This is a genomic window from Photobacterium obscurum (assembly GCF_026191635.1).
In the GTDB taxonomy this organism is placed as follows: domain Bacteria; phylum Pseudomonadota; class Gammaproteobacteria; order Enterobacterales; family Vibrionaceae; genus Photobacterium; species Photobacterium obscurum.
The window spans coordinates 1-230686 of sequence record NZ_JAKRRW010000001.1; the positions used below are offsets into that span (position 1 = coordinate 1).

Annotated in this window: 200 protein-coding genes and 1 tRNA gene (1 of these 201 cut by a window edge); 93 read left to right on the plus strand and 108 right to left on the minus strand. The window is 46.8% G+C overall.

Translation table 11 applies throughout. From position 1 onward, the window contains the following. Window positions 1-1283, minus strand: a 1283-nt coding sequence (locus MD588_RS00005; RefSeq protein ID WP_265694707.1) for a retention module-containing protein, incomplete at its 3' end; no start/stop codon positions are given. Window positions 1284-1638: 355 nt separating this feature from the next. On the opposite strand from MD588_RS00005, the gene MD588_RS00010 reads away from it, so the two are divergent. The 7 genes from MD588_RS00010 to xdhC all read left to right on the plus strand — a co-directional run bounded on the left by MD588_RS00010 (window position 1639) and on the right by xdhC (window position 10815). Further along, window positions 1639-3033, plus strand: coding sequence for an HlyD family type I secretion periplasmic adaptor subunit (locus MD588_RS00010; protein ID WP_265694708.1), 1395 nt, complete (start codon window positions 1639-1641; stop codon window positions 3031-3033). Between the two features lie 5 nt (window positions 3034-3038). After that, window positions 3039-4352, plus strand: a complete 1314-nt coding sequence (locus MD588_RS00015) for a TolC family outer membrane protein (RefSeq protein WP_265695166.1) — start codon at window positions 3039-3041, stop codon at window positions 4350-4352. A gap of 19 nt (window positions 4353-4371) precedes the next feature. Beyond that, window positions 4372-4965, plus strand: coding sequence for an OmpA family protein (locus MD588_RS00020; RefSeq protein WP_265694709.1), 594 nt, complete (start codon window positions 4372-4374; stop codon window positions 4963-4965). 23 nt (window positions 4966-4988) lie between these two features. Next, entirely contained in the window at window positions 4989-5654 is a 666-nt protein-coding gene (locus tag MD588_RS00025) for a transglutaminase-like cysteine peptidase (RefSeq protein ID WP_265694710.1), read from the plus strand. Between the two features lie 5 nt (window positions 5655-5659). After that, window positions 5660-7588 carry a bifunctional diguanylate cyclase/phosphodiesterase gene (locus MD588_RS00030; RefSeq protein ID WP_265694711.1) on the plus strand — a complete coding sequence of 643 codons (1929 nt, stop codon included), beginning with the start codon at window positions 5660-5662 and terminating at the stop codon, window positions 7586-7588. Beyond that, window positions 7585-9717: a type I secretion system permease/ATPase gene (locus MD588_RS00035; RefSeq protein ID WP_265694712.1), complete on the plus strand. Its 2133-nt coding sequence runs from the start codon at window positions 7585-7587 to the stop codon at window positions 9715-9717. The genes MD588_RS00030 and MD588_RS00035 overlap by 4 nt, the downstream gene beginning before the upstream one ends. 237 nt (window positions 9718-9954) lie before the next feature. Further along, window positions 9955-10815 carry a xanthine dehydrogenase accessory protein XdhC gene (gene xdhC / locus MD588_RS00040; RefSeq protein ID WP_265694713.1) on the plus strand — a complete coding sequence of 287 codons (861 nt, stop codon included), beginning with the start codon at window positions 9955-9957 and terminating at the stop codon, window positions 10813-10815. A gap of 294 nt (window positions 10816-11109) precedes the next feature. On the opposite strand, the gene MD588_RS00045 is transcribed toward xdhC, so the two are convergent. Beyond that, window positions 11110-14040 carry an alpha-L-rhamnosidase-related protein gene (locus MD588_RS00045; RefSeq protein ID WP_265694714.1) on the minus strand — a complete coding sequence of 977 codons (2931 nt, stop codon included), beginning with the start codon at window positions 14038-14040 and terminating at the stop codon, window positions 11110-11112. Window positions 14041-14286: 246 nt separating this feature from the next. Here MD588_RS00045 and MD588_RS00050 point away from each other — a divergent pair, with 246 nt between their 5' ends. The 6 genes from MD588_RS00050 to MD588_RS00075 all read left to right on the plus strand — a co-directional run bounded on the left by MD588_RS00050 (window position 14287) and on the right by MD588_RS00075 (window position 19243). Next, the gene (locus MD588_RS00050; protein ID WP_265694715.1) at window positions 14287-15198 is read left to right on the plus strand and encodes a LysR family transcriptional regulator; all 912 of its coding nucleotides are present in this window, start codon (window positions 14287-14289) and stop codon (window positions 15196-15198) included. 194 nt (window positions 15199-15392) lie between these two features. After that, entirely contained in the window at window positions 15393-15857 is a 465-nt protein-coding gene (bfr, locus tag MD588_RS00055; protein ID WP_265694716.1) for a bacterioferritin, read from the plus strand. A gap of 16 nt (window positions 15858-15873) precedes the next feature. Next, complete coding sequence (bfr, locus tag MD588_RS00060) at window positions 15874-16344, plus strand: bacterioferritin (RefSeq protein ID WP_265694717.1); 471 nt, start codon at window positions 15874-15876, stop codon at window positions 16342-16344. Window positions 16345-17052: 708 nt separating this feature from the next. Further along, window positions 17053-18291 (plus strand): cation:proton antiporter, encoded by a 1239-nt coding sequence (locus tag MD588_RS00065; protein WP_265694718.1) that lies wholly within the window; start codon window positions 17053-17055, stop codon window positions 18289-18291. 79 nt (window positions 18292-18370) lie between these two features. After that, the gene (locus MD588_RS00070) at window positions 18371-18781 is read left to right on the plus strand and encodes a potassium channel family protein (RefSeq protein ID WP_265694719.1); all 411 of its coding nucleotides are present in this window, start codon (window positions 18371-18373) and stop codon (window positions 18779-18781) included. Window positions 18782-18865: 84 nt separating this feature from the next. Then, entirely contained in the window at window positions 18866-19243 is a 378-nt protein-coding gene (locus MD588_RS00075) for a nuclear transport factor 2 family protein (RefSeq protein ID WP_265694720.1), read from the plus strand. 67 nt (window positions 19244-19310) lie between these two features. On the opposite strand, the gene MD588_RS00080 is transcribed toward MD588_RS00075, so the two are convergent. Next, entirely contained in the window at window positions 19311-20216 is a 906-nt protein-coding gene (locus tag MD588_RS00080; RefSeq protein ID WP_265694721.1) for a LysR family transcriptional regulator, read from the minus strand. Between the two features lie 190 nt (window positions 20217-20406). On the opposite strand from MD588_RS00080, the gene iadA reads away from it, so the two are divergent. Beyond that, entirely contained in the window at window positions 20407-21543 is a 1137-nt protein-coding gene (iadA, locus tag MD588_RS00085; protein ID WP_265694722.1) for a beta-aspartyl-peptidase, read from the plus strand. 12 nt (window positions 21544-21555) lie between these two features. Further along, a complete protein-coding gene (gene dcuC, locus MD588_RS00090) occupies window positions 21556-23019 on the plus strand; it encodes a C4-dicarboxylate transporter DcuC (protein ID WP_265694723.1) in 1464 nt (487 codons plus the stop codon). 181 nt (window positions 23020-23200) lie between these two features. Here dcuC and MD588_RS00095 read toward each other — a convergent pair whose 3' ends face one another. Next, on the minus strand, window positions 23201-23719 hold the full coding sequence (locus MD588_RS00095; protein WP_265694724.1) for a DUF4442 domain-containing protein: 519 nt from the start codon (window positions 23717-23719) through the stop codon (window positions 23201-23203). A 263-nt stretch (window positions 23720-23982) separates the two neighbouring features. On the opposite strand from MD588_RS00095, the gene MD588_RS00100 reads away from it, so the two are divergent. Next, window positions 23983-25350 (plus strand): 8-oxoguanine deaminase, encoded by a 1368-nt coding sequence (locus tag MD588_RS00100; RefSeq protein WP_265694725.1) that lies wholly within the window; start codon window positions 23983-23985, stop codon window positions 25348-25350. A gap of 78 nt (window positions 25351-25428) precedes the next feature. Here MD588_RS00100 and MD588_RS00105 read toward each other — a convergent pair whose 3' ends face one another. After that, complete coding sequence (locus tag MD588_RS00105; protein ID WP_265694726.1) at window positions 25429-26040, minus strand: TetR/AcrR family transcriptional regulator; 612 nt, start codon at window positions 26038-26040, stop codon at window positions 25429-25431. Window positions 26041-26189: 149 nt separating this feature from the next. Between MD588_RS00105 and MD588_RS00110 the strand changes: the two genes are divergently transcribed. Beyond that, on the plus strand, window positions 26190-26567 hold the full coding sequence (locus tag MD588_RS00110; protein ID WP_407676530.1) for an NAD(P)/FAD-dependent oxidoreductase: 378 nt from the start codon (window positions 26190-26192) through the stop codon (window positions 26565-26567). Between the two features lie 105 nt (window positions 26568-26672). Here MD588_RS00110 and MD588_RS00115 read toward each other — a convergent pair whose 3' ends face one another. Next, a complete protein-coding gene (locus MD588_RS00115; protein ID WP_265694728.1) occupies window positions 26673-26984 on the minus strand; it encodes a hypothetical protein in 312 nt (103 codons plus the stop codon). A 198-nt stretch (window positions 26985-27182) separates the two neighbouring features. Between MD588_RS00115 and MD588_RS00120 the strand changes: the two genes are divergently transcribed. Continuing rightward, the gene (locus MD588_RS00120) at window positions 27183-28097 is read left to right on the plus strand and encodes a DMT family transporter (RefSeq protein ID WP_265694729.1); all 915 of its coding nucleotides are present in this window, start codon (window positions 27183-27185) and stop codon (window positions 28095-28097) included. 128 nt (window positions 28098-28225) lie between these two features. Here MD588_RS00120 and MD588_RS00125 read toward each other — a convergent pair whose 3' ends face one another. The 9 genes from MD588_RS00125 to MD588_RS00165 form a co-directional block, all read right to left on the minus strand. Then, window positions 28226-29203, minus strand: a complete 978-nt coding sequence (locus tag MD588_RS00125; protein WP_265694730.1) for a hemolysin — start codon at window positions 29201-29203, stop codon at window positions 28226-28228. Between the two features lie 591 nt (window positions 29204-29794). Continuing rightward, the gene (locus MD588_RS00130) at window positions 29795-30700 is read right to left on the minus strand and encodes a hypothetical protein (RefSeq protein ID WP_265694731.1); all 906 of its coding nucleotides are present in this window, start codon (window positions 30698-30700) and stop codon (window positions 29795-29797) included. Continuing rightward, on the minus strand, window positions 30697-33153 hold the full coding sequence (locus MD588_RS00135; RefSeq protein WP_265694732.1) for a fimbria/pilus outer membrane usher protein: 2457 nt from the start codon (window positions 33151-33153) through the stop codon (window positions 30697-30699). The genes MD588_RS00130 and MD588_RS00135 overlap by 4 nt, the downstream gene beginning before the upstream one ends. After that, window positions 33153-33881 carry a fimbria/pilus periplasmic chaperone gene (locus MD588_RS00140; protein WP_265694733.1) on the minus strand — a complete coding sequence of 243 codons (729 nt, stop codon included), beginning with the start codon at window positions 33879-33881 and terminating at the stop codon, window positions 33153-33155. The genes MD588_RS00135 and MD588_RS00140 overlap by 1 nt, the downstream gene beginning before the upstream one ends. A gap of 19 nt (window positions 33882-33900) precedes the next feature. Continuing rightward, window positions 33901-34614, minus strand: coding sequence for a fimbria/pilus periplasmic chaperone (locus MD588_RS00145; RefSeq protein ID WP_265694734.1), 714 nt, complete (start codon window positions 34612-34614; stop codon window positions 33901-33903). Between the two features lie 47 nt (window positions 34615-34661). Further along, window positions 34662-35180, minus strand: a complete 519-nt coding sequence (locus MD588_RS00150; protein ID WP_265694735.1) for a hypothetical protein — start codon at window positions 35178-35180, stop codon at window positions 34662-34664. A 94-nt stretch (window positions 35181-35274) separates the two neighbouring features. Next, window positions 35275-35757, minus strand: a complete 483-nt coding sequence (locus tag MD588_RS00155; RefSeq protein WP_265694736.1) for a hypothetical protein — start codon at window positions 35755-35757, stop codon at window positions 35275-35277. A 462-nt stretch (window positions 35758-36219) separates the two neighbouring features. Beyond that, the gene (locus tag MD588_RS00160) at window positions 36220-36906 is read right to left on the minus strand and encodes a LuxR C-terminal-related transcriptional regulator (protein WP_265694737.1); all 687 of its coding nucleotides are present in this window, start codon (window positions 36904-36906) and stop codon (window positions 36220-36222) included. Window positions 36907-37204: 298 nt separating this feature from the next. Further along, window positions 37205-37295: transfer RNA gene (locus MD588_RS00165), tRNA-Ser, on the minus strand. Window positions 37296-37510: 215 nt separating this feature from the next. On the opposite strand from MD588_RS00165, the gene MD588_RS00170 reads away from it, so the two are divergent. Beyond that, window positions 37511-37834: a hypothetical protein gene (locus tag MD588_RS00170; protein WP_265694738.1), complete on the plus strand. Its 324-nt coding sequence runs from the start codon at window positions 37511-37513 to the stop codon at window positions 37832-37834. A 17-nt stretch (window positions 37835-37851) separates the two neighbouring features. Here the strand turns inward: MD588_RS00170 and MD588_RS00175 are convergent, their stop codons facing one another. Continuing rightward, entirely contained in the window at window positions 37852-38757 is a 906-nt protein-coding gene (locus MD588_RS00175) for a DMT family transporter (protein ID WP_265694739.1), read from the minus strand. 116 nt (window positions 38758-38873) lie between these two features. Here MD588_RS00175 and MD588_RS00180 point away from each other — a divergent pair, with 116 nt between their 5' ends. From MD588_RS00180 to MD588_RS00195, 4 genes are all read left to right on the plus strand, one after another. After that, window positions 38874-40292 carry an aminotransferase-like domain-containing protein gene (locus MD588_RS00180; RefSeq protein WP_265694740.1) on the plus strand — a complete coding sequence of 473 codons (1419 nt, stop codon included), beginning with the start codon at window positions 38874-38876 and terminating at the stop codon, window positions 40290-40292. A gap of 496 nt (window positions 40293-40788) precedes the next feature. After that, window positions 40789-41886: a PQQ-dependent sugar dehydrogenase gene (locus MD588_RS00185; RefSeq protein ID WP_265695167.1), complete on the plus strand. Its 1098-nt coding sequence runs from the start codon at window positions 40789-40791 to the stop codon at window positions 41884-41886. Window positions 41887-42015: 129 nt separating this feature from the next. Then, window positions 42016-42186 (plus strand): hypothetical protein, encoded by a 171-nt coding sequence (locus MD588_RS00190; RefSeq protein ID WP_265694741.1) that lies wholly within the window; start codon window positions 42016-42018, stop codon window positions 42184-42186. Window positions 42187-42189: 3 nt separating this feature from the next. Beyond that, window positions 42190-43401: an MFS transporter gene (locus MD588_RS00195; RefSeq protein ID WP_265694742.1), complete on the plus strand. Its 1212-nt coding sequence runs from the start codon at window positions 42190-42192 to the stop codon at window positions 43399-43401. A gap of 132 nt (window positions 43402-43533) precedes the next feature. On the opposite strand, the gene htpX is transcribed toward MD588_RS00195, so the two are convergent. Beyond that, complete coding sequence (htpX, locus tag MD588_RS00200; RefSeq protein WP_265694743.1) at window positions 43534-44412, minus strand: protease HtpX; 879 nt, start codon at window positions 44410-44412, stop codon at window positions 43534-43536. Window positions 44413-45132: 720 nt separating this feature from the next. Between htpX and MD588_RS00205 the strand changes: the two genes are divergently transcribed. Both MD588_RS00205 and MD588_RS00210 read left to right on the plus strand, forming a co-directional pair. Then, window positions 45133-45294, plus strand: coding sequence for a hypothetical protein (locus MD588_RS00205; RefSeq protein WP_265694744.1), 162 nt, complete (start codon window positions 45133-45135; stop codon window positions 45292-45294). A 302-nt stretch (window positions 45295-45596) separates the two neighbouring features. Continuing rightward, window positions 45597-46253: a hypothetical protein gene (locus tag MD588_RS00210; RefSeq protein ID WP_265694745.1), complete on the plus strand. Its 657-nt coding sequence runs from the start codon at window positions 45597-45599 to the stop codon at window positions 46251-46253. Window positions 46254-46326: 73 nt separating this feature from the next. On the opposite strand, the gene bioD is transcribed toward MD588_RS00210, so the two are convergent. Genes bioD through bioB form a run of 4 tightly spaced genes read right to left on the minus strand, consistent with a single transcriptional unit; the run spans window position 46327 to window position 50004 of the window. Beyond that, complete coding sequence (gene bioD / locus MD588_RS00215) at window positions 46327-47007, minus strand: dethiobiotin synthase (protein ID WP_265694746.1); 681 nt, start codon at window positions 47005-47007, stop codon at window positions 46327-46329. Then, entirely contained in the window at window positions 47000-47824 is an 825-nt protein-coding gene (gene bioC / locus MD588_RS00220; RefSeq protein ID WP_265694747.1) for a malonyl-ACP O-methyltransferase BioC, read from the minus strand. Before bioC ends, bioD begins: the two co-directional genes overlap by 8 nt. Next, window positions 47817-48965, minus strand: coding sequence for an 8-amino-7-oxononanoate synthase (gene bioF, locus MD588_RS00225; protein WP_265695168.1), 1149 nt, complete (start codon window positions 48963-48965; stop codon window positions 47817-47819). Before bioF ends, bioC begins: the two co-directional genes overlap by 8 nt. Further along, complete coding sequence (gene bioB, locus MD588_RS00230) at window positions 48952-50004, minus strand: biotin synthase BioB (protein ID WP_265694748.1); 1053 nt, start codon at window positions 50002-50004, stop codon at window positions 48952-48954. The genes bioF and bioB overlap by 14 nt, the downstream gene beginning before the upstream one ends. 216 nt (window positions 50005-50220) lie before the next feature. On the opposite strand from bioB, the gene bioA reads away from it, so the two are divergent. Further along, window positions 50221-51480, plus strand: coding sequence for an adenosylmethionine--8-amino-7-oxononanoate transaminase (bioA, locus tag MD588_RS00235; protein WP_265695170.1), 1260 nt, complete (start codon window positions 50221-50223; stop codon window positions 51478-51480). Window positions 51481-51570: 90 nt separating this feature from the next. Then, window positions 51571-52155, plus strand: a complete 585-nt coding sequence (locus tag MD588_RS00240; protein WP_265694749.1) for an LON peptidase substrate-binding domain-containing protein — start codon at window positions 51571-51573, stop codon at window positions 52153-52155. 102 nt (window positions 52156-52257) lie between these two features. Here the strand turns inward: MD588_RS00240 and MD588_RS00245 are convergent, their stop codons facing one another. Next, window positions 52258-52626, minus strand: coding sequence for a thiol-disulfide oxidoreductase DCC family protein (locus MD588_RS00245; RefSeq protein WP_265694750.1), 369 nt, complete (start codon window positions 52624-52626; stop codon window positions 52258-52260). 498 nt (window positions 52627-53124) lie between these two features. On the opposite strand from MD588_RS00245, the gene MD588_RS00250 reads away from it, so the two are divergent. The 5 genes from MD588_RS00250 to MD588_RS00270 all read left to right on the plus strand — a co-directional run bounded on the left by MD588_RS00250 (window position 53125) and on the right by MD588_RS00270 (window position 58840). Next, window positions 53125-54705, plus strand: a complete 1581-nt coding sequence (locus MD588_RS00250; RefSeq protein WP_265694751.1) for an L-lactate permease — start codon at window positions 53125-53127, stop codon at window positions 54703-54705. A gap of 109 nt (window positions 54706-54814) precedes the next feature. Then, a complete protein-coding gene (locus tag MD588_RS00255; RefSeq protein ID WP_265694752.1) occupies window positions 54815-55534 on the plus strand; it encodes a (Fe-S)-binding protein in 720 nt (239 codons plus the stop codon). A gap of 12 nt (window positions 55535-55546) precedes the next feature. Beyond that, a complete protein-coding gene (locus MD588_RS00260; protein WP_265694753.1) occupies window positions 55547-56959 on the plus strand; it encodes a LutB/LldF family L-lactate oxidation iron-sulfur protein in 1413 nt (470 codons plus the stop codon). Window positions 56960-56970: 11 nt separating this feature from the next. After that, a complete protein-coding gene (locus MD588_RS00265; protein ID WP_265694754.1) occupies window positions 56971-57744 on the plus strand; it encodes a LutC/YkgG family protein in 774 nt (257 codons plus the stop codon). Between the two features lie 193 nt (window positions 57745-57937). Further along, window positions 57938-58840 carry a LysR family transcriptional regulator gene (locus tag MD588_RS00270; protein WP_265694755.1) on the plus strand — a complete coding sequence of 301 codons (903 nt, stop codon included), beginning with the start codon at window positions 57938-57940 and terminating at the stop codon, window positions 58838-58840. Between the two features lie 120 nt (window positions 58841-58960). Here the strand turns inward: MD588_RS00270 and MD588_RS00275 are convergent, their stop codons facing one another. Both MD588_RS00275 and mlc read right to left on the minus strand, forming a co-directional pair. Beyond that, a complete protein-coding gene (locus MD588_RS00275) occupies window positions 58961-59248 on the minus strand; it encodes a hypothetical protein (protein ID WP_265694756.1) in 288 nt (95 codons plus the stop codon). A 204-nt stretch (window positions 59249-59452) separates the two neighbouring features. Beyond that, window positions 59453-60667 carry a sugar metabolism global transcriptional regulator Mlc gene (mlc, locus tag MD588_RS00280; RefSeq protein WP_265694757.1) on the minus strand — a complete coding sequence of 405 codons (1215 nt, stop codon included), beginning with the start codon at window positions 60665-60667 and terminating at the stop codon, window positions 59453-59455. A 374-nt stretch (window positions 60668-61041) separates the two neighbouring features. Between mlc and queE the strand changes: the two genes are divergently transcribed. The 6 genes from queE (at window position 61042) to MD588_RS00310 (ending at window position 69689) form a co-directional block, all read left to right on the plus strand. Further along, on the plus strand, window positions 61042-61710 hold the full coding sequence (gene queE, locus MD588_RS00285) for a 7-carboxy-7-deazaguanine synthase QueE (RefSeq protein ID WP_265694758.1): 669 nt from the start codon (window positions 61042-61044) through the stop codon (window positions 61708-61710). Between the two features lie 252 nt (window positions 61711-61962). After that, window positions 61963-64770, plus strand: a complete 2808-nt coding sequence (locus MD588_RS00290; RefSeq protein ID WP_265694759.1) for a hydrogenase expression protein HypA — start codon at window positions 61963-61965, stop codon at window positions 64768-64770. Between the two features lie 364 nt (window positions 64771-65134). Then, entirely contained in the window at window positions 65135-66754 is a 1620-nt protein-coding gene (locus MD588_RS00295) for a methyl-accepting chemotaxis protein (RefSeq protein WP_265694760.1), read from the plus strand. 89 nt (window positions 66755-66843) lie between these two features. Continuing rightward, the gene (asnS, locus tag MD588_RS00300) at window positions 66844-68244 is read left to right on the plus strand and encodes an asparagine--tRNA ligase (protein ID WP_265694761.1); all 1401 of its coding nucleotides are present in this window, start codon (window positions 66844-66846) and stop codon (window positions 68242-68244) included. A gap of 209 nt (window positions 68245-68453) precedes the next feature. Further along, window positions 68454-68972, plus strand: a complete 519-nt coding sequence (locus MD588_RS00305) for a DUF2937 family protein (RefSeq protein ID WP_265694762.1) — start codon at window positions 68454-68456, stop codon at window positions 68970-68972. A gap of 138 nt (window positions 68973-69110) precedes the next feature. Then, entirely contained in the window at window positions 69111-69689 is a 579-nt protein-coding gene (locus tag MD588_RS00310; RefSeq protein ID WP_265694763.1) for a hypothetical protein, read from the plus strand. Window positions 69690-69777: 88 nt separating this feature from the next. Here the strand turns inward: MD588_RS00310 and MD588_RS00315 are convergent, their stop codons facing one another. Further along, on the minus strand, window positions 69778-70248 hold the full coding sequence (locus MD588_RS00315; protein ID WP_265695172.1) for a YehS family protein: 471 nt from the start codon (window positions 70246-70248) through the stop codon (window positions 69778-69780). Between the two features lie 154 nt (window positions 70249-70402). On the opposite strand from MD588_RS00315, the gene MD588_RS00320 reads away from it, so the two are divergent. After that, window positions 70403-70621 carry a VF530 family protein gene (locus tag MD588_RS00320; protein ID WP_265694764.1) on the plus strand — a complete coding sequence of 73 codons (219 nt, stop codon included), beginning with the start codon at window positions 70403-70405 and terminating at the stop codon, window positions 70619-70621. Between the two features lie 129 nt (window positions 70622-70750). Here the strand turns inward: MD588_RS00320 and MD588_RS00325 are convergent, their stop codons facing one another. Further along, complete coding sequence (locus MD588_RS00325) at window positions 70751-72094, minus strand: MFS transporter (protein ID WP_265694765.1); 1344 nt, start codon at window positions 72092-72094, stop codon at window positions 70751-70753. A 550-nt stretch (window positions 72095-72644) separates the two neighbouring features. Between MD588_RS00325 and MD588_RS00330 the strand changes: the two genes are divergently transcribed. After that, complete coding sequence (locus MD588_RS00330; protein ID WP_265694766.1) at window positions 72645-73835, plus strand: amino acid aminotransferase; 1191 nt, start codon at window positions 72645-72647, stop codon at window positions 73833-73835. A gap of 116 nt (window positions 73836-73951) precedes the next feature. On the opposite strand, the gene MD588_RS00335 is transcribed toward MD588_RS00330, so the two are convergent. Together MD588_RS00335 and MD588_RS00340 are read right to left on the minus strand one after the other, a co-directional pair. Then, the gene (locus MD588_RS00335) at window positions 73952-74257 is read right to left on the minus strand and encodes a hypothetical protein (protein ID WP_265694767.1); all 306 of its coding nucleotides are present in this window, start codon (window positions 74255-74257) and stop codon (window positions 73952-73954) included. A gap of 286 nt (window positions 74258-74543) precedes the next feature. Beyond that, window positions 74544-74948 carry a MarR family transcriptional regulator gene (locus tag MD588_RS00340; RefSeq protein WP_265694768.1) on the minus strand — a complete coding sequence of 135 codons (405 nt, stop codon included), beginning with the start codon at window positions 74946-74948 and terminating at the stop codon, window positions 74544-74546. A 385-nt stretch (window positions 74949-75333) separates the two neighbouring features. Here MD588_RS00340 and MD588_RS00345 point away from each other — a divergent pair, with 385 nt between their 5' ends. Continuing rightward, a complete protein-coding gene (locus MD588_RS00345) occupies window positions 75334-75996 on the plus strand; it encodes a DUF2982 domain-containing protein (protein ID WP_265694769.1) in 663 nt (220 codons plus the stop codon). 15 nt (window positions 75997-76011) lie between these two features. Here the strand turns inward: MD588_RS00345 and uhpC are convergent, their stop codons facing one another. The 7 genes from uhpC to MD588_RS00380 form a co-directional block, all read right to left on the minus strand. Further along, complete coding sequence (gene uhpC, locus MD588_RS00350; protein ID WP_265694770.1) at window positions 76012-77364, minus strand: MFS transporter; 1353 nt, start codon at window positions 77362-77364, stop codon at window positions 76012-76014. Window positions 77365-77391: 27 nt separating this feature from the next. Next, window positions 77392-78903 (minus strand): signal transduction histidine-protein kinase/phosphatase UhpB, encoded by a 1512-nt coding sequence (uhpB, locus tag MD588_RS00355; RefSeq protein ID WP_265694771.1) that lies wholly within the window; start codon window positions 78901-78903, stop codon window positions 77392-77394. Window positions 78904-78950: 47 nt separating this feature from the next. Continuing rightward, on the minus strand, window positions 78951-79559 hold the full coding sequence (gene uhpA, locus MD588_RS00360) for a transcriptional regulator UhpA (protein WP_265694772.1): 609 nt from the start codon (window positions 79557-79559) through the stop codon (window positions 78951-78953). Between the two features lie 261 nt (window positions 79560-79820). Beyond that, window positions 79821-81221: a hexose-6-phosphate:phosphate antiporter gene (gene uhpT / locus MD588_RS00365; RefSeq protein WP_265694773.1), complete on the minus strand. Its 1401-nt coding sequence runs from the start codon at window positions 81219-81221 to the stop codon at window positions 79821-79823. A gap of 502 nt (window positions 81222-81723) precedes the next feature. Next, entirely contained in the window at window positions 81724-82377 is a 654-nt protein-coding gene (locus tag MD588_RS00370; protein ID WP_265694774.1) for an MBL fold metallo-hydrolase, read from the minus strand. A gap of 176 nt (window positions 82378-82553) precedes the next feature. After that, a complete protein-coding gene (locus MD588_RS00375; protein WP_265694775.1) occupies window positions 82554-83102 on the minus strand; it encodes a YcbK family protein in 549 nt (182 codons plus the stop codon). A gap of 155 nt (window positions 83103-83257) precedes the next feature. Further along, complete coding sequence (locus MD588_RS00380; RefSeq protein WP_265694776.1) at window positions 83258-84940, minus strand: L,D-transpeptidase family protein; 1683 nt, start codon at window positions 84938-84940, stop codon at window positions 83258-83260. A gap of 522 nt (window positions 84941-85462) precedes the next feature. Here MD588_RS00380 and MD588_RS00385 point away from each other — a divergent pair. After that, complete coding sequence (locus MD588_RS00385; protein WP_265694777.1) at window positions 85463-85951, plus strand: MarR family winged helix-turn-helix transcriptional regulator; 489 nt, start codon at window positions 85463-85465, stop codon at window positions 85949-85951. 192 nt (window positions 85952-86143) lie between these two features. Then, window positions 86144-86989 carry a LysR family transcriptional regulator gene (locus tag MD588_RS00390; protein ID WP_265694778.1) on the plus strand — a complete coding sequence of 282 codons (846 nt, stop codon included), beginning with the start codon at window positions 86144-86146 and terminating at the stop codon, window positions 86987-86989. On the opposite strand, the gene MD588_RS00395 is transcribed toward MD588_RS00390, so the two are convergent. Together MD588_RS00395 and MD588_RS00400 are read right to left on the minus strand one after the other, a co-directional pair. Continuing rightward, window positions 86949-87719 carry a TSUP family transporter gene (locus tag MD588_RS00395; RefSeq protein ID WP_265694779.1) on the minus strand — a complete coding sequence of 257 codons (771 nt, stop codon included), beginning with the start codon at window positions 87717-87719 and terminating at the stop codon, window positions 86949-86951. The two genes, MD588_RS00390 and MD588_RS00395, sit on opposite strands and share 41 nt — an antisense overlap. Window positions 87720-87909: 190 nt before the next feature. Continuing rightward, complete coding sequence (locus MD588_RS00400) at window positions 87910-88794, minus strand: LysR substrate-binding domain-containing protein (RefSeq protein ID WP_265694780.1); 885 nt, start codon at window positions 88792-88794, stop codon at window positions 87910-87912. 193 nt (window positions 88795-88987) lie between these two features. Between MD588_RS00400 and cuyB the strand changes: the two genes are divergently transcribed. Both cuyB and MD588_RS00410 read left to right on the plus strand, forming a co-directional pair. Further along, on the plus strand, window positions 88988-89698 hold the full coding sequence (cuyB, locus tag MD588_RS00405) for a cysteate racemase (RefSeq protein ID WP_265694781.1): 711 nt from the start codon (window positions 88988-88990) through the stop codon (window positions 89696-89698). Between the two features lie 58 nt (window positions 89699-89756). Then, window positions 89757-89885: a hypothetical protein gene (locus MD588_RS00410; protein ID WP_265694782.1), complete on the plus strand. Its 129-nt coding sequence runs from the start codon at window positions 89757-89759 to the stop codon at window positions 89883-89885. A gap of 65 nt (window positions 89886-89950) precedes the next feature. Here MD588_RS00410 and MD588_RS00415 read toward each other — a convergent pair whose 3' ends face one another. The 11 genes from MD588_RS00415 to cmoM form a co-directional block, all read right to left on the minus strand. After that, window positions 89951-90388 carry a group II truncated hemoglobin gene (locus MD588_RS00415; RefSeq protein ID WP_265694783.1) on the minus strand — a complete coding sequence of 146 codons (438 nt, stop codon included), beginning with the start codon at window positions 90386-90388 and terminating at the stop codon, window positions 89951-89953. Between the two features lie 207 nt (window positions 90389-90595). Then, entirely contained in the window at window positions 90596-93076 is a 2481-nt protein-coding gene (gene torA, locus MD588_RS00420; RefSeq protein ID WP_265694784.1) for a trimethylamine-N-oxide reductase TorA, read from the minus strand. A 21-nt stretch (window positions 93077-93097) separates the two neighbouring features. Further along, a complete protein-coding gene (torC, locus tag MD588_RS00425; protein WP_265694785.1) occupies window positions 93098-94282 on the minus strand; it encodes a pentaheme c-type cytochrome TorC in 1185 nt (394 codons plus the stop codon). A 40-nt stretch (window positions 94283-94322) separates the two neighbouring features. Beyond that, window positions 94323-94496 carry a periplasmic nitrate reductase, NapE protein gene (locus MD588_RS00430; protein WP_265694786.1) on the minus strand — a complete coding sequence of 58 codons (174 nt, stop codon included), beginning with the start codon at window positions 94494-94496 and terminating at the stop codon, window positions 94323-94325. A gap of 289 nt (window positions 94497-94785) precedes the next feature. Continuing rightward, window positions 94786-95742 carry a hypothetical protein gene (locus MD588_RS00435; RefSeq protein ID WP_265694787.1) on the minus strand — a complete coding sequence of 319 codons (957 nt, stop codon included), beginning with the start codon at window positions 95740-95742 and terminating at the stop codon, window positions 94786-94788. A 260-nt stretch (window positions 95743-96002) separates the two neighbouring features. Next, a complete protein-coding gene (locus MD588_RS00440; protein ID WP_265694788.1) occupies window positions 96003-96788 on the minus strand; it encodes a tetratricopeptide repeat protein in 786 nt (261 codons plus the stop codon). 324 nt (window positions 96789-97112) lie between these two features. After that, the gene (locus MD588_RS00445; RefSeq protein WP_265694789.1) at window positions 97113-98102 is read right to left on the minus strand and encodes a hypothetical protein; all 990 of its coding nucleotides are present in this window, start codon (window positions 98100-98102) and stop codon (window positions 97113-97115) included. Between the two features lie 265 nt (window positions 98103-98367). After that, window positions 98368-102828, minus strand: coding sequence for a chromosome partition protein MukB (gene mukB / locus MD588_RS00450; RefSeq protein WP_265694790.1), 4461 nt, complete (start codon window positions 102826-102828; stop codon window positions 98368-98370). Then, window positions 102828-103562, minus strand: coding sequence for a chromosome partition protein MukE (gene mukE, locus MD588_RS00455; protein WP_265694791.1), 735 nt, complete (start codon window positions 103560-103562; stop codon window positions 102828-102830). The genes mukB and mukE overlap by 1 nt, the downstream gene beginning before the upstream one ends. Next, window positions 103543-104865 carry a chromosome partition protein MukF gene (mukF, locus tag MD588_RS00460; protein ID WP_265694792.1) on the minus strand — a complete coding sequence of 441 codons (1323 nt, stop codon included), beginning with the start codon at window positions 104863-104865 and terminating at the stop codon, window positions 103543-103545. Before mukF ends, mukE begins: the two co-directional genes overlap by 20 nt. After that, window positions 104862-105701, minus strand: coding sequence for a tRNA uridine 5-oxyacetic acid(34) methyltransferase CmoM (gene cmoM / locus MD588_RS00465; protein WP_265694793.1), 840 nt, complete (start codon window positions 105699-105701; stop codon window positions 104862-104864). Before cmoM ends, mukF begins: the two co-directional genes overlap by 4 nt. 120 nt (window positions 105702-105821) lie before the next feature. Here cmoM and elyC point away from each other — a divergent pair, with 120 nt between their 5' ends. The 3 genes from elyC (at window position 105822) to MD588_RS00480 (ending at window position 108922) form a co-directional block, all read left to right on the plus strand. Then, window positions 105822-106667, plus strand: a complete 846-nt coding sequence (gene elyC, locus MD588_RS00470) for an envelope biogenesis factor ElyC (RefSeq protein ID WP_265694794.1) — start codon at window positions 105822-105824, stop codon at window positions 106665-106667. 296 nt (window positions 106668-106963) lie between these two features. Then, a complete protein-coding gene (locus MD588_RS00475) occupies window positions 106964-108355 on the plus strand; it encodes an L-cystine transporter (RefSeq protein WP_265694795.1) in 1392 nt (463 codons plus the stop codon). Between the two features lie 204 nt (window positions 108356-108559). Next, a complete protein-coding gene (locus MD588_RS00480; protein WP_265695173.1) occupies window positions 108560-108922 on the plus strand; it encodes a YgiW/YdeI family stress tolerance OB fold protein in 363 nt (120 codons plus the stop codon). A gap of 71 nt (window positions 108923-108993) precedes the next feature. Here MD588_RS00480 and kdsB read toward each other — a convergent pair whose 3' ends face one another. The 5 genes from kdsB to MD588_RS00505 form a co-directional block, all read right to left on the minus strand. Next, window positions 108994-109740 (minus strand): 3-deoxy-manno-octulosonate cytidylyltransferase, encoded by a 747-nt coding sequence (gene kdsB, locus MD588_RS00485; protein WP_265694796.1) that lies wholly within the window; start codon window positions 109738-109740, stop codon window positions 108994-108996. Further along, complete coding sequence (locus MD588_RS00490) at window positions 109740-109919, minus strand: Trm112 family protein (protein WP_265694797.1); 180 nt, start codon at window positions 109917-109919, stop codon at window positions 109740-109742. The genes kdsB and MD588_RS00490 overlap by 1 nt, the downstream gene beginning before the upstream one ends. Beyond that, window positions 109900-110916 (minus strand): tetraacyldisaccharide 4'-kinase, encoded by a 1017-nt coding sequence (lpxK, locus tag MD588_RS00495; protein WP_265694798.1) that lies wholly within the window; start codon window positions 110914-110916, stop codon window positions 109900-109902. Before lpxK ends, MD588_RS00490 begins: the two co-directional genes overlap by 20 nt. Next, a complete protein-coding gene (gene msbA, locus MD588_RS00500) occupies window positions 110916-112673 on the minus strand; it encodes a lipid A ABC transporter ATP-binding protein/permease MsbA (protein WP_265694799.1) in 1758 nt (585 codons plus the stop codon). Before msbA ends, lpxK begins: the two co-directional genes overlap by 1 nt. A 169-nt stretch (window positions 112674-112842) precedes the next feature. Continuing rightward, on the minus strand, window positions 112843-115176 hold the full coding sequence (locus tag MD588_RS00505; RefSeq protein WP_265694800.1) for a DNA internalization-related competence protein ComEC/Rec2: 2334 nt from the start codon (window positions 115174-115176) through the stop codon (window positions 112843-112845). 32 nt (window positions 115177-115208) lie between these two features. Here MD588_RS00505 and MD588_RS00510 point away from each other — a divergent pair, with 32 nt between their 5' ends. Beyond that, complete coding sequence (locus MD588_RS00510) at window positions 115209-115718, plus strand: DUF2062 domain-containing protein (RefSeq protein WP_265694801.1); 510 nt, start codon at window positions 115209-115211, stop codon at window positions 115716-115718. 192 nt (window positions 115719-115910) lie between these two features. Here MD588_RS00510 and lolE read toward each other — a convergent pair whose 3' ends face one another. Genes lolE through lolC form a run of 3 tightly spaced genes read right to left on the minus strand, consistent with a single transcriptional unit; the run spans window position 115911 to window position 119045 of the window. Then, window positions 115911-117155 carry a lipoprotein-releasing ABC transporter permease subunit LolE gene (lolE, locus tag MD588_RS00515; RefSeq protein WP_265694802.1) on the minus strand — a complete coding sequence of 415 codons (1245 nt, stop codon included), beginning with the start codon at window positions 117153-117155 and terminating at the stop codon, window positions 115911-115913. Beyond that, the gene (lolD, locus tag MD588_RS00520) at window positions 117155-117844 is read right to left on the minus strand and encodes a lipoprotein-releasing ABC transporter ATP-binding protein LolD (protein WP_265694803.1); all 690 of its coding nucleotides are present in this window, start codon (window positions 117842-117844) and stop codon (window positions 117155-117157) included. The genes lolE and lolD overlap by 1 nt, the downstream gene beginning before the upstream one ends. After that, the gene (gene lolC, locus MD588_RS00525; RefSeq protein WP_265694804.1) at window positions 117837-119045 is read right to left on the minus strand and encodes a lipoprotein-releasing ABC transporter permease subunit LolC; all 1209 of its coding nucleotides are present in this window, start codon (window positions 119043-119045) and stop codon (window positions 117837-117839) included. Before lolC ends, lolD begins: the two co-directional genes overlap by 8 nt. Before the next feature lie 189 nt (window positions 119046-119234). On the opposite strand from lolC, the gene MD588_RS00530 reads away from it, so the two are divergent. The 5 genes from MD588_RS00530 (at window position 119235) to MD588_RS00550 (ending at window position 125531) form a co-directional block, all read left to right on the plus strand. Further along, window positions 119235-119807, plus strand: a complete 573-nt coding sequence (locus tag MD588_RS00530) for a PilZ domain-containing protein (protein ID WP_265694805.1) — start codon at window positions 119235-119237, stop codon at window positions 119805-119807. A 6-nt stretch (window positions 119808-119813) separates the two neighbouring features. Beyond that, window positions 119814-123269, plus strand: coding sequence for a transcription-repair coupling factor (gene mfd / locus MD588_RS00535; protein ID WP_265694806.1), 3456 nt, complete (start codon window positions 119814-119816; stop codon window positions 123267-123269). Between the two features lie 29 nt (window positions 123270-123298). Further along, the gene (locus MD588_RS00540; RefSeq protein WP_265694807.1) at window positions 123299-124141 is read left to right on the plus strand and encodes a peptidoglycan binding protein CsiV; all 843 of its coding nucleotides are present in this window, start codon (window positions 123299-123301) and stop codon (window positions 124139-124141) included. A 259-nt stretch (window positions 124142-124400) separates the two neighbouring features. After that, window positions 124401-124979: a GNAT family N-acetyltransferase gene (locus tag MD588_RS00545; protein ID WP_265694808.1), complete on the plus strand. Its 579-nt coding sequence runs from the start codon at window positions 124401-124403 to the stop codon at window positions 124977-124979. A gap of 78 nt (window positions 124980-125057) precedes the next feature. Beyond that, complete coding sequence (locus MD588_RS00550) at window positions 125058-125531, plus strand: FKBP-type peptidyl-prolyl cis-trans isomerase (protein ID WP_407676531.1); 474 nt, start codon at window positions 125058-125060, stop codon at window positions 125529-125531. Between the two features lie 82 nt (window positions 125532-125613). On the opposite strand, the gene MD588_RS00555 is transcribed toward MD588_RS00550, so the two are convergent. The 8 genes from MD588_RS00555 to hinT form a co-directional block, all read right to left on the minus strand. Further along, window positions 125614-126903: an NAD(P)/FAD-dependent oxidoreductase gene (locus MD588_RS00555; RefSeq protein WP_265694809.1), complete on the minus strand. Its 1290-nt coding sequence runs from the start codon at window positions 126901-126903 to the stop codon at window positions 125614-125616. A 205-nt stretch (window positions 126904-127108) separates the two neighbouring features. After that, complete coding sequence (gene ycfP / locus MD588_RS00560; RefSeq protein ID WP_265694810.1) at window positions 127109-127651, minus strand: alpha/beta hydrolase YcfP; 543 nt, start codon at window positions 127649-127651, stop codon at window positions 127109-127111. A gap of 158 nt (window positions 127652-127809) precedes the next feature. Next, window positions 127810-128655, minus strand: a complete 846-nt coding sequence (locus tag MD588_RS00565) for a DUF6279 family lipoprotein (RefSeq protein ID WP_265694811.1) — start codon at window positions 128653-128655, stop codon at window positions 127810-127812. 101 nt (window positions 128656-128756) lie between these two features. After that, window positions 128757-129602, minus strand: coding sequence for a phosphotransferase (locus MD588_RS00570; RefSeq protein ID WP_265694812.1), 846 nt, complete (start codon window positions 129600-129602; stop codon window positions 128757-128759). 45 nt (window positions 129603-129647) lie between these two features. After that, entirely contained in the window at window positions 129648-130241 is a 594-nt protein-coding gene (gene lpoB, locus MD588_RS00575) for a penicillin-binding protein activator LpoB (RefSeq protein ID WP_265694813.1), read from the minus strand. A 72-nt stretch (window positions 130242-130313) separates the two neighbouring features. Beyond that, window positions 130314-130700: a YcfL family protein gene (locus tag MD588_RS00580; RefSeq protein WP_265694814.1), complete on the minus strand. Its 387-nt coding sequence runs from the start codon at window positions 130698-130700 to the stop codon at window positions 130314-130316. Window positions 130701-130702: 2 nt separating this feature from the next. Then, the gene (locus tag MD588_RS00585) at window positions 130703-132088 is read right to left on the minus strand and encodes a COG3014 family protein (protein WP_265694815.1); all 1386 of its coding nucleotides are present in this window, start codon (window positions 132086-132088) and stop codon (window positions 130703-130705) included. Between the two features lie 171 nt (window positions 132089-132259). Next, entirely contained in the window at window positions 132260-132610 is a 351-nt protein-coding gene (hinT, locus tag MD588_RS00590) for a purine nucleoside phosphoramidase (protein WP_265694816.1), read from the minus strand. A gap of 435 nt (window positions 132611-133045) precedes the next feature. Between hinT and MD588_RS00595 the strand changes: the two genes are divergently transcribed. The 3 genes from MD588_RS00595 (at window position 133046) to MD588_RS00605 (ending at window position 137418) form a co-directional block, all read left to right on the plus strand. Then, window positions 133046-135049 carry a methyl-accepting chemotaxis protein gene (locus MD588_RS00595; protein WP_265694817.1) on the plus strand — a complete coding sequence of 668 codons (2004 nt, stop codon included), beginning with the start codon at window positions 133046-133048 and terminating at the stop codon, window positions 135047-135049. Between the two features lie 249 nt (window positions 135050-135298). Further along, on the plus strand, window positions 135299-136327 hold the full coding sequence (gene pyrC, locus MD588_RS00600; RefSeq protein ID WP_265694818.1) for a dihydroorotase: 1029 nt from the start codon (window positions 135299-135301) through the stop codon (window positions 136325-136327). A gap of 209 nt (window positions 136328-136536) precedes the next feature. Continuing rightward, window positions 136537-137418 (plus strand): patatin-like phospholipase family protein, encoded by an 882-nt coding sequence (locus MD588_RS00605; RefSeq protein WP_265694819.1) that lies wholly within the window; start codon window positions 136537-136539, stop codon window positions 137416-137418. A 52-nt stretch (window positions 137419-137470) separates the two neighbouring features. On the opposite strand, the gene MD588_RS00610 is transcribed toward MD588_RS00605, so the two are convergent. From MD588_RS00610 to MD588_RS00625, 4 genes are all read right to left on the minus strand, one after another. Beyond that, the gene (locus tag MD588_RS00610) at window positions 137471-140536 is read right to left on the minus strand and encodes an efflux RND transporter permease subunit (RefSeq protein ID WP_265694820.1); all 3066 of its coding nucleotides are present in this window, start codon (window positions 140534-140536) and stop codon (window positions 137471-137473) included. Further along, window positions 140533-141624, minus strand: coding sequence for an efflux RND transporter periplasmic adaptor subunit (locus MD588_RS00615; protein ID WP_265694821.1), 1092 nt, complete (start codon window positions 141622-141624; stop codon window positions 140533-140535). Before MD588_RS00615 ends, MD588_RS00610 begins: the two co-directional genes overlap by 4 nt. A 1-nt stretch (window position 141625) precedes the next feature. Then, a complete protein-coding gene (locus tag MD588_RS00620) occupies window positions 141626-142660 on the minus strand; it encodes an efflux RND transporter periplasmic adaptor subunit (protein ID WP_265694822.1) in 1035 nt (344 codons plus the stop codon). A 328-nt stretch (window positions 142661-142988) separates the two neighbouring features. Further along, window positions 142989-144497 (minus strand): fumarate hydratase, encoded by a 1509-nt coding sequence (locus MD588_RS00625; RefSeq protein WP_265694823.1) that lies wholly within the window; start codon window positions 144495-144497, stop codon window positions 142989-142991. A 294-nt stretch (window positions 144498-144791) separates the two neighbouring features. Between MD588_RS00625 and pabB the strand changes: the two genes are divergently transcribed. From pabB to MD588_RS00645, 4 genes are all read left to right on the plus strand, one after another. Beyond that, a complete protein-coding gene (gene pabB / locus MD588_RS00630) occupies window positions 144792-146228 on the plus strand; it encodes an aminodeoxychorismate synthase component I (protein ID WP_265694824.1) in 1437 nt (478 codons plus the stop codon). A 109-nt stretch (window positions 146229-146337) separates the two neighbouring features. Continuing rightward, window positions 146338-146937, plus strand: coding sequence for a CoA pyrophosphatase (locus MD588_RS00635; protein WP_265694825.1), 600 nt, complete (start codon window positions 146338-146340; stop codon window positions 146935-146937). A 191-nt stretch (window positions 146938-147128) separates the two neighbouring features. Then, entirely contained in the window at window positions 147129-148382 is a 1254-nt protein-coding gene (locus MD588_RS00640; RefSeq protein WP_265694826.1) for an aromatic amino acid transport family protein, read from the plus strand. A 235-nt stretch (window positions 148383-148617) separates the two neighbouring features. Continuing rightward, the gene (locus tag MD588_RS00645; RefSeq protein ID WP_265694827.1) at window positions 148618-149979 is read left to right on the plus strand and encodes an L-serine ammonia-lyase; all 1362 of its coding nucleotides are present in this window, start codon (window positions 148618-148620) and stop codon (window positions 149977-149979) included. A 120-nt stretch (window positions 149980-150099) separates the two neighbouring features. On the opposite strand, the gene MD588_RS00650 is transcribed toward MD588_RS00645, so the two are convergent. The 5 genes from MD588_RS00650 to MD588_RS00670 all read right to left on the minus strand — a co-directional run bounded on the left by MD588_RS00650 (window position 150100) and on the right by MD588_RS00670 (window position 155699). Next, the gene (locus MD588_RS00650) at window positions 150100-151065 is read right to left on the minus strand and encodes an ADP-ribosylglycohydrolase family protein (protein WP_265694828.1); all 966 of its coding nucleotides are present in this window, start codon (window positions 151063-151065) and stop codon (window positions 150100-150102) included. Window positions 151066-151202: 137 nt separating this feature from the next. Continuing rightward, complete coding sequence (locus MD588_RS00655; RefSeq protein ID WP_265694829.1) at window positions 151203-151793, minus strand: acetate uptake transporter; 591 nt, start codon at window positions 151791-151793, stop codon at window positions 151203-151205. Between the two features lie 418 nt (window positions 151794-152211). Further along, on the minus strand, window positions 152212-153393 hold the full coding sequence (locus tag MD588_RS00660; protein ID WP_265694830.1) for a hypothetical protein: 1182 nt from the start codon (window positions 153391-153393) through the stop codon (window positions 152212-152214). A 284-nt stretch (window positions 153394-153677) separates the two neighbouring features. After that, a complete protein-coding gene (nfsA, locus tag MD588_RS00665) occupies window positions 153678-154403 on the minus strand; it encodes an oxygen-insensitive NADPH nitroreductase (RefSeq protein ID WP_265694831.1) in 726 nt (241 codons plus the stop codon). Between the two features lie 108 nt (window positions 154404-154511). Then, window positions 154512-155699 carry an iron-containing alcohol dehydrogenase gene (locus MD588_RS00670; protein WP_265694832.1) on the minus strand — a complete coding sequence of 396 codons (1188 nt, stop codon included), beginning with the start codon at window positions 155697-155699 and terminating at the stop codon, window positions 154512-154514. 310 nt (window positions 155700-156009) lie between these two features. Between MD588_RS00670 and MD588_RS00675 the strand changes: the two genes are divergently transcribed. The 4 genes from MD588_RS00675 to MD588_RS00690 all read left to right on the plus strand — a co-directional run bounded on the left by MD588_RS00675 (window position 156010) and on the right by MD588_RS00690 (window position 160378). Further along, window positions 156010-156273: a GrxA family glutaredoxin gene (locus MD588_RS00675; RefSeq protein WP_265694833.1), complete on the plus strand. Its 264-nt coding sequence runs from the start codon at window positions 156010-156012 to the stop codon at window positions 156271-156273. A 201-nt stretch (window positions 156274-156474) separates the two neighbouring features. Then, a complete protein-coding gene (locus tag MD588_RS00680) occupies window positions 156475-158157 on the plus strand; it encodes an aspartate:alanine antiporter (protein WP_265694834.1) in 1683 nt (560 codons plus the stop codon). 206 nt (window positions 158158-158363) lie between these two features. Continuing rightward, entirely contained in the window at window positions 158364-159038 is a 675-nt protein-coding gene (locus MD588_RS00685; protein WP_265694835.1) for a response regulator, read from the plus strand. Beyond that, a complete protein-coding gene (locus MD588_RS00690) occupies window positions 159035-160378 on the plus strand; it encodes an ATP-binding protein (RefSeq protein ID WP_265694836.1) in 1344 nt (447 codons plus the stop codon). Before MD588_RS00685 ends, MD588_RS00690 begins: the two co-directional genes overlap by 4 nt. Window positions 160379-160462: 84 nt before the next feature. On the opposite strand, the gene fabV is transcribed toward MD588_RS00690, so the two are convergent. The 5 genes from fabV to MD588_RS00715 all read right to left on the minus strand — a co-directional run bounded on the left by fabV (window position 160463) and on the right by MD588_RS00715 (window position 168643). Next, on the minus strand, window positions 160463-161665 hold the full coding sequence (gene fabV, locus MD588_RS00695; RefSeq protein ID WP_265694837.1) for an enoyl-ACP reductase FabV: 1203 nt from the start codon (window positions 161663-161665) through the stop codon (window positions 160463-160465). A gap of 260 nt (window positions 161666-161925) precedes the next feature. Further along, window positions 161926-164202, minus strand: coding sequence for an acyl-CoA dehydrogenase (locus MD588_RS00700; RefSeq protein WP_265694838.1), 2277 nt, complete (start codon window positions 164200-164202; stop codon window positions 161926-161928). A 56-nt stretch (window positions 164203-164258) separates the two neighbouring features. Then, entirely contained in the window at window positions 164259-164936 is a 678-nt protein-coding gene (locus MD588_RS00705) for a TetR/AcrR family transcriptional regulator (protein ID WP_265694839.1), read from the minus strand. 428 nt (window positions 164937-165364) lie between these two features. Further along, entirely contained in the window at window positions 165365-166489 is a 1125-nt protein-coding gene (locus MD588_RS00710; RefSeq protein ID WP_265694840.1) for a M20 family metallopeptidase, read from the minus strand. Window positions 166490-167803: 1314 nt separating this feature from the next. Then, window positions 167804-168643, minus strand: a complete 840-nt coding sequence (locus MD588_RS00715) for an SDR family oxidoreductase (protein ID WP_265694841.1) — start codon at window positions 168641-168643, stop codon at window positions 167804-167806. Window positions 168644-168962: 319 nt separating this feature from the next. Here MD588_RS00715 and MD588_RS00720 point away from each other — a divergent pair, with 319 nt between their 5' ends. Continuing rightward, on the plus strand, window positions 168963-169817 hold the full coding sequence (locus MD588_RS00720; protein ID WP_265694842.1) for a MurR/RpiR family transcriptional regulator: 855 nt from the start codon (window positions 168963-168965) through the stop codon (window positions 169815-169817). 527 nt (window positions 169818-170344) lie between these two features. Beyond that, window positions 170345-171790: a pyruvate kinase gene (gene pyk, locus MD588_RS00725; RefSeq protein WP_265694843.1), complete on the plus strand. Its 1446-nt coding sequence runs from the start codon at window positions 170345-170347 to the stop codon at window positions 171788-171790. Between the two features lie 142 nt (window positions 171791-171932). On the opposite strand, the gene rimJ is transcribed toward pyk, so the two are convergent. Beyond that, a complete protein-coding gene (gene rimJ / locus MD588_RS00730) occupies window positions 171933-172517 on the minus strand; it encodes a ribosomal protein S5-alanine N-acetyltransferase (protein WP_265694844.1) in 585 nt (194 codons plus the stop codon). 278 nt (window positions 172518-172795) lie between these two features. Between rimJ and MD588_RS00735 the strand changes: the two genes are divergently transcribed. Beyond that, complete coding sequence (locus MD588_RS00735; RefSeq protein WP_265694845.1) at window positions 172796-173281, plus strand: methylated-DNA--[protein]-cysteine S-methyltransferase; 486 nt, start codon at window positions 172796-172798, stop codon at window positions 173279-173281. An 89-nt stretch (window positions 173282-173370) separates the two neighbouring features. Here MD588_RS00735 and tyrR read toward each other — a convergent pair whose 3' ends face one another. The 6 genes from tyrR to pspA form a co-directional block, all read right to left on the minus strand. After that, window positions 173371-174906, minus strand: a complete 1536-nt coding sequence (gene tyrR / locus MD588_RS00740; protein WP_265694846.1) for a transcriptional regulator TyrR — start codon at window positions 174904-174906, stop codon at window positions 173371-173373. 296 nt (window positions 174907-175202) lie between these two features. After that, window positions 175203-176234, minus strand: coding sequence for a YcjF family protein (locus MD588_RS00745; protein WP_265694847.1), 1032 nt, complete (start codon window positions 176232-176234; stop codon window positions 175203-175205). Further along, entirely contained in the window at window positions 176231-177628 is a 1398-nt protein-coding gene (locus MD588_RS00750) for a YcjX family GTP-binding protein (RefSeq protein WP_265694848.1), read from the minus strand. Before MD588_RS00750 ends, MD588_RS00745 begins: the two co-directional genes overlap by 4 nt. A gap of 154 nt (window positions 177629-177782) precedes the next feature. After that, a complete protein-coding gene (gene pspC / locus MD588_RS00755; RefSeq protein WP_265694849.1) occupies window positions 177783-178169 on the minus strand; it encodes an envelope stress response membrane protein PspC in 387 nt (128 codons plus the stop codon). Beyond that, window positions 178166-178390: an envelope stress response membrane protein PspB gene (gene pspB / locus MD588_RS00760; protein WP_265694850.1), complete on the minus strand. Its 225-nt coding sequence runs from the start codon at window positions 178388-178390 to the stop codon at window positions 178166-178168. Before pspB ends, pspC begins: the two co-directional genes overlap by 4 nt. 48 nt (window positions 178391-178438) lie before the next feature. After that, complete coding sequence (gene pspA / locus MD588_RS00765) at window positions 178439-179104, minus strand: phage shock protein PspA (protein WP_265694851.1); 666 nt, start codon at window positions 179102-179104, stop codon at window positions 178439-178441. Between the two features lie 190 nt (window positions 179105-179294). Between pspA and pspF the strand changes: the two genes are divergently transcribed. The 6 genes from pspF to MD588_RS00795 all read left to right on the plus strand — a co-directional run bounded on the left by pspF (window position 179295) and on the right by MD588_RS00795 (window position 185745). Beyond that, window positions 179295-180305 carry a phage shock protein operon transcriptional activator gene (gene pspF, locus MD588_RS00770; RefSeq protein WP_265694852.1) on the plus strand — a complete coding sequence of 337 codons (1011 nt, stop codon included), beginning with the start codon at window positions 179295-179297 and terminating at the stop codon, window positions 180303-180305. A 157-nt stretch (window positions 180306-180462) separates the two neighbouring features. Beyond that, window positions 180463-182082, plus strand: coding sequence for an ABC transporter substrate-binding protein SapA (gene sapA, locus MD588_RS00775; protein WP_265694853.1), 1620 nt, complete (start codon window positions 180463-180465; stop codon window positions 182080-182082). A gap of 4 nt (window positions 182083-182086) precedes the next feature. Further along, window positions 182087-183049, plus strand: a complete 963-nt coding sequence (locus MD588_RS00780) for an ABC transporter permease (protein ID WP_265694854.1) — start codon at window positions 182087-182089, stop codon at window positions 183047-183049. After that, the gene (gene sapC / locus MD588_RS00785; RefSeq protein WP_265694855.1) at window positions 183036-183923 is read left to right on the plus strand and encodes a putrescine export ABC transporter permease SapC; all 888 of its coding nucleotides are present in this window, start codon (window positions 183036-183038) and stop codon (window positions 183921-183923) included. The genes MD588_RS00780 and sapC overlap by 14 nt, the downstream gene beginning before the upstream one ends. Then, the gene (locus MD588_RS00790; RefSeq protein ID WP_265694856.1) at window positions 183923-184924 is read left to right on the plus strand and encodes a peptide ABC transporter ATP-binding protein; all 1002 of its coding nucleotides are present in this window, start codon (window positions 183923-183925) and stop codon (window positions 184922-184924) included. The genes sapC and MD588_RS00790 overlap by 1 nt, the downstream gene beginning before the upstream one ends. Further along, on the plus strand, window positions 184921-185745 hold the full coding sequence (locus tag MD588_RS00795; RefSeq protein ID WP_265694857.1) for a peptide ABC transporter ATP-binding protein: 825 nt from the start codon (window positions 184921-184923) through the stop codon (window positions 185743-185745). The genes MD588_RS00790 and MD588_RS00795 overlap by 4 nt, the downstream gene beginning before the upstream one ends. A gap of 50 nt (window positions 185746-185795) precedes the next feature. Here MD588_RS00795 and MD588_RS00800 read toward each other — a convergent pair whose 3' ends face one another. The 9 genes from MD588_RS00800 to aroA all read right to left on the minus strand — a co-directional run bounded on the left by MD588_RS00800 (window position 185796) and on the right by aroA (window position 194846). Beyond that, window positions 185796-187067, minus strand: a complete 1272-nt coding sequence (locus tag MD588_RS00800; protein ID WP_265694858.1) for an MgtC/SapB family protein — start codon at window positions 187065-187067, stop codon at window positions 185796-185798. Window positions 187068-187265: 198 nt separating this feature from the next. After that, window positions 187266-187775 carry a prepilin-type N-terminal cleavage/methylation domain-containing protein gene (locus MD588_RS26035; RefSeq protein WP_322784215.1) on the minus strand — a complete coding sequence of 170 codons (510 nt, stop codon included), beginning with the start codon at window positions 187773-187775 and terminating at the stop codon, window positions 187266-187268. 143 nt (window positions 187776-187918) lie between these two features. Next, a complete protein-coding gene (gene pyrF, locus MD588_RS00810) occupies window positions 187919-188614 on the minus strand; it encodes an orotidine-5'-phosphate decarboxylase (protein ID WP_265694859.1) in 696 nt (231 codons plus the stop codon). Window positions 188615-188870: 256 nt separating this feature from the next. Next, window positions 188871-190040, minus strand: coding sequence for a lipopolysaccharide assembly protein LapB (gene lapB / locus MD588_RS00815; protein WP_265694860.1), 1170 nt, complete (start codon window positions 190038-190040; stop codon window positions 188871-188873). Window positions 190041-190046: 6 nt separating this feature from the next. Next, a complete protein-coding gene (locus MD588_RS00820; protein WP_265694861.1) occupies window positions 190047-190331 on the minus strand; it encodes a LapA family protein in 285 nt (94 codons plus the stop codon). 130 nt (window positions 190332-190461) lie between these two features. Further along, complete coding sequence (gene ihfB / locus MD588_RS00825) at window positions 190462-190752, minus strand: integration host factor subunit beta (protein WP_047875172.1); 291 nt, start codon at window positions 190750-190752, stop codon at window positions 190462-190464. A gap of 72 nt (window positions 190753-190824) precedes the next feature. Next, window positions 190825-192495 (minus strand): 30S ribosomal protein S1, encoded by a 1671-nt coding sequence (gene rpsA / locus MD588_RS00830; protein WP_265694862.1) that lies wholly within the window; start codon window positions 192493-192495, stop codon window positions 190825-190827. Window positions 192496-192593: 98 nt separating this feature from the next. Continuing rightward, a complete protein-coding gene (cmk, locus tag MD588_RS00835) occupies window positions 192594-193277 on the minus strand; it encodes a (d)CMP kinase (RefSeq protein WP_265694863.1) in 684 nt (227 codons plus the stop codon). Window positions 193278-193565: 288 nt separating this feature from the next. Next, a complete protein-coding gene (gene aroA / locus MD588_RS00840; RefSeq protein ID WP_265694864.1) occupies window positions 193566-194846 on the minus strand; it encodes a 3-phosphoshikimate 1-carboxyvinyltransferase in 1281 nt (426 codons plus the stop codon). Between the two features lie 167 nt (window positions 194847-195013). Between aroA and MD588_RS00845 the strand changes: the two genes are divergently transcribed. After that, window positions 195014-195439, plus strand: a complete 426-nt coding sequence (locus MD588_RS00845) for a nucleotide triphosphate diphosphatase NUDT15 (protein ID WP_265694865.1) — start codon at window positions 195014-195016, stop codon at window positions 195437-195439. Between the two features lie 117 nt (window positions 195440-195556). Here the strand turns inward: MD588_RS00845 and MD588_RS00850 are convergent, their stop codons facing one another. After that, window positions 195557-196225: a hypothetical protein gene (locus MD588_RS00850; RefSeq protein WP_265694866.1), complete on the minus strand. Its 669-nt coding sequence runs from the start codon at window positions 196223-196225 to the stop codon at window positions 195557-195559. Window positions 196226-196717: 492 nt separating this feature from the next. Between MD588_RS00850 and MD588_RS00855 the strand changes: the two genes are divergently transcribed. Continuing rightward, complete coding sequence (locus MD588_RS00855) at window positions 196718-197260, plus strand: lipocalin family protein (protein ID WP_265694867.1); 543 nt, start codon at window positions 196718-196720, stop codon at window positions 197258-197260. A 44-nt stretch (window positions 197261-197304) separates the two neighbouring features. Here MD588_RS00855 and serC read toward each other — a convergent pair whose 3' ends face one another. Next, window positions 197305-198387, minus strand: coding sequence for a 3-phosphoserine/phosphohydroxythreonine transaminase (gene serC, locus MD588_RS00860; RefSeq protein ID WP_265694868.1), 1083 nt, complete (start codon window positions 198385-198387; stop codon window positions 197305-197307). 262 nt (window positions 198388-198649) lie between these two features. Beyond that, window positions 198650-201298 carry a DNA topoisomerase (ATP-hydrolyzing) subunit A gene (gene gyrA, locus MD588_RS00865; protein ID WP_265694869.1) on the minus strand — a complete coding sequence of 883 codons (2649 nt, stop codon included), beginning with the start codon at window positions 201296-201298 and terminating at the stop codon, window positions 198650-198652. Window positions 201299-201730: 432 nt separating this feature from the next. Here gyrA and MD588_RS00870 point away from each other — a divergent pair, with 432 nt between their 5' ends. The 7 genes from MD588_RS00870 to yfaE all read left to right on the plus strand — a co-directional run bounded on the left by MD588_RS00870 (window position 201731) and on the right by yfaE (window position 207894). Beyond that, window positions 201731-201865: a hypothetical protein gene (locus tag MD588_RS00870; protein ID WP_265694870.1), complete on the plus strand. Its 135-nt coding sequence runs from the start codon at window positions 201731-201733 to the stop codon at window positions 201863-201865. Between the two features lie 182 nt (window positions 201866-202047). Next, window positions 202048-202755 (plus strand): bifunctional 2-polyprenyl-6-hydroxyphenol methylase/3-demethylubiquinol 3-O-methyltransferase UbiG, encoded by a 708-nt coding sequence (ubiG, locus tag MD588_RS00875; protein ID WP_265694871.1) that lies wholly within the window; start codon window positions 202048-202050, stop codon window positions 202753-202755. A 292-nt stretch (window positions 202756-203047) separates the two neighbouring features. Further along, the gene (locus MD588_RS00880) at window positions 203048-203176 is read left to right on the plus strand and encodes an HAD hydrolase-like protein (protein ID WP_265694872.1); all 129 of its coding nucleotides are present in this window, start codon (window positions 203048-203050) and stop codon (window positions 203174-203176) included. A gap of 29 nt (window positions 203177-203205) precedes the next feature. After that, entirely contained in the window at window positions 203206-203721 is a 516-nt protein-coding gene (locus tag MD588_RS00885; RefSeq protein WP_265694873.1) for an HAD-IA family hydrolase, read from the plus strand. 382 nt (window positions 203722-204103) lie between these two features. Then, the gene (gene nrdA / locus MD588_RS00890) at window positions 204104-206371 is read left to right on the plus strand and encodes a class 1a ribonucleoside-diphosphate reductase subunit alpha (RefSeq protein ID WP_265694874.1); all 2268 of its coding nucleotides are present in this window, start codon (window positions 204104-204106) and stop codon (window positions 206369-206371) included. Between the two features lie 93 nt (window positions 206372-206464). Then, window positions 206465-207598, plus strand: coding sequence for a class Ia ribonucleoside-diphosphate reductase subunit beta (gene nrdB / locus MD588_RS00895; RefSeq protein ID WP_265694875.1), 1134 nt, complete (start codon window positions 206465-206467; stop codon window positions 207596-207598). After that, window positions 207595-207894: a class I ribonucleotide reductase maintenance protein YfaE gene (yfaE, locus tag MD588_RS00900; protein ID WP_265694876.1), complete on the plus strand. Its 300-nt coding sequence runs from the start codon at window positions 207595-207597 to the stop codon at window positions 207892-207894. Before nrdB ends, yfaE begins: the two co-directional genes overlap by 4 nt. Here yfaE and MD588_RS00905 read toward each other — a convergent pair. After that, window positions 207891-209210, minus strand: coding sequence for a CinA family nicotinamide mononucleotide deamidase-related protein (locus MD588_RS00905; RefSeq protein ID WP_265694877.1), 1320 nt, complete (start codon window positions 209208-209210; stop codon window positions 207891-207893). The two genes, yfaE and MD588_RS00905, sit on opposite strands and share 4 nt — an antisense overlap. A gap of 657 nt (window positions 209211-209867) precedes the next feature. Here MD588_RS00905 and MD588_RS00910 point away from each other — a divergent pair. The 5 genes from MD588_RS00910 to MD588_RS00930 all read left to right on the plus strand — a co-directional run bounded on the left by MD588_RS00910 (window position 209868) and on the right by MD588_RS00930 (window position 212225). Next, window positions 209868-210185, plus strand: a complete 318-nt coding sequence (locus tag MD588_RS00910; RefSeq protein WP_265694878.1) for a hypothetical protein — start codon at window positions 209868-209870, stop codon at window positions 210183-210185. Window positions 210186-210259: 74 nt separating this feature from the next. Next, window positions 210260-210772, plus strand: coding sequence for a hypothetical protein (locus tag MD588_RS00915; protein WP_265694879.1), 513 nt, complete (start codon window positions 210260-210262; stop codon window positions 210770-210772). 559 nt (window positions 210773-211331) lie between these two features. Continuing rightward, entirely contained in the window at window positions 211332-211514 is a 183-nt protein-coding gene (locus tag MD588_RS00920; protein WP_265694880.1) for a hypothetical protein, read from the plus strand. Between the two features lie 163 nt (window positions 211515-211677). Continuing rightward, entirely contained in the window at window positions 211678-211899 is a 222-nt protein-coding gene (locus tag MD588_RS00925) for a hypothetical protein (protein WP_265694881.1), read from the plus strand. A 167-nt stretch (window positions 211900-212066) separates the two neighbouring features. Next, window positions 212067-212225 (plus strand): hypothetical protein, encoded by a 159-nt coding sequence (locus MD588_RS00930; protein WP_265694882.1) that lies wholly within the window; start codon window positions 212067-212069, stop codon window positions 212223-212225. A gap of 230 nt (window positions 212226-212455) precedes the next feature. On the opposite strand, the gene MD588_RS00935 is transcribed toward MD588_RS00930, so the two are convergent. The 3 genes from MD588_RS00935 to MD588_RS00945 form a co-directional block, all read right to left on the minus strand. Further along, complete coding sequence (locus tag MD588_RS00935) at window positions 212456-212824, minus strand: hypothetical protein (RefSeq protein ID WP_265694883.1); 369 nt, start codon at window positions 212822-212824, stop codon at window positions 212456-212458. A 136-nt stretch (window positions 212825-212960) separates the two neighbouring features. Further along, window positions 212961-213461: a hypothetical protein gene (locus MD588_RS00940; protein ID WP_265694884.1), complete on the minus strand. Its 501-nt coding sequence runs from the start codon at window positions 213459-213461 to the stop codon at window positions 212961-212963. Between the two features lie 30 nt (window positions 213462-213491). After that, on the minus strand, window positions 213492-213842 hold the full coding sequence (locus MD588_RS00945; RefSeq protein WP_265694885.1) for a hypothetical protein: 351 nt from the start codon (window positions 213840-213842) through the stop codon (window positions 213492-213494). 145 nt (window positions 213843-213987) lie between these two features. On the opposite strand from MD588_RS00945, the gene MD588_RS00950 reads away from it, so the two are divergent. Both MD588_RS00950 and MD588_RS00955 read left to right on the plus strand, forming a co-directional pair. Then, on the plus strand, window positions 213988-214302 hold the full coding sequence (locus MD588_RS00950) for a hypothetical protein (protein ID WP_265694886.1): 315 nt from the start codon (window positions 213988-213990) through the stop codon (window positions 214300-214302). A gap of 394 nt (window positions 214303-214696) precedes the next feature. After that, entirely contained in the window at window positions 214697-215554 is an 858-nt protein-coding gene (locus MD588_RS00955; RefSeq protein WP_265694887.1) for a DUF2971 domain-containing protein, read from the plus strand. Between the two features lie 400 nt (window positions 215555-215954). Here MD588_RS00955 and MD588_RS00960 read toward each other — a convergent pair whose 3' ends face one another. From MD588_RS00960 to MD588_RS00990, 7 genes are all read right to left on the minus strand, one after another. Beyond that, complete coding sequence (locus MD588_RS00960; protein ID WP_265694888.1) at window positions 215955-216947, minus strand: AraC family transcriptional regulator; 993 nt, start codon at window positions 216945-216947, stop codon at window positions 215955-215957. Window positions 216948-216966: 19 nt separating this feature from the next. Beyond that, window positions 216967-217743 (minus strand): SDR family NAD(P)-dependent oxidoreductase, encoded by a 777-nt coding sequence (locus MD588_RS00965; RefSeq protein WP_265694889.1) that lies wholly within the window; start codon window positions 217741-217743, stop codon window positions 216967-216969. Between the two features lie 465 nt (window positions 217744-218208). Further along, complete coding sequence (nudC, locus tag MD588_RS00970) at window positions 218209-219123, minus strand: NAD(+) diphosphatase (RefSeq protein WP_265694890.1); 915 nt, start codon at window positions 219121-219123, stop codon at window positions 218209-218211. Beyond that, window positions 219116-220582, minus strand: a complete 1467-nt coding sequence (locus MD588_RS00975; RefSeq protein WP_265694891.1) for a site-specific integrase — start codon at window positions 220580-220582, stop codon at window positions 219116-219118. The genes nudC and MD588_RS00975 overlap by 8 nt, the downstream gene beginning before the upstream one ends. A gap of 12 nt (window positions 220583-220594) precedes the next feature. Further along, entirely contained in the window at window positions 220595-221173 is a 579-nt protein-coding gene (locus MD588_RS00980; RefSeq protein ID WP_265694892.1) for a hypothetical protein, read from the minus strand. Continuing rightward, entirely contained in the window at window positions 221173-223539 is a 2367-nt protein-coding gene (locus MD588_RS00985) for a hypothetical protein (RefSeq protein WP_265694893.1), read from the minus strand. Before MD588_RS00985 ends, MD588_RS00980 begins: the two co-directional genes overlap by 1 nt. Continuing rightward, window positions 223524-225788 carry a hypothetical protein gene (locus MD588_RS00990; protein WP_265694894.1) on the minus strand — a complete coding sequence of 755 codons (2265 nt, stop codon included), beginning with the start codon at window positions 225786-225788 and terminating at the stop codon, window positions 223524-223526. Before MD588_RS00990 ends, MD588_RS00985 begins: the two co-directional genes overlap by 16 nt. 776 nt (window positions 225789-226564) lie before the next feature. Between MD588_RS00990 and tyrP the strand changes: the two genes are divergently transcribed. The 3 genes from tyrP to MD588_RS01005 all read left to right on the plus strand — a co-directional run. Beyond that, window positions 226565-227773, plus strand: a complete 1209-nt coding sequence (tyrP, locus tag MD588_RS00995) for a tyrosine transporter TyrP (protein ID WP_265694895.1) — start codon at window positions 226565-226567, stop codon at window positions 227771-227773. Window positions 227774-227998: 225 nt separating this feature from the next. Then, on the plus strand, window positions 227999-228892 hold the full coding sequence (locus MD588_RS01000; protein WP_265694896.1) for a DUF3943 domain-containing protein: 894 nt from the start codon (window positions 227999-228001) through the stop codon (window positions 228890-228892). A 185-nt stretch (window positions 228893-229077) separates the two neighbouring features. Further along, window positions 229078-230686: the 5' portion of a putative bifunctional diguanylate cyclase/phosphodiesterase gene (locus MD588_RS01005; protein WP_265694897.1), read on the plus strand. The gene runs 356 nt beyond the window's last position; only the first 1609 of its 1965 coding nucleotides appear in the window; the start codon lies at window positions 229078-229080; its stop codon lies off the right edge, out of view.

The window sequence follows — 230686 nt, forward strand, 5'->3', positions numbered from 1 at the left end:
ACCGCCTCGCCCGCATCCGGGTCGACCACATCCAGCTTGCCGCCGGTGGTCAATACTGTGTCTTCTTTCACCGTGCCAGCATCGGCATCCGGGGTTGACGGGGTCACAATAGCGCCATCGTCGCTGCCGTTAATCGTCACGGTCACGGTGTGCTCGGTACCATCCGCGGTGGTGACGGTGAACTCACGGCTCAGCGGCTCACTCGCCTCAGTCAGCGCCTGCACTTCCGCCGAGTGGTTGTTCAGCTCATACGTCCAGTTACCGTCGCTGTCGATCGTGAAGGTACCGTAGTTCTCATCGGTCACGGTTTCAGCATCAAAGACAGCCTCGCCCGCATCCAGGTCGACCACGTCAAGCTTGCCGCCAGTAGTCAGGGTCACATCTTCTTTGACCGTGCCAGCATCGGCATCCGGCGTTGACGGGGTCACAATAGCGCCGTCATCGGTACCAACAACAGTAATTATAAGTGTCTGAGTGTCCTTTCCACCGTGCCCATCATCAACCTGGTAAGACACTTTAACGTCAATGCTTTCACCTTCAGCCAAGCTGTCATAAGCACCGTGGCTTGGGTCAAAGGTATACGAACCATCGGCATTAAATGTAAGACCTGCCGGAACATCCTGATCGACCAGCTGGTAAGTCAATGAGTCGCCGTCAGGATCATTAGCAACAACATGACCGCTAATGATCTCGCCACCTTCAATAGCAGAATCCACTCTTGCCTGGGCAACGGGAGCTTGATTTATATCAACAGGAGTTAACTGAACAGGGCTGCTATCATCCTCACTCTCATCAGTGTCTAATACCGTCCCAAATGATGTATCGAAACCAGCTTCTGCCAATACATTGTCATAGTCATAGTCAATAACAACAAAGCCTTGATTCGAGGCTGTAGAGGACGCAGAACCTGCTGCTGTTGCTTCAAAGATGCTAGTTGGATCCTCTCCGGCTAAAATCGCATTCTGTATTGCTGTTATTTTATCACTGTCAAAACGGGCTTGGTCGGCATAATCAGGATTAAAGGTCACACTATTTTCCATAGCTGCCACCTTAACTCCATCGTCAGATAACGCAACACAAGTTGGACAGGGCTCCTGAACGATCACAGGTTCACCATCTCTCAAAACAACATAACGAGTTTCCGGATTTGCGACCATAATCTCGTCTGGCTGTATTTGATACTCAGCCTTAACAGCAATAACTTGATCACTCCCCTTGATAACAAATGCCATTCCATCTGCCACCTTCACATCAACGGCTTTGCTGTTACTACTTGCATCCATATATGACCACCCGATTAGCATTCACGATGAGTTATATAACCCGAATTTAAAATGAAGAAATATTTAATCTTATTGTTGCTCGTTAATTAAAACGACGTAACTCTACATGTTGCATGAAATATGCTGCATGAAACATGTTGCCCAAATAAGAATTGCCACAAAGAATACATTACTAATAAATACAACATTATCGAAACAGGAATTATTCCCGATAACAATTGCAAGAAAAAAATAATACTTTACGCCAATTTTCTGGCAGTTTATCATTTGTAATTATTTGACACAAACATCATATTTACACACTAAATAATTTATAAAATCGCAATAAAATTATATTTACTCGCGAAGAGAATTAATGAAAAAGAACACTTCTGCTATTGCTACTGATCAGCTAGATTTTGTTGATGACAAGACGGCCGCACTATTACTGAACACTCCTCGAAGCGCACGTATCATGCTGTGGGTTATTGTTTTGTTTTTTATCGTCGCAGTCGTGTGGGCATCAATGGCACAGCTTGATCAGGTAACAGTTGGTGCGGGTAAAGTTATTCCTTCATCCCAATTGCAAGTTGTACAAAACCTTGAAGGCGGCATTGTAAAAAAAGTGCTAATTAAGGAAGGGCAACATGTCGAAAAAAACCAAAAACTATTACTAATAGACGATACCCTTTTCCTTTCAGACTATCGCGAGCAGAGCCTTGCTCTGGCTGGTTCAGAGGCTAATGCAGTCCGATTAAATGCACTATTAAAAAGTGTGAGTGTCAGAAAAAATAAGGCTAAAACAAAATGGCAGGATAGTGTTGTAGTTCGACGTCAGCCTTTAGTATTTAATTCAGACTTTACTAATAAACATATTAAGTTAATTCGGCGACAAAATAACCAATATCAGGATCGAGTCTCTAACTTGGAAAATCAGCTTTCTGTTACAGCCGAGCAAATTCGCCAAAAAGAAAAAGAGCTAATTGAAACTCAATCACGATTAAATAATTTACGCCGCAATTACACCATTGCAAAAAAGGAATTTGATATAACTCAACCACTTGCTGAAGAAGGGGTTGTACCGCCAATTGAACTGCTTAAACTCCAGCGTCAGTTAAATGACACTAAAAGCGAATTAACCTCAACAACGCTGCAGATACCAGTGCTCAAAGCCGCAATTCAAGAAACTATTTTCAAACATATTGATATCGCACTGAGATTTCGTTCCGAGGTTCAAGCAGAGCTCAACGAAACCAGCGATAAATTATCCAGCCTGTCTGAATCTCAAATTGGTTTAAAAGACAGAGTGAATAGAACAGTGGTCACCTCACCGGTAACCGGAACGATCCAAAAAATTCACGTAAATACCATTGGTGGAGTTATCCAGCCTGGTATGCCCTTGGTGGAAATAGTGCCAACAGAAGACAACCTGCTGATCGAAGCCAAAATCGCGCCTCAAGATATTGGTTTTTTGAGGCCAAGCCTCAAGGCTGTCATCAAGTTTAGTGCCTATGATTTCACCCTTTATGGTGGTCTCACCGGCATCCTTGAAAACATCAGTGCAGATACCATCCAGGATGAAGAAGGTAATAGCTACTATCAAGTCCGTATACGGACCAATGAAAACAGCCTTACCGGACCAGCTGGTGAACGTCTACCGATTATTCCGGGTATGACAGCCTCAGCTGATATTATCACAGGCAAGCGTACCGTCCTGAAATACCTGCTAAAACCCGTTCTAAAAGCTAGCCAGACAGCGTTAAGAGAATAATGACAATGAGACAAAAACAGCAATTTATGAAGCTTGCGCTGCTCGCTTCTCTCCAGTGCGTCACTTTACAAGTAATGGCACAGCCACTTGAGCAGGCAATCGCCCAGACGTTGGCTTCAAACCCGGAAATTAAAAGCGCCTACAGCGAATTTATGAGCCGCAACGAGCTTATTGACGCCTCTACGGGTGACTACCTGCCCTCCCTGGATCTGGAAGCGGGTGTTGGATATGAAAATTATGACAATGAATATGGCACTAAGGGCGATTTTAATCCGCGCTCAGCCAAAATAACCTTCCGCCAGCTTATCTGGGATGGTTCAATTACCTACAACGATATCCAGCGTAACAAATCAGAAACGGAAGCCCAGCGCTACCAGCTACTTTCCGATGCCCAGGACACAGCTCTTCAGGCAACAGAAGTCTATCTTGATGTCCTTCGTGCTCAGGATGTACTCGAGCTATCCGAAGCGAACCTTGAGGTACACAAAAAGATGTACCAGGACATCAACAAACGCACAGCATCAGGTATTGGCTCGACGGCTGATCTCGCTCAAATTGAGGGACGCCTAGCACGCTCAAACACCAACTTGCTATCTGCTCGCAGCAACCTAAACGATAAAATCACCGCATTCATCCGCGTTGTAGGCAACTACCCGAAAGATTTGGCGAAACCAGAAGTAGACATCAATTACGTGGCACCAACGCTTGATGATGCACTTGAACAAGCACGGAAAAATAACCCAATCGTCCAAGTCGCCTCCAATGATGTCGAAGCGGCACACATCCAGTACGATCAGGCTAAAGGTAACTTTTACCCGACCTTCACCGTTGAGGCCTCCCAGCAGTGGGGCAAAGAGGTAAGCGGAACCCCCGGCGATAATGACGAATTTTCGGCCATGCTGAAAATGCGTTACAACCTATTCAGCGGTAGCTCTGATGTTGCCAAATCGCGCCAGGCCGCCTACCAGGTCAACAAATCTAAAGCGATACGTGACAGAGCCTACCGTATGCTCGACGAAAGCACCCGACTGTCCTGGAGTGCCATGGAGTTGGCAAACCAGCAAACCCAATACTTGCAACAACATGTCGATGCTTCGGCACAGACCGTCATCGCCTACGAGAAACAATTCAAAATCGGTCAGCGCACTTTGTTGGATGTACTCAATACCGAAAACGAGCTCTTTGAGGCCCGCAAGTCATATCTGCAAGCCCACTACAGCGGGATTTTGGCCAAATACCGAGTACTTAACGCCACCGGGCAACTGCTCTCTGAAATGCGCGTCGACTTAGCCGACAACTGGACTCAATCAGTTAAATAACGATTACAGGACATTAATAATGAAACACTCTTTAGTTACCCTGATGGCTTTGTTCCTGTTTGGTTGTTCGACAGGGCAGATCCCTGAGCCACCAGCCGTGACACAGTCACGCGATCTCAGAGACTTCGATCACGACGGGGTGATAAACGCACGAGATAATTGCGCCGAAACGCCATTGACTGCAGTGGTTGATAATGACGGCTGCCCGGTCTACGTAAAGCGAGCAGAAGAAAATGATGTACAGGTTCTGTTTGCCAACGACTCCAGTGTAATTCCGAACTCGTTTTTGCCTGAAATTGAACGTATGAGCGACTTTCTCAAGAAATATCCTGAGACCCATGTAGAGCTAAAAGGCCATGCCAGCCCAGTAGGTCGCCATCAGTACAATACCCAGCTATCACTAAAACGTGCCAAGCAGGTCCGCAAACAACTTATCGAGAACGGAATCGCTCCCGAGCGAATTAAAACCGTTGGTTTTGGCGACACCATGCCTGTCAAGAGTGATAGCAAAGAGCAGTCAAATACGCTTAGCCGTCGTGTTGTGGCCAAAGTTGTTGGCGAGAAAGGATATGTCGTCGAAGAGTGGACAATTTTTATGGTGCGCAATAACTAAACCATTTTATTGATACACACTTCGTGAAAAAAATTAATCTCTGGATCTTAGCTATTTTGCTGTCGGCCAGTGCTATTGCACTGACCGATAGCGAAGTTGTGCAAGTAGAAAAAGTCCGCCAATTCTACGGAGAAAGAGCCGGACAGCGCATGCTGTCATGGCGGCAAGTAATCAGAAGTAACCACGCTACTAACGATAAACATAAGCTCAAAGCCATCAACAACTTTTTCAATCAACTGATCTTCATTGACGATATCAAGCTATGGGGACAAGAAGACTACTGGGCAACACCGTTAGAGTTTATTGGTTCAGGGGCCGGCGACTGCGAGGATTTCAGTATTGCAAAATACTTTTCTTTGCGAGAACTCGGCATTGATGACAGTCGGCTACGTCTAGTGTACGTAAAAGCCCTCAACTTGAATCAATTCCATATGGTAGTGGCCTACTATCCGACCCCATCATCCATTCCGTTGCTGCTTGATAACCTCGACAGTGAAATCAAGCCTGCGACAAAACGGACTGATCTACTTCCTATTTACAGCTTTAACGGTAGCAAGCTTTGGCTAATGAAACAAAAAGGCCGAGGTCAGCTCGCAGGCCAGGCCTCGCGATTAAGTGTGTGGAACGACTTGCGTCAACGTTCAAACCACACCCAACTTCACCGCCCAATAATTAACTTTGATGAGTGACCGCAATGACACTATACAGACAACTTTTGATATGGATGCTGATTGTATTTTTCACACTTATCACCTCGGTGTTTGTGATTCAATTCAACACAACCCGTAACTTTTTGCGCGAGCAGCAGTCTACGGAAATCGACAACGCCATCAGTGCCGTCGGGTTGGCCGTGTCACCGTACCTAGAATCCGGAGACACCATCGCAACAGAATCGGTGATCAACGCAACATTTGATAGCAGTTTCTACAGCAGTGTCAGCCTTGATCTGCTTCAAGACGAATTAACCATTGAACGCACCTACCCTGAAGACATCTCCGGGGTACCTGAGTGGTTCCGAAATACAATTGAAATCGAGCCAATTGCAAAATCCACCACGCTAACCAGTGGCTGGATGCAACTTGCTTCCTTGTCTGTAACCAGCAATCCAGCCTATGCCTACCTAAAGCTATGGCAGGCAACCATACAGCTCACTTTAGGCTTCATCACAAGCTTTTTTTTGGGAGCTGTTATTCTTGCCATGATTCTGTCGAAAGTCCTCAAGCCACTTAAGGCAATACAGAGCCGCGCGAAAGAGATGTCCGTCAACCAGTTTGGCCAAGCCCTGACAGTACCGCGTACCCGTGAACTAAGCGATGTAGTAAAGGCATTCAACCATATGAGTGCCCAGCTTAAACTCCACTTTGAACAGCAGGCCCAGGAAGCCGACAGACTCAGAGTCAGAGCCTTCCAAGATCCTGTCTCGGGCCTGGCAAACCGCAGCTATCTGCTCACCCAGTTGGAATCTTGGTTAGGTACCTCAGCCAAAGGCGGTATCGCGCTGCTGAAGGTTGACTTAATCAAAGACAGATACGAGCAAAACGGCTATGAAGCTGGCGATCAGCTGGTACAGAACCTGGCAAGCCGTATAAAAAACCTAGCCTCTGATAACTTCACTATAGCTAGATTAAGCCAGGCGGAGTTCGTTTTGCTGGCACCAAATACATCAGCCTCCGAGTTAACATCAATTGGCAGAACTATGCTACACATGAGTTCTGAGCTCCAGAGCGATCCGCTAGATGTCAGGCCGGTACAGGCTGCTGTTGGGTTAGTTGTAAGACGTGATAGTGACACAATCTCTTCAATACTGGCACAGGCTGATAACGCCTTGATGCAAGCCCGCCAGCAACCCAAAGAGCCTCTCGCTCTGTTTGACACCAGTCAGCAAACCTCCGTAATGGGCAAACTGCAATGGAAAGCGCTGGTTGATGAAGCGATCGCCAACAAACTGTTCAAACTTAAATTCCAAAAAGCTATCAACGACAAAGGCGAGCCGCTACACGAGGAAGTCTTTGCCTACATAGAAAAAGGCGATAAATACTATTCTGCCGGCCAATTTGTCGGCGCCGTAGAACAACTCAATGCCGGCGCCCAACTGGATAGGCATATTCTTGAAAAGCTATTTCAACAGCTGACGGCCAACCCGGAACTGGGACCGATTGCCGTTAATATTACTCAGAGCAGTATCAGCGATACCGGGTTTATTCGCTGGTTAAGTAATAAAATGAAGTCATATCAATCTCTAAGTGACCGCATCCTGTTCGAGCTGCCGGAAATCAGCTTTATCAAGCACAGTAATGACACCGATTTGCTATGTGAAATGATCCACCAAAATAACTTTGCTTTCGGTATCGATAACTTTGGCCATAACTTCGGTTCACTGAGCAGCCTGAACAAGCTGCGTCCGGCCTATGTCAAACTCGACTTTGCCTACACCAACCAAATTGATGACGAAGCTAAAGCCGATCTACTCACATCCATTACCCGTACCGCCAATAACCTCTCTATTGTCACCATTGCATCGCGGGTCGAAACAACCAAGCAACAAGAAAAACTGGCCGCTTTAATGGTAAAAGGCTTCCAGGGTTTTGTTGTCGATGAAATGAACAACGAGAAAACGGTATGAAAGATCCCTTACTGACATCGCTTATCTATGTCAGCCGCTATTATGGCCAGGCCAACTCTCCTGATGCACTGATTGCCGATCTGCCACTGGCTGACGGGCTGCTGACCCCTTTTCTGCTGCCTCGGGCAGCAGAAACTGCGGGACTTCAAGCCAAGGCGAGCCAAATGGCGATTACGGAAATCCCGCCGCTGCTCTTTCCGGTCATTGCTCTGCTGAAGGGAAACGACGCCTGTGTGATCCTGAGCATCGACAAGGATAAAAATGAAGCAGAAGTCGTACTGGCCCATGACGACAGCTCACAGCAATGGATCAGCCTCGACGAACTAAACAATCAGTATGCCGGACAGCTATTTCTTATTAAGAAGCGGTTCCGTTATGACGAGCGTTCACCCGAAATACTGCAAAGTCATGAAGGACACTGGTTCTGGAGCACCTTGTGGCAGTCACGTTCTATCTATCGCGATGTCTTTATCGCTTCGATACTCATTAACATTTTTGCCATTTCCGCCCCGCTTTTCACCCGGCTGGTATACGACAAAATCGTTCCAAACCTGGCGTTTGACTCCCTATGGGTACTCACTATCGGCATCAGTATCATTTTTATCTTCGACTTAGTTCTGAAGCTAATGCGAAGCTACTTCATCGACTTAGCCGGCAAAAAATCAGATTTGTTGCTGTCCGCCAAAATTTTCGGCAAGGTCATGGGGATCAGAATGGAGGCGCGTCCCCCCTCTGTCGGCGCTTTTGCCCGCCACATGCAAGAGTTCGAGTCTATCCGTGAGTTTTTCACCTCGGCGACTATTTCATCGTTAATCGATCTCCCCTTCGCCTTGATGTTTCTGCTCATCATCTGGTTGGTGGCTGGCCCCTTAGCCCTGGTCCCGCTAATTGCAGTGGCTATCTTGATCACCTACAGCTTGCTTATCCAGCGTCCGCTTCGCCAGAGTATCGAGGAAGGCTCTCGCTTGTCTTCGCAGAAACACGCCAACTTGATTGAAAGCCTGAGCGGCCTGGAAACCGTCAAAATGTTCGGTGCCCAGAATCAGTTTCAGTACCGCTGGGAAGAAGCCGTCGCCCATATGGCTAACTGGGGGATCAAATCCCGTCGATTGACCGATTCAGTACAAAATACCGCCGGTTTCCTCCAGCAATTTGTCTCTATTGCCATGATTTTATTCGGGGTGTACCTGATAGCCGACGGCGAATTAACCATGGGCGGCCTGATTGCTGCAACAATGCTGAGCGGCCGTGCTGTCGGTCCACTGGTGCAACTGTCATTACTATCAACCCGCTACAACCAAGCGAAATCGGCAATGACAATCATCGAACAGTTGATGGAGATGCCCACTGAGCAAGAAAATGGCAAACGTTATATTCACCGTCCGATCATCCAAGGAAAAATAGAGTTTGACCGGGTTAGCTTCGCGTATCCCAACACCCAGTCAGCCGCGCTAAAAGATGTCAGTTTTACCGTTAATCCAGGGGAGAAAGTGGCTATCATCGGGCGGATCGGCTCAGGAAAAACAAGTCTGGAACGCCTGATTATGGGGCTCTACCAGCCAACAGAAGGCTCGGTACGTATTGATGATACCGATATCAACCAATTGCACCATATCGATGTTCGCCGCAACATTGGCTGCGTGCCGCAAGATGCAATGCTGTTCTTCGGCTCAATTCGGGACAATATTACGCTAGGCCGTCCACTTGCCAGCGACAAGGACATTATGAGTGCAGCCGATCGCGCTGGCGTTACCAGTTTCACTCAGCAAGATGCAGCAGGCCTGGAAAAGCAGGTTGGCGAAGGCGGTCAATTTTTATCCGGAGGCCAGCGCCAGTCAGTCGCCATCGCCCGTGCCCTGCTCAGCAAACCACCAGTGCTCTTGATGGACGAGCCCACAAGTAGCATGGATAACCGCTCAGAGATGTATATCAAGCATCAACTAGGCAACCTGGCTGACAATGACACCCTGATTTTAATCACCCACAAGACCAGTATGCTGGATGTTGTTGATCGTATTATCGTTATGGACAAAGGACAAATCATCGCTGATGGCCCTAAATCACAGGTACTTAGTCAGCTACGTGACGGCAATAGCAACCAGGCAAAAAGCACAAGCAAAACCAATTAGTCTAGGGGGTGTCCCTCGGCTTTCCACTCTATTCATCACACGCCCGTTTGCTGTTCCCAGTAAGCGGGCTGTGATATACCAAGCCAACCTCACTTTTATCAAAATAAAGTTGACTTAAAAGTCAATAAACACCAATAAGCACGAGTCCGTCCGTTTTATTTTTATGCATATGGTGCATTATATTCAGAGTTATAACAGTTATAAAAATTTCCACGCCAACCGCCAAGGAGTACGGACATGTTTAACGACAACTGGATTCATGAGCTAGCCAAACTAGACGAACGTGGTGAAGCCTGCATCATGGTAACGGTACTAGCAGACAAAGGGTCTGTCCCGCGCGATGCTGGCACCAAAATGCTCGTGACACGTGACAACCTGATTGCAACCATTGGCGGTGGTCACCTCGAACATATGGCCGTTAAGATGGCACGTGAAATGCTGCTTATCGGAGACAGACATACCAAAGTCGAACACTTTAACCTAGGGGCCCGGCTCGGTCAGTGCTGTGGTGGCATCGCAACCCTTAGCTTCGAGCCAATCGGCCAGCAGCTAAATCACCTTGTTTTATTTGGTGCTGGTCATGTCGCCAAAGCCCTGCTCCATATCGTGGCCACACTGCCCTTCCGTGTAACCTGGATAGACGAACGGGAACATGAATTTCCTGACGAGTTGCCAACTGCAGTCAGAAAGCTGGTCTCCGATGATCCGGTTGCTGAAGTCAAGGATATGCCGGCTAACAGCTACTATCTGGTGATGACCCATAACCACCAGCTGGATTTCGATCTGACAAGGGCGATCCTCAACAGAGACGATACCGCTTACTTTGGCATGATAGGTTCGCTGACCAAACGGAAAAAGTTCGATTACAGATTGACAGAGCGAGGCTATAGCCAGGAAACCATCGAACGAATGACCTGCCCGATTGGGATCGATGCCGTGAAAGGAAAGCACCCGGCTGAAATTGCGGTCTCGGTCGCGGGCGAATTAATTGCCCACTATCAAGGGGAACCTCTGGAGCAAAAACGTCCCGCTAGGCCAGATACTGTATTTACAGGTAACGAACAAGAAGCCCCTCTGTCAAGCAGCAGTATTGCCTGAGCAAAGAATCCCATGCTGTGGCAGCAAATAAGCTGTGTGTGCTGATGAGTCAGGCAAGGAAGTGCTGGTTCTTCCTAGTGTTTACAAGGATATAGAAGACGGTGATGTCAAACCCAGAAGTCACCAAAGCGAAAAAAACGCAATGCTACGTTTCGCTCACCCGCGAGAATAAAGAAATTGTGGTTAAAACTATCGATAGCCTTTGTTAATCAGCAAATTAAATCCCCCACCGACAAAATCGATGGGGGATTTATCGTTCAATATAAAGTCAAAGACTGATAACGAATGATGACATTAATGACGAGTTACGCGCATCGTCACCAGATCGGCGGCATTGACAATCCCTTCCACTCCCCCAGCAAACGTATAAGTTGCATTAGAAGTCAGGTAGCTCATATTAAAGTGGTCAGAGATTTCGAACTGATACTTCGTCCCGGCCTCGAGCGTAACGGATACCGGGGTCGAATATCGCAGGCCTTGCTGCTCACCGACGTGGCCCATCTGTAAGACCCCTCCTCCCACTTTATTGCCCTGACTATTTTTCACCGTCAGCACTTTTACGGCATTGGTGATACCAGTATTCAGCTGACCTTGGTTATTACTGTACAAAGCGCTGAAGTCATATTCACCGGACGTGGCGACCGTGAAACTCTGCTTGCTACGCAGTACTCCTTGCGTACCTTCAATCGTGACAGTCTCAACACCTTCCTTCAGCGGCTGATATTCACCATCAAACAGCAGCTCCTGCTTCGTGCCAACGCAAACAGGACGGCTTAGATTCGATCGGTGCCCTTCAATATTGACAGTTTCGGCGACGTAACAAGCATAAGCGCCTTGATCTAGGCTATCGTCATACTTCACTGCAGTGGTCAACGTTTTCACCAACTCATTATTGCGGTAAAGATTGACCTTGTTATCCCCTTTGTTTTGCACCTCAATCTGCACCTGCCCTAGGTCATAGTTGACACTCAATACCGGCTCTACCGGTGAAAACGTTCGGCTATTGTCCGTATCGTAAGGTTTGACATCATCAATTACCGTAATTGTTTGATCCGTTTCGGTTAACTCTCCGAGGCTAACAATGTATTCATTGTCCTCCCGGTTAACAGAAACCGTCTTGTAATAGCCAGACAAGCGGTTATCCAGAGGCGGTAACTTGATCGTTACACCATAGCTCTGACCTTTGAAGCTGAAGTTCTCAAGGCGGATCTCATCGCTGTTTTTCAGAACGGTATTACGCATCCATCCGGTAATAAACGGCTCGACTCGAAGCTCACCGCCCACGGTTTCAAGACCAAACACCTGTTCTATAACCATGTTCAGGTAGCCACCAACAGACCATAGCTGTCGCTGCGAGTTAATGACCGGGCCATTTAAAGAAGCATCTTGATTATAGTCACCATGCAGTAACTGTGATTTCCCCGACAGCCACTCAAGGTTCTCCATATTTGACAAGTTGGTTGCCGCGCCGCGGATCAAAGACCGATAGGCATTGTTTGCAGCTGCAACATTCTTGGTCTGGTTGGCTGCCCGCAGGCTATATGCTGTCACAAATGGCCAGATAGCCCGGTTATGATACACAGGGATCCCTGGTTGTTGCGGGAAATAAACAGGGACACCAAACTGGGAGTGAGGATAGTTTTGCATGATCTGCCGAGCCTGCTCATCGGAAGCAATCCCGCTGATAATCGCCAGTGATTCACCCAGCATATCGAACTTGTCGCTCTGAATATCACCTTTGTTGTCAAACAGATAACTAACGTACATGCCGCTTTCCTGATCCCAGAAATGCTGGTTAATGGCCGTTTTCAGTTCAGATGCCCATTGGCTATAGCGCGCAGCAGCCGCAGAGTCGATCCCTTCAGCAAGCTTTACCGCCAGCGACAAGGCACGATAATGCACCACGTTGGTCGACAAGGCTTTACTCATACCGATGTAGTTGACGTCATCATAACTCCAGCTCGAATACGTTTGCTCACGCCAGTCAAGGAAAGACTGTTCACCTGTATAGAGGCCAGTGCGAGAATCAAAAGCGGCTTGGCGATCAGCTTCCACCGTATTTTTTACCGCATTATAGGCACGGGCCGAGAACTGCGCGTATTCCTCATCAGATAATGCAGTCAGCAGACGCTCTGCACCCAAAGCCCATGTAACCCGGTCAGTACTAATAGGCCAGCTTCCACCTGTCCCCGTATCCTGAATAATCTGCTCGCCATCATACTGACGTTGGGTCTGGTCACGAAAACCCGACAGCTTGAATTCCAGGCTGTTTCTTACACGCTTCGGATCGAGCAAGGCAACAGATAGATCCGCAGCATACGACAGATCGCGAGTCCAAACATAATGCCACTTAGCGCCCGTTTCAAAAACCTCAGCTTTAATCGGCTGGTTGCTGTTGTAGCTACCGTCACGGATCTCGGAAACCGCAAGCTGATCCAGCTCTTGTAGCGATAAAGCAAACAGTGCATCAAAGGCAACATCCCCTGTTACCACTTTCGGGTTTCCCGTGATTTCATTCACATAGAGTCCCTGATCGAGTGCGTCTCGCAAGTCGGCACTGCTCGAGATACCAAACGTTCGTAGTGCTGCATTCTTATCTTCTACCGAAAAAGTCACCGTCTCATGAGAAGCATCGAAATTGTCAAACTGCTGGCTAACTTGTTGCTGGTGTCCTTTGTGGACAATTGCCGGGTCGGTAATCGCATCCTGATAATAGGCTTGTGCCTCTTCCTGTGTCGCCTCGGTAACGATCATCTCGGCGCTGCTGGTATCGGCAAAGCTCACCGTAAATTTGTAATAGCCCTTGGCAGGGAAAGTGACCTCAGAATTACAGTCTGAGTTCATACATAATGCATTGTCTTCTGGCTTTGGTAGATAAAGTGCAGCTACCCCGAGTTCTACAGGCTTCAGGTAATTCGTGTATTCAACCTGCCAGCTTTCATTAGCTATCTTGAAGCCATTCGTACCGCGAGCAGCTCGCAATACCGTTTCATACTTATTATTGCCCTGATAGACCAAACGAGCATGAGAGGAAGTACCCCAGTCACCGTTAAGGCCGCGCAGATAAAGTTCTTCTGTTATCAATGGCACATCGACCACTTCCGGCTTTTCAGTTTTGTCTGGCACTTGAGGTATTTCTTTCGCCGCAGAATCAGTGTTGCTTGATTGGCAGCCAATCAAGCCTAAAGTGGCCGCAACGGTAAACGCAAGTACAGTTGGTTTCATTAAGTATTCCCTCTCATTTAAGTTTCAGCGGTAAAATTCTGAACCTTTCCGAGCAGGAATAGAAATTGAGGAACGTCACTGGGGTATAGATAAAACCTATATTACTCGACAGAAAGGTGACCGTAATCAATAGACTGGCAAATTTGGCATTTATATTGATTGAACAAAATGTGATGCTTCTACAATTTTGATTTTCATACCACGTGAGCATGTAATACCAAACTGAACAACAGGATAAGAAGATCCATGGATAAATTACTGCAGCAGTTTTTGCTGGTCGCCCGCCTGCAAAGTGTCAGTGCGGCCGCCAAAATGGCCGGATTAAGCCAACCAACCGTTACTAGCAACCTCAAAAAACTGGAAAAGAACCTTGAGGTCAGTCTGTTTGAGCGCAAGGCAAACGGAATGGTGATGACGGAGTTTGGTCAGATCCTGTATGAGCATAGCTCACGCATGCAACACGAATACCACCAGATGATGACCCGGATCAATGAGCGAAAACAGTACCTGTCAGGTAAAATTCGCATCGGCACCGGTGACGCCTGGTGGACATTGTTTGTCAAGGAGGCTATCCACCAACACCGCCACCAATTTCCTTCGGCTTCGGTGCAGATCGAACTGGGTAATCACCTGTCTTTGATGGAATCTCTCGTTAATGATCAAATCGCCTTTTTCATCGGACATGAGATCATTGGTTTGTCCTCGAAGTACAATGTCATATTTACCCCGCTGTTTCCGACCTATGACGCTTATTTTGTCAACCCTAGCCACCCTTTGCTTTCCCAGGTTACAACAGAGGCAATGCTAGAAGAGTATCCGTCGATCACTGTAACCTATGACCTCGATAAATATAGCCATATAATTGATGACCCTTTTCCAAAACTGGTCGAGAGCCATAAACAAAAACTGGACGAAAGAACGGTATATGAAGTTGACTCACTTTTAGCCAGTATTGATATGGCAATGGATACCTGCGCTGTTATGCCCTATCCCAATGCAATGACAAAATACCTTAGCCGATTCGGACTTAAGCCCCTCAATATGGACACACCTCCTTTCCGCGGCACAGTGGGGATCTATCAACTGCCACAGAAAGTATCTGACGAGCACAATACACTGCTAGACCGTATCAAATGCTTGGCCTCACAACACATCTGATAGTGAAGTACTCTTTGATACCCCAAGTGCGAATAACATCGATTTTTGTTTCGATTGCGACTTTAAGTGTGGGGGTATTATTTTGTATTTGTCACAAACATTTACTTCCTTCCCTTCGCGCAATCAATAATCAGCACCTATGATTAAATCTGGCTAAAAAATAACATTAAAATGCCGTTTATGGAGGAAGTATTATGCAAGGCGAGAATCAGGTACTTGGTTATTTAAACCAAGTGCTTACTCTAGAGCTAACGTCAATCAACCAGTATTTTTTACATGCCAGGATGTTCAAGAACTGGGGCTTAGGTGAGCTGGACAGTAAAGAGTACAAAAAATCAATCAAAGACATGAAGCAGGCCGATGATCTGATCGAACGTATTCTGTTTTTGGAAGGTCTCCCCAACCTGCAACACTTGGAAAAGCTGCGTATCGGTGAAGATACCGAAGAGATGCTGCAATGTGATTTGGATATGCAAATGGAGCAACTGGCATTACTCCGAGAAGCTATCGCCCACTGTGAAGCTCAATCTGACTATGTCAGTCGTGAACTGCTGGAAGATATCCTTGCTTACGAGGAAGAACATGTCGACTGGATCGAAACCCAGCAGGAACTAATACGAAACATTGGCCTTGAAAACTATCTGCAATCACAGATGTAGGGAGTAGGTGACGACTATGAAAGGTAACGCTAAGATAATTGACTCGCTTAATTCACTATTAGTTGGTGAGCTCACCTCTATGGATCAATACTTTATTCACTCTCGTATGTACCAGGACTGGGGGCTGAATAAGCTTTATGAGCGTATTGACCATGAATTCGATGATGAGAAAGGCCACGCTTCCCGGATCATCGAGCGAATTTTGTTTCTTGAAGGCACCCCAGATCTAAGCCAGCGTAAAGGCCTCAATATTGGCAAAGATGTACCTGAGATGCTGGAGTTCGCGCTGCAATTGGAATACTCGATCGACAAAGCTCTCAAAGTCGCAATTAAAACCTGTGAAGATGAACAGGATTACCAAACTAGAGAAATATTGGAAGGTATGCTGGCAGATACCGAAGAAGATCATGCTTACTGGCTTGAACAACAGCTTGGTTTAATAAAAAAAATTGGCTTGCCAAACTACCTTCAGTCACAGATGGGTTGATCTGTTATTGCAATCTGAACAAGTAGATGAGCTACTTTTTCATGAGGAAAATGTTCAGATATTTATTTAGATTGGTATTACCTATATAAGTCCGGGGGAAATATCCCCCGGATGTTTCTTTGGGTGTTAGTGTCAACTTATTGCCTACTTATGCTATCAATTCACCGAAGCCCACCTGTGGCGTACCGTCGTCTGTATAACAGAGCTCGCATTTCGTTATCTCGCCGCGAGTCTCAACATGTGTATACTTGCCATTTGCGAATTTGAGCGCAGCGTCAGAACTTAGCCAATCACCATAACCACATAAGTCTACCCAACTAATCTTCATTACTTTCATGATAATTTGTCCTTTTTCAGAAAATTCATATATGAAGATAAAGCCAATTAGCAAGTTGTCACACCTATACAAAGACAAGCTAGCATAACTGTGATGAATGGCTGTATTTGTATGACCTTTCCAATATTCAAACAGAAGATTTTGTGCAATGGTTCAATTTTGTGTTCAGCATTAGCTATATCCGCCTACTACTAATGTCATTTCCTATCAAGCCAGCACTGTTCAACAATAGTTCTAACTATACTTGCCCATAGAAGAGGCAAAATCTATCCTCAAATTAAGGATATACGCAATCCGCTTACACGATTAGCAGATTACGTTACAGATGGGGGCTTCTTGATATCGTCCTCTCCGCCATAAAGGGATTTGTTATGGAGCTTTTTTTCGTACTGCTTATCCTGCTGATCACCACGCGAATCTTTGGCGAATTAGCAGAACGACTGGGGCAGCCCAGCCTTGTCGGAGAACTGGTTGCCGGTATTGCACTCGGTGCTATAGCTGCTCAATATACAGGTCTATCTCCCTTTATCGATGGGCTGGAACACAACCCTATTTTCAACACTATCACAGATCTTGGAATGTTCTTTATCATGCTGTTTGCTGGTATTGAATTACAACCAAACCGGTTGATTGAGTATTCCCGGGGGGCGCTGGTGGTGGCTGTCTGCGGAATGATTTTGCCAATGACGTTAGGTATCGGTCTCGGATGGCTCTTTCTTCCACCTTCAGAGGTTTTATTTGCTCAGTGTGTTTTTCTTGGTACCGCCCTCGCAATAACGGCGGTACCAGCAACAGTTCGTATTTTGATGGATCTTGGCAAGCTAAAATCACCATCAGGACAAATTATCGTGTCCGCAGCAGTGTTCGACGATATTCTAAGCCTACTGCTACTCACCTGGCTAACCGCGTTAATCAAAGCTGAACCATCGACGAACAATTTCGAGCTCGGAACAATCAGCATACAAGTCATTGTTTTCTTTAGCATAACAATTATTGTCGGTGTATTTGTTTTTCCCTTCGGCGGACGCTTTTTCGGCACGTTCAAACAACGAGAAATTAACTTCAGTGCACTTCTTGTCAGTGCATTGACCTTTGCCGTTCTGGCTGAGGCTCTCGAACTACACTTCATTATCGGCGCTTTTATTGCCGGTTTGTTTTTTAATCGCAAAACCATCAGTGAAACGGCGTATGACGATGTTCGAAATAAAGCCTCAGCCATGACTTATGGCTTTCTTGCTCCGATTTTTTTTGCATCCGTGGGCCTGCACCTCGATTTATCCGCCATCCTCGTTGTGCCCGCTTTTGTTATCAGCCTGCTGCTCGCTGCTTTTTTTGGCAAATTTATTGCCGCAGGGGGTGCTGCTCGGTTAATTGGCTTTTCCTGGAAGGAAGCAACCGCTATTGGCGTGGGAATGAGTGCCAGAGGAGCAGTAGAGCTGGTAATTGCGAACATCGCACTCAAAGCAGGATTGTTTCATGCTCTGGCTGTCAGCTCTCCTGTAGCAGAGAATATATATTCTGCCGTTGTCATTATGGCAGTAGTAACCACCCTGATCACACCCGTACTGCTGAAGATCATCTACAGCACAAAAGTTGACTCTGTGTCATAAGCTCAAAACAATCGTACGGTAAAAAATTCAAACAATAGAGATAATAGTCAGCGAGGCCAATGTGTTAGCTGTATTTTTAGTGAATAGTTCCATCGTTGCTATTGCGGTGATGATCCATTATGAGATTCTATATCACCTCACAAAGCTGATGCCTAAAATGACGCTTCTGCATCGATTAAGAATCGTTTTTGGTGTATTTGGCGCGCTAATCGCCCACACCGTAGAGGTGTGGATATTTGCTTTCGCCTACTATTTTATGCACCACACCGAAGGGTGGGGACAGCTCTCCGGCAACTTCGACGGTAGCCTGATGGATTGTGGCTATTTCTCCTTCACCACCTTTACCACCCTAGGCTTTGGTGATATTGAGCCATTGGGCAACCTACGCTATCTAACCGGGGTAGAATCCCTCACCGGCCTTGTGCTAATCACCTGGACGGCCTCTTTCCTCTATCTCGAAATGCGCCGCTACTGGAGTCTGGGCAAGTAGTAAAGAAATAGCCCTAAAATCGATACCATGTCCTAAGCTTAGCTATTACCCTTTTCACTCATCTGCAGCACAGGGAAGAAGCTTATGAATAAAACAGCGATTGACACATGGCACCAAATCATCGAAACCAGAGACCCTTCGGCATTAAAAACACTCCTTGCCGATAACGTCACCTTTCACTCCCCCGTCGTTCATACCCCTCAGGTAGGCAAAGCAATTACCACTCACTATTTAACCACAGCCTTTGATGTGCTTTTCAACGAGAGCTTTCAGTATGATCGCGAAGTTATCAATGATGGTGAAGCCGTACTGGAATTTAGCACCGAGATTGAAGGGATTACTATCAATGGTGTCGACATGATCCGCTGGGATCATAACGATCAGATCGTTGACTTCAAAGTGATGCTACGCCCGCTTAAAGCCATCAACCTTGTCCATCAAATCATGGCGGCCAAGTTGTAAGTGCCTTTTTGACATGAAATCCGGCAAAAGACTTCTGCGTTAGTTCAAACGCAGAAGCTAGTTCGGGTTAACTATCAGCTGCCGATAAATGTTCAATACCTCGCCAAAATTGATCGATAGCAGGACGTGTCTGACTTTTCGAACGATAACAAACAACATCAAGAGAAATCACCGTATCGGGTTGTTCGGGAAAAGCCTGTACCAACAAGCCTTGCTCTAGTTCTGTTTCGATTGCATGCAATGGTGCCCAAGCCACACCGCTTCCGTTGACAGCCATTTTAATCAAGGATTCACTAAGAGTTGTTTCAAACACCTGCTCAAGGGGGAGCTGCTGTTTTGCAATGAGGGGCTCTACGGCATTGAACAAAAAAGTATGCTCGGAATAAGCGAGGTAAGGATAACTTTGATCACCTTGAAGACGCTGTAACAATTTAGGCGCAATTACCGGAATAATATTTTCTTTAAACACCAAGCAGCGATCCAATTTATTTTCAATCAAGAAAGATGGACGCATTCCTTTCGTATCATAGGCAAACAATATGTCGTTAGAATTATCGAGCAATGCTTGAAAATGATTATCTATTCCCTGTACCGACGGATTAACAGCAAAGTTAAGTCCTGCTAATAATTGCTCCGCCTGACTCAGCAAACGTGGCAACAAATTTACGGCAAAGGAATGGAGGCAAACAATACGCACGGAGTTATCTGTTTTGAGCGAGGCCTGGGAGAAATCATCTTTCGCAACCCTAACCATTTCAAGCAAGTTTTCGACATAAGGAATAAACCTTTTCCCATGCTCGGTTAGCTCTATTGGGTAAGAGGTTCGATCAAATAATGTTACACCAACCCATAGCTCCAGCGCTTGGATCCGGCGGCTGAATGCTGACTGCGTAACATGCCTAGCCTGAGCTGCCGCAGAGAAGTTACCATGCTCCCTCAAACTCATAAAGTCATCTAACCATTTGAATTCCAATGAAATACCCTCAAACATCCCTATATATGATCTGAACGCATACTATCATTCGAAATCAGCAATGGAAATCGAAATACTCATAAAGAAAGTACGGGTATGCTGTGCGAAGAATAAATACACCAATAAATAATTCGTTACAGCTGATGAATTTTCACCTCAAGAAATAACACCCACAACATCTGGAGGAAACATGTTTACCCTACTTAAAAATGCAGAGCTCTATTGCCCCGAGCCTATAGGAAGAACCGATATTCTGTTGGCCTATGGAAAGATAATTGCCATTGAGGCCGATCTAAAACTGTCGGGACTGAGCAATATAACGACCATTGATTGTGGTGGCAAAATCACCAGCCCGGGGCTGATTGATCAACATATCCATCTCACTGGTGGTGGAGGGGAAGCCGGATTTGCCAGCAGAACCCCGCAAGTTTCACTTTCAAAATTAATTCAGGCAGGAACGACCACAGTTGTCGGGGTATTAGGAACCGACGGTATTTCTCGTTCACCCAAAGATCTCTATGCCAAAGCCTCTGCGCTTACAGAAGAAGGTATTACCGCCTTTATGCACACAGGATCTTATGAAGTCCCCACCAAAACCATTACCGGTAATATTCGTGACGATTTGACCTTTATTCCCAATATTCTCGGGGTAAAAATAGCTCTTGCCGATCATCGAGGTTCGTACCCGACCACACAGGAGTTGGTTCGAATCGTCTCTGACCTTCGAATTGCCAGCCTACTATCCGGAAAACGTGGCGTCTTACATACCCATATGGGAAACCTCCCACAACCATTTCTTCAAATCAATGAACTGCTTGAGATGGGACTTCCAATCCATCATTTCTCTCCCACCCATGTTGCCCGAACCGAAGCACTGTTTGACGAAGCGATCGGATTCGCACTCAAAGGCGGCTGTATTGATATCACCTCAGGCGGAAGCCGTTTCACGCCGCCAGAGCATGCTGTAAAGCTGGCACTAGAGTCCGGTGTTGCGGCCAATAAAATCACGATCAGCTCGGATGGTAACGGGAGCTTGCCAAGATTCGACGATCAGGGCGAGCTAACAGGCCTCACTGCAGCCGATGTCGATAGCAACCTTTTATTACTGCCTAAACTCATTGATCAAGGGGTTTCTATTGAACAAGCTATTGCCATGATGACGGCAAATGTTGCGGACTCTTTAGGCATTAGCAAAGGACGTATTAAGACAGGGCAGGATGCTGATATCTGTATTTTCAACGAGGATTTAAGTCTGCACACCGTGATTGCCAAAGGCAAAACCATGCTAACTGACAACTCTCTGCTAGTGACCGGCAACTTTGAATAAAGAGATAATAAAATGAGTTTACTTATTGCTTTGATCGGACTTATTTTTGCCGGTCGCCTTATATTGAAGAACTACAATCCGCAAGCCGTATTATTTTTAACCGGTATCGCAATGATGGTCATTGCGATATTTACCAACAACGCAATATTTGTCGATAAATCCACAGGGTGGCTCGGCTTCGATATCTTTGAGTATATTCGGGATACATTCAGTAACCGTGCTGGAGGGCTCGGCCTTAAAATTATGTTGATCGGCGGTTTTGCTATGTTTATGTCGGTCATCGGTGCCAGCCAGGTAATGGTTAAAGTGGCAGCCAAGCCATTAATGAAGCTGAACTCTCCCTACCTGATGCTAGCACTTGCCCTTATTCTCGGCCAGGTACTATCGCTATTTATTTCCAGCGCAACGGGGTTAGGACTGTTGCTGATGGCAACACTCTATCCAGTATTAATCCGCTTAGGCTGTAGCAAGGCCGCCGTGGCCGCCGTACTTGCCAGTACCTGTGCCATTGAGTTCGGGCCGGGCTCAGGCAATTCAATATTGGCAGCCCAAACAGCTGGAATGGACATCACTGACTTTTTTGTCAACGAACAGCTTCCGGTTATCAGCATATTAGTTGTTGTTGTTGCGGCTATCCACGCTTTCGTACAACGCTATTTTGATAGCAAGCTACCAGCGGAAGAACAAGCCGTACAGCTGCAAGGTAATAACAAAGATACCGAAACTGAAGCTCCTCTTTATTACTTACTGCTACCAATGCTGCCATTATTTTTCATGTTGACCTTCAGCAAAATGGGGGTCGGTACGATTCGAGTAGGAATGGATACGGCAATCTTACTCAGTATCTTTATCGGACTGGTATGTGAGTACATTCGCTATAGACAGGCCAAGCCGGTATTTGAAAAGTTGCAAGGCGTCTTTAATGATATGGGCAAGGTATTCGCAACTGTCGTTACTCTTATCATTGCGGGCCAAACATTTGCGATGGGGCTGAAATCAATTGGAGCTATCGAAGCGTTGCTGAATCTGGCCAGCAGCGCAGGTTTCAGTGCCAGTATCATTGTTCTCTTCATGGCCATCCTGACCTTTTCGATCTCGGCATTAATGGGGTCAGGAAACGCTGCCTTCTTCTCCTTTGCTCCTATGGTGCCTGAAATCGCACAGAAGATTGGAACCAACGTCGCTGACATGATCCTGCCAATCCAGCTATCAGCGGGGATGGGGCGAACTATTTCACCGATTGCCGGCGTTATTATTGCGGTTGCAGGGATCTCTGGCTTGTCTCCTTTTGATATTGTGCGTCGCACTGTTATCCCAATGCTGAGTGGCTGGTTAATCATGCTAGCAATCACTTTTACACGCAGCGGCCAGTTCATGGAACTACTTCCATTCTTGTTAGGCATCATTGCACTGATCACTGCTGCGGCTATGATTCACAAGAAAAGAGCAGCCCAAAAACGCATTAAACTGGCATAGTGATCCACCTGCCTAAAAGCAATTATTCATTCTCAACCTTGGAATATCTGCGAAGTTGACCTAAAAAAGCGCCGCCATATTACAATTACAATGGCGGCGCTTTCTTGCTTATTCGATAATATCTAATACCAACAGAATAATAAGTAGAATGTCATCAACATGCCCTCGCCCATGTTCGCAGTCAGGACTCCACCTCGAGAGAAGATATAGATGGAGCTTGCACCTTAAGTGATAATGTCAGGCTAAAACTGGCAACGGGATCATCACCATCGAGTGAGGGGCACGTGACAGTCACCGAAACCGGCTCATTAATTCGTTTACCGGTTTGATGACTCTGCTCTAGCATTTCACGGATCATTTTTCCTTGGTAGCAACTGAAAACCACATCATCTTCAGGCCGACGATAGAAGTCCCCCTGTACAGATTTAAAGGCAAGAGAAACATCCATCCCTGAGTTATTAGCCATATCCATAGCCAACAGCCCAGCAGCAACATCAGCTCCTATGGCCAGTGCTCCAAAATACATACTTTCAAGGTGGTTTTTGGTCTTTTCGTTTAGCGGTATTTTCAGCATCAAATGCTCGTCACTAATTTCCAAGATCTCCGGTGTACAATAATCGATTAACTTAACCTTATGTTTGCCAAACTGTTTCAGCATCTGATTGGCTCGAGCCATTCTGCAAGTATTGGTGCTATCCATTGCTTTATCTCTTTAAGTTAACTCATTAGACCAGTTAAGTCCGGTAACGGAAAAAAGTCAAATATGGTTAGCCAGATCCCCTACACAGGTATGTATTGATATTTATTGATCAACACCGCAGACATCAAACATAGTACGTTGATAATCTCTATGTGTACTGCCAGTAGCGCAGTAGACAATGACGATTTACCTTCCTAATTAATAAAATACGAGAAAAAGACCCTCTTCCCTGAAAAGGCTGAGATGGCTAAGGATAACTATGAATGGAAACTATCTGGCTTAAAAATCCTTTGGCAACTTACACCGGAACCGACGACGATGCCCGAGGTGGCGTGGTCATCCAAGGTGACAAGGTTATTGAGCTTATTAGTATGAGCGGCGAGCCCACCCACCCGATTGATGCTGTTGTCGATGCAAGCCAGCATGTAGTGACGCCAGGATTGATCAACGCCCACCACCACTTTTACCAGACTCTCACGCGCGCCTACCCTGACGCGCTGAACAAAGAACTGTTCCACTGGCTTCAAACTCTCTACCCGGTTTGGGCCGGACTTGATGAAGAAATGATGAGCCTGGCCACCGAAGTTGCGCTGGTCGAGATGATGATGTCAGGCTGTACCACAGCTTCCGATCATCATTATCTGATCCCGACTGGGCTTGAGCACGCCATTGATCTGCAGATCCAGGCTGCCAACAAATTAGGCGTTCGCGCCATATTCACCCGTGGATCAATGAGCCTAGGTGAAGATAACGGCGGCTTGCCTCCTCGCCATACCATTCAGAGCGAGCAAACTATCCTCGATGACAGTTTGCGCCTGATCCGTGACTACCACCAGCGCGAGGACGGAGCCATGATTCAGCTGGCTCTCGCCCCGTGTTCGCCCTTCTCTGTCACCACAGATCTGATGAAGGAAACCGCTCGGATCGCCAAGACTGAAAATGTCATGGTACATACTCACCTCTGCGAGACCATTGATGAAGAAGACTTCTGCCTGCAGCGCTTTGGCCTTCGTCCTGTCGATTACCTTGAAAATGTCGGCTGGCTAAACCAACGAACCTGGCTCGCTCACGGTATTCATTTCAATAATGAAGAAATTAAGCGCCTGGGCCAGGCTGGTGTCGGAGTTTGTCACTGTCCATCATCAAATATGATGCTGGCATCCGGGATCTGCCGTAACAAAGAACTGGAAGCAGCCGGTGCCAATGTGGGACTGGGCGTTGACGGTTCGGCCTCTAATGATGGCTCGAATTTGATTAATGAGGTCAGGATGGCTTTGTACATCCAACGCCTGCGTTATGGCTCTGCTAACGTCAGTCATTTCGACGCCCTACGCTGGGCGACTGCCGGTTCGGCCAAGGTGATGGGGCGTCAGGATATCGGTGTACTAGCCGTTGGCAAGCAGGCTGATATTGCCATGTTCAAATTGGATGATATCCGCTTCTCAGGTGCCCATGATCCACTCGCCGCCTTGATCCTATGCGGTGCCTATCAGGCAGACCGCGTCATGGTAGCCGGCCAATGGCGTGTTCACGACGGCCATGTTATCGGGGTTGACCTTGAACAATTGCTACATCGCCACCGCAATGCAGCAAAACGATTGGCACAGAAAGCCCAGCATCTAAAATCCTAAACCTAGAACCTAAAGCCGGTCCACTCGTTTATTAGTAGAACTAACTTCGGGACCGACTTTCTAAAAACAAAACCTGTCTCAGGCTTGTTCTAACTGACAACCACGGATAACTAACTGGGTCAAAAATGTAGCTGCATCAGCAAAGTCCTGCTCATCAAGCTGGTCTTTTTCCATCACCTTACAAATCTGCCAACTAAAGTCCGCATAGGTTTGTGTTGCAGCCCAAATCGTAAACATCAAATGCTGGGGAGAAATATCCGCCATAGCTCCGCGTTCAATCCAGCCGGTAAACTTAGCAATAATCATGGTTGACTGGGCATGCAGTTTCTCAGCGATATCTTCAGGCAAGTACTTAGCACCGGACATCACCTCATTGGCAAACACTTTGGAGGCGTATGGGTGATCGCGAGAAATACGCAGCTTCGCCTTGATGTATTCGCTCAGCGCCTCAGATGGGTCATCGAGTTGCTCTATTGGTTTAGAGGCTTCCAATAACGGCAGCGTCACACTTTCCAACACCGCACGGTACAAATTATCTTTTGCTTTGAAGTAATAATAGATATTGGGCTTAGGTACATCGGCAACTTTGGCAATATCAGCAACCTTAGTCGCCGCATACCCTTGCTCGGCAAACAACTGGCAAGCAACCTGAATAATAAGCTCTTGGTTTTTCTCTCTTATTCGTGACATTTATACCCTTGTCTCCCTGATAAACCTGCCAACCAAACGAAGTACTTACCACCACAATAGCCTCAATATAATGGCCTTACGACAGTGAGCCAGCACATTGTTTTATTTGGTTTTTCTATCTTAAGTGATATCCGATACCAGCGGAAGCCTTGTTATGCGGTTCATTAGGAACAAGCTGCGTCAAGCTACTGGGATTGGAAGCAGGCCGTACCGGTATTTCTGAACCTGAAGCGCAAGCGGCAGCCATCAACTACAAAACCGTGGTGATCAAAGACAAGTGCCATACCAATTACTGTGATGGTCAGTCGGATATCTACCTGAAGCTGATCTATGATGATGAAAGCAATAGAGTCCTTGGAGCCCAGATGGTTGGCCGTAAAGGCGCTGTTCACCGTATCGATGCGATGGCAGTCGCAATCACTGCCGGTATGACCACCGAACAACTAGGTATGATGGATTTTGCCTATGCGCCACCATTTGCCCGCACCTGGGACATTATGAATGTCGCCGGTAATGTGGCCAAATAGAATAAGTTAATTTACCGCTAAGGTCTCGGTTATAGGCCAGCACAGCGCTGGCCTTTATTACACGCAAATTTATTAATAACAATCAGCTAACCATGCAGATCTTTATTATAGTTTCTGTTCGGAAGCAGGTTGTAGTTCAGCGCTCTGCCAATATACCGCTTCATCCACTAGCTGCTGGCTGGTATCAATCGCATTGAGTACGGCAAGGTATAAATCAGAGTCTTCTTCACCCAACTCAACCAATTGTTTTCGTACCTGATATAACTCGTTCAAGTTGGCCTGTTGTTCGACAAGATAGTGATTGATAGCCGCTGATGTTTCACTCGCCTGAACCGGCTCATGATCGACCATTGCAAAAATCATAACCAAACCGATTGCTAGAACCGCAAAGAATCCGGCTTTTGATTTCTTCATCATATCAGAACCCCTTAGCTTTATATCAGTCAACCTCTACTAATCTGACAAACAATCGAACACCTTACAATTAACCAAAGCTGAACTGCATCAATTTACCGAACGTGACAATACTCACAAAATAGTTGACCACCAGGTCAAGTATTGATTAAATAGCCCCCAATTTGATCCCTATCACTTTTTTCTCTGAGTATCCGGCCTATGACAAAAACAACCAGCCACACTGCGCACCTGAAGATGTTTACCTTCACAGCTCTAATCAGCCTATCTTTCCCTATTGGCAGTTATATTACAGCGCAGCTGAACCCACTGGTTGTTACCTGGATCCGCTATTTACTAGCGAGTTTGTTGTTTATCGGATTATTAATCGGCCAAAAACAGTTTCGCATTCCAAGTGCAAGAGATCTGGGCCGCTACACCTTGATCTGCCTACCGGCACTGACCTATTTCGTTACCATGTTTATTGCGCTGCAGGACACCAGCGCATTAGATACCAGCGCCCTGTACACCACCGTCCCACTCATGAGTGCGGTTTTGGCGGCTGTTATTTTCAGACGCCGTACTCCGCTGACCGTTATTGTTGCCCTGCTTGGCGGTATGTTGGGGGCGGGACTGATTATTTTTCGCGGTGATCTTTCTTCTGCAGCATCTATTGCCCTGACTACCTCCAATAAAATCTATCTGCTGGGTTGTTTCGCGATGGCGTTAAACCCGATTGTCGTGAAGAAATTCTATCGCGGAGAGTCCATTACCCATATGACCTGCTGGACGTTGGTATGTGCGACAGGGCTACTGACACTTGGCGCCGCGCCGCAACTGCTCTCGGCCGCATGGTCTGATATTTCATTCAATATTTGGTTGGGTATTGGCTATTTAGCCGTCTTTGCCACGGCACTGAGTTTCTTTCTATTCCAGCAGGGGAGTGTTTCTCTTGCTCCAGAACAGGTTTCTGCCTATACCTACCTGATCCCGGTGATGGTATTGTTGGTTAACCGCGTACAGGGCCATATCGAGCCTTGGTCACACGTAGGTTTCGGCGTGGTAATTGTAATGCTATCGATGATGGTGATGATTGGTGGTTCGACGTTCATTACTGCGATTCGTCGTCACAAATAGATAATAAAATGCGGCCTTATGTTACTCAAACAAACTGAACAAGGCCGCTATTTTCTTAACCGATTTTTTTAACGCTTATCCAAATAAGCGATATATCCAAGTGACGTAAGATGCTTGGGTATAACCTTTTAATATTGACTTACAGCCAACTTATTCCAGTCGATAGTAAATCGAACCTGTGCTTCTGTATAATGTGTTTTCGTACCATAATCAGACCAGGTACAAGCGCTGCGGCTAAACCCCTCCTCTACCTGTTTCATTCCAGCCCTGACTATCATTTCAGTTTTCGCTTCAGTACCCGTTTCAAACTCTGGCGTAAACACATACTGGAATTTCGGTTTAAATCCATAAATCAGGCGAGGTAGGTTTTCTTCAGGCAGTAAGTTTTCATTGTAACAGTCAGTATAGTGATACACCCCAGCCCACTTACCGTAATACTGATAATCATTGGTATAAATTTGGTTCAGTGACGTTTTCCATTTTACACCGGTACCACGACCAGCCCCCACATAGGGAGTAACAGCTGTAACATAATCTTTGCTGGAATAACGAGAGGTATAGCTTACCCCTAACTGGCTACCCAGTGTACCGGAAAAACTTGGCTGAGCGCCTGGGGTTGCTGTTGCCGTCAAGCCAATAGATGGTGCAACCGTAGTGGTCGAAACCGAGATATCATTCGTTTCATTTTGCGGGGAGTAATCATCACCGAATATCGACGTACCACCAGCTTGATAAATACTATAGTCAAAAGTTACAGGGTATGTTTGGGTAAATCGGGCTAGCAGCGGAGCATCATATGTCTGCTCTACGCCAGATTTTCCTGGTATATAACCGCTACCGAGAGTTACAACTCGTGCTGCCTTCTTTCCATTATTTGAATTTTGAAAGAGCTCGATAAGCAACTTCATTTGCACCCGGCTACCACGAAATGCATAAGGGAAGAGTTCTGGCTCGCTTTGCAGGACAACCTCGTAACTCTTCTTTGAGTACCCATTCAAACTGACATCATCAACAATAATACTTTCGACAACCTCACTTGCCGAAACTGATGAAGTCGCAGCAGCAGAAAGGCCAAAAATAACCAATACCAATGCTTTATTTTTCATTATTTCACCTAGCTTATGGGAACAATCCCAAAAGCTAACAGCTTGATTACAAAGCATCAATAACAACAACACTGGACAGACCAGACGCCAGGTTAGGCATCGAGGCGTGAATATTCGGTGAGGGATTATAGAGGGTAAATAAAGCTGTCAGATATAGCTCATAGGCATAAATAAATACTTGAAAGAAATACATCAATGTAATGACAGTTACAGGGAAGCTTAGATGTAAAAATCACTTATTTAGCACACCAAGTCGCGCAATTTTCAAGTTATTCTGCTTGCAAGTAGCAGCAGCGATGGGCGCCACATAATTGAGGGACATACCCTAGTACCTTGTCACATAAATTTTGATGAGTTCAGCGGATGATAAAATGGCTTTATACAAGACAGATGCTTGAGGGCATAGTGGCTCTACGTCAAAAGCATCTAACGCCGTAGAAAGCCATTTTATCCCCGCCCGTAGGGAGTTCCCCAGCAAGGCGATTATGGCGTTACATTGTTTTGAAAGACAAACGTATTCCTTCAACAATGTGCCTTATACTCACCTCGCTGATGGAACTCTGAACTGGTCAAAACTTATGTGATAAGGTACTAGTGCAATAAAGAAGGAGTAACTGTAATTGTTATTGAGTCAGCATACCCGCCCGCAGGCTTTGACCGTACACTACCCAGCCTGAACAACATAGAATAACGGGTACCCACCGCACTATCGGGTTGATTATAATTAAGCGTCCGCTCACCAGCACTGAGGTTGATCAACTGCTTATTAACCCAAAAATCATAATCGACATCCCACCTGGAATCGCCACTAGTATGGCGCAGGTGCCCCCGGTTTTCAGACTCAAATTTCAGCGAGTAGTCTGTTGTACTTTGTACCAAAAGCTGGGGTTTTGCGCGATAACTCTCGCCTGAGGTCATCTCTTTAAAGTCAACCGTATAGTGGCGGGTGTTATTAGTGCCCCACAGGCTGATTTTCGCCACTTTATCGACATTGACAGCAAAGTCATGGTCAATTTTCTCATACACTACAGCACGGTTTATCGGAGCCTTAACAGCGGCGTAGTTAAATGAATTAATGTAATCACCATGCGTCACGTACTGCCCAGAGCGGAACTTCAGCTGATAACCAATAGTTCTCTTTTCAGTTGGCAAAAGGTTATTGATTGCGATCGCCAAACCATTCTCATAAATCGAAGAACTATTATTTCCAGCCAGAATTTGGTAATCCAGCTTTTGCAAACCTTTCTGAGACTGGTAATAATTTCTTCGAGGTTGGATCAGCAAAACCGTATTACAAGACTGCTCACTGCTGTTGTTTTTAATATCAATCAGGTGATTTTGAATAAGTGCAAAACTACCCGTATCAAAAATGTCATATTGGGCTTTCTTTGCTGTGTTCTCTAAGCGGATATTCTGCAAGGATAAATTACACTCACTGGCAGCCACATTCATTCCTGACACCATTACCCCAAGCACTATAACTGCATGTTTTATCATCTTCTTTCTGCCTTTATCTTGCCTACCCTGATAATATTGCCCATATCATCCGGTATTGTGATGGTAAAGATAACCGGTTTGGTACTGTGCAGCCTGATCTGATAAGTACCGGGCTTGAGCCCCGTGATCGCAAACCGACCTTTGCTGTTGGTGAAAAACGCAATAGGTGCAAAATCACTATCTTCGGAATGCGTCGCCGTTCCCTCAGTCAAGGAAATTGCCGTGCCCTCCACATCAAAAATATAACCCATGGCAGTAATGTTCGCATCTGAACCGATAGTTAACGCGTAAGCGCTGCGGTGTAGAGGGTTAATAGCAAAGCCCCCCTCACCCAGATCATAGCCGATAGGAAGGTTTTCGACGTCGAACTCAATCCGCTGAGGGACATACGAGACAATATCAGGAAACATCAACGGCCCCCAGCCATCCGACTTTATCGCATAACTATCATCGCTTTCAGGGTTAATAATAACCGAACTCTCTTCTAAAGAACTGTGGGGGGTGATAATCGCAAAAGCGTCATTTATTGGCCTTCCTAACGCAACCTGGCTCCCACTGAATGCCAGAGCGGTTTGCAGCCCCAACCGATTACTATAACCATAGGAATCGTCATTATCTAAAAGACTGTCGTGTTCAAAGGTCAGTAGATACCTGTTGCCGGTATAATCCACCGAAATATTACCATCAAGGTTATTAGATTCACTGGTTTCAACCAAGGCAAAAACCCCAACCCCACCGACTGTACCAGCTCTATTGTTATAGCTATAACGGGTCTGGTAGAGATTCCTGTCAGACTCATAACTGGTACTCATATGGTGACTATTGTTCAGTAGCCACTCAATCGGAATACTGGTAGACAAAAAGAAACGGTACTCATCATTGTCTTCAATATCATCATCGTCATACGTGGCCCGGATACTCCAGTTAGCCCTTGAATTCAGCCACGGACCTGCCAGTGAAGTGGTTAGGGCATAATTCAGATTATCGTTATACAGCCGACGAACATTACCTGACAGCCCCAATGACCAGCTATTATTAAATCGATAACTATAAAAGGCATCAAAACGATGCTCCACCCTTTCTTCTGTGGCAATGAGCTCATCGATATCTATGTCTGCTATTGAAATAAACTTGTCCGACAGATACTCATACTGAGCATTAAAACTGTGGTCAACCGAAGGCAAAAAAGCGTCGTAGTTAAACCTTGCCGCATAACCTGATTCGACGGTCTGGTATTCGCTGTAGGCAGCCTCAATACCAAACAAGCCTAAAATTGAAGCAAATCCGGCAGTTCCCCCTACCTGATAGATATCCGGCTTGGCTTGGGTATTTGCCCCTAGGGTAAAGCTTTCCGTTACCCCATAATCAAAACCAGCAGAAATAACATAATTATCATTATCGTACTCCAGCTCGTTATCAATGACCTCACTATCAAGGCCGAGGGATACCGAATACTCCGATTCGCCGGCGGCAAGCAAGTTTACCCCCGTAGCAATATTAAAGGAGATCACTTCCCGGCGGCCTGATGGGTCTATAATCACCAACTCGATATAGTTCACCCCCGTAGTCAACGGAATATCCCGCACGTCATAAGCCCCGGGAGTAAGCCGCAAGCGTCGTATTAATATTCCGTCGATATACAACTCGACGGTCGAAGTCCGGTTTAGGACAAATTGCTGACTAGTCAGTGGACGAACATTTTTAGTGGGAATGATGTCAAAATTACGGTTAATATTTACCCCTAATAGCCCGACACCGCCCTGAAAACCAAATGACTGAAAGGAATGATCACCGAATGTTACCCTTGTGCCCTGCGCCGGGAAATCATAGGTAAACTGGGACTCTAGCCGATACAAGTCAGTCTGCGTAGAATCATAATCTATAGCAAAATCTGTCGTGAAATTAAGCTTGTTATATCGCAGCCCGGCTTCGAAGGTATTACTAGAAAACCACTCAAGATCACTTTCCCCATCGTCATCATGTGAGACATCGAGAAAAGCATTAATGTAACCGCTATAGGAGCTAACCTTCCTATAACTCGCACTTAGAGCCGATTCTTCAAATAAATACAAACCACTATCGACGAGTAACTCGGTTGGGATCTCAATATTAGTTTCGAATGTCTGTGCACTTAAGTGGGCATTAATATTATAAGGCGACAATACTTCGCTATCTAAATAACCATTAACGACTTGAGCTTCAAACTTTGCAACTAACGCCTTATCTAGCCGTCGGGCAAAAAAAGGCTGGATCGTATCATACTTAAAAAATAACTTTTGTTGTGGGGTCACCTTCACAAGCACTTCACGTGTAGGCTGGCCAAAGAAAGTCAGCAAGCTAGAAAATGAAATGGTCTGCGGCGTATTAATATCTGTTCCAGCCTGGATAGAGGAAGATACTGTAGCAAATTGAATCACAATAAAAACCGACATCCATGTCAGAGGTATCTGCATTACTCATATACCTTCTCAACGAGTATGATCTGATCGATATCCAACGTTGGCAGGCTGGAATATGGGATGGTGATATCTACAGTCTGATTGGCCGGAATGAAAATATCAAACCCTTCAGAAATAACTGTCTGGGAGGGAATATGATGATCTTGGTTGGTGCGCGAATTTTTCAGCAACAAGTCGAAATTGCTCAACTTGCTGTATTTACTGCCTCGGTTTTCAACCGCAAAAAGCAGACCGTCTGCAGCTTTACTACCCCGTATTGGAACCTGGGCAATATCAGCTGCCTGCAAGCTTGACGAAACGTGAACAATCACGTTGTAATGTATTTCTATTCCAATAGCCCCTTTCTTTGAAGGATCAATCTCATTAATGGCCGAAAACTTTATACTGTAGCTAAGAGACTCAGATAATTGTGCTGCACCGCCCCAAATAACCATTACGCTCTGGCTGTCACCAGGTTCAAGCTTGAAAGCAGGAGGGAAAACCAGCAAATCGTTACCGGTGGCAGGGTTAAAGTCGTAATCTGCGCCTTCAAAGACAAGCCTACTAACGCTTGCATCAATAAGCTGATATGACGAAGAGTTGTTTCTGAGAGTTATCTTGGTACGATTACTTTTACTTTCAGTAGTTATCTCATGAACCAGGGGGCCGATTTCCAATGCGTAGCCGTTTATGGATAGAATTGCAAAGAAAAAGATAATAAAAATATTAACCACTTTCTTCATCCCGCCCCCCATGGCTTATTTAATTATTTCCATTTATTTCTATTTCAATTTTTTCATTTAAGCCCAATGATGTGATATCTGTAAAAATAGCTTTCGTTGTCGAAAAAGGCAAAAAGAAATTTTGATTAATATTTTCCACAACATCCTCACCTAATAGGGTCTCTTTTTTACCCTTGGAGCTAACCTGCCATTTGGTATCTGAAATCCACTCATACTTATTACCAACGTTGTCGATGGTTAGCTCCCACTTCTTTTCACCGAGAGGCTTTATAGACGTGACCAGTAATTGGCTCTTAGCATTTCGAGGTAACACATTAAGTACGGCTTCATAGTTCACAACATATTGGATCACACTGCTTTCATCATTTTTGTTAGCGTTGACGGTATCGACCTGGTTAAAATTTAGCAGATATGTCTTGGAGGATGATATATCTGGTTCACCAAGATAGCGCACCATGACAGCTTGCTTTTGACCAGGCTCAATAGACACCACATCTGGAATAATAATGAAATCTTCTTCAGCAGATGACTCACTCATCACCGAAAGGTTACTTTTTAAGAAAGAGGCTGTTATCTCAATTTTAATTGGATAGTCGAAATTATTAGCTAATTCGTACTTTTGCTGAGCGGAACGCCCAAAGGCATCAATATCTGTTGTTAATGGGCTAATCTGAAAAGCATAACAATGCCCAGAAAGAGCCAGAAGCAGGAAAATATAGAAATACTTAAACATGATAAGCCCCCGAAATTATGGGAGGCTAAGCCCCCCACATTCAAAGATTAATAATAAACGATTGGTGAAACTTTAACAATTAAACGGTCTGATTTGTGGCCTGGATATACTTTGTAAAAGTCATACTTGTGAGATTTAACTTTAAGCGGAATATATCCATCCTTAACATATTTACTAATATCTGCATATTCTTTACTATAACTTGAATAGACCTTATAATCTCCAACCATCAGATCCCAGTGAATTGGAGAACCGTAACCTTTTGCTCCTTTCAGGCCGTAGTTTTGTGAATGTGCGGTAACATACGCTTTTTTAGAGTTACATTTCACATAAAGCTTAGTGTCACCATAGCTGTGCTTATCATAATTCAGATAACCCAAGTCAACATTTTTCTTGCTAAAATAACAATTACATTGCTTCTTCACATGAGCTTTAATTTTGAGATCACAATATGAATCCTTACCATTCTTACACCCTTGGCCCTGAGACATTTCCCCCGCGTAAACAGGCGTAGCCATAAGTGAAGTAAATAGCATTGCTGCTGATGTTAGCACAAGCTTTTTCATGATAAACTCCGTGTTAAAATTAAATAATTAATAGCTCTTATTTGCTTAGTTATGTATTGCCCTGTAATAGGTCAACTTATAAAGCCGTTTCATTCTACAAAATTAAAGTTGGGAAAAGTTCAATCACCAACCTCTCTTCGTAGTCCCCTGAATAGAGCAACTTGTCTACCAACTGAATACTGAGCTGCCCATGCGTTTCAAAGGGTATTTTTTTTATCGTTCGGAATAACTGACTATTTCTAATCTGGTTACTATCACCACGCATATTTACACCAAACTCTGGAATATTGAGCGACAGTTTATACTTGGCGATATCTCTGCCGTTTTTTAGACCTCCATAATGAGAGGAAACTGAAATATCAAACGGTGTATTACAATACAAGTCAAATCCAATTGTCTTGTTGTTTGTGTTTGATAAGTCCAAGTCTCCAGATATATCTATGATGCTGCAGCTCTTTTTTATATAGCCTTTAAGATCAATTTTTACACTATCACTGGCATTAGCATCGTGAACAAAAAGCAGACTGCTCACTACTAGCATTCCTAACAAGGTTCTATCAATGTGTCGGGTTTGCATAGCGCGTCATCCGTATTAACCTTTACGCAATTAATATTAGCAAGCGAATAGAAAACAAAAGTGCCAAAAAAGTATGAAATAGATAAGCAGATATTTATTAATCATTAGAACTTGTCTTAGGCATTATATTTGATACCGTTTTGTGGATATTTTCTCAATTTCAAACACACTAGCTTACTTATATTCCAGCCAATACAAAACAAAACAAAGCTAAGCTAAGCTAAGCTAAGCTTATCAAGGCGGTAGCATTTATAAATTATTCGCTTACCACATATAATATAGAACTAATATAAAGAACGCTTTATTACCAATGTGTAACCACCTATTTATAGGTAGGATGGCTATAGAGAAAGGAGAATAACAAAAGCAGGCATCTAGAAGAGAATCAAAACCACAATATTAAAATAAAACAAGCTGCCATAATATAATGACAAGCACCAACACTTGAACCTTTACATTAGCTCAAGCCAGCCTATCAGGATTGAGGTTTTCCCTTGCCCAAGAACGAGCCTGAATACGGTTTTTAACATCAATTTTTTTGAACATTTTATAAAGGTGGGATTTAATCGTACTTTCACTAATAAATAGAGTCTCTGCCATTTCGGCATTACTAATACCTGTTGCTAGAAGCTTTAGAATATCTTCCTCACGGCTTGTTAAAGAAGCTGTTATCAAGCAATTTCGTTTATTCTGCCTTCCACAACCTTCACGGTAGTATTCAAGCAACTCCGACATGATCATCCTCGGTAACCAATACTCACCCGCTATGATCTTTTTTACCCCCTTCATTAACTCAACTTTACTCACCTCGCTATGTAATATTCCACAGCAATTAGGCCATTGTAATATAAGTTCTTTATCTACATTTCTAGGAGCGTTGAGTAACACGACATCCCAATGACGAAAGCGCCTCTCAGCATCATCGAAAATACGCTCAAGAGAAATTTGCGATCGACTAATAAGGTCAATAAAAAGCAAAAGGTCATCACCATTGAGCTGCCCCGGCCAGTCACTAAGTGCCTGCTGCCAATCATTATCAGTCGATACATGGTTGATATTTAAACCAGTATTACTTGATAGAAAATGGCAAAAAACATCACTACGAATATTCTTCTCTGCTAGCAGAACCGTACGTCTGTTACTTTGCATTTTCCCATCCCCATGCAGAAATTAAAGACTATGTAATTATTTGTCATTTTAGGAAAACCGTTTTATCAATGTTAAGAAAAGCAGACAAAACCGTACAACTAATAAATTACATTGCTTCATTTATAAGATTGACCCAAGCGCCGTTAAATTCACATATGATAAAGCTGCATCTCTTCCGAGAGGCTCAGCCTGGGAGTTTTGAATATTACGGAGTGCTTCGAGGGTTTAGAAGATATTGCGGGTTTGAGCCCTAGACCAATACAAAAAAGCCCTAGCATTTCTGCTAGGGCTTCGAATATGGCGGAGAGATAGGGATTTGAACCCTAGATACGCTACAAACGTATGCCGGTTTTCAAGACCGGTGCTTTCAACCACTCAGCCATCTCTCCGTAAGTGCCGCGAATAATACACCTACAAAATAAAGGTGTAAATACCTTAACACTCCAAGTGCTTATTTACCCACCACCTTGATAGAGGTTCAAGCATATTATTACAATACAGTACTTGTCTTCATCAACTAAAAATAACGTCCTATACCTTTGATTTGCAGAGCGAGTGAGTCATGTGGTACTCAGACAAAATACGAAATAACAAGGAAGGTAACATGAAAGCCATATTCCGTCCCCAGCTATTACTTGCGATATTTTCAGCCTCCCAAACATTCGCCTCGACACCTGATGCCTGGCAACAATTTGAAGACGAGCTAAAAACACAGTGTAGTATTTTGTTTGACCGCGAGTTTTCCCGTTACCAGATTCATGTCGATCCATATGGCTCAGATTCTTATGGAATCGCCTTCGCCAAAGGAAAACTACGCAGCAGCTCTGGACTGCGAGCTCCCCAATCCTCGATGATTTGCATCTATAACAAACAGTCCCATAAGGCCGAGGTTGGCCAGAGTTTTGATTCTGATCGCCTTAACAATTAGAAGATAAAAAACGACAACTAACTTTGTATTCGTATCACCGCAGGTTCTGCTTTGGACAATAGTTTTGGCTTACGTGTCACTAAATAAACAGCCACTGCCGCTAGCAAGAATCCGATGGCTCCATAACCATCAAATGACTCGCCAAACACGAACCAAGCCTGAAAAGCTGTCATCGGTGGCACCAGATAGAAAGTAGATGCCACTTTCGATGACTCACCATTTTTGACCATATATAGAAGCAATAGTATTGCGATACCCGACAACACCAGAACCAACCATACCAAGGCAAAGATAAACTCTGGCGTCCAGTTCACCGTCATTGTTTCTGTCATCAGCGCAACAGGCAGAAACAGCAGTGCTGCGGTAGTGTATTGCCACACTGCCCCACCAACCGTATCAATCCCCTGGCAGAACTTCTTCTGATAAAGGGTACCCAAGGTGATCCCCAGCAAAGCACATAATGTGAATACATAGGCCGCCTGACGGCTGCCCTCTTGCTGCCACTCCATGTTTCCTTGCAAGACCAATCCAATACCGATAAAGCCGATAAGCAAGCCGAACCACTGAGAAAACCGCATCCGTTCATTCCACGCTATAACCATGATTACTGCCGTTAAAATGGGCTGCAACCCAACCAACAACGAGCATAAACCTGCCGGCATCCCGAGCGAAATCGCTTCATAGGTACCGCCAAGGTAGAAACCATGGATTAACAAGCCCGACATCATCGAATGAAACAACGCCCTTCCTCGTGGCAGCTGGGCACGTAAAATAAACATCAGCAATATGAATAGCGCAACATTGGCGACCATTCGGATCAGAAGAAAAGTGGCCGGTTCGGCATAAGGGAGCCCGAACCGAGCACCGATAAAGCCCGAGCTCCAGAGAACGACAAAGATAAACGGTATCATACGAGCAGCCATCACTATTTCCTTTCCTTTTTATTTGTTAGACATTACTTTAATGAGGTACAGAAAAGTTAATAGAGACAGATTTGATCATTTTTTAGGGTACAGATTCCAAACCTAGGAGACGTAGCGTGTCAAAAAAATACCAACTGGTTGTCAAACTTATCAACGAGCGAATCGATAGGCAAAGCTACCAACCCGGTGATAAGCTCCCCTCCATTCGGGAATTAAGTACCCAGCTGGCAATCAGTAAAAATACTGTCATCCGCGCCTATCAACAGCTCGAGGCCAGCCAGCTGATAGAAGCACACCCGCGTTCAGGTTACGTGGTCGCCAGACGAGCAAGCCCGAGTATCGCAACCATCAGTGAACCCGGCTATGTCGACTTGATGTCGCTAAGTAAAGAAATCATGAGCCTTCCTCTTTCCCGTCATGTGTTGGCAGCAGGCTCTGCCCACCCTGATACTGACTTTCCCGCGATTCGCTCCCTCTATGCTGAAATAGGCCGTCATAGTCGCTACCAGACAAATATACCAAGCCACTACCAGCTACCGCCGGGTAACGAAGAGTTAATCAGACAAATCGTATTTCTTACTCAAGATTTAGGTATAACGACTTCTGCCAAAGAAATCTTAATTACTCATGGCGCACAACAAGCCATTAGTCTTAGCCTGCAAGCAATCACCCAGCCTGGTGATATAGTGCTGGTTGAATCACCCAGTTATTTTGGCAATTTGTTGCTGCTTGAGTCACTGGGACTGAAAGTCGTCGAGATCCCAGCCAGCGTTACCACTGGTATCGACCTTAAAGCCCTGGAACAAGCATTAGAGCGCTGGGATGTGGCGGCTATTATTATCAATCCTAGTTTTAACAATCCGACGGGCTATCTAATGAGCCAGCCCGATCGGCTGCATTTTTTAGATATCACCCACGGCATCCCCATTATCGAAGATGATGTCTTCGGTAGGTTGGCTTATGGTCACAGACCGTCGCCGCTTAAGGCACTCGATAGTGAAAACAGAGTTATTTATTGCAACTCACTGTCGAAGACACTAGATTCACGACTTCGAATTGGTTGGGTGATTGCCGGGCAGTATCAGCACCAAATTGAAAAGCGGCTGATGACCGATAATATGGGCAGTTTGAACTTGATGCAGTCTGCCGTGGGGCAATTTTTGACGACAGGTAAATACCGCCAGCACTTGAGCAAAATTCGAAAAAGTTATTCCAAGAAACACCGTCTTTTCTATCAAACCTTCACCATGGAACTTGATCACTACCCACAGCTAAAAAATCAATATCACCTTTCTCAGCCGGAAGGTGGTTTTTTATGCTGGCTGACATTGCCCGAAACAGCCGACAGTAACGCTATTTATCGCGATGCACTCCAACATGACATCACTATACTCCCAGGAAATATGTTCAGCACCCAAAGTCAGCATAACCACTGTATTCGAATAAGCTTCGCGACTTTCGAAATAAACGACTCGTGGACAAAGGGCCTGAAAACGCTCGCGCGGATAATTGCGTCTCACCTCGATACAAGATAACACAATGTCGCAATACCTTGATAATCTTAGCTATTAAAATTAGGCTTATTAATTCGAATTAGCGCTTTGAGTTACAGGACTGGTTATGGCAGGTATCGTAGAATTTATACTATTGATGGTATTTAGCGTATTCAAAGAGCCTGATATCACAGTAGACAGTTTGGAGCATCTGCACAACGCATCCCTCATCACAAGCAACGGCATAACATTTAATCGTACAGTGGTCTCGGCTATCGCCAGCTCTCCACAGTCACTTCATCAGTGTCAGTATGAACAAGGCAATGCTATAAACCGCACAACTCTGCGTAGTTGCTCCCCATAATGGCCGACAGTTTTGTGGAGAAAACACCTTTATGCTTAAATATCGACCGACAGGGAAATTGAAGTATTCTTAGCCTTTAATTACTAAATAAGTATGCCACCCAAAGGTTGCGCCATGATGAAAATCACTTTCTATGATCTATTCACCCGCAATTTAGCCATGCTTTTCGTCATAATGCTTTTCTCGTTTAATGGATTAGCCGCTCCAGCTCTTACCGGCACAAGCAGTAATATGTCATTTCAGGTTGATCTCATCGCCAGCAACTTGCAGATCCCATGGGGAATGACATTTATCAGCCCCCAAAAATTACTCATTACCCAGCGTCATGGTAAAGCAGTTATCGTGGATACGACTGACAGTTCCATCACTCAAGTTAACGGGCTTCCCGAAGTCGATGCCAAAGGGCAAGGGGGGCTACTTGATGTCGCAGTCGAACCGGCTTATAAAGCACCTGATGGCTGGCTCTATTTTACCTACAGCAAAGCCGTTAATGATCGTGCTGTCACCGTCTTAGCCCGGAGCCGACTAACGGAAAATACGCTTACTCATTGGCAAGAACTACTCGTCTCCGATTCTGCCTCTTCAACCTACCGCCATTTCGGCAGCCGTATCGCTTTCGACTTACAAGGCCACCTGTTTTTCTCCATTGGTGATCGCGGGGAGCGGCCTAATGGGCAGGATCTCACCACCCATGCCGGCAGCATTCTGCGCCTGAATCTGGATGGAGCCGTTCCGCCAGATAACCCGTTTGTCGGCCACCCGACGGCTTTGCCTGAAATATGGAGCTATGGTCACCGCAACCCCCAAGGGCTTGCGTATGACACCACAACCCAGCAGCTCTGGACAATAGAGCATGGTCCACGCGGTGGCGATGAAATCAATCTCATCGAAAAAGGCAAAAACTACGGCTGGCCAATTACTTCGCATGGTAAAGAATACTGGGGGCCAATTTCAGTCGGAGAGTCAACAGAAAAAGAAGGGATTGAATCGCCGAAAAAAGTCTATATCCCATCAATTGCGCCAGGCAGCCTAATACTCTATACCGGAAACGCTTTCCCTAACTGGCAAGGTGATCTCTTTGCAGGTGCACTGAAACTGCAGCATATAAATCGCACCACTCCAGATTCTAAGGGGAATATCATCGCCGAAGAGCGACTCGTTTCTGAGCTTAATCAGCGCATTCGGGCACTGATTCAAAGCCCTGAAGGCTGGATTTACTTCTCAACTGACGATGGAAATCTTTATCGCCTTTCTCCACTTGACGAGCAGTAACGACTACCCCCACATCACGCATTTGGAGACAATGCATAATATGCATCACCCATTTGAGTTTTATTCATTTGTCTCATAACTTTTATTCCTCTACTATCCCGCCCTCTTTTTCAACACCTTGAGACACTGATGTTTTCTCAATCACTTTTTGCACAACTGGCTCGTATGGGCCTATTGCTGATCATAACTCTTTTTGGGGTTCATCATTGCCAGCCTTTGCTGGATTCACTGGCACAGCAAGCCATGAATGGCGGCTGCCATCAGCAAAACACTATCGAACCAAACTATTCAGGGCTTTAAACCATGAGCATATTTCGCTTTCCACTACTTGTGTGGATGGGGATTGGAACATTAATTATCAGCCTAGGGATCAGGCAATCTTTTGGTATTTTCATGATGCCAATCTCAAACCATTTTGATACCGGCCGAGAATTTTTTAGCCTGGCTATTGCTCTTCAGAACTTACTTTTTGGTGTTTTCCAGCCATTTGTCGGCATGGCAGCTGACCGCTGGGGAGCACAACGTATCATTTGGGCCGGTGCAGTTGCATACAGCCTGGGGCTCTATCTAACCTCTATTGCCATTGAACCAAGCTGGCTCTACCTCTCTCTAGGAGCCTTGGTTGGCTTGGGGTTAAGTGCCACCAGCTACGTTATCATTTTGGGGGCTGTAGCACGGGTTGTACCCGCTAAACACACAGCGAAAGCATTCGGCCTAACAACTGCGGCGGGCTCTTTCGGTATGTTCGCAGTGATCCCAGGAGCGCAAACACTGCTTAGCACGTTTAATTGGCAATCCACGCTACAAATCTTTGCTATGCTTTGCTGCCTGATGCTGGCTTTTTCCTGTTTCATCCGAAGCAAACCGAGCAAATCAGGTGCGCAAGGGGCAACCAGTGAAGATAGTCAAACACTGCGAGAGGCACTTAAGGAAGCCTTCACTAACCGTAGTTATTGGTTAATTCACATGGGGTTCTTCGTCTGCGGCTTCCATGTCATGTTCATTGCTACCCACCTGCCAAGCTACTTAGCTGACAAGGGACTTCCCGGTACGACCGCTGCCATGGCATTAGCAAATGTCGGAATTTTTAACATCTTCGGCACCTACTTTTGGGGGCTTGTTGGAGACAAGTACAACAAGCGCTATGTCATGTCCTCCCTCTACTTAATCCGTACTGTCGTAATCGCCGCATTTGTTATATTTCCGGTCACGGTCGAAACCGCGGCTTTTTTCGGCGGGGCAATTGGTTTTTGCTGGCTTGGAACCGTTCCTCTGACCTCTGGGCTGGTCAGACAAATCTTTGGGGCTCGATACCTGTCTACATTATACGGGCTGGTTTTCTTTACTCACCAGGTTGGCAGCTTCTTGGGTGCCTGGTTTGGTGGCCGTATCTACGACTATTATGGTAGCTACGAACCTATCTGGTGGACAACGGTTGCAATGGCTTTCCTCGCCGCGCTTATCCATTTGCCGGTTGATGATCGTCCGGTTTCGCGCCTCGCTACAGCTTCCTGATACAACGAGCCTATCCCACCACATAGGCATGCTTTGACTTAAGCCTTAATTCCGGGCATAAAAAAGCCCTTTTGCCGCCCACCTCAACAAGGCTTGGAGCAAAAGGGCTTTTACTGCGAATTAAATCAAGGTTTACAGATGCTCACCACGACGAAGTGCATCGATGCGCTTGTCCAATGGTGGATGCGTCATGAACAACTCAGACAACGACTTCTTGCCATTAATACCAAAGGCCATCATTGAGCCCTCAAGCTGAGATTCATGGCTAACTTTTAAGCGCTCAAGCGCTGCAATCATCTTCTCTCTTCCGACAAGATGCGCAGAGCCCGCATCGGCTTTAAATTCACGATGGCGGCTGTACCACATCGTCAAAATACTCGCCAGGAAGCCAAACAGAACTTCCATGATCGAAGAAACAATGAAGTAAGTCATATAGCTGCCGCCTTCCCCTTCTTCGTCATTGTTGTTCACACCACTAATGATCCCGGCAACTAGGCGGGATACAAAAATAACGAAGGTATTCACCACCCCCTGCATAAGGGTCATGGTTACCATATCGCCATTGGAAATGTGGCTGACTTCGTGTGCCAGTACCGCTTCAGCCTCATCTCGCGTCATGCTATGAAGCAAGCCTGTTGATACCGCAACCAGAGAATCATCACGCTTTGCTCCTGTCGCAAAAGCATTGATATCTGCCGAGTCATAAACAGCAACCGTTGGCATCCCGATGCCAGCTTGCTGGGCCTGACGAGAGACGGTTTCCATTAACCAATGTTCTGTCTCATTGCGAGGATGCTCGATCACCATGCCACCCACTGAGCGCAATGCCATTGATTTTGACATAAACAGTGAGAACAGCGAGCCGCCAAAACCAAACAGTGCTGCCATTACCAACAAACCTGACAAGCTGCCAGGCTGCATACCGGTAAAGGCATAGATAACGTTCAAGACAACACTGAAGACCAGCATTACGGCAAGGTTAGTTGCCAGGAACAATGCAATTCGCTTCATATTTTTAATTTTCTCCAATAACAAAAAGCTTTCAGCTTGGTACAAAAGGGATGTAAAACCTTACATTCAAGGCGATACCAAAGTGTCCACCCCGTTTGCTATGTATATACCCAAGTGACTTCAAGATGCTTGTTCAGCGAGAATTAATTTGCTTCTAGGCAAGACGCTGATTTGAAAACATAGTTACTCTACGTTAAAAATCAGCAACACCGCATAGAAGCAAATGAAACTCGCCCTTCGGGAGTGAGTTAGCGTATTCACTTCTGTGTCAAATAAGTTTGAAAGGGGTTACCATTCCTACACTCATTTTCCTTGAATTGAACACGCTAGGCTCACTCTGAATCCTGCATTTTGAAGTCTCTTGGGTATAGTATGGTCGATCAAAGTAATTACAAGTAAAAGAGTTAAATTGTTACGTTTCGTTATTTTTATTGATCATAATGTTCAACATATCACTTGGTATCCAAGCCGTCTATTGGCAGGCAGCTAGCAAGCCAAAAATGCTAGCCGTGGTTACCCTTTATCAGCCACGGCTTCATAACTACACTCCACATCAGTGTGGAGATGCATCACTGACACCATGCTGAACAGTCGGTGATTTAGATCATAAATGGCAGCTTTAGACTTTAGTCTTATTGAAAGTACGAGAGCGTTGATTTATTGTCGAAGGCATAGCAACAAAGATTCAGTATACCGTTGTCGAATTATCAAGGAGGAATGATGGCTGACCACGAAAATTACCAGGTTGCAATTGATATCCTACGCTGTCATCTTGGTATGTCAGCAGACGAAGCTCATAAAGAACTTGGTATTGAGCCTGCTGGCAACAAGAAGCTAAATGACACACAGGAAGCGCTTATCGGCCTTACCAGCGACAGCTAATATGTATCAACCTAATGCTTAAATACCTCCTCTTTTGAGGAGGTTTTTGTTTCTATACTCTTAACTAGAGCAGCTGCACTTTCAGATCCCACTTTGCAGCCCTTCCTCTTTGCACTAAATGCAACCACCACCATAATTTAGATTACCTAGAAAGAGAATAAATGTGACTTCCGTCACTAAAGACAGCCTGCATTCAGTATGCCCATACTATACTTAGACCCCATAACAAACGATGACAAATTATCCTGCTCGCTTAGCTTATTGATCTATAAACTAAGCGAGCAGAATTATGGTTCTAAATTATGCAATCTACTCTAATCAAAAATGATCATGCCCAGGCTAAAGCGCAGCCATTTCATCCCTTATTAAAATCTAGCGCATATTTCTTTGGGATCGCCATACTGCTTGCTATATCAGCATTTAGTATTCACCTTGAAGTCATCCATATCAGTGGCAATGTTGGTGAAGACTCCCTTGTTGAGCAACTTCAGGAATTCTATCTACTGATCGTGGGGACTCTTTTTGCCGCCGTTGCTATCAAGCATAAGGCACAGCGAAATTTCGCCATCTTAGCCAGTGCCTTTTTTTACATCATGCTGATCCGAGAACTAGATGGCCTGTTCGATCAAATTAGCCATGGTTTTTGGAAGTACCCTGCTTGGCTGTTAGCTACCATGGCGATTGGTTTTGCCTGGAGCAATAAAAAACAGACAGTTAATCAGCTGGTAAAATACACTCAACACAGAAGCTTTGGACTGATGCTTGCCGGTGTTGCAACACTTCTCGTCTTTGCTCGCATCTACGGTATGGGAGTTTTATGGCAAGGAGCAATGCAAGAGAACTATATGCGCTCTGTTAAAAACTTAGCAGAGGAAGGGACGGAGTTGCTTGCATATAGTCTGATTTTGTTTTCAGCTGCCTGGTACTGTTTACCAGAACTGTTCAAAAAGAAGCAATAGCCGAAACATCATAACAAACAAAAAAACCCTGCCTAAGCAGGGTTTTCGTTTATCAGCCAGTAATATTGGCGCTTTATAATCCCAAAGGAGAAAGGTCAATATACTTCGACAAATCACGCTTCTTAATACCTGGCATATACGGGATCTCGCCCAGTTTTTGACCCGGTAGATTTTCTTCCAGCATTCGGATGATTTCAGCGTAGTTTTCTGTAGCCGGATTAATTCGGTTAGCTACCCAACCGACCATTTCCAAGCCGTCGTTTTTAATGGCCTCTGCAGTCAGGATGGCATGGCTCAAGCAGCCAAGCTTAACCCCAACAACCAAGATCACCGGGAGCTTCTCGCGCTTAACCCAGCTAGACAAAAAATCAATACGTGAGACCGGCACACGCCAACCTCCCGCACCTTCTACCAGGACAACGTCAGATTTATCTTTTAGGTGATCCAGACCTTGCGTCAAAACATCAAAGTCAATCACACGGTTTTCTTGTTCTGCGGCCAAATGCGGCGATACTGCAGCTTCAAACGCGTAAGGGTTAACTTCATCGTAAGCTAGCTCCACGACAGAGGCATCCTGAATATACAGTGCATCTGAATTACGCATCCCCTCGTCGGTCGGCGCACTGCCAGACGCAACAGGCTTATAACCCGCCATCTTAATGTTCGCGCTGCCAGCTGCGTGTAAAATTGCGCGAGAGGCAACAGTTTTACCAACTTCGGTATCTGTTCCTGCTACAAAGAAAGCGTTAGTCATTAATTATTACTCCAAAACAGACTTGATATGTTGCCGGCAGTTGGCCATTCTCATCTCGAAACTCATCATAAGCGCTCTCTAATGCCTGTATCGTTTTACGACCGGCCAAGCCTGCTTTGCGCTCTTGCTGCAGATGTGTCGCCCCTATCCCTTTCAGGTCTTTCATGAGTTCAACTGCCGTTGTGTAATGCATTGTGATCGGCGTAAATTCTAGGCCAACATTCGGGCACCCTGCTTGCGCCAGCGCAAGTTTTATGGCTTTTTGCGAAAGAAACTCGTTCACATGTTGATATTGATCAACCTGCTGCCAGGCCCTTGAAAGCTCAAATAACGAGCCATCGGCGAGGGTGCTAAACAGCATTAGCCCCCCTGGTTTCACCACGCGCTTGAGCTCTTTGAGAGGAACAGACAGATCATCACACCACTGCAAGGCCAAGCTCGTAAAGGCTATATCGAACTGATTATCATCAATTGGCAAGTTCTCGGCATCTGCTTCTAGATAGCTAGCTGCTTGCCCGCAACGCATTTCGGCCTGCTGCAACATCTGTAAAGACAAATCAGCAGCACAGACCTGATACCCCCGGTGCAATAACTGTTCACTGAAATAGCCCGTCCCGCAACCAAGATCCAATGCGCGAGTACCGGCAGGAGTGACAACAGGTAACTTGTCGAGCAATAAATGACCAACCTGCCGTTGAAATGCTGCTGCTTTGTCATAATGTCTGGCGGCACGGCCGAAAGCCTCGGCAATCGCCTGTTTGTCTTGTCTCTGGGGCTCATGCTGACCATGAGTGGCTGCATTCATTACGTTAGTCATGAATCACCTCATTTATACCGGTAGCTAACTTCTCTACATCTGCTCGGCTATGGGCTGCCGTTAGTGTGATACGAAGGCGGGCGCTGTTAACAGGCACTGTAGGCGGACGGATTGCACTCACCCAGAGACCACGCTCTTTCAAGGCAAGGGAAACTGCCACAGCTTTCTCACTGCCACCAATAATCAGTGGCTTAATCGGTGTCGAGGTGGCTCTTAAATCAATACCCGACTCAACTCTCTCACTCAGTAACTCACTCAGTTCAAGCAACTTTTCACGTCGCCATCCGCCTTGCTGAATCATCGAGCAGGCTTTACTCAGCGTATAGGCCTGAGCCGGTGGCATTGCTGTCGAATAAATGAAATGACGGGCAAACTGCACCAAATAATCAGCCGTATCTTCACTGCACAATACCGCCGCGCCCTGAAGTCCGAATGCTTTACCGAAGGTTACGATCAGAATATCAGCCTTCACTCCGGCATGTTCGCAGCTGCCTTTCCCTTGTTCGCCAAGTACCCCGCACCCATGGGCATCATCAACCACCAGCCAACTGCCATATCGAGTACACAACGACTTTATCTCAGCCAATGGTGACAAATCACCGTCCATACTGAAGACGCCTTCCGTCACCACCAAAGAGCTAGCTTCAGAGCGTTGAAAAGTACGATGCAAAGCAGCGGTATCGTTATGGGCGAAGCGGCGCATTGTGGCTGGTGATAACATCCCCGCTTCCATTAAAGATGCATGATTCAACTTATCCTGGATCAGGACATCGTCTTTTTCGAGCAGCGTAAACAACACCGCCTGGTTGGCACTGAACCCACTACTGAATAGCAATGCACGCTCATAGCCAAGCCAGTCAGTTAATTGCGCTTCCAGTTCATGGTGAGCAGTGTGAAACCCGGTTACTAACGGTGAAGCGCCACTTCCGGCTCCATACAGGCTCAAACCCTGCTGCCAGGCCGCAACCAATTCTGGGTCCTGCGCCAGCCCGAGGTAATCATTGCTGGAGAAATTAACAAACGAGCTTCCCTGGCAGTCCACCACCTGCTGGCTACGGCTTAGGCTGGTGCACTGGCGATACAAGCCCTGAGCTTTTCGCTCGCTTAGGGCTTGCTGTATGCGCTGCTTAAAGTGAGGCATCGTAGAACAGATCGTCTTTCGTCGGACGCGCCGCGACACGCTCGGCTACTTTCCCCAGCAACTCCTGCTCCTGCACTTCATCAGGTTTTGCCGCTTGCTGCTGACGGTTGATACCCAGCTTTTCAAATAGCTGCATATCTTTGTCTTCACCCGGGTTTGGCGTTGTCAGTAGCTTACAGCCATAAAAGACCGAATTAGCCCCTGCCATGAAACATAAGGTTTGCATTTGCTCGTTCATGTCTTCACGGCCGGCAGACAAACGAACGGCTGACTTCGGCATAATAATACGCGCGACGGCAATAATACGGACAAAATCAAACGGGTCGACATCATCAACGGTTTCCAGCGGTGTCCCTTTCACTTTAACCAGCATGTTGATCGGCACGCTTTCAGGGTGAGTCGGCAGGTTGGCAAGTTCAACCAGCAAACCGGCACGGTCGCGTGAACTTTCCCCCATACCAATAATACCGCCAGAGCAGATCTTCATCCCTGCATCACGGACATGACTCAGAGTATCAAGGCGATCCTGATAGGTACGGGTGGTAATGATATTGCCGTAATACTCTGGCGAGGTATCCAGGTTGTGGTTATAGTAATCAAGCCCAGCCTCCGCAAGCTCATTCGCCTGATCACCGGTGATCATGCCAAGCGTCATACAGGTCTCCAGCCCCATCTCTTTCACGCCACGCACCATATCAAGTAGGTACGGCATATCGCGCTCTTTGGGATTCTTCCAGGCTGCGCCCATACAGAATCGAGTCGCCCCCGACACCTTGGCTTTATTCGCTGCGTCCAATACTCGCTCAACTTCCAGCAAGCGTTCACGCTCAACATCGGTACGGTAATGGGCACTTTGCGGACAGTACTTACAATCTTCCGGGCAGGCGCCTGTTTTAATTGAAAGTAAGGTACTCACCTGCACTTTATTGGGCTCGTGATACTGACGATGGACTTGCTGCGCTTCAAACACCAAATCCATAAACGGCTTTTCAAATAAGGCTTGAACTTCCTCGACTGTCCAGTCGTGACGTACTTCCACGTGTAGTAACCTCTTTCATCAGTGACGGCTCAGCTTCTGGAGATCATTAGGGCCATAGGCTGAGCAATGACTTTATTATTCTGTTTTCATTTGAATCAGAGCATTAAATCTCGACTCAAACGGCTATCAATACTTGGCTAGTCTACTTTGACTTAGTAGACTGTCAACTATCAACAAGGAGCAAGGTTTACATCTGTGCAAAAAATAATCAACAATATTGATCTGGAATTTGACCAGCAGCACGTCTGGCATCCATATACGTCGACGCTCAATCCGTTGCCCTGTTATCCGGTTGAGAGCGCTGAAGGAGTCTATCTAAAGTTGGAGGATGGACGCGAAATTATTGACGGCATGTCATCCTGGTGGTCCACCATTCATGGCTATAACCACCCTGAACTGAACCAGGCCGCAAAGAACCAGCTTGATAAAATGTCTCATGTCATGTTCGGGGGCATTACTCACCAACCGGCCGTAGAATTATGTCGCAAACTGGTTGATATGACCCCTGAACCACTGCAGCATGTTTTCCTTGCCGACTCAGGCTCGGTAGCCGTGGAAGTTTCGCTGAAAATGGCTTTGCAATACTGGCACGCCAAGGGAGAACGACGACCTAAATTTCTTACCGTCAAGCATGGCTACCATGGCGACACTTTTGCTGCCATGTCTGTGACCGATCCTAACAACTCAATGCACAGCCTGTATAAGGGATTCCTGCCCGAGCACATTTTTGCCCAATCGCCAGAATGTCCTTTTAATGGTGAGTGGAACGAAGATGATGTCCTAGACTTCAAACACAAGCTGGAAGCCAATCACAGTGAGATTGCAGCTGTCATCATTGAGCCCATCGTGCAGGGTGCCGGCGGGATGCGAATATACCACCCGACATTCCTTAAGCGAGTGCGCGAGCTGTGTGATCAATACGGTATTTTGCTCATCGCTGATGAAATCGCCACCGGTTTTGGTCGTACCGGAAAATTATTTGCCTGTGAACATGCCGAGATCAGCCCGGATATTATGTGTATCGGTAAAGCATTGACCGGCGGCTATATGACACTGTCTGCCACTCTGGCCACCAAGCATGTCGCAGATACAGTATGCAGTGGCGAGGCGGGTTGTTTTATGCACGGCCCAACCTTCATGGGTAATCCGCTGGCCTGTGCCGTGGCAAATGCAAGCCTTGAGCTACTGCAGAAAGGCCACTGGCATCAGCAGGTGGCTGATATTGAAAAACAACTGGCCGAATCCTTACCCGAGATCGGTAAACTGGAGAAAGTAAAAGACGTCCGTTGGCTCGGAGCAATTGGAGTCGTCGAACTCCACGAGCCCGTCAATATGGCCGAAATACAGAAGGCTTTTGTAGACAACGGTGTCTGGATTCGCCCTTTCGGTACGCTTGTCTACATAATGCCACCATTTATCATTAAGCCACAGGAACTTAGCCGCCTGACTTTAGCAATATTACGAACTCTTCAGTAGTATCGAAAAGCAGACAATTTCCTACAATTGTCTGCTTATACTAATCACTGAGCGTTACAACTATTAATAATGTCAGTAAGGCTATTTATTATGCAGTTACCTCTTTTTCCGTTACAGCTGTATTTGTTACCGGGTGGTATCAGCAAAATCAAAATCTTTGAACCACGATATACGCGTTTAGTGAAAATAGCGATGGCCTCAGGTGATGGCTTCGGTATTTGCATGAAAGATGAAGACTCACTCTGTCACTTCGGCACTCGCAGCATAATCACTGACTTTGAACGTTTACCCGATGGCCTGTTAGGCATAACAGTCAAAGGTATTGAAAAATTTGTTATAAACGATCACTGGCAAGAGGAGGATGGATTACGGTTTGGTGATACCACGCTGATGAAAAATTGGTCTCCAACAGAGATGAAGTTTGTAGATCGTGATATTTCAAATAGTTTACGTGCCCTGTTTGATGAATATCCAGAGCATGCAGCCAATTATCCGATACCAGATTACAATGACATGACTTGGGTGTGCCAGCGTTGGCTGGAAATTCTACCTTTGGAAATAAACCAGAAACAGTGGTTTATGAGTCGAAATGATCATCGTGCTGCTTTGTCATTTCTACGTAATGTCATCGATGAGCAATTAAAGAGTAATAAACAAGAAGGGGAGAACCTTTAGCTACATCAACTCAATCAATGTCTTTGGATGTGTTAGTTAACAGCGACATGGTTGAGGTTATTTACACCCTAATACTAACTATAACTTATTGTTTTATTGCCGTTACCCCCGACCATCACGAGCTAAACGCTCGTCAACCTGTCGCCGATACCACTTTGACAATCGATGACGAATGAACGGAACTTGAATGACCCACGCTACCGGTTTCAGCCACCAGATTTGCTTCAGCAACAGAATATAGGCGTCAAGTTCTCGAAATACCCTCCCATCACAATCCTGAAGATGTAACTCTCGAAGAGCCAAATCGGGATCAATTCCATACTGGATCAAGTAACTCTCTTTACCCGTGATATCAAACCACTCAACCTTATCAATGTGTTTGCCCAGCCATAGTTCATATCGCTTACGATCCCTCACACAGCTAGGACATGAACCATCATAGAACACCGTTATGGTCGCTTTTCCAGTCATTCGTTATTACTCCGAACAAAAAAGTTGCTCCGCTAAAATGACTCTTTAAGTGTAGAAAACAATAATGAAGATGAAGCCTGTATAGGCAATTTCGTTGTTAATTTACAACAAAACAAGAGAATACTAGTAATAAACATTACCATTCATAAAATAACTGCCCTGAACTTGCTATTTTTTCGCCTCTTTCATTTATTGACGATCGCAAAATGATTGTTTCCATTACTTGACCAATACTAGGTAAGACCAACAGCAAAAATAAATAAGCAATTGATTATTAAGATAATTGCAACCAGCCTAATTTTAGCATTTGGTCACTAGTCACAATTAATGCATTTGTCCGACTTATGTAAAACAAAAAACAGATAGCCAGATAACTTTTCCTACCTAGAATACTCCCCCCACAACGCCGCTGGACCTCAAGGTCTATGTCAATCGTTAGTAACTAAAAAAATAACACCAAAACATGACCCGACAGCTACCAACAGAGTGGGATACACAATGCTAAACCTTGCAATATCCGTCGTACCGATTTTGCTACTCATCTGGATGATGACCAAAAAAGACGCCCTACCGTCACATATTGCGCTGCCTGTCACAGCCCTAATTATTGGCTTACTTCAACTCTTTTATTTTGGGACAGATACCACCACTCTCTCTGCCAATGTGATTGCCGGTATGTTGTCAGCCATTACCCCAATATCAATTATTGCCGGCGCAATCTTACTCAACCGCGTCATCGCCCTGTCAGGCGCCGAAGCGGTTATTCGCCAGTGGTTAGAGGGGATCAGCCGTAACCAAACAGCACAGCTGATGATTATTGGCTGGGCGTTTGCCTTTATGATTGAAGGTGCTTCAGGCTTTGGTACCCCAGCTGCTATCGCCGCCCCAATCCTTGTCGGTCTGGGCTTCAACCCGCTGAAGGTTGCGATGCTGGCATTAGTAATGAACTCGGTACCGGTATCGTTTGGTGCTGTGGGTACTCCCACCTGGTTTGGCTTCAGCAGCTTAGGCCTAGATGAGGCAAGCCTGTTAGAAACTGGTCGCCTATCAGCCCTGCTACATTCAATTGCAGCCTTCATCATCCCGGTCATCGCCCTAAAGTTTGTTGTCAGCTGGCAGGAAATCCGCCGTAACATGCTGTTCATCCAGCTTAGTGTCCTCTCCTGTACGGTACCGTACTTACTGTTTGCCCAGTGGAACTACGAGTTTCCGTCATTGATTGGCGGTGCCATTGGTTTGACCCTGTCGATCCTGCTTGCACGCTATAACATTGGTCTGGAAAGCCAGGAGCCAACATCACAAGAAAAAGCCGTGCATATTCCTTTCAAGACCACCTTGAGAGCCATGAGCCCGACACTCATGCTAATCGGCATTCTGATTGTTACCCGTATTCAGCAACTCGGTATCAAAGGAATGCTGACTGACAGCACGCCGCTATTTCACCTGAACCTGGGGTTTGCCGAGCTTACAGTTAGCCAGGCTCTGATCATCAAGTTAAGCCAAATTCTGGGGACAGATACCAGCTGGGCATACAAGACCTTGTACGTACCGGCATTAATCCCATTTTTGCTCGTTGTTCTCATTTCTATTCCAGTACTGAGCATGCAGCGAAGAGCTGTCAAACAGGCATTTACCGAAACCGCAAGCCGGATCAAGATGCCATTTGTAGCCCTTGTCGGCGCACTTATCATGGTGAAGTTCATGATGATTGGCGGGGATAACTCTCCGATCATGACAACCGGACAGGCCTTCTCCGATCTTATGGGTACCAACTGGCAATGGGTCGCATCCTACCTTGGTGCGTTGGGTGCATTCTTCTCTGGTTCCGCTACCGTTTCCAACCTAACGTTCGGCGGTATTCAGCAGACCATTGCACAAAGTGTCGCCCTGCCGGAAACCACGGTTCTGGCGCTGCAATCGGTAGGGGCTTCGATGGGCAACATGGTGTGTATCAACAACATCATTGCCGTATCGACAATTTTAGGCATAGCCAACAAAGAGGGCTACATCATCAAACTTACAGTCATCCCTATGGTGCTGTATGGCGTAATAGTCGCTGTTGTCAGTGCCTTTATCTAATAAACGCAACAATTAAAACAATATCTACTCGGTACAGAGTGCCCTAACGGCACTCTGCATCAACAAAATTATTACAAAACAGCGGATTAACCGTCACTGGAGCAATATCATGAAGGTAAACTTTTTTGCCACCTGTCTGTGCGACACGGTCAAAGCCGAGGTTGCCAAGAAGAGCGTCGAGTTATTGGAACAGCTTGGCTGCGAAATCATCTTTCCTGAGAAGCAAGGATGCTGCGGCCAGCCTTCATTAAATAGTGGCTATATTGAAGGCAGCAAGCCTGCAATGAAAAACCTTATCGTCGCGTTCGAGGAAAATGATCACCTTATCGTTACCCCGGCCGGCTCTTGCGCCGCTTCAATCAAACGTTATCCGGAGTATCTGGCCGATGAACCTGAATGGGCAGCCCGCGCCCAGAAAGTTGCAGATCGCCTACTTGAGCTGACTCAGTTTATCGTCAACAAACTTGGTGTTGAAAACGTCGGTGCCCGCCTGAAAGGACGCGCTGTTTACCACCCGTCATGCAGCCTGATCCGTAAACTTGGCGTACGCGAAGAGCCATTACGCCTGCTGGCCAATGTTGAAGGCCTAGAAATGTTACCCATCAAAAACCAGGAAACCTGCTGTGGTTTCGGCGGTACCTTCTCGGTCAAGATGTCTGAAATTTCCGGTGAAATGGTGAAAGAAAAAGTCCACCACATCTGCGAAGTTGAGCCAGAGTACCTGATTGGTGCCGACATCAGCTGCCTGATGAATATCGGTGGCCGTATGACCCGCGAAGGTCGCCCGGTCAAGGTCATGCACATTGTTGATGTCTTGATGAGTCGTTAAGGGGACGCTGTTATGTCGATGAAAACCAGTAATATCAAATTTAAAGATCGTCTAGACGTTCAGATGAAAGACGACTTCATGCGCAAATCTGTTGCCAACGCTCAGGAGCGCATGTTCACCAACCGTGCTATTGCCGCCGAAAAACTGGGGAACTGGGAAGAGTGGCGAGAAATGGGCATGGATATCCGTAACCACGTTCTAGAAAACTTGGACTACTACCTTCAGCAACTCAGTGACAATGTCCAAAACAATGGCGGTCATGTTTTCTTTGCCCGAACAGCAGAAGAAGCAACGGCCTATGTCGAAAATATTATTCAAGAGAAAAATGCCAAGAAGGTCGTCAAATCCAAATCGATGGTGACGGAAGAAATTGGCCTGAACAAAATCATCGAGCGCAATGATTGCGAAGTTGTCGAGACGGACCTTGGCGAATATATCCTGCAAGTTGATGACTGTGATCCACCATCGCACATTGTGGTTCCTGCGCTGCATAAAAACCGTACCCAGATCCGTGATGTCTTCAAAGACAAAATTGACTACCAGGGCTCTGACGATCCGGAAGAGATGACCCGTTATGTCCGAAACTACATCCGACATGACTTTCTGGAAGCCGATATCGGTATCACCGGTTGTAACTTCGCGGTAGCAGAATCAGGCACCGTTACCTTGGTCACCAACGAAGGTAACGCGCGTCTGGCCACCAGCCTGCCAAAAACCCACATTGCCGTAATGGGCATGGAGCGGATTGTTCCAACATTTGAAGAGCTGGATATTGTTGTCAGCCTGCTATGCCGAAGTGCCGTTGGCCTGCCACTGACAGGTTATGTCACTGCGCTGACAGGCCCACGTGAAGACGAGCACTGTGATGGTCCGGAAGAGTTCCACCTGGTAATTATCGACAATGGCCGTTCAGATATCCTGGGCTCTGAATTTAAAGATATTCTGCGTTGTGTCCGCTGTGCAGCCTGTGTGAATACGTGTCCGGCATACCGTCATATCGGAGGCCAATCTTACGGTTCTATCTACTCGGGGCCTATTGGTGCCGTACTATCGCCACTTCTTGGTGGTTACGATGATTTCAAAGATCTGCCGTACGCTTGTAGTCTTTGCCGCTCTTGTCATGATGTATGCCCGGTAAAAATCCCGCTTTCAGATCTTTTATTGAAACATCGTCAAAAAATGGCAGAGAGCAAACAGACCCCACTGCTTGAGCGCGCCTCCGTTGGAGCCTTCAACTTTGTTAATGCCCGTCCAATCCTATGGGGCAATACCGTGAAGGTTGGTGCGACGATGGCTAGCGGTCTGATCCGAAACGGCAAGCTACCGGTCAATGTCGGTGTCAGTGCATGGACCGAAACACGTGACCTACCCGATCCAGATGGCGAGTCTTTCCGTAGCTGGTTCAAAAAACGTAATCAGGGATAAAGGTGTAAATTATGGCTAATAACGACTCAGAAAAGACAATGGATCAGCAGCGTATCTATAACCGTGATAGTTTTCTAAACAACATTGCAGACAAACTAGGCCGGGAGCGCAAGACGACACCTGTAGAACGTCCAGCACTGAAGTACCGCTGCCACCATGATGTAATGGCCGAAGCAAGCCAAGAAGAACTCAAGGCGGTGCTGATCAACTATACAGAAACGGCTTTGGGTGCCCGTGCCGTCGAAACAACCAAAGCTGAGCTGGCAAAAACACTAAAATCTGTTTGCTTGCATTATTGCACCAACGAGGAAGAAGGAACTTCACGTCAAGACAGTGAAACCATTCTCTCTGCGGATGAAAGACTACTGGCTCTGGTAGACCCGACCGAGCTGGTTGATGAGCAGCATTTTGTTCATGTTTGGGATCAGTCCGCTGGCTATGAACCGAATATTTCCATTGCAGAGCGGGCTCAGGTCGGCGTTGTCTTTGCCGAGCAGGCTCTGGCTGAATCAGGCACCATGGTACTGTATAGCAACCCCGCACAGGGCCGGGCGATTAGCCTGTTGCCTGAAGCGTCGGTGTTCGTTGTACCGCAGAGCGCGTTGGTTGCCCGTCTGACCCAGGCGACAGCGGCACTACATGAAAAAGCCAAACACGGTGAACGGATTCCGTCCTGTGTCAACTTCATTTCAGGCCCGAGCTCAACGGCAGATATCGAGTTAATCAAAGTCGTCGGTGTGCACGGCCCCGTCTATGCGACTTACGTCATAATTAACGATATGTGATCAGGCCTCGTATCCCCTGATCTCATCCCACCAAAAGATGCAGTCGTTACGGCCGCATCTTTTGTGTTTCTGCCGCGAAGGCATTCACCTATACCCAAGTGACTTCATCTAGAAACCAATAGATTCTCGCTTAACAAGCACCCTGAAGTTACTTGGGTATATAATACTGTCAGTTTCAAGGAGTGACCGTACTATGCCCCAAATTGATGATCTCGTCTTATTTACCCAAGTGATTGAGCACGGCTCTTTCAGCAAAGTCGCAGAGTTGAATAAAATCACTAAGTCTGTCGTCAGCAAGCGAATTAGCAAATTGGAATCAGAGTTGGGTGTACAGCTCATCTACCGTACGACCCGAAAATTGACCCTCACCGAACCCGGTGAAATCTTGTATCACCGCTCAAAAGACATTAATCCCATTGCCCAGTCCGCCTTTGATGCCGTTACCGGTTTCAGTGAAGCACTATCAGGACATATCCGAATGTCTGTTCCGACGATATCCGGCGAATTGCTATTAGCAGAAGCCGTCTCTGATTTTTGTAGGCTGCATCCCGGCATGACAGTCGATATGTCGCTCGATAACCATTTTGTCGATTTGCTCTCAGACAATATTGACTTAGTGATCCGCACCGGCTATCTCGAAGACTCGAGCCTGATTGCCCGCCACATTTTCAACTCGCGCTGGATGATCTGTGCCTCGCCTGAGTACATCGAGCAAAACGGTATGCCACTGACACCAAAATCACTGCAGCACCATAACTGCCTTGGCTATAACCAACAGAGTACCGGGCCATTTGACTGGCAGTTTATCCGAAATGGTGAGTTATATACTTTAAAAGTCGCGGGTAACTTTTCTTCTGATAACGCCGCAGCCCTACGTAAATCTACGCTCGCGGGCAATGGCCTCTCCTACCTGCCCACTTGCCTGATTTATGATGATCTGCAAAAAGGTGAGCTGATAGAGGTTCTGCCTGAACATACCGGGAAGGTTGTTGGCATTTATGCGGTCTACCCCTATACCCGCAAGCCTGCCAAGCGAATACAAGCCTTGATCGAACATATCCGTGAGCGATACATGGAAATCAAGGATCGGTTTTAGTCATCAGTTAGCAATCGCATAGACTGAACAAGCTTGGTCTAGCGCGCAGTAAACTGATGATGCAAATCCATTAAATGGTCAGGGGTAAAACCAACCTCTTGAGGCTGGCTAACTTTCCAGTTAATTTCGCTTACGTTTGAATACGTCGATGCATAACTTCGATAATGACAAAGCAAATGCCGATATCGGGTTTGCAGCGTTATATTCTTCTAATGCGTAGATATAGTTCGACTTAAATTTCTCAACCGCTTCTTGTTCAGTTGCCGCATAGATGTAGTCATCTTCGACTTCGAAGCCTTGCGCGATTAATTGCTGCTTTTCCTGTAGAAAAGTTTCCGAGTCAGGATTAAGAAACGTAAACTGCTGACGATGGGTATTCGGCTGCACGAAAAATTGATATTTGCTCATTACATCTCCAATTCATTATCGTTACTGGCTCAATATAAGGCGAACGCTTCAATAGCGGCACAAGTCATTTAATGATTTTCGGCACAACTCTAATCTGGAGCGGTATCTTTCAGTCTTACAGCGCTAAAATCTAAAAAGCCGGACTCATCGTCCGGCTTTCTTAATTTATATGAGAGGTAATTTGCTTACTTCATAAAGCAGAGTCTAACCTTCAATCAACTTCATCAGCAAATGACCATCATACATTGCCTGCTTAACCAAGGCAGCCCCGGGCATCGTGGCCTGAGTGTAGAAGCTGCTCTGCTCTATCACGAGATCCTTGTTATACACCGGCAATGACTGGGTGCGGATGCAATCCATAATCGCCGGATACAATACACTCTTGGCACGATTAAACTCGCCGCCAATGAGTATTTTTTCTGGGTTAAACAGGTTTACCATAATTGCGATGGCCTGGCCGAGATTATGGCCGAGCTCCACAATCACTTGCCGCGCCAACGTATCGCCTTCGACGGCTGCATCACAAATTTTCTCAATCGTCAGTCGCTTACCGTGTAGACATGATGGATGGCCTTCACGTAACCGCTGCTCGACCTGTTCAATAATCGCCTTTAGGCTAGCAACGGTTTCCAAGCAGCCATGATTACCACAGAAACAACGCTTGCCGTAGGGTTTGATTTGAATATGCCCTAACTCACCGATGTTGCCAATGCGACCCTGCAGGACCACGTTATCCAGCACAATACCGGCCCCCACCCCATGGTGAATGGAAACCAAGATCGAGTTAGCCACATCCCTGGAGTTACCAAACAGTTTTTCAGCCAAAGCCCAAGAACGGGTGTCATTGCCAATAAACACAGGCAGCCCCGTTGCTTCATGAATCGCAGGACCCAGTTTAAGGTTATGCACCTCGTAATGGGGCATTTGCAGCACCACACCCTGCTCGGCATTGACCAGTCCCGGCAATGACACCGCAATGGCAGTGATCCGATCCAATTCACCCACATGGTTGGCAAAAAAGGTATTGATCTCACTAAGTAGCTTATCGAGAACGGCATCCTGTTGCAGTACCTCAATATCCTGGCGTTCTTCAACCAGAATATCACCACCAAGTTCGTGCAGGGCAATGGTGAGATACCCGCGCCCCAAACGAATAGACAAGAACTGCCAGCCTTCGTTAGCCGGAACCAACCCAATAGCCGGACGACCTCGACTGGTCGATTCCTGATACTGGGTTTCCTTAATCAGATGCGCTTCAATCAGCTCCCGGGTAATCTTGGTAATACTCGCGGGCGCCAGCTGACTACGTTTTGATAACTCTATACGTGAAATAGGGCCGTACTGGTCAATGAGTTTGTAGACGCTGCCGGCATTATTTCTTTTTATATGATCGATGTGACCAGGCTGAGCGACATACATGCCAATACTCCCGACATAAAAAGTGATAAAAATATACAGATTGAATTTTTTTACTTTGCGAACTAATTGTGAAGTCGAATCTTTCAAGGACGTGACATGCATCACGACGAATAGGTAAAGAAACCCATTTTTTGTGCTTGCACCAAGGGGAAAACGTGACTTTTCGTAATGATTTTTTTACCAGCGAAATTTAAAGTATGCTCCCAAAACACACTAATTGCCCTCAATAGAAACTAACATCACCGATATTAAGCATATTTTATATGCCATTTTTACCTAAAGACAATCATAAAGAGTTTTGACATAATGCTCTGCTGCTATTTTGCAGATGCTCTGTCGCAACAAGAAATGTTCAACTCGCCACGAGGTTAGCGGTGTACAAAATTAACGAAGTCTTTGAAACCATTCAAGGTGAAGGTGTTTTTACCGGCGTTCCTGCCATTTTTGTCCGGTTACAGGTCTGCCCTGTCGGTTGCTCATGGTGTGACACCAAGCAAACTTGGACAGCGGAACCACAGGATCTTACGACCTTGGAAGACATCATGGCAAAAAAAGCGGATTCACCGCTTTGGACCAATATTGATGCCAGTGGTCTGGTTAAACTTCTGCAAGACCAAGGCTACACGGCGAAGCATGTCGTTATAACTGGTGGCGAACCCTGCATCTATGACCTTGTCCCGCTAACTCTTGCCCTTGAAAATGCAGGATTCCGGTGCCAGATCGAAACCAGCGGCACATCGGAGATCAAAGCGACTAATGATACCTGGGTGACGGTATCACCTAAAATCAATATGAAAGCCAAGCTGCCAGTGCTTCCTTCGGCGCTTGAACGAGCAAATGAGATTAAGCACCCTGTAGGCACCACAAAAGATATTGAGCAATTGGATTCGCTGCTCAACGGCGTGGCGCTCAAGCCTGATGTCACGATTGCCCTGCAACCAATCAGCCAGAAACCACGCGCTACCGAACTTTGTATCGAAACATGTGTACAGCGGAACTGGCGCCTTTCAATCCAGACACATAAGTATTTGGCTATTGCCTAGGGCTTATCTCAAAACCTTGTCTCAAAGCCTTCTCAACCATTACTCCAAGCCGCTATTTCATCGCGGCTTGGTTGTTATAACAACCTTACTTTTTCTCTGACTTTCACGTAGTTACCCTTCGCCCATACGATTGAGATTCTTACATCTTAGATCTATGCCCTATCTCCAAGATCCCGCTACGCCTTTAACAATTGTTATAGCTCGCAAACCTATACTGAGCGCAAAACATAATAAATGTTTGGGGAAATTATTATGCGCGCATATCTAGGATATTGTCTTTTTGCGGCCTGTTGTCTATTGCTTGGCGGCTGTGGTGGCGGAGGAAAAAGCGATCCACCGGTCGCAGAAGGCGAAGCGGCCCCAACCTCGACCAAGTTTACTATCACCGTTGATACACCGGCAGGGTTATCAACGGCAAATCACCATCTCCCTTCACTCATCAGCAAAGCTTATGCCGAAGCTCAAACTACACTGAATGAACAGAATTTTGCCGCTGTCTGGCTGGACGGTAAAGGCAATGTACTGGAGCAAATTGAAATAACCAGTTGGGAAAACATGGACAATGGCACCTACGTGATAGAAGCAGGTACCCGCATCCGGCTCAACGCAGTATTATTGATTGACTTGTTTACCACTCCAGTTTTTACGGTTGGTGAAGCCCTCCCGAGCAATCTGTATATGGTGCCGCTCGCGGAAGATAGAATGACCGTCAACCTGAAGTCTTCTCTGGCTTTCTATGCGTTGGCTCAACGGGTGGTCCAAGATGAGAGTTGGGGGATATTCGAAGAGACCATCCTCGAGCCCTCAAGGAACAAAGTCTTCCAAGCCCAACAAGATCTCAATACTATTGCCGACGATCTTGAAGCCACCTTACTGCCGCAAGTTGGCCTGCAAAACCTCAGACTTCGCGATCTACTCTCCCTTTCTTTGGTAAAGGGGATGCTAGAAGGCAGAATGGAGCGCTTTGTCGCAGAGCAAAACGCAGTCAAAGCCAATATCGAAGAGATTTTGACTGACGGTTACTGGACAGTCAGCACCTTCAGCTCCAATGATGGAAGCGGCATCCTATCCGATAAAATGACCTACGATGGGCAAGAGACCAGTTATACCGAATATCGATGGGATAAAAACGGTGACGAAGATATCTCTCTCAACGAATTCTTTAACTACTTAAGCGGCTCAACCACATTCGGTTCTGAAGATATCAAGCACCAGATCTTGACGGCTGATGGTTGGACCGGGTTATTCGACTATCTGAAAGTCGAGGTCTCTACGGCTGCCTCTATGCTGCTTACCGATGCCGCACTCGAAAAAGAAGACGAGGCTGGCATTATGCTCGAAGCCAATGTTTACCCACTGGCTAACAAGAAAATGCACGACTTTCTTTCTAGTAAAGATAATTATTCCGTCACCCGCTACATTAAGCCGGATGAGCAATTTAGCGATACAGCCTTTGGCTTTTATTTCACCTGGCGCCCCGAGAACGAAACATACCTGCTTTGTGACAACAGAAATGATAATCCAGCCTGTCGGATCTCCCCGCAGTCGCAACCGGGTACCTATTACACCTCTCTTGCAGACGTGCGCACCCCGTCTGACTCAGTAGCGATAACCATTGATGATGTGAACGGGTTCAAGCTTGCTGACAATGTCATCGTCGAGGTGATTGACGACAACAACTTCACCGCTCGATATTGGGTCAATATTGCTGCAAATAACTGGAATGTTCAGGAGACGAGCGTCTGGGCACCAACGAGTGTCGCCGGCAAATCGATGATCCGCCTGGAAGTCCCCCAGAATATCAAAAAACTTGCCGCCAATTATGCGTTTGAGCACAGAAACCTTTTCTTGGTTGAAGACCGTGGTTTTGTCAATATTGGTGAAACCCTCCTCGACGGAGAAACCTTCCATTTCTCAGGCTTTGACAATAATGCCAAGGCACAAATATTTGCTGCTGCCAGCCGCAGCAACTTGCCTCCATTTGGTAGTTGCACCTTTGGTAACTCTCTGCCAGCCAATGAGGACAACTACCTTAATGCCGTTACCGAATGTGGCGGTGACGAGCGGTTCACCACTCAGGCAATCAATAGCCTTCTCGAACAGCACTTAGTACAGGTTTCCGAAGAGGGTGATGTGGCAGCCATTATTCTGGCTAATGACAATACTTGGAAGTTCTATGACAACAGCGTGCTCCAAGACGCCAACCGCGAGTGGGAACTGACACAAGAAGGCTATTTGAAACTGACACCTAACGTCTCACAACCCGAAAACTTCGATTACTGGGCACAGACAAACCTAGACCGCTCACAAGGTATTCTGGCAATCAAAGGATATTCAACACGTACCGACAGCAGTAACACGGTCAGCAACGAGCTCTTTAATCTAATGACCAAAGAATATGCCCCGGATCAACTGACGGCCTGTATCGACCAAGATTCCGGTTGGGATGCATCAACAACCACACCTATCGACAAGAAAAACCTCGATCAATACAACGATCAAACTTCACAATGCAAAATCATCTGGCAACAGCGTGAACCTCGTTTCACCGATGCCATGCTGATAGGACAAAGCGGTGATAACAGCGATGACATGGCCCTACGGTTTGAGGACGATTCCTCTCGCTACCTCCAACTGAGTGATAACTTTGAGGGTGACTTTTTCCTTGGCAACTACATTGATGAGGATGGCTGCAAGTTTAATATTCCCGTCAAATGGAAAATCGAAGAAAGCGGTACCCTGTATTACGAAGCAACAGACGGCTCACTAAACGAGAGAATTACCATTACTGACTCGGACGGCTTACGTTTTGCGATTAAAGCCTTTAATCACCAGACCCGCTGGCAAGATGATGAGACTTTGCTTTACACCGCCGGGGAAGGTGAAATATGGAGTGATATCATTACGCTAATTGACGCCTCAGGGGTGCCGAATGTCGAGCATATGGAGCTACTGAACAATCCGGCACCACCAGCCGAAGGCAAGGAAGTGGCTGGCACTGTCCTAAACGATGGCTTGGAATGTGCGCCTCCAGCACCTGGACCCGAGCCCACCCCTTAACCACCAAACTTAAAGCAACCTTTAGCGAGATACGCCAAGAAAAGCTCACATTGCCGAGCTTTTCTTGGCTATTGTTAGAAATCACGATATATCTTAAACCCTTCGTTGTTGTAACACTCATTCCATGTCCAACGTCACAATAACCAGAGCGAAACTATTTTTTAACACCAGCAATCATTACACTATAACCACAATAAAAATATAAGAAATAACAGGCTGAACTGTTATCAGAACCCGCCAATGTCGTTCTGCAAAAACCCGATACCAAGGCTGTCACTCATGCCTACATGGGGCTTCCGAAAGAAAAGGCGGCGAGATACCTCTTCAGTTTGCTACAAAACGCCTACCAAAGAGGTCATGGAAGATGCGCCTTACAATTGCTAATAAACTGCTCTTAACACTGTTCACCGTCTTTACCGTCGTGCTCGTCACTTCCCTAGCCTATGAGTCGCGCCAGCAAAAAGCCCTACTTGAATCCGTCATCAGCGAGCAAACACTGGATAAAGCCGGTAACTATTTCGATAGTCTAAATATGATGATGTTGACAGGTACGATGGCTCAACGCGAAACATTGCGCGAGAAAGTACTGTCCCACAATGGCATAGAAAATGTCCGTATTATCCGTAGTCCGGCGATAACCAATATATTCGGCCCGGGGCTGGATGGTCAGGCACCTGTTGATGAGTTTGATCAGCGAGCCTTAAACGGCGAGCAAATAACGGAAACAATAGGCAGCAATAGCGGACAGACCCTGCTCGTTGCATTGCCGATGAAAGCCAGCTCGAATTACCGCGGCACCAATTGCCTCCAGTGCCATGTTGTGCCGGAAGGCGAAGTGCTTGGTGTTGTCCGGCTGGAGTATAATCTCGGCCCACTTTACCAACGCGTCAATGAGCAATTGTTGACCGCGGGGGGAATTATGGCAGCCATTGCAGCTACCGGATTTCTCTTCTCGCTCACCCTGATCCGTCGGATGATTGTTCGCCCTCTGCGCCGGGTATCGGATTACATGAAGCGCACCAGCATCAACCAGGATCTCAGCAGCCGGCTCAATGAAACCCGTAACGATGAGATTGGTGAACTGTGTCATAGCTACGACCAAATGCTAGATAACTTCTCATCTAGCCTGAAGCAGGTGCAAAATACCTCAGAGTCACTCACTTTGCAGGCTAACCAGCTCATCAAAGTATCTGCAGACACCACCAGCGCCGCCGATAGCCAGCGTAACGAAACGTCAGAGATGTTTACCGCGATCGATGACATGCAGCACCAGCAGCACGAGGTCGAACACCGGACAGTAGAAGCCGCCACGCTAAGCCACAATGCTTCTCAGTCAGCAACTCTCGGGACTCAGCTGGCTAATGAGGCCGGCAACGATATTAAGCTACTGGTTACCGACATAGAGAATGTTAAGCACCGTATCGACAGCCTGAATGAACAAAGCCAGCAAGTCGCCAGCATCCTGGATGTGATCAGGGCAATAGCAGAACAAACTAACCTGCTGGCATTAAATGCCGCCATAGAAGCCGCGCGAGCTGGCGAACAGGGTCGCGGTTTCGCGGTAGTTGCCGATGAAGTTCGTAACCTGGCAAACCGCACCCATCAAGCTACGGGCGATATCCAGTCAATTATCGAAGCGCTCCACCATGATTGCGAAGCATCGGCCAGTGCCGTCGAGGCTACCTGCCAAACAGCCTACAGTAAAATGGCAACTATCGAGCAGCTGTCCCAGGCTTTGTCCGAAATTGGAGGGCAAATTCAGGTGGTTAATAGCCATGCCAACGATATCCAGCAGCAGAGCTCCGCCCAGGCTAACATGGCCGATTCCATCAGAACAAAAGTGGAAACGATCACCGGCCATGCCGACGATACTTCTGCCCATGCACTACAATCTCGAGAGATTAGTGTAAATCTTGAGCAGTTAGTAGAGCAATTAGAGCGATTACTTCATCAATTTACGCTTTCAAGTGATAACAAAGCTTGATGCTTGACGTAAGACAGGTAATATTGCTCTTTCGGACTGTATCTTTAAGCACAGTTTTATAAAGTGCCTTAACGGAGAATAATTTAAACATGACTTACGCGCCTGTAACAGACGTATTAAGCGGAAAGCTAGCAGTAGACACTGAAGTCACTGTTCGCGGTTGGATCCGCTCACGTCGTGATTCCAAAGCTGGGATCTCTTTTCTTGCCATTTATGACGGCTCTTGTTTCGACCCGATTCAGGCCGTGGTCCCGAATGAGTTAAATAATTACCAGGAAGAAGTACTTAAGCTGACAACTGGTTGCTCTGTTGAGGTAACTGGCAAAATTGTTGAGTCTCCGGCTAAAGGTCAAGACTTCGAACTAGCAGCAACTGAAGTTAAAGTTGTTGGCCTGGTTGAAGACCCTGACACTTACCCAATGGCGAAAACTCGTCACTCAATCGAGTACCTTCGTGAAGTTGCCCACCTACGTCCGCGTACTAACGTGATTGGTGCCGTTGCGCGTGTTCGTAACTGTCTGTCTCAGGCAATTCACCGCTTCTACCACGAGCAAGGTTTCTTCTGGATGTCTGCACCACTTATCACGGCTTCTGACTGTGAAGGTGCTGGTGAAATGTTCCGTGTATCGACGCTAGATATGGTGAACACACCGATGACTGACGCTGGCGAAGTTGACTATGACAAGGACTTCTTCGGCAAAGAAACATTCCTGACAGTATCTGGCCAGTTGAACGCAGAAGCTTATGCTTGTGCCCTAAGTAAGGTATACACCTTCGGCCCGACGTTCCGTGCTGAAAACTCAAACACCAGCCGCCACCTTGCGGAATTCTGGATGGTTGAGCCTGAAGTTGCCTTTGCTGAACTGGACGATGTTGCCAAGCTAGCTGAAGACATGCTGAAGTATGTATTTAAGGCTGTTCTTGAAGAGCGCCGTGATGACCTTGAGTTCTTTGCTCAACGTATCAACAAAGATGCAATCACTCGCCTAGAGCAGTTTGTAACATCTGACTTCGCACAGGTTGACTACACTGACGCAATCCAGATCCTGAAAGACTCTGGCCGCGAGTTCGAGTTTGATGTTGAGTGGGGCATCGATATGTCTTCTGAGCACGAGCGCTACCTGGCTGAAGAACACTTCAAGGCACCAGTTGTTGTTAAGAACTACCCGAAAGACATCAAAGCGTTCTACATGCGTATGAACGAAGATGGCAAGACCGTTGCAGCAATGGACGTTCTGGCACCGGGCATCGGTGAGATCATCGGTGGTTCTCAGCGTGAAGAGCGCCTAGAGCTACTAGACAAGCGTATGGTAGAAATGGGTATCGACCCTGAGCACATGGGCTGGTACCGTGACCTGCGTCGCTACGGCTCTGTGCCACACTCAGGTTTCGGCCTAGGCTTCGAGCGTCTGGTAACTTACGTAACTGGTATGGCAAACATCCGTGATGTGATCCCATTCCCACGTGCACCACGCTCTGCTAACTTCTAATACTGAAGTCAGCAAGATAAAAGGCAACCTATTTCGATAAGCTTATTTCGATAAACGGTATCCTTTCCCACAGGACGAGCCTTGCGCTCGTCCTGTTTGTTATCAGCCTTGCCAAAAACCAAGTGTTACATACATAATCATTTCATCCGGTTTGGCTCTCTCATACATCTCCTGTTATTTTGACCTACCATAAGAAGCAAGGAGGCGGCATGATAAAGCGGTTATTTGATAGGCTCATTTTTGGTGGGCTATTAATTGCCACACTACAAATCCCAATGCTAGCCGACCATTATTTACAGTACCTTTCCGGCTTTTATGATGCGACCACAAAGCAGATAAACGCATATATAAACAATGCGCACCGCCACGGTTTTGATAGTGCCGAAAGCATGATTGATGCGCTGTTAAAAGAAAACAGTTCTATTGTACGGGTCGATGCGGAGCAGAAGCAGCTTGTTATCCAGCAACATAAAGAGCTAGAGCAAGCAATCACGACACTCTCAACAGGTAACCTTATTGAGAAAGCGCTCTTTATGTTTAACCCCGTAAGGTTCGACGAACTTCAGCGCGTGTTAAGACATTTCAAGCTGGGCATCCCGATTGATTTTAAAAGTATCGTTATATGTGTTGCTATTGCACTAGGGCTTAATGCTGTTCTTTATTTACCCTTGATATTGTTTCGCCACGGGCGGCAAAGAATCACTCGCGCAGCCCCTTCCCATACCTGACTGTCCGATATACCAGCAGGTGGAGTGATATATATGGCGTGTAGACTCTCGTAAATAGACTTGGTGGCAGGGTTAGAATAAGCTTATGCCTATCCGCTTATTTCGGTAAGCAGCAACGCTAAACCACATGAGTCAATTATGATCAGAGAAACTACCCTCGCGCCAACAAGCCTGTGGGCCAAACCCTTCGTTTCAGAAGTCGCTGAAATTATCAACCTGCTAAAAGAGTATGGTTATGATTCGGCAGCCCTCGCCCGTTTAACTGGCCTACAAGAGAAAAAACTCTCTGATTGGATGTCACGCTATAAGCGTGAACCTGAGAATATTTCTGATATTCCCTACCCTTGCTGGTGTTTTCTCGCAGCCCTCGCAGGCCGCCCGAACATTCAAAATAGTGGTCAGCCTATTGATGTCGATGCAAGGAAAGTAATGCGCGCATTCAAGCCAACAGCGTTTAAAAATAAAAGCGTTTTTGAAATGCCTAGCGAAAAGGAATTTAAGCGGATTATTGGCAACAACACCTTTACCGGTATAACGGTCGAAAGCCTTTGTGACACCTTTCAGTGGAAACCAACTCAACTAGCTGAAAGCCTAGAAAAAGGAACGCTTCCTTTCTTAAATTGGTGTCTAATTCTCATGCTTTGCGGTTTCAACATCCAAAAAATGCTGCTAACTCAGCATGAAGGAGAAATCACGTTGGATGAACAAGCCAGCTAATACCAAGGCGGGCTGTCCCATCTATAACAAAGGCTACCCTTGGGTAGCCTTTGTTTATCACACTGAATCGATATCTTCGATCTCAGTATTACTCTGCAGCTTCTGGGCGAAACTTCTGTTGGACACCAAGTAGGAAGTTACGCAGGATCTGATCTTTACACTCACGGTAATGCTTGTTATCCGGCTTTCTGAAGAATGCGCTGAGTTCATGCTTACTCATGTTGAAATCTACACTCTCCATGATTTCAAGAATATCTTCCGCCTTATAATTCAATGCAATACGCAGCTTCATGAAAATCATATTATTCGTCAAACGGGATTCAGGCTCAGGCTGTGACCCTTCTTTTTTGCCACGTTTTTCATTAATAAAGCCATTTAAAAAGATGGCTAATTCACGATCCGTACATTTTTTAAATGCTGGATCTTCTTCTTTTTTCAACCAATCACTAATCTGCTCACGTGTCACTTCATGTTCCGCTGCAGCGAAAATATTGATCATGGTAGAATCGCTGAAATCGAAGGTGTAGCGAAGACGTCGCAAGATGTCGTTATTGAGCACAATGTATCCTAAAAAATAATGCAGCCTTGCCAAAATGGCTTGCTGCGGGGTTTCCATCCATTTTACCAGATATAACCACCTATTAATTTACAAACGGTGATTTAAAACTGATATAGTGCCCACCTTTCACCGAACACGCGAAGAAACTGACGACATGAATACGCAACCTAAAAACCCGCTGCACGGTATTACCCTGCAAACCCTACTCGGCGAGCTGGTTGATCACTATGGCTGGGAAGAGCTTGGCAGGCTGGTCAATATCCGCTGCTTCAACAACGACCCAAGCATGAAGTCGAGTCTTAAGTTTCTCCGTCGTACTGAGTGGGCAAGAAAAGAAGTTGAACAGCTATATCTTGATACCTTCTTTATTTAACAGCCAGTAAGCTGTTTATCGCATCGATGGCTTTCAGTGGCGAGCTTTCTCCACTGATACTCTCCCAGAGTTAGCAAAAATAAAGGCCAGCACTGATAGTGCTCGCCTCATCTTTGTACAATTTCAGAATCAAACAGATACAGGTTGAACTGATGCTTGCTCACCGGCCCGGTTCGGCTCATCTTCATCTTTAACCATGAACACCATCAAACCGGCAAAGATCATCGATATCCCGCCCAGCACAATCGCCATCATGGTATTACCGTCAAATGCCCAGCGGGTGAAGAAGCCCAGGATCCCCGCCGCCAGAATTTGCGGCAGCACGATAAAGAAGTTAAATACCCCCATATAAAAGCCCATTTTCTTAGCGGGCAGAGCACCGGCAAGAATGGCATAAGGCATACACAGGATACTGGCCCACGCCAGGCCGATGCCCACCATATTCAGCATCAGCATTGACGGGTTTTCAATCAGCGAAATAGACGCAAGGCTCAAACCACCGATAATCAGACTCAAGCTATGTACAAACTTACGGCTGGTACGCTGTGCCAGCCATGGCAGTGCAAAAGCCGCCAACGCTGAAATACCGTTATAGGCAGCAAAACATAGACCGACCCAGTCTGCACCTTCGTTATACATCGCAGAGCTGGTGTCTGAGGTTCCAAAGATATGTGATGTGACTGCCGAGGTGGTGTAAATCCACATCGCAAACAGGGCAAACCACGAAAAGAATTGCACAACGGCCAGCTGAACCATCGTCTTCGGCATAGCCTTAATGTCATCGATGATCCCTTTCAGGCTAGCTTTCTCTTCTTCCTCGTACTTCTCGTTATTAAACTGGGCAAGCTGTTGCGGGGAATATTCTTTGGTGCGAAACACCGTCCAAAGAATCGAGCTGATAAAGACCACGGCGCCGCAGATAAAGGATATTTTCACCGATGGCGGCACTTCACCAGTTGGTGCCGTGTTTGCGACACCAAATACATTGCTAAGTAGATACGGCATCGCAGAAGCGACGACCGAACCAACTCCAATGAAGAAGGTTTGGACGGCAAAACCCTGAGTACGCTGCTCTGAAGGCAGATTGTCGGCGACCAGCGCCCGGAAAGGCTCCATAGAAATGTTAATAGATGCGTCGAGGATCCAAAGCATACCGGCAGCCACCCACAAGTACGGTGAATACGGCATCACAATCAGGGCGAGTGAAGAAGCGATAGCCCCAAATAAGAAATATGGCCGACGGCGGCCGAGGCGTGTCCATGTCCGGTCACTGAAATGGCCAATAATAGGTTGAACTAATAACCCGGTCAGCGGTGCCGCAATCCATAAGATAGGGATTTGATCAATACTTGCTCCTAAGGTTTCAAAAATTCGGCTTACATTGGCGTTTTGTAACCCGAAACCAAATTGAATGCCCATGAACCCGAAGCTCATATTCCATATTTGCCAAAACGAAAGGCGTGGCTTTTCCATTGAGATATCCCCGATCTATACCGCCAGTATTATTCACTGGCAGTCTTACTACCTTCGGCCCAATACGGAGAAAACAAGGCAACGAATATAAGAGTAATAGTTAAGCGACTTAAAGCGTCATATTTGGCTATAAGCAGCTTTTTTCTATCCTTTAACATCGTTAACAGTCACAAATCATCGTATTAGACCGATTTCCATCGGGATGTAATCCTATGTCAAACCATACCCTACCAACCGTGACCAGATTCACAGCACCGTATTGCACAATAATAAAATATAATAAAATTACGTATTTTTATCTTTTAATATAGAGATAACCACCAACAACGCACAAAAAACAAACTATTTGCGCAATAATTGTCGTAAGTTTTCATCTTTTGCGGATGATTACTTTATGACCTCTTCGACTCAAAGTTAACTGAAAGCTATAACAAATGGGCGCTATGAAAATTTCTCTGATGAAATTGTTGCATTTTGTTGTCAATGTTTGCTTACAAAGGGTATAAATAGGGTTATTAACCGTTTGTTTTTATCAGCATGGATGACCACAATGTTTGAGAAGATTACTGCCGCACCAGCCGACCCTATCCTTGGCCTCACTGAAGAGTTTAAAAAAGACACCCGCCCAGAAAAAATTAACCTTGGTGTCGGTATCTATAAAGACGAATCAGGAAATACCCCTGTCCTGGCTACAGTAAAAAAAGCAGAGGCTATTTTACTGGAAAAAGAAACGACAAAGTCTTACCTAAGCATTCCAGGAACGGCTGAGTATGGTTTGGCTGTTCAGCAGTTACTTTTTGGTGCCGATGCACCGATTATTTCAGACAAACGCGCACAAACAGCTCAGGCCCCAGGTGGAACGGGCGCATTGCGTGTTGCCGCGGAATTTATCAAACGCCAACTGGGTGACGTCAAAGTGTGGATCAGCAACCCGACCTGGGCAAACCATATGGGTGTGTTCAAGGCGGCTGGTCTAGAAACCGTTCAGTATGCCTACTACAACGCTGAAACCAAAGAGATGGACTTTGACGCAGCTCTGGTTGATTTAGCCAAAGCTGCACCGGGTGATATCGTTCTACTGCATGGCTGTTGCCACAACCCGACAGGTATTGACCCAGATGCAGAACAGTGGCAAAAACTGGCTGATCTATGTGCTGAAAAACAACTACTGCCAATGTTTGACTTTGCCTACCAAGGCTTCGCCAAGGGTGTCGAGGAAGACGCACAGGGCCTGCGTATTTTTGCTAGCAAGTGCAAAGAGCTTTTGGTGGCGAGTTCATTTTCTAAGAACTTCGGCCTGTACAATGAGCGCGTCGGTGCATTTACCCTGGTAGCAGAAACGTCAGAGCTAGCAACTACAGCCTTCAGCCAAGTGAAGAGCATTGCCCGCGTGATCTACTCCAACCCACCGGCACACGGTGCAGCAATCGTGACACAAATCCTGAACGACGAAACACTACGCGCAGAGTGGGAGCAGGAAGTTGCCGACATGCGTGACCGTATTCAAGAGATGCGTACCCTATTTGTACAAACTCTGAAAGATTTGGGTGTCCAGGCAGACTTCAGCTTCATTGAGCAACAGAATGGTATGTTCTCATTCTCAGGCCTCAGTAAAGAACAGGTTACCCGCCTAAAAGATGAGTTTGGTATTTATATCGTGGGCTCTGGCCGTATTAGTGTAGCCGGTATGACAAAATCCAATATGCAGCCATTGTGCAAAGGTATTGCTGCGGTACTGTAATAAGTGAATCAAAATTGAAAAGGGCGCTGTAGGCGCCCTTTTTACTTCCATCAGGAAGAGTATTAAAATCTCTATACTACTTGTCTTCGTCTTTCTCACGCAATCGCTGTACTTCTTCAGCCAGATTTATCGAGGGGTAAGACGTTGCAAAAAAGCTCCCTCTCATACTGATCCTCTAACTGCTCACGCCAGGGCTTGTTAGAAACGGGAACCAAATAGAAAGTTTCTCTCGAAGTATCAGTGACAAAGGCCATTCCATGCTGCATTAATTCATAATGGATGTCATGGACAAATCCCAGAGAGAAACTTTGCCTACCCGTTAACTGATTAATATCTTCGCGCGTTAAACATACTCCTTGATCTTCTTCAGCAAAGCGAGTGCGAAGCCAGTCAGAAAACTCTCTAGCACTTATCATTGTCATATAAAAACGCCTCCGAGTGTCGACTTCCTTGATAAATTCACTCCGTTATAAATAAGTTATAGCAGAGCCCCAGAATATCGACAGTGACAAACTAAATTTACTAATGGAATCAAGTGCCAATAAGGACAGGTGTTATTGCCTATATAGGCGTACAACAGCGCGAATAAGCCAGAAAATGTGAATTATAAATTATCGGCTGAACGCCAGAGTCATGGAGATAGTAAAGCTTGGGTGGTGAAAGAGGGGACACCCGTTCCTGCCACAACAGGAACGGGTTCAGCAGTGCTTAAAGTGCTTTATATAGTACTTTGTTACCTGCTAATTGGATGCGCTCAACTAGGCCTTCTTCAGCCAGCTTCTTAAGCGCACCTGTTGCCCACGAAGCTGCTTTCGCATCTTCCTGGCCAGCTTGAAGACCGATACCCTTAGGGTTAATGCCTTCAACATTCTTAACTACAATATCCAGCACTGCCTGCTGTTTTGGAGTTAAAGACACTTGAGCCGCAACCGGTGCTGCCGCTTCAACTGGCTTTTGCTCTTCAACAGGTTTCGCCGCTGGAGCAGCTTTTACTGTTTCTGCAGTTGGTGCTTTTTTCACAGCATCTTTCGCTGCTGGTTTTGCTACTGCTACAATTGCTTTTACGCGTTTTTGCAGCTTAAGCTGAACTTTACGTTTGTGAGAGATTCTCATTAAATTTCCTACTCCGTTGCACTACTTTCAGTCACCACCATATACCAATCAGGCAATTGCGCAGCCTGGTATTTCCAGCGGGAAAAAGTAAGCGCGTGTTATACCAAGGATGTCAGAGAAATACCAGCAAACGGTCATTTAACCCGCAACAAAACATGATTTTACTCAAAAATAACCGATAGGTTCTCATTTTCAGTAAAAACTCAGTCCCCAAAATTGTACTTAATATCAATCGATAATCACTAACTGAGAGGCTATCTGCCACAATCAGGGAGATATTTGGCAGTTTCAACAAAAATCTGACGAATAATATGCATAAGTTGGCATATTATCACTTATTATTTCTTCAACCATAATTAACAAGAGGATGAAAGGGGAATATAGATTGGAGACACTTTATATCAAATCAGCCACCGCCAAGGCCGGGAGTTCTATGCTTGCCCTGAGTCTGCTTGCGTTTCTTGCGGTAGGCATACTCGCCTTCCTGTACCCAGGCGCCAGTTCAGCGGCTATTGCAATCTTACTGCTCGCGGCGCTGACCATGCTGGTTATTGCCTATAAGCAAGCACAAGAGCCGGAGCTGGCGTTTACCCTTACCTTCATGCATATCCAGTTCCACAGTCCTACCGGAGGATGGTTAGCACGCTGGAAGAATATCGATGAAATTGGCCCCGCAACCGTCTCGTTTCAGGGCTGGCATCAAACTATGCCCTGGGTTGGGATCAAACTCAAAGACTACGAAGAGTTTCTAGACTCAATTTGCCCTCGCATTGCCAGCAAAATCCTCATAGAACAACGTGGGCTATTGATCATTGCCTACAAACGGACTGATAACCCACCCTATGAGATTGAGGACATGCTATTTGATGATACCCACTACATCACCCACAGCGGAAAAACCCTCAAGGGCCTGCTTGCCATGCTCGCCAATCGAATGAAGTACAACCGTGAATTTCTCGGGTACGATTTTTTTATCTCGGAAGATCTGCTAGACCGCCCGACAGAGGATTTTATCGGCCTGACACGGCGCTACCTTGCCGCAGCATAATACCAAATCCACTCATTATTTGATCAATTCAGTAAGAGAGTTGGTATTACTTGCCTCCCCTGTAGCCTGAGCTTTCAGAAACGGTAATAACAGCAAACCAACGACTGCAGCGGCTGAAGATATCACCGTAAAGAATCCTGCCCAGTGATAATGCTCCACAACCAATGCGAGAGGATAGCCAGCAAGCGCGGCGCCCATATAAGCAAACAAACCGACAAAACCTGTTGCAGCGCCTGCCGAATCTTTATGCGAGCATTCAGCCGCCGCCATGCCGATCAGCATTTGCGGGCCGAAAACAAAGAAGCCAATCGCAAAGAAGCACCCCGCCTGAAGGACAAACCCCGTCATCGGCATCAACCACAATGCCGCAACGGCAAGAAAAATCCCGATGGAAAAAATTAAATTCATTGGGCCCCGGTTACCGCCAAACAACTTGTCCGAGCCCCACCCTGCCACCAGCGAGCCGACAAAGCCACCAACTTCAAACAGTGACAACGCCGTATTGGCCGTGATCAGCCCATAGCCATGCTGCTCGGTAAGATACAGATTCCCCCAGTCATTGATGGCTGTACGCACGATATAAACCAGCACATAGCTAAATGCCAATAACCAGATGTACTTATTGCTCAGCACATACTTTTTCAGTATCTCACTATGGCTAAGGCCAAGCCCTTCGCTTTCCTGCGCAAGCTCCAGCCGATCCCTACGCCAATGACCAACGGTCGGCAAACCTAATGTGGCAGGCTTATCCCGCAAGCGGCAACAAAGCACCAAGCCAATCAGTACTGCAATCAATCCCGGAACAATAAAACCATAACGCCAGCTGTAGTGCAGTGTCAGATACCCTACGAGCAATGGGATCAATGCACCGCCAACATTATGAGCAGTATTCCATAGCGACCACCACAGTCCGCGCTCAGAGCGTGAATACCAGGTTGTCATCAATTTGGAGCATGGCGGCCACCCCCAGCCCTGAAACCATGCATTGAGTACCCATAGGCTAGTCAATACCAGCAAAGAGCTTGAAAAGCCAAACAGGATATTGACCACCCCGGTGGCAATCAGACCAAGTCCCATGAAATAGCGCGGGTTGGAACGATCGGAAATAATACCTGACAGAAATTTCGAACAGCCGTAAGTGATGTAGAACAGGGTTCCCATCATTCCGATATCCGCTTTATCCAAACCGAGATCGGCAATCATTGCCGGCATTGCATAATTAAAGCTTTTGCGGGTGAAATAGAATACCGCGTAGCCGATATACATAGTAAACATGATATGAAACCGCCAGTAGCGGTACATTTCGTTAACTTCATCGGCACCGGTAACTGTCGGAGTCGTTTGCGGGGATTTAAGATAACCAAGCATCAGTCAGTACTCATATAAGAAAACGCATTAAAGCGCAGGCAGGATAACGCGAAGTTCGGTACCCTGGTTATCTCCCTGGGTCTGGCTGCAAAGTGAGAAAGTCCCTCCCAAAGCCTGCACACGCTCGCGCATTCCGCGCAAGCCAAACCCCTGCAAAGTCTGCTCCTGCTTAAAGCCAATACCATTGTCTTTCACTACCAGCTCAACATCATCACGAACACAAAAACAGATAGTGACGGCTGACGCTTCAGCGTATTTTACAATATTGTTTAGGGCTTCCTGGCAGATCCGGTATAGCGTCACGCTCGTGGTATCACTCAGCTCCGTATCCTTCTGCTCTTCATGAGACCAGGTAATATGAGTCACAATGCCCTGGCTCTCACACTCCATCTCGCGAACCAGTTGATGGACCGCTTCTTCAAGTCCCAGGTCATCCAACGACTTGGGGCGAAGCTGGGTAAGCAGCCCTTTGGTGGTATCGTAGATATTCAGCGACAACGACTCAATCGTCGAAGCGCAGTTATTCCCCAGCGGTGTATTTTCGACCCGCTGAATAATCGAGGCCTGAGTTCGGATTGCCGTAATGTTCTGGCCGATTTCATCATGCAGCTCTCGGGCAACCTCCCGGCGCACCGACTCTTCGGCTTTCACCAGTTGACGGGACAGGCTGTGATTACGAGCCAGTTCATGACGCAGTTTCTGATTAAGTTCGCGCTGACGCTGGATCCCCATACCAAGCAAGATACCTGTCAGGCTCTGGGCTGAAAGCGATAACAGCAAATCGGTGATTTCAAGATTACTACCACCAGTACGGGCAGCGATCAGAGCAACACTGTTCAGCAGCGTACCCAACAATGCCCCCTGCCAACCGTAGCGAAAGGCGAGTAAGATAATCGGAATTGCCAGACAAAACGGCGCAAAGCGACGCATCTCATCAGGCAGCCCCAGCTGAATAGCAATACTGATAATAAACAACGTGGCATAGAGCACCACATGGCGGCTACGTAATTCAACCGGGCGGGAAACAAGGTTAACGGTAAGCGGGATCCAGGCCCTTTGAAACAAATAGCTCCAGATCAAATAGCAGCTTGGAACCAGCATCAGCCCCCCGGTAATACTGACCAGCAATACCATCAAGCTATGTCCATTGCTCAAACCAACAGCCAGGGTGTTAATTAGCGCCGTAATACCAATCACCGCTCCCATCACGCATAACCTGCGCCACTGAGAGCCGTGATAATGCCGATGGGCAAGCCACAATATTGGTAGGCTCAGCAAACTGGCTGCCATCACGGAGATCCATTGGGGCTGTTCGAGCAATATTGCCAGCGATACCATCAACCACCATTCGGCCCCATATACTGCCGGCCAATAGGCCTTCGGCGTATGCAGCGTGATCCCAAGGCGCATCGCAAACGGGAAAAATAAAACGGCTAACTCGGGATCTAGAGTAAAGTAAGAGGCAATAATCCACAAACAGAACCAGCAGCAAGAAATCAGCAGCCAGCTACACAGTGAAGTAATGGCAAAATTGCGCATTAGGGTGTATCCCTCAATTAGGTGTAAATAATGGTAAGAGACACCCCCTAAAGTGCCTCAGAAGCAAAACATTTTGCCAATTCAACATTATTCTTGACGTTAAGTTTATCCATTGCGTTAGCACGATGAACATGTACGGTTTTATGGCTTAAACCCAACCTGGCAGCCACCGCTTTCACATCTAGGCCCAGTGATAACATTTCACCAATTTGGCGTTCTCGCTTCGTCAGCTGGGTGAGAGGTTTTGCGCCACGATCAGGAGAAGCCAGCTTCAGCGCAATATCTGGCGTTAAATAGCAGCCCCCGGTCGCAGCAGTACGTACAGCTTGGATCAATTCATCCGGGCTACAGCGCTTGCTCAGGTAGCCTCGGGCTCCAGATTCCAGAGACTTTTCTACTATTGCCACCGAGTCATGAACACTCAGCATGATACATGCCATTCCTTCAGGCATATCGGTGAGCAAAGACAAGCCGCTTTCATCAGGCATCGATATATCCAGAATACAAACATTAGCCTGACTGCCTGGCACTCCCTGTCGTGCATCTTGTGCAGAGCCAAACTCTCCGACCACTTCAATATCTGTCTCTAGCGACAGAAGTTGGGCAAACCCCGAACGAACAATGATGTGATCATCTACCAGTACGACTTTGATCATCTAGAAACACCAATCCGAGCAAAAAGAGGCATAAACTACATCCATCCGTCTTTTCAGGCAAGACTGAAAAATTAAATGCCGATATTCAGGTTTTCGATTTCGCCTGAAAGCCGTTAACCCAACTTTCCATTGTTATATACCCAAGTGATTTCAGAGGACTTATTCAGTTAGAGTGAAATCAGAATCTTGAAGTCACTTGGGTATATAACCTTTGGCAATCATAAACAAAAAAGCCACCCCGCAGGGTGGCTCGTAACAGGTTTAAGCCAGTTCCAGCTCAGCCTGTTTCTGTATGCGTTTTTCCTTACGGATTTTCTTCTCTTCAGCTATAGCGACAAAGAGTAGCAGGCCGATACACACAGCAGCAGAGGTATCTAGCGCAGCGAAGGTACCTTTCCAACCAGTCAGGCCAAAGATCGGCGTACCATCGGCAATCATACCTAGGCCTAATTTAGCAAAGCTATCACCAATCAGGTAAGCAAACGTACCTTTGATGCCATCAGCAACACTGATTGCCTTCTTAGGAACAAAACCAACCGCAGCAACACCAATCAACAGTTGAGGACCGAAGACGAGGAAACCAAGTACGAACAATGAGCCAAGGTACATATATTCACTTGTCGCCGTCTGGTAAATCTCAAGAGCGAAAATGATCAGTCCCAAAGAAATACATGCAACCAAAGCACGACGACCATTGGCCAAGTCAGACAGGTAACCCCACATCAGAGTACCAACCAAAGCACCAACCTCAAACAGAGTGAAGCCCTGGATAGCGGTTTCTTTTGACAGGCCAAGTTCCTGGTAAGCATATACCGTTGACCACTGATCGATACCGATACGAACGATATACAGGAAGATGTTGGCGAAACAAAGTAGCCAGATGATCTTGTTCTTCAGCACGTATTCCATAAAGATTTCGCGCTTGGTCATCTCATTTTCTTCAGCACTAACGTCTTCTTCGCTGATCTCTTCACCGAACAGTTCTTCGGCTTTACCTAAGCCGTACGCTTCTGGAGAGTCACTACCAAAACGCAAACCAATGAAGCCAACAACCAGTGCGATAATCGACGGGAAGATAAACATACCGATCACGTGGCCGTCAAACAGGTAGTTAGCACCGAATAGCGCAACACCCGCAGCACCTGCACCACCAACGTTGTGAGACATATTCCACAAGCCCAAGTATGTTCCGCGCTTATTGCGTGGCGTCCACTTAGTGATCGTTGAATAACTTGATGGACCGCCGGTACTTTGGAAGAAACCGCTCAGGCCATAGAAGGCAATCATCAGGAACAGGCTGACACCCGAACCACCCATGCTGACACTGAAGCCCAGCATCGCGATACCTGACAGAATCAACATGAAAGGAAGAAATTGTTTTGTATTCTTTCCGTCAGCGTAATAGGAAACTACGGTTTTACCGATGCCGTAAGTAATGGAAAAACCTAGGCCAATCATACCCAGCTCTGTCATCGACAGACCATAGGTCGAAATCATATCATTTTGGGCAACATTGAAGTTCTTGCGAATCAGGTACATTGCCATATAGCCAATAAATACAACCAAATATGATTGGATAAATGGCTTAAACCACATTTTACGACGTTCTTCTACAGGCAGGTCTAAAGTCGGTTTTCTGACTTGGTCCAACAGTTTAAACATGTGAAATCCTCAACAGATTTACTCGAAAATAAGTCGGCTTAATGAATAGCGCGCCTATCTGCGCGGCAACCAGTAAGCAGAGTCGCTGGATATCATCGGGAGCAAGAGGAATAGTTATATGCCCAAGCCATGTCATCTAACTACGCACATGTTCAAAGAAGCATCGTACATTGGCTAGAAGTCATAGGTGATGATTAACCGGGTTGGTTGAAGATTCTAGAGAGGGTCTATTCAACTGGCTTGAGAAGGCGGCCTAAAACAATTAGGAAAGATTCCTAGTTTTAGCCGGTGCGTCGAAAAAGCGTGAAAGTAGTCACAAAAAATTTAGAGGGAAATATCAATAGCATGAATAATCTGACTATTCAGATCATCATTCAGCTTGGTATGAGTAGATTGGATACAAAAAAAGAAGCGACATTTTCAGGCCAACCTAAAGGTCTTCAAGAAAATTAACGCTTCCTTAAATTAGAAACGAGCTCTCACCCGATTCTGGTGTACAAGCTTAGTAAACCGGCATTTCATCGGCAACAAACGGATTCGACGCTCGCTCATTACCAAATGTCGATAATGGGCCATGGCCGGGAACAAAAGTTACATCATTGCCTAAAGGCCAAAGCTTGCCTTTGATTGAATCAATCAAAGTCTGGTAATCACCTTTAGGGAAATCGGTACGGCCAATGCCACCTTTGAACAATACATCACCTACAAAGGCAACCTTAGCTTCACAGTTATGAAGCACAACATGGCCTGGTGTATGACCCGGTGTATGAAGAACCTGCAGCGTTTGATTACCAACAGTGACTTCATCACCTTCAGCCAACCACTGATCCGGGTCAAAAGCTTCAGTAAGCGGGAAGCCGAACATTTCACTTTGGCGCGGCAAACCCTGAAGCCAGAACGCATCATCTTTATGCGGACCAATCACCGGCACACCCAGCTCAGCGGCTAAAGGCGAAGTTCCACCGACATGATCAAGGTGACCATGAGTCAAAATAAGCTTGGTTACCGTCAGGCCCAATTGCTGAACCTTTTCTTTCAACAGATGAATGTCGCCACCTGGATCAACCATCGCAGCTTCTTTGGTTTCATCACACCAAATAATCGAACAGTTTTGCTGAAACGGGGTAACAGGAACAATTTCAAACTGGAGACTCATAGCCCTTTCCTAACTCACAATAATCTGGCTGAAGGATACCATGCCCTTATATATACAACAAAGCCGGTAACTATCAAGAGAGGGAGATAGAAACCGGCTTTGGATTAATTCTGTCGGATACTGAAAATTGACGTTTGATAATGCTTAGAGCCAAACGGGCCTCTTGAGGTTGTACATTACCAGCGGCGAACTCGGCCGGTATCAATATGCACAAATCCACTTTTCGGATAGTAACCCACACCACCCAATCGTAATTCTAGTGCAGCATTGCGAACTTTGGAGAGCGGTACACCTTCAAGATTGAAATCGATCGCTTCACCCTTCATATGATGACTTTTATTAGCAACGCCACCAGTCTTTTTCAAAGCTTCGTTAGTCGCCGGTGAGCGGTAGCCAGAAATGATCCGTACCTGCCCTTTATGGCCCAATCCCTCTTGGATCTGAGTAATGGCATCAAACAAGCGGCGGTCCATTTTAGCCACTTCATTACGTCGGAAATCACGGCAAATATAGTTGATACGCTGCAACTCTTCCTTGATGTAATCCTGACCGTCAAAGTACTGGGTTTCCAAATCTTCTCGGGTATGGATATTACAGAGAGAAATTTTTCTCGGATTCGCTGCTTTATACGGACTAGCAAATGCCATTCCTGGCAATAAAAGTGCGCCTACAGTCAGTCCACCAGCAACCAACAACTTACGACGCTTATAATCAATCTCAGACATCCTAAACAAAACCAACTTAACTTGCTAAAATCAGGGCCGAAGCCAATGAACGAGAAGCAAGATAACGTTCAGGTTTTGTTCAGTCAAACCCCACAATGACAATAAAACGGCGCTTTATTGTGCCAAAACAGTCTAATTATTGACTTATAAGAAGTTTATTCATTGTAAATTTTTGTCAATTTTTCTTCCTTTTGAGACATCCCTCCAACTTGATCATAGCTATAGACATCCTCACGGAAATTAACCAGCCCCTGATTATCAACCCAGGCCGTTTGGTAGATGACCTGTACTCCAACCTTATTTCCCAAGCCTACGGTTTTCGTTTTAGCCCGGGCTTTCAACTCATTTATTCGTAACTCAGGTACCCCAGAGTATGTCAGCAAGATCATGGCTAAATCATCAGCATGTTCGACTCTGATACACCCAGAGCTGAAAGCTCTTTCTTCTTTCTCGAACAAACTTTTTGCTGGAGTATCATGGAGGTAAATAGAGTTATTATTCGGAATATTGAATTTAAATCGTCCTAATGCATTCTTCTTGCCTGGCTTCTGTCGCAACCGATAGGGAAAAGACTTCGCGTTTACAATACGCCAGTCAATGGTATGGATTGGAATTTGCTCTGAACTGGTCCAACTGCGGATCACCGCAAAATCATTTCGGTACAGATACCCACGGTCATACCGTGCTTTAGGTAAGATATCTTTACGCATGATGGAAATCGGTACATTCCAATAAGGATTAAAGACGACAGAGGCAACAGTCGAAGTCATCAGCGGCGTACGGCGGCTTGGCCGCCCAACAATAACTTTACTGTCTAAAACATGTTCATTATCCAACCACAAACTTAAGCCATATCCCGGAATGTTGACGATCAGTATCGAGGCATTATCAACAGGCCACAAACGCAGCCTTTGGGCATTTAACGCTAATATCCTGATACGCTCCTGAGGCGGCATTGCTAACCAAAAACGTGTCTTGGGACCAATGATGCCGTCGACTTTCAGTCCATGCCTCAACTGGAAACTTCTCACTGCACGAGCAAGATCGATATTGTAGGTGCGCACTCCCGAAGAGCGTAGTTGTTCAGCCTCGTAAGCTTTCAAATCACCGAGATTTTCTAAAATCGTGATCAAGCCATCAGGATTGTCCAGGCGTGCTCCCAAACGAATTAAACCGGGCTGGTAAAGCCTTGGCCAAGGATGTTCAGTTACCTGCTCCATCTGCTGTATTGCCAATTGGATTTGACGGTAACGGTCATCTGCTGGCCGAAATCCATTTAAAAAATAACGCAATCGATCTTCTTCAATCGCACCAAGCAAACGATCCATCCCAACCAGTGATGGCGGTGGCAAACGAGATTCCACCCCAGCCCCAAACAGCCAACCACGACCAAATTCCGGTAAGCTTTCTGCGTAGCTCATATAAGCCAATAATGAGTCTGTCGCCAACAGATCATATTGGCGCCAGTCACTTGAACGTTTGAAATATTTTAGAAGGGAATAGCGGCGGGCGAAATCACTGCTGACACCGGATAGAGCGACTAACCGCAGTTGCTCTTCAAATTCATCCGAGGCAAAGGTATCTTGCCACACTGGTGTATAACCAATGCCATGATAAAGCTGGGCAAGTTTATCAATATAACGAATCGCAGTGACATTATTAGCAATTTCACTCACCCACAGCTCGGCTTTCTGCTGCTGCAATACGGTCTCAGCATGCTGGGGCTGCACTGACACGACAGAAAGTGGCTGAGACGGCTGCAAAATTTCAGCCGACACGGACTGCATTGAAGCAACCAGCACAACAAGTCCGAGACTACAAAGTTTTGCCATAACCATACAAACACCTCGCCAACATCGTTATAAGTATGGCAAATCCATGTACCCACGGGCTTAAATTTAGTCTTCGGCCCAAATAGGCATTGTTTCAATTCTTAGACTTGAACAAGTTTACCGTCCCATATCGCCCACAAGGGGATGAGTACCGATACCATATCATATTGAGCGCGAACAACTATCGTGATACCCACTGACTTGAGCCAAAAGGTACTGGTAAGAAAGAACTGGTCAGTACAGGGAAATATCAACGGAATAATCTCCCACGATATAGTCCTATATTACATCCAACTTGCTCGATTAATATACCAAGCATGGCATCGAGAAAAACTATGCCATCAGCTCTCCATGAAGGGATCGTCTCAGTTGCGCTCTAGCCAAAAGCCAGGAAATAAATTGTTATTTTTCATAGTGACAACGATAATTCTTTTTGAGAATCGTGTTTTTGTCGACTTTACGGAAACTAAGTCTTTCATGTTGAATCATATTGATGTACTTTCGCGGCAACTAATTTGGGAGAGTTAAATGGACAAGCACGAAGAAGTCCTCATTGCCCTTCGACAAATTATTCGAGCAATCGATCTACATTCGAGAAAACTCAATAAAGTCGCAGGGTTAACGGGGCCTCAATTAGTTCTGATGCGAGCGATTCGTGACTCAGGTGAAGTCACCATTCGTCAGCTTTCAAACAATACGAATATGAGTCAGGCCACGGCGACTACGATTCTCGATCGCCTGGAAAAACGTGAGTTAGTGGTTCGCGAAAGAAGCAAGTTGGATAAGCGCAAAGTGCATGCTTACCTAACGGACAACGGTAAAGAAGTGCTTGCCAAAGCACCACTTCCTTTACAAGAAAATTTTGTGTCCCGCTTTCATGAACTCGAAGATTGGGAGCAATCACTACTGCTATCATCTGTACAGCGTATTTCTTCAATGATGAATGCTGAGCACCTTGAAGTTGCCGCCGTACTTGAAGTCGGTAGTATTACCAAGCAAGAAGAAACCCCAAACTAATACGAATAAGCCGGATTACCGGCTTTTTCGTTCCTTCCGTCGCTGTGGTGACGATTAAGCCCTTTACGGTTTACCCGCAATCGCATCGCGTCCAAATACAGCGTGCTGTTATATCTTACTCCCACAAATCCTCTGCAACTTATCGTCCGTTAGAGATATAATGATTCCATTATTTCAACAGTGGAATGTCATGTGTTACTAGAGGGAATTGAAACGTTATTGGTCCTTGCCAAAGAAGGCACCATGAGCAAGGCAGGCAGTCAGCTTTACATTAGTCAAAGTGCTGTCAGTAAACGCATAGCGAGGCTTGAAAAACGGCTGGGCAAGAAGTTAATCGAGCCCGCAGGGCGACATATCAAGCTAACGGCTGATGCCGTCGCCCTGATTGACAATGTCGGGCCAAGCTATAAAGAAATCAAAGGTCTGATTTTTGACCAGCAACATTTCCAAGATCACACGCTCATCAGCCTTGCATGTTCAGAAACCTTGGTTGCCGGCTACCTTGGCAACATGATGGGCCGCTATGTTCAGCATGATCCTTTCGTAACCATCACCACCCACCATACGCCGGTTATCATTGAGAAAGTACAAGCAGGGGATGCCACAATCGGCTTTTGCGCCGGGCACCTGACGCCACAGCACGGTCTGTCGACTCGCCACCTGTTTGACGAGCCTTTCTCGGTCATTAGCAACCAACCTTTAGCCCAGCAACCCAGTGCCCTGCTCGTCAATGACTTTAAGAACCCGGCCAATGCCAATCAGGCCAGTTTGCTCCAGAAAGTCGGGATTATTCCCCTGATGGAAATGGACTCCTACACGGCATCGGCACAATTGGCTCTTGGCGGAGTTGCTCCGGCTCTGGTTCCGGCATCAATCGTCAAGGCCTTACAAATCAACCCGATATACTGCCATCATTTTGAGTTTCTCGATGAGCTCACCCGACCGGTCCACCTTTGCTACCGTCAGAACAGCTACCAATCACAGCGTATTCGCACCCTTATTGAAACCATTGCGGATTCTGTTCCCAAAGCAATTTGATCGCCATTACCATCGAGACCACCACCACCATCGGCCGGATCAACTTCCGTCCCTTGGTGATCACCACCTTGGCACCCATTCGTCCGCCAATAAAGCCGCCAACCGCCATCACCAAGCCAATTTCCCAAATCGGCAACCCCGCAGCGATAAAAAACAGCAGCGCAGCAAAGTTAGAAGTGAAGTTCAAAATCTTGGTCCTTGCCGTTGCCTCGACAAGGCCAAACTGGGCAATCGCGACAAAACAAACTGTAAATAACGACCCAGCTCCCGGACCAAAAAAACCGTCGTAAAATCCAATACCTGTGCCCACAGTAAGGGCAAAAGCATTCTCAGACAGCTTCGGGATTCCTCCCCCTTTGCCTGCTTGCGGCGCTAGCAAAAAATAAAGCGAGATACAAACCAGCAGTACGGGGATTAGGCTGGTTAATACGCCCGCATCAATACGCTGGACAAGCTCGGCACCAATGGCAGATCCAATGAAAGTACAGACGATTGCATTTCGCATCTCCCTCAGGCTGACAAAACCGTTGCGAACGAAATACAAAGAAGCAGAAAAGCTCCCGAATGAGCCTTGAAGTTTATTCGTGGCCAGTGCCTGGGTCGGCGGCACACCTGCCGCGAGCAGCGCCGGAACAGTTAGCAGTCCTCCGCCCCCCGCTATCGCATCAATAAAGCCCGCCAAGCCCGCCACCAAAAAAAGGAGGCTTAGAATTTCGAACGACAAATCCATTGAATAATGTCTCTACTAGCAATCAATAAGAACGATGACGTTACCACTACGCCTGAACGACTAACAGCGAAAGATAGGACGACAACCCATTCCAGGTAGGAATAAGTAATGGTATTCATCTCCCAGTTTTGATCCCGTAGCAGCGTTCTACGCACCACATCAAGAACTAGAAAATATTATGACTTTGGTTTTATTCGTCTATCAGATTACGTAAGGTCTGCCAGACCTGCTCTCCCGCCGGGTGCAAACGCGCCTGATAGCGGTAGGCATAATAGGTGATAGGCAGCCTTAAGTGCGGCTCACCGACAACCGCAACCTTGCCGCTCGCCAGTTCCTCCTCAATTGAATAGTCTGGCAGCCAAGCCACCCCCTGCCCTTTGAGTACCAGTACCTTAAGCAGATCGGTCATCGATGACAGAAACACCGCCCGCAAATTGACCTGATCACGAATCGCTTCTACCTGCCGCCCCATATAGGAGCTAGGACTATAGGCTAACCAGGGAACCTCTTTATGTTTGGAGACCTGATAGAGGGGCTTACCCTCGGCATCACAGGCACAGACGGGCAACAATTCTGCCTGCCCTATTTGCAATGACTGGTAAGGTGGCAACCTAAGTAGCTCATCATCAAAGGCCAACAGCAAATCGCACCCTCCTTCGTGCAGCTCCTCGATCGCCTGATCGACGTCAATAGCCTCAACGCTGAGCAACGGACTGTGCTTGCCGGCAAGTAATTTCGGCTGAAGCGATGGCACCAGGCTGGTTGCCAGCGAGTGCGCAGCAGCCACACGAACCATATTGCCACCAAGTTTGGACAGATCTGACAACTGGCCTATCCCGTCCATCATCTGGTTCATCAGGGTACGTGCTGTGATCCGGAACAGGCGGCCACTCGGAGTCAAGGCTACCGGCGTCTTGCTTCTGTCGATAAGCTCGGCACCAACCATATGTTCCAGTGCTTTGATTCGACGGCTAAAAGCTGGCTGGGTAACGTTGCGCATGTCAGCTGCTATCGAAAAGTTTCGGGCATCTGCCAGGGCCAGAAAATCTTCCAGCCACTTACTTTCTATATTCATAAAGTTTAAGTAAAAATAAAAAAAACAGTATATCTAAGCACTTAACCGATGCAGATAAAATTCAAGCACGCTTGATCACAGTTTCGACAAATACCCATACCGATTCGGCATTACAGCCTCAGCAACGGCATTTCTCATCCAATAACCGCCGTCTTATAGTAAATGCAGTTAAAAATACTGTAGGAACAAGAGCATGAGCAGAAAATTAGGAATTCTTGGTGGAATGGGGCCGTTAGCGACTGTCGAGTTTATGCAAAAAATCATCTCACGAACTCCGGCTCATAACGATCAGCAGCATATCCCTATGCTTGTTAGTAATAACCCACAGATCCCTGATCGAACAGCTTATCTTATCAGTAACGGCAAAGACCCTTTCCCAGCGCTAAAACAGGGTATGGAACAGCTGCAGCAGGCTGGAGCTGAATGTATTGTCATGCCATGCAATACTGCCCACTACTGGTACCCTCGCCTGACAGGTTGCTGCAAAGTGCATACCATCAGTATTATCGACAGCGTGGTCAACGAAGCCAAACACCGCCACTACCGCACCGTCGGTGTACTTGCGACAACGGCAACAATGATGGCCGGAATGTATAAAACCAAGCTAGCTCAACAGCAAATTGAAGCCATAGAAACAACAGAATCTGAACAACAAGCAGTAATGAACGGTATTTATGCGGTCAAGGCCGGCGATGTCGAGCGTGGCAAACAATTAATGAAGCCGGTCTTTGAGGCAATGTTGAATCGCGGAGCCGAGGCTGTCATTTTTGGTTGTACAGAAATACCTGTCGCCCTAGCCGAACAAACACTCGAACAGCCGCAACAGTGTTTGGACTCTCTCGATATTTTGGCCGAGCAATGTATTCAATGGGCACTAGATGGTGAAGCGGAACTTGTAGCCTAGGGGATCTCCCCCGCTATAATTAACAGAAAACCAGCTTTCGGCAAAGGGGGGGATTCTGATGAACATTTTTCAATATAGAGCTGGCGCGCATACAAAACACATTCAACCCTTTGACTGGGAGGAATATATTGAAAAAGCCATTGAAGCCATTGACGAATTTTTCCGTCAACAATGGGATCAGAAATAAAATAATCAAATATTGATGCTGATTGGGATAACCGGTGGAGTAAGGACTCCACCGTCCTTAGAAGCCTAACGGTTTCGACACATTTCAGCAGGGAATGACAACTGCACCATCACATAGCGTTTGAACACTTCCTCGTAGCCCTGCTCGTCCAGCGCTTTTTGCATACACAGCAGCCAAGCTTCTTTCTCTGCAATACCAATCGCCAAATGGCGGTGAGCTCCGGGAATATTCATGCTGCCATATTTTTCGGCATAGCGTGAAGGGCCGCCCATCCAGCCTATCAAAAACGTCGTGAGCTTCTCTCTCGACTCTGTCAGATCATCGGCATGCATGGCCCGGATCGTCTCAGCTTCCGGCAAGGTATCCATATGGTGATAGAATGCATCCACCAGTTTTTTGACACCGTCTTCTCCTCCTGCGGCCCGAAGGGTACTGTCGCCGACACCATATACTGGCACCGTCTGCTTGGTTACCGCGGAGATATCTTCTTGTTGTGGCTTCATGTTACTTCTTACTGATTATTCTTATCGATATGAGGTGTGGATTTAATACCATTTTAGTGTACTACATCAGTCTCGATGATTCCTTTTGGGTGATCACACATGGTTTGATATCAAGTGGAATCACCTCTGATACCGGTGACTCTCCCTCCTTCCTCAAAAAAAAGAGCCGCCTGATAGGCAGCCCTCCAATCAACCGGATTTAATCAATTAGCTCTCATAAATCGGGCCACCAAACGACGTAACAGGAGGTGCCTCCCCGGTAAACTTCTCGATATCCACAACCACAGTATTGGCACTGGTCGCCTGGGCAAGCTCGGACGAACCTACATCCATAGTCAGAGTATTTGGGTCTCCATAGGTATCAATGGCACCGACCTTCTCATTCAATGGACCATACCAGGCCCCTTCATGAATACGTACTACGCCAGGTGGATAGTTATCCGAAACTCGGGCCCCGGCAAGCAACTGGCCACGATCATTGAATACCCGGACAATATCACCATCACGGATTCCACGCTGCTTGGCATCTTCCGGACTAATGTAGATAGGCTCCCTACCCTGCACTGTATAGGTTGCCCGATACTCTTCCGACTCGCACATCTGCGAATGCAGGCGCTGATCCGGGTGACAGGACTGAAGCCATAATGGGAATTTGTCTGACTTCGGTCCACCGTGTGAACGTTCGGCTTTTTCAAACCACATCGGGTGCCCCTGGCAGTGCTCATAGCCATAACGATCAATTTTACGGCTATAGATTTCAATGAAACCTGACGGCGTACCTAACGCATTTATTTCGGGATCCTCACGAAAGTCAGCATGACGGACAAAGTTCTTTCCTTCACCAAAATCGACGACACCATCAGCCCAAAACTTCTCGAACTCCGGCATCTCAAACGTCCCTTTATTCGCCTCCCGGCAATCGTTATAGAGCATTCTGACCCATTCCATCTCATCCATACCGCGGGTATATTCCTTATGTCGGCCGAAGCGGCGGCATAACTCGGTGAAGATTTCAAAATCAGTTTTTGACTGATAGAGAGGATCAACCAGCTTGTGCATCGCCAAAATCCCGGATGCCGAATAGGCTCCATATAAATCGATATCGTTGCGCTCAAACTGCGTACAGGCGGGAAGCACGATATCAGAGAAGCGGCAGGTTGCGGTCCAGGCAAACTCAATGGTGATCACCGTCTGCAGCTTCTGGAATGCTGTTTTCATCCGGTTGCGATCCTGATGGTGGTGCCATGGATTACAACCGCTAACCACCAGCATCTTGGTCTCCGGTAGTTTCACCTGACTACCGTTATAGTTGATTTCCTTGCCAGGTTCGAGAATAGCATCAATCCAACGTGCAACCGGGATCGTACGGCTGTACCCCTTGAAGTCATCGCTATCCCACTTCGGTTTTTTCCCTTCGTCCAGATTGCGGGGAAAGCCACCCGGCCCCGAGGCGCCCGTAGGAGGAATTCCCACCCCACTGTAATGGTGGGAATACGAAACGCCCCCACCCGGTAAACCAATTTGACCCAGCATAGCGGCCACCACCGCCCCCATCCAGTAGGGTTGCTCACCGTGTTGCTGGCGCTGAATTGACCAACCGAAAACCAACTGGGTACGGCCGCCTGCCATCAATCGGGCAAACTCACGGATTTGCTTGGCCTTAACCCCACAAATCGGCTCAGCCCACTCAGGTGTTTTTTCCACTTTATCTTTAGTTTTTCCTAATACATAAGGCATAAACTCCTCAAAGCCCAATGCATAGGTTTCAAGAAATTTCTTATCGTAAAGCTCTTCTTTATATAAGGTATGCGCAATTGCCAGCATAAAGGGAACATCTGTTTGCGGGTTGACATACAGCTGCTCACACCCCAAATAGTTCTGGGTTTTCGAACGCACCGGATCAACAGAGATCACCTTGATCTCCCCACTGGCAATCTTCGCCTTCAGCTGCTCATAGTAACCATACGAATCATGGGTTTCGCACTGCCAGCCTACCTGAGTATTCTTGAGCGGATCATTACCCCACAAAATAATGGTTTTGCTATTCGCGAGAATATCAGGCCATGACGTTCCCTGGGCATAGACCTCCGTCGAACCAAGCACATACGGAAGTATCGTCTGCCCGGCCCCTGTCGAGTAATCACCAACTTTGGTCATGAAGTTTCCATGCATACCGACCGCGCGCTGCATATGGGATGTACAACTATGGAACTGCCCGGTTTGTCGCCACCCCGTCATACCGGCATGGAGAGCCCACGGGCCATAGTCTTTCTGTATCCGCTCTAGCTCCTGGTAAAACAAATCTAATGCTTCATCCCAGGTAACCCGAACAAAGCGATTGTTTCCTCGCGTATCACCACTGTACTTATGCCGCTTTAACCAATCGAGACGTACCATCGGATATCTGACCCGTGACGGACTGTAGATAATGCCCTTGATCCCGTTGATCATATCGGTCGGGTATTTGTCTCTCTCGAGAGGCTTGATCTCGGCAACTTTACCGTTATATATCCGTGCCCGAAACGCTCCCCAATGGGAACCCGACACCTTCCAGGCACCCTCTGCCGAATACGGCGAGCCTTCTTTGGCTACCGCTTGTGCCGCTTGCATCAACAGTGTCGGGCCAATCACAGACGCAGCCGAGGTCGTTGCCAGGCCTTTTAGAAATTTACGTCGACTTAATGACATCGTTTATCCCTCATTTGCATCTTAATGACCACCATCAGAAAAGTCTGATGAATGTTTTTGTAGGTATTTCAGCACCAGGGCTTCACTATCATTATCAAGGTTAACGAACGCAAGCATACCGTTGAACATGCCCGGCCAAGTATTGGCATCGAAATGGTTCTCTGCTGGCTGGGTATGACAGACACTGCAGTTGTTCTTATAGGCCGGAGCGGCAACCGCCCAAATCTCTTCGACATCTTCCATAAATGACTCTTTCGGCATCCACAGTTTCACGGTAATCCGTTGCCAGCCAAGACCCGTCAGATCATCTTCTTTCTCTTCAAACTTCTCGACCAGGGCATCGTTAAGCGCCACTTCTTTGCTTAGTGCCGCTGTCGGAATATTGAGGCCAAAATCTTCGTTAATAACTCGACCAAACCCTTTGGTTTTACGCCAGCCGGCAATCTCGATCTGAATCACGCTGTCCTTGACTTGAACCACGGTTACCTCAGATGCTGGGCTCAGTTGGCCACCGTCCACCGTCAGCGCTTCATCTTGATACATAGGTAAGTAACGGACACTAAAATAGCTCTCACCTTCTGAATAGCTCGTATTATTTGCTTTTTGGACAAGTTCAGACACCATACCGCCTGAAGTATCCATATCGCCAGGAAGCTCGTGCGCTATCCCCTTATGACAATCAATACAGCTTTGATCTCGTTCGGCAGCCTGCTTCATCTGTGTTCTTGCCAAATCGGACATTAAATCCCAATTCATACTGTCGTAATCATGGCAGTTTTTACATTCCAGCGAGCCGTTGGCAGAAAAGCGCTTCCACTCATGGCTTGCCAGTTCAAGGCGCTTATCGAGGAACTTCTCACGAGTATTGATGGTGCCAAAGATAGCCCCGTACACTTCCTTACTGGCCTGCATCTTACGAGCAATTTTATCTGTCCAGTTATGGGGAACATGGCAATCAGGGCAGGTTGCCCGTACCCCAGAATGATTGGACCAATGCACTGTCGACTGCAGCTCTTCATAAACGTTGTCACGCATTTCATGACAGCCAATACAAAATTTTTCAGTATTGGTGAACTCAAGGGCTGTATTAAATCCACCCCAGAATAAAATCCCGGCAATAAAACCTCCGAGAGATAACACACCTAAACTGATATGCACTGCCGGGCGCCAAAACGTCGCCCACAGTTTTTTTAAAAAGCTCATCATAGGTATCACCTAACTATTCAATTCACTGTAGAAATACGGCTTAACCATGACCCGGGGGGCCAATAAAAAGGACTTGTATTGCCCATACAACAAAGCCGTAGCCACCGACAATCGCGACAGAAAGGATAGGGAAAAGAAAAATGACGATAAACAGAAATGATCGCCACTCGTATGTAGATCGCTCTTTTTCATCAACTGTTTCGGGGGTACTCATTGCTAACATCCTATCGTTATTATGGTTATCCTCTTTAGCTACAGCTAAAGAGGTAATGCATCACAAAGTATAGTTAAGGATATTAATTACAACATTTGCATAACATGCGACCGTCACTCCAAATCAACAAAAGCATATTGCACAGAGCTTGGTGGGAAGATGCCCTGAAGATCCGACTGACGTAAAAAAAGGAGCGCTATGCGCTCCTTTTGCAAAAACTAACCCATAAAGAGTATCGTTGGGTATTTCAATACCAATATCAATACCAACGCTATCTCACAAATGTTGGTTATTTATACACTGTAACAGCATCAAAATCAGTGCCTGCCGGATTATTATAGAGTGTTTTCAATACAGCTTTAGCACCCGATTCAAATACACCTTTGTTTCCAAAACTATCAAAATGTTTTGTTAAGCCAATAGCATGCGAGATTTCATGTTCGATAATCGCCGGGCTGACTTTATCCATCGTATTACAATCAGCCTGGTCAACACCTAAATTTAGCCATACAAAGCCATCATTCTTGAGGAACCCTTCGTTATCAACAATACCGCCAATTGAGTAAAAGTTATATGGGGCTAAACTGACCGTACCAATCGAATGTTCGCAAGTACCCATCACCGGGATTAATGTTCCAAAAGAGAAGAACAAACCGCTTTTAACAGGATCGTCGTCACGTAACATCAAGTCTTCATAAGCGGTGATTTTTGCAGGATCTGCGTCACCTTTCTTCTTATAGAGTGAGTGGGCATCAATTGGGTTACCTTGGTATTCTTCAATGTCGATGTCAACACGAACAGGCTGCCTAAAAATCTTGTCACCAATCACAGCTTCAATATTCTGCAGCGCCGAAACAATACGTTGGCCATCAGCACTATCGACATCCATTCCCTGCAAAAATACCGGAAGCAGCTCCACCTCTGGGTTATTCACCTCTGAGGCTTTTTTGAAGCGACGTGTCATGTTAGACAAACCTGAATTTGCAACCTCGGCACTATCCCCGTCGAAGCAATAGCCATTGGTATGGCAGTAATCATATTCGACGGTATCACCGTCTAATGATTCGAAAAGCGAAGACTGAAGCTCACCATCAATTACCCCTTGGGTAGATTTAAGACTTGATTTCACATAACCATCATCGATGACTACATTTGCAGTCTTTTCATCACCATTATCACCGGAACAGCCAGACAGGACGACACTCAGCGATATCGCCACCAGCGTCTTTTTAATTACACTTTTCATTACTACATCCATCAAAACACAAAATCTGGGGCATAAAACCCCGCATATACAATTTTGCGCACAGTAGCATGTTATCGCTTTAATAAAAACAAGGGGTTATTTCTATAAATCAACAAATTAGAGATAGATCATTGCAACGGCTTATCTCGGGTCAAAACGAGGACAGAACAATCAACACCGCTCAAAACGGTGGTTTAGAGATGACAACAAAAAGGGCCGACTTCAACGAAGTCGGCCCTGTTAAATCTTATCGACCAGAATTATAGCGATGCCATATAAATGGTCTGGTGCTGCTGATAAAGCTTCAGACGTTTTTCAAACTTCGCGTAACGCTGGGTTTGGGTTTCGTCCAGTTTTTCAATCGCGACTTCCTGCGCTTCAATCGCCTGGTTAAACTCTCCGCATGCAGCATAGGCTGCAGCCAAGTTATCATAGTCACCAGCATCGCCCGTACCCGTTCTGCTCATTACCTGCTTAGCCAGTTTAAGAGCACGCTCTCCGTCACGCATACGTTCATCAGAGCACGTTGCATATAACCATACCAGATTACGCTTTGATTCTAGCGAGCCGCCATTTGAGGCTTCGTTAAACCATTTGATGGCATTACCGCAGTCAACTTTTCCAGTCGCGCCTGAAGCATAGTACGCCCCCAACTCAACCATGGCTGGTACATCACCTTCTTTTGCGGCTTCTGTGTACCACTTTACAGCTTGAAGGTTGTCTTTTGGCAATACCTGTCCAGCTTTAAACAAATCACCAATCATGGTTTTAACTTCGGGCATATCAACAGCCGCTTTTTGAAGCCAGTACATACCTTTTAGCGTATCAGCCTTAAGGCCATTTGAGCCTTCAAGATAGGCGCGACCTAAAAACAATTGCATATTTTTATCGCCCTGCTCGGCTTCTAGCTCCACATAATTCAATGTTGATAGCAGGTGGTTTTCAGGAGATGTGGTTACAGAGGCTTGGGCGGTACCGAAGCCGATTACAGCTAGGCCAAACATGGCACCAAAAACTACTTTTTTCAGGGTCATTACTGCTGGCATATCAGGGTCTCTTTCTATCAGGCTTCGTGGTGTTGAAATGAAAGTTATATAAGTCCTGATTGAAAAACAACCGATAAAAAGTAGACCACAGTGACTGGAAATGTAGACAAAATTGATTATTAGATTGAGGGTCAGGGAGTTAGAAAGGCAGAGAGATAGTACTGTATTGTTGATAATGAGAGCTAGATCGTATCTTCACAGAATATAGGATAACGATATATGCTTAATGCCAACTGAATCGTCGCAGAAAACTCTATGGATAAGGTAAAGCCAGAGCCGTCAAAAATCCAAACGGCTCAAAGCTTCTCAAGCAATGGCTGTTTATCACAGTGGCAGATACTTATCCTCACCACTACTTACATACTGATCTGTGTACTTAGGTGACTCACCATCTAAATCGATATCCAAATCAATCTGATCTGGCAAATCTAGCAAACCGTCACACACCAATACCACATCATAGCTTCCTTCCGAGACATAGGGCACCGCATAAGTACCGTCATCCGCTACCTTCGCGGTTGTCACTGGCGCGTGCTCGGAACCCAGATCCCCATATTGTGTACTGTCTGCACCGTAGAGGTAGACGTAAGCATTATCAACGACAGGACATGAAGACGTATCAATATCACCAAAGATGCTACCTTTTAAGGTATTTTCCACGATGCGTAAGCCTTCACTCTTCATAATATAGGCATCGTTGATAAGCTGAATCATGCTTCTGATATCAAATGCCATGGTATATGTTTCAGGTACATCTATATTGATGTTTAAGCCATCGAAGGTTAATTCATCAACAATTTCCATCTTATGTTTATCCACCATATTACCGACATACGAATACGGTGAATCCAGAATATCTCCGTAGCTTCCCTGAATAATCGATAAACCAAGACTGGTATATTCACCGACTGGGATTAACTGCTCAGAGATCAAATTAACCAAATCGACCCCCGTTATGTCATAGAGATCGATAACAATAAATTTTGGATAGCCATCATTATCAGTTGGAATGGAAGAATCTGGTGGGATACATTGGGTTGAATTGACTGCATATGGATCACTCATGCTCTTCGTGGTCCACTCGATCAGTGTCCCAGCCAGATCTGTAATTGAAACCGCATCAATTGCCACACATGCCTGCAACTCGTCGCCACTTTGAGGCACTTCTGTTGTTGGCTTTGATATGTCTACAGACACTGGTACTGTATCCTGGTTTGGCGCTGCATCGGCCAAGGCTGATGATGCCGCGCCATCAGAATCGCTGCATCCAGCCACGACCAACGTGGCGAGCACTGTTAATATTATATTTCTCATGTCTACACCCCTACGACAATATATAAACTGGCCGTTACCAAACCAATTAACTGGCCGCTGCTTAGTTTGGCGATAATTCTGGTTGGCCTAATCCAACAGTTAAAATTCTAGGAGTTATTAGAAAGGCAAAAAATATATTCAGGGCGTAATTAAGTAATGAGAAAGAGATCTTACTATGAAGACATAGCGGCTCTACACCAATAAGTTACAGACACAAAAAAGGCCGGGGTTAGCCGGCCTTTAGATTACTCTTTGCTTCAACAGATTATGCCGGGTTCAGCTCCAGCATCTCCTGAATATTTGCCTGCGGTTTAGGTTCCTGTCCAAAGCCTCGCAAACCAACGACATGAACGTGTTCGCGATCTTTGAAGATCTTACGTACCAGTTTATAGGTTGTGCCTTTCTCCGGACTGATGTTCTCAGGAGCTGCAATCAATAACTGCATATCCAAACGATCACACAGCTCAAACAGCGTGGCGATTGATTTAGCATCCAGACGGGCTGCCTCATCGAGGAACAACAAGCGACATGGGATAATTTCTTTACCACGTAATCGACGTGACTCCTCTTCCCAGCTCTGCACAACCATCAGCAAGATAGCCTGGCCAGTACCAATAGCCTCACCTGTCGATAACGCACCCGACTCTGCCTGTAGCCAGCCGTCTGTACCACGGTTAACTTCAATATTAAGCTCTAGGTAGTTGCGGTAATCCAGTAGCTCTTCGCCCATGATCTGCGGTGAACGCTGACCCATTTCAATATGCGGGTTCAGGCGCTGGAACAACTTGGCAATCGCTTCAGAGAACGATAGACGGTTATTGCCAAAGAGATCCTGATGCTGATCTTGCTGCTCGGCCAGACCGTTCAATAGCACTTCATGCGTTTCACGCACTTTGACATTCAGTCGGACACCTTTCACCTGACCAAAGCCGATATTTTGCAGGCCCTGGTTAAGCATACGAATACGGTTCTGCTCGCGCTGAATCGTCTTGCGAATAATGTTAGCTACCGAATCGGAGCTGATCGCTAAGCGCTGCTCACGCGCGGTCAGTTCTTCACTCAGACGTGCCAGTTCCACTTCCATCTCTTCAATCGCTTCAACCGGATCATCGGTACGAATGATATCGTGACGAATACGCTCACGCAGATGCTGGTAGACGGCAATATATAACAGTACCTTGCGCTCCGGACGTGACACATCTTCCGAGGCACGTAGCGCATCGCGGAGATCTTCATTATCAGCTACCGCCAAACGAAGTGCACCCAAAGATTTATCTGACAACGAACGTAGCTCATCGGCTGACATGTAAGCCATTTCGCGACGATGCAATCGACGTTCAACATCGCTTTCACGCGCCAGTCGCAGTACCGCACACCAACCCGCTTTTGCGGTAACCACCAGCTTGCGGATTTCCTGATATTCCTTGCCTACTTTACGCAGACGCTTCACCAGGCCTTTCATTTCCAGCTCAACCGAAGTAATCGATTTTTCCAGCTGGCTGCGGCGGTTGCGAGAGCTATGCAGACGCTCGTTTAATTCATCGCGACGCAAGCGCGCTCGCTCTTCGGCTTCTATATCAGCACGTACACCCAGCTCTTGCAGTTCACGTTCAAATTCCTGAACCGTTTCCAGCTTCGCCTGATGTGAGCTCTTCAGAGAGGCCATCAGCTGATTGTATTGGTTAGCCTGGGCACGAGACTGCTTCAGTCCCTCACGGCAGCGCGTTCGTTCACGCTCTGCAGCAACCAGTTTTGCCTTCAGCTGCTCGTTCAGTTCAGAGCTCTTGTTCAGCAGCTCAACCGAATCGGCATAACTAAAGTGGTGACGACGCTCAACCAGATCGGCAATCGCAAAGATCTTGGTTTTCAGTGACTGCAAAGTACTGTCAGCTTGATTGTACTGAGCTTGCAGGGCATCAAATTGCTCAGGATCGGCATCCAGCGCAGAAACCAAACCTTCCAGCTCGGTAATGGCCTTGCCATGGCGGTCAAGATAGTTACGCGCTTCGTCAAGCTGCGAGAGTTGCAGCTCGATCTCTTCAAAGCGTGCAGACAGTGTATCGTCTTCCAGCAGATTCACCAGCGGCGTCAGTTTACCCAACAGAGCCAGGCCTTCACGCGCAGCAGTTAACTGGCTGCGTTGCTGCTGTTCTTTGCCATCGGCTTCAGTCAATTGACGAGCGATCTGGTTACGCTTGTCACGGGCAACTTTCAATGCGGCTTCAGGGTCGGCATTGAATGCTACCGCCATGTGTGTGGCAACAAAGCTGTTGAAGCTCTGATATAAGCGCTGCAACTTCTGAGAGTCGAACGATGCCTTGGCATGATCTTCAACAACCTGATCACGCTCTTCACGCAACTGCTCAAGACGCTGCTCACGTGCCGCACGACCAAACAGCGGTACTTTCGGGAAGCGTGAGTAACGCAGTTGGCGATCATTGAGATGAACACAAACGGCATCTTCCAGCTCATCGACATCAAAGCCGCTGTCATCGAACGAATCCGCATCACCTTCAATGATGTATAGATCATCCGGACAGTCATCCAAAGCCACCAGCTTGTCTTTGATGCCCTTCAGATCCGGTACCACAATCGCGTGGCGAGACGGACCATACATCGCGCTGAAATAAGGCGCATCGGCCAGTGTGATATCATCGTAGATTTCAGAAAGCAGGCAACCACCAAGGGTATCGGCCAAAGCTCGCAGGCGAGAATCATCGCTGCCGCCCGGTTGCGCCAGACGCTCGATGTCCAGCTCTAGTTGTTTCTTGCGTATCGCTAGCTGATCGCGTGCTGAAGAAGCCTCACGCTCTTTGTCGAGCGTCTGCTGCATTGCATCCATCACGGCCTGACTGTCAAACAGTTCGCGCTCCGACTGCTCCGACAGCTTTTCCAACATATCCGATGCGGCAATCCATGCAGGCGCTGATGCTTCCAGAGAGACAATCTGCGATGAAAGCTGCTGCTCCTGACGACGCAGTTCACCACGTTGCTCTACCAAGATATCCTGCTGTTGCTCGAGGTTTTCCAGCGTCGCTTCATGACGGGCCTGCTCTTCAGCCAACGTCAGCTCACTGTCGATAGCCGTTGCAAAACGCTTGGCGTAGGTTTCAGCCAGCTCAGTTGCCTGGCGCTGGTTACGTACACCACGTTCCAAGTCACGATACTGAGCCTTCAGTTGATCACCACGTTCTGCTACAGAACGCAATTGGCGAGCATGGGCAATCAACTCGCGAGCCTTGTCACCAGCAGCGGCACGATCGATGGCACCAGCAATTGTGGTCACAATCTGTAGGCCTTTGTCGAACTGCTGGGCAGCCGCCGAAGACATATCCAGCTTATGCTTCAGTGCAAGCAGTGCGGTGGTCTGAACCTCCTGCTCCTGCTTGAGCTGGGAAAGATAAGGTACAGCCTGATCGGCCAGTAGCTGGTGATCGCCAGACAAATCGCGGGCTTTCTCCAGCGCCTGTACTGCCTGCTGATATTGCAGGGCACGGGTCTGCTGCATATCGAGCGCCTGCTGGTAATCTGCCAGCTGGGTCTTAAGGCTATCGACTTCTTCTTCAGTCAGCAGCGCCTGCTCTTCGGCCATTGCCAGCTGTTCGGCAGCTTCTTCAACCACCATCACCTGCTCTTCCAAACGCTCGGTCAGCTCTTCCAGATCTTCGCGGTAGCGTTCGATCTTCTCCTGCTGACGGACGGCTGTCTGAACCAGCTGCAGGTGATCAGAAGCCGCCTGATGATCCTGCTCCAGCGCACCTTCACGCTCGGTCAGTTCGTCAAGCTCGCCGGTCATGTTGATCATTGATTTCTGCTGATCGGCCAGGATCCGGCGTGAACCCAACAGTTCACCGCGTAGGCTCAATGTTTTCTCTAGCTTCTTGCGACGCTCGTTGGCATGGCGCATATAGTCCGCGGCAACATAGTTCGTCGCTTCAGTGATCAGGTGCTTGAACAGGTCACGATCACTTTGCGTCAGCTTGATTGCTTCCAGCGTCATACGGTTTTCGCGCAGGGCCGCTTCCATATCCTGGAAAGCTTTCTTCACACCGGTATTTTGCGGCAATAGGTAATCGCGCAGCGAACGGGTAATGGCGCTTGAAATACCACCGTATAAAGAAGCTTCGATCAGACGGTAGAACTTGGAGCGATCCGTGCTATTACGTAATTTCTTCGGCAACACACCAAACTCAAACATTTGAGCGTGGTAGTCGGTTACCGAGTTAAAGGCTTTGAAATGTACGCCTTCGTACTCGCTTGCAATTTCTTTGACTTCGTTGATCTGGCGAACACGCGCCTGGTTGTCAGACAGCGTCTCGACCAGTACTTCGGTCGGCTTAACGTCTGACGGCAAGCCTTGGATAATAAATGGCTTAATGTCGACTTTCTTGTCACGGCCAGCAACTTGCTGCAGCTTAACCGCAAAGATAATGCGTTGCTTCTTCGAGTTAACGACATCCAATGCCGCATAACAAGCACCCGGCTTTAATTTACCGTGCAGACCTTTATCGCGAGAAGCGTTCGAGCTTCCAGCTTCCGTCGTATTACGGAAGTGAAGCAGGCTCTGATCAGGGATCAAAGACGTAATAAAAGCCGCCATCGTGGTCGATTTACCGGCACCGTTACCGCCAGACAGGGTGGTAACCAAATTATCGATGTCAAACGTACGGGCAAAAAAGCCGTTCCAGTTGACCATCGTCAGCGATTGATACTTACCGCGTTCCATCAGGCTTCACCCTCCTGTCCGGCCACTTCTGTTTCTATTTCTTTTGCCTGTTCGTCTGTTGCTTCTAGCAGGCTTGACTGACTAGGCTCCTGCTGATGCACAACCACCGCCTCACCGTCGCGGATCAGACGCAGCTGTGCTTCACGAACATCATCACCGGTACGGACATCGGCGCCAAAACGGAATACCGCCTCACTGATGCGGAATTTACCGTTTTCACCAACCGGGATGATCATACCAATCTTACGCAAACGACGTAGCGAGGTTTTCACCTTATCGAACAGCTTTTCACGGTCTAAGTCAGAACCAGAGGCTCGGTTAGTCACCAGTTTCATCAGCTTTGGCTCGTCTGCCAACACCAATAGCTCTTCAAACAGTTCCTGATTAGTAAAAATACCTTCGTGAGCCAGACGTTCCGGGCTCAGGTAAAGGAAACACAGCACCTTGCCCACTAGCATGTCGATCTCTGACAGAACAGAGCGGCCGATCAGCGAGGTGGAACGTGGACGCAGGTAGAGAAAGCCCTCAGGCGCACGTACTAGTTCAGCGTTATAACGCTTATAAAACAGAGCGAGCTCCTGCTCGAACTCAATTAGGAATGCGTGGTTATCCAGATCTTCGCTGGCAATATGACGGCCAGAACGTAGCGCATTATCCAGTGCCGGGAAAAGCGGGTTGGCAATTGCCTTAGCCAGCTTTTCAGGCATAAATTCTTCAATATTTATCGATGACATTAGCTTGTACCTTGGCTCCATAGTCGTTGATTGCTTCCCAATCAGGCTGTATTGCATTGAAATCAGACTCTGAGTAACCGAGCCTTACAGCCTGATCAATCACAATGCGCGACAAGTCAAAATGCTGCGCATGTGGATGTTGAGCCAAATAATCTTTAAGAAGCAAACTTAGGTTAATTGCAGCACCCGTTTCTTTGTGGGCCTGCAGCATTGCAGCAACTTGGTCGGCTAACTGGTCGTTCACCAGATTTAGCTCTTCAAATTCCATCTCTTCCGGCACGATCCCGGTCACTTCGTCATCACGCAGCACCAGTGCCTCATCACGCATATCCTGCAGGCGTTCTGCATCGGCGTAGGTAAGCAGCCACGGTGCGTCGAAATAGTCCGTCACCGACTGGCGTAAACGTTGACTGAAGGCGCGGTTCTTATCCATATCGATCGCGGTACGGATAAACTTATGGACGTGGCGGTCATAGCCAATCCACAGGTCAATCGCCTGTTGGCCCCAGTTAATGATCCGATCCAGTTTTGCCTGAAGAATGAAGATCATTCCATCAACGAAATCCAGTTCAGGATCACCCTGTACTTCTTCCTGGATCATTAACAACTGGGTTTGCAACTGATCACCCGCCGCCTGAAGTGTATCCTGCAGCTCTCGCAGGGTACTGGACGTTTCATTTAGCAGACTTTCACAATTGGTGATGGCCGCGCGCCAATCCTGGTTCAGCAGTTCGGCAATATCTTGCTTTACCTGATGCTGCTGCTCGTCCATGGTGCGCTGGTTCAGGTCTATACGATCGAATATTTCAGCAACCGAATATTTCAGAACCGCGTAAACTTCCTGACGCCAGTGTTTCTCGTCACCGCCTTCTTGTGCAGCTTCAGCTGCTTTGTTGATCTCGTCGGCAACCATTGCCAGCTGAATCGACAACTTCAGGGATGAATACTCACGATGGCGGGCATAATAGTCTGTAATACTCAGCGCTAATGGGCTAAGTCGATAAATGCTGGCACCGTCGGTCACTTCACTGGTGAAACGGGTTATCAAACGTTGGCGAACCAACTCATTTATGGCGTTATTGGCACGAAATGACAGGGTTTCCTGTGACTGGTCGAACATATCGCTCACAATACGGAACGCATCAACCAGTTCTCCTTCCCCTAATTCCTCATCAAAGCGATCGCCGCTTAATACGGCAATCGCCAACAAGAACGCCAGCCGTTCCGTTGGCAGGTTAAGCGAAAACTCATGCTGCTTAACCCAACTTACCAACTCAGGAACGGTCTGGGATACATCACTCATCCATTGTCCTTATTGCGGTTATCATTGCTTGTCTCTTCGCCACCGAAGACAGTCTCTTGGTCTAGTGGCTTCCGGGCATATACATGGATATAGCGCCCCAGGGACAAATAAGGTTCCTGACGACAAAGCTTTTGCTCCATCTCAAGAACTTGTTCAAAACTGTAATCACCCACCATGGTTGTCTGCATATAGTCATGGAAGGTACGCACACCGGTTTTACCTAAAATCGAGAATCCGGCATCTGTTAACCAGCTATATACGTCCTCTGGTTTGATCCCCTGCTGTGGCTGTAGCTTAAAACGCTTTCGGTGGGGCATTCCTTCTTCAATGTGGGTCAAGTTGCCACAAATCAGATTCTTGAACAGCAGTCCGTTGTAGTTGTAAAACATCACGGAAATGATGCCACCGGGCTTGGTCTGCGCCAGCAATCGCTCCAGCGCATCCTTCGGATCAGATAGCCATTCCATTACGGCATGGAATAACACCAGATCAGCAGGCTCGCTCATATGCTCGCCAATATCCTGGACGGAGCTGTGGACCAGACGATATTGCTCAAGAAGACCGTTTTTAGCAATTTCCTGCTCGGCCAACTTCAGCATTTCGCCAGAAAGATCACATAAAGTGACACGATGCCCCAGCTCTGCAATTTTTTGCGAGAGCTGGCCGATCCCCCCGCCTGCATCAAGAATATGCAACGGTGCATCAGCTTCTAGCAAGGCTAAAATCTGCTCAAGATCCTGCCAGACAACGGTCTGCCTAATTTGGCCTTTCGCTGTTCCATAGATATTTTTCGCAAATTTTTGCGCTAGGTCGTCAAAATTTCGATCTTCGATCACGTCAGCTTTACGTTATGATAGCGGTTGTAAAAATGTGGCTTATTTTCTCACAAGCGTTATAGGAATAAAGGCTTGTGGTGCTTTTTCGAGCTCAACTGCTGATTTTTCGGACTACATTGCATGTTTGAATTAAAAAAAATTGTTTCTGCATTACTGATGCCCCTCCCCGCTCTGCTTATTATCGGGCTCTTGGGGCTTCTGTTACTTTGGTTTACCCGCCGTAGTGGACTAGCATCTTGTTTCATTACCTTTGCTTTTGTCGGTATCTTCCTGGTGTCTTTCCAGCCGATTGCCACTAGTTTGCTGCGGCCATTAGAACGTGAGAATAATCCTTATGTACCGTCGGCAAAAACTGTCGACTTTGTCATGGTATTGGGTAGCGGGCATGTTATTGACCACGCCATGCCAATGACTTCGGAGCTTTCAAGAACATCGCTCATGCGCCTTGCTGAAGGCATGCGTATTCACCGCCTCTTTCCGGGTTCAAAACTGATTCTATCTGGCTATGGCGGCGGAACCGATATCAGTCAGGCGCGAATGATGGCCAAGGTTGCACTGGCACTGGGCGTCAGCAAAAATGATATTCTATTACTAGAAACCGCCAAAGACACCTGGGAGGAAGCATTTCAGGCAGCTTCAGTGGTCGGTGATAAAAAACTTGTACTTGTTACCTCGGCAAGCCATATGACTCGCGCACTGTATGAATTTAATCAGGCGGGCCTGACACCGACGCCGGCACCGACAAACTTCCTTGCCAGCAACAAAATCGAGCAGCCGTGGGAAAGGTATAAGCCGCAAGCTAAATATCTCGAACAGACTGAACGTTACTGGCACGAAAAAATGGGGCAATGGTGGCAACGCTTACGAGATCTCCTTGGCGAGACGAAAAACATTCCCGAACCACTAGAATCAAACGACAATGTATCTACCGAACTGGCGTCAAATAGTACCAAAGTCGTTGTTTAACCATCCCCTCGCTTATCAGGTCAGATGCTGGCCTGATAGCTTCCAGCCTTTGCACCTCGCCTCATTTCAGACACAACATTCCTTCAACACTGTAACATCTCAGCGCAAAATACCGCCACCCTGTATGCGCCTTAATCCATATTCCAAAAAGTTTTATTATGTTCGATTTACTTATAGTTCAGGTTATTAAAAATCATTCCGATTTTGAGATTCCGATCATATTATTGCCCGCCTTAACTTATTGATAAGTCTGTAAACGGAATTTCAGGCACGAAAAAACACTTAGGGTGCGCAAAATGATGTATCAGATAATCAACCTGGCGGTCTTCGCCCTATTGATTGGCCTACTGTTCAAACAACAAAATGCAGAGCAAACACTGTCAAAGCGTGTTTTTACCAGCCTTGGCCTCGGGGTTATTTTTGGCGGTGCGCTACAGCTAGTTTATGGCGGCGGCAACCAAATTATTTCTGGTACCCTTGAATATGTGAATATTATCGGGGCCGGCTATGTCAGCCTGCTGAAAATGATCATCATGCCACTCATTACAGTGTCAATCATCGGTGCGATCATTAAAGTTAAAGATTCAGGCTCCCTGGGTAAAATTTCTGGCCTGAGTATCAGCATTTTGTTGGCGACAACGGCCGTTTCAGCACTAATCGGGATTCTGGTTAGCAACCTGTTTGGCCTTTCTGCCGATGGGATTGTTCAAGGTGCCCGTGAGATAGCCCGTGGTGAGATCCTGGAAACCCGCCTGACCAGCGTTGAAACCCTGTCTTTTGCCGACATGATTATTTCTTTCTTCCCAGGAAACCCATTTGCTGATCTTGCCGGTTCACGCCCGACCTCGACGATTGCCGTGGTTATCTTCTCAGCTTTCATTGGTGTTGCCGGCCTGACGGTAATGCGTACCCACCCAGAGCTAGGTGCCAGTTTCGAAAAATTCATCAATGTGGCCCAGGAAATTGTCCGCACTCTGGTTCGCATGGTGTTAAGCCTGACCCCATACGGCGTACTTGCTCTGATGACCAAGGTAGTTGCAGGCTCAAACTACGACGATATCCTAGGCTTAATCAGCTTTGTGGCGGCTTCTTATGTCGGCTTAGGCCTAATACTTATCATGCACCTGCTATTGGTGACAGTGGTTGGTGTCAACCCGGTACGCTACCTGAAGAAAATTCTACCAGTGCTGACCTTTGCCTTCACATCCCGTTCTAGTGCCGGCTCTATTCCGATGAACATCGATACACAAGTCAAGAAACTGGGTAATGGTGAGAGCGTTGCTAACTTCTCAGCATCATTTGGCGCAACAATGGGCCAGAACGGCTGTGCAGGCCTTTATCCGGCAATGCTGGCAGTCATGATTGCTCCGACTGTGGGTATCAATCCGCTCGATCCAGGCTTTATGGCGACCTTGATTGCCATCGTCACCATCAGCTCGTTCGGTATTGCCGGTGTCGGTGGCGGTGCTACCTTTGCTGCGCTAATTGTGCTTTCTGCTCTGGACATGCCAGTGGCATTGGCTGGGCTGCTCATTTCTATCGAGCCACTGATTGATATGGGCCGTACGGCAGTAAACGTAAGCGGCGCAATCACTGCCGGTACGATTACCTCGCGCGTACTGGGTCAAGCTGACGAAACTGTCTTTGACTCAGACAACGAAACTGACGGCGAGGCAGTAAAGGCTTAACTCAACGTCTCCTACCTTCTTCTCCAGGGCCACCACTAGGTGGCCTTATTTACATCCAGCCTGTCGTTAAGCTCCCTCATTCGAAGAGTTCCTAATCATGAACAGAGTATGAATCACCTGCTCACACCGAATTCAGCCAGCCTAGTGTGTAATAGCTTCATCAAACGAAATCTATACAACCATAACCTAGGTAGGATGACCATGATTAAACAAACCGTTTACGCAATTTCAGCAACAATGATCATAATGCCAGCTGTCGCACTCGCAAACCCGACTAGCATCCCATACACCGGCCCAGTACAAACCACAACCCTGAGCGAAGTGCTAGACAACACCAGCTTATTCTCGGATCAAGATATTGTGTTGGAAGGCAAGCTCGTCAAACAAATCAGTTCGGATACCTTTGTTTTTAGCGATGGTGTGAAGGAAATTAATGTCGAGTTAGATGACGATATCCGCCTCAACCAGGCAATCAATGCCGATACCCATCTACGAATCTACGGCGAGGTTGAAGGTCACCTAAACCGAGAACCCGAGATTGAAGTCGACAATATTCAGATTTTATAACGAAAAGATAGCAAAAAGGGCTGATAGATAACTATCAGCCCTTTTCAATATGCATCCATTAACGGTCGTGATTAACCAATTAACTCACGGACTTTTTCTAAGTCTTCCGGCGTATCAACCCCGGCAGGTGGTGCATCAATCGCTACTTCGACATGGATTCTTTCACCGTACCAGAGTACGCGAAGTTGCTCTAGCGCTTCGATTTTCTCCAGCGCACTCGGCTCCCAATTGATGTAGGTATTGATAAATCCGGCACGGTAGGCATAGATACCAATATGGCGCATCAGGTTCTGATGGATCTCCTGCGGGCGCTTGGCAAAATTATCACGATCCCATGGGATTGATGCTCGACTGAAATACATGGCGTAGCCATTTTTATCCGTCACGACCTTAACCGCATTCGGGTTAAAGACTTCATCAGCATGATCAATCTCAACCGCAAGCGTCGCCATCGGCGCATCATTATGAGCCAGATTGTCCGCAACCTGACGAATGATGGTTTCAGGGATCAACGGCTCATCACCCTGCACATTGACCACGATCTGATCATTAGCCAGCTGGTATTTCTCAACGACCTCGGCCAAACGCTCGGTGCCCGAATCATGATCATCACGAGTCAGGCAAACCTCACCACCAAACCCCTCTACCACATCAACAATGCGCTGATCATCGGTCGCCACTATCACTTGCTCTGCACCGGCTTTACTGGCCTGCTCATAAACCCACTGGATCATTGGTTTACCGCCAATATCAGCCAGTGGCTTGCCTGGCAAGCGAGATGACTGGTAGCGCGCAGGGATGATAACCGTGAATGACATTATTTCACCTCGTCAGAACTTAGCGTGCGAGCTTCCGGCTCAAGCAGCACCGGAATGCCATCCTTGATAGGATAAGCAAGACGGTCAAACTTACAAACCAGTTCACTCTTGTCTTTATCGTAGTTCAGCTTTCCTTTACAAACTGGGCAAGCTACGATTTCAAGCAGACGATGATCCATATTCTTCCTTTACCTCAATAATCCGGTTAATAATGGCTTCAGCTTCAGCTTGTGGCAACTCTGCATCGACAGGCAGATACCACCAGTTTGGCTGAGCGAAAGCGTGGCATTTCACCGCATCTTTCTCAGTCATTACTAAATGCTGGCCTTGCTGGGCCAAGTGTTGTAATTCTTGCTCGGAGAAGGCCTGGTGATCAGCAAATGGCTGACAAACAACAGGGGTCACTCCCAGCACGTTTAATGTATTAAAGAACCGGGGAGGATGGCCAATGCCAGCCATCGCAACCACATCAGCCAGCTCCGAAACTGGCTTGCGTTCACCGGTTTTCAAGTTGACCAATGGCGAAGGCTGGAGTTGCATTTGCGCCTCGCCCGAATGTGCCTGGCCACCGTTACAAATCAAATAGTCAACCTCAGCCAAACGTTCGCACGATTCACGCAGAGGTCCCATCGGGATTAGCTGTTGATTACCAAAGCGACGTTGGCCGTCAATCACCACGATTTCGATATCACGCTCAAGAGCATAGTGCTGCAGGCCATCATCGGTAATGATGACATCCACCCCTTGCTTTAACAGTAGCTGTACCGCTTCGGCGCGCTTCGGTGACACTGCCACGGGAGCGCCGGTACGGCGGTGGATCAAAACAGGTTCGTCTCCCGCTTCAGCCGTTGAGGCCTCCATATTTACCGGATAAGGATAATAAGGAGCTTTAGCTCCGTATCCCCGAGAAACAACCCCAGGCTTTAACCCTTTGGCCTGCAACTGCTCAACCAGCCATACCACCACTGGTGTTTTGCCGTTGCCTCCTGCTGTAATGTTTCCCACCACCACGACGGGTACCGGGGCGCGGTAGGCCACTTTCTTTCCGCTCTGATACTGCTGGCGGCGATGGCGACTAATCAGGCCAAAGACCTTACTCAGTGGCCAAAGCAATGGTTTGAGCAATAATCCTGCCGGGTGTTGCTCAAACCATATTCTTTCAATGAAGTTGGCCATTACTCACCAAACTGGATGCGATGCAGTTGGGCATAGGCACCATTTTGTGCCAATAGCTCAGCATGGACGCCCCGTTCAATAATTTCACCTTCATCAACCACCAGAATTTGATCGGCATTCTCGATGGTCGACAAGCGGTGAGCAATAACCAGAACGGTACGATCTTTCTGGAGTTCATCCAGAGCCGACTGAATAGCACGTTCAGACTCGGTATCAAGTGCCGAGGTGGCTTCATCAAGGATTAGTACCGGCGAATTTCGCAACAAGGCTCGGGCGATAGCAAGTCGCTGACGCTGACCACCCGACAGACTGACACCATTTTCACCAATCATGGTATCAAAGCCGTCATCCATTCCATTGATAAAGTCTGTGGCATAAGCAAGCTCTGCTGCTTTCTCAATTTCTTCTCGGCTATACTTTTCACCGCTCGCATAAGCAATATTGTTAGCGATGGTATCGTTGAACAGGTGTACGTTCTGCGACACAACCGCAACCTGATCACGCAGGTTTGCCAGCTTATAATCACAAAGCCCATGGCCATCTATCGAGATTGCTCCAGAATCAATATCATAGAAGCGGGTCAGTAGGTTGGCGATAGTACTCTTACCTGAACCTGAACGCCCCACTAGTGCAAGTGTTTTTCCGGCTGGGAGCGAGAAGCTTACATTGCGTAGTGCCGGAGAGTCTTTGGTCGGATAGGTGAAAGTTACATCTTTAACTTCAATATCACCTTTTACGCGATCAGCAACATAGTCACCATGATCTTTTTCCGTTTCCAGTTCCATTAGACCAAACAGAGTCTGGCAGGCAGCCATACCACGCTGGAACTGCGAAGTAACATTGGTAAGTGCCTTAAGCGGGCGCATCAGGCCAAACATTGCACCGAAGATCAGTGCAAAGGTACCCGGCGTCAGTTCAGCGCGAAGGGATTCAGTATTGGCAAGTACCAGCACCACAACCAAGGCCAGAGAGGCAATAACCTGAATAACCGGATTGGCAATCGCCTGAGCCGAAACCAGCTTCATCGTCTGCTGACGCATGCGGTTACTTACCTGCTCAAAACGCTTTTGCTCGACCTGCTGACCGCCGTAGCTAAGTACAACCTTATGGCCTTTTAGCATCTGCTCGGCAGAAGAGGTAACCGAACCCATCGCATCTTGCATATTTTTGGAAATGCGGCGAAAGCGCTTTGAAACAACCCGGATACTGATCGCGACAACAGGCGCAATAACCAGTAGGATTGCCGACAGCTGCCAGCTGTTCCAGAACATGATCGCCATCAAAGCGATAATCGTTGCGCCTTCTCTGACAAGGCTGACCAAAGCGCCACTGGTCGCAGAAGCAACCTGTTCGGAGTCATAGGTAATACGGGAAAGCAGCTTGCCCGAGGACTCCTTGTCGAAAAAGCCGACTGGCATTTTCATGAAATGATTGAACATCTGGCGGCGCAGTGTCATTACAACATTGCCAGAAACCCATGAAAGACAATAAGTAGAAACAAAGCCACTCACTCCGCGAAGGATCATCAGACCCAGCAGGTAAAACGGCATCATTGCTAAAAAGTTTGATTCAAGGCTATCTAAGCCACCGAAACTTTCATCCATCAAAGGCTTGATCATTGAAAGCATCAGTGCGTCACTCGCGGCATTGATGATTAAAGCAACAACCGCAGCCCCCAGGCCTGCTTTATAAAGGCTGATTGATGGCCAGAGTCGCTTAAACGTATCCCAAGTGGATTGATCTGTTGGCTGTGTCATGAAAACCAGTTTTTCTTGAAGACAATTCTGCCCATTCTACTCTGTTCGGGCCGATGCACCAAATAAGTTCCAGCATACCTTCCCTAAGCTGCTCGTTATTTAGACAAATTTATCCCCAAATCGCCTCAAAGTGCTCATTTCAACAAGAGTCACTGGGTATATAAATAAATTACTCCGACGCCAGCGCTCTGAACCAACTAGCTTTGACGTCCTGCCGGTATCGCTGAACCTCAATATCGCCCGCTTTAATAGTGAGAGTTACCTGTCCGCTCTCTGCTGTACTCAGCCACACCGCCTGCTTGTCCAGGTAACGCTGCTTGATCTCGGCAGACGGCAGCTGCCAGGGATTGTATCGAGCGACGGAAACCAACGCATAATCAGGCACCATTGCTGAGAGCCATGTTGCTGTCGAAGAGGTTTTGCTACCGTGATGGGGAACGAGCAAAGCATCAGGCGCTAATGTCGGCTCAAGCTGTGCCAATAACAGCTCGGAGATAGCATCAATATCACCCGTTAATAGCACTGACGTCGGGTTGGCAGGATTTAAGCCCCTATCACTGATTTCGATAACACAGGAATGGGGATTCGCGGCTCGTGATACCAGTTTAGGTGGCCAAAGCACCCGGAAATCAAGCATCTGCCATTGCCACAACTCACCACGGCGGCACGGCTTAAATCCATCTCGTCTATCACTACTGCGTCTCCATTCGGGCAACAAGCGTTCGTTCACCTCCTCAACACCTCCGGCATGATCGCTGTCAGCATGACTGAGTATCATGCCATCCAGTTGGCTGATGCCGTAACCGAGCAACACCGGCTCGATAACAGCAGTGGCAATACTGCCTTGTTCCCAGCGATTTCCGGTATCGTAAAGAACCGCAGCGTCATTTCGCCGGATTAACACCGCCAGGCCATGCCCGACATCCAGCATGTCGACCTGCCACTGCACTCTTGGTTTTTCGGATTCTTTGGTTAAAAGCGGTATCCCTCGCCAGCTGACAATGACCAGCACAATCACCAAATGCAAGTTTTTGAATCGCCGGAGAGGCAAGAACCAACTTAGAATTATCCAACCAATCCCCCCCAACAGATACGGCGACCAAGATAGTGACAGTTGCCACCATGCCCCCGTTGATAGTTCCGCCAGCCAGATCACAGGCGCAAGTGTAAGATCGGCCAACATCCAAAATCCGCTCGATAGTGGTGGTAACCACAAAGTCACTATTGCTGCTAAAACCAAGGGAACTGTCAGGAAACTAACCCAAGGAACCGCAAAAAAATTAATCACGGGAGCCAATGGAGATATACCACCGAACCACTGCCATTGCAGGGGCAACATCAAGAGCAACAATGCCAACTGCATCAAGGCTAGCAACCTGAGCTTGTCTCGCCAGGTAACCATCAGGGATTTTCCGCGCGAAGTATCAGAGCGCAATCCACTGATATTACACAGATAGAGAATAAATACGGCAGAAAAGGACAGCCAGAAGCCCGCCGCATAAAAAGCAAGAGGAGTCACAACCAGACATACCGTTAAGGCAACAAGCAGTACCTGCCAGCCAGGCCAATGGACTCGAAATCGGATTAAGCCCATGACCATAGCGCTCATCAACAGCGCCCGCTGCGTAGGAAAGCTGAATCCGGCAAGCCAAGCGTACCCCAGAGCAAACAACAGTCCAAGCCACAGGGGAAGCCACATTAACCTGTCAGTTTCAGGCGCAGCCCCCCGTATTATGCGGCCAATCCACCAGCCAAAGACAACCGCAAGACCAATATGCAGCCCCGATATTGCCATCAGATGCGAGAGCCCGCTGTCTCGCAATTGCAGCCAGTCGGTATTGCTCAACCCATCTCGAAAACCAAAACTTAATGCCAGTAAATAGGGCTGAAAATCCAAACTCTCTGTTAACTCGACAGTGCGATCAAAGGCGATCTGCCGCCATGCGGGCAGATTTTGGAACAACAACGAGTCACTCGGTGGATAGATTTTCTGGGCGGAGATCACCGCCCCCTTCCCATGTAGACCATGCCCTAAAAAATAGCGTTCAGCATCAAAACCGGCACGGTTTACCCGGCCATACGGACGCCGCAATTTGACGTCCAGCTGCCACCGCTCTCCCTGTTTCATTTCAACAGCATAAGGCCATTTCAGCCGAATACGAACAGGTGTCAGCATAGATATTTTGTGCTGTTCTATTGCTGACACATTAAAATCAACCTGAGTGGTTGGGATAATTGTATTTAATAGGCTACTAACTTCACCAACTATGGTAATATTTCCGCGCTCAATAGGTATCGTTCTAACGCCGTTTGCGTAGGATGTTGCTGCTATCTTCGCCACAAGCATGCCGCAAACGACCCAGATCAAGAAGTTGAGCCGAAAATAGTAAGAAACTATACAACCTATCATTAAGGCAGTAACAAACCAGATGTATTCTGGAATGAACGGCCAAAAATGAAGCGATAATATCCCTAACGCAATCCCGGCAGCGGCTTGGTTCATAACCGTATTGCCAGAATAACAAATGAATAAAAATGCCAAGACAAGTTATTAGACGTTTCTTGCCAAGCCATGACGTAATCAAACGCCAAAAGGCGCTGAAGATTTTCGGCAATGTGCTTTACAACCCCAATTTGTGGTGCCTCAACCGCCGCTCGGCCTCGGGCGCTTTTGCTGTGGGCCTGTTTATGGCATTCGTTCCACTTCCCAGCCAGATGATCATGGCTGCAGGGCTGGCAATCCTGTTCAGTGTCAATTTGCCATTGTCGGTCTGCCTGGTTTGGGTCAGCAACCCCGTGACGATGCCGGTTCTTTTCTATGGTGCCTACAAAGTAGGAGCCTGGCTGATGAACACTCCCCATCAACCTTTTCATTTCGAACTTTCGTGGGAGTTCCTGCTGCATCAAATGAGCCAAATCGGTCCTCCTTTCCTGTTGGGCTGCGCCGTCTGTGCGGTGTTCTTCGGGTTGGTGGGCTATTTCGGTATTCGTGGCCTGTGGCGCTACTCCGTCGTGCGTAGCTGGAATAAACGCAGATTTCGCTAGCAATAATACTCAGTCATAAAAAAACCTCGCATAAGCGAGGTTTTTTTATATCCTGAACAAGTCACGTGCAATGATAAAATAGCGGGATGAGAATCAGCTAACAGACAACCTTGGTATAGCTTAATAGCTGACATCAAACACGGGAACAGATTCACACTATTACGCCATACACACTACACCCAACACACTAGCTTACTTGGCACTGAGTACCTGCGCGGGATGCAAGGCACTTGCCCGTCTTGCCGGATACCAGGTAGCCAGCAGGCTAAGCACAATCGCTGTGGCCGTGACAATAACTACATCATGCATCGCCAGTTCCGTTGGCAGAAAATCAACAAAGTAGATATCACCGGAAAGGAATTGATGCCCAATTAACCCTTCGAGTCCTTTGATCAGCGTGGTCAAATTAATCGCCACCAATGAACCAATTGCCGAACCAAGCAGGCTTCCGACGACTCCCGAAAGAATCCCATGCCAAATAAAAATTGACTTCACCAAGCCGTCACCCGCCCCCATGGTTCGTAGGATCGCGATATCTGCCGAGCGATCTTTTACCGCCATCATTAAAGTCGACACTATATTGAAACAGGCGACACCAATCACCAACACCATCACTAGGTACATAATGGTACGTACCATCTGGATGTCTCGATACAGATAGCCATATTTCTGGGTCCAGCTTTTCAGGTAGACATAGACCGGCAACGTAAATCCGACTTCCCTGACAATAGACTGGGCATCCAGCACATTATCAACGTTGAGTGAAATACCGGAAACGCCCTCACCCATCGACAAGTACTGCTGAGCATCTGTCAGCGGAACCAGGGCAAAGTTATGATCAATCTGCCCGCCCAGCGCGAGCAAGCCTGCCACTTGCAGGCGGATCCGATGCGGCGCTTTAAGCTTGAGTGACGGATCGGGATTTGGGATCATTGCCGTTACCCAATCCCCAACTTCAATCCCGAGTTTATCGGCCACCCCTTGGCCTAAGATGACCTGTTTCTTACCCGGTGAAAGCTGATCCCAGGCATTTTCCTTGACGTAATCCGGAATCGCACTGACCTTGCGCTCTTGCTGCGGATTCACCCCTCGTACTTCTACCGCTTTCAGGCTGCTGCCTTTTTCAAGCAGAGCCGTAAACAGAATGTACGGTGCGGCACCTGTCACCCGAGGGTGTTGCTCTACCGTTTCCAGCACCGACTGCCACTCAGTAAATGGCGGCTTTACCGCTTCGAGTTCACCATGCGGGATCACCGACAATACGCGATTTTGCAACTCCCGCTCAAAGCCGTTCATTGCCGACAGGCCAATAATGATCACCGCCACACCAACAGCAATACCGAGAGTTGACGAAATTGAGATGAACGACACCATTCGGTTACGCTGCTTGGCCCGACTGAAGCGGCTGCCGATATAAAGAGAAAGAGGTCGAAACATTAGGCCCCCTCAACCAGCTCCAGCACACCGTCTTGCATGTGCATGCAACGGTCCAGTTTGCTGGCTAACTCGTTATCATGGGTAACCACCAAAAATGCGGTACCCGATTCTTTGTTGAGCTTACGCATCAAATCGTAAATCTCTAGGGCTGTTTTATGGTCGAGGTTGCCGGTCGGCTCATCGGCCAAAACCAATGACGGCTTATTGACCAGTGCACGAGCAATCGCAACACGCTGACGCTCACCACCACTCAGCTCCGACGGGCGATGTTCATAGCGGTGGCTAAGGCCTACCTGATCAAGCATGCTCTGCGCCTGAGATTTGGCTTTGTCCGCAGAAATACCACCGATCAAGAGTGGCATCGCCACATTTTCCATTGCACTAAAATCTGCCAACAAATGGTGAAACTGGTAAACAAACCCCACTTCCTGGTTGCGGATCTTGGCCTGCTTATTAGCATTCATCGCGTTCAGCTTCTGGCCTTTAAAGAAGACGTCACCATCGGTAGGTTCATCGAGCGCGCCCAGCAAATGCAGCAAGGTACTTTTCCCGGAGCCAGAAGCACCGATAATGCCCACCAACTCACCGGCATCAATACTGAAGCCGACGTCATTCAGCACCTCTGTCTCAATCTGAGCTTCGCGATAGACTTTACGCAACCCATGACAAACTAATAACGAATTACTCATAACGCAGTGCCTCAGCAGGACGAACAGATGCCGCACGGTAGGAAGGAAAAACAGTTGCCAGCAAGCTCAATACAATGGCCCCGACAATCACTAGAACGATTTGCATTGGCTTGACCACGACTGGCAGCGAACCACCCACCATCAGCAGTTGCACTCCCAATGCAGATAAAATTGAATTTAAGTTAAAAGCCGCAATGGTTCCTAGCAGACCGCCTGATAACGCCCCAATCACCCCGCTACTGGCACCTTGAACAATAAATACCATCAGTACTTGTCGGTTAGTCATGCCCTGAGTTTTGAGAATAGCGACTTCAGCCTGTTTCTCCATCACCACCATAATTAGTGCCGAAATGATATTAAAGGCCGCCACGCCAATGATCAGCCCAAGCATCAGGCCCATCATGTTCTTTTCCATTTTGACCGCCTGAAAAAGCTCACCGCGCTGCTCACGCCAGTCAGACCAAACCCAATTGTTGTCAAGCGGTGCCTGTGCCAGCTCGGTTACCACAAACGGGTCATCGACAAACAACCGCCATCCTGTGATTTCCCCGGCCTTATAACGCAATAACTTTCCGGCATCAGTGATATTAGTCAAGATCAACTGCTTATCAACGTCAGAACCTGTGTTAAAAGTCCCTTCTACCACAAAATTCCGCTGGCTAGGTATACGCCCCAAGGGCGTGTACTGACTGGCACTGGTCACCATCAGACGAACCTTGTCACCAACCTTAACGCTCAGCTGAGTAGCCAGAGACTGGCCAAGGATAATGCGGTAACGGCCCGGAGTCAGGTTCGCCACATCCCCCTGAGTAACATGGTAGCTGACCGGCTCGAAAGCCGTGGGCTCTACACCGAGCAGCAAGCCAGCAGATAAGGACGAGGCACTCTGCAAAACCGTTTCACTGCGGGTCAGCGGGGTTACCATAGAAACATAAGGCAATTGGGTTAATGATACTGGCGGTTCATCGCCCAACACCATTCTGCCGTTAGGCTGGGATATTACCGCCTGTGGCATGACGCCGAGGATACGCTCTTTGAGTTGCTGCTCAAAGCCGTTCATTACCGAGAGAACCGTCACTAGGGCTAAGACCCCGATCGTGATCCCTGCCGTAGACATATAGGATACAAAGCGGCTGAAGCGATCGCCGGAGCGGCCTCTCAAATACCGCAGACCTATAAAGAAAGAGACTGGATGAAACATAAATGAAGTCGAAACCACCCTGTTAAAAACTGCCAGCAAGAATACCCGTTGCAGCCTGTGATTACCATGCAGTGCCGTAAAACTAATGTAAAAACAGAGGGTAAAATAAGCACAGTGACAGTACTGAGCTTGCTCGAAGGCGATGTGTAAGTGATAATCGAAGAATAGTTAAATTATCACGAGTATGACATGAATCAGGATGAGTATTTTTCGGTACATACCGGGCTAACCATCAATGTTGAGCCGCTAGCACAAGGCGAGCAGCTTCCCGACGCGTTGGCATTTAGCCAGGAAATTCCGCCCTTGTTTCGTGTTGCCAGCGAATGCTCCGGCCTAGAAGAAGGTGTCGAGCAGTCCCTTGCCAACTTAGTCAAAGACGATAGCAAGCCTCTGCTTGACTATCTGGCGGCACAAAACAGCAAGATTAACTTATTGCTGTCTTTTGTGCTGTCACAACAAGATGATCCGGCATTACGCTATACCACTGAAACCTTTGGTGCCAGCAGACTCACATTTTTATCGAAAAACGCCTTTTCGGTCGGCAGCCTAGCTCGGGTTAAGCTATTTTTAGACAAGCCACCTGCAGCCGTTTACTGCTACGCCGAAGTCATAGACAGCCAGGCTAAGAACGGGCTATTTGAGATCACGCTCAAGTACAACCGGCTGCTGGAAGATGATCGGGATTTGCTGATACGTGCAGCCCTTTATATCCAACAGAAACTACTGCGCCAGCGCGCCCAACAGCGAACAGATACCCAATAAATACTCATGAAAGCAAATTCTTTACTCTCTCTTCCTTTACCGGCTAAGCAAGGAGACAGCCGGTTTATCGGCAATGTATCAGGTGCAGCTTTAGCCCTATCTGTTGCGGAACTGGCTCAATCTCACCAAGGGCCAGTGCTAGCTGTCGTCCCCGATACTCAAACAGCGCTTCGCCTGCAGCCTGAAATCATCCAATTTACCGATGTAGAAGTCAGCGTTTTTCCGGACTGGGAAACCCTGCCTTATGACAACTTTTCGCCGCATCAGGACATTATCTCTGATCGCCTGTCACGCCTGTACAAGCTGCCGACGCAAAATGATGGGATCATTCTTGTCCCTATCAGTACTCTTCTCCAGCGCCTGACACCCCGCGAATACATTCACCAGCATGCACTGATGGTAACAAACGGTGATCGCCTGTCACTGGACAAACTTCGCCTTCAACTTGAAGCCTCCGGCTACCGCCATGTCGATCAGGTGATGGAGCATGGTGAATATGCCAGTCGTGGTTCGTTGCTGGATCTATTCCCGATGGGCAGCAACCAGCCTTACCGCATTGATTTCTTTGATGATGAAGTCGACTCTATCCGCCAATTCGACCCTGAGAACCAGCGTTCTACCGGCGAGATTGACAATATCCATCTATTGCCAGCCCATGAATTTCCGACCGATGAAATCGCAGTTGAAGGTTTCCGGATGCGCTGGCGTGAGCGCTTCGAGGCTCGCCGCGAGCCTGAATCCATCTACCAGCAAGTCAGCAAACGCACCTGGCCGGCGGGGATTGAATACTGGCAGCCTCTGTTTTTTGAACAGACAGAGACCCTGTTCGATTATCTGCCCGACTCTAGCCTACTGGTTACTATCGGGGAATTAGAACCGGCCGTTGACCAATTCCTCAACGATGCTGAATACCGCTACGATCAGCGACGGGTAGACCCGCTCCGCCCGCTGCTCAAGCCTAGCGAACTCTGGCTCGGCAAAGACGAAATGTTCAGTGGTTTTAAAACCCTGCCCCAGGTTCGTATCCGCCGAGATGCCGAACCGGACAAAGCCGGACGCTACAACCCCTCGCTAGAAGCGGTACCAGAGCTGACTATCAACCACCAGCTCAAGGAGCCGTTGGCAGAGTTACGTCGTTTCTCTGAGCAATTTGACGGCCAGATTATTTTCTCCGTCGCATCGGAAGGCCGACGCGAAGCCCTGCTGGATCTACTCGCTCGGATCAAACTCCGGCCAATGGTATGTGCCAGCCTTCATGAAGCGGCAGCAGCACAGAGCAAATTCACTCTTGTTATCGGTGCAGCTGAGCAAGGTTTCATTCTTAGCAATCCGTCAATCGCCTTCATCTGTGAAAGTGATCTGCTGGGTGAGCGTGTCGTCCAGCGCCGCCGCCGTGAAGACAAAAAGAGCGTCAATACCGATACCATCATCCGCAACCTTGCCGAACTCCAGATCGGCCAGCCCGTCGTTCACCTCGACCACGGTATCGGGCGCTATCAGGGGCTGCAGACGCTTGAAGCCGGCGGTATCACTACCGAATATGTGACGCTCGAATACCAGGGGGGCGCCAAGCTATATGTCCCGGTTGCTTCCCTTCACCTGATCAGCCGTTACTCTGGCGGCGCCGAAGAGACTGCACCTATCCACAAACTGGGTGGTGAGACTTGGGCGAAGGCACGCAAGAAAGCCGCTGAGAAAGTCCGTGATGTAGCAGCAGAATTACTGGATGTGTATGCCAAGCGGGAGCTTAAACCCGGCTTCAAGTTCAAGCTGGATCGAGAAGCCTACGCCGATTTCTGTACCGGTTTTCCGTTTGAGGAAACCCATGATCAGGCCTTGGCAATCAATGCCGTTCTGTCTGACATGTGCCAGGCCAAAGCCATGGACCGCCTGGTCTGTGGTGATGTCGGCTTTGGTAAGACCGAAGTGGCAATGCGCGCAGCCTTTATTGCGGTCGATAACAGCAAGCAAGTCACCGTGCTGGTTCCAACCACCCTGCTGGCACAACAGCATTTTGAAAACTTCCGTGACCGTTTTGCCAATACCCCGGTGAGAGTCGAAGTACTCTCGCGCTTCAAAACAGCCAAAGAACAAAAACAAATTCTGGCTGATGCCGCCGAAGGGAAGATCGATATTCTGATTGGTACCCATAAACTACTCAATGCCTCGATTAGCTACCATGATCTGGGCTTGCTGATTGTCGACGAAGAGCACCGCTTTGGTGTCCGCCAGAAAGAAAAGCTCAAAGCAATCCGCTCGGACGTAGATATTCTGACGTTGACCGCAACACCGATCCCACGGACCCTGAACATGGCGATGAGCGGCATGCGCGATCTATCGATTATCGCCACCCCGCCAGCACGCCGCCTTGCTATCAAGACTTTCGTGCGCGAGAGCGAAGATGTGTTGATCCGAGAAGCCGTTCTGCGTGAGGTTATGCGTGGCGGTCAGGTGTACTTCCTGCACAATGATGTCGACTCCATTGAGAAAACAGCTGAAGATTTAGCCAAGCTGATCCCAGAAGCACGCATTACATTTGCCCATGGACAAATGCGCGAGCGTGAACTGGAAAAAATCATGAGTGACTTCTATCACCAGCGCTTTAACCTGCTGGTATGTACCACGATTATCGAAACCGGTATCGACGTACCGACCGCCAACACCATCGTCATCAACCGCGCCGATCATTTAGGCTTGGCACAACTTCACCAGTTACGAGGTCGAGTCGGCCGCTCGCACCACCAAGCGTATGCATACCTGCTGACACCACACCCGAAACGAATGACCAAAGATGCCGTCAAGCGCCTTGAAGCGATCGCTTCACTGGAAGATTTAGGTGCCGGCTTTACCTTGGCGACCCATGATCTCGAGATACGTGGTGCCGGTGAGTTGCTGGGGGATGAACAAAGCGGCCAGATTCAATCTGTTGGCTTCACTTTGTTCATGGAAATGCTGGAACAGGCCGTTGAGGCGCTTAAAGAAGGCAAGGAGCCTTCGCTCGACGATCTATTGCGCCAGCAAACAGAAATCGAGCTACGCCTGCCAGCATTGCTACCCGATGAGTACATTCCGGATATCAACACCCGGCTATCACTCTACAAACGCATAGCGAGCGCAGACAGTGAGAACGCACTCAACGAACTGAAAGTGGAACTCATTGATCGCTTTGGCCTGCTTCCGGATGCAACCACCAACCTGTTAACGGTCAACAAGCTCAAGCTAAAGGCTGCTGGAATGGGTATTCGACGTATTGAAGCCGGAGAGAAAGGGGGCTATGTTGAATTTACACAAAATGCGGCAATAGATCCTGGCTTCCTGGTCAGTCTGTTACAATCCCAACCGCAGCATTATCGTATGGATGGCCCGACCAAGTTAAAAGTCATGGCCCCAATGAGTGATCGTAAAGACAGAATTAAGTATGTTGACGGGCTACTAACAAAGCTTGGTCAAAACACCCTATAATTGTTGGCACTAAAGTGCGGAGTACTATCTTGAAAAAACTGATTTATTTACTGCTCTTAGCCATTAGCTGGCCAAGCTTGGCAGCAAGACAATTCGATATCGAAGTAATTTTGTTCAAGCGCAATATCGATCCAGCCCAGGTTAGTGAGTCATGGCCTGATCAGCAAAAGCCGATCAACATGAAAGGAACAATCTCTTTTGGTGATAACAGCCGTCTTTCAGCAAAAGGGATTAGCTTAATGTCACCGGGCGAGTATCAACTTACGGCTCAATACAACAAGCTTAAAGGCCATGCCGGTTTTACCCCATTGGCCCATTTTGGCTGGCGACAAGGTGACCTAAGCAAAGCCGCCGCACCAAAGTTTTACATTACGGCGGGCAAAGATTTCTCTGGTGATTACCTGCCGGATGGCACTTCAAAAGAAGAATTACGCCGCCGTGAAATGTCCGAACCAGCGACTTCTACCGATGCGGATAGTGGAATTATCGTGATCACCGATAATCCCGCTGCCGATACTGGTTCAGAGACCGCTGATGCTTCACCACAGTCCCCCCTGTACGAGCTAGAAGGCAAAATCCGCGTTTACGTACAGCATTACCTGTTTACCGAAGCCAGCCTCGACTTGCGTGAGCCTGGTCGCCGTGAGGTAATTGTCGGTGCAGAACCTATCGATATGGAGTCTGATTTACTGGCTGAAGAAAGCAACGTTCAGGTCGGTCATTTACAGGAAGTGAAAAAGAGAGTGGAAGTGGAAGAGTTCCTAAAATCCTACCGCTTTGACCAGCAACGTAAAATGAGAAGTGGTGAAACGCACTATCTAGACCACCCTCTAATGGGAATGGTCATCCAAATTCGCCGTGTAGGTGAGTAACTAATGGAATAAAAGAGAAATCGTTAAACTCAATACAAGACGTTTCTCTCGCCACGTAAAAGGCTGCCAATTGGCAGCCTTTTATTAGTTAGCCCTATCGCTCCCTTCATTACGGGCTTTTTTCACAATTATGATATCGCTCAATTGCCGCCTCCCCCTTTCCCCGTTTATGCTGATACCTATCTAACCCTAGAGCTTCAGCGGTACCATAATTTCAACAGAACGATTTCTAAGCCAAAACAAGAGCCTATTTAATAACATGAAAACCGACTTTGAAATCATCACGACGCGGCTATTGCTCCGACCCTACAAAATCGTTGATCTCAACGATCTTCTTGATGCCATTCAGTCTTCCGTTACTGAACTTAGCCCTTGGTTAGCTTGGTGTAGCGACGACTACGATCAGCATGATGCCTATGAATGGATCAACGCGAGCCGGCAAAACTGGCAGAATGATGTCAGCTACGAGCTGGCTATTATTGACCAAGACACAGAGCGACTGCTCGGCAGTATCTCGCTCAACAATATCTCTGCAATGCTTAATTCCGCGGAACTGGGGTATTGGATCTGCACTAAATATCACCAGCAAGGTATTGCTACCGAGGCCTGCCAGGCTATTGCTGAATTTGCGTTTAACACTCTCGGCCTGACCCGGGTTGAGATCGTTACCCATACCGGCAACCTTGCCAGCCAGCGAACAGCCCTTGCCTGCCAAGCAAAATTTGAGTGCACGGCAAGAAACCGAATTTACGCTCATGGAAAAGCTTATGACGGCTTGGTGTTTTCACTCATTCCTGAAGATATTCAACGCTATAAGCCTACTTTTCCGGCAAAATAGTCAGCCGAAGTACAAGCCAAGGATGTTGGTATAAGGTACTATGGCCACTTACCTCTAGCTAAGGAACGGGTATTTATCGTGTTTAAAATTATCATCACCATTGCGATCATCGGCCTTGTCATTTTCTTCATGCAGCGCTCACAAAGTAATAAGCAGTCAGCCGCCGAAAACATTCAAGTTGGGAAAGAGTTTCTTGCCAGTAATAAGCAACAGGAAGGGGTAAGAACCACAGAGTCAGGCCTGCAGTATCTGGTGCTACAAGAAGGTACCGGAACGGTTCACCCGAAAGCCTCTGATAAAGTAACCGTTCACTATCACGGCACTCTGCTGGATGGTACGGTATTTGACAGCTCAGTTGAGCGTGGCGAAACCATCCAATTCGGTTTAGGTCAGGTTATTAAGGGCTGGACTGAGGGACTGCAATTGATGGTTGAAGGCGAAAAAACGCGCCTGTATATTCCGGCAGAGCTTGCCTATGGCAATCGTGCAATCGGCGCCATCCCACCCGGCTCCGTGTTAATCTTTGATGTTGAGCTAATCAAAATTAACTAATGAATCAGTTACAAAAACGCCGCTATAGCAATAGCGGCGTTTTTACATCTGAAACACGATAAAGCCTTTAGGCTAATTTGTATTAGTGCAGTTTCAGGTTTGGACGCAACACTCGGTTGATGCGCCCAACTAGCATCATCAGGCCGGTTTTAAACACGCCATGTAGCGCAACTAAATGCATTCGGTACAACGAAATATATACGACGCGGGCAATACGGCCCTCTACCATCATCGAGCCCTTAGTCAGGTTACCCATCAGGCTACCCACTGTCGAGAAACGACTTAGCGAAACCAGTGAGCCATGATCGCTGTACACATAAGGTTTCTGGGCACGATCTGTCATCTTGGCGACAATATTTGAGAAACAGCGGCTTGCCATCTGGTGTGCTGCCTGGGCACGCGGTGGCACGAAGCTGCCATCTTCCTGGGCACAGCATGCCAGATCACCAATCACATAAATGTCATCGTCACGGGTAGTCTGCAGCGTTGGTTTCACAACCAGCTGGTTGATTCGGTTGGTTTCAAGGCCGGCAATATCCTTGATAAAATCAGGCGCCTTGATACCAGCAGCCCAAACCATAATCTGAGCCGGGATATGATCACCGTCTTTGGTTGTCAGGCCGGTTTCATCGGCCTTGGTCACCATAGTCGCCGTACGGACATTCACTCCCAATTTCGTTAGCTCGCTGTGAGCCGCAGAAGAAATGCGTGGCGGCAGTGCCGGCAGAATACGCTCGCCGGCTTCAACCAGGTTTACATTCAGGCGTGAGCTATCCAGATCGCCAAAACCGTATGTACGCAGCTCCTTCACCGCATTATGCAGCTCGGCAGAAAGCTCAACCCCGGTTGCACCGGCACCAACGATAGCAATATCAACCGTTTTCTGGTCTTTATTGGCATGCAGTTTAAGGAACTGGTTGTTCATCTCTGTGCGGAAGCGGTGCGCCTGCTCAGGGCTATCCAGGAAGATGCAGTTATCACGCACACCTGGAGTATTGAAATCATTCGATGTTGAGCCGATAGCCATCACCAGAATATCGTACTCTAGTTCGCGCTCAGGCATTAGCAGTTCATCCTGCTCGTCATACAGCGCAGCAAGTTTAATTACCTTACGCTCGCGGTCAATCGACTGCAGGCTACCCATCTGGAAATCAAATGAATGGTTTTTGGCATGAGCACGGTAGCTCAGCGCATCAACCCCAGCATCCATTGAACCTGTCGCAACTTCATGCAGAAGCGGCTTCCACAGATGGCTGGCTTTACGATCGACAAGGGTAACGGTTGCACGACGTTTGCGGCCGAGTGTACGACCTAACTTTGTCGCAAGCTCAAGGCCGCCCGCACCGCCACCAACTACGATAATACGAGTCACAATAACTTCCTCTTAATTGTAAAATTTTTATAGCTCAGGGCCTTATATCGATTTTTATCCTTAAATCTCAGATGATAACGCTCTGGCTGACTGACTAATACCAAACTGAAAAGTGCTCGGCCGCACACTAAGCGCACCAAGGTTCACTGTTCGATTTGGTATCAAAGCAGACGGATTGGCTCCGTCTGCGGAGGGTAGGAGGTAATTACAGTGTTTCTTTAAAGGATTTTATAGTTTGTAGATGCTGTGAGATCTTTTTAAATTTATGGCTTTGTGTCTCATCCCAGATAATTTCGTAGTAATCACCGAGAGCATCTTTTGTATTACGATTATCTAATACTTCATCATTAGTTGAAAGTATGCAAAGGCAATTACCTGCATTTTTTTTACGAAAATCCGTCACACATTTCGTCGATATGTCGCTATATTCTTCAGGTCGGTCAATTCTTCCCTCCATGTTAATTTCGGGGTGCAGGTTTGGGTTAAAAATAACCTGTTTCATCCCACACAGAAAACCAATTCGCTCCGACCAATAGCCACCCAGACCGACACCGCAGATCAACGGATTCTTGTCACTGGACTCTTCTTTCAGCTTATGCACTTCTTTGAGTAAGTGCTGCATATCATGCTTGGGGTGCTGCGTACTGTAATTCACAAAGCGAACATCAGGGTCAATAAATTGAAGCTGTAGTACCTTTTCATGATTACCCGGGCTTGTTGAGTCAAAGCCGTGCAGATAAATGATCATCTCTTCTCCCTGTGGTTCTTATTTTTTCACTCTGAATTTAATCTAACATGTTTTGTCCGGTTTAAAAGGCGAAAAATATGACAACGTTAGCAAAAAAGGCTCCAATCAGGGGTTAGATAAGAGGTCGTGAATATAAAATCGGATACACGGTTGAGGTCTTACTGGTTGATCAACACCGCAACCTCTTTACGAATTTCTGTCAGTCGACCATCAAGGTAGCGGCGCTGCTTGTCGTCTAGACTGTTACTCAAACGCCTCATCAGGTCAAACCGCCGGTTCAGGTAAAAATTAATTTCTAGCTGAACATCGCTATTTTCGAACGCCACAAGACGTTGCAGTACCTGGCTCAATTGCGCCTCAAAGTCGGCTTTACCCCGATTTTTTGTCAGGTAGCGCCAATCACGTAAAAATTGGTTCCAGAATGTAAAGAAGACAGGTTCCATTTCTACCTGATAGCCCGCCAACTCTGCCAGTAATGCTTTTTGCTTACTGGTCAACGACCCCGTCCAATTGCCAGCGGCTTTATGCAGGGCCTTGGCACGTTTACTCACTTTCTGCTTGGTAGTCAGGATTTCACGCTCTTGGCGTAACTCATCAATGTAACTTTCTATCTTGCTATTCATTTGTGCCATCTGCAGATCATCCAATTGACGCAGCATAACAGCCAGCGGTGTGGCAAACAGGTTCACGGAATCTTTCCCGATGACAGTAAATTTGTCGTGGTATTCTCGCACTTGGCTGAATGTCAGAGGCTTTACCAGATCCGCCTGCAATTCTAATATCAGCTGATGCAGCTTGGGCAACTCCTGCCGTCGGTGAATAGCCAGTGCCTTATCAAGCTCAGCATCAAATGTCCTTTCCTGACTAGAGTTCAGGCTGACATAATCAGACAGGTAATAGGAGATCCAGAAATCGAGGGTATTGTAGGCAAGGCGCATAACGCAACCGCTGAACATCAACAGGATAATTAGCCCAGCAATCGTACGAATCCATTTCCGAGGCATCATCCCCTCCATTCGTTATGCCTCCTCAAACACCCAATAGTGATACAAGTGTAGACCTGAGTTCACAGAGTATATTTCAGCCCATAAGAATGAAGTGATTGTTAAGCGACAAGCACAGCAAGCTTACGCTGTAACCTGAGGCCCTCACTCAGGTATGACGACTCTTCAGGCCAAAGCGTGGCACCAACATAAAACCAAAGCATCGAAAGGTAATCGCACCAGGGCTGCCAGGCTTTTACGGCCGCAAGCCAACGCTCGCCGTCCTGCCGATCCCGCAACTGGCAGTAGTTCATCACCGCCGGTTCGATATCAAGCTGATTGGCATTGATTGTCAGCGCCAAATCAAGGGAAGGGTCCCCGGCAGCAGCATACTCCCAGTCAATCACTCGTAAATGGCCATCAGGTTGACAGATAATATTATAGCGCCCTAGATCATGATGACAGCAGGTGTCAGCAAACCAGAGCTGGGGGGGATGCTGGCGAAAATAGTCAAACACTTGCTTAAGCTGCGGAGACTTGTGCTTAGCCGGGATATACTGCCAGTAGTGTGCGGCTTTTTCCTGCACATCTAGCCGCCATTGGGGAACAGGCAAAGCATGAATTTCAGCCTGAACCTGAAGCAGGCTGTAAGCCGATAGCTTTTCGTCAGCCATCTTGCCCTCCACCCACTCCACTAACAGGCCATGCTCAAGCAAGGCAATGCTATTTGGTGCGATAGCGGCAGCCTGAAGGCTATTAAGAATGAGAAACTCGTGTCGACGAGAAAGCCCGAAAGCCTCCGCCGAGCTAGCCTTCGGACGCCACACCGCTGTCAGGGTCTCCGATGTCCGTCTGTGACAAAACTCGAGTACCCAACAACGATTGCTCAGGCCGCCCGAAAGCGGCCTGGCAGAAAGTAGCTGTAAATCGGGCAAAGCACCTAGCAAAGACGAGTCAAACGTATTCACTCACAACCTCACTCAAACCACACATACTTTCAACTAACAGCAAGATTACCAACCCAGTAGGCTCTTGGCTTCCTGTTTGCGGATCTCGGTTTCGTCTGCCCACTCAATCAGGCCGGTTTCCAAATCCATCAGGCGCATTGTCATCTTGTAGTAAACGTCTTTATCGCTACCCGCTCGCTTGACGATGCTAGCCAGGTTGCCGTACATCATGTACTCCGCACCAACCATCTTACCAAACTGAATTGCGGTACTTTGGTTAACAAGTTCGTCGTTGTTTTGGAAGTTCAACTGCTTACGTGCTGCTTCAACACGAGTCATATCCACAAAACGGAATTTACCCGAGTTCAGCAAACGTGTGCTCACGGAGTCAGTAATGGATTCAGTATCAATATGCTCGCTGGTTTTGTTTTTAATACCATCAACAACAATGATTGGTCGATTACCATTACCGGTAATATATGCCACTGAACCCGATGTCAGCATGCTATCAGTCATCTCTTCAGCAATTTTCTGCAGATCCGTAGAGCCAAATTCAATCGTGGTCGTTTCTGCTTCCTGCGCATCACCGTAGCTAACTTTTTGCGCACAACCACCCATCAATGCAGCTACACCTAATAATGCAATTACGCCTTTTTTCATTTTATTACCTTTAATTACTGTTGTCGCAATGTCGATCAGAACACATTTCTGACCACAATTCCCATTAATACATTAATAGTCCGCCTCGCGGATGTAGATACGATACTGTGTGGCACTGGATTTCTTGGCCACCGCCTGCAAGGTCATGGAGTCTTTGCCATGCAGAACAAACTGGCGCCACGGGCTGTTACTGCCATCCACTTCCAGGCCTTGCGCATCGTACCAATAAAAACGATATTGCAGCTTCATATCCGAGTTAACCATACTCGTCACTGGCACACCGGCTTTCATTAACCCATTCGCATCAGAGATCAACGCTTTTTCGATCGTAATACGTGAGGCCAGCGACGAGTTGCCAATCACCACATTTTGATTGCTGCTCTCGATACTGATCCCTGACGTTGCTGACGAACAAGCAGACAGTGCCAGTGCAAGCAGCAATACAGAAAGATATTTCATTATTAGTTTCCTCCTAACAATACCGACCACCAGCTAAGCTGATCACCCTGTCGAGATACCCAGACCATGGTTGTACGCCCAGCTGCGACCTTAACGTCCAGTTGTTTACCGTTCCAGCTAAGTTTATGTGTTCCTGCTGTTAAATCAGTATGATACATATTTATCGAAGATGGCAGCGATTGCCAGCTTCTCGTATCTGGCTGCTCCGTCAGGGTATTGAAGATATTGGCCAATACATTACCGACATCGTTCCCCCCTTTGGCGGCAGATTTCCTGACTTCATTCTTTGCCACCACCCGTAGCGCCTGACGTACAACAATCACCGGCAACTCTTCGTTCAGGCTGTTCTTAGCCATGTTTGTGACATTCGTCAGTTCACTACTTTTGACGGATTGATTATCCAACATCAAGTCACTGAAACGCGGGCTGACCGTATTGGGATAATAAGGCAAGGCAAGGTTATAAATGACGCCGTCACCTCGGCTATCTTCAAGCCATAGCGGTAAGCGCCAACCATCTCGTGGCTGAACAACACCTTGCTCGTCGAGAATCACAACCCGACCGCTATCAGCCTTAGGTGCATTATATTTTCCATAACGAGCCTCTAGCTGTTTGCGATCTTCATTCATTTGCAAACGGGTTGCCAATCGCAATACCGTATCAGCGATATAGACATTCCGCGGAGCGACTGCCAAGGCACGTTTGTAGTCGATATAGGCACTGTTATAGTCGCCGTCAGCCTCATAGAGTACTCCCGACAGGTAGAACAAATAGCCATTTTGCACATTGCCTAACTTATCACCGGCATCCGGGTATCGTGCAAGTACAGCTCCTAGGTTCTGGCTCAGCCCTTTGCGCTGAGCTTCTTGAGCAGCATTTTCAAGTTCAGCCTCACGGTATTTTTTGGCCGCTTCCTGAACTAGATTGGCACGACGGACTTCAACCAACGCACCTTCTAAATCTTTCTGCTGTATATAGTTCAACGCCAAATACAGGTGTAAAAAACCCAACTCGTAATCTGCGGGTTGGTAAGTGATCATATTGTCGTTGGTGAGCAGTGCCCCAGCCTGGTTGAATCCTTCAGAGATCTGAATACTGGCCTGCCGTTGCTGCTCTTTTACCGCCATATCAGCATGTTGTAAGGCCGTAAAACTCGTCGGATATTGTTCCGCAACAAAGTTCACCCGCCCTCTTTCCATACCATCGAGGATATTACCCGCCGGAGCCTCAGGAAGGGCTTCCACCGCTTGATGGTATTTCCCTTGCTGTAATGCCTCATAGGCTTGTGCGTTTGTCGCGCTGTAGTGGCTGAATAAACTCTGAGTCGATAAATTCGCACAGGCCATCATGCTGAAAGATAACGCCACCACTGCGGCATGTTTTAGCATCGTTTTAATAACCAATTCTCTATACAAAAAAGTCCGAGCGCCTATGGTTCAGACTTATCGGTTATGTCTCATACTGAGACAATAACCTGCCGTAAAACATAATCCACTCAGACCTAACCCTGCGATATAAGTTCCCATTATGGTTGCGGAAACCATTTTATCTTAACTGTATTAGCCAACGAGCATCGGGCCAAGCGGACGACCTGCCAGCAAATGCATGTGAAGGTGGTAGACTTCTTGGCCGCCATGCGGGTTACAGTTAACAATCAAACGGTAGCCGTCCTCTGCAACCCCTTCCTTTTCCGCTAGCTTACGTGCAACAGTAAACAAACGTCCCATCATCGCTTCATCATCAGCTTCAACATCGTTTGTCGTCGGAATCAGCTTATTCGGAATAATTAAGATATGGCTTGGCGCACGTGGGTTAATATCCCGGAATGCTGTCACTAAGTCATCCTGATATAAAATATCTGCCGGGATTTCCTTACGAATAATTTTACTGAAGATGGTTTCTTCTGCCATATCATGCTCCATTAATTTATTGAATCTTAGGCTACCCAAAGTGACTTCAGAATGCTTGTTCAACGAGAATCCTGATGTAATTTAGGTCGATATCCTAACTACGGAGTATGCTTGAGTCGTTCCTATAGAGCAATATTGAACACCGTTTTTAATCATTTTTCCAGTAAATTTTTCATGAGTTAAGTTTTTTTTTGATGCAGCCGTCAAAGAATGTGAAGACGGTATTCATTTATTATCAAGCGCTCTCATTTGAAGTCGATACAGATTTAAGGGTGACAAATGGGTCAGTTTTGTCTTGTTTCACAGGCTTTTTTTGCGGCTTAAAAATTAGACATCACATTTTGTACGAAGGCAAATAAAACAATAAGAGCTTCGTATTACTGTACGTTTTGTGAGCCTGCTGTCGCTCACATTTGCCATTTATTTAGGGATATTATGAAGACAACGAGACAAACCTCGGTCATACGTCGTATGTACACTGGGTTTGCGGTAATGGTTTTACTGTTTGCCGCAACGATTGTTCTGATGCTTGATGGAACAAACCGCATTCACCGCCAACTTGAAACCGTTACCTCGGATGCACTCCCCTTGGTATCCATGTCAAACCAGACCAGCGTAAGACTGCTTGCGGCCGACAAGATCTTCAAAGATTTTCTTACCAGTCAAAACCCCGAGCGCATGAAAGCCTATGAAGCCAATTTCAGCCAGGCTCACACCGCTTTTATTGAGGCTCTCGATCAGTTGGTTGCCGCCTCTGAAAACAACAGCGCCCTCAATACGCAACTCAATGAGCTGATCGCTCTGGAGGAACGCTATTTTTCAGAAGCCCATATAGCAATGGAAAACTATCGTACCCAACTACTGGCTCAGGAAGAACGCCTGCAGTCAGCACGCCGATTTCAGCAACTTCACAGTGAGCTGAATACACGAATGAAGGAGTACATTGAAGATCAAGACAGCATTTCTGTCAAAATGATTGCCAAGAACTACTTCATCAAGTTGCGCCAAACAGAAACCATCACCTCCGATGCTTTGGCTACAGACGATATCAAGGTTATCGACAAAGCCGTAAAGGACAACAAACGCTACGTCAACCACCTGGGCAACTCCTACCGCTCGCTCGTATCGTTAATACCTGAACTCGCTAACACATTCGACAAACCCATTGCGCAGTATACCCTCGATATCGGTAAATCAGGGGGGGTACTGGATGTTCACTTCCGTTATATCGATGCCCGCAATCGCCTATATGACAATATTGCTACCCTAGCCGCTGAAATTGACCAGGCAACCAACCTGCTCGATTCCTTCAGAACCCAGGCCAATGCCCAGATGGATACCGCTATTGCCAATGCTGACAAGGCTTATAGCCAAGGGTTTAACAATGCGATTTTAATCGGCATCGTTGCCACGCTGTTTGCGGTCTTTATCGGCTGGTATCTGGCACAAAGTGTACGCAGACCGCTGGAATCAACGCTCAATACCCTTGAAGCGTTAACCAACGGTGATATGACCAAACGTAGCGACATCAACAACTTTGTCGAATTCAACAAGCTCAGCCACCATATCAATACGCTGGCAGATAACCTGCAGGAAGTACTGGGCAAGCTCAGCCAGGCATCCTGTGATCTGACCTCCGTCGCTGAGGAAAACCAGGCTACCACCTCCGAAGCCAAAAACCGTCTCAACGAGCAACGACAGCAAACGGCATCGGTCGCAACCGCCATGACCGAGATGGAACAGTCCGTGACCGACGTCTCACATAGTGCACAAAATACGATGGAACGAGTGCATGAAGTCGAGAAGGCATCCAATACCGGTCGCGAAGTGATGAGCCGCAATATTAACACCGCCCACCAGCTATCAGAGCGGCTTGACGAGTCGGTCAATGCGGTTTCGAAGCTTCAGGAAATGAGCAGCAACATCGGTTCTATTCTTGATGTGATCCGCAATATTGCCGACCAGACCAACCTGTTGGCATTAAATGCAGCCATCGAAGCAGCGCGTGCCGGTGATCAAGGGCGTGGCTTTGCCGTGGTCGCTGACGAAGTGCGGGTGCTGGCTAAGCGCACCACTGACTCCACTTCCGAAATCGAAAATATGATTCAAAGCCTGCAATCCCGCTCCGGACAGGCCGTCTCTGTAATGCAGAGCTGTGTCAGCGAGATGGAAAACAGCATTACCCAAGCTTCCGATGCCAACAGTGCAATGGAAGAAATTCAGGCCATCATTCTCGAAATCAGCCAAATGAGCTCGCAGATTGCGCAAGCTGCTGAAGAGCAGCGCAGTACCACCACGTCTATCGCCCGTAGCCTGGAAGATATCAGCCACATTGCTGATTCCAATTACAGCTCGATGGAAGAGGTGGCCGAGGCAAGCAACAAATTGGATACCCTCGCCCACCAGCAGAACGATCTGGTGATGCGGTTTAAGTTATAGGAGCTAGAAACGAGAGCCTAGTTCCTTGAGACAAAGTACCAAAATCTAGGAACCAGGTACTAACTTCCCCCCTTCTCTCCTTACAAAGCCAGCTTGACTGCTGGCTTTGTTATTTCCAAGCACATTCCCCCGCCCGCTGCAAACGATTGCGTTTTTAATCATCAATTAAGTATTATGTTTGATATACGACCTTTACTTAAAGATATTTAGCTTTTAGAATCGGGCAAATTTTTTGGGAGGGAAGCAATTATGACGACAATTACGATTACACGTCCTGATGACTGGCACACGCATTTACGTGATGGCGACGTACTAAAAGATACTGTTCGCGACATCAGTCAATATATGGGACGAGCGATCATCATGCCGAATCTGGTCCCGCCGGTTACCGATACCGAAGCCGCACTAGCCTATCGCGATCGTATCCTAGCCGAAAAGCCCCAAGGTAATTTCTCCCCTCTAATGACCCTCTACCTCACCGACAACACCTCTCCTGACGAAATTCGCAAAGCCAAAGCCACTGGCCATATCTATGCAGCAAAACTCTACCCTGCCGGTGCAACGACAAATTCAGACTCTGGTGTCACCTCTATCGACAAACTTCTGCCAACGCTTCAGGCCATGGAAGAAGTAGGGATGCCACTGCTTATTCACGGTGAGGTAACGACCCATGACGTGGATATTTTCGACCGCGAGAAAGCGTTCCTGGATACCGTATTGGCTCCGATTGTTGAGCAGATGCCAAATCTGAGAATTGTTGTCGAGCATATCACGACCAAGGATGCAGTAGAGTTCGTCACCAACGCCGGACCAAACGTCGGCGCGACTATCACGGCTCACCACCTGATGTTTAACCGCAACCATATGCTGGTTGGCGGTATTCGCCCGCACTTCTATTGCCTGCCGATTTTAAAGCGCAACATTCACCAGCAGGCACTGGTTGAAGCGGCAACCAGTGGCAGCCTTAAGTTCTTCCTAGGTACCGACTCCGCCCCACATGCCCAAGGCCGCAAGGAATCAGCGTGTGGCTGCGCCGGCTCTTACACCGCCCATGCCGCAATCGAACTGTACACGGAAGTCTTCGAGCAGGCTGGTGCGTTGGATAAACTGGAAGCTTTCGCCAGCTTCAATGGCCCGGATTTCTACGGCTTACCTCGTAATAGCGACACGATTACGCTGACAAAAGAAGCCTGGACTGTGCCTGAAACGATGGCCTTCGGCAAAGATGTCGTCGTACCCATTCGCGCCGGTGAAGAGATGGTTTGGAAAGTTGCCTAAGCTTTATCTATAAAAGGCCGTCATGACGCTCTCTCAATAACAGGCTGTATCTCAAATCCCCTATTCATAGGGGATTTTTTATTACCGGCTATATATTCCCCTCCCTCCGAAAACACATCGGTTTCACCTACCGATTCAATAACTATTATCCATTATCTCAATAGCACCATTGGGCGTATTCTCTGCTCAGAATTACATTTGAGGTAGATATGTTTTTTGATAATAGCAGTGCATTAATTGTCGAAGGCGGCGCAATGCGAGGTATTTTTGCCAGTGGTGTATTGGACGCCTTTATGGAGGCTGATTTCCGGCCGTACGACTTCGCTATCGGGGTATCAGCCGGCGCATCGAATCTGCTGGGTTATGTTACCAACGCGCCAAATCGCAGTTACCATGTGATTACCGAGCTCGCCACCAGCAAAACTTTTTTCAATCCGTCGCGATTTCTGACAGGTGGCGACTTGATCGATGTAAGATGGCTCTGGACAGAGTCCAATAAGCAATTTCCTGTCAATAAAGAACAGCTGCTTACATCGATTCCCCTTCTGGCTACGGTGACCAATATTGCAACCGGTGAGGCTGACTATTATCAAGTTAACGAACATAACCTTGAAAATGCCATGGTGGCTACTGCAGCGCTTCCCATCGCCTTTAAGGCGACTCCCTGCTTTTCAGGTGGCTGCTTTACCGACGGCGGCGTCGCCAACTCAATTCCGGTAAAAGAAGCCTATCGCCGTGGAGCTAGAGACATCACGGTTATTTTGTCTCACCCATTGAGTTACGAAAAGCAACCGAGCAAGCACCCCTGGATAATGAAAAAGCTACTATCACGCTATCCGGAAGTCGCTAAGGCAATGAATACCCGGGCGGAAAACTACAACCAATCACTCGAGTTTATCCGTCATCCACCGAAAGATGCTGTCATTAAGGTGATTGCGCCACCGGAAGATTTTGGCGTAAAACGGCTCACCATGAATAAATCTCTCTTGAATCAAGGCTATGAAATGGGGGTAAACGCGGGGGTAGAACACATGGTCAACCTACAAGGGCTCCATGGACTAAACAACGAGAATTGCCATTTTTGTATATAGAAGCCACATCCCCCCAGCCTATGGCTAGGGGGAAGTGGTTAACCACACATGGCTACGCTTGAGGGATCCGTAAATGATGGAACATCCGGTACAGCACAGGTACAACAATCAGGGTCAGCACTGTAGCAAACCCCAGCCCGAACATGATAGTTACCGCCATTGGCTTAAAGAACACATCCGGTAATAGCGGGATCATACCCAACACGGTAGTGATCGCCGCCATGCACACAGGACGAACACGGCTCACCGCAGCATCAACCACCGCCTGATACTTCTCTTTACCACTGCTGATCTCGATTTCAATCTGATCCAGCAGTACGATACCGTTTTTCACCAGCATCCCTGACAGGCTCAAAAAGCCCAGCAGCGCCATAAAACCAAACGGCGTATTCAATATCAACAGACCCGTCGTTACCCCGATAATTGCCAGTGGTACTGTCGCCCAGACAATCACGGCCTCTTTCACCTTATTGAACAAGAAGATGGTGATTAGGAACATGAACAGGTAACCCATTGGCATCGTTTGGAACAACGATGCCTTCGCATCTGCCGACGATTCATACTCACCGCCCCATTCCAGAGAATAGCCAGGCGGGAAGTCTAATGCTTCAATCTTAGGCTGAATACGGGCCTGCAACGTAGCAGCAGTCTCATCGCCCAGCGGATCCGGATCGGCCATGATCGTTAGCATACGCTTACGGTTTTTTCGCACAACCAACGGATCTTCCCACTGAATATTCGTTCCCAGAATAACTTGCTGTAGCGGCACATAACCTTGAATGGCGGGACTCCAAATCTTCATCCCTTCAATGGTACTGACGTCTACGCGCTCCTCATCGGGCAAACGAGCAACAATTGGCATCAGGTTAGTACCATCACGGTAGAGACCAACAGTTAAGCCGGAGAAGGCCATTTGCAGCAAGTCATCAACATCAGATTTCGTGATACCGTAACGGCGAGCCTGGCTTTCATTGAAGATTGGCTCAATCACTTTGGTGCGCTCGCGCCAGTCATGGCGCACATTAAAGGCTCCAGGATCGGCACGCATAATATCCAATGACTGCTGGGCCAGGCCACGCAATACCGTAGGATCCGGGCCGACTAAACGCGCTTCAATTTTAGAGCCTGACGACGGACCTAACTCAATACGTTTTAGTTTATATTCAATATCAGGATGCTTGGTATCAAGCTCATTGCTGACAGTGTGCAGCATTGGCATCACGTCTTCAAAGCTATCGACACGAATAATAAGCTCACCGTATGACGAATAGCTCTTCTCCGGTGAATAGGTCAGCATGAAACGCTGCGAGCCTTTCCCCGCACTCGAAGAGACATGGCTAACATTCTCTTGGGCACTCACCCAATTTTCGAGCTCTCGCAATTTATCATTGGTTGAACGAATGTCGGTTCCTTCCGGCAACCATACATCCACCATGAACATCGGGGTCGTCGAGGATGGGAAGAAAGATTGTTTTAACTGGGTAAAGCCATACAGGCTCGCCCCCAGCATCACAATCAACACGATGACGGTCGTCCATGCGTGTTTCATACACATTTCCAACGCCTTTTTATAGGTCACAAAAACAACCCCCTTATAGGGATCATTCTCTTCATCATTGCCGTTGCTCTTAACACTTTTGAAGAATAAATCGGAAAAGAATGGCGTCAACGATATAGCCGTAAACCAACTCAGCATCAATGAGATAAGCAACACACTAAACAACGTCGCACAGTATTCGCCCGTCGAATCCTGAGATAAGCCGATAGGCGCAAATGCGGTAACGGCAATGACCGTCGCCCCTAGTAAAGGCCACTTTGTTTGCGTCACGATGTCGGATGCAGCCTGAACTCGCGTTCGCCCTTTTTGGATCCCTATCAGGACCCCCTCGACGACCACAATGGCATTATCCACCAGCATCCCGAGTGCGATAACCAGAGCTCCGAGGGATATGCGCTGTAAGTCAATGGCCATCCAGCTCATAAATACAAATGTACCCAGCACGGTTAACAGCAAGATCAGGCCAATCAAGATACCCGAGCGCAACCCCATGAAGAACAACAGCACGACGATAACAATGGCTACCGCCTGGCCGAGGCTGACAATAAAGCCTCGTACGGACTTATCAACTTCATCGGGTTGGCTATAAACCACACCGATATCGATACCCACAGGCTGCTGCTCTTTAAGCTCGTCTAAACGTCGGTATACCCCTTTACCAATTTCGACAACATTCACCCCCGAGACAAACGAAATACCGACATTCAGTGCCACTTTTCCGTTATAGCTAACCAGATTATCAGGCACTTCTTTAAAGCCGCGTTTGATCGTTGCAACATCTCGCAGATAAATCAGTCCTTCAGCACCACTCTCGGTAATAATCAAATCACCCAGTGCATCGACATCGGTAAATTCACCCGTCGGATGGACACGGATATACTCGGTACCAATTTTGACGGCACCCGCGCTAGAGACGAGATTCTGCGTCGCCAGGGTGTTGTAGATTGTCTGTGGTGAAATGCCGAGACTGCTCAGGCGCTGCAGTGATATTTCAATAAACACCTGCTCCTGCTGAGTACCGGTAACGGCCACCTTACCAACACCAGTCACCAGCTCTATCTCACGACGGAGATAATCCACATAATCGTTCAACTCTTTATACGAATAACCATCCCCGGTGATTGCCAGCATGATGCCGTAGACATCACCAAAATCATCAACAACCGACGGTTCTGCCACACCAGGTGGCAAATTCGGCTTTAGGTCGTTCACCTTTCGACGAAGCTCATCCCAGATCTGCGGGAGATCATCCGGGCCATAGTTGTTCTTCATCGTTACCGTGATCTGCGATAAGCCACGACTAGATATTGAGTTAACTTCATCAACATAAGTCAGTTGCTGAATGGCTTTCTCTATCGGGTATGTCACTTCCTCTTCGACTTGTAGCGGTGTTGCCCCCGGATAAGCCGTGACAACCATGGCATCTTTGATGGTGAACGCCGGATCTTCCAAACGTCCCAAACCAAAGAAGGCCATGGTTCCGCCGATCATGAAAATTAAAGTGACCATCCAACTGATCACTTTGTTCTTTATAAAATAGGCTGCGATATCTTGTTTCATTCTTGTTCAGCCTCCTTACCAATAACTTCAATTTGCTGGCCTTCGCGCAAGCGATTTGCTCCCGCAATCACAATGGTCTCTCCTTCTTGCAACCCAGACAGCAAACGTACACCTTCAGGCACAACTTTATCGGTCGAGACCCGGCGCTTACTCACAGTCCTATCATCGTTAACAACCCATACGAATTTATCGGTCACGGCGAGTTCATCGCCGTCTTCGTTAAAAATAGCTTCCAGAGGTACAACAGCCTCCCCCTGCCTGTAAATATTAAGCTTCTGGGCATCCGCTCGTACTTCAACGGCCATTCCGTCAAGAATAAAGCGATCCTTCGGCATTGGCATCGTCAAGGTTACAAGAAACGATCCGAGATTCGGGTCTGGCTCAGTGGTAAACTCTTTCAGGTGGGCTTTGTACTCAGTGCCATCGCCCATAAGCACTCTGGCGCCAGGCTTAGACTCTTGAATATCCACGGCAGAGCTTTGAGAATAAATTAAATCAGGTGCCTGGATCTGAATGTCCACCATGTTGGTACTATGAATATTCATCACTTGCTGACCAACTTGTACATTCTCAAACTGCTCAACGGGCACACGTGAAATCACCCCGTCAAAAGGCGCTTTTAGCTGGGTAAAAGTCAGGTTAAGTTTGGCAATATTCAATCTTGCACGCGCGATACGTCGCTGTGCTTTAAGCTCGTCAAACTGTGATTGGGCCAAGAAACCTTTTTCAACCAATTTGGCCGAACGCCGATACTGACTATCCGAAACGTTATATTTCGCTTGTGCGTCATCAACTTCCAACTGGTAATCTTTCGGATCAAGCTGTGCCAGTAACTGCCCTTTTTTAACAAAGTCACCAGGGCGCACATGTATTCGGGTCACTTCCCCCTGAATTCGAAAAGACAGGCTCGATTTATCCGCGGCGGCAGCAACAGCCGGAAAAGTCAGCTGAGGGGCATTATCGCCCAGTGATACTATACCTACGTTAACTGGCTGAACTTTCTGCCTCTCTTCAACTTGTGGCTTCTCGCACCCTTGAAGTGCTAGAGCTGAACTAATAGCAAGAACGATAAAGGATAACTTTTTCATATTACAGCCCTCGCTCCTTTACCCATGCCCGCACTTTCTGACCTTCTTTTAGCTCATTGATCCCCGAAATCGCAATTTGATCGCCATCGTTCAAGCCACTGACCACACGTCCTTTATTATCCAGTTCAACCTGTGTTTTGCGAGCGAGTCCCTCGTCATCAATGTACCAAACGAAGGTCGCGTTACTTTCTTGCATAATCGCACGCCTTGGTATGGCTCCCATACCACCTTTGGGAATGGCAATTTTTACCAGACCGGCCATCCCCGGAAGGACATTTTTACCCTCGGGACGTTCCATAAATAACGTCACTTTATAACTTGAAGTTGTGGCATCGGCTTCGGTATCCACCTCTTTAAACTGGGCAGGGTACACTTCACCCGGTATCGTATCGAAAATGACACTCGGATTTACATCAGATTTACCTTGGTAGCGCGCCAAAAGGTGTTCAGGCAGCTGAAAAGTGACATTAATAAGGCCTGCACTTTGAATATGCATGACAGGTTCTTTGGCCATAACATATTCATAGTTTTCGATTAATGATAAGGACAACGTACCGTCATAAGGCGCTACCAGGGTGGCATAGTTCAAGTTGGCCTTTTGTTTACTCAACGCCGCTTGCGCCTGGTTCAACGCAGCCTTGGATGTATCATAATCAAGTTCAGACACCACATTGGTCTTACGTAGCTCCTCATCTCGCTTGAACTGAACATACGCTAGCTCATAGTTTGCCTGTGCCTGTTCAACCAGTAATTCAAGTTCATCCTTGTTCAGGCTTGCCAATTTTTGCCCGCGTTTGACTTCGTCCCCCGGATTAACGTCAACGGATAACAACTGGCCTGAAACTCTAAATGCCAACACGGCTTTATCTCCTGCTTCAACAATCGCAGGAAAAGTTCGGTAGGTTTCATTATCACCAACGGAAACCACTTGTAATTTTACTGGCCTGGAATCAGGCTCAGGTATTTCAGCCTTTTTATCACCGCACCCCGACAGCAGCAAACCAGCGACGACGGTGGCTAATAGCGTGCGTCCCATAAAACCCCTCTAATTCATTTTTGTTCTTCATTTGGTATAAGTAAATTCTACGACCCCAAACCAATTCACCCGAAAAAGCATTTGCCAACAAGTTAACAGTGTAGCCAATAAAGCGACACAGAAACCGAACAAACCACTAAAAAGAAAGAAAAACAAGTTATTACATACGATTTCGGAACGATACCAAGCCAATAGAACATTGACTAACCAAAAAAGGAAGATTCAAAAGAAATCAGGATTTAGCGAAGTCGCAAAAATAAGAAAAAATAAAAAGACATAAAAAAAGGAGCCCCAAGGCTCCTCTTTAATATATCAGGCAGCTACAAAGTTAAGCTTCCATATCAGCTATTTTAACTTTCCAGGTATCTGGGCCAGTCTGGTGCGCATTAACACCTTCGGCGTCAACCGCTACCGTAACAGGCATATCTTCGACTTCAAACTCGTAGATGGCTTCCATCCCCAAGTCTTCAAAAGCAACCACACGCGCTTTCTTGATCGCCTTGGCTACAAGGTATGCTGCACCACCTACCGCCATCAGATACACGGCCTTGTGCTGCTTAATCGACTCAATAGCTGCCGGACCACGTTCTGCTTTACCAATCATGCCTGTCAGGCCTGCTTTTTCAAGCATCATGTCAGTAAATTTGTCCATACGAGTAGACGTTGTCGGACCCGCTGGACCTACCACTTCATCGTCAACGGCATCGACCGGACCGACGTAATAAATAAAGCGGTTGCTAAAATCAACCGGGAAGTCTTCCCCTTTCGCCAGCATGTCCTGAATTCGCTTGTGCGCCGCATCACGCCCAGTCAAGATTTTGCCAGACAGCAGAATCGTCTCGCCAGAACGCCATTCCTGCACATCCTCTTTGGTTACTTCGTCGATATTGACGCGGCGAACATTGTCACCCACTTCCCAGGTCACCTCAGGCCAGTCTTCCAGCTTCGGTGGGGTAAGTTCGGCTGGACCGCTGCCGTCTAGGGTAAAGTGAACATGGCGTGTTGCTGCACAGTTCGGAATCATGCAAACCGGTTTAGACGCGGCGTGAGTCGGTGCGGTTTTGATTTTAACATCAACAACCGTTGTCAAACCACCGAGGCCCTGAGCACCGATACCAAGCTTGTTGACGCGGTTATAAATATCTAGACGAAGCTCTTCTTCTGCATTTTGCGCACCGCGCTCTTGCAGTTCATGAATATCGACCGATTCCATTAGCGACTCTTTGGCCAGCACCGCCGCTTTCTCCGCGGTACCACCGATACCAATACCCAGCATCCCCGGAGGACACCAGCCCGCGCCCATCAAAGGAACGGTTTTCTCAACCCATTCCGCAATGTCATCCGAAGGATTCAACATCACCATTTTGGTCTTGTTTTCAGAACCGCCACCTTTGGCCGCGATCTGGATTTCAACTTTATCACCCGGCACCATGTCGATATGAACGACTGCTGGTGCATTATCCTTGGTGTTTTTACGGCTGCCCGCCGGATCCGCAACAACAGAGGCTCGTAGCGGGTTATCCGGATTGGTGTAGGCCTGACGCACACCTTCGTCGATCATTTCTTGTACGGTCAGATCGCTGTCCCACTGTACATTCATACCGATTTTTACAAAGCAGGTCACAATACCGGTATCCTGACAGATCGGACGACGTCCTTCTGCAGACATACGCGAGTTAATCAGGATCTGTGCAATCGCATCTTTTGCCGCCTGACTCTGCTCTTTGTTATAGGCCTTTTCCAACGCCTGAACAAAGTCCAGCGGATGGTAATAAGAAATATACTGCAGCGCATCCGCTACACTTCCAATCACATCTTGTTTACGGATGACGGTCATAATTGCCCTCGTTGATTATTATCATTCCATGGCGCCCGTTTTTAGTGCTTCCAGTGTAGGGTGTGATTCACATCAGCCAGCCCTGCGCATAGGGAATAGGAGAAGCAGGGAGCAATGCAACCACGTGGCCATGATCCTCATGGCTGATGTCCTGTGTAGATTATCGCTACTCATTCAGTAGAAAATAAAACACAAAGGATCGTCCTTGGGCGTCGTATTAAATTCTGCGTTTATGATACTCTTGCGGACAATTTCGCGCCATGCGCCAATCGAACACCTGTCACAAAAAAGAAAATGATTTGTAAATCACATCCCCAACTGAGCATTGAACAACTCGATTACGCCCAAGAAGCGACTCTCTCGTGGTTTGAACCGTTAGCGGGCCAGCCATGGGCTATGATATTACGCTCTGCAGCTCAGGATCACCCAGATAATCGCTTTGATATTTTAGTTGCTGATCCTTTAGCCACTTTAGAGACACATGGTGAAATAACTCGTATTAAATTTTCAAATGGCGATGAAAAAACCAGCGGCAGGGATCCCTTTCAACTTGTGGAAGAGATTCAGGGACAACTATTGCCTCCGTTTAACTCTATGACAGACGTGCCTTTTATTGGCGGAGCTTTAGGCTATTTCGGCTATGATCTGGGGCGCAGGGTGGAAAAAATGGCCAACACAGCCTGCCATGATATTACCGCGGCAGAAATGGCAGTCGGTATCTATGACTGGGCGCTAATCGCCGATCACCAAACACAGCAGCTGTACCTGATTGCTCCCAAAGGCAGCAATCGACTGGAATGGCTACAGCAGCAAAAAAAATTATTTGAACTGAAACACAGCATTAATGGTTCACAACATAAGCTGCCATTTGCATTAACAAGCCCGTGGGCTGCGAATATGACAAAAGCGGCCTATTGCAACAAATTCGATCAGGTTCAGGAATACCTGCTTTCTGGCGACTGCTATCAGATCAACCTAGCCCAACGCTTTCAGGCAAAGTACCAGGGGGATGAGTGGCAGGCCTATCTTCGGCTGGAGCACACTAACGGCGCTCCTTTCTCCGGCTTTATAAGAACCCCGGAGGGCACTGTTCTGTCCGTATCGCCTGAGCGCTTCCTCCAGCATCATCAAGGCTATATTGAAACCAAGCCGATCAAGGGCACCCGCCCACGCTCTGCCGACCCACATCAAGATACCCGTAATGCTGATGAACTACGGAATGCCGACAAAGACCGCTCAGAAAACTTGATGATTGTCGACTTACTCCGTAATGATATTGGCCGGGTTGCTAAACCGGGATCCGTACAGGTACCCAAACTGTTCGATATTGAAAGCTTTCCGGCGGTTCACCACCTCGTTAGCACGGTCACCGGCGAGCTTGATAAGAATTACTCTCCAATGGACTTGTTGCGTGCCAGTTTCCCTGGCGGATCGATTACCGGAGCGCCCAAAATCCGCGCGATGGAAATCATTGAAGAGCTGGAACCGCATCGTCGCAGTGTGTATTGCGGTAGTATCGGTTACTTTAGCCGCTGTGGCCGAATGGATACCAGTATCACTATCAGAACTCTGATTTCTCAGGATAATACTTTGTTCGCCTGGGCAGGTGGCGGGGTGGTCGCTGATAGTAGCGCTGACAGTGAATATCAAGAAACACTGGACAAACTGAGTAAAATTCTGCCAATCTTAGAGAATCAGGATAATTCTCAGACTATGTCAGAGAACCAGTAACATCAAATTAGCAACATCAGAAGTAAACATTGTCGCTGGCCATTTTCACGCCTTCGTGAAAATCCTTGGTTCCAGCCAGCAATGTTAATGCAATAACCACGGACGGTTTATGAATTACCAGCAACAACTGCTAGCACGTTTTCTGCTTGCGCCACTGACCAACTATGACCAAAGCCACTCGGCTCGGGTTCGACAGCATGTGGCCGCTTCCAGTACGTTGAAGCAAGCCGCTGTACTCATTCCCTTAGTTCCCCGTAACAACAGTTTTAATGTTGTTTTCACCCGTCGTGCTCGTCACTTGAAACATCATCCAGGGCAAATCGCTTTTCCTGGCGGTAGATATGAACAACAAGATGTTGATTTAATTGAAACTGCGATCAGGGAAACCAGAGAAGAAACTGGAATTTTATGCAATCGCAGTCACATCCTCGGTCAGCTGCCTTCGTTGCCCACGATCAGCGGTTATATCGTCACCCCGTACTTATCAACCATCCCCAAGGATTACAGGCCAGCGCTGGATCCTAATGAGGTTGACGACTTGTTTGAAGTTCCTATCCAATATTTATTAAACCCAATGAATATGCGCACTGAGAAATTCACTATCGACGGCATAAAACACAATATTTATGCAATTCCATACAGTGAATATTCAATATGGGGAGCAACCGCCCAGATGATTAAATTGTTATCAAAACAGCTTTGGTATTAAAAACTCGCCCTCTAACACGTTATTTTCCCTAACTTCTCCGCAACACTCGTTGTGATCAAGATCACCTTTAATTGTATTGCAAATATCACCCGTTACATAACGAGATCAAGATCAAAGTTTTACTTTCTGAAATCATCAAAATGCGCCCCGTTCCTAATTTCCGTTCCGTAATTAACTTTGGATATATAATCATGCAAACATCTACAAGCACAGCAACGAGTACCGTTGCAAAAGCAGGATGGACGTACAAAGACGTGACTTGGGCGCTATCGCTATTCGGTACCGCTGTAGGCGCAGGCGTTCTGTTCCTTCCAATTAAAGCAGGTGCTGGTGGCTTCTGGCCTCTTGTTATCCTTGCACTGCTTGCTCTTCCAATGACATGGTTCGCTCACAAGAGCTTGGCTCGTTTCGTTCTTTCAGCGAAAAATCCTGAAGCAGATATCACTGATACTGTTGAAGAACACTTCGGTAAAACTGGCGCAAACATCATCACTTTTGCTTACTTCTTCGCCATCTACCCAATCGTTCTTATCTACGGTGTAGGTATTACCAATACTGTTGACTCTTTCATGGTAAACCAGATGGGCATGGAATCTATTCCACGCTGGCTACTATCTGGCGGCCTGATCCTGGCAATGACCGCGGGTGTTGTATTCGGTAAAGAACTAATGCTGAAGGCAACTTCTGCAATGGTTTACCCTCTAGTATTCGTTCTACTAGCACTTTCTGTTTACCTAATTCCTGAGTGGAATAGCTCAATGATGTCTGTTAGCCCAGACTGGGGTTCAATGCCTTCTGTAATCTGGCTAGCAATTCCAATCATCGTGTTCTCATTCAACCACAGCCCAATCATCAGCCAGTTCTCTAAAGAACAGCGTCGTATCTACGGTGACAATGCAGTGCAGAAAACTGACATGATCACTGGCGGTGCAGCAATGATGCTAATGGGCTTCGTAATGTTCTTCGTATTCTCTGTTGTTCTGTCTCTATCTCCAGAGCAGCTAGCAATGGCACAAGAGCAAAACATCTCTGTACTTTCTTACCTAGCTAACGAGCACGACTCAGTACTGATTTCACTAATGGGTCCAATGGTTGCGTTTGCTGCGATTACTTCTAGCTACTTCGGTCACTTCCTAGGTGCTCACGAAGGTCTAGTTGGCCTAATCAAGTCTCGCTCTGGCATGCCAAAGAGCAAGATTGAGAAAATCTCTCTAGGTTTCATCGTTATCACTACTTGGGTAGTAGCAGTAGTTAACCCAAGCATCCTAGGTATGATTGAGACAATGGGCGCGCCAATGATTGCGGCAATCCTATTCCTAATGCCTATCTTCGCGATGAGCAAAGTACCAGCGATGGCTAAGTACAAAACTTCTGCTCCAGCTCAGATTTTCACTGCACTATGTGGTATTGCTGCGATTACTTCTGTAATCTACGGCGCACTATAAGGCAGTTGTCACTCTGACAGTGATAAACGACTATTACGAATTGTTATTGTAAGAAAATGTGCTACAACGCATAGTCTTCTGATTCAATTTACGTAAAATAGAAGATACTAAAGAGCAGGAAGCGAACGCCCCTGCTCTTTTGTTTTGTTTATCTCGCCAAGGAAGGGGCGAGAATGATAAAAACTATACAGTCTGGCGATAGCAAGATTGCTTCCTAAGACTGAGGTATTACGCAATGATCAGTGTTTTTGATATCTACAAAATTGGTGTGGGTCCTTCCAGTTCGCACACTGTTGGTCCAATGAAGGCAGGTAAAGAGTTTATTGATGACCTGCGCGCTATGGGCAAGCTACGTGATGTGACTAAAATTACCGTTGATGTTTACGGTTCTCTTTCTCTAACCGGTAAAGGTCACCACACAGATATCGCAATCATCATGGGCCTTGCGGGCAATAGCCCTGAACATGTTGATATTGACAGCATTCCGGGTTTCATCGCACGCGTTGAAGAAACTGAGCGCCTACCTGTTGGTATGCACTGCCATACCGTGGAGTTCCCTCGCGATAGCGGCATGAACTTCCATACTACTAACCTTCCACTTCACGAAAACGGCATGACAATCCACGCTTGGATTGGTGAAGAAGAAGCATACACTAAGACGTATTACTCGATTGGCGGTGGTTTCATCGTTGACGAAGAAAACTTCGGCAAAGAACAAGAATCAACCGTTAAAGTTCCTTACATGTACACCATGGCTGAAGAGCTAGTTGACCAATGTAAGGAAAGCGGTCTTTCTATCAGTTCACTAGTAATGGCTAACGAACGTGCGATGAATGCTGAAGATGAGATTAACACTTACTTCGCAAACATTTGGAAAACCATGCGTGAGTGTATGGAACGCGGTATGAGCGAAGAAGGTATCCTACCTGGTCCACTACGTGTACCTCGCCGTGCAGCAGCACTTCGCCAGCAGCTAATGACAACAGAGAAACTAAGCAACGACCCAATGACGGTGGTTGACTGGGTTAACATGTATGCTTTTGCTGTAAACGAAGAAAACGCAGCGGGTGGCCGTGTTGTAACGGCACCAACCAACGGCGCATGTGGCATCATTCCAGCGGTTCTTGCCTACTACGACAAGTTCATCCAGTCTGTTGGCCCTAAAGAGTACACGCGTTACTTCGCCGCTTCTGGTGCAATCGGTGGCCTATACAAGCGTAACGCCTCTATCTCTGGCGCAGAAGTTGGCTGCCAGGGTGAAGTTGGTGTAGCTTGTTCTATGGCTGCTGCAGGTCTTGCTGAACTAATGGGTGGAAGCCCTGAGCAAGTATGTATGGCTGCAGAAATCGCGATGGAGCACAACCTAGGCCTAACGTGTGACCCAGTTGCCGGTCAGGTACAGGTTCCATGTATCGAGCGTAACGGTATTGCAGCAGTTAAAGCTATCAACGCATCTCGTATGGCACTGCGCCGCGCTTCTGAGCCTCGTGTTTCTCTGGATAAAGTTATCGAGACAATGCTAGAGACAGGTAAAGACATGAATGCTAAATACCGTGAGACATCTCAGGGTGGTTTGGCAATCAAGGTTATCTGCTAAGAGTCTCCCCTTAGAAGAACCTATAAAGCTACCCACTATGGGTAGCTTTTTTGTTTTCAGGGCTTTGTTTTATGGAGACAAAGAGTCCCGCATGCTTAACTACTTTGCCCCGCTTACCCGTTAATCCGCTTTCGAGACTCGCAGTAACTGCTCAATATCTTCCGCTAGCGCCTCGCCGCACTGTAAAGTAGTCAACCATGAAATCGGTATCCCCTTCTCATCACCAAAACCGTAACAGGCGCCCGCCAAAGCACCGATTAGAATACCGCGCCCGCAGGTATCACCAGAAACAAGAATATTTTTCATAATAGCTTCGGTATAGCTCTCGCTATTTTGCAAGATCCAGGCTGCCATTGGCAGGCTATCGGCAAGGTGGCAAGCCTGATTAACAATTGCGAGTACATGGCTAAGGTCATTCACATCACCGCTTAGCAACCTGACCTGCTCAATTTTATCGCGTATATCTTCTGGCGACTTGATTTTGAGAACATTTAGTACAGGCTCCATCCGCCTTGAGCGTAGCGCCTCATTTAACGCGCTGGAAAATGCCTTCGCGCACTGCAGCGCTGACTCATCCTGATGGGTAATACCAACAATTCGTTCAATTTCTTGTTCTAACTCCTCTGAAGGCAGCTTGAGTGCGACTAAGGCAGGCACGGCACATAAGGCTGGGTTTTGGTCGTCTTCGCAGCCCGAATCATCAGGCCAGTCCTCGGGGGGGAGAGAAAAAAGAGTGAGAAGCAATGCTTTGGTCGGGCTGTCAATGTAGCCAATAAATTCGCCTCCCGGCCCGAAATACTCCAGGATATGCTGCTGAATAGTCAGTGTGCCAGTGTCCTCCCTGCCAAGCAGCCGAATATATAATGCAACCCATTCACCATAGGCCGTCAGCTCACCCGCGGTCAACTTATCATGGGCGTAGTAGCTATCAACCCCTTCATAGTGCCTTGCATCCGGCTCGATAAAGGGGAAATGAGGCAACCCCACCAACTGTTTCATTCGCTCGGGAGAATATATCCAATGCGTCCCCATGCTTGCCGCATCGGCAACTAAAGCTCCCATTAACGCTGCATAACGTTGCGCCATTGTCCCTTCCCTTCCGCTCTGAAATACTATTCATAAGCTTATACCAATTTTGAAGGGGCAATCCGCTTCTTGGTAGCGACTACAGGCAAAAAAAAAACCTCGCCGCAGCGAGGTTTTTTTCAAAACTTGATTAGATATTAAGCAGCAGCTTTTAGGCTTGCTTTATCTTTCTTTAGCTCACCAACAGGCAAGATAGTACGACCGTATTCGTTGTTTAGTACCTGAGCCATTGCGAAGTAGATCGCACTTGCACCACAGATAATACCTTCGAAACCAGCGATAGTACCGATTAGCTCACTTCCCGTGAAGTCACGAGCAGCAAGTAGGAAGAATAGTACTGTTAGAGAACCAAATACGAACTGTTTCGCACGTGGGTAGCATAGAGAGCCAATAAACATGAAACCAGTGAAGATGCCCCAAAGCAGTAGGTACCAACCCATGAAGCTAGCTGGGCTTGCTGGTAGGCCCATGTAAGGCATTACGATAAGACCAACAAGTGTTAGCCAGAATAGACCGTACGAAGTGAATGCTGTTGTACCAAATGTATCACCGCGCTTGAAGCACATCATACCTACGAGAACCTGGCTTAGGCCACCATAGAAAATACCCATAGCAAGAATCATTGAATCAACTGGGAAAAAACCCGCATTGTGGATATTCAGAAGGATGGTAGTCATACCAAAACCCATTAGGCCAAGTGGCGCTGGGTTAGCTAGTTTCGTAGACATTTAGTTCCCCTACAGGAGTAATTCAAAAAAAATGGTAAAAATTAAAAAATGAGTGCATTTTTAATGCGCGGCGAATTCTAAAGGATGACGAGGGGCAAATCAATCCATATCTAGTGCGAAATTTAACCAAAGAAGAAAAAAACGAAATTTTCACTATTCTTTGTAAAGTTTTTTTGTGATTTATGACGCCAATAAGTGTTAGCAAATATGATCAAAATCATTAAATCAAGTAGATCCCCAGCCAGAAATATACTTTAAGGCATTGATTAATAAGAAATTAACTCACATATAAAACTCATCAATTCAACTTCAGCTAATATAACTATAAAAAAAGCAGCTTAACGCTGCTTCTTTAGTCAAAGGTCTATATTCACCAATTAAGTTGTCTAATTATAATTACACTTCTCACGACAACCACTTACTCACTCTCTGCATCTTGCTCATTACGAGCAATCCCACCAGATAAAGAACTCTCTGAAGCTGGCTGAGTATCAGGTAAAAGCGCCAAGCGCGCCTTTAACTGTTCAATTTGCGCTTGTTGCTTATTGACCAATGACGTTAAAGCTTCAACTTGTCCACTATCGTTGTCTGAATTCACTTCTGATGCACGAGAGGACGCGTACAACTGACGGGCCGCTATTACTTCATCTTTTATCTGAGCTGCCTGAGTTCTAAGAGGGAGATCTCGGAGATCGTTATCGTTGAGGGCCAGCGAAATTTGTAACAGCTTCGCTTCAATCTCCAAGATAAAGTTCTCGTATTCGTCTTTGCTACGATCACGAAGCCCCTGCACCTCCAACGCAATATGCTCAGCATGCGCAAGCTCAAATTCAATTTCGGAGACCAATTGCTTTATGGCCGTGAAGTCACGCGGGGAACGCTCAATTAACCCTTTACCGCTTTCAATTTTTATTTCAACCCGGGCATAACTGATTGGTGCATAATACCTAACATCGTTACGACGCAATTCGCGCAGGGCATCAACCTTGGGAGAAATATATATTTTCTTGATGGTTCTGATTTCCAGGCTATGCGCACGATCGAGGAACTCTTCCTGCTCTTCCCTGGCATCAGTTAACTCGCTATCCTCTACCAGACGGAACAATTTGGCGTAAAAACGAGTCAGCCGAACATACTCGCTACGGTAGTACTGGCGAGCATCAATTGAGTTCAGGTAGTCCAGTTGAGTAATTGCGGGTTTAAGCACATCATCAGCAACCCGCTTCAAATACTCAAGTTCATTCAGTGTTTTTTCCACAACCGCGATTTCTTCATAGAATCGCTCTAGGTATGTCGTTGATGAAAATAAAGAATAGCTTTTAAATGCTTTATCCGGCGTTTCTTTAAACTCAAGGTAAATCGAATCTGCTTTTTGCCAGCTCGACATCATTTGGGCATATTTTTCTGGCGAATAAACTTCCAGCTGCCCGGCCCCAGCCAACGTTTCTTGCCAACTACGGTGTGCTTTCAGGGCTCCCTGAAAAGCATTTTCTGTATTTATCGCAGATGAAACTCCTTCTTCACCTTCAGGTGTGCTTTGACAGGCACTCAGTAAAGTAGCCAAGCAAATGATACAGGCCACTTTGCCCATTTGTTTCATATATAATTCCGCTGTAATTCTATTATGCCAAAATCGCTGTGCAACAAATTAAATATAATGCAAAAAACAACACTGATGGAAAACTATCAACATACTCACCGTTAATAGCTTAAAATTTTGCCACTATGCTGCGCATTTCCACCACCAAGCGCAAGCAGGAACTAAAGAGGTCAATAATTAACCCAACAGAAACTAAGTGAATACACAGCTCAGTGTATCTGACTCAGTTTAAGTACTAAAGTTCTAAATTATTAGGGATATCTACCCAACTCCATCGAGTGATACTATTTTACGCTAAAGCCTTTGTTCTTAATAAAGTCTTTCATAAATGGCCGCGCTTCTTTATTTAGGGTCGCGGTAATTTGTTCTGACCATGATGTTTCTTTATTGCCACCGGTTCGAGCACGATAGTAATTTCGTACCTCACCGTCATACTGTTCCAGTTGCTGTTTGTCTAGCTCTGGCTGATACGAGTTTTGATGAACAATAATTGATTGAGGTAACCGGGGTTTACGTTCTGGCTCTTGGGCGGGAAACCCCAGGCATAACCCGAACAAGGGAATAACATGATGAGGAAGCGACAGTAACTCCGATACACTTGCTGGATTATTACGTATACCGCCAATATATACCCCCCCAAGCCCCATCGACTCTGCTGCTAACAGCGCGTTTTGTGCCATCAGCGCAGCATCCACAGCGCCTATTAGCGTCTGCTCGGTAAAGCCAAGCATCGCTTCAGGATGAATCTGTCGGTGCCGGTTAAAATCGGCACAAAACACCAAAAACTCAGCTGCTGTCGCCACATAGGGTTGATCACCGGCATACTTCGCCAACCGAGATCGCTTTTCTGTTTCGGTTACCCGGATAATACTAACGCACTGAATAAAGCTAGAAGACGATGCAGCAATAGCACAGTCCAATACAATAGACAGCTGATCGGAAGAAATCGGCTGTTCGGTAAATTTACGGATTGAGCGGTGCTGAAGAATGGTGTCGATTGTCTGATTCATGGATATCCTTATCACACTGCAGAAGGCGGGGAGCATGCGTCAATGTAACACAATTTCCCCCCATCAATCATCCAGAGAGATAGCAAACCAAGTAATTTTCTGCCCTTATCAGTTCGGATCGGGCATGGACGATTGCTCGATATGACAACTGTCGCAAATTTGTTCCAAGATGCTTAATAGACGCTGTTTGTTCAATGGCAGAGGATTACCTTTTATTGCATTGGACAGCAATGCATCTTGCGCCACATCATCAAACATGATGTCACACAGCCCATATTTCGAAACAGGTGGCAGATTCAGCCGCTTCAACGTTCGCTTCGTCCACAGGATCCCATCGATGATCTCGGCATTCATCCTTCCGGTAAGAATACAGGCTAACTGACGATAGCGGTTCAGCACGTCGGATCTGCCAGCTTCTCTCGCCGCCAGCACGTTTTCCTGCATCACATAGGGAGCCAGTTGTGCAGTGATAAGCCCATGGGGGGCACTCAAGCGACCGCCGAGTGCCGAGGCCAGGCCATGTGCCGCACCGAGTTTCGCGTTGGCCAGCGCCATTCCCCCCAGCATAGCAGCAAAAGACATGTCGGCACGGGCACGCGGATCATCATCTTCGCAAGCAGCAAGAATCGCTCCCGAAAGACGGCGTAAGCCCTCCTCACACACCATATCTGACAGCGGGTTAGGATCGCCACAAACATAAGCTTCCATCAAATGTGAAAAGGCATCCATACCGCAACATCCTGACATAATCGGATCCATACCATAGGTCAGGGTAGGATCAATAATCGCCAGGTCAGCCAGCATTTCAGGGCTGCGCAAGCTTACTTTGACATTTTCCTGTGCCGAGCGAAGGACTGCATTCTTACTGACTTCCGATCCCGTCCCGGCAGTTGTCGGAACCGCGATAAATGGAATAGGTTTTGCCTGCAGCGGTACATTGCGCCCAACAACCTCAACATAGTCATAAACACTGCCCTGGTTAGGGATCAGTGCCGCCAACGCTTTCCCCGCATCCAGTACGCTGCCCCCACCAATAGCCAGTACCATATCAGGACGGAACTTTCTGCCCATCGCCGCCATTTCCTCAATCATTGCGATCAAAGGTTCACCGTGCACGGAAACTTGTTGATAGCGCATGTTCTGCTGTTTGAGGTAACTGATCACCGGTTCGGCCCGCTGGTTATCACGGCCTGTCACCAACAGTACGCTGTAACCAAACTGATTAAGAGATGACAGTGAGTTATTCAGGGATCCCTCACCGAATACTATCCTTGACGAAGTCATAAACTGAAACATAGGCACTCCATTACGCAACTGTATAATTTCATTATCAACGAGTGTGCCCACTCAATGGATCCTGATTTTGATTCTGAGCAACATTATATCGAGATCATCGCAGCCTACGTTCAGAACTCGCCCCCCATCACATTCTGCAATGCCTAATCGTTACTTGCAGCGATCAATCGATTTTATCTATCGCATCAAGAGATAAAACCCGCTTTCTCATCATCCCATCTCACGTTATAGTTAGCCCATCAAATTGAGGAGAGATGATGTTCGTGATAAGCACAATCTATCCCTCCCAAAGAATTTAGGAGAATTGCTGATGTTTGTTGTTATTTTCGGTCGCCCAGGTTGCCCATTCTGTGTACGTGCGAAAGAGCTGGCAGATACATTGAAGGAAGAACGTGAAGGCTTCAACTACCGTTATGTTGATATCCACGCTGAAGGCATCAGCAAAGCTGACCTTGAAAAAACAGTTGGTAAGCCGGTAGAAACCGTGCCTCAGATTTTCATCGACCAAGAACACATCGGCGGTTGTACTGAATTCGAGGCATACGCAAAAGAAAATCTAGGCCTTTATCAATAAATCCTATATTTTACAAAACTTTAAAAAAGACTGGTGCGCCAGTCTTTTTTTGTTTAACGCCATTTTTCTGACGAATTTAACAACTAAAAAACATTGTGCTTTTTTTAGGTCATTCTTTCATTTTCCGGTATTACCCTCGCCAAAAATCAGCTAGAATTTCACCACTTTTATTGCTGTCTTTCTTCTCCGGAAAATGTTGTTGTGAATATCGATGTAGCTGCCCTCCTTCATCAAAATGATATTTTGTTGCTTTTTGTTGTCCTCGCCGTTGGTCTTAGTGTCGGAAAAATTCGAATCGCTAACCTTCAAATCGGTAACTCCATCGGTGTACTGCTCACTGCACTATTGTTCGGTAATGCGGGGTTTACCTTTGATGCCGACGCCTTAAACATCGGGTTTATGTTGTTCATTTTCTGTGTTGGTATTGAAGCCGGTCCTAACTTTTTCGGTATTTTCTTCCGAGACGGCAAACATTACTTATTGCTGGCGCTAGTTGTTTTAATTTCGGCCATTGCAATAACCCTGACAATGGCCCACTACCTAAACCTCGAACTCGGTTTGGCAACCGGCCTAATGGCAGGATCCCTCACGGCAACCCCAGTACTGGTTGGCGCAAAAGATGCCCTTAACAGTGGCCTTGCAGGCATAACAGACAGTACCGTCATCCAACATATGGTCGACAGCCTAAGCGTCGGCTACGCAATGTCCTACCTGGTTGGCTTAGTTAGCCTCATTTTGCTGGCGAAGCTGATGCCTAAGCTTCAGAAGCAAAACCTCGCCGAATCTTCACAACAGATTGCTCGTGAACGCGGTATCGGTGAAGTCGGACAACGCAAGGTCTATCTACCAATTATTCGTGCATACCGAGTGGGACCGGAACTCATTAACTGGATTGACGGCCGTAACCTGCGAGAACTGGGGATTTACCGCCAGACCGGTTGCTATATCGAGCGGGTACGCCGCAACGGCATTCTTGCCAACCCCGACGGCGACGCAATCTTGCAAGAGGGTGACGAAATCGCGCTGGTTGGCTACCCAGACAGCCATGCCCGTCTGGATCCGAGCTTTCGAAACGGCAAAGAAGTTTTCGACCGTGACCTGCTCGACCTGCGTATTGTCGAAGAAGAGATCGTGGTTAAAAATGACAGCATTGCCGGCAAGCGCCTGTCTGATCTTAACTTATCTGAATATGGCTGTTTCCTTAACCGCGTGGTTCGTGCCCAGATCGAAATGCCAATGGATCACAATATCCTGCTCAATAAAGGGGATATCCTTCAGGTCAGTGGTGAAAAAAGTCGTGTTCTCGGTCTTGCCGAGCGTATCGGTTTTATCTCGGTTCACAGTCAGATAGCGGATTTACTGGCCTTTTGCTGCTTCTTCATCATCGGCCTGCTGGTTGGAACGATCACCATGACCTTTGGCCAGATTGCGTTTGGCCTCGGTAGTGCCGCAGGCCTTCTGGTTGCCGGTATCACGCTAGGATTCTTACGGGCCAACCATCCGACCTTCGGATATGTGCCTCAGGGTGCCCTCAATATGACCAAGGATCTCGGCCTGATGGTGTTCATGGTAGGGATTGGTTTAAGTGCCGGCTCCAACTTGTTTGACTCTCTGGCTCAAGTTGGCTTGGCTGTATTTGCCGCCAGCCTGATGGTCAGTGTGATCCCTGTGGTATTGGCTTACCTATTCGGCGCCTACGTTCTGAAAATGAACCGCGCCCTGCTATTTGGTGCCATCATTGGGGCACGAACCTGTGCCCCGGCCATGGATATGATCAACGAACATGCCCGTAGTACTATCCCGGCTCTTGGTTACGCGGGAACCTATGCTATCGCCAACGTCCTGCTAACGATTGCCGGTACACTCATCATCATCCTCAACTAGAGCATTTTTGACGCTGATTTATTAATCTCCCTAATTGTGGTTAATGAGTCAGCGTCTATTCAGTCCCCTCACCTATAGTAATATCAATACAAGCACTTTTAAGCGAATAATCCGGCTTAATCCCACAAATAAGCAGCCTGTTATTCGCCAGCCTTCTTTCTATTAAGTATATTAAATAGAAACATTTATTGTTGGTAATCAAAATTATGCGTATCCTCATTGTCGAAGACGACCCAATTTTAAGTCATCACCTTAAATCTCAACTCAGCGAACTGGGACACCAGGTACAATGTGCTGGAACAGCCGAAGAAGGGCTGTTTTTTTCGCAAAACTACCCCAATGACGTCGCCATCGTGGATATCGGCTTACCTGATCGTGATGGGATCAGCCTAATCAAAGATATCCGCCAAAAAGGCCTTCGGTTACCGATCCTGATCCTAACGGCCCGTTCCAACTGGCAGGACAAGGTTACCGGGCTTGAAGCCGGTGCCGATGATTATCTGGTTAAACCTTTCCAGAAAGAAGAGATGGTCGCCCGTCTGAGTGCCTTGGTACGCCGTAGCGCCGGTTTCGTAAAACCGGAAATGACAGCCGGAGATATCCGTGTTGACCTGCTGGCAAAACAAGTTTTCATCGGCGAAACGCTGCTGGAGCTTACCGCCTTTGAATATGATCTCCTTGAATATCTAATGCGCCATAGCCGCCAGGTCGTGTCTAAGCAGCGCCTGCTCGATGTGCTTTATGAAGATCAGGAAGGTGATCCAAATACCATTGAGGTCATGATCAGCCGCCTACGCAAGAAATTCACCACCAACGGCCAGGATAACCCTATCTCCACAATTCGTGGCCAGGGGTATATCTTTGAGTTACAAGCTCAATGAGTCAGCTCCTACAACCAAGGCTACGCCGCCGGGTACTGGTTACCTCGGTGGCGATTATCGTTCTTATCACATCAGCTCTGGCCGGAGTGATTAACCAGCTCTATAGCCAGAGCTATATGGCTGCCTATTCATCCGAGCTCGTTGCCCAAATGCCAATGGTGGTGGCCCAGCTTAACCGTGCCGGCCTCATCAAGGATGTCGACAAGTGGATTGACTCCGTCGACCCATCCGATACCGACTACATGTCGGTTGTATGTGATTTAAAAGATCATACCATCTGGCTGTCAGAAGAGGCCAAGGAAGCCAATATCGGCAATATCTGTAGCGAGTTGCCCGACGATATACCGGCTCCAACCCTCATCGAGACGGAGTCAGGCGCAAGCTACATTGCCTACAACATGAGTCGTGATCGCGAAGGCGGTAATATTTACCAACTTGTTGTATTACGCTCTGGTGAATCATATCAATCATCATTAAATCAGCTTCACAGACGGACCACCTTTTATCTGGGGCTGTTTGTTCTTATTGCTATTGCGTTTCTAATCGCCGCGTTCCACTGGAGCTTCCAACCGCTACGCAAGTTGGCAGCTCAGCTGGATCAGATGACCGAGGCTAAGCGTGACAAGCTGGACGATGATTTTCCGATGGAGTTGCAGGATGTCACCCTGGCACTCAATCGCCTGATTCAGATTAGCAACGATCAAAAAGGCCGCTACCGGCATGCCATGGATGATTTGGCCCACAGTCTAAAGACTCGACTTGCGGCGACCAATGCCCTGCTCGATGATCAAGACATTGCGCGCCTGGAACTCAATCAGCGCGTGATGGAACAAATCAGTCAAATGGATGAACTGGTTCAGTACCAGCTTAAACGCGCCATGATGGGCCAGCAGGGGCTGCAGAAAGACAAAACCGAGCTCAAACCCGCTATCGACAGCTTTGACCGATTATTAAGCAAGGTATACAACGGCAAGGACGTTAACCTGAAATGCCATTTCAGCCCCAAGCTCAAACTACCGATAAACCGTAGTGACTTGATGGAGTTGCTGGGCAACCTGTTGGAAAATGCCTACCGTTTCTGTATCAGCGAAGTTCGGGTAAGCGTCAATGAGCAGGAGGACTGCTACCTGATCCGGGTTGAAGATGATGGCCCGGGCGTCAGTGAAAATATGCGCGAAGCGATCTTCCAGCGCGGAGTTCGTGCCGATCAGCTTAATCCCGGCCAAGGTATTGGCTTATCAGTTTGCCACGAGATCGTCGAAAGCTACCAAGGCACTATCCATGTCGAAACAGCGAAAATCGAAGGGGCGGCATTTGTGGTTCGGTTACCGAAGCATTAAGTGCTAACCAAGGTTTACCCAACCAATAAGATATAAAAAAACCGCCGAAAGGCGGTTTTTTATATCTCACACAGCAGTGTTTGATTAAATATTTTCTACATCAAACTCAACCAGTGGATTAACGTCCGCTTCATAATCAACAGACTCGATGCCGAAACCGAATAGTTTCAGGAATTCATCTTTGTACTCCTGATAGTCGGCGACTTCAAACAAGTTCTCGTTGGTTACGTTTGGCCACAGATCACGACAGTGCTTCTGGATATCTTCACGAAGCTCCCAGTCATCCAGACGTAGTCGGTTTTCTTCATCCACCTCAGGTGCGGTACCATCAGCTTTAAACAGGCGCTGAGTAAACATACGGTGAATCTGCTCCATGCAGCCTTCGTGTACGCCTTCTTCACGCATTTTCTTAAATACCATCGCGATGTATAGAGGCATTACCGGAATTGCCGAGCTTGCCTGAGTTACAACACTCTTCAATACTGCAACATTGGCTGAACCACCGGTCGCAGACAGTTTGCTGTTAAGCTCGTTTGCTGCACGGTCCAAGTCCATTTTCGCCTGGCCCAGTGCACCATGCCAGTAGATAGGCCAAGTGATTTCTGTACCGATGTAGCTGTAGGCTACAGTCTTACAGCCGTCAGCCAATACGCCGGCTTCAGACAGAGCATTAATCCATAGCTCCCAGTCCTGGCCACCCATAACAGTGACGGTATCGGCAACTTCCTGCTCGCTCGCAGGCTCGATGCTCGCTTCGATCAACACATCTTTGTTGGTGTCGACAGCTGTAGCGGTATAGGTTTCACCCATCGGCTTCAAGGTAGAGCGAACAACTTCACCGGTTTCTGGCATCTTACGTACTGGTGATGCCAGCGAGTAAACCACCATATCAATCTGACCTAGGTCTTCTTTAATCAGATCGATAACTTTTTGTTTTGCTTCATGAGAGAAAGCATCACCATTCAGGCTTTTCGAGTAAAGGCCTTCTTCTTTCGCCAGCTTGTCGAATGCTGCTGAGTTGTACCAACCTGCTGTACCTGGCTTTTTCTCTGTACCTGGTTTTTCAAAGAACACACCAATCGTTGCCGCACCGCCACCGAATGCTGCTGCAATACGAGAAGACAAGCCATAGCCACTTGAAGAACCAACAACCAGTACACGCTTAGGTGCATCGGCAATAGGACCTTGTGCCTTGGTGTAAGCAATCTGCTCTTTTACGTTCTCTTCACAACCCACTGGGTGAGTTGTTGTACAAATAAATCCACGAATTTTAGGTTTGATGATCATTTTCAACTTCCCTTACATAATTGACAGTAGGATAAAAGGTTAATGACAAATTCGCATTAAATTTATGAGCGAAAACGCTAAAAAGGGTAGTGGTTGGAGGTGTTAATTACCACTTTGTGACGTGAATTGTCGCTTTTTGCAGCAAACAATCTAGCTCTTGCCCCTCGCTAGATTTACCGACAGGCAAAAAAAAAAGTGCCACGCAATTGCGTGGCACATGGGAGACACCAGGTTTATTGTTCGTTATAGAGTTTACACTCCTAAGCAGCCTTTCCCGGTTGAAGGCTACTCTTCTTAAACTGCGCCGCGGCAAAGTGATCAACTTGAATCGCTCTTTGCCTTAACTGGTCAGCATTGTGCATTTTTTCGACATCCTGTTCTGTGACGATGCCCGCACTCAAAGCAATTTGTAGCTTCTCTGTTAACGAAACCTTGCGTGGGATCTCACCAGCCTTCGTAGCTTTGGCAAGTTTACGCTCGATCCCTTTAACCTGATGCATAGCAACAAAGGCACGCTCCATAATCGCCACCGGGTCACTGTCTTTGTCACCGATATAGCATAACTGGGTTAAACGCTCACGGTGTGATCCTGGCGTCATCAACAGCTCGGCAATCTTCACCGTTACCTCATCTTTCGGCGCCTGGTAATGAATACCTAACGGGAACAACAAGGTACGTAATAAGCGACCAACGCCCTTACGAGGGAAGTTACTCAGGACTTCATCAAAGGCCACCCCGCACTGATGCAGGCAATGCTGCAATGCATAGTGGACCATCGGAAGATCTTGTTGCTGGCGCCCTTCATCCTCAAAACGCTTCAATGTCGCCGACGCCAGGTATAAATGGCTGAGCACATCACCGAGGCGAGCCGAAACGAGTTCACGACGTTTGAGTTCACCGCCAAGGCTAAGCATTGCAAAGTCAGAAGCAACCGCCAATGCCCGACTCATACGTGATAGATGGCGGTAATATACCGCAGTTTCGCCGCTTACCGGCGCGCGGTTGAACAACGAGCCACTAAACGCGTTCAGCATTGATTTCGCCACGTTCCCGATCGCAAAGCCAATATGCTTCGACAGCAGCGAATCAAACTCCTTGGCGCCCTGCTCGGTATCCGGGTTGGCTGCGGCTTCCATTTCGCTGAGGACATACGGATGACATCGCGTCGCCCCCTGGCCAAAGATCATCAGGTTACGGGTCAAGATATTGGCCCCTTCAACGGTGATGGCAACCGGCATCCCAAAATAATGGTGACCTAAATAGTTCATTGGTCCAAGTTGAATGGCTCGGCCTGCATGAATGTCCATCGAGTCATTCAGGATCGTGCGGGCCATTTCCGTCATGTGGTACTTGGCAATTGCTGTGACTATGCCGGGCTTTTCTTTCAGATCGAGTGAGGTAGTGGTTAATGTCCTTGACGCTTCAAGCATATAGGTAAAACCACCAATACGCCCCATCGCCTGAGCAACACCTTCAAAATTACCAATCGACATCCCGAACTGTTTTCGCACATAGGAATAAGCCCCGGTGGTACGGGCCGTCAGATGACCGACTGCCGTGCCGAGTGCAGGCAGTGAGATACCGCGGCCTGCTGACAAACACTCCACCAGCATCCGCCAGCCTCGGCCAACATAGTCTTGACCACCGATCACCCAATCCATTGGAATAAAGACATCCTGCCCACGGGTCGGGCCATTCATGAAGGCAAGGTTGAGAGGATCATGACGCTCACCAATCTCAACTCCCGGATGATCTGCCGGGATCAGGGCGCAAGTAATACCAATATCTTGTTGCTCGCCGATCAAACCATCGGGATCTTGCAGCTTAAACGCAAGACCAAGCACAGTTGCTACCGGCGCTAATGTAATATAGCGCTTGTTCCAACTAACCCGGATCCCCAGCACTTCCTCTCCTTGGTGTTCGCCGTAGCAGACAACCCCCATATCAGGGATCCCGCCGGCATCGGAACCGGCTTCAGGGCCAGTTAAAGCAAAGCATGGAATATCTTCACCGTGGGAAAGGCGCGGTAGCCAGTAGTCTTTTTGCTCCTGCGTACCATAGTGTGACAACAGTTCACCTGGACCTAATGAGTTAGGTACCATCACTGAAACAGCGGCACTTAAGCTTCGAGTCGCAATACGGGTAACAATGGTTGAATTGGCATGGGCTGAGAAGTCTAACCCGCCGTATTGTTTGCCAATGATTAATGAGAAGAACTTTTCTTTACGCAAATACTCCCAGACTTCAGGCGGTAAATCCTTTTCCTCCTGAACGATCTGATAGTCATCCAGCATACCAAGTAATGTTTCCAGCTTCGTATCGATAAAAGTCTGTTCTTCACTACTTAGCGTCGGCTTTGGATAGTGCAATAAGGTATTCCAGTCTGGCGAACCGCTGAACAGTTCTCCATCCCACCATACACTTCCGGCTTCCATTGCTTCGCGTTCGGTATCTGACAGTGGCGGCAGCACTTTCTTAAACATCTTGAATGCGGGATCACTGAGATAGCGTTTTCGCAGGTTGATTAACGTGCTCATGTTTCAGGTCCTTTTGTCTCATTTATCGTTATTGGTTTTTTATCTTCGTGTTGTTCCTATCGTGTTCCGGTGGTTGGCTCATCGCGCACCAGCAAGAGCGGCTGTTCGATGGGTGCAGCGACACCTGCAGCCAAATAGGGTACTAAGCGTTCGATTAAGTCTTCCGTTGAAACTTTGCGGGAAAAATCATTCTCGGCAATTTCACACAATGCTGTTGTGGATGCCATGGTGAAGACCGAGGCGCCGAGGGTAAAATGCAGTCGCCAAAAAAGAGTTTCCGGGTCTAAAGAAGGGTTCGCGCGACAAACAGCAGTAGTAAATAAACTCAGGACATCCTCGTATCGAGTTAGGATAAACCAGCGCAGGTGGCCTTGGACATCGGTATATCCCCGACCGATCAATGACATAAAGATCGTTGCCCCTTTAGGGCGGTATTCATTAAGGCCGATGAGCGGCGTTATAGCGCAACGAAAAACATCCTCCATTGTAAAGTCGTCACGCGTTAGCAGCACCTCCAGCTCAGCTTTGATAGCTGGCATAAACTCTTCCAAGTACCGGCTAAGTACCGCCCTAACCAGAGTTTTCTTATCACCATAGTGGTAATTGACTGATGCGAGGTTAACCCCGGCTTTACTGGTTATCGTTCGTAGTGACGTTTCTTTGAACCCGTGCTCAGCAAACAGAAGTTCCGCGGCATCAAGAATCCGGCCCTTTGTCTCTCCCTTTCCCGCCATTTTCATTCACCTGTATTAAACACACGTTTAAACTTTACATCCCATTAATATTTTTAACAAGCTACAAATAAAACCCAATGCAACGTTTTGCTTAGATTAGGCCAAAAAAAGAATCAGGATGTGATACTGATCGACTACCAATCAGAAAAATTGGCTAAATCGATAAATTTGTTTTTGACCAGAAAATAGATTTAAAACAACAAGTAAAGCACAACCTGAATAAAACAGTAGAAAAGTCAAACTAGAGGCAGGAAAAAATTACAGGAAAAATGATATTTAGCGGGAACAAAAAAATAGATTGCGTGTCTTATATAGTGCCACTGCTTTTTCTTAGAAGATATTCTTCAGAGCCCGTCCCTTATGGAGATGGGCTTTCTTTATTGCGCTCATGGAGAAAACCTGCAGATTGATACAGGCTCCCCATCAGACTATAAGCGCTTCAATACATTCGCCAGCAATTTAATACGCGGCTCGATCGAGTCAATTAGCAAATACTCCTTATCGCTATGAAAACCTGCTCCCATCGGCCCAAAACCATCCAACGTTGGAGTTCCGACGGCCGCAGTAAAGTTGCCGTCAGAGCCACCGCCCGCATCTTCCCATCCATGGACAATATTCAGCTTCTCCGCCTCTTCGCTGACTAAGCGAATTAATGCCTGGGTATCAGCCGTTGGCTGCATTGAAGGCTTGAAGGTCAAGCGATTGACCGTCACTTTCGCTCCCTTCTCAAACGGGCTCTCAGACATTTCACGTAAACGTTCATCAATGGCTTGTGCTTCATCTGTATTCCAGAAACGCAAGTCCACCGTTGCCTTGGCATAATCAGGAACCACATTAACAGCCATTCCGCCCTCAATGATCCCGACGTTCATGGTTGTTCCTGTATCGAGGTTCACCATATCTTTAATCGCCAAAGACCAATGACTCAATTCGTAAATCGCCGAGACACCTTCTGCTAACGCTGAGCCTGCGTGTGAAGCAACCCCATGAAATTCAATTTCATATTTCGCATTCCCTTTACGAGAACGAATAAGGTTGCCAGTCGGCCGCGAAGCTTCACACACCAGTACCTGCCGGCTCTTACGGGCGATACTTTCAAGCCAATGACGTGAATACACTGAACCAATTTCTTCATCACAGTTCAGTGCAATGACAATCGATAAACGCTCTCGCTCTTCAGTTGTCAGCATCTGTAAGGCATACCAGGCGCTCAGGATCCCAGACTTCATATCTGTCGCTCCCGGGCCATAGACTTTTTCTTCATCATAAGTCATCGGTCGGGTGGCCACTGTCCCCTCAGGGAAAACAGTATCCATGTGACCACTTAGCATCACATCATAGTGCTCCGCACCGGGGTTATTGGTAATTTCCAGGCAAGGGCCTGCTTTTTCATCCAACTGATGGCGGACTACGGTAAAACCAATCTGCTCAAACATTGGCGTCAATACATCAGCAATCACAGCTATCCCCTCAGGGGTATAGCTACCACAGTCGACATTAACCAGCTTTTCCAGTTGTTTGAGGTAAGTTGGTAATTCAAAACATAGAGCCATGTGCTCTCCTTCTCGCTCAAGAGGTATTCTTCAGTTGAAACAACAATGTGCCAGAGCGAAGGCGAACAAACCCTGACTTAAATCATATACCTAAGTAACTTAGAGCCACGAGGTCATATCAGCGTTAATCGAGAAGACGGTTTTACCTCACACTAAAAAATAAAAAATAAAATCAATAAGTTAAATAAAAGTTCGACTTTATTGCAATTTAGGTGGAACCAACTCACAAAACACAAGTCATATATAGTGACATTAAGGTTAAAGACACACAAATTGTTAGCTGGCCGCCAAACAAGCCTTCTTTTCTTTAATCTATAAATGCCACTGCTGCTAAACTCCTAATTGTGTAAATAGAGCCTTTGCCCGCTGAATTTCAGCGGGCTTTTTTTATTCAGCCTTGCTATTTTGCTCACTAGGAAAAGTCTATAAAACTCGTAACCTACTAAGCTAGTGCCATTTTTCACCGCCTTGAATATAAATATTTTTCTTTTATGAACCTTTTATTTATTAAGCAGTCATAGTTAATGACATTCACATTAATGCAGAACGACTTTTTACACTGTTCTTCGTTAATCAATGATGCCACTGCTGCTAAATTCCTAATTGTGTAAGGATTTCTCCCGCTGACTTTTCAGCGGGATTTTTTTGTCCAAAACTCAAGACTCTGACGAGAGTTCCCAAAAAGGTGACATTTTTTTCAAACTTCTATGAACTTTTCTCAAATTCGCCAGTCATAAACTATGACATTCACATTAATGATGACTACACCCTAAATGTACTCCTCATTAATTCAAATGCCACTGCTGCTAAACTCCTAATTGTGTAAGGATTTCTCCCGCTGACTTTTCAGCGGGATTTTTTTGTCCAAAACTCAGTCCTCAGATGAGTGTTCCCAGAAAGATGGCATTTTTTTCAAACTTCTATGAACTTTTCTCAAATTCGCCAGTCATAATCTATGACATTCACATTAATGATGACTACACCCTAAATGTACTCCTCATTAATTCAAATGCCACTGCTGCTAAACTCCTAATTGTGTAAGGATTTCTCCCGCTGACATTTCAGCGGGATTTTTTTGCCTCAAATTAACCATTAAGGTTATAAATCACAACAAGAAATATTTTTTGTGTTTTGGCGGAACTTTCCTTAAACACGGCAGTCTCACTTTATGTCATTCACATTAATGGTGACCACATCCTAAATGTGCTTATCATTAATTCAAATGCCACTGCTGTTAACTCCTAATTGTGTAAGTTTTTATGACCCGCTGATATTTATCAGCGGTTTTTTTTGTCTGTTAACCAGCTCTTGAAGCTAAATCAACTCAGGGGCAAGCAACATAAGGTTAGGATGTTGCAATGTCATATCTAATATTTCGCAGGTATGCTGTCCATTAATTACTTTCGCATTGCTAACAGGAGAGTCAGTAAATTCTGGCAGCGGTAAGCCCGCAGTTAAAGCCATCGCAGTGTAATATTCACGGCGCGTGGGGTGGCTCGGTGCAGATAAATGCAAAACATTTGTGGAAGGCCAGCAGGCAGTGATCTGTCCAATTGCCTGAATACAGTCATCAAGATGAATCAAATTCACCGGATCGGAACCATTAATCAGCCCCTTCCTTCCTGAGAGAAATTTCACCGGATGCCGACCCGGCCCAATCAAGCCTGCAAAGCGAAGAATGACGACATCGGCTCCCCACTGCTCCTGCAGCCACTGCTCAATATACCAATGAGCATGACCAGAAGCGGTATTCGGCCGAGGTACCGTCCCTTCTTCCACTTCTCCCGTAACATCACCGTAAACGGATGTTGTACTGATGAAGATAACACGGCGACAGCCATATTTTTGTGCTGCATAAGACATGCTTTGTACATTGGCAATAAAGCGTTCATCGGCACCTTCTCCCCGGCCAGGAGGCACATTGATTACAAGCACATCGGTATCAAAAAACTCACTATAAAGGTGAGTCATATCATCATCGTTGTCAGGTAAATAGAGAGGTAATGTCAATGCGACTCCGTGTATTCCGAAATCAACTAACTTCGCTGCCTCACATGGCTCACGCCGACTGCCAAAAACGCTATCGCCATTTCGTACCAGTTGCTTTGCCAACGGTAGGCCAAGCCAGCCGCAACCACATATGCTTACTTTCATTTTCCCTTCCTCACCAGTGCAACAAATGACATAAAATAACTACAATTATTTATTTCACTCTGTAAATTAATTCCTTTCAAATGAAAATTAACAACATAAAAAAGCAACTTTCACGTACTTAGTCGCCATTTTACTTATAAATATTTTCAAAACTGAAAGGAAAAACTCGATCCCTGTCAAACTATAATAAAAAGTAAAAGGCATATTCATTGAATTGCTAGGAGCAGATCCATGAAAAGTAGTATAGTTTCATCAAAGTTGGCTTCGTGACATCATGAACGCCTCTAATGAAATTCAGTAACGAAGCGCGGTAATCGCCATGAATACCCTAGAGAAGATTCAAAAAAATTTAGATAACTTTAGTAAGTCTGAACGAAAAGTTGCAGAAGTGATCATCGCATCGCCTCAAACAGCGATTCATTCTAGCATCGCGACGCTAGCCAAGATGGCCGATGTCAGTGAACCAACGGTAAATCGCTTTTGCCGTCGCCTTGATACCAAAGGATTTCCTGATTTTAAACTGCATTTAGCGCAGAGCCTTGCTAACGGTACACCTTATGTAAACCGTAATGTTGAAGAAGATGACGGCCCAGATGCCTACACTTCAAAAATATTTGAATCAACCATGGCCTGCCTAGACGTTGCCAAGAACAGTCTAGATCCGATGCAGGTAAACCGAGCCGTTGATTTGCTGACCCAGGCAAAGAAAATTTCTTTCTTTGGCCTTGGCGCATCTGCTGCAGTTGCCCACGACGCACAAAATAAGTTCTTACGTTTTAATATCCCTATCGTTTGTTTTGATGACATTGTTATGCAGCGTATGAGTGTCATCAACTGTACCGATGGTGATGTCGTGGTCATGATCTCTCATACCGGTCGAACTAAGAGCCTGGTCGAAATCGCCCATATGGCTCGAGAAAACGGTGCAACGGTTATCGGTATTACAGCCAAAGACTCTCCGCTTGATCGCGAATGCTCACTTTCGATCTGCCTTGATGTACCTGAAGATACTGATATTTACATGCCAATGGCAAGTCGAGTCGTACAGATGACAGTGATTGATGTGCTGGCAACTGGTTTTACTCTTCGCCGAGGTGCCGGATTTAGAGAAAACCTAAAACGCGTTAAAGAATCGTTAAAAGATTCCCGTTTCTCGAAAGAAGGCATTCTGTGACATAACTTGTCACTAGCTTAGAAACACATATCCCCCTAAAGCATGAACACCCGTTCATGCTTTTTTATTCATGCCGATATTGCATAATACCAAACAGAATCAGTTTCTGGCCTATCAGCGAGATTGAAAAAGATCAGAGACAGGACGCTTGATTATAGGTGTATTCATATCCATCAAAATCAATGAAATAACACTATTTCTCTTCTCCTCTTTCATCAAGCTTACGAACAACTACACTTAGTGCAATAAAACATCGCTCCAGAGCGGATGTTATTACTGACATTGTCCTCAAGAAACTAATTTGATTGGCTCTATTCGTTATCTTGTTAAACCTGCAAGACGTAACACAACTGAAAAATTATTCATTATTTTTTCATCTAAGGTTGGTATTTTTCTTACACTTTGTTGATTGAGAACAGCGTTATGATTCTGTAACTTGTAGTAAAATTTCATTCACATTCAATGAAGCTGGTTTCTGAACGTAATCGTTTTCATTGTCTTCTGCAAATTTAGATGGAGTTTCCCCGATGTCTGAAAGGCTAAGACGAACAAAAATCGTAACCACTCTGGGCCCTGCTACAGATCGCGATAATAACCTCGAAAAAATTATCGCTGCTGGTGCTAACGTGGTTCGCATGAATTTCTCCCATGGTAGCCCAGAAGATCATATCCAGCGCACAAAAGCTGTCCGTGAGATCGCCGCCAAGCTTGGCAAACACGTTGCCATTTTAGGAGATCTTCAAGGCCCTAAAATTCGAGTATCAACGTTCAAGGACGATAAAATTCAACTCGCTATCGGTGACAAGTTCACTCTCGACAGTGATCTCCCTAAAGGTGAAGGTAACGAGAGCGCTGTTGGCCTCGATTACAAAGAGCTACCAAAAGACGTAGCACCGGGTGATATCCTGCTACTCGATGACGGCCGCGTTCAGCTGAAAATCACGTCAGTCGATGGTAACAAGGTACATACTGAAGTTACGGTGGGCGGTCCGCTGTCAAACAATAAAGGCATCAACAAAAAAGGCGGAGGCCTATCCGCAGAGGCTCTGACCGACAAAGACAAAGCCGACATCATTACTGCCGCAGCAATGAAGGTGGATTATTTGGCCGTCTCTTTCCCTCGTAACGGCGAAGACATGAAGTATGCACGCCGCTTAGCAACGGATGCCGGCCTCGAAGCCAAGCTGGTTGCCAAGGTCGAGCGAGCTGAGTCGGTAGCCACCACTGAAGCAATGGATGATATTATCATGGCCTCTGATGCCGTGATGGTTGCGCGTGGTGACCTTGGTGTCGAAATTGGTGACCCCGAACTTGTCGGCGTTCAGAAAAAATTGATCCGCAGGGCGCGCAGCTTTAACCGTACCGTTATCACAGCAACGCAAATGATGGAGTCAATGATCACCAGCCCAATGCCGACACGTGCCGAAGTAATGGACGTGGCAAACGCCGTTCTTGATGGTACAGATGCCGTGATGCTGTCAGCCGAAACGGCTGCCGGCCAATACCCGGAAGAAACAGTGAAAGCAATGGCAAGTGTCTGTGTTGGCGCAGAAAAAGAGCCAAGCATTAACGTTTCTAACCACCGCCTTGATCGTACTTTTGAATCTGCCGAAGAAACTATTGCGATGTCGACCATGTATGCAGCAAACCACATGGAAGGCGTTAAGGCAATGATTACCATGACAGAATCTGGCCGTACGCCACTTATGATGTCACGTATTTCATCCGGGCTACCGGTATTTGCCCTATCGCGTAACGAAAGTACACTAAATCGCGCAGCGCTTTACCGTGGGGTTACTCCCATATTTTTTGACCGCGATAGCGATACTGGGCTTGCGGCAGCGAAGCATGCTATCGCAGTGTTGAAAGAGCAAGACTATCTGGAAAAAGGTGATCTGGTGATCATCACCCAGGGGGACGAGATGGATATTATTGGCTCGACTAATAATATGCGTATTCTGATGGTTGAGTAAGAACCCAAAGCCTAGGGTGTGCCCCTTAATTCAAAAAGAAGGCTTGCTGATTTCAGCGAGCCTTTTATGCCAAACTGAACAATTATTTGATTCAATCAGAACGCTAATAGGCCAGATAATTGATCAGTTTGGTATTAGACGCTTACTTTTTCGGCGGTGTCCAATTGGGATTAATACAGGCTGTAAGAATATGGTCTTCCCAAAGTCCATTGATCAGCAGATAATCTTTAGCCTCCCCTTCCTTCTCAAAGCCTACGGCTTGAAGAACGGCTGCACTCTTCTTGTTTCTCGGCATATACGCCGCCATCACACGATGAAAATGTTGCTGCTCAAACATCCATTCCACGGTTGCTTTAAGTGTTTTCCGCATCATTCCCTGCCCTTGACACAGCTCATCTAATGAATAGCCAACATGGCAGGCATGGAAGGGATGGCGGACCAAATTACTGAAATTGATCACGCCGCAAATCTCATCAGAGCCCTTCTTGACCAAAACAAAATAATAAGCCAGCTTATGCTTATGCAGCTCCGCTAGCTGGGCTAAGCGTATCTCCCACCCAGCCTCCGTGAAAAAAGCTTCCTCACGCAAGGGTTCCCATGGTTGAAGAAAAGCCCGGTTTCTCTGGTAATAGGCTGCGATTTGCCGGGCATCTTTGCTCGTAATCAATCTCACCTTAAATTCGTCCACCTCGATGACCGGAGAGCGATTAATAATTGAATGAAACAACAGCACCTCGTCCTTTAATTGATACCAATCAGCATAAGTATTTGAGCATTATTACTGCGCAATTTTCTGAAGACTTACTTACTCCGATTGGCATTACACTGACCTAAAATCGGTATCACACGCAGCAAGCAAAATGAATAGGCTACGTCTTTTCATAAACTAATGACAGGTATAACGTTTTCCTCAGGAAATACAAGTTCCCCCCACGAATCTAAGCTATGATTGGATCAGTAAATACTATTGCCTAGTATTAATCCTCCAACCTGATAGTGATGATTATGTATTACGACTACCTCGATACGGTATTAGGAAAAATCTATTTACTTGCCGATGAACATGGGCTCAGGCAGCTCACAGTAGGAAGCGGCGGTTTTTGTCCAGACTCCAGTTGGGACCACAGCCCCGAGTTTATGCAAGAATACACCACCCAGCTACAAGAATACCTTCAAGGACAACGCAAAACTTTTACCCTGCCCCTCGCCCCTCAAGGCACCCCCTTTCAGCAACAAGTTTGGCAGGCGATCTGTAATATCCCCTACGGTTCCGGCCATTCATACCAGAAAATTGCCGAGCGAATCAATCAGCCCAATGCGATTCAAGCTATTGGGATGGCGAGAAATGTTAACCCTATCCCTATTATTATTCCTTGCCACCGAGTGCTAAGCGACAACGACCAGCAAACCCAGTGCCGCTATGGCCAGGATATGACCAACCAGTTACTCGCCCTTGAATCCGGGAAGTTGACACTCTTTCGCACGTTTTAAGCTAATGCCAATCTAAGCTGTTGCTTGATATCGATAGATATGAAAAAAGGAGGCCTGGGCCTCCTTTTTAAATCACAGCAACAAACGGGTTAGCGTTTGCTGATACCGTATTCACGCAGTTTGTTAGCAACAGCCGTATGGGAGACCCCTAGGCGTTTCGCTAGCTTACGCGTAGACGGATAACTACGATACAGATTAGTCAGAATACCTGATTCATAGCGCTTCATGATGTCATCTAAAGAGCCATCAAGGGTTTCTTCGCTAATAATACTGGCCGACTCATTTTCCGGTAGCTGCACGTCATCAACCGTGACTTCAGAACCTTCAATCTGGGTCATAGCCCGGAACAATACGTTACGTAGCTGCCTGATATTGCCCGGCCAAGCATACTGGCTGAGATACTGCGCCAGCTCATCAGAAATGACCGGTTTAGGCTGCTGCATTTCTTGCGCAAATTGTGCCAGAAATAACTCGGACAAAGGTACTATGTCTGCAGTACGCTCACGTAGTGGTGGCACCACCAGCGCCAAAACATTTAAACGGTAATAAAGGTCTTCACGGAACTCACCCGCCGCGACCAAATCAGGCAGCTTTTTCTGCGTTGAACAGATAACCCGAACGTCAACCCGCATTTCTTGCTCTTCGCCTACCCGGCGGAATGTACCGTCCTGCAGGAAGCGGAGTAGCTTAATCTGCAGGTGTGCAGACATCTCGCCAATTTCATACAGGAAAACCGTTCCCCCGTCAGCCTGCTCGAAAATTCCTTTCTTACCCGGCTCGGTTGCAGTGGCAGCCATACCAAACAGCTCAGTCTCGGCGGCATTATCTGGCATCGATACACAGTTGACCAATAAGAACGGTTGCTCACGCCTTAACGAGCGCTGATGGCAGGCCCGAGCCAACATTTCTTTCCCTGTCCCCGTTTCCCCCTGAATCAGTAATGGTGCATCCAGCAGGGACAGTTTCTTCGCTTGGGCCAGTAGATGCTTAAAGCGAGATGACTGGCCAACCAAGTGTTCAAAGCCATTGTCCCCACTAATTTCACGCATTGCCACGGGCATCTTCGCTTCTGATAGCGACTTCAATAGGATCACCGCACTGGCCAGCACCTGTTTTTCACTTTCATCCGCGACATATACCGGCATGATTTCCATCATATAGTCCAAGCCGGAGATAACGACCATTTCACTACGCTTATTGGCTTCTTCTTTTTCCAACCAACGATGAAAGTTAAATCCCAACAATGACTGAATATTCTCGCCGAGAATGTCACCTCGAGATTTTCCCATCAGCAACTCGGCCGCATCATTGGCTAAATCGATCTTACCTTGTAAGTTGATTGAGAAAAACGGATCAGGCAGCGTTTCCAACAAGGCCTTCAGCTCCTTGTGCTCACGCTCACTTGGCATGAACTGGATCTTGCGGACATCGGTCACGCCATCAAGCTGGCGAATTTGCGACATGAGCTGACTAAACTGGTCAAACTCAATCTCTGGGCAGTTGAGATAGATGATCCCAATACGATCGATTTCAATTCCCCGCAAATCAATTTGCTGACTGGTCAGAATATCCAGTAGCTCGCGGGTCATGCCAACTCGGTCTTCACAAAAGACTTGTAGCCTCATATCACACGCCTTCTCATTTTCTTTTCTTACAAGGTGTCAGGAATTGTTGACACCAGAGAAGTGTGCGCCTTCACTGTTTACGAGTCAAGTCACGGCTATCGGATGATGAGATGTTAAACACGGCACATAGAACGGTTTGCTCGTTTCGCGACCAACAAGCCCTATGTGAGGGCTATTTTCGGGCACTAGAAAGGCGTAAATCAGGGTAAAAAAGAACGCCACTGGAAACCAAGATCTGTGTCTAGGGGTGAACTTGGCTCCCGGTGGCGTTCTGATAATCAATGGAACTGGTATAACTATTTCACGTCTTTCTGCTGGCGAGTGAGGCGTAGAACCAAATCTTTACGGATCTCACTTAGCTTTGGCTGCTGCTCTGGCTGCCATGGTAACGGACGCATCAAACTAATTGCTTTTAACCCCAGTCGTCCGGTCAGCAAACCAACCCCCACACCTTGCGCTACCCGGGTTGACATCCGTCCAGCCAGATCCATCGACAACATATCCATCCCGGTATCTGCAATCACTTCTGTCGCCCCTGCCACGGCCATATTGGCAAGCACCAACTTGACAAGTTTAATTCGTGACCAGTAGCCCAACTCAACCCCATACACGGCGGATACCTGGTCAACCAATCGGAAGTTACGCCATGCCACCAGCAACATGTCGGCAATTGCCAATGGACTGACTGCGACCATTACAGCAGCTTCACTGGCATACTTTGCGACTAATCGACGAGCCAGTTTGTCTTGATGGGTCAGAACCATCTGATCATAAAGTTCGAGTACCTCGCGGTCATTATGCGTTGCCGCTAATGACTGCATCCAGCGATCATAGCCGGTATGGTCTTCCCGTATATCACTCTGCTTGGCCAGCTTAATACAGAACGCCTTGCCCTGACCGATGCCGTCAGCATCAAGCAACATCTGTGCTTGCTCACGCTCTGACTGCCGCTGCTTCAGACGGCGCAATTTGAAAAACTCTCGGCCAAGTGCCGTAATCCCTGTTGCGGCAACTGCGCCAACAATCACACTCCAGCCAAAAGCAAGCCAATCTGCACTCTGGTATGCCGTTACAACATAGTCTAGTGTTTGCCAACCGGTCATCGCGGCTCCTGCGATTAACAGCCCCCGTAGCCAGCGTCCACTACGCTTGGGCTTGCTACCAAGAGTCTGCGCAAGTTGCTCTTCCACATCCGGCTCTGATACCGCATCAGGCAAAAATGTGTTATCGGTAGCAAACTGCTGCTGTGCCGTCAGCTCCTGCTCAGGCTCGTTCTCCGTTTTCTCTGGCTCATCAAAAAGTATTTTTGTTTTATATGATTGGGTCATTGCAGTTTATCTCCCAACAAGTATTCCAACGCTTTGTCCATTCGAATATGTGGCAAAGGTTCATCGCTTTGTAGTTCAAGCGGGCGAAAATTCACGAAATCAAAACCATGTTGCTGCCAGTAGGTATCGTGTGGCAGGCGACGCGGAACTTCTCCTGGAAACAGTGTTTGTGCCTGTCCCGTCAGTGTATGTCCTCGGAGTGCCGGCATCTGCTGGCCTTGGTAGGACACAAATCCTGGTTCCGTCGCCTGAATCGACGACAGGCTGACACAGTCCATTTTGATCCCTTCAAACGAAGCCGTCTGCCAGGCATCATTCACCATTTGTTGTAAAAGGCTGACGAGATTGGGATGCTGTTCCGGGGTGACATGATCGGCCTTGGTGGCCGCAAATAACACCTTATCAATGCGTGGCGAAAACAAGCGACGCAACAACGAGCTTCGGCCGTATTTAAAACTCTGCATCAACTGATCCAGAGCCTGGCGCATATCATTGAACGACTCAGGACCTGCATTTAACGGCTGCAGACAGTCCACCAAAATAATCTGGCGGTCAAATTTCGAGAAGTGCTCTCGATAAAAGGCTTTTACCACATGCTGCTGGTAATACTTATAACGGCTCTTCAGCATACCGAAATTACTATGCTCATCAGCTTGCTGAAGTTGAGCCTCCGTGAACTTATCAGCCCATATGAATGGGAAAAACTGCAACACCGGCGCCCCGGCCAGCTCACCCGGCAGGACAAAGCGACCAGGCTGCACCCAGTGCAATCCACCTTCGGCCTTGCACTTGTACAAGTATTCGGTAAATGCCGCCGACAACTGCTCGATTTGTGCTTCATCGGCAGGAGCCAGAGGATCGAAATGCTCGGCCATAGCAATCCAGCGTTGTGCCAATTCCTGCCGTCTGCCTTTTAACAGTTTAGCCTGTTGCTGTGACCAGCCGAGATAGTCCATTTCAAGTAGCGGCAAGTCCAGCAGCCACTCACCAGGGTAATCGACAATATCCAAATACAGCGTTGCAGTATCCTGCAGCAGCTTCATCGCTCCCTTCTGTGGTTTGTAGCGCAATGCTAATCGGGTCTGGCTCACATCCCGTGTTGGCTCTGGCCACATTGGCGGAGAGTCCAGCAGCGAACTCATTCCTTCATCATAAGCAAACTTTGGGACATGCATATCAAGCTGCGGGACTCGCTTGGCACCGAGCAAATGGCCATCCCGCACGGCAGAAAACAACGGCAGTCTCGGGTTCGTACTGACATGAAGTAACTGATTAACAAGTGAAGTAATAAAGGCTGTTTTACCTGCCCGTGACAAGCCCGTCACCGCAAGGCGGACATGGCGGTCCAAACTGCGATTCACTAGCTTATTTAACTCGTTACCAATTCGATTCATACTTCTTCCTAACTCATTACTCTATAAATAGAATATCAATCCCAAAATTAACCACGGATGAATATCACTTTCAGATACTTATGTAGATTGGTATAACTAACAGCAATTAAAAAGCAGGCATAAAGCCTGCTTCACAAACAACCGTTCTGTTTAATCAAAGATCCTTAAACGCCCTTGAAACCTTGAAAGCCGATGATGTGACATAAGCCTCCATACGACGAAGATCGTCCTCCATCTCATCTAGCTCGGACTCTACATTATTGAGAATTTGTTCAGGCTTCAACCCAGCCTGCCAAGGCTTCTGCTTGACGGTATGCTCCCGATAAATATACTGCTGTGCTTTTCGGTCTGCAGGCATTTTATCCAGAATCAGACTCGCCGCGATATAGGCGACAGTGGCAAAGAAACCCAGCCCCAATAAAAAAGCAGAAACGGCAAGGATCCGCACCAACCAAACTTCCATACCGAAATATTCAGCAATACCCGCACAAACCCCGCTTATCTTTCCGTTTTGCGGATCTCGATACAAGGTTTTACTCATCGGCGTTGCCTCCATTGTGGCGCTTCTTCATCCAATATTTGTTCCAGTGTCTTGATGCGCTCCTGCATCTGTTCTGCACGCATCACAAGGGTTTGCAGCTTCTCGTGCTCTTCACCAGATAGCCCCTGACTGGCATGGCGTTGACCACGGTAATGCAGAATCAACCATAACGGCGCCACAAAAATTAGAAACGCCATTAATGGCCATACTATCCAACCCATAAATTACCTCCATCCTCGTACCGTGCAGAACTCAATATTGTCACTATCTTACTCTTTATCCTTGATATTTGCTTTCATACGTTCCAGTTCTTTTTCAATTTCATCTTGCGCCTGCAAATCAGCAAATTCCTGCTCTAAATTTTTGCCGCGGCCAATGTTATAGCTATCAGCTTCTGCTTCCATCTCATCAATACGACGCTCGTACTGTTCAAACTTAGACAGTGCCTCATCTACCTTGCCGGTATCAAGCTGGCGACGTACATCACGACGGTTACCGGCTGCTTTATGACGCGTAACCAAAGCCTGCTGACGGGCACGGGTTTCCTGAAGCTTCCGCTCCAGCTCCGCCACTTCACCGCTCAGTTTGCTGATGGTATCTTCTACCAATTTATATTCTTCATTCAGTGTCAGAACCACATCGCTAAGCTTCTGCTTTTCGATAAGTGCCGCACGAGCCAAATCTTCACGGCCCTTTTGCAAGGCCAGGCTCGCTTTTTGCTGCCAGTCATCACTTTGTGCCTCCAATGAGTCGATGCGGCGCTGCAGCTCTTTCTTGTCCGCCAGAGCTCGGGCTGATGAAGTACGCACTTCAACTAAGGTATCTTCCATTTCCTGGATAATCAGTCGGATCATTTTTTGCGGATCTTCGGCCTTATCCAGCAATGAATTGACGTTTGCATTTACGATATCTGCAAAGCGAGAAAAAATGCCCATAGTTAATCTCCTTCGGTTTGATAGGGTTCCTGGTCTATATCTAGGAACTAGGATCTAGCTTCTTGTTTCTTATACATATCAATCACCATGCCAAGTTTTTGTTATTTATTTATCAATAACTTAGCTTTGCACAGCTAACCGTTCGGTGCTATGGTGTTAAAATATACGCCAACAGTTAGCGAGATTGACCATGAAGAAAACGGATAACCTCATCGGTGAGTCGGAATCATTTCTTTCCGTACTCGATCAGGCCTCGCGCCTCGCGCCACTCAGCAGGCCAATCCTTATCTTGGGAGAACGAGGAACGGGTAAAGAATTGATCGCCCAGCGTATCCACTACTTATCCAAACGCTGGGATCAACCGCTGATCACTCTGAACTGTGCGGCATTAAGTGAGGGGGTTATCGACTCCGAGCTGTTTGGTCATGAGGCGGGCTCGTTTACCGGCGCCAAAGGCCGCCATCAAGGGCGCTTCGAGCGTGCCGAAGGCGGTACCCTGTTTCTTGATGAACTCGCCACCGCCCCGCTTGGCGTGCAGGAAAAGCTGCTTCGGGTGATTGAATATGGTGAATATGAACGCGTCGGTGGCAGCAAAACCTGCCAGGCGAACGTACGCTTGGTCTGTGCGACCAATGAAAACTTGCCGCAGCTAGCTGAAGAGCGAAAGTTTCGCGCTGACCTGTTAGACCGCCTGGCGTTCGATATCATCCATCTTCCGCCATTGCGTGAACGCCAGGATGACATTCTCTCTCTTGCTGAATACTATGCGGTGAGGATGTGTCGAGAGCTCGGTTTTAGCTACTTTGCCGGCTTCGCCCCAGCAGCCCGCCAAGAATTAATGGACTATCGCTGGCCTGGGAATATCCGTGAATTAAAAAATGTCGTTGAGCGTTCGGTCTTCCGCCATGGATTAGAAGATGAGCCTGTTGAGCATATCATCATCGATCCATTCCATGCACCTTGGCATGATAAGCCTTCTGCTGCAGACCCCGCCCCGGCTCCCGCCAATAGTAGCGAGCCAGCGATCAGTTTCCCGCTCGATTTTCGCCAGTGGCAACAGGATCAAGAAGTCAATGTTATCCAAAACGCCTTAGAGCATGCCAAATTTAATCAGCGAAAAGCCGCTGAGCTATTGGGTTTAAGCTACCATCAACTTAGAGGACTGTTGCGTAAGTACCAACTCGTTGGAAGCACAGAATAATTTTATTGCGCAGTAAATAACCGCTGTTTTGTACATATTGACCATACGACGGCTGCAATAGCACGCGTTAATAGAAGGTTATTTGAGGAGATAACTTGGTGACAGTGATGGATAATGTTAAATTTACTCACTTGTTTTCAAATAAACCCTTTTCTTTATGAGCGCCTATACTCGTGTACTGCTCGCGTGCTTCGGACTGTTCAGCCTAATTGGCTGCTCGGAACCGCAACTGGATAGTAATATCCGTAGCCGCGGTTTCGTCTATTGCGGGCAAGATACACCGACGACCTTCAACCCCCAACTCACCGATGGTGGGCTGACAGCCGATACGTTAGCGGCACAGATTTTTGACCGCTTGCTGCTGCTTGATCCAATCAGCCACCAGCCGCTGCCCTCTTTGGCTCGTAGCTGGTCAGTCAGTGCTGATGGCCTTGAATATACGTTCAACCTACGCAAAGGTATCGAGTTTCAAACTACAGACTGGTTCAAACCCACACGTCAGCTCAATGCCCAAGATGTGGTATTCAGCTTTAAACGCATTCTTGAGCCTAGCCACCCTTTCAACAAGGCATCCGGTGGCCGCTACCCTTGGTTTGAGAGTCAAGGCTTTAAAAGCCTGATTGAAGATATTCAGATTGTCGATTCACATACCGTAAAGTTTGTCCTCTCCCGGCCTGACAACGCATTCTTATCGAACCTAGCCACTACGTATGCGGTGATCCACTCACAAGAATATGGTCAGAGCCTGCTAAAAGCTGGAAAACTAAATCAATTGGATATGAAGCCGATTGGAACAGGGCCATTCTCCCTCGCCCAGTATGTCCCCAATGACCTGATCCGCCTTAACCGCCACTGGGGTTATTGGCAAGGTGCGGCGCCGATGGAGCAGGTAGTTTTTGATATCTCTTCTCGTGGTACCGGTACCCTGGCCAAACTACTCAGCAAAGAGTGCGATGTACTCTCCTCGCCGGTTGCTAGCCAGTTGCCCGTGATCAGCGATAGCGAAGACTTTGAGCTCATCGCTCAAACCGGGATGAATGTGGCATTTTTGGCTCTGAATAACAATAAGCCGGCATTAAAGGATCCTCGGGTACGTAAGGCTATCAACCTCTCGATTAACCGTGAAAACCTATTGAATTCGGTTTACTACGGTACAGGAACCAAAGCAAAGAGTATCTTGCCTCCAATGTCCTGGGCTTATAACCACAACAGCAAGGCGCTAGACTATGACCCGTCTCAGGCCTTGGCACTGCTAAAAGAAGCCGGCTACGATAAAAACCTCCACTTATCGATGTGGGTTCCGCTAGAGCCGCGGCCATATAACCCCAGTCCGAGAAAAACCGCCGAGCTAATCCAAGCTGATTTAAGGGCTGTGGGTGTCGACGTGACTATCTCAACCCATGAAACCTTTAGCCGTCTCGGTAGAACAGACACCTCGGGCAGTGACTTGATCCTCACCGGTTGGATTGCCGATAATGGCGATCCGGATAACTTTCTTCGTCCGCTATTGTCATGCAGTGCCAAAAGTGCGGGCCTGAATATCGCCAATTGGTGTGATCTTAGCTTTGACAACCTGCTCGAACTCGCTTCGCGGACAACTAAACTGGAACAGCGTGTGAGCTACTACCACCTTGCTCAAGATATCCTTGATGATCAGGTGCCGGTGATCCCGCTGGCTCACGGTGTCCACTTTCAAGTTCACCATCAATCCCTGGGTGGGCTGCAAATGAGTCCTTTTGGTACTCGCTCATTCTCTAGTGTTTACCGCAGCGAGTAATAGCATGTTTATATATACTATTCGCCGTTTGAACCTGTTCCTGATCACTATGGTCATTTTGACCTTGATTGGTTTTAGTATTCTGCGGCTCGATCAAACTTCACTCTGGAACAGCCAACCGTTTTGGACTGGCTGGTTCATTTACCTGGACAATTTACTGTCTGGTAATCTTGGCTTGAGCCAAAGTGGTGAACCCGTACTGTTTGAAGTGTTAGGCGTTTTTCCGGCCACTCTGGAACTCTGTTTCTTTGCCTTTACACTGTCTCTCATTGCCGGTATTCCTCTGGGAACACTGGCCGGAGTCAAGCGCGGGCGATTAATCGATACCGCCATTTCATCTATCGCTTTGCTCGGCTATTCCATCCCGCTTTTCTGGCTAGCCGTATTGTTGATCATGCTCTTTTCGCAGCAACTTGGCTGGCTACCTGTAGCCGGGCGATACAGTCTGCTATATGAAATTGACCATGTCACTGGGGTAGCACTGTTTGATGTAATGCTCTCCGACAAGCCTTATCGCTCTGAAGCGCTGATAGATGTGATCCGCCATTTAGTCTTGCCTACGCTGGTGCTGGCGATGGCACCGACCACCGAAGTGATCCGTTTGACCCGGGCATCTGTCGCTGAAGTCATGAACCAGAACTTCATCAAGGTTGCACAGACCAAAGGCCTGTCGATGTTTGAAATTATCCTGCGCCATGTGCTCAAAAATGCGATCCCGCCAATCATCCCTAAGCTCGGTATGCAGTTTTCAACCATGATGACCTTTGCCATGCTAACCGAATCAATTTTCAACTGGCCAGGTATTGGCCGTTGGCTGCTTAATGCCATTGCCGAACAAAACTATGTTGCTATTCAGGCTGGCGTTATCACTGTCGGCAGCTTTATCTTAATCGCCAACATTCTGTCAGATCTTGCTGGTGCTGCTGTGAACCCGCTTGTCAGGAAGGAATGGTATGCTATCAAATAACATTTATCAGGAGCAGAAGATCCCAACACAATGGGAACGAGCCTGGCAGAACTTTCGCGCCAACTCGCTAGCAATGTTCGGGCTATGGTGCCTGTTCTTCCTATTGCTCATAACCATTGTTGCCCAGTTTATCGCCCCGTATGCACCAAATGTGCAAGTCGGTGAGTTGCTAATGCCACCGTCGTGGGACCCGAAAGGCCATGTTGAGTTCTTCTTTGGTACCGATGATCTTGGTCGAGATATACTAAGCCGCCTATTGCTGGGCTCACAGTTAACGTTCGGCTACGCGTTGCTCATAGCGCTGGCCTCAAGCGCTATTGGTATAGTAATTGGTGTCATGGCGGGGATGACCCACGGGTTAAAATCCAGCTTCTTAAACCATATTCTGGATACGGTTCTCTCTATTCCTTCATTGCTGCTAGCCATTATTGTGGTTGCTTATATGGGCCCTGGGGAAACCAATATTCTACTAGCGATCTGGCTGGCATTGATCCCGAGGTTTATTCGTGCCATTTATACCGCAGTACACAACGAAGTCGAAAAGGACTACATCATTGCAGCCCGCCTTGACGGTGCCAATGATTTCTACCTGCTGTATAACTCGATTTTACCCAATATCCTGACCGTCATTACCAATGAATTCACCAGGGCAATATCAATCGCCATACTCGATATTGCTGCGCTGGGCTTTCTCGGTCTCGGTGCCCAGGCTCCATCGCCAGAATGGGGAGCCATGCTAGGCGATTCAATCGAGTTGATTTATTTAGCGCCATGGACAGTTACCCTGCCAGGGCTGGCGATCACCTTCAGTGTATTAGTTGTAAACTTAGTAGGAGAAGGACTCCGCCAAGCGATCAATGCGGGGATTGATTAATGCCATTATTAGATATTCGTAACCTGACGATAGAAATTGACACTCCCCAGGGAATGGTAAAGGCGGTAGACCGAATGAGCCTGACCCTGAATGAAGGTGAAATCCGTGGCCTGGTTGGAGAATCCGGCTCGGGAAAAAGCCTTGTGGCCAAGGCTATTGCCGGGGTAACGAAAGACAACTGGCGAGTCAGTGCTGACCGTCTGAGGCTGGGTAATGTTGACCTGTTATCGCTATCAACACGTGAGCGCCGAAAGATAGTCGGCCGTGAAATTGCGATGATATTTCAGGAACCCTCTTCCTGTCTTGACCCTTCTGAAAAAGTGGGGGAACAGCTCGAAGAAGCCATCCCTTCGGTATCATTTAGCGGCCACTGGTGGCAGCGTTTTCAATGGCGCCAGAAACAAGCAATAGCCCTGCTGCATAAAGTCGGCATCAAAGATCACAAACGGGTGATGAAAAGCTATCCGTACGAACTGACCGACGGTGAATGCCAGAAAGTCATGATTGCAATGGCAATTGCCAACCGCCCCCGCCTGCTGATTGCCGATGAGCCGACCAATGATTTGGATCCTATCACCCAGGCACAGATTTTCCGCCTGCTTAGCCGGATGAACCAGTTAGGCAATACCACCATTTTGCTGGTCAGCCATGACTTAACCACGGTGACCCAATGGGCAGACCGGATCACAGTGATGTATTGTGGCCAGTCCGTTGAATCCGCTAGCAGGAAGCAACTACTAGAATCGCCTCATCACCCCTATACCGAAGCGCTGCTTCGCGCAATGCCAGACTTCAACCTCGATGTCCTGCCCCATAAAAGTAAGTTGGAGACATTACCAGGTTCTATTCCTCCCTTGCAGCACCTGCCTATTGGTTGTCGCCTGGGCCCGCGTTGCCCGCATGCCCAGCGCAAGTGTGTTGAAGTGCCGAAGCGTAGAAAGATTAAAAACCATAAATTCAGCTGCCACTTTCCGCTGAATATGGAGGAAACCAAGAAGTGAGTGCGTTACTAGAAGTTGAGAATCTCAAAAAAGATTACCACTACCGTTCTGGGTTATTTCGCCGCCGTACCATCGAGGCGGTTAAACCGGTGTCGTTTTCACTGGAGGCGGGTGAGACTATCGCATTCATGGGCGAAAACGGCTCGGGTAAATCAACACTGGCAAAAATGCTTTCCGGTGTTGTCGAACCGACAGAAGGGGTTATCCGGGTAAATGGAGAGCCACTGGAGCCCAATGACTTTCAGACCCGCTGCAAGCTGATCCGAATGATCTTTCAAGATCCCAACACGGCTCTAAACCCGCGGATTCAGATCGGAAAAATTCTGGAAGGCCCTTTAAAGCGTAATACCAATATGACGCCACAAGCCCGCGAACGACGGATCATGATGACCCTCAAGCGCGTCGGCCTGCTACCGGAACATGCGTATTTTTACCCACAAATGCTCGCCACCGGACAGAAACAGCGTGTATCACTTGCTCGTGCGCTTATCCTCCAGCCCTGTATTATTGTCGCAGATGAAGCGTTGAACGGTTTGGATATGTCCATGCGGTCTCAGATCATCAATTTGCTTTTAGAGTTGCAGGAAGAAATGGGCTTGTCGTATATCTATGTATCGCAGCATATGGGCGTCATCAAACACTTCACGGATAAAGTGATGGTGATGCAAAAAGGCGAAGTGGTCGAGCAAGGAAGGACGGAAGAGGTCTTTGCTAACCCTCAGCATCCACTGACACAAAAGCTGCTCGATAGTCATTTCTCCGCGCCTTCGCATGATCGCACCAACCGCATCAGCAGCGCAACACCGACAATTGAGTGCTAAGCCATATTATAAGCAACAACACTAACGGGCTGGATACAGCCCGTTTCATTTTAGGCAAAAGACAGCCATACAGCACCAGAACCTAGAACAACGGAACCAATAATAGGTACCACAACAAATTTACGCATCGGTTTTGCCCCTATCACCCAAGCCATCCCCATTTTGATTAAGCTATTGACTGCAGCAGCAATAAAAATACCTAACATCGCCGTGCTGAGCAGTAGCTCATCGGCACTTTGCCGACCAAGCGCCAGTGTAATTGCATCAACATCGGTGATACCTGATATTGCTGATAGAATTAATGTCCCGGTGTTGCCAAACCATTCTTGCAAAGCATTGGATAACAGCATGATCAACAATAATACCAAGCCAAAGAAAAATGCCGATGACAGTGCCAGCGGATTCTGTTTCACTTCGGGTGATTTCTCGCTGCCGATTTTGCTCGTATTCCAGATCCAATAAGCCGGAAGGTAAAAGCCCATCATCATCAATATCATTGGAAACCAAAGCAACTCGACCAAGGGAAAATTCACCACCGAACAGACAAATAGAATTCGGGGGAACATGGTTCCGCAGCTGATTAGGATCCCGCTGGCAAGCAGGCCACTCAAATGCGTCTGCTGTTTGGACAGATGGGAAAACTGCAAAGTCAGCGCCGTTGAGGAGCTCAAGCCAGCAAATAGACAAGTAAACAAGATCCCTTTTTCTGCTCCGCCAATCTTAATTGCAAAATAACCGACGAACGAAATACTGGCAATGAGGACCACCATCCACCAAATTTCATAAGGATTAATCGCCAGCCATGGCCCCATCCCCTGATTCGGCAACAGTGGCAACATCACCACAGAAATCAGCAGCAAGCGCAAGGCCGCATCCAGTTCGTACTCCTGAAGCTTCATTAAGGCAGTATGGAGTTCTTTCTTATTATCAAGGATCACTGCGGTGATCACCGCCGCCGACGCAGCAATCATAGGTTCGCCAACCACCGCTAAACAACCAAGCAGAAAGGTGATCAGCATACCGACCAAGCCGGTAATACTGAGATTTTTTTTCACCTTTTGGCTCTTGATATAAGCCACGATGATAATGACGGAAAAAGCGAGCAGCGAAAAACCAAAGAATAGCTCTGAAAAAATAACCGTTAGCAGCCCACAGATCCCCCCCATTAAGCCAATTAATGAGTAAGTACGAATACCTGCAATCCGCGATCCTGCCGCCTCATTGCGATCCACCCAGCCTCGCTGGATCCCGACAATGGCCCCCAGTAGCAATGCAATACACAAACGCCAAAACGGTGAATCAATGTCGAATGCCAAGTCCATTTTTCTCTCCTCAGCAGAAGCGTATTAACGACTGGCGAAATAAAGAAATGACTATCAGTTAGTTATAAGTGTATTGAAAAATAAAACGGTGAATGGAGAGAATTATCAAATTTTGATAAATGAACAAAACACTAAGAGTTTACGTAAACAAACGCCCCAATGAAGAGGAATTGGTTCTGGCAAGATATTAAGGCAACCTTAACAGCCGGAGTTTTCCATCTCTAGGGTATAGGTAGAACTAGCCTGTGATGTGGGTGGTAGATACATGATAAAACACAGTTGTGTCTTGTTTGAATAGCCTCTCGGCATGAAATAAAGTCCATCATTGGCCGGATCGGGATTGTGCCACATCCATTCGTGCTCATTGGGTTTGTCGTATGGCACCTCACCAAAATCTCCAACAAGCAACTCACGCCAAACGTCTTTGAACTGAGATTTAGGATAACCGTAAACGGTATCAATCTGCTTACCATTTACGGTTAACTTGCCAGCCTCAGAACTCTCCGAGCCCTCAATCGCGGACTTACTGTATACTTGAGCAGCTGCGCTCTCCATTGCTCCTTTTAATCCAGCCAAGATGCTCTTACGGGCATCGTTTTGCAGGTTCAAAAATCGGGGAGCCGCCGTGACAGCCAAAATACCGAGTACCACGATCACAACAACCAATTCAAGAAGGGTAAAACCGAGAGAGTGACGACTAGTTTTCATGGTAGCAGTTAACTATTTGATATTTTGAGTCACTATTGTCCCATAATTTATACTGACGTCAAAGTTATGACATCTAAAATTAATACATGAAAAAAAATACCTCGCCAAAGCGAGGTATATATCAAACTTTTACAAGCTTGGTGTTAAGCAAGCGTTTTATTAATCTCAGCCAGCACCGCTGCAGGATCCACAGCCTGAGTAATCGGGCGGCCAATCACCAAGTAATCAGAGCCGGCCTGAACAGCTTCGACTGGAGTCATGACGCGGCGCTGGTCGCCAGCGGCACTGCCCGCAGGGCGAATGCCCGGAGTGACCAATTTAAACTCTTTGCCAAGCTCGGCTTTTAATAGGCTCGCTTCCTGAGCAGAGCAAACCACACCATCCAGACCGCTGTTCTTGGTAAGGCGGGCAAGATTAAGAACGTGCTCTTGCGGTTCACACTGAATACCAATACCACGCAAATCAGCCGCTTCCATACTGGTCAAAACCGTCACCGCAATCAGCAATGGACGATCCTTGCCAAATGGCTCCAAGATTTCGCGAGAAGCCGCCATCATGCGTTCGCCACCGCTGGCATGCACATTCACCATCCATACTCCCAACTCAGCCGCGGCGGCTACCGCGCGCGAACAGGTATTAGGGATATCGTGAAATTTCAGGTCAAGAAATACAGAATGGCCCCGATCATGCAGTTTACGCACAAAGTCAGGGCCAAAATAAGTAAACATCTCTTTGCCGACTTTAAGGCGGCAACTTCCCGGTTCAATGCGGTCAACAAAGGCCAGAGCCTCGTCTTGACTTGGGTAGTCGAGAGCGACAATCACTTTTGGGTCTAACATGGCATCTCCTGCTTAGTTATAGATCAATCTAGCCCAGCTTCCTGAGCGCGGTCAGGATTGTACAGTAAATCTGTTTTTATGCGAGCAATAATTAATATGATGTTTGTACCCACTAAAAATAACACTTTTATCATCCAGCCAATCGTTTGGCACCTTGACTTAACTTATCGCACGACTATTGCGTTTCATTAGACCAGCCCGACAACAGGCAATAAAAAGCCCATTCTGAAAGAACGGGCTGGTTATCAATGAGAGGCTATTCGCCATCAAGGCCACGGATAGGCTTAACGGCCCCCCAGCCTTTACACGACGGGCACTGCCAGTATAAAGAGTGTGTAGCAAACCCGCACTTACGACAGCGGAAATGTGGCTTAATCTTCAATTGCTCACCAACAAGGGTGCGCAACGTAGTTAAACTTTCTTTCGCCCGGCCCTCTTCTGCCTCGTCAAGATGGTAGTCCATCAACTGGTAGAAACCTTTCATCGTCGGGTTTTTTGTCAACTGCCGGGTCATGAACATCTGCGCAGTCACCGAACCTTCATGCTTAGAGATTTCATCAGCCAACATTAACTCGGCGGTCGCACCTGCTTTTTGCTCAACACACTGGCGAAGGTATTTCAGCCAACCGGTTTCATTGTTGGTCGCTTCGTAGCACTCCAACAACATCGGCAAGGTTTCACTGACATAATCGATATCTTGCTCAGCGACACGCTCAAGCTGTTTCGCGGCCGACTTATAATCCTCAGCACTGATCAGGATCTTGGCCATCATTATCGAGGCACGCACGCAGCTCTTGTCAGCAGCGAGGGCTTTTTTCAGATACTGTTTAGCTTTATCTGAATTAAGGGCACTCATTTCAAGCATGGCCATTTCGCACCAGTAATGTGCAATATCATGCTTGAGTTTCGACTTGCCCATTTTTACCAACATGGAAGCCATCTCAATGGCTTTTTCCCATTCACGGGTTTGTTGATAGATCGTCAGCAACTGCTGCAACGCGCCTTTACGGTGATCAGGCTCATCCAGCAGCTGCTCAAAGATTTTTTCGGCTCGGTCAAAGAAACCAGCTGCCATATAATCTTTCGCTAATTGCTGTAAGGCCAGATTGCGCTGGTCAATGGTTAGGTTAGGACGGGCAATAAGATTCTGGTGGATACGAATAGCGCGATCAACTTCGCCCCTGCTTCTGAAAAGGTTGCCCAAAGCAAGGTGTGTATCTATGGTTTCACTATCAACTTGGAGCAGTTCAATAAACACATCAACCGCTTTATCTGATTGATCAGATAACAGCAGGTTCAAACCAGTCACATACTGGCGTGACATGTGATGAGACTGCTCCTGTTGTTTGTTACTAGCGCTCCTGTGCCCCATATACCAACCGTAGGCGGCTGCAATTGGGAGTAACAGGAACAACAGCTCTAGCATTAACGATTATTCCTTAACAGGCTCTGCACGAAGCTGGTTCAACTCTTTCTGCTGCTTTTCTACTTTCTTACTTAGGCGGTTTTTAGAGAAACGCGCTTTTAGATACAGCATGCCACAAATCAGCCAGCCGATCGCAAAGCCTGAACCGAATGCGATACCAAGTAAAGTAGATAACTGAAACTCACCTTGAGCTACAAGAAAATCAAAATTGACCAACTGCTGGTTTTGCGCACCGAGCGCCAGCGTGACCAAAAAACAAACAACTAAAACAAGAATGCTAAGTATCTTCATTGTGAATCCTTCTCACTTGATCAAAAGTTTGATGGGTTGATTATGCAAGATTTTGACTCACCAGACCATGATCAATAGGCATAAAAAAACGGCATACTTACTGTATGCCGTTTTTATGTTCTAATCGCGATTAACCAGCAACAGCCGAGTTAACACGGTCACGTAATTCCTTACCAGGTTTAAAGTGAGGAACGTACTTGCCATCCAGCTCAACTTTATCACCCGTTTTAGGGTTGCGACCTACGCGTGGAGCACGGTAATGCAATGAGAAGCTACCAAAGCCACGGATCTCAATACGATCACCCTCAGCAAGAGTGGTCGCCATGTGCTCAAGGATTTCCTTGATTGCATCTTCTACCTGTTTGGCAGAAAGATGTGTTTGTTGACTGCATAGTCTTTCAATTAATTCAGACTTTGTCATAAACACTCCGTTTTTAGTATGTTTCTCAATAGTATAACCGCTTAGGGGGAAAAAGCTTCCCCCTCAGCTCAATTATTCGCCTTTAGCTGCTTTGAAAGCGTCAGCCATTGCGCTACCGAACGAAGCATCTTCTTGCTTGTTCAGGTTAGCCATAGCTTCTTGCTCTTCTGCAACGTCTTTAGCACGAACAGATAGGTTGATTACGCGGTTCTTACGGTCAACGCCTGTGAATTTAGCTTCAACAGAATCGCCAACAGAAAGAACTAGAGTTGCGTCTTCAACACGGTCAACAGATGCTTCAGAAGCACGTAGGTAACCTTCAACACCTTCAGCTAGCTCAACTGTTGCGCCTTTAGCGTCAACTGCAGTAACAGTACCAGTAACTAGAGCACCTTTCTTGTTAACTGCAACGTAGCCGTTGAATGGGTCTTCTTCGATCTGCTTAACGCCTAGAGAGATACGCTCACGCTCAGCGTCAACTGCTAGAACTACTGCAGAGATTTCGTCGCCTTTCTTGAAGTCGCGAACTGCATCTTCACCAGAAACATTCCAAGAAATGTCAGATAGGTGAACTAGACCGTCAATGCCGCCTTCAAGACCGATGAAGATACCGAAGTCAGTGATAGACTTGATCTTACCAGTTACGCGATCGCCCTTAGCTTGCATTTCTGCGAATGACTGCCATGGGTTAGCTTTACACTGCTTAAGACCTAGGCTGATACGACGACGCTCTTCGTCGATATCAAGAACCATAACTTCAACTTCGTCGCCCACGTTAACAACTTTAGATGGGTGGATGTTCTTGTTAGTCCAATCCATCTCAGAAACGTGTACAAGACCTTCAACGCCTTCTTCGATTTCAACGAAGCAGCCGTAGTCAGTTAGGTTAGTTACGCGGCCAGAAAGCTTAGTACCTTCTGGGTAACGCTTAGCGATTGCTACCCATGGATCTTCGCCTAGCTGCTTAAGACCTAGTGATACGCGAGTACGCTCACGGTCGAACTTAAGAACTTTAACGTTGATTTCGTCGCCAACATTAACGATTTCGCTTGGGTGCTTAACGCGTTTCCAAGCCATATCAGTGATGTGTAGAAGACCGTCAACACCGCCAAGATCAACGAACGCACCGTAGTCAGTAAGGTTCTTAACGATACCTTTAACTTCCATGCCTTCTTGTAGAGAAGCAAGTAGCTCGTCACGCTCAACGCTGTTTTCAGATTCGATAACTGCGCGGCGAGAAACAACAACGTTGTTGCGCTTCTGGTCAAGCTTGATTACTTTGAACTCTAGCTCTTTGTTTTCTAGGTGAGCAGTGTCACGAACTGGACGTACGTCAACTAGTGAACCAGGAAGGAACGCACGGATGCCGTTAAGTTCAACTGTGAAGCCACCCTTAACTTTACCGTTGATGATACCAACAACTGTTTCAGCTTCTTCGTAAGCTTTTTCAAGCTGGATCCAAGCTTCATGACGCTTAGCTTTTTCACGAGAAAGTTTAGTCTCACCGAAACCGTCTTCGATTGCGTCAAGAGCTACGTCTACTTCTGCACCGATTTCGATTTCAACTTCGCCAGCAGCGTTCTTGAATTCGTCAGCAGGGATAGAAGACTCAGACTTAAGGCCAGCGTCAACAAGAACGTAACCGTTCTCGATAGCAACTACAGTACCTTTAACGATCGCACCTGGGCGAGTTTCGATTTCGTTTAGAGACTCTTCAAAGAGTAAAGCAAAAGATTCAGTCATTATTTAATCTTCATTAGATAAACAACCATGGGTATCCTACCGCATGGGGTTGGTAGTAATGTCAGTATTCATCCTTGATACCGACTCCATCATGCCGATTACTCAGCTGATAATTTTTTTTCAATAAAAGCCAATGCCTGGGCAGTAACTTGCTCTATTGACATCTCAGTAGAGTCTAGCACCAAAGCATCGTCTGCGGGACGTAATGGAGCCACCGCGCGATTGCGATCGCGGTCATCACGTTCCTGAATTTCGCTTAAAAGGCTGCCAAAGTTAACATCTAAGCCTTTCAGTTGCAACTGGTTCATGCGTCGATTGGCTCGTTCTTCGGCACTGGCATCCAGGAAGATTTTCACTTCAGCCTGCGGGAAAACCACTGTACCCATGTCACGGCCGTCAGCAACCAGACCCGGCGCTTCACTAAACGCACGCTGGCGACGTAACAACGCCTCTCGAACCCGAGGTAATGCAGCCACTTTAGAAGCTGCCATACCTGTTTCTTCCTTACGGAGTTCACCAGAAACATCCTCGCCTTCCAGAATCACCTTCACCAGGTCACCCTCAGCTTTGAACTGTACGTCGAGGTGCGCAGCCAGCGGAACCAATGCTTCTTCAGATTCAAGATCAACACCATGATGAATCGCTGCCAGTGCCAGTACACGGTAAATCGCACCGGAATCAAGCAGCTTCCAGCCCAGTTTGTCTGCCAATAGCATACACAGCGTACCTTTACCGGCACCGCTTGGCCCATCAACAGTGATCACTGGAGCATGAGTAGACATAGGTTTTCTCCGAATTCGTTCAACTATAGAGTAGTAATACCAAATATCGCGTCAGAAGCTTTCATCTGTGAGATTTGGTATTACACCTCTCAAACGGGGGCATATTATAAGGGAAAAATAGACGGAGTACTATTAAATCGGATTTTGGATTGCTACGAATTCGCCAGATCGGCAAGGGATTGGGTACAGATGAATAAAAACCCGCCAAATCACGGGATTATAGGGCCTGTTTATCTGAAAAACGCCTCTTGCAGGAAAGGCGATTAAAGATCAACAGGCCCTGAAGGCTTACTGACTTAGCTGTGCCAGCTTTTCGAAATAGTCAGGAAAAGTCTTCGAGGTACATTTTGGATCGTTAATCGTCACTGGTGTATCACTCAAGGCAACCAGCGAGAAACACATCGCCATACGGTGATCATCATAAGTATCGATTGCCGCGTGCTTTAGCTGAGCCGGCGGAGTAATAGTAATATAATCATCCCCCTCTTCGACCACAGCCCCAACCTTGCGTAGCTCCGTTGCCATTGCTGCCAGGCGATCGGTTTCTTTCACCCGCCAGTTATAGACGTTACGAATCGAAGTCACCCCGTCAGCAAACAGCGCAGCCGTCGCAATGGTCATTGCCGCATCGGGAATATGGTTGAAATCCATATCGACAGCCTTTAACTCGCCGCGACGGGCAATCACATAATCGTCGCCCCACTCTATTTCCGCACCCATCGCCGCCAGCGCATCGGCAAACTGCACATCGCCCTGAATACTCTTCTTGCCAATACCGGTTACCTTCACCTCGCCACCTTTAATGGCCGCCGCAGCAAGGAAGTAAGAAGCCGACGATGCATCACCTTCAACCAAAAAATCACCTGGCGCTTGGTAAACCTGCCCGGCAGGAACCACAAATTCCTGATAGTCGCGGTTCTCTACCGTTACTCCAAACTGCGCCATGATGTGCAGGGTAATATCGATATAAGGCTTGGAAACCAGATCGCCTTTGATCCGGATAAGGGTATCGGCCTTAGCCATCGGCGCCGACATCAGAAAAGCTGTCAGAAACTGGCTGGAGATCGAGCCATCAATCTCGACTTCGCCGCCCTGTAGACCTGTTCCCTTAATCTTTAGCGGGGGATAGTTTTCATTTTCCAGGTAGGTAATATCAGCACCCGCAGTGCGAAGAGCTTCGACCAAATGACCAATCGGACGCTCTTTCATACGAGGCTCACCGGTCAGAACAAACTCACCTTCGCCAAGGCACAAAGCCGCGGCCAGCGGGCGCATCGCCGTTCCAGCATTACCCAAAAATAACTTGAGCGCATGCTCGGGCTTGAATGTAGCCCCCACCCCTTCCACTTCGCAAACGGTTTTATCATCCGAAAGCCGATAGCTCACGCCCAGTTGCTTTAGGGCATTTAGCATATGGCGGATATCATCGCTATCAAGCAAGTTAGTGAGACGCGTGGTACCTTGCGCTAACGCCGCCAACAGGAGGGCACGGTTTGAAACACTCTTCGACCCCGGTAGATTTACTTCGCCATTGATCTGATTTATTGGCTGTAACGTTAAACTTTCCATCTGTTATCTATTCAATCCTGTATTTTGGGCGTTACCGCAGATTAGCGAATAATGTCTCAGTTCGCTAGTACTGAATTCACCTCATTTGGCCTGCAGAAAAGTGGTAAGCTAAGTGTTGTCAATTAACCAGCAACCTAATGAATCCGGATCAAAACAAGGAGCAGAATGTGGCAGCTGAAACACCCAAAGTCGGTGTCGGTGTGATCATTGTTAACGCCAAGGGAGAAGTACTTATTGGCAAACGAAAAAATAGCCATGCGCCCTACTACTCGATCCCCGGCGGCCATATGGAGATAGGCGAAACCTTTACTCAGTGTGCTGCTCGCGAGATAGAAGAGGAAACTGGGCTACTGATACAGAACCCGGAAGTCATTGCTATCACCAACAACCTGCAAACCTACCATGAGTCCGGCAAGCATTATATCAGTGTTGCTGTGTTGGCTACCCAATTCAGCGGTCAGCTGGAGTTACGCGAACCTGACAAGTGCGAGGGCTGGCAGTGGGCAGATCCTGCACATCTTCCCCTGCCGCATTTTGATGCCAGCGAGCAATCTATCCGCTGCTACCTGGAAAAACGCTTCTGTATGGAATAAGAATAACCGAGCAAGTTTGCTTTCGGGAAGCGAATCAGCAAAAAGAAACTACTGGTTCAGGTAGGTATAAATAACGGTGTCTATTGCAGACACCGTTAATGTTCGCTAAGCGCGATATTAACACTCGAACTTAAGGAAGGCTTCTTCTACCCATTCTTCATCGAGCACGTCTTTAGACAGCGCAACAACCCGCTCCATTGCCGGCAGTGTGGTCAGGCCGGCATAGATAAGGCCACAGCTATCGGTAACAAAAAAACGCTTTAAAAGATTAGAAAGCAAAGTGATATAGGCATTTTGTTGTTCATTAAACGCATCATCGAGTACCAAAGTCAGATTATCGGCTCCGGCAACAATACACAGCTTGGCGATATCATTTAACTCATACTCGGACACGATCTCATTCAAGGGCAGCCTCAGGTTTAGGGTATAATGCCCACACTGCTCCTTCAGGGATAACAGCACATTAAAGATATCGTGCCGAAGAACCGAGCGATACAGCGCTAACGGAAACTCGACTTCCACCTCGACAACAGCACTGTCATTAGGCACATCAGAGAGTAAGATACTTGTTGTGTCGCTCACTTCACTGCCTGATATCGAACTAACCTCAACCCGATGTTTGTTAAGCGAATAATAGTACGGTTGATGCTGCTTAAACACCACATAGCAAGTTGTATCTTGCTCTGAGTGGTTTACTTTGTGATCATTAAATAGTGAAACCAGACACTCCTTGTCACGCTCTTGCAAACTCAGTAACTGAAAATCTGATGCTATCTTTTGGTACACACTTGAGCTCATCATTGTTCTAGCTAATCCCTCGCAATTATTTGTTACATAATACTAAAAAAAAACGCCGTCACTGTTTCTGCTGAGGGAAACTGCGTTTATCCATATGATTAATAATTGAACAAAAAGTGTGACAGATATCAGTGGCTATAGCACAAAAAATAACTAAACTACAGCCGCTATAATTTACCTGTACAAAAGTGCCTTGCGGCGCTTTATAACAACAATTAATCATCGTCTGTACAGTGTCAGGTCATCACCATTGCGTTGATACTCAATATCAACCCATTTGTCTTCAAATGGAGCAAGCGAGTTGTCAGGCAAGGTATCGCCCCATAACATCCTGTTAGAAACGTATAATGCAGGCTATGGCTGCGGCTTAGTAATCGTTCAACGCATCTGCGAACGTATGAATTGGTTATTCAATACCAGTAATAATGGTACGGAATTCAGTACAGTGATTATATTTAGCCACCTGGCTAAGGAGCGATGATGAGAACGCCATACCATTGGATTGCAATCCTGATATTCACGATTTTAACGGGCTGTACCGGGATGCCGGAACGCGTTACACCGGTAGAAAACTTTCAACTAAACCGGTATTTGGGAACGTGGTATGAAATAGCCCGGCTTGATCACCGTTTTGAACGTGGCTTGACCCAGGTATCTGCGACCTACTCACTGAACGACGATGGTTCGGTCAAAGTCATCAACAAAGGCTTTAACCACGATGACAACGAATGGAAAGAGGCCGAAGGTAAAGCCAAATTCGTTAACTCGCCTGATATTGGCCATCTCAAGGTGTCATTCTTTGGCCCTTTCTACGGCAGCTATGTCATCTTTTTCCTCGAAACCGACTACTCCACGGCATTGGTGAGCGGCTACAATACCGATTACTTCTGGATCCTGTCGCGCCATCCCCAGCTTGATCACCGTCAAATCGAAACCTATAAAGCCATTGCACGGCAAGCCGGATTTAACACCAACAAGCTAATTTTCCCGGCCACCTCAGATCTCATAGCCAACGAGCAATAAAAAACCGCCAATTGGCGGTTTTTTATTATTATCCTATCAGGTTATCAAGCATGCTCTTGCTCAAAGCGCTGCATAAAGTCAGCCAGAGCCTGTACCCCTTCAAGCGGCATGGCATTATAAATCGAAGCTCGCATCCCCCCCACCACACGGTGACCTTTAAGCGCTTTCAAGCCTGCAGCGTCAGCTTGCTCTAGAAACAACGCGTCCAACTCTGGATTCTTAAGCTGGAAAGGGACATTCATCAAAGATCGGTTATCGGCGTGCACTTCGTTGCGATAGAAGTCAGATTGATCTATAGCGTCATAAAGCACTTTCGCCTTCGCTTCATTACGCTTTTGCATCTGTTCAACACCACCGATCCCCTTAAGCCATTTAAACACTTCACCGGCCAGATACCAGGCAAAGGTCGGCGGGGTGTTGAACATAGACTCTTTATCAACCAGCACGGTGTAATCTAAAATACTCGGCAGAATCTGCTTCGCCTTGCCCAGCAAATCATCACGAACAATGACAATCGTTAACCCCGCAGGGCCAACATTTTTTTGCGCGCCGGCATAAATCACACCATATTGCGAAACATCAATTTTTCGCGACAAGATCGTCGAAGACATGTCTGCGACAATTGGCTTATCCGTCACCGGCAGATCACGGATCTCAATACCGTCAATCGTTTCATTCGGGCAAAAATGAACATAGGCAGCGTCATCAGACTGCGGCCACTGTGTCGCTGGTAGGATTGCTTTCTTTCCTTCACGTACGCAGGTAATGTCATACACGTTTGGCTGACAATATTTTTTCGCTTCTTCGACAGCACTATGGGCCCAATAACCGCCATCCATGTAATCAGCAGTTTGTGCATCACCTAACAGATTCATTGGGACCGCAGCGAACTGACCACGCGCACCACCATGGCAAAACAGTACATGGTAATTATCTGGAATCGATAGCAATTCACGCAGATCTTTTTCCGACTGCTCAGCCACGGCAATGAACTCTTTGCTACGGTGGCTAATTTCCATCACAGAGGTGCCCAGACCGCTCCAGTTAACCAGCTCTTCCTGTGCTTTTTTTAAGACATCTGCTGGGATCATTGCCGGACCAGCACAAAAATTGTAGACCTTTTCCATGATGTAAGACTCGCTCCTGCTCTGCATAGGGGAAATAACGTTATTTGTCACTCATGTCGACATGGGTGCCAACTGTGACAAAGATCAACTCCTTTCGTTTTTACACCTTTATCTCTGCTCTGGAAAGTCCTGCAGGCAAGTATTTTTACAAAAAAGCACAACTGACCAGAACCTTTCTTGTTTAACTGCATATTTATCTTTTTGACGTATAAAAAAACGCAGCCCGTAGGCTGCGCTTTTATTAACCAAAATCTAATTAAGCTTACTCTTCGTCAGAAGATGGTGCTTCATCAGCATCAGGTTGCTCAGTTGAATCTGCAGTATCAGTCGCTTGCGCTTCCGTTACTTCTGCATCTTCGATATCAGCATCTAGGATATCGTCCTCTTCAGGCTCATCGATACGCTGCAGACCCACAACCAGCTCTTCGTCAGCAGTACGGATCAGTGTCACACCCTGGGTGTTACGGCCAACGCGGCTCACCTCAGCAACACGGGTACGTACCAGCGTGCCGCCGTTGGTGATCATCATGAACTCGTCGCCTTCTTCAGCCTGAACTGCGCCAACAACCTTACCGTTACGCTCAGAAACCTTGATCGATACAACACCTTGTGTTGCACGGCTCTTCGCTGGGTATTCTTCTAGTGAAGTACGCTTACCGTAACCATTTTCAGTTACAGTCAGTACGTCACCTTCGTTGTGCGGAACGATAAGTGAAACCACTTTATCACTCTCAGCCAACTTGATACCACGAACACCAGCAGCTGTACGGCCCATGCCTCGAACCTGCTCTTCAGAGAAGCGAACAACCTTGCCAGCTTCAGAGAACAGCATGATGTCATCGCTACCGTCGGTAACATCAACACCAATCAGTGAATCGCCATCACGAAGGTTCACAGCAATGATACCCGCGCTACGAGGGCGGCTGAAGTCTGTCAGCGGCGTCTTCTTAACAGTACCGTCGGCGGTTGCCATGAACACGAACTTATCTTCTTCATATTCTTTAACTGGCAGAATCGCAGTAATACGCTCGCCTTCTTCCAGAGGAAGAATATTGACGATAGGCTTACCACGCGCAGTGCGGCTAGCTAACGGTAGCTGGTAAACTTTCAACCAGTACATACGGCCGCGGCTCGAGAAGCACAGGATCGTATCGTGGGTATTGGCCACCAGCAGACGCTCAATGAAGTCTTCTTCCTTCATGCGCGTTGCCGCTTTACCTTTACCACCACGGCGCTGAGCTTCGTAGTCGCTCAGTACCTGGTACTTCACGTAACCTTCGTGAGAAAGGGTTACAACAACATCTTCCTGAGTAATTAGATCTTCAAGATCGATGTCGTGGCTAGCTGCTGTGATTTCAGTGCGGCGCGGATCGTTGAACTGCTCTTTAACCAGTTCAAGTTCTTCGCGGATCACTTCCATCAGACGCTCGGAGCTACCCAGAATGTGCAGCAGTTCAGCAATCTCTTCCAGCAGCGTTTTGTATTCACCAAGGATCTTCTCGTGCTCAAGACCTGTCAGCTTATGTAGGCGCAGATCCAAGATTGCCTGTGCCTGCTGCTCTGTCAGGTAGTACTTGTTGTCACGAATGCCGTACTGTTCTTCCAGCCATTCCGGACGTGCTGCGTCGGTACCAGCGCGTTCCAGCATTGCTGCAACGTTACCCAGGTCCCAACCACGTGCAACAAGGCCAGCTTTAGCTTCAGCCGGTGTCGGTGCACTTTTGATCAACTCGATGATTTCATCGATATTCGCCAGTGCCAGTGCCAAACCTTCAAGGATATGGGCACGTTCACGGGCTTTGCGTAGTTCGTAGATTGTACGACGTGTCACCACTTCACGGCGGTGGTTCACGAAGCACTTCAGCATCTCTTTCAGGTTGAAAAGTTTAGGCTGACCGTTGTCTAGTGCAACCATGTTGATGCCGAATGTAGTCTGCAGCTGAGTCTGAGCGTACAGGTTGTTCAGTACAACCTCGCCCACGGCATCACGCTTACATTCGATAACAATGCGCATCCCGTCTTTGTCAGACTCGTCACGCAGGGCACTGATACCTTCAACTTTCTTCTCTTTAACAAGCTCCGCGATCTTCTCAATCAGACGGGCCTTGTTCACCTGATATGGAATCTCGGTAACAAGAATGGTTTCTTTACCATTCTTGTCCGCTTCAATATCAGCTTTTGAGCGCATGTAAACTTTACCACGGCCCGTCTTATACGCATCGATAATGCCCTTACGGCCGCTGATCAATGCTGCAGTCGGGAAGTCTGGGCCCGGGATATAATCCATTAGCTGATCAATGGTGATATCTTCATCATTGATATAAGCCAGACAGCCGTCAATTACTTCGCCTAGGTTGTGTGGCGGAATATTTGTCGCCATACCAACGGCGATACCAGAAGCACCGTTCACCAGAAGATTCGGGATCTTCGTTGGCAATACTGCTGGGATCTGCTCGGTACCATCATAGTTAGGTACGTAGTCAACCGTCTCTTTATCAAGATCGGCTAGGAGCTCATGGGCAATTTTTGCCATTCGAACTTCGGTATAACGCATTGCAGCGGCAGAGTCACCATCGATAGAACCGAAGTTACCCTGACCATCTACCAGCATGTAGCGAAGAGAGAAAGGTTGCGCCATACGTACGATCGTGTCGTAAACCGCGCTATCACCATGTGGGTGATATTTACCGATTACGTCACCAACCACACGGGCTGATTTTTTATATGCTTTATTCCAGTCATTGCCTAGCACATTCATCGCGAATAATACGCGACGGTGCACTGGCTTAAGGCCATCACGCACATCCGGAAGAGCACGACCAACGATCACTGACATCGCATAGTCGAGGTATGAGCCTTTCAGCTCCTCTTCAATGTTTACGGGCGTGATCTCTTTTGCAAGATCGCTCATGGAGCCAATATCCCTCAGGTAATTTCTGTCGTATTTTTATACGTGCAAGGTGCGAGAATATAGCATAAATCAGCCTAGATAGGCACACCTTTCACTACTTATGTTGTGAGTAATTTAGCGGATTTACCAAAAATCAGACACAAACTTATGCCGTTAGCTGCCGATATCTTGCACAAATGGTTATTTTTCAATCAGAACGCTTTTGCGGCATTTCTTATCTACACGAAAAAAGTGCTACCAATTGTAAAAACACGACCCACCCGCTTTTTATGCAACTCATCCACCAAGCTGACCGAAAGCTGAACAAAACTCTGACAAACATCACTTTTATCGACCTCATGAAGCGTAAAATAATTTTTGCACTCAACCGTTTAGCAGTTTAGAACGGGCCTGCACTCTAATATTTCTCGTTTGAAAATAAGTGAGGTCGTTATGCTTGGCACAGCAATCAACACTATCGGACTATGTATCATTGGCGGTAAGTACATCTTAATGCTCATTCTCGCTGCAATGACCGTATTTTCCGGCTCGTTCAGCCCCGAGTTATTCGTGTTTAACGATAATTAGCCTTGGATATCCCCATCTAACGAAGCAGTAGCCTATCCCCCTGCTGCTTCTAGCCTTCTCTTGCTGTATTTCCCCTATTCCCAGATTAATTAATTGTCAAAAAACAGTGCTGAATCTGTTATTTCATGTCGCTTCTATTCCGCTATAATAGCGCCAACCAATTACGGAAAATGGCAAGTAGAATGACCAAGCAGTTGAATGTCGATCCGGCAGAAATCAGTAAATTTGAAGAAATGGCCTCGCGATGGTGGGATTTAGAAGGTGAATTCAAGCCTCTTCATCAGATTAACCCGCTACGCCTGAACTATGTGATTGACCAAGCCGGTGGTCTGTTTGGCAAGAAAGTCCTGGATGTGGGCTGTGGCGGTGGCATCTTGGCCGAAAGCATGGCAGTTGAAGGGGCAGAAGTTACCGGCCTTGATATGGGTAAAGAGCCACTCACCGTTGCCCGTCTGCATGCACTGGAAACTGGTACCAAGCTTGAGTATGTTCAGCGTACAGCAGAAGAGCATGCTGAAATGTATCCTGAGACCTATGATGTCGTGACCTGTATGGAGATGCTAGAGCATGTCCCAGATCCTGCCTCGGTCATTGCATCCTGTGCCAAAATGGTAAAACCTGGTGGCCATGTCTTCTTCTCGACACTAAACCGTAATATCAAATCTTATATGTTTGCGATTGTTGGTGCCGAGCAATTGCTAAAACTGGTTCCCAAAGGAACCCATGACCACAACAAATTCATTCGTCCGTCAGAGCTACTGGCGATGATCGACCTAACACCGTTGCAAGATCGCCATATTACCGGACTGCACTATAATCCGCTGACTGACAACTACTGGCTTGGCAAAAATGTTGATGTGAACTACATCGTCCATACAGTTAAGCCATAGTATTTTCTCAAGGGCGCTTCAGGCGCCCTTCTGTTATATCCAAGTCACCTCAAGCCCACTTCCGACACATCCTCATATTCTGTGGCTACAATAAGAAAAGTGACTCACAACTTTTATCGTTAGCACCGCAACTTTCAATTGAATAGGGTAAGATAGCTATACCATTACTTTGATGTAGCACCACTATATCTTCATCAATTTGGATTGCTCTCAATCGGCAGGCATCGCTCTGATTGGATCAGATTCTTGTTCTGTTTTGGTATTACCTATTTATGATAAGGATATTGTAATAATGAGCTTGCCTATCAGAGCTGTGCTGTTTGATCTTGACGGTACATTACTTGACACCGCTCCCGACATGGCAGAAGCCGCTAACAAAGTATTGGCAGACTACAACCTCGGCCCTCTGACAGACAAATAAAGGCCAATACCAGCTACGGGGCTAAAGGTTTGCTCAGCGCCGGATTTGGTACTATCCCTCCCCACCTGGACACCCAGCAACTAAGACAGCAATTTCTTGACTACTACCAGCAAAGTATTTGCGCAGGGACTTCAATTTACAGGGGGATCTCCAACTTACTCGACTACCTGGAAAGGCAACAAATCCCGTGGGGGATCATGACCAACAAGCCCGGTTTTCTAACTGAACTGCTGCTCCCCTTCTTCCCTGATCTGATGAAGGCCCAGGTTATCGTCTGCGGCGATACCCTGACTGTTGCCAAACCCCACCCGGAACCATTGCTTCATGCCTCTGAATTACTAGGGGTTCCACATACTGTATGTGCCTATATAGGCGATATAGAAAAAGATATGGTTGCAGCCCGGGCAGCCAGCATGCATGGCTATGTTGCTGGCTGGGGGTATATCGGCGAAGATCACTCCCCCGAAACTTGGCAAGCACATGGAATATTGCCAAGACCCGAAGCCCTGATTGAGATGCTCGAACTTCAAAAAGAGCACAAATAAGTCATTTCTTAATCAATGAGTTCGCAGCATCTTTTAGTAAGCGATAAACGATAAAAATCAAGAATTATTTTTTTGCTGATGCAAAAATCTGCTACGGATTTAATTTGATTTTTCCTATTATACTGGCGTATCTGCCCAAATCGGTTAGTGAACGCTAACTTTTTTTTATACATCCCCATGTTATCCACAGCCGGTCAAAAATTACCACCTTGCATTAGTGCCAATTCATCACTATCTTGTAACCCCATAAGCTCAACACCCCAATATATAGTGTTTTTCACTGACAACAGGGAATGCAACAAAGATCACAATCTTTGCTAACCTTATTGTTAAAGTTGCAAAAAACACTGTTATTCAAGAAATACTGGGAAAAAGACCAAAAATGAATCAACAGCTAACTGTTACCAAGCGTGATGGACGCAAAGAAAGTATCGATTTGGATAAAATCCACCGAGTCATTACATGGGCCGCGGAAGGCCTGGAAAATGTTTCGGTATCTCAGGTCGAACTAAAGTCTCACATCCAGTTTTACGAAGGGATCAAAACTGAAGATATCCACGAAACCATCATCAAGGCAGCGGCTGACCTGATTTCAGAAGAAACGCCAGACTATCAATACCTTGCTGCACGCCTAGCAATTTTCCACCTGCGCAAGAAAGCGTATGGTCAGTTCGAGCCACCTAAACTTTTTGATCACGTAACGAATCTTGTAGAAAAAGGTAAGTACGACAACCATTTGCTCGAAGACTATACCAAAGAAGAATTTGAACTGATGGACAGCTATATTGACCATTGGCGCGATATGAACTTCTCTTATGCTGCCGTGAAGCAACTTGAAGGCAAGTACCTGGTTCAAAACCGTGTATCAGGTGAAATCTTTGAGAGCGCCCAATTCCTGTATATGATGATTGCGGCATGTCTATTCGGTAAATACCCGAAAGAAACCCGCCTTGACTACATCAAGCGTTTCTACGATGCCGTATCAACATTCAAAATCTCGCTTCCGACACCGATTATGTCAGGCGTTCGTACCCCGACTCGCCAGTTCAGTTCTTGCGTACTGATTGAGTGTGACGACAGCCTTGACTCGATCAACGCAACGGCCAGCTCTATTGTCCGTTACGTTTCTCAGCGTGCCGGTATCGGTATCAACGCCGGTCGTATCCGTGCCCTGGGTTCAGAGATCCGTGGTGGCGAAGCCTTCCACACTGGTTGTATTCCATTCTACAAATACTTCCAGACAGCGGTTAAATGCTGTTCTCAGGGTGGTGTTCGCGGCGGTGCTGCAACCTTGTTCTACCCAATCTGGCACGGCGAAGTTGAATCGCTGCTGGTACTGAAGAACAACCGTGGTGTTGAGGAAAACCGTGTCCGTCACATGGACTACGGCGTACAGATCAACAAACTGATGTACACTCGCCTGATCAAAGGTGAAAACATCAGCCTGTTCTCGCCATCAGACGTTCCTGGCCTATACGATGCGTTCTTTGCCGATCAGAACGAGTTTGAACGTCTTTACGTAAAATACGAGCAAGACAGCAGCATCAAGCGCAAGACCATCAAAGCTATCGAGCTGTTCTCTTTGCTGATGCAAGAGCGCGCATCAACAGGCCGTATCTACATTCAGAACGTCGACCACTGTAATACCCACAGCCCGTTTGACCCGGCTGTTGCACCGATTCGCCAATCGAACCTGTGTCTTGAGATTGCCTTGCCAACCAAGCCGCTAAATAACGTCGAAGACGAAAACGGTGAGATCGCACTATGTACCCTGTCGGCATTTAACCTGGGTGCTATCGACTCACTGGATGATCTGGAAGAGCTGGCCGAGCTGACTGTTCGCGCTCTGGATGCCCTGCTTGACTATCAAGACTACCCGTTACCTGCTGCGCGCCGTTCAACCATGAACCGTCGTACTCTGGGTGTGGGTGTGATCAACTTTGCCTATTACCTGGCGAAGCACGGCGTTCGCTACTCAGACGGCAGCGCAAACAACCTGACTCACCAGGCATTCGAAGCCATGCAGTACTACCTACTGAAAGCGTCTGTGGGTCTGGCAAAAGAGCAAGGTGCATGTCCGTCATTCAACGAGACAACCTACGCCCAGGGTATTCTGCCTATCGATACCTACAAGAAAGATATCGATAAGATTTGCAGCGCTGATCTGCACTACGATTGGGAAACGCTACGTGAAGAGATCAAGACCCACGGTCTTCGCAACTCGACCCTGTCAGCGCTGATGCCATCTGAGACCTCGTCTCAGATCTCAAATGCAACCAACGGTATTGAGCCTCCACGCGGCTTCGTGTCGGTGAAGGCATCGAAAGACGGTATCCTAAAGCAAGTTGTGCCTGAGTACAGCAAGTACAAAGACAACTATGAGCTACTGTGGAACATCGGCAATAACGATGGCTACCTGCAGCTGGTAGGTATTATGCAGAAGTTCATCGACCAGGCAATTTCAGCCAATACGAACTACGACCCAAGCATTCAGCCGGGCGGAAAAGTGCCGATGAAGCTCTTGCTAAAAGACCTACTAACAGCGTATAAACTCGGCGTGAAAACCTTGTACTACCATAACACCCGTGATGGTGCTTCTGATAGCCAGGGCGATATGGGTGCAGACGACTGCACAAGCTGCAAGATTTAACTAGATACTAGGGCCAGTTTGCCTTTCCTGCTGAAAATAAACTGGCTCTAATTCAATGGGGGCTTCGGGCTCCCCTTTGATGTTGAGGATATAATGGCGTATAGCACTTTTTGTCAAACCAACAACGATCAGCTAAAAGAACCGATGTTCTTTGGCCAGCCTGTCAATGTTGCTCGTTATGACCAACAGAAATTTGAAATTTTTGAAAAGCTGATCGAAAAGCAGCTTTCTTTCTTCTGGCGTCCGGAAGAAGTAGATGTATCTGGTGACCGTATTGATTACAACAACCTACCAGATCACGAAAGACACATCTTCATCAGCAACCTGAAATATCAAACGCTGCTGGACTCAATTCAGGGACGCAGTCCGAATGTCGCGCTACTGCCAATCGTGTCGATCCCTGAGCTGGAAACCTGGATCGAGACCTGGTCTTTCTCTGAAACAATCCACTCGCGTTCATATACTCACATTATCCGTAATATTGTGACCGATCCGGCGATCGTATTTGATGACATTGTAGACAATGAGCACATCATCAAGCGCGCAGGCGATATCTCGAAGTTCTATGATGATCTGATTTCTGCCACCAACGACTACCACCGTCTTGGCGAAGGCACTCATACTATCAACGGCGAAACCATTACGGTTAACCTGCGTGAAATCAAGAAGAAGCTTTACCTGTGCATGATGTCAGTGAATGCCCTAGAAGCAATTCGCTTCTATGTGAGCTTTGCCTGTTCATTTGCCTTTGCAGAACGTGAGCTGATGGAAGGCAATGCCAAAATCATCAAACTGATTGCACGTGACGAGGCCCTTCACCTAACAGGCACTCAGCACATCCTGAACCTGCTGCGTACTGGCCAGGATGATCCTGAAATGGCAGAAATTGCCAAAGAGTGCGAACAAGAGTGCTTCGAGATTTTCAAAGATGCCGCGGAGCAAGAAAAAGAGTGGGCTGAATACCTGTTCAAAGACGGTTCGATGATTGGCTTGAACAAAGACATTCTTTGTCAGTATGTTGAGTACATCACCAACTTGCGTATGAAAGCTGTCGGCCTTGAGCAAGCATATCCGGGTGCCACTCAAAACCCGATTCCATGGATCAACTCATGGTTGTCTTCAGACAACGTACAGGTTGCACCACAGGAAGCGGAAATCAGTTCTTACCTGGTTGGTCAAATCGATAACGATGTTAGTGCCGACGATCTGGGCGACTTCGAACTATGAGTCGAGTCACCATTAAGGTTAATGGTGTTGAGGTTCACGGCAATAGCCGTGAGCCCCTACTCAACCAACTGGAACAAGCCGGATTTCAGCCAGAATACCAGTGCCGTAACGGAATGTGCGGGGCTTGCCGCTGCAAACTGAAAGCGGGTGCCATCGCCCAAAGTGACGCAATGGCTTTTGTTGCCCCTAACGAAGTATTAGCCTGCTGCTCGGTGCCTAAAACCCACGTCGAAGTTGAATTTGACTATCAATTGGCAAAAGCTCTGCGGCCAGAGAAAAAAGCCATCAATGGCTAACCAACACGAGTATCTGCTGGCAAAAAAGTTTCCCGCTCACAGTTCAATGACTCATACTGACCAATAACCACCTTTCCAGTAAGGTAGCGTCTTAGCATATCTAGCATTACTGTCGCGACTATATTACGGTGAGCTCGATACTCATAGCGACGCTTGGTTTTAACCACCTGTGCCCAATCTCCTTCCGGCGTTGCCAGCGCAACCGCGACCCCTTCCTCATGATAGGATCCAGAAACTAATGCGTAATGAGAGCCCGTCTTTTCACGCGCCGCGGATGCTGTCGCCAGTGCGGCTGACAGTGAATCACTAGCATCCATTTCCGACTCGGCTTCTGCTGGCAGCATCCAGCCCTGCAGCAAGGCACTGCGGCTGTCCGGATGATCCTGTAACCAGTTAGTCAACCAGCCACCGGTAAAGTACTCGGTAACTGTCAGGTTCTGCTCGGCAGTAACCAGAAGTTTGCCAACATATTGGGGCAACTCTTGATCAATGCTCACCACGTTTTCACCAAGTAAATCAATCATCTTCTGCTGAAATGAGATCGCTTGCTTATCACTGCGTGGGGTAAAAAGCTTCACTTCAATAAATGGCAACGATGAACGATACCCAACCTCATAACCTGCAGGTAAATTCAAGGGAGCCAATGTCTGGCCAATACCCGACTCCGATAAGCCAAAAGTGTAAAAACGATGACAGTCTAATGCATGGATGGCATCAAACTTCGATTTCAGGCGAGGGAGAATTTCCTCCTCGGCCATTTTTTTGAATTCACGCGGGACGCCAGGTGTAAAGTAGAGCCATGCGCGATTGAGCTTCATCGCAAAACCACAGGCAGTACCAATCGGGTTCTCCAGCAATTCCGCACCTTCCGGCAGCATGGCCTGTTTTAGGTTCGTTTGCGGCATTTCTCGACCGAGCTTCTGGTACTTAGCCAGCATTTGCTGTACCCAGTAATCGGATTGCTCCAGCCCTGAATCAGCAGCAATTGCCGCTGCCTGAGCGGTTAAATCATCCGTCGTTGGCCCGAGCCCGCCATTCACAATCACAATATCAGCTGTCAGGCTGCAATGCTCGATTTCGGCAGCTAATGCTTCAAGCTTATCGCCGACGGTGGTTCGGCGAGACAAAGGAAAACCATGCTGAAAAAACAAGCGAGCTAACCATGCCGCATTAGTATCGACGATTTCCTCGATTTCGCCAAAATCTATCAAAAGGTTATCAGTTTTATCATTTCTATGAAGAGGCTTATGTACTGATAGCAACTGAACGATCAAGGGGAGATCATACCCATAGTCATCATCATTGTTACTGTTCATACGCATAATCTTCTTTATACAAAATAAAAAATACTTGTTGAGCGCGGAGCGCAAACTTAAAGCGCACTCAGAGGTAAAAGACGATTGTGGAAAAGTCGAGGGGCAGCTTGCCTGTCCCGACTTTTCCACATGAGGACTCCGTAAGAATAGACCATTATGCATTAGTTTAAATATCCTTGCTTTTCTCTAAGTACATTTGGTTACCACTTGTATATTTTTAATCGGATCTTTGATAAATGTCAGGTGGTACGAACCAAACCTAATAGCCAATCAAACAAGATAAAAAGACTGCTCTAATAGCCTTTCAGTTAAATGCCGGCACAGAAAGGGCTCCAATGGCGGTGCACGTTGAAGGCAAGGAAACCTTCTGCGTGAGCTAATAATGCTAGCAATCAACAGGTTGCAATGATAACGTTGTGTTATTGAAAATCCTTCATAAAACTTCAGTAGTCCCTTAGTCCCTTAGTCCCTTAGTCTCTTAGTCCCTTAGTCTCTTAGTCTCTTAGTCTCTTAGTCTCTTAGTCTCTTAGTCTCTTAGTCTCTTAGTCTCTTAGTTCATTAGCCATTGGTCTTTTGTTCATGAGTACCTTCGTGCTTAGTTTTCCGTACATCATGCAAACGACTGTTTGCTTCATCTTAATTAACAAGGGAAATGACATGCAGATACATAACGCACGACAGATTTTTGAAAGCAAAACACAGGAGCATGACGTTTGGATCGGAGGCGGAATGTTTTCCTTAAAAACGGCGGAAGGCAATTTTTCTTCTGAAGCCAATGTGCTAGTTGTTCGAACAACTGATGAGAGCGACCTTGCCTCGCACTGGGCCATTTTTGAGGGCAATAGAGTGCTTATTTCAGAAAAGTTATATCACATGCTTTCAGAAATATTCTGTGCGAGACAGCGTGAAATTAAGCTGACAGACGCTGTCTTTATGTCTGTCGAAGGCTTCGAACTTGACCTTACAGTCGGTTAATCATTCTACACATGCCTGGGCTTATTAATGTCCAGGCAGGGTTATAAATTCAATAATATTATGGAGAATGCTTAATGAACAATAAAGAAATGGAAGCACGCATCGTAGCTGCGTATGAGCGCCATAAAACTGTCAACATTGGAGCTCGTCCGGGTGTAAAAAACCGCCTTGGCGTGCAGTGTAATGAGTTAACGCCGCTATTGGCTCCTCTTACTAGTAATAATGGCGAACAGTTAACCCCAGACACACTTGCAAGATATTCAATAGTGCTTATGCGCTACATGAATACGCTGGATACTAATGGCCGCCGTGTCGACTTAAATAAAAAAAATATTGACTGGTATATTGATGGACTTATTTCCGAAGGAAAGAAGGGCCTCATAGCAAAAAGCTTTCTGCGTCATCAAATTTTTACTTTCAGAGCTCTGCTAAAGCATCTCGGTCGAGAAGAAGAAGCTCGAAGCCTGCGTCGGTTGGAGACAGCTCTGCAAATGATGACAGCCGCTAGGAAGAAAGAGATTCTAGCTCGTCGCAAAGAAAGAGAGCGAGAAGGTAGTTTTAAGAAGGGGCGTCGGAGCGTTACCTAATAACGCGAGCGTCCCAAATGAGTAACACCGTCGCCACTCGAACACAGAGCAAAGACTGCTTTTAGAGTATGAAAGGTCGCCAGTGGCGGCCTTTTTTGAACCATTTGTTATCTAACTTGCAAGTGGTTTTTTTCTAAATAAGTGGACTTAGAAGCAATTAAAATTATTGACAAAAAGGCACAAAAAAAAGCGTAAATTCAATTTTTTGTGTAGGTTCAAAATCATCGGTTGTTCCCTGTACCCTCCTTGATAAAAAATGATTTAGATCAATGTTTGTTTTTCAGAATTCTCGCCTAATACACAACATCGAATTGAATGCTTTTTGAGCTCAGTTACGATATGTGCCTCTATCAGAAAGGAAAAATACACTATGTTGTGGTTTGATTTTTTGATGGCAACAAAAAACCCGCAAGAGCGGGTTTGGTGTTAGCTCTGCATATAAGCAGCGCATATCCAATAGATTGGCGTCGATGGATGTGTGCATTGTATGTAGAGCAGGTTTTTTCGCAACCTTTTTATTTCCCAGAGTTGACGTCAGTCGACAGATAAGGTGGTTCTATTGATTAGCTCTACATCAAATACACTAGGCTTCATCGCAGATGTGATTACCATTGTGACTTTTATTGGCTCTATCTCCTATGGTGGCTGGAAACTGCACCAATGGGTCAAGCGACATATGAAGCTCGATATGACATTTACGGTAAAATTAAGCGCTGGTTCTGACAAGGACACCAAGCAGTAGCGTATTGAAGGCAAGGAGTTGAAAGGGGGACGGCAATCCCCCTTTAGAGTCACACACTAGTGTGCTGCAATCTCCAGTGACAGTTTATTGTAGCGCAAAGCGCAACCACTGTCATAAGCTGTCATAAGATAAGCTTTAAACTTTGAAGCGGCCAGGAGATTATATGAGCGTTGAATTTGACTTGTTGTTGCCCGAACTTGAAGACTTCGAGCTTGAGAATGTCCCTTTTAAAGTAGTTGACCCGTCTATGCTCCCTGCACACACCTTTAAAGCGTTTGATGCATACATGCGCGGCTCTACAGTGCCGCATCCCGTTTATGTCTATAGTCACGATTACTCGCGTTTTTGCATGCTAGTGCGCCGTGGCGACATAAACATAAACTAGCTCATTGCGTGCAACCGCGTTGTTGCTAGAGTTGCTGTCGATATAAAAACCCAAATAAAAATCAAATCTTTACCGTTCCATTGTCTATCGTTGTCCATCGGTGGACAACGGTACATGCATTAGCATGTAAAATGCCTCCTACATGCTAGTGCATGTAACCTCGCAGCATGAAAATGACTAATAACCTATGCACTTTCACTGTGATAAGTGTTGCGATTGCCAAAACTTTCGATGTAAAAAGTGTTGAGATTGCCAAAACTTTCGATGTAAAAAGTGTTGAGATTGCCAAAACTTTCGATGTAAAAAGTGTGGAAACTGAAAATTAGCTCTTACATTTCAATCTATTAGCCACGTGGATTTGCTAGCAAGGAAAGTTAGACATAGCAAAAAACGCCGAACAGTAATGCCGCTATTACTTTGAAAGCAAGGATGCTTTCAGCACTTAGCATGTAAACATAGTAAAATCCCCGACTCTTAATCCCGACATAACACTAGACTAAGAGCCGTTTTTCGACATAACAGTGGACTAAGAGGCGATTTTTGACATAACACTAGACTAAGAATGTTGTGGTGCAAGCGCCTGGCGGGCCCTGTTCAACTCGTATTGGGCATCTAATCTGATTGCGTTGAGCTCAATAAAGGATTGGGCCCTGGCCTCAATTTCATGGTTCAGTTCACACAGCCTGTGCGTCACCAATTCTTCACCATCCTCGTCATCAATGGGCAACGACAGATTCATCGCTGAAGAAGTCAGTTCTGCCAGGTCAGATTTCAGCTCTGTCAGCTCTTCTACTGCAAACTGATTAACCAGGTTAGCCGCGGACTGCAGCGCCTGCCAGCTCTCAATCGACGGCTCTTCTTGCACGTTATAGATAGCGTTCAACAGCTTTTGCTGATTACATAATGTTGGTGAGAGCTCTGGCATACAATCGTCCTTCATTGTTCGCCATTGTCCACCGATGGACAATGCGATACATACTTAGTTTTTAGTGTGTTGCAAATTTAGCGCTCAATGTTTTTCAAACTTTGCTTTTAGTGCTCTGAGCATTTAGTTTTTAGTGCTAGTTGTGCGGTATTACTCGATAATCCGGATTCAGCAGATGCTCAACGCATGCTGCGAATACCTCTGAATTTCCGCTTGTTGCTGCATCAATCGGTTTGCCGGCATAGCGCTCTGTCTGCTCTGCTGCTTGCTTACCAAGCTCAACCATTTCTTCGATTGATATTCCTCTGAGCATTGCTGCGTTTGGTATCGCTCGCTTGAGCGTGATTGATTGCACGGTGAATAGCCAGAAACAGATATCCCAGTTACTGCGAGCCTCTAGCAGCCGAGGTAAGTAGTCTTGAAGGGCCGAGTAAACATGGCCATCCGAATCAAACTGGAAGGCAGGGAATTGCAGCTTCCCATGGAGCATGACTGAGATAATTTTGTTGAGCTCAACTGCATTATCTAGCTCTTCTCGTGAGAGCTGGAGCACATCAGCGCCTTTGAATTCGTGCTCTGCGATGAATTTGCTTTTCTTTTTCTGAAGCTTACGCCTCAAAGCATTCAAATGATTCATATGCGTCACCTTCATCAGCCCGTCCCTTTATTATTCTACTAGCAGGTCTTTGATAAAACAGCGTGCGACCCCAACTAACGTCATGTCTTCTGTGACGCGTCCCTGTTTTTCATCAGTAACGGCAAACCATTTATCATGGCGCCAATAGAGTTGAACTGGGAAGGTGTCACCGTGATGCTCAACAAGAGCTAAGCACTCGTTATGCGGCCTTCGGTCAACTTCAAAGGCGGCAATGTCACCCCTTCTCAGGTTCATTCGTACAAAGTCGTAATCGAACATCCAGATAAGTGTTGCTGACGGCTTGCGAATGATGTGCTCATGTAGGCTGTCGCCAATGTATTTTTCTTCATGGCCAGCTGCAGGGCTTGGGAAAGCTGCCATCAAATTAACTCCGGTAAGAATTTTACTCTATCAGTTGCGCATTTGTATGTATGGATATACAGTATTTTAAAGGTTATCTTGCATCACAGGATTTATCAAGCAGTTGATATCTCCTGAGCATTCACAAGAAGGGAGAGATGAAATTATGCAGGTACTTAGCGCACGACCTTACTTTGAACACAAAACTCAGGAATGCAATGTGTGGGTCGGGAGTGGGATGTTTTGTCTTAGGACGCTGGAGGGGAATTTTACTTCTGAAGACCACGTTCTTGTCGCCCAGATCACTCAATTAGATGGGGCTGTATGCTATTACGCGTGTTTCCAGGGTAATAAAGTGCGAATTGACGAAGGGATGTTCCGGGCACTTTCCGGGGCGTTCTGTGCGGGTGATGTGGCGCCTATCGATGCATTCTTTCATCAGGCTGTAGAGGGTTACTGGCTGAACATGATGCACGACTAGTCATTCATTGACACAACCTGCCCAAGGCTGACTTAGACGGCTCCTGGCAGGTTGCATAGACTGTACTGACTCCATACCCGGTCTAGCACTCTACGATATAAGATGTGATGCAATCGGACAGTTATGGGAAGCAACTTCTAGCTGTCACAAACACGGAATTGGACAAAAGTGAGTCAGTGATTTTGCTAATTTAGCTATTAATGAATTAGTTCAAGTATGGAAAGGAACTCTGACTGCAGCTTATTCGCACATAACACTCAAGGTTTTGATGTAGTAGCAACTACATCAAAGTAATTGAATCCAGTTAACTTCTTAATTTTGTGATGATATCAACTTCAATTGTCGATGCGGTTGATATCATATTGCAACGACTAGGCTGATATAAAAGAAGATTATGGCAATAGACCCGGCATATAAGTTCATGAGTGGTGAGTGCTACCATCTCAAAGGCTTACGAGAAAACACTGTGTGGTTTTCTAGTGTTAAAGACTTAAATGATCCCTATGAAGGGCGTGTGAGCCTAAAACAAAGCGATGTATCACTAATTGACAGAAAACTTGCCCTTACTTATGTTTTTGACGAAGAAAATAAAGATCTAAAGAAGTCTCGTAAGGAAGTTGAATCATTCCTAAAAAGAGTTGGTATAGATAGATTCAATGAGCATATAGAAAAGAATACGAAGAGGCACTTTGAGGATTTTTTAAGGTTCCACCATGAGCAACGCCATGTACTCTCATTATCTCGAGCGAGTCAGCCATTAAACAAAAATCCTATACCAGAGCCTCTTAGTTTAATGATGATGTGGGGCCATTATGCTAATGGCTTTAGAGGGATGTGTGTTGAGTATGACTATCACGAACTAGTAAGAAGTATCAATGTATTAAACGACATTGCGGTATCTGCTAGGACGGTTGATTATGTTGAAGGAACTCTCCCAACAATAGAAACAAAAACAATCCTTGATGACATAGTTTATAAAACCGGAAACACTTCGAGAGAAATACTCAGAGCTTACTGTACCAAGCACAAAGCTTGGGATTATGAAAATGAAGTCAGGGTTATCAGTCAGCTTCACGGAGTTAACAGGCATAGTGAAGAAAGTATTAACAGAGTCTTTGTTTCAGACCAAAACCCAGCATTAATTGAAAAGGTCAAGAGTATCCTTAAAACCAAAAAGCAAAAGCCTGAGTTACTGAAGGTTTCATTACATAAGAAAGAGTTCGGCTTCTACTTTAAGGCCATTGAATACTAAATAATGAGCTGATTCTTCTCGAGCCTGTAGAGACGTTACAGGCATAAAAAATCAATCAAATGATGATTTAGTGAAGCGGTGCGTAAACAGCCGCCAACACGTTTTGGGGACACTTTCGAGCTAGAAAGTGCCAACTGTTAACGATTCTGGACAAAAGCGCCTTGGCCACCTCATACGGAATCTACCCTTCGAATAACTTTTGGTATCTCAAAACACAACGACCACAGCTTTCTAGCGGTGGCCAAGTTGCACGGGAATGGACAAATTAGCTTTCAATCTTGATCAGATTTACTTTATGCAGGATTTACTAGAAAGTATGCAGTATCCCGCTCCCACCTGAAGCTCTTATGCCTCAAAACGATTTATTCTCATAATTTAAGCTATGAAAATAGCTCATACATCAACATCTAACATGCCCTGGTGAAACACCAGTCCAAGAGCTGTATGCACGAATAAACGAGTTAGTCTCTTGAAAGCCCAACAAAAACGATACTTCAGTAATAGGTAGATCTGTTTCTTTCAAATAGTAATGAGCCAGCTCTTCTCTAACTTTATGAAGAATCGACTGATAGCTGTTACCTTCCGCTGATAGCTTACGTTGCAGAGTTCTCTTACTCATTGCCATTTGTGATGCCACTACCTCAATGGAGCTTTCTCCCTGCGGAAGTAAGTCCATTAGATGAGTATAAACTGTTCTCGATGTAGTATGGTTGCTTTCCATTGCTTCAAGCTTCTTGCGTAGTTCACTGTCAAATATGCTCAACATGCTTTGGTTGTTAGTCAGAAATGGTACTCGCGCATCTTTACTTGAGAACACAACCTTCGTCGCAGAACCTTGTGCAATTTCACAACCAAAATAATCGATATAAGCACTCAAATTCCGTGGTAGCTCGGGCAAAACCACCTTAATTGGATTAATGCTTTGACGTGTCGCTAAACGAGTAAGCTGAGTAAAAAACACCAATTCAGTCAGGCTTAATGAGCTTGGTAGCGCACTGGTAAACCCGTAACAGCTAATTTCAATCTCAGTCGTTGCATCAGTTTGATCTAACCTAAGCTCCATAGGGCCGATTAAAGGCTTATACTCCTGTAATCTTTTAATTGCTGAATTCAGGTTAGGGCTGCAAATAGCAGCAAAGATCGGTACATCAAAGGACTCAAAACTCATCACTTCTGCTAGCTTCAAGGCCAGCTCGATACCTTGTACCTGAGCAGCCTTATCTATGCCTTGCCACAGTTGAAAGTATTGAGATGGCGACAGTTGTACCTTTTTCTGTTCAAATAAGCCCAATGGCAACTCAGCGTAACCGAGCACTACTTGCAGGTTGATACCAAGGTCTTTGAATAGAACCTTCCAATTTGGTGGAATGACAAATTTATCTGCTCTTTTCATATCAATACTTACACTTAAGCTATTTCTTTTCCATAACCTGGCGTGACATTTTAAGCACTGATTTACGTGGCAATAGAGGGAAAATCCAGTTAAACATAAACTTCAGGGATGATTCGTTGAATACTACCAACTCTCCAGTTTCCATAGCTTTATAGCCGCACTCTGCTACAGACTGAGGTGATTTTGCATTCTTCCACGCGTCAACGCCTTCCAAGTTACCCGCTGCAACAAAACCAGTAGCAACCGTGCCAGGGCAAAGCGCTGTAACTGTCACGTTGTTATCTTTTACTTCTTCAGCAACTGCTTGGCTAAATGAGGTAACGTAAGACTTGGTTGCGTAGTATACCGCCTGTAAAGGGCCTGGCATAAATGATGCCGTTGAAGATACGTTCAGGATCCTCCCCTTGTTACGCTCAACCATGCCTTTTAGGTATAGGTGAGTCAGGTTAGTCAGTGTCACCATATTTACTTGCATCATTGATTGCTCATCAGCAAGAGAACGTTCGTGGAATTTACCGTGGCCACCAAAACCCGCATTGTTGATTAGCGTGTCGATCTGAAGGCCAAGTGCTTCAGTCTGTTCAAACAATGATTGTGCTGCATCGGATTGTGATAAATCTGAGGTTATCACATCAACTTTTACACCGTACTCTTCTTCAAGCTCATTTTTCAGTGCGATAAGTTTCGCTTCAGAGCGTGCGACCAGAACCAGATCGCCATTTTTACGAGCGTGAATTTTTGCTAGCTCAAGACCGATACCACTAGAAGCGCCTGTGATTAATGCTGTGTTTGACATAATGATTACCCCTTTGGAAAACTGCTTTATTGTCCAGTTGCGTTAGCTGATGACGGTAGTATAGGTAATCGATTTACGCCATGAGACATCAAAAGACGACATCGCTTATTCAAATTGTGCCAATATGACATAGCACTTGAATAGCTGTCGTTCATCAATGATACATTTTCTGTGTTCTGATTTACCGAGGAAGCATAATCATGCATCAGAAAGTCTCTGGTTAGATTCGCTGATTTTGAAAGAAACTGGGAGTTTTTAAGCACCGTCCCTTAGCCACCTGTCATGAGGAAATGTACTGTGATTTCAGTGGCACGCTCTGCCACTGAGTAATTACGTTAAATTGCTATGGGGCAAAAGCTTGATAGAGTTACGATGGCACCTGTCAGCTTAGCTCACGCTCTGATTCCCAAACTAACAGATTGAGCCTCATCTATTCCACATAGAGCCGGCCAGTTCATTTAAAACTTATGTTTGATTGAGCCATTGCTCCATCAAAAAACTGGAAATCGAATCTTTACGTGGTAACTTGTAGCCATCAACATCATCATTATATTCAGCGAACCGTGCTAGTTCATCACGAGAGAACCATTTTGCTGACTCTATTTCATCTTCATCAATACTGATTTGGTCAGTCTCAGCGTTAGCGATAAACCCGACCATCAAGCTAGATGGAAATAACCAGGGCTGTGAAGCAATATACTTAACATCACCGACTATTATTCCGGATTCTTCAAACACTTCACGCCTGACTGTTTGTTCAAGCGTTTCACCTTGGTCAACATAACCAGCTAGGCAGGAATAAACACCCTTTACCCAGCTTTTCTGTCGTCCAAGTAATATTCGCTCTAGCCCGTCTTCAAATTGCTTTGTTACCGTCATAATGACCGCAGCATCGGTACGAGGGAAAGTTTGGTGCCCGCATTTTTCATTTGAACACACAAGCGAGTGTCCACCTTCTATGGAGCGTGTATGTTGCCCACAGCGGCCACAAAAACGATTATTCTTATGCCAGTGACATAATCCCCGGCTCAACATCAGAAAAGAGGCTGTGTCGTTATCTAAGTGCGAGGCTATCTGCCTAAGCTCATTCCACTTGCCTTGGTTCAATAGATGGCTATCTAGCTCCATGCCCGTAATATCGATGGCGAACATAGGCTGGCTGGATTGCACGCCAAGAAAGACCATTTCCGAGTCTTCTAACGCAGAAGAAACGATTTGTTCATAGCTGAAGATAATCGGCCGGTATGAGTCTCCACATACTAGGTTCTTGTCATCACAAAGGACAAGAAAACCAGCATTTAGCTTTTGCTCTTTAACCCAGGCACTATCTTTCCGTTGAGAAGAGCATCTATCAAGTGTCATCGCAGAGAATCTAAGCATGGGCTACTTGCTCCTCCTCGCTTTCTTCATTCGCATTGTTTTCTTTATCAATCTTGATGGCGAGGTTAATGTCCATTTCAAAGGCATCGATGAGTGAGCGCATTTTTTCGATAATTTCGGTCGCGGTAACCCTGGAATTCTTCAAGTCAGCCTTCATGGTCTCAAGCTCATCTTTAACCAAACCAACTGCTGATTTCAACGATACCGCATTGTATGTCTGTCTCACCCCTGCCAAATCTGAGAAGGCAAGGTTTATGTATGTGTTTAAAGAGTATGGCCGTGTATGACCAGACCATTGTTGCAATTGCATTTTAAACTGCTCGGTATTTAACAATGCTCTGTTGAACTCATCCTTATTCTTAAACTTGTGCTCTAAGATGATTTGCTTCAATCGCTCAGTCAGATAAGCATGTCGTATCAAGTGTGCAAAGCACTCATCAGTGATACCTGCGGCATGCTTGTACTTGTTAAAGTATGTGCTGATGGTGTCTGGTTTAAGAGGTGTTCCCCTTCTAATATCGATAAACACAAACCCATGATCATTTTCTTTACCGATTGTCCCCTTAATAATTTTACGTCGGACTTTAGTAATATACTCTTTCAAGTTATGCAAAAAAGTCACTGGCACAGGGACTTGGCGCGTATGCTCTTCCTTCCGTTTAAGCGTGGTAAACTGCAAATTAACTGTATCACTTTTTCCGCTCTTGGCCTTTCTGAGTGCTTCCCTGACATCGTCAACATGCAGTAGCATGACCTCGGTACGTCTTGCACCAGTCTGCTCTAATGACTGATATATCATAGTGTCACGTGATTTGACGTAAGGATTTTTATGTTCGTCAATCTGCTTCTTGATGGCGGCAGCAGCAGAGTCCGCAATAGGCAACCGCTTATTCGCTGAGTCACCCTTTGGAATTGAGCCGTGGGTATATTGAAACGTTATCCTAGGCTCTTTCATCCCCTCAACAAATGTTTTGACTTCCTTCTTTTCAACCTTAATGGCATGAAAATCCTGATCACCAATCAAGGTTTCGTCACCATGAAAATCAGCGACAGTCCTTAGAAAGTCAATACAGGTTTGTCCAATCATTCTGACTTGATTAATCCCCCTCACTCGCTTGCCAAACTTGTTGGTTTCATGGTGAATAAAGTGAATAAAATCTCCAAATCGATCATCATTTAACGCAGTAAACGCCCATCCCCTGCTATAACAGTAACGGATCAGGTGCGATATATGTGAAGCGTAGGTTTTCGGCGTTCCACCGTCTTCCGTCCTTTGTGACAATGAGCGGCTCCATAACCCCAACATATAAACATTGGCTTCTGTGCAAGGAACACCATCAGGATATTTGATGAAAGGTAACTTTTTCGCCTTTTTTGTATGGAGATTATTTTTTCGCTCCGGCGAATAGGCTGTCCACATTTCAAACTCAGACTGAATACAATTATAGAGCTGGGCCATCAGACAACACCTTTAAAGTTCTTTGTTGTTGATAAGGGTGACATTATTAGACATCGCCTTTAAAAGGTGTTTGTTGTTGATAAAGCTGACCTTCGCGCTGATTTTTTTGCGTTGCTCTACCCAATCAGCCTGCAATTGCCGACTTCCAGATCTCTCAGCATAGTTACTTGCAGTTTCCTTGATGTCAGTTAATAGGCCTGTCATCATGGCGTTGTGGATCGTTAGCATTTCAACCTCTTGCTTTAATTCTTCCACTTGCAGCTTTAAGCCCGCTTTTGTTTCTGGATTAGGCCTTTCTTTTTTGCCTATTGTTGCATTTAATTCCTTTAATGCATTTATTCTTCGTTGATCGAGTCCAGCGTAGCCATCTTCCAGCACCAGATTAGCATTTGATTCTTGTGTGTTCTTCGCGCAAGGCACAATGTACCTGCTAGTGTCTTCATAGTTTGCAAAGGCTCCCTGGCTCTTTAAAACATCACGCAGTGACTTATCTGCAACAAAGTCGGCAGGTTTTTGAATAATCTCACGCAGAAACTCATCTGCAGCCAGTACCGATTGCTGGTTTATTTCTTTTTGGGTCATTTCTTTCATCAGAATTCCTCTTTAACACGTAAGATCATCTTGTAGTCGGTAATGACATTGCCGGCTTCGTCTTTGATTGTAAAAAATTCAGGCTCTAAATCGATGGTTCCATCTAGCAGCAACTTGGTAATATCCTTTTCAAAATCAATTGAATCCTTTTCAAACTGTTCCCGAATCAGCTCTAGTGGAGGGGAAAGATGAGCATCATCTTCATCACAGTCTTCATAGTCAGACAAAACCTCGCGATAGCCTTTAAGCTTCAGGTAATCCACACCGTACCGCTCTTTCAATATGGGGGCTAACTTATCGATATTTTCGATGCCATGCTTAGACATCCCTTCGCGAATACACCGAGCTTTAATACCAGCTAGAACCTCGCCCTGGAGGCCTTCCGTCACGTAGTGGTACAGGTGCTCTGAATCCGTATGGCCGAGGAAGTGACGGAGGGTATCCAAACTATTGGTGCCATTCCTCCAGAAGAACACCATGGCGAAAAAGCGCCGCAGCTGATGTTGTCGAATATAGTAGCGACGTACATCGTCTTCGTCATACTGCACTGTAGGCGATTCAAAATAATCACAAAAAGCATCAAGGTTAATATTATAACTTTCCATCGTAATGGCTGTTGGCTCTGCGGCCTTTTTCACGACAGAAGGAAACAGCGTCGCTTTATTCTGAGTGATTAGCTTGTCTTCAATCAGTTTTTCATTAAACGCTTCAAGCTTGTATAGCAGGCCCGCCACGCTACGAAGAATTGGTCTTGAAAGCGTTTCACGCAGGGCTTTGTCACCACCAACCCCAGACTTCCTATTTTCAAAAATCAGCTCAAACTCCACCTTTGCAGACGATTCTAAATTAGGATCTATCCCTGCAGGCAAAAGGCAATCGGTAGGATGTAAATCTATCAATTCTCCAACACGTCTCGCCATTGTTGCGCCAGTAATTAGCTGAATAGAACCCGTAAGCACATGGAACAAATCTACAAAGCCACATTTTTTTCTGCGCAATTCAAATCGCTTGGGGTCACTTGTGTCTACACACCATTGGCAGACGCCCAATTCGATTAACTTGGGAGAAACATACGCCAAGAAACCTTTGGCCTTGTAGTCGGCTAATTGATTCCTGGTTGTCCCTGGTACTTTTGCTCGTTTTTCCTTTGGTGCGCTCTTCAAGACCTGATACATGGAGTCAAGAATGGTATCAGCGTACTCAATACAGAATTCAAAAGCATTGCGCATAGATGCAAACACAACATCAGCGGGTAGCGTTGTGAAGCGGCCTGTGCTGCGCACAATAACCAATTCATTAATAGTTTGTACTTTGATTTTATCGAAAGTCTTATCAGAGCAAAGGCTCGTACCGTCAGTCTCGATGGCCACTAACCCCCTAAAATCAGTAATAAGTGGGCCCAAAGACCTTTCACTGATACCACCATTTCCATAATCTGCTACGGGAACCGGACAGCATTCTGTCAAATCTTTGTCAGGAGATATCGCTAAAACATCAATCTTCGGTAATTTTATTGATTCTCCATAGAGGGTTTGCTGTTTGTAAAAGATATTTACGAAATATTTAGAATTAGGTGTTGGTGTTGACCACCTTTTTAGCTTGTAGGCACCCTCTTCATGCAAAAAACAACAAGCTTTAACTATTTGATCTTCTGTTAAAAAGACCGCATTTTCATCCTCAAGAATTGTCCGCGTTATGTATGGGAACTGCTCAGCAAAGGCAGTGGCGTCAGCATCAGACATTGTTTCGATTTTTTCTAGGAGATATTCGCGAACTTTTTTGTGGTAACGATAGAGTCGATGTGTCCCTCCTTCAGCGTACTGAACGAGCAGGTCTTGAACAAAATCCCTATCTACAGCCAGCATATGTCGCTCGGCGAGATTAATATCAGCAGCTCGGAGTAATATTGCATCAATTAGCCTTAATCGATGGCTAATCTGCCTATAGGTGGTATTTGGTTTTAACAATCTACCACCGTTTAATAATGGATTTCCCGCCTGCACAAGCCAGTGCTTAAATGTGTTTAGTAGCGGCCTGTGCTTAATTGATACTAATGATTTTTTATCATTTAACGGCACATTAAAATCAATAGTAAGTGATTTTCCGCCCACTTTAATTTTCCAGAAGTCATGCTCAAATTCAGTTCCATCAACAAGCCAATCCGGATGGAACTCATCGTAAGCGAAAACTGACTGCACTGCGCTTGCCGCCTTGGATGTAAAGGCCAATTGCTCGTTTAGTGGCATATTTGCAACTAACTGAACAAACCCAACAGACTCCTCTTTAGTGAAATTTTCCATGTGTTTTTCACCAGAAAGAATCTGTGCTTTCAACTTCGTGTTATCAACAATTAAGCTGACTGCCATAGGATTGCCTCCTCGATAAGTTCAGGATTTAATGGTTTATTTGTCGCAACACGGTACATATCCGCGATGTCATTACTGATCATTTCAGCATTACCAGGGCTGTTACCTTTGCGGTTTTCAAGTGCCACGGAAATGTGTGACAGGACAAATTTGGCTGCTTCATACCAGTTCTTAGCAAACTGAGTAATCTCCGTATCATCCGATGCATTATCAACGGTGGTAACGAGTGCCATGAAGATCTGTAACAGGGAGGTAGACACTAGAAAAACAGCACCTTCAAACTGACAGACATTGTCATTAGCAATATCCATTGCCTTCTTCTTACCCGTCCGAATATGCTCAGGCAGTTCACCTAGGCCATGGTTTTCCAAAAAGCTGTTCAGCTCATCAGGATGAATGTCAATTGCCTTATGTAGGTAGCGTGAGTCCTTCATGGCTTCATACACAATCGCGTTTTGGAACTGACGAATCCAGCGGTTGGTGAAGTAGTCCCAAAGCGGTTTCGGCAAATAGTGATTAATCAATACTGGGATATATTTTTCATGTCCCAAGGCTTCTGACATGGCGTGGACACTCCCAGTTTCCAGGTAAACACGAACTCCCACAGCTGAGCGCATTCGGGCGTGTGTCACGTGTTTGGAAATGCTGATAGCGTGTGTATCCGTTTTATGCTCTGAAGGTTCGGCCAGCTTCCGACTTAGTGCTGTAGTGTTGGGCTTATTTGAGCTGTATGTTCGAGCCTTGCTGCCAATACTATCAGCCGATATCAGCATTTTTCGAAAACTGTCATTCGATTCTTGCTGAAGCTGAGTTCGCAGCTGTTCTGTCAGCTCAAGGTATTCTTCTATAAGCTTCTTCGATTCGGCATTAAGCACCACTTCCTGCTGTGCCAACTCCTTCCCTTTACGCTCCTTTTTACTAAGCGCAATCCAAACACCACTTACTTCCCGATAGCCATGGCGGTCACCTTTGTTATTGTACAAATCCCAATCTTCAAGCCAAGACGGGGTGATTTGTGGATGCATCTCGATAAGCAAGTAACAAAACGCACTCATGGTGGTAGCCGTTGGCATTGCCAATAGGGTTAATAAATTTTTGTCTTTATTCTTCCCTGTTATCCAATCAGGGTAGTTCGAACCCTTGTATCTGAAACCGTAGTGCCTGAAACTGGCACAGATATTTTCATCTTGGCTCATATCTACAGGGATTTTATTAGCCGGCCCAAGTAGTTCTGGTCTCACTTGCCCCCTCTCAGCAAGCGCCTTGAAATTATTTAGGTTTTCAATCGACTCATTCCAAATATTACGGCAGTGAAGTTTGACGTGATTGATATCGGCTTTTATTGACTCAAAGATAAGCTCTTTTGCTGCTGTATCACTATAGGAGAGCGGAATAGGGGTGATCAGTTTATTGTTAAACGCGTTACCGTCCTTATCTTTCTGCTCTTTTGTTTTAGATGTCACCTGCTTCCCCGAGGTTTTGAATTCAGGTGCCAGCAATTCAACACGAGGCTCCCCGACAATGTCTTTCTTAACAAACACCTCTTTGAAAATACTGATCGCGCCTTGCCATTTAAGGTGAAATGTTTTCAGGCATCGCTCGTCTTGCACTGCATCATTCAAGCAAAGTGAATAAATACAACTCATCGTCTTGTTGATGTTCTTAGATGACATCACATCATGGAAAGCATGACTATCACGGGCAACAATAGGAAGCTTTTGAATGATGCAGTTGAAGTCAGCCAGGCGTGTTTTGAGAGTGTTACAAGCTTCTTTTATGGCAAAGCGTTTCGTTGACTCATGGATTTGCGAAATAAGCACTTCATCATAAATTAGATATATCGAAGTTAGGTCGAGGAACGTCGTTTTACCGTCTTTAGCCTCTACAAACCATCCTTGATAAAATTGCCTTACCTGTTCGTCAACACTAAAGTTCTTCTTATAGTACTCAACCGCCAGCTTTGCATCATCCGTCAGTTTTATGCTTGAGAATTTGAACGGCAGATTACAACAAGGAAGACGCTTCACTGCGTTTGCCAAGGCGTATTTGCCCAAAATTGTGGTGTCTAGTTCTGTATAAATAAAGCCAACAAAGCCAGTCAGTACATGCTCAGTGAATTTTGCACTATTTGTGTTGATGAACTTAAATTTTGTTGAAGTGATATGCAGAAATGCATTTAACGGAGCGGCATTTTTTGGGGCCCTAGTTTCTTCGGAAGAAGTCTTAGCTAGAAGCAATAAGTCGTACAACGCTGGCTCTAAATACTCTAACGGGTAATGTCTTAATAGCCTGGTGTTTATCACTTTGCCTCCAATGCAACAATATGGACACTGGTTGTAAATACAGTATTGATAATTTATTGATAGTTGTCAATTTTTCTGATGACGTATTGAGAGTTTCTTTTGGGCATAAAGTCCAGGCAGGACGGGGGGGGCTTAATATAAATTGATAAGAGGTGTAATTGGGGAAACGTACATATCCCCATGCAGTACTTCTTCTCCGGTACTGATCATTACTACTTGCAACATGCTTCCCTCTCTTCCTTGCTGTGATGAATAGCGTTCTTTACACCTTACACCAATTCACTCCAGCAATTACACAATAATGGCCCGTTATCGTTAGTAGTCACGACGAGTCAAGTAACAGTTACCAACTGAGACGGCATTAATCAAACAAGATAGTAAAGATAAGTTTACACTAAAGATCACAATAGTTGACAGTTGAGTTAACTGCCTTTAAGGTAGCAAACAGTCGCAATCAACATCTGTTGACAAATTTGCAGGCTGTTTTACTACCAACAAAGGGAGAATGCATGAAAATTCGCTACAGCCACACCTACTATCGATAGCCACAGTGGCACGATCAGGTGTAAAGAAAAGTTACCACCCGGTAATCACCATTCATCTCGATTTCTCCATTGTGGCTGTTTCCTTTTTCCGGGAGATCAGACCGCAGGTAGGCGTCCTTTGATACAGCCTCCTTCTCCCTCATAGATCAAAAACTTAAAGCTGGGAGCTTCAACTCAATGTCCATGAATAAAACATTCGGCAGCACCTTGATTATTGCCGGTACAACAATCGGGGCCGGTATGCTAGCACTACCTCTGGCTTCGGCTGGTTTAGGCTTTGCCACTGCAACAGTCACCATGTTTGGTATCTGGGCGCTAATGATATATACCGCACTGCTCATGCTGGAAGTCCACCAGCATGCCGATCAAAATGCGACATTGCATACCCTTGCTCATCAATTGCTGGGAAGAAAAGGACAGATCATTGCCAGTTTCGCAATGATGTTTCTTTTTTACTCACTTTGTTCGGCCTACATCGCCGGAGGTGGCGCTCAGCTAAATGACAAACTCAACAATTGGATAGGCCTGGATGTCAACCCGCAGACCGGTACTATCATCTTCACACTCATGATTGCATCTGTGGTCTCTGTCGGGACCCATTCTGTTGATATAGTCAACCGGGTGCTTTTTGCACTAAAGGTAGTGGCACTTGCTATCATGCTGGGCCTACTTGTTCCCCATGTTCAAGGTGGGCATCTTGTCGACATGCCGGTGCAAAAAGGTCTGCTACTTTCAGCCTTGCCAGTGGTTTTCACCTCGTTTGGCTTCCACGGTAGTATTCCTTCTATTGTTCGCTACGTAGGTTTGGATATAAAAGCACTACGGAAAATTATGGTGATCGGCTCAGCGGTTCCCTTGATGATCTACGTACTATGGCAGGTTGCCAGCCAGGGGGTACTCAGCCAGCCTGATCTGATGGCCAGCACGACGCTTGGAGCTTTTATTGCCACCTTGAGCAATATGCTGCACAACCCGATGGTAAGTCAGTCGGTTTCAATCTTTGCTGATTTGGCATTAATGACATCATTTCTCGGTGTAAGCCTAGGGCTGTTTGACTTTTTGTCGGACACCCTCAATCGTGGTAGCCAAACGAAAGGACGCATTCAAACCGCACTGGTGACGTTTCTTCCACCGCTATGTTTTGCCCTGTTCTACCCACAAGGCTTCATTATGGCATTAGGCTACGCGGCAATCGCACTGGTGATCCTTGCTATCTTCCTACCTGTCGCAATGGTTAAAGCCCAGCGCAAACAACGCCCAGACCACTGTACGAGCTACCAGGTTAGTGGAGGAACGCCGGCACTGGTTCTCGTTACCGGCATCGGTATCATGATCATTTCTGCTCAGTTCTTACAAATGGCAGGTGTTATCCCAGCCGTTGGTTAACCGGTTACAATACCCGCCAAAGTACCAAAAGGCTTGCATATGCAAGCCTTTATTCTTTAAAAGTATAAAAACGACACATTTACAAGCAAAATCCTGCTAAATCATGACAGTTCACATAATTTTCAACAAAATCACTGTAAATATAGACTAGGATTTTTTTATGATTTCAGGGATACTCTTGCCTTTCCTCTATTCCTGTCCTGATCTACATTTTCGGAGCGTACATTGCGCACTACACTTTTTTCATCACTTGTTCTGGGTTGCTCATTGAGTGCTCCAGCTTTAGCCTGGAACGATGCCCCTACAACCTACAGTAGCTATAGCCAAAGCACCTTTTTAAACTACTACGCTGAACCGGCACGCTATTCGGCTACAAACGAGGTCTCATCAACAGACTCCAGCCTATCTGAAACTCAATCAGTAAATACGCTGCCAATGCATTTATCTGTCCAATCTGAAAAAAACTGGGATTACCTGTTAGGGCAGTCCTACACCATTTTCGGGTTGAGTCTGGCAACCGTTGGTTTAATGACTTTTCTGCCCGAAAGCGTGACAAACTGGGATGACGAAGATCGCGATCTCAGCAACCTTGGAAAAAAATGGTGGGATAACGTAAGTGCAGGACCGGTATGGGATCAGGATGCTCACTACCTAAACTACATTATGCATCCGTATTTTGGCGGGGTATATTATACCGCAGCCCGCCATTCAGGTTTCAACGAGTGGGAGTCGTTCTTGTACTCAGCCACGATGTCGACATTTTTCTGGGAGTATGGCGTAGAAGCCTTTGCTGAGGTTCCCTCAATTCAAGACATCATCGTGACACCATTATTTGGAGCTGCGGTCGGTGAGTGGATGTTCCAAACCGAAGCCGGTATTACCTCAAATGGTGGTGAGGTCATGGGCTCTGAAACACTCGGTGATGTTAGCTTATTCTTCCTAAACCCTGTAGGTCATATTCATTATTGGATGACAAACTGGTGGCAAGGCGACACCGAGGTCAGCTTTACCTATACCCCATGGTTTGGCAACACAGACGCTGCTAATTTTGCGCTCGATGCAGGCGCCGATTATGACCGGCAGTTCATAGGTCTCCAAGTGAAACTATCACTGAATTAATAACCCCTGACTATACCGGAGAAAAGGTGATGGCTATCATTTTTTCTCCATTTTTTCAATAATATACATCTCATTTTTCATGGTTAGTGAATTAGTCTCACGCTTTTACAGAACATCCATATTTATACAATTGTTTTTAAGCTAACCTACTAATAACAATCACTATAATTCTCCAAGAATTGGCAATGAACCATCCCTTTGCGCTTTTTGAGCGCCTTCAATCCCCTGTTTGGGTATTTGATATTCACCACAAAAAAATTATTTGGGCCAACAAAGCATCATTGCCGTTATGGGAAGCCTCCACAGCCGATGAACTGCTCTCCAGAGATCTCGGGGCAGACATGTCAGCAGCAGTTAATGCGATTCTAGAAGGTTACCAGCAACGCTTTAATAATGGCGAAGCCATTAAAACATGGTGGTATTTCACGCCAAACGACATTTTGAAAAAGGCGCTATGCCATTTCTCCGGAATTCCTCTCGCTGATGGCAGAGTTGCTATGCTGGTTGAAGTCGTTGCCGAAGAGTCTAGCTTACGACGCGAACTCGCTTTTTCCGGCTGCTCAAACCTCGCGCTGCTATTTTCTGAGCGTGGTGATCTAATCAGTGCCAATAATGCATTTAGCCATTCTTTTGGTTTTCGATTGCAAGACTTAGCCAATTTTCTAGGCGATATCACCCTTGCCAACGATTGGGTAGCAGAAGCACGCCAGAACGGCACTATTCGCCACAAAAAACTGTGTTGGACAGGCAAAAATCATCATTGGTTTGATATCGATGGAAAGTGGTTGCATGACAAAAAGCAGCTACTTCTCAACTTGGTTAACATCACCCTAGAAAAAGAACAACTTCACAAAGCTAAATACAATGCGGAGCATGACTTCCTAACTGGTTTGCTCAACCGGCGCGGTATCACCAATGCCATCATTGAAAACCAGCACAGCCAACTACCCTATAGCTTGTTGTTCTTAGATATCGACGGCTTTAAGTTAGTCAACGATACCTACGGCCACGCTATTGGTGACAAACTATTACGTGCAATTGCAATCCGTTTGCAAGAGTCAGTCAAGTTCAAAGGATTGCTGGCTCGGTTTGGGGGTGATGAATTCATTATTCAGGTTGAACACCGTAATATCGAAAATACAACCTTGTTTGCCAAACACATCATTGCGTCACTCAATAAGCCCTTCCATCTTAAAGAAGTAGGTGAATTATCTATCGGTTGCAGTATCGGTACTGCTAACTATCCTGAAGATGCCAAAGATATCGAAACACTGGTCACACAAGCCGATATGGCCATGCATCGGGCAAAATTGCGCGGACGTAACCGAAGCCATCATTTTTCTCCGGATATGGCAGATGCGCTTTATCGCAAAATGACGCTTCGTCACCATCTGACACTGGCTCTTGAGGCCGATACCTTTGAGCTGTACTACCAGCCTATCGTCGATTTAAAGGCTCATAAGCTCAAAGGCTTTGAAGCCCTTATCCGCTGGCACGACGAAGAGCTGGGTCAGGTTTCACCTGCCGAGTTTATTCCACTGGCTGAGGAAACCGGTCAAATTGTTCCGCTTGGACGCTGGATTTTGAAAACCGCTTGTCAGCAGTTGGCAAACTGGCAAAAGAAATACGACCAGAAATTTATCATGAGTGTCAATTTGTCACGGGCACAGCTGCAGTCCAGTCTGGCCCCCGCAATTGAAGGGCTTATCCAGCAATATAATATTGATCCTGCCCAGCTAGCTCTAGAACTGACAGAATCAACGATGTTGCAAGATTACGATGAAGCCAAGCAGT

Bases quoted from the DNA above. Each gene is read 5' to 3' on its own strand.
- MD588_RS00010 (WP_265694708.1), top strand. From the start codon at position 1,639: ATGAAAAAGAACACTTCTGCTATTGCTACTGATCAGCTAGATTTTGTT.
- MD588_RS00015 (WP_265695166.1), top strand. From the start codon at position 3,039: ATGAGACAAAAACAGCAATTTATGAAGCTTGCGCTGCTCGCTTCTCTC.
- MD588_RS00020 (WP_265694709.1), top strand. From the start codon at position 4,372: ATGAAACACTCTTTAGTTACCCTGATGGCTTTGTTCCTGTTTGGTTGT.
- MD588_RS00030 (WP_265694711.1), top strand. From the start codon at position 5,660: ATGACACTATACAGACAACTTTTGATATGGATGCTGATTGTATTTTTC.
- MD588_RS00035 (WP_265694712.1), top strand. From the start codon at position 7,585: ATGAAAGATCCCTTACTGACATCGCTTATCTATGTCAGCCGCTATTAT.
- xdhC (WP_265694713.1), top strand. From the start codon at position 9,955: ATGTTTAACGACAACTGGATTCATGAGCTAGCCAAACTAGACGAACGT.
- MD588_RS00045 (WP_265694714.1), bottom strand. From the start codon at position 14,040: ATGAAACCAACTGTACTTGCGTTTACCGTTGCGGCCACTTTAGGCTTG.
- MD588_RS00050 (WP_265694715.1), top strand. From the start codon at position 14,287: ATGGATAAATTACTGCAGCAGTTTTTGCTGGTCGCCCGCCTGCAAAGT.
- bfr (WP_265694716.1), top strand. From the start codon at position 15,393: ATGCAAGGCGAGAATCAGGTACTTGGTTATTTAAACCAAGTGCTTACT.
- bfr (WP_265694717.1), top strand. From the start codon at position 15,874: ATGAAAGGTAACGCTAAGATAATTGACTCGCTTAATTCACTATTAGTT.
- MD588_RS00065 (WP_265694718.1), top strand. From the start codon at position 17,053: ATGGAGCTTTTTTTCGTACTGCTTATCCTGCTGATCACCACGCGAATC.
- MD588_RS00075 (WP_265694720.1), top strand. From the start codon at position 18,866: ATGAATAAAACAGCGATTGACACATGGCACCAAATCATCGAAACCAGA.
- iadA (WP_265694722.1), top strand. From the start codon at position 20,407: ATGTTTACCCTACTTAAAAATGCAGAGCTCTATTGCCCCGAGCCTATA.
- dcuC (WP_265694723.1), top strand. From the start codon at position 21,556: ATGAGTTTACTTATTGCTTTGATCGGACTTATTTTTGCCGGTCGCCTT.
- MD588_RS00095 (WP_265694724.1), bottom strand. From the start codon at position 23,719: ATGGATAGCACCAATACTTGCAGAATGGCTCGAGCCAATCAGATGCTG.
- MD588_RS00100 (WP_265694725.1), top strand. From the start codon at position 23,983: ATGGAAACTATCTGGCTTAAAAATCCTTTGGCAACTTACACCGGAACC.
- MD588_RS00105 (WP_265694726.1), bottom strand. From the start codon at position 26,040: ATGTCACGAATAAGAGAGAAAAACCAAGAGCTTATTATTCAGGTTGCT.
- MD588_RS00115 (WP_265694728.1), bottom strand. From the start codon at position 26,984: ATGATGAAGAAATCAAAAGCCGGATTCTTTGCGGTTCTAGCAATCGGT.
- MD588_RS00120 (WP_265694729.1), top strand. From the start codon at position 27,183: ATGACAAAAACAACCAGCCACACTGCGCACCTGAAGATGTTTACCTTC.
- MD588_RS00125 (WP_265694730.1), bottom strand. From the start codon at position 29,203: ATGAAAAATAAAGCATTGGTATTGGTTATTTTTGGCCTTTCTGCTGCT.
- MD588_RS00130 (WP_265694731.1), bottom strand. From the start codon at position 30,700: ATGATAAAACATGCAGTTATAGTGCTTGGGGTAATGGTGTCAGGAATG.
- MD588_RS00135 (WP_265694732.1), bottom strand. From the start codon at position 33,153: ATGCAGATACCTCTGACATGGATGTCGGTTTTTATTGTGATTCAATTT.
- MD588_RS00140 (WP_265694733.1), bottom strand. From the start codon at position 33,881: ATGAAGAAAGTGGTTAATATTTTTATTATCTTTTTCTTTGCAATTCTA.
- MD588_RS00145 (WP_265694734.1), bottom strand. From the start codon at position 34,614: ATGTTTAAGTATTTCTATATTTTCCTGCTTCTGGCTCTTTCTGGGCAT.
- MD588_RS00150 (WP_265694735.1), bottom strand. From the start codon at position 35,180: ATGAAAAAGCTTGTGCTAACATCAGCAGCAATGCTATTTACTTCACTT.
- MD588_RS00155 (WP_265694736.1), bottom strand. From the start codon at position 35,757: ATGCAAACCCGACACATTGATAGAACCTTGTTAGGAATGCTAGTAGTG.
- MD588_RS00160 (WP_265694737.1), bottom strand. From the start codon at position 36,906: ATGCAAAGTAACAGACGTACGGTTCTGCTAGCAGAGAAGAATATTCGT.
- MD588_RS00170 (WP_265694738.1), top strand. From the start codon at position 37,511: ATGAAAGCCATATTCCGTCCCCAGCTATTACTTGCGATATTTTCAGCC.
- MD588_RS00175 (WP_265694739.1), bottom strand. From the start codon at position 38,757: ATGGCTGCTCGTATGATACCGTTTATCTTTGTCGTTCTCTGGAGCTCG.
- MD588_RS00185 (WP_265695167.1), top strand. From the start codon at position 40,789: ATGCTTTTCTCGTTTAATGGATTAGCCGCTCCAGCTCTTACCGGCACA.
- MD588_RS00190 (WP_265694741.1), top strand. From the start codon at position 42,016: ATGTTTTCTCAATCACTTTTTGCACAACTGGCTCGTATGGGCCTATTG.
- MD588_RS00195 (WP_265694742.1), top strand. From the start codon at position 42,190: ATGAGCATATTTCGCTTTCCACTACTTGTGTGGATGGGGATTGGAACA.
- htpX (WP_265694743.1), bottom strand. From the start codon at position 44,412: ATGAAGCGAATTGCATTGTTCCTGGCAACTAACCTTGCCGTAATGCTG.
- MD588_RS00205 (WP_265694744.1), top strand. From the start codon at position 45,133: ATGGCTGACCACGAAAATTACCAGGTTGCAATTGATATCCTACGCTGT.
- MD588_RS00210 (WP_265694745.1), top strand. From the start codon at position 45,597: ATGCAATCTACTCTAATCAAAAATGATCATGCCCAGGCTAAAGCGCAG.
- bioD (WP_265694746.1), bottom strand. From the start codon at position 47,007: ATGACTAACGCTTTCTTTGTAGCAGGAACAGATACCGAAGTTGGTAAA.
- bioC (WP_265694747.1), bottom strand. From the start codon at position 47,824: ATGACTAACGTAATGAATGCAGCCACTCATGGTCAGCATGAGCCCCAG.
- bioF (WP_265695168.1), bottom strand. From the start codon at position 48,965: ATGCCTCACTTTAAGCAGCGCATACAGCAAGCCCTAAGCGAGCGAAAA.
- MD588_RS00240 (WP_265694749.1), top strand. From the start codon at position 51,571: ATGCAGTTACCTCTTTTTCCGTTACAGCTGTATTTGTTACCGGGTGGT.
- MD588_RS00245 (WP_265694750.1), bottom strand. From the start codon at position 52,626: ATGACTGGAAAAGCGACCATAACGGTGTTCTATGATGGTTCATGTCCT.
- MD588_RS00250 (WP_265694751.1), top strand. From the start codon at position 53,125: ATGCTAAACCTTGCAATATCCGTCGTACCGATTTTGCTACTCATCTGG.
- MD588_RS00255 (WP_265694752.1), top strand. From the start codon at position 54,815: ATGAAGGTAAACTTTTTTGCCACCTGTCTGTGCGACACGGTCAAAGCC.
- MD588_RS00260 (WP_265694753.1), top strand. From the start codon at position 55,547: ATGTCGATGAAAACCAGTAATATCAAATTTAAAGATCGTCTAGACGTT.
- MD588_RS00265 (WP_265694754.1), top strand. From the start codon at position 56,971: ATGGCTAATAACGACTCAGAAAAGACAATGGATCAGCAGCGTATCTAT.
- MD588_RS00270 (WP_265694755.1), top strand. From the start codon at position 57,938: ATGCCCCAAATTGATGATCTCGTCTTATTTACCCAAGTGATTGAGCAC.
- MD588_RS00275 (WP_265694756.1), bottom strand. From the start codon at position 59,248: ATGAGCAAATATCAATTTTTCGTGCAGCCGAATACCCATCGTCAGCAG.
- mlc (WP_265694757.1), bottom strand. From the start codon at position 60,667: ATGTATGTCGCTCAGCCTGGTCACATCGATCATATAAAAAGAAATAAT.
- MD588_RS00290 (WP_265694759.1), top strand. From the start codon at position 61,963: ATGCGCGCATATCTAGGATATTGTCTTTTTGCGGCCTGTTGTCTATTG.
- MD588_RS00295 (WP_265694760.1), top strand. From the start codon at position 65,135: ATGCGCCTTACAATTGCTAATAAACTGCTCTTAACACTGTTCACCGTC.
- asnS (WP_265694761.1), top strand. From the start codon at position 66,844: ATGACTTACGCGCCTGTAACAGACGTATTAAGCGGAAAGCTAGCAGTA.
- MD588_RS00305 (WP_265694762.1), top strand. From the start codon at position 68,454: ATGATAAAGCGGTTATTTGATAGGCTCATTTTTGGTGGGCTATTAATT.
- MD588_RS00310 (WP_265694763.1), top strand. From the start codon at position 69,111: ATGATCAGAGAAACTACCCTCGCGCCAACAAGCCTGTGGGCCAAACCC.
- MD588_RS00320 (WP_265694764.1), top strand. From the start codon at position 70,403: ATGAATACGCAACCTAAAAACCCGCTGCACGGTATTACCCTGCAAACC.
- MD588_RS00325 (WP_265694765.1), bottom strand. From the start codon at position 72,094: ATGGAAAAGCCACGCCTTTCGTTTTGGCAAATATGGAATATGAGCTTC.
- MD588_RS00330 (WP_265694766.1), top strand. From the start codon at position 72,645: ATGTTTGAGAAGATTACTGCCGCACCAGCCGACCCTATCCTTGGCCTC.
- MD588_RS00335 (WP_265694767.1), bottom strand. From the start codon at position 74,257: ATGACAATGATAAGTGCTAGAGAGTTTTCTGACTGGCTTCGCACTCGC.
- MD588_RS00340 (WP_265694768.1), bottom strand. From the start codon at position 74,948: ATGAGAATCTCTCACAAACGTAAAGTTCAGCTTAAGCTGCAAAAACGC.
- uhpC (WP_265694770.1), bottom strand. From the start codon at position 77,364: ATGCTTGGTTATCTTAAATCCCCGCAAACGACTCCGACAGTTACCGGT.
- uhpB (WP_265694771.1), bottom strand. From the start codon at position 78,903: ATGCGCAATTTTGCCATTACTTCACTGTGTAGCTGGCTGCTGATTTCT.
- uhpA (WP_265694772.1), bottom strand. From the start codon at position 79,559: ATGATCAAAGTCGTACTGGTAGATGATCACATCATTGTTCGTTCGGGG.
- uhpT (WP_265694773.1), bottom strand. From the start codon at position 81,221: ATGTTTAAACTGTTGGACCAAGTCAGAAAACCGACTTTAGACCTGCCT.
- MD588_RS00370 (WP_265694774.1), bottom strand. From the start codon at position 82,377: ATGAGTCTCCAGTTTGAAATTGTTCCTGTTACCCCGTTTCAGCAAAAC.
- MD588_RS00375 (WP_265694775.1), bottom strand. From the start codon at position 83,102: ATGTCTGAGATTGATTATAAGCGTCGTAAGTTGTTGGTTGCTGGTGGA.
- MD588_RS00380 (WP_265694776.1), bottom strand. From the start codon at position 84,940: ATGGTTATGGCAAAACTTTGTAGTCTCGGACTTGTTGTGCTGGTTGCT.
- MD588_RS00385 (WP_265694777.1), top strand. From the start codon at position 85,463: ATGGACAAGCACGAAGAAGTCCTCATTGCCCTTCGACAAATTATTCGA.
- MD588_RS00395 (WP_265694779.1), bottom strand. From the start codon at position 87,719: ATGGATTTGTCGTTCGAAATTCTAAGCCTCCTTTTTTTGGTGGCGGGC.
- MD588_RS00400 (WP_265694780.1), bottom strand. From the start codon at position 88,794: ATGAATATAGAAAGTAAGTGGCTGGAAGATTTTCTGGCCCTGGCAGAT.
- cuyB (WP_265694781.1), top strand. From the start codon at position 88,988: ATGAGCAGAAAATTAGGAATTCTTGGTGGAATGGGGCCGTTAGCGACT.
- MD588_RS00410 (WP_265694782.1), top strand. From the start codon at position 89,757: ATGAACATTTTTCAATATAGAGCTGGCGCGCATACAAAACACATTCAA.
- MD588_RS00415 (WP_265694783.1), bottom strand. From the start codon at position 90,388: ATGAAGCCACAACAAGAAGATATCTCCGCGGTAACCAAGCAGACGGTG.
- torA (WP_265694784.1), bottom strand. From the start codon at position 93,076: ATGTCATTAAGTCGACGTAAATTTCTAAAAGGCCTGGCAACGACCTCG.
- torC (WP_265694785.1), bottom strand. From the start codon at position 94,282: ATGATGAGCTTTTTAAAAAAACTGTGGGCGACGTTTTGGCGCCCGGCA.
- MD588_RS00430 (WP_265694786.1), bottom strand. From the start codon at position 94,496: ATGAGTACCCCCGAAACAGTTGATGAAAAAGAGCGATCTACATACGAG.
- MD588_RS00435 (WP_265694787.1), bottom strand. From the start codon at position 95,742: ATGAAAAGTGTAATTAAAAAGACGCTGGTGGCGATATCGCTGAGTGTC.
- MD588_RS00440 (WP_265694788.1), bottom strand. From the start codon at position 96,788: ATGCCAGCAGTAATGACCCTGAAAAAAGTAGTTTTTGGTGCCATGTTT.
- MD588_RS00445 (WP_265694789.1), bottom strand. From the start codon at position 98,102: ATGAGAAATATAATATTAACAGTGCTCGCCACGTTGGTCGTGGCTGGA.
- mukB (WP_265694790.1), bottom strand. From the start codon at position 102,828: ATGGAACGCGGTAAGTATCAATCGCTGACGATGGTCAACTGGAACGGC.
- mukE (WP_265694791.1), bottom strand. From the start codon at position 103,562: ATGTCATCGATAAATATTGAAGAATTTATGCCTGAAAAGCTGGCTAAG.
- mukF (WP_265694792.1), bottom strand. From the start codon at position 104,865: ATGAGTGATGTATCCCAGACCGTTCCTGAGTTGGTAAGTTGGGTTAAG.
- elyC (WP_265694794.1), top strand. From the start codon at position 105,822: ATGTTTGAATTAAAAAAAATTGTTTCTGCATTACTGATGCCCCTCCCC.
- MD588_RS00475 (WP_265694795.1), top strand. From the start codon at position 106,964: ATGATGTATCAGATAATCAACCTGGCGGTCTTCGCCCTATTGATTGGC.
- kdsB (WP_265694796.1), bottom strand. From the start codon at position 109,740: ATGTCATTCACGGTTATCATCCCTGCGCGCTACCAGTCATCTCGCTTG.
- MD588_RS00490 (WP_265694797.1), bottom strand. From the start codon at position 109,919: ATGGATCATCGTCTGCTTGAAATCGTAGCTTGCCCAGTTTGTAAAGGA.
- lpxK (WP_265694798.1), bottom strand. From the start codon at position 110,916: ATGGCCAACTTCATTGAAAGAATATGGTTTGAGCAACACCCGGCAGGA.
- msbA (WP_265694799.1), bottom strand. From the start codon at position 112,673: ATGACACAGCCAACAGATCAATCCACTTGGGATACGTTTAAGCGACTC.
- MD588_RS00505 (WP_265694800.1), bottom strand. From the start codon at position 115,176: ATGAACCAAGCCGCTGCCGGGATTGCGTTAGGGATATTATCGCTTCAT.
- MD588_RS00510 (WP_265694801.1), top strand. From the start codon at position 115,209: ATGCCAAGACAAGTTATTAGACGTTTCTTGCCAAGCCATGACGTAATC.
- lolE (WP_265694802.1), bottom strand. From the start codon at position 117,155: ATGTTTCGACCTCTTTCTCTTTATATCGGCAGCCGCTTCAGTCGGGCC.
- lolD (WP_265694803.1), bottom strand. From the start codon at position 117,844: ATGAGTAATTCGTTATTAGTTTGTCATGGGTTGCGTAAAGTCTATCGC.
- lolC (WP_265694804.1), bottom strand. From the start codon at position 119,045: ATGTTTCATCCAGTCTCTTTCTTTATAGGTCTGCGGTATTTGAGAGGC.
- MD588_RS00530 (WP_265694805.1), top strand. From the start codon at position 119,235: ATGAATCAGGATGAGTATTTTTCGGTACATACCGGGCTAACCATCAAT.
- mfd (WP_265694806.1), top strand. From the start codon at position 119,814: ATGAAAGCAAATTCTTTACTCTCTCTTCCTTTACCGGCTAAGCAAGGA.
- MD588_RS00545 (WP_265694808.1), top strand. From the start codon at position 124,401: ATGAAAACCGACTTTGAAATCATCACGACGCGGCTATTGCTCCGACCC.
- ycfP (WP_265694810.1), bottom strand. From the start codon at position 127,651: ATGATCATTTATCTGCACGGCTTTGACTCAACAAGCCCGGGTAATCAT.
- MD588_RS00565 (WP_265694811.1), bottom strand. From the start codon at position 128,655: ATGCCTCGGAAATGGATTCGTACGATTGCTGGGCTAATTATCCTGTTG.
- lpoB (WP_265694813.1), bottom strand. From the start codon at position 130,241: ATGAAAAAAGGCGTAATTGCATTATTAGGTGTAGCTGCATTGATGGGT.
- MD588_RS00580 (WP_265694814.1), bottom strand. From the start codon at position 130,700: ATGAAATATCTTTCTGTATTGCTGCTTGCACTGGCACTGTCTGCTTGT.
- MD588_RS00585 (WP_265694815.1), bottom strand. From the start codon at position 132,088: ATGCTAAAACATGCCGCAGTGGTGGCGTTATCTTTCAGCATGATGGCC.
- hinT (WP_265694816.1), bottom strand. From the start codon at position 132,610: ATGGCAGAAGAAACCATCTTCAGTAAAATTATTCGTAAGGAAATCCCG.
- MD588_RS00595 (WP_265694817.1), top strand. From the start codon at position 133,046: ATGAAGACAACGAGACAAACCTCGGTCATACGTCGTATGTACACTGGG.
- pyrC (WP_265694818.1), top strand. From the start codon at position 135,299: ATGACGACAATTACGATTACACGTCCTGATGACTGGCACACGCATTTA.
- MD588_RS00605 (WP_265694819.1), top strand. From the start codon at position 136,537: ATGTTTTTTGATAATAGCAGTGCATTAATTGTCGAAGGCGGCGCAATG.
- MD588_RS00610 (WP_265694820.1), bottom strand. From the start codon at position 140,536: ATGAAACAAGATATCGCAGCCTATTTTATAAAGAACAAAGTGATCAGT.
- MD588_RS00615 (WP_265694821.1), bottom strand. From the start codon at position 141,624: ATGAAAAAGTTATCCTTTATCGTTCTTGCTATTAGTTCAGCTCTAGCA.
- MD588_RS00620 (WP_265694822.1), bottom strand. From the start codon at position 142,660: ATGGGACGCACGCTATTAGCCACCGTCGTCGCTGGTTTGCTGCTGTCG.
- MD588_RS00625 (WP_265694823.1), bottom strand. From the start codon at position 144,497: ATGACCGTCATCCGTAAACAAGATGTGATTGGAAGTGTAGCGGATGCG.
- pabB (WP_265694824.1), top strand. From the start codon at position 144,792: ATGATTTGTAAATCACATCCCCAACTGAGCATTGAACAACTCGATTAC.
- MD588_RS00635 (WP_265694825.1), top strand. From the start codon at position 146,338: ATGAATTACCAGCAACAACTGCTAGCACGTTTTCTGCTTGCGCCACTG.
- MD588_RS00640 (WP_265694826.1), top strand. From the start codon at position 147,129: ATGCAAACATCTACAAGCACAGCAACGAGTACCGTTGCAAAAGCAGGA.
- MD588_RS00645 (WP_265694827.1), top strand. From the start codon at position 148,618: ATGATCAGTGTTTTTGATATCTACAAAATTGGTGTGGGTCCTTCCAGT.
- MD588_RS00650 (WP_265694828.1), bottom strand. From the start codon at position 151,065: ATGGCGCAACGTTATGCAGCGTTAATGGGAGCTTTAGTTGCCGATGCG.
- MD588_RS00655 (WP_265694829.1), bottom strand. From the start codon at position 151,793: ATGTCTACGAAACTAGCTAACCCAGCGCCACTTGGCCTAATGGGTTTT.
- MD588_RS00660 (WP_265694830.1), bottom strand. From the start codon at position 153,393: ATGAAACAAATGGGCAAAGTGGCCTGTATCATTTGCTTGGCTACTTTA.
- nfsA (WP_265694831.1), bottom strand. From the start codon at position 154,403: ATGAATCAGACAATCGACACCATTCTTCAGCACCGCTCAATCCGTAAA.
- MD588_RS00670 (WP_265694832.1), bottom strand. From the start codon at position 155,699: ATGTTTCAGTTTATGACTTCGTCAAGGATAGTATTCGGTGAGGGATCC.
- MD588_RS00675 (WP_265694833.1), top strand. From the start codon at position 156,010: ATGTTTGTTGTTATTTTCGGTCGCCCAGGTTGCCCATTCTGTGTACGT.
- MD588_RS00685 (WP_265694835.1), top strand. From the start codon at position 158,364: ATGCGTATCCTCATTGTCGAAGACGACCCAATTTTAAGTCATCACCTT.
- MD588_RS00690 (WP_265694836.1), top strand. From the start codon at position 159,035: ATGAGTCAGCTCCTACAACCAAGGCTACGCCGCCGGGTACTGGTTACC.
- fabV (WP_265694837.1), bottom strand. From the start codon at position 161,665: ATGATCATCAAACCTAAAATTCGTGGATTTATTTGTACAACAACTCAC.
- MD588_RS00700 (WP_265694838.1), bottom strand. From the start codon at position 164,202: ATGAGCACGTTAATCAACCTGCGAAAACGCTATCTCAGTGATCCCGCA.
- MD588_RS00705 (WP_265694839.1), bottom strand. From the start codon at position 164,936: ATGGCGGGAAAGGGAGAGACAAAGGGCCGGATTCTTGATGCCGCGGAA.
- MD588_RS00710 (WP_265694840.1), bottom strand. From the start codon at position 166,489: ATGGCTCTATGTTTTGAATTACCAACTTACCTCAAACAACTGGAAAAG.
- MD588_RS00715 (WP_265694841.1), bottom strand. From the start codon at position 168,643: ATGAAAGTAAGCATATGTGGTTGCGGCTGGCTTGGCCTACCGTTGGCA.
- MD588_RS00720 (WP_265694842.1), top strand. From the start codon at position 168,963: ATGAATACCCTAGAGAAGATTCAAAAAAATTTAGATAACTTTAGTAAG.
- pyk (WP_265694843.1), top strand. From the start codon at position 170,345: ATGTCTGAAAGGCTAAGACGAACAAAAATCGTAACCACTCTGGGCCCT.
- MD588_RS00735 (WP_265694845.1), top strand. From the start codon at position 172,796: ATGTATTACGACTACCTCGATACGGTATTAGGAAAAATCTATTTACTT.
- tyrR (WP_265694846.1), bottom strand. From the start codon at position 174,906: ATGAGGCTACAAGTCTTTTGTGAAGACCGAGTTGGCATGACCCGCGAG.
- MD588_RS00745 (WP_265694847.1), bottom strand. From the start codon at position 176,234: ATGACCCAATCATATAAAACAAAAATACTTTTTGATGAGCCAGAGAAA.
- MD588_RS00750 (WP_265694848.1), bottom strand. From the start codon at position 177,628: ATGAATCGAATTGGTAACGAGTTAAATAAGCTAGTGAATCGCAGTTTG.
- pspC (WP_265694849.1), bottom strand. From the start codon at position 178,169: ATGAGTAAAACCTTGTATCGAGATCCGCAAAACGGAAAGATAAGCGGG.
- pspB (WP_265694850.1), bottom strand. From the start codon at position 178,390: ATGGGTTGGATAGTATGGCCATTAATGGCGTTTCTAATTTTTGTGGCG.
- pspA (WP_265694851.1), bottom strand. From the start codon at position 179,104: ATGGGCATTTTTTCTCGCTTTGCAGATATCGTAAATGCAAACGTCAAT.
- pspF (WP_265694852.1), top strand. From the start codon at position 179,295: ATGAAGAAAACGGATAACCTCATCGGTGAGTCGGAATCATTTCTTTCC.
- sapA (WP_265694853.1), top strand. From the start codon at position 180,463: ATGAGCGCCTATACTCGTGTACTGCTCGCGTGCTTCGGACTGTTCAGC.
- MD588_RS00780 (WP_265694854.1), top strand. From the start codon at position 182,087: ATGTTTATATATACTATTCGCCGTTTGAACCTGTTCCTGATCACTATG.
- sapC (WP_265694855.1), top strand. From the start codon at position 183,036: ATGCTATCAAATAACATTTATCAGGAGCAGAAGATCCCAACACAATGG.
- MD588_RS00790 (WP_265694856.1), top strand. From the start codon at position 183,923: ATGCCATTATTAGATATTCGTAACCTGACGATAGAAATTGACACTCCC.
- MD588_RS00800 (WP_265694858.1), bottom strand. From the start codon at position 187,067: ATGGACTTGGCATTCGACATTGATTCACCGTTTTGGCGTTTGTGTATT.
- MD588_RS26035 (WP_322784215.1), bottom strand. From the start codon at position 187,775: ATGAAAACTAGTCGTCACTCTCTCGGTTTTACCCTTCTTGAATTGGTT.
- pyrF (WP_265694859.1), bottom strand. From the start codon at position 188,614: ATGTTAGACCCAAAAGTGATTGTCGCTCTCGACTACCCAAGTCAAGAC.
- lapB (WP_265694860.1), bottom strand. From the start codon at position 190,040: ATGCTAGAGCTGTTGTTCCTGTTACTCCCAATTGCAGCCGCCTACGGT.
- MD588_RS00820 (WP_265694861.1), bottom strand. From the start codon at position 190,331: ATGAAGATACTTAGCATTCTTGTTTTAGTTGTTTGTTTTTTGGTCACG.
- ihfB (WP_047875172.1), bottom strand. From the start codon at position 190,752: ATGACAAAGTCTGAATTAATTGAAAGACTATGCAGTCAACAAACACAT.
- rpsA (WP_265694862.1), bottom strand. From the start codon at position 192,495: ATGACTGAATCTTTTGCTTTACTCTTTGAAGAGTCTCTAAACGAAATC.
- cmk (WP_265694863.1), bottom strand. From the start codon at position 193,277: ATGTCTACTCATGCTCCAGTGATCACTGTTGATGGGCCAAGCGGTGCC.
- aroA (WP_265694864.1), bottom strand. From the start codon at position 194,846: ATGGAAAGTTTAACGTTACAGCCAATAAATCAGATCAATGGCGAAGTA.
- MD588_RS00855 (WP_265694867.1), top strand. From the start codon at position 196,718: ATGAGAACGCCATACCATTGGATTGCAATCCTGATATTCACGATTTTA.
- serC (WP_265694868.1), bottom strand. From the start codon at position 198,387: ATGGAAAAGGTCTACAATTTTTGTGCTGGTCCGGCAATGATCCCAGCA.
- gyrA (WP_265694869.1), bottom strand. From the start codon at position 201,298: ATGAGCGATCTTGCAAAAGAGATCACGCCCGTAAACATTGAAGAGGAG.
- MD588_RS00870 (WP_265694870.1), top strand. From the start codon at position 201,731: ATGCTTGGCACAGCAATCAACACTATCGGACTATGTATCATTGGCGGT.
- ubiG (WP_265694871.1), top strand. From the start codon at position 202,048: ATGACCAAGCAGTTGAATGTCGATCCGGCAGAAATCAGTAAATTTGAA.
- MD588_RS00880 (WP_265694872.1), top strand. From the start codon at position 203,048: ATGAGCTTGCCTATCAGAGCTGTGCTGTTTGATCTTGACGGTACATTA.
- nrdA (WP_265694874.1), top strand. From the start codon at position 204,104: ATGAATCAACAGCTAACTGTTACCAAGCGTGATGGACGCAAAGAAAGT.
- nrdB (WP_265694875.1), top strand. From the start codon at position 206,465: ATGGCGTATAGCACTTTTTGTCAAACCAACAACGATCAGCTAAAAGAA.
- yfaE (WP_265694876.1), top strand. From the start codon at position 207,595: ATGAGTCGAGTCACCATTAAGGTTAATGGTGTTGAGGTTCACGGCAAT.
- MD588_RS00905 (WP_265694877.1), bottom strand. From the start codon at position 209,210: ATGAACAGTAACAATGATGATGACTATGGGTATGATCTCCCCTTGATC.
- MD588_RS00910 (WP_265694878.1), top strand. From the start codon at position 209,868: ATGCAGATACATAACGCACGACAGATTTTTGAAAGCAAAACACAGGAG.
- MD588_RS00915 (WP_265694879.1), top strand. From the start codon at position 210,260: ATGAACAATAAAGAAATGGAAGCACGCATCGTAGCTGCGTATGAGCGC.
- MD588_RS00925 (WP_265694881.1), top strand. From the start codon at position 211,678: ATGAGCGTTGAATTTGACTTGTTGTTGCCCGAACTTGAAGACTTCGAG.
- MD588_RS00930 (WP_265694882.1), top strand. From the start codon at position 212,067: ATGAAAATGACTAATAACCTATGCACTTTCACTGTGATAAGTGTTGCG.
- MD588_RS00935 (WP_265694883.1), bottom strand. From the start codon at position 212,824: ATGCCAGAGCTCTCACCAACATTATGTAATCAGCAAAAGCTGTTGAAC.
- MD588_RS00940 (WP_265694884.1), bottom strand. From the start codon at position 213,461: ATGAATCATTTGAATGCTTTGAGGCGTAAGCTTCAGAAAAAGAAAAGC.
- MD588_RS00945 (WP_265694885.1), bottom strand. From the start codon at position 213,842: ATGGCAGCTTTCCCAAGCCCTGCAGCTGGCCATGAAGAAAAATACATT.
- MD588_RS00950 (WP_265694886.1), top strand. From the start codon at position 213,988: ATGCAGGTACTTAGCGCACGACCTTACTTTGAACACAAAACTCAGGAA.
- MD588_RS00955 (WP_265694887.1), top strand. From the start codon at position 214,697: ATGGCAATAGACCCGGCATATAAGTTCATGAGTGGTGAGTGCTACCAT.
- MD588_RS00960 (WP_265694888.1), bottom strand. From the start codon at position 216,947: ATGAAAAGAGCAGATAAATTTGTCATTCCACCAAATTGGAAGGTTCTA.
- MD588_RS00965 (WP_265694889.1), bottom strand. From the start codon at position 217,743: ATGTCAAACACAGCATTAATCACAGGCGCTTCTAGTGGTATCGGTCTT.
- nudC (WP_265694890.1), bottom strand. From the start codon at position 219,123: ATGCTTAGATTCTCTGCGATGACACTTGATAGATGCTCTTCTCAACGG.
- MD588_RS00975 (WP_265694891.1), bottom strand. From the start codon at position 220,582: ATGGCCCAGCTCTATAATTGTATTCAGTCTGAGTTTGAAATGTGGACA.
- MD588_RS00980 (WP_265694892.1), bottom strand. From the start codon at position 221,173: ATGAAAGAAATGACCCAAAAAGAAATAAACCAGCAATCGGTACTGGCT.
- MD588_RS00985 (WP_265694893.1), bottom strand. From the start codon at position 223,539: ATGGCAGTCAGCTTAATTGTTGATAACACGAAGTTGAAAGCACAGATT.
- tyrP (WP_265694895.1), top strand. From the start codon at position 226,565: ATGTCCATGAATAAAACATTCGGCAGCACCTTGATTATTGCCGGTACA.